The following is a 213,756-nucleotide window of genomic DNA, read 5'->3' as shown; positions in this document are numbered from 1 at the left end:
CGCTTCTGGTCACTGACCGGGGACTTGCCTCGATGGCGATCACCAAGACGGCTCTGGACATTCTCGAGGATGCGGGTCTCGGCCGTGCGCTCTTCGCCGATGTCGATCCGAACCCGAACGAGAAGAATCTCGAAGCCGGCGTCAAGGCATTCAAGGATGGCGGCCATGACGGCGTCGTCGCCTTCGGCGGCGGCTCCGGCCTCGATCTCGGCAAGTGCGTCGCCTTCATGGCAGGCCAGTCGCGCCCGGTCTGGGATTTCGAAGATATCGGCGACTGGTGGACCCGCGCCAGCGTCGAGGGCATTGCGCCGATCGTCGCCGTGCCGACAACGGCCGGCACCGGCTCCGAAGTCGGCCGCGCCAGCGTCATCACCAATTCCGCGACGCATGTTAAGAAGATCATCTTCCATCCGAAGTTCCTGCCCGGCGTCGTCATCGCCGATCCCGAGCTGACGGTCGGCATGCCGAAGGTCATCACGGCAGGCACCGGCATGGATGCCTTCGCTCATTGCCTGGAAGCCTATTCGTCGCCGTTCTATCACCCGATGTCGGCCGGTATCGCGCTGGAGGGCATGCGGCTCGTCAAGGAATTCCTGCCGCGCGCCTATCGCGAGGGAACGGATCTCGAAGCGCGCGCCAACATGATGAGCGCTGCCGCCATGGGCGCCGTCGCTTTCCAGAAGGGTCTCGGCGCCATCCACGCGCTCTCGCACCCGATCGGCGCCGTCTACAACACGCATCACGGCATGACCAATGCCGTCGTCATGCCGGCAGTCCTGCGCTTCAACCGCAAGGCCATTGAGGACAAGATCGCGCGTGCGGCAGCCTATCTCGGCATCGCCGGCGGCTTTGACGGCTTCTATGACTATGTGCTGAAGCTGCGCGCCGAACTCGGCGTTCCGGAAAGCCTGTCTGCCATGGGCATCGCGCCCGACCGTATCGACGAGCTCTCCGCCATGGCGATCGAAGACCCGAGCGCCGGCGGCAATCCGGTGCCGATGACGCTGGAAAACACCAAGGCTCTCTTCCGGGATTGCTTCTGACGAGTTGCTTGATTTGGGGCGCGCTCGACCAAAGTCGCAGCGCGTCCACTGAATATGGAGAATAAAAAAGCCGCCGGGAGTTACCCGGCGGCTTTTTTGTTGGCACCATGTCCGTCAATCAATCGACAAATTCGACGACCACGCCGGGCTTGACCATTTTAGCCAGCTCGGTCGCATCCCAGTTGGTGAGACGAACGCAGCCGTGGCTCTGCGACTTGCCGATCCTCGAAGGATCCGGCGTGCCGTGAATACCGTAGGTCGGCTTCGACAATGCCATCCACACAGTACCGACCGGACCGTTCGGGCCGGGCGGAATGTCGAGGACCTTATCGTTGGCGCCCTGCTTGAAATTGATCTTCGGATTGTAGGTATAGCCGGGATTGAACGCCACGCGCTCGACCGTGACCGTGCCGGAGGGCGAGGGCGTGTCGGCCGAACCGATGCTGGCCGGATAGGCTGCAATCAGCGTGCCGTTGGCGTCATAGGCGAAAACCTGCTTGCGGCCCTTGTCGGCGAGGATCTTGGCGACCGTACCGGTCTTGCTGGCGCCGGTATTGACGACCTTGATCGTCGTGCCGGGCACGGTGAAATCCACGCCCGGATTGAGCTCCTTCAGGTAGCCTTCATCCATGTGAAAGCGCTCTGCCAGCATTTCCGTTGTCGACGTATAGCCGAGCGAAGGCATCTGGGACTTCGCTGCATAATCTTCGGGGATGGATGCGACATAGGGGCCAGCCGCGTCGGCGGCCGTGATCGTGTAGTTGACGATCGGCATGCCGCCGGACATGCGAAGTTGCTCGAGGATCGTATCGGTATTGTTCGGATCGAGCGTCTGGCCGGTCATCTGCTGGTAAGCGTAGATCGCCTTGGTGACGTTTGCGCCCATGCGCCCGTCGATGGCACCCGGCGAAATGCCTTGCCGCGCGAGGAAGACTTCCAGCGCTGTGATTTCCATCTTCGACTTGCCCTTGAGCGTAATCACGGGCTCGGCCGGCGGCTTGCGGACGATATCCGGCGTTCCCTGCTGCGGATCTATCGACGCGTAGTCGCTGCCGTCCTGGTTCGCCTGACCTTGGCTTTCGTCCGGCAACGGCTGATTGTCGAGAGGCTGACGCTGGATATCACCGTCTCGCGGAATGCCGCCCGTCACCACGCCACGGTCCTGTTGATCGTAGCTGTCGGTGCGATATTGGCGGTAATCGCGGTAGTCACCGTTGCTGGAAAACTGCGTGTCTCCATAGCGGCCACCATCGCCATTGTCGCCATAGGCATCGCGAGCCGGTGCGCGCGGATAATAGGTGCTTGCCTTCATTTCCGTCGCGACGACGTTGCCATAGGCGTCGATCAGAACGCGCCGCCCGCGCCCATCCCGCGCCATGGAATATCCGCCCCCATAGGGGTACTGATCGAGGATTCGCCCGTCTGGAGTGACGAGTACCGTGTTGCCGTTTCCATTGCGGTAGTATTGTGCCTGCGCTTCAGTGAGCGCGAGCATGGACACGGTGGCAGTCATTGCCAGTACAAAACTCAATTTCACGAACCGGTTCACGTCTGTCGAATCCTCGGATGGTAGTTCGGCTGACACACACATGGCAATTTTGACGCCAGTATGGAAATTTAGATTATCATGCTGAATAAAATATAAAAATTTATGTGATCAAGCCTTCAAGTTAACTTTCGGTAAGCCAAATCACCGTTTATTTGCGCGACGCTTCATTATGGGACAACGCCTGCGCGTGGAGTCGATCAGGGAGGATTACGGAGAATGATAGATTTTGCCGCAGCCAAGGGGCCGAAACTGACGCTGGACGAGGGTTCCGTCCTGGATATCGGCGCCTGCGTCGTCGAAGGCAACAATCTTGCGCCCGGAAGCGCCGTTCCAGACGATGGCGATCCGCGTATCAGTCATTCCGTGGAAGGCTTCCTCTTCACCTGCGGGCCGGATCATATCCGCCATCCCGAGCCGATGTCCGGCGCGCATGAAGGCAAGCGCTATCCGCTGCATGGTTCCTTCGCATCTCATCCGGCCAAAATTCTCTGGACCAAATTCGAGAACGGCAATGCGGAATGCCGCGCCGATATCGATGTCGTCACGGCCGAGGGACGAACGGCGAGGCTGGAACGTCATTGGCGGATCGATGGCGAGACCGGCGAGGTTTCGCTGGCCGATCGCGTCGTCAATACGAGTGGCGAGGCTATGCCGGTCTTCCTGATGTACCACATGAATATCGGCGGCAAATGGTTCGACGGCGACACGCGCCTCACCGGACACATGCTGGAGAATGGCGGCTTTCCCTGGACCTTCGGCGAGGAGGGCGGCGATATTTTCTGCGTGCCGGCACAGGGCGAGGCAGAGGATTGGGCGCAGATCAGTCTCGGCCCCATCGCGGCCATCGGCGGCAAGTCCCTGAGGGTGCGTTTTGGCAGCGAAACGCTGCCGTTCCTGCAGGTCTGGCGCAATCAGCGCGCACCGGCGCATGTGCTCGGCATCGAGCCGGTTTCGCATCGGTGGGTGTCTCGCGCCGAGCTTGAGGAGGCGGGTGAGTTCAATATTCTCCAGCCCGGCGAAGCCCGCAATTTCATGCTCAACTTTGCCTTCGTTTGAGAGCGTGCCGTGGTTGACGCTTGCTCTATCGCGGCGTAGATCAAGGCCACGGTTTTAAAGAGGACATGAACCATGGATATCCGCCCGATCGATGACGAATACTCTGTATCCGGTCAGATCACCGTAGAAGATCTCGACCAGATCAAGGCCATGGGTTTCAAGTCGATCGTCTGCCATCGCCCGGATCATGAAAGCCCGGACCAGACGCCGTTCTCAGTGATAGAGGCTCGCGCCAAGGAACTCGGTCTCGAGATCACCCATGTGCCCGTCGGCCCGATGGGCGTCACCGAAGAGGCCGTCCAGGGTATGGTCGACGCGCTGGACGAATTTCCGCGGCCGATGCTCGGCTATTGCCGTTCCGGCGCGCGCTCGACGGCGATCTATCAGAAGACGCACCACATTCGCGGCTGATCAGCCATATTTCCAATCTTGAGATTGAAGGGCAAGCCAGGGGCGGGCCTTTCCGTCACTTGTCGAAGAACAACATCAGGAGAAAGCAATGAGCATCAAGCGTATCGACGTCGGCGCCCGCATGAGCGGCGCAGTCATCCACGGCAACACCGTCTATCTCGCCGGCCAGGTTGGCGAAGGCGAAAGCGTTACCGATCAGTGCAAGTCGGCTCTCGCTGAAGTTGACCGCCTGCTTGCAGCCGCCGGCTCCAACAAGTCGAAAATCCTGCAGACGCTCATCTATCTCTCCGACATTTCCTATTTCGCCGAAATGAACGCTGCCTGGGAAGCCTGGGTCGATCCGGCCAACACGCCGGCCCGTGCGACCAGCGAAGCCAAGCTTGCCGCGCCGAAGTACAAGGTCGAATTCATCGTGACGGCCGCGCTCTAAGTCGCGCCAGCGTGTTTTGGAAGGCCGGGGAGCTTGCGCTCACCGGCCTTTCGTTTGGGCGATTTCCGTCAGGGTACGCGAGGGCGTGATCGCTTCCGGGTCGAGCGCGATTTCGATGATGGCAGGCTTGCCGCTCGCGCGGGCCCGCTCGAACGCCGGACCGAACTCCTCCGTCGCCGTCACGGTTTCGCCGTGGCCGCCATAGGCGCGGGCAAGTGCCGCGAAATCCGGATTGTCGAGCGCCGTGGCGCTGACGCGGCCGGGATATTCCCGCTCCTGATGCATGCGGATGGTGCCGTACATGCCGTTGTTGATGACCAGCGTTATCAGCGGCAGGCCGTACTGGACGGCGGTTGCGAATTCCTGGCCGTGCATCATGAAGCAGCCGTCACCGGCAAAGCAGATCACCTCGCGCTCTGGAAAGAGCTGTTTTGCGGCAACCGCCGCCGGCAAGCCATAGCCCATCGAGCCCGATGCCGGCGCCGCCTGGGTGTTGAAGCGGCGGAAGCGATGAAAGCGGTGCAGCCAGGTCGCATAGTTGCCGGCGCCGTTGGTGAAGATGGTATCGAGAGGCGTGTTGGCTTCGATCCAGTCCATGATACGGCCCATGTGAACCGTACCCGGGCTTTTCTCCGGCGTTGTCGACCAGGCGAGATAGGCTGCGTGCATGCGCTCTGTTCGTTCCGCCCAGCGTGTCTCGACGGGCGCTTCGAGGTCGGCCAGCGCCGCAACGAAATCCGCGGGGCTGGCACAGATTGCCAGATCCGGGCGATAGACGTGGCCAAGTTCGGACGGATCGGGATAGATGTGGACGAACTGCTGGCGCGGGTAGGGGATATCGACCAGCGTGTAGCTGGAGGACGGCATCTCGGAGAGGCGGCCACCGAGAAGGATCAGCAGATCGGCGTCCTTGATCTCTTTCGCCAGCGCCGGGTTGATGCCGATACCGACATCGCCGGCGTAGTTCGGGTGCAGGTGGTCGAACAGCATCTGCCGGCGGAAGGAGCAGCCGACCGGCAGTTTGAAACGCTCCGCGAACTGGCGGATGCCGGCAACCGCGTCCTCGTTCCAGCGCGTACCGCCGAGGATGACCATTGGCCGTTCCGCAGCGGCCAGGCGCTGGCTGAGATCGGCGAGCTGGCCGCGGCCCGGATGGGCGGCGACCGGAACATAGGGGCGTGCTTGCGGAGCCTCGACCTCATCGCGCAGCATGTCTTCGGGCAGGGTCAGCACGACAGGACCGGGACGTCCCGATGTCGCCACCGCAAAGGCGCGGGTGACGAATTCCGGGATGCGGGCGGCATCGTCGATCTCGCCGACCCATTTGGCGAACTCGGTGAAGGCTCTGCGGAATTCCACTTCCTGAAAGGCTTCGCGTTCGCGGGCATCGCGCTGGACCTGGCCGATGAACAGGATCATCGGAATGGAATCCTGGCGGGCAATATGAAGGCCGGCGGATGCGTTGGTGGCGCCGGGGCCGCGGGTGACCATGCAGATGCCCGGCTCGCCGGTCAATCGGCCCCAGGTATCCGCCATCATGGCCGCGCCGCCTTCCTGGCGGCAGACGAGCACGTTGATGTCGCTGTCATGCAGCGCATCGAGCACGGCTAGAAAGCTCTCGCCCGGCACGCAAGAGATGCGCCGCACGCCATTTGCCTTCAAAGCCTCGACGATAAGTTGCCCGCCCGTTCGTTTCATGTCCTCGCCTTTCCCTCCAGTTCGGCCAATTCGGCCAGAACTTCCTCCTGATGTTCGCCGAGACGCGGGCTCGGCCGCGTATAGGTCAACGGTGTTTCCGACAGCACGATCGGCGTCCGCACGCTTGGGATCACGGTGCCTGCCGCGTCCTCGAGATCGATGCGCAAGCCGCGCGCCTTGATCTGCGGATCGGCGAACATGTCTTCGATCGTGTTGATGGCGCCGGCCGGAACGGCATTGGCTTCGCAGGCTTTCAGCAGTTCCGCCTTGTTCCATTCGAGCGTCTTTGCCGATACGAAGGCACGCACCTCGTTGCGGTTGGCGACGCGGGCCTTGTTGGTCGCATAGCGCTCGTCGTCGGCATTGGCGTCTACGCCGAGAATGGCGCACAGGCGGCGGAACTGCCCGTCATTGCCGACGGCAAGAATGAGATAGCCGTCTGCGGTGGGGACGACTTCATAGGGCGAAATATTGGGATGGGCGTTGCCGAGCCGCACAGGCGGTTTGCCCGATATCAGATAGTTCATGTTCTGATTGGCAAGCACGGCCGATTGCACATCGAGCAGCGCCATGTCGATGAGCTGTCCTTCGCCGTTCTTCAATGCGTGGATCAGGGCGGCCTCGATCGCCGAAACCGCGTAGATGCCGGTGAAGATGTCGGCAATCGCGACGCCCGCCTTCATCGGCTGCCCGTCCGGCTCGCCGGTGATCGACATGAAGCCGGACATGCCCTGGACGATGTAGTCGTAGCCCGCAAGGCCGGCATAGGGGCCGGTCTGCCCGAAGCCGGTGATCGAGCAATAGACGATGCGGGGATTGATCTTTTTCAGGCTTTCATAATCCAGCCCATATTTGACCAGGCCGCCGAGCTTGAAGTTCTCGATCACCACGTCGGCGGTCTTCACCAGCCGGCGGACCAGCTCCTGTCCTTCCTGGCTTCTGAGGTCGGCGGTGATGGAGCGTTTGCCGCGATTGGCGGAATGGTAGTAGGCGGCGGAGAGGTTTTCGCCGTCCTTGCCTTCGACGAAAGGAGGACCCCATTGGCGGGTGTCGTCGCCACCGTCGGGGTTTTCGACCTTGATGACGTCGGCGCCCAGGTCGGCCAGCATCTGCCCGGCCCAGGGGCCGGCAAGCACGCGGGCAAGCTCGATGACGCGAATACCGGAAAGCGGAGGTTTCTTGGTCTTTTTGTCTGTCATGTCCGTCCGCTCGCTCAGGGCGTGAATGCCGTTTCAGATGTATCGGATACCGGCTTGGAAGCAAAGCGCCGCTCACGCCAGAGAATGTAGAGGCCGGAGCCGATGATGATGAGGATGCCGAGCCATTTGATCGCATCCGGGAAATTGTCGAAGACGAGCCATCCGAAGATCGTTGCCGAGACGATCTCGAAATATTGCAGCGGTGCCAGCGTCGAAGCCGGCACCGCCCGATAGGCGTGTACCGTGAGAATGCCGGCCGCCGCTGCGGTGGCCCCGACGCCGAGCAGGTAGAGCATGGCCGCGAGGTCCGGCACGACAGGGTCGAGGATCGCAGATCCCGTCGCGCGGCCCAGGGCAAGCAGAATCAGGCTGAAGCCGGTGCCCCACAGCCCGGTCTGGAACTGCATCGACCATGCATCTTCACTGTGCGAGACGACACGCGTGATCATCACGTAGACGGCGATGCAAAGGGCGGTGACGACGGGCAGCAAAGCGATGAAGCCGACTTCCTGAAAGCTCGGCTGGATAATCAGCATCGCGCCAAAAAAGCCGACGGCGCAGGCGGTATAGCGTCGCCAGCCGATGGTTTCCTTCAGGAAGATGCTGCTGAGAATGGTGAGCATCATCGGCTCGACGAAAAAGATAGCGATGGCATCGGCAACCTCCATGACCTGCAGCGTGGTCACGAACGACACCATGGACAGCGTGAGCACGGCGGCGCGGATGGCATGCACGCCGCTGCGCCGCCACGTCCACACTCCCCATCTTTTGCGCATGGCCATCATCGGCAGCGCAAAGAGCGACTGGAAGATGAAGCGGGCGGCGGTGACTTCGGCCGGCGGAATCGTGGTTGCCGCAAGCTTGGAGAAGATGTCGATGATCGGCGAGAGGACGACGGAGAGAAACATCATCAACAAGCCGAAGGTCAGCTCCGATTGCGGCAATCGGGTAGAGGCGCCGCTGGAGGTGTTCATTGCAGAATTCCTTGAGAATCAATTCGTTGCCGTCACCTTCTTGCACCAGTCGGCAAAGCGGGAAATGGCTTGGTCGGCACCGATTTCGTTGAGCGTCTCGTGCCGCATGTCGGGGTGGATTTCGGTCGTGATATGAGAGAAGCCGGCTTTTTTCAAATGGTTCGCCAGCCAGGAAATCGCTTTCGCGTTGTCAGTTGCCGGATCCCTGCCGCCTCCGACGAGGTGGATCGGCATGTCGCGGCGGAGCCGGTCGAGATAGGTTTTTTGAGGCGCGCGGAAGGTAAGCTCGAATATGTCGAGCCACAGCGACACGGAGGCGTCGAAGCCGCAAAGCGGGTCGGCGATGTAGCCGTCTACTATTTCGGGGCGGCGCGAGAGCCAGTCGAACTCGGTGCGGCGGTTCGCGATCGATCGACCCCAGGTGCCGAAGGTCAGCTTCGGCAGTGGCCCGCTCGGAACGTCCGATCCCTTGAACATGCGCTCCGTCTTGAGGATGAGCTGGGCGGCGCGACCGGCGAGGCCCGGGTTGAAATTGGAATTCCAGACGGTAACGGCATCGAACTTGTCCGGATGCGTGACGACGGTGTTCAAGCTGATCAGTCCGCCCATGGAGTGGCCGAACAGGATGATCGGCAGGCCGGGATAAGCGCCTGCGGCAAGCTCGCGCATGGCCAGCACATCGGCGATGACCTGCTCGACGCCATTTCGTCTGGCGAAGCGCCCGAGCGGCGCATCGTGGGCAACCGTCTCGCCGTGGCCGCGATGATCATGGGCGTAAACGTGAAAGCCCTGGGCGGCCATTGCATCCGCAAAGGCTTCATAGCGGCGGGAGTGTTCGGCCAGGCCATGGGATATCAGAAGGATGCCGCGTGCATCGCTTGTTGCCGGCGAATGGTGATAGGCAATGGTCGCACCCGTTGGGCTCTCCAGGCGCTGCGTCTCGGCGAACATGCATTCGTTCCTCCCCATCTGGACGAAAGGTTATCATCCGTCGGATTGCAATGGATAGGTGCCGAAGCTCACAGAAATAAATCTTTCCGAGCGCTGCGATTCAGGATTGCACACGCCTGATCAAACTGCTTATTTGTTCCCATAATGTTCTAGTTGGAGGCAGGGAATGAAGCATTTGCTTCGAGTATTTGCGGTTGTGCTCCTTTCGGTCGGGACGGCGGCGGGCGCCATGGCGCAGGACCATAGCCGAGGGCGGACACGCTTTATCCTGGCGGCAAGCTGGGAGCCGGCATTTTGCGCGACGAACCAGAGGAAGGCCGAATGCCGGAACCAATCGTCGAGCAATTACGATGCGACGAATTTCTCGCTGCATGGCCTATGGCCGATGCGGCAGGAATATTGCGATGTTTCCGAGGACTTGAAGCAGGCGGATCGAAGCAGCGACTGGAAGGACCTGCCGACGGTGCAGCTGTCCCAAGACGTCAAGGCGAAGCTGGACAAGGCGATGCCGGGCACGCAATCCGGCCTTGAGCGGCATGAATGGATCAAGCACGGCACCTGCACGAAGCTTGGCGCCGACCAATATTTCTCCATCGCCGCGGGCCTGATCGCCGAACTCAATACGTCGGCGGTGCGCGACCTCTTCGCACAGAATTTGGGCAAGGAGCTCGATGCGGAAAGCATCAAGGCGGCCTTCGACCAGAGCTTCGGCGAGGGCGCCAATGCGCGCATCAAGATGAGCTGCCGTCGGGTTGGCGGCGTCAGGATGATTTCGGAGCTGACCATCGGTCTCTCGGAAGATGCGATCGATCCGCAGCAGGGAAGCGGGCCAAGGCTTGCCAAACTGATCCAGGGTGCGGGCAGCACCTCCTTCGGCTGCGACCGCGGCGTGGTCGATGCTGCCGGTTTCTGAGAAAATACGGCCTTTCTGACGCTGATAATGCCCTCGGACAAGGTTTCGCCGTTGCCCGAGGGCGGGGTTTCGCCTACATAGCGGCACAATTCGCAATGTTATCCGTCCGTGGAGTAACCCAAGCTATGGCACGTCAGTTTATTTATCATATGGCCGGACTGAATAAGTCCTATGGCGCCAAGAAGATCCTCGAGAATATCCATCTCTCGTTCTACCCCGATGCCAAGATCGGTATTCTCGGCCCGAACGGCGCGGGTAAGTCGACGGTGCTGCGCATCATGGCCGGCCTCGACAAGGAATACACCGGCGAAGCCTGGCTGGCCGAAGGCGCCACCATCGGCTACCTGGCGCAGGAGCCTCAGCTCGATCCCAACAAGACGGTTTTCGAAAACGTCATGGAAGGCGTTGCCAAGAAAACCGAAATCCTCAATCGCTACAACGAATTGATGATGAATTATTCCGACGAGACGGCGGACGAGGGCGCCAGGCTCCAGGACATCATCGACAGCCAGAATCTCTGGGATCTGGAAAGCCAGGTCGAGATGGCGATGGAAGCATTGTGCTGCCCGCCGCGCGATGCCGAAGTCACCAGCCTTTCCGGTGGTGAGCGCCGCCGTATCGCGCTGTGCCGCCTGCTTCTTTCGCAGCCGGATCTGCTGCTGCTCGACGAACCGACCAACCATCTCGACGCCGAGACCATTGCCTGGCTGGAAAAGCACCTGCGCGACTATCCGGGTGCCGTGATGATGATCACCCACGACCGCTACTTCCTCGACAATGTTACCGGCTGGATTCTCGAGCTCGACCGCGGCCGTGGCATTCCCTACGAAGGCAACTATTCCGCCTATCTGCGGGCCAAGGCCAAGCGCATGCAGCAGGAAGCCCGCGAAGAAGCTGGCCGTCAGAAGGCAATCAGCCGCGAACAGGAATGGATCGCCTCCAGCCCCAAGGCCCGTCAAGCCAAGTCCAAGGCGCGTATCAACGCTTACGAACAGCTGGTCGATGCTGCCGAGAATCAGCGTCCCGGTGATGCGCAGATCATCATTCCGGTCAGCGAGCGTCTCGGTCAGGTGGTGATCGAGATGGAGGGCATCACCAAGGGCTTCGAAGGCCGCACGCTGGTCAACGATCTGTCGATCAAGCTGCCGCCAGGCGGCATCGTCGGCATCATCGGCCCGAACGGCGCCGGCAAGACGACCCTGTTCAAGATGATCACGGGGCAGGAAAAGCCGGATTCCGGCACGGTCCGCATCGGCGAGACGGTGCATCTCAGCTATGTCGACCAGAGCCGCGATGCGCTTGACGGCAATAAAACCGTATGGGAGGAAATCTCCGGCGGCGCCGAAATCATCAAGCTCGGCAAGTTCGACATGAACTCGCGCGCCTATTGCGGCGCCTTTAACTTCAAGGGCGGCGACCAGCAGCAGAAGGTCGGCAATCTCTCCGGCGGTCAGCGCAACCGTGTTCACCTGGCCAAGATGCTGAAGGCTGGCGGCAATGTGCTTCTGCTCGACGAACCGACCAACGACCTCGATACGGAAACGCTGGGGGCTCTGGAAAGCGCTCTCGAAAGCTTCGCTGGCTGCGCCATCATCATTAGCCATGATCGCATGTTCCTCGACCGTCTGGCCACGCATATCCTGGCCTTTGAAGGCGAAGGCCATGTCGAATGGTTCGAAGGCAATTTCGAAGACTACGAGGAGGACAAGATCCGCCGCCTCGGCCCCGATGCCCTCAATCCGGGCAGCCAAGCGCACAAGCGACTGACGCGCTAAGCTTCGGTTTCGCTCTTCGAAAACCCCGGCTTGTCCGGGGTTTTTGTTTGCCCATCGGCGTAACCGGATATTCCGTTTTCGTCAGAAACTAACAGATTTCCGACGTCGAATTAACGTCGCGAGCGATTGGCTCTTGCAGATTGCGTCCAAATCACATAAAGATATCTTTATATCTTGATTGGGTGGCGGATGACGGATCTGGTTAAACTCGGCTTGGATGACGTGGTGGACGTGCTCAAGGCGGTCGGCGAACCGACGCGGTTGCGCCTGCTTGCGCTTCTTGCGGCCGGCGACCTGACGGTCACCGATCTTACCGAAATTCTCGGCCAGTCGCAGCCCCGCATTTCCCGGCATTTGAAGCTGCTCGGAGAGGCTGGCCTGATCGATCGCTATCAGGAAGGCGCCTGGGCCTATTTCCGCCTGAAGCAGGAGGGCAAGGCCGTCACGCTGGCGCGCGCTCTTCTGCGCCACACCGCCGAAAAGGATACGGTGCTGCTGCGCGACGGCGAGCGCCTTGATTCCGTGAAGCGTATTCGGGCTGAGCGCGCGCAGGCCTATTTCAGCCGGAATGCCGCCGAGTGGGATGAGCTGCGGCGCCTTCATGTCGCCGACGAGGATGTCGACGAGGCACTGATCGAGCTGATCGGTCCTCAGCCGATCGACTCCTTCCTCGATCTTGGGACTGGTACGGGACGGATGCTGCAGCTTCTGGCCGGCCACTATCGCCGTGCCATCGGCATCGATGCCAGCCGCGACATGCTGGCGGTTGCTCGCGCCAATCTCGATCGCGCCAATATCACGGCCGCATCGGTGCGCCATGGCGATATCTTCAACCTGCCGCTCGAGCAGCAGGATTTCGACCTGATCGCCATCCATCAGGTGCTGCACTTCCTCGATCAGCCGGAGATCGCCGTTAGCGAGGCCGCGCGAATGCTGCGGCCCGGCGGCCGGCTCGTCATCATCGATCTCGCGCCGCACGGGCTTGAATATCTGCGTGACGAGCATGCGCATCTGCGTCTCGGCTTCTCGCATCAGATCATGTCGGACTGGCTGAAGCTGGCAGGGCTGGATGTCGAGCGCGTGCAGGACCTTCATTCGGGGCGGGAAGGCGGTCAGGCGCTGACGGTCACTATCTGGCTGGCGCGTGATCCACGGCTGTTGATTGCAGCCGATCAGGACCGCCAGTCATCCCCCATTCTTGCCGGGAGAGTTTGATATGTCTTCGAGATCCGAAACCTGTAATGACGGTATCCGCATCTCTTTCGAGTTCTTTCCGCCGAAATCGGAAGAAGCCGAGCAACAGCTGTGGAACACCGTTGCAGATCTTAGCGATTGGGAGCCTGAATTCGTTTCCGTGACATACGGCGCAGGCGGCTCGACCAAGGCGCCGACGCTGTCTGCGGTGCGCAAGATGATCCATGAGACACCGTTTACGACCGCGTCGCATCTCACCTGCGTAGGCGCGACGCGCGAGGATACGCATCGGGTGATCGACGAGTTCCTTGCCGCGGGCGTTCGCCGCTTCGTTGCCCTGCGTGGCGATCCGCCCGGCGGTGTCGGCTCGGCCTATCAGCCGCATCCCGGCGGTTATGCCAATGCCGCCGAGTTGGTGGCTGCTTTGCGCGAGCGCGGCGATTTCGATATCTCCGTTTCCGCCTATCCGGAAAAGCATCCGGAAAGCCGCGACACGGCCGCCGACATCGATATGCTGAAGCGCAAGGCAGAGAATGGCGCCGACCGGGCACTCACCCAGTTCTTCTTCGATAATGATGCTTTCGAACGCTATCACGATCGTGCTCGCGCCGCCGGCATCAAGATCCCAATCGTGCCTGGCATCATGCCGATCCAGAACCTGACCCAGCTCAAGCGCTTTGCGGGAGCCTGCGGCACCAGCATTCCATCCTGGCTCGACGAGCGTTTCGACGGTCTGGACGAGGCTGTCGAGGAACGTGCCAGGGTTGCCGCCGATGTGGCTGCCGAGCAGATCCAGGACCTGATGCGCCGCGGCATCGATGAGTTTCATCTCTACACGATGAACCGTTCGGCGCTCGTTTCCGCCGTCCTTGAGCGGCTGGGCCTTCAGCGCAAGGTGGATGCCCGCGCCGGCGCCGCTGCCTGATCCCTTTGCGGACATGATTCATGAAAAAGCGCACGTCCAGACCGGACATGCGCTTTTTTAATGGAACAGGGTTTTGTTAGCTTTTCGGAGTTTGATCGTCTGCGGTTATCGCCAGGGCCATCAGATGAAAAGCATCGTCACGACGAAAACGAAGGCCGCACCGACCACAAGGACGTTGATGGATCGTGTCAATCCCATGTCTTCCTCCTCAGTCAGCCGTTAAATTTTATGTCGAAAATGTGTCGTTTGGAAAGAACATTCGATGCTGCGATGCGGTAGCCTTGTGTGGTCCTGATTCATGATTCCGCTATAGAGGCTTGAATTGACTTTGGAATTTCCAATCGTTCGCGATTGGCTCGGCTGTGAACAAACTGCACGAGTTCAAGCTCTGTTCGGGCGCAAACCGCCCTTGAGCCAGGCGTAGAGCCTTCCATCCAGGACCAATAAGCCTGCGGCGATCAACAGCATACCGGCGATTTCGGCAGGCCCAATCCGCTCATCCAGGAAGAGAAAGCCGAGCAGGAGCGCGCTCGGTGGTATCAGCAGCGTGACAAGCGAAGCATTGGTAGCGCCGGCGAGCTCGATGATGCGAAAAAAGAGGATATAGGCGAAGGCGGTCGAAAGCAGCGCCAAGCCGAGAATGGCGGCAATTGCCGTCAGCGGCGGAGTGGCAATCGTCCAGGGCTGGTCGACGATCAGGGCGGCCGGCAACATGATGAGCGAGGAGCCCGTCAGCTGTCCCGCCGCCACGACCGGCGGTGCGATGCCTTTGAAGCGCTTGGCGTAGATTGCCGCAAAGCCGTAGGAGATCGCTGCGAGGATTGGCAGCGATAGCGCCCAAAGGGGAACCGAACCGCTGCTGGTCACGCTCGGGCCGAGCAGCACCAGGGTTCCAAGCAGCCCTGTGAGACAGCCGACCAGCTTGGCGGATGTGAGGCGCTCGTCGGTCGTCAGCTGGTTGCCGATCAGAACGGTCCAGATCGGTGTCGTCGCGTTCGGGATGGATGCGAGGCCGGCGCCCATTTGCGTCTGGCCGCAAAAGATCAGCACATGCGGTACGGCGTTGTTGATCAGCCCCAGCAACAGAAACTGCGGCCAATGGCGCCGTAGCGACTGATAGATCCCGAGGCGGCCGGCAAGATAGAGATGCAGCGCCACGGCCGCGAGCGACAGGCGCAAGAGGACGAGGGTAAAGGGCGGAACGTGGTGAACGGCGATGCGGGCGAAGAAAAATGAGCCGCCCCAGATCAGCCCCAGCAGCAAAAGCAGCCCCCATGTCGAGGCGCTCATTCGGTTCTCGTCATTCATCGCAATGCTCTCCTCTTTCAGCCTGTCTAAACTGGAAGAGGCTGCTCCTCCACCCGTTTCCTGCGGCGGTATGCGATTGTGGATTCGTGTGAAGACGAGTGGTGAGCAGAAACAAAAAAAGGCGGCTTGGCGCCGCCTTTTCCGGTCGAGAGAGGAAGGAAATCAGAGGGCGTTGAGCAACGCCGAAGTCGCCCAGCCGTCGGCCGGCAGGCCCAGGCGGAACTGTTCCTTCTGGATGGCAACGCGCGTGCCCGAGCCGAGGATGCCGTCGATCTTGCCGACATCGTAGCCGCGTGCCACGAGTTTCGTCTGAAGCGCCTTCATGTCGACATCGTTCAGGCCCTGCTCAGGCGTGCCCTTGTTGTAGGGAGGAGCGCCGGAGAAACGCGTGGCAAAATAGGCGGCTGACGTCGTGTAGATGAACGACTGGTTCCATCCGAGATAGGTGTTGTAGTTCGGATAGGTCAGGAAAGCCGGGCCTTTGCGGCCCTGCGGCAGGATGAGGGCGGCCGGCAGCGAGGCGAAATTCGTATTGCCATCGCGTGGCTTGACGCCAAGCTTGAACCAGTCGCCGGCTGTGAGCGTACCGCCGATGCCGGATTTTTCCCATGGCAGATTGTCCGGTACAGCTACCTCCTGCAGCCAGGGCTGGTCACGTATGAAGCCGAGATGCTGGAGGAATCTCGCCGTGGTCAAAATGACATCGGGCGCGCTTGTCTTCAAATTAACGTGGCCGTCACCATCGCCATCCGTGCCGTAAGCAATGATGTCGGGCGGGAGCATCTGCGTCTGGCCGATTTCGCCGGCCCATGCGCCTGTCGTAGTCGCGGGATCGACATCGCCACGCTGTACCAATTCGATCAGCGCGATCAGGCGCGGGCGGAAGAACTCCGGCCGGCGGCAATCGTGGGCGAGAGTGACCAGGGCGTTGCGCGTGTTGAAGTTACCCTGCACGGCACCGAAGTCGGTTTCCATGGCCCAGAAAGCGGTGATGACGCCAGGCGGGACGCCATAGTCCTTCTCGGCCTTGGCGAAGACGTCGGCATACTGCTTGATCTTCTGGCGGCCGATATCCAGGCGACCCTGGCTGACCGTGCGCTGCGAGAATTCGAGGAAGGTCTGACGAAAGACGCCCTGGCTGCGGTCCATGGCGAGAACCTTCGGATCGATCTGCGCGCCGGCAAAGGTCTTATCCGCCGCTGCGGCATTCGCACCATCGGCGATGGCGTCGGCTTTCACACCGGCCAGGAAGGATGCGAGGTCGCCGTCGCAGGCCACTTTCGGAGTGGCGGCGCTGCTTGCGGGCGGTACTGTGGCTGGAGTCGCGCTCTGAGCTATCGCTGTACCTGTTATGGTTGAAGCGAAGAGCAGCGCAAGAGCGCTGCGTCGAATGGTGTGACGATCCATGAGCGATCCTTCCTAGGTGATAGAATAGGGTCGCTTTCACAGAAGATTGTGACATAAGCAAGAGTGAAGTGGAGTCGGCCTTAAGAATTTCCTTGCTTCTCTACTGCAGCCACCCAGTTTTGCCAGTTCTGCTCGGAGCCGGCGAAAACATTGATATCCGTCGGTCCTTTGATGCCGGGGATGATTCCCGTGGACGTATATTGCCAGAAGGCCCAGCTGCGATCCGCGTAGATCTCCTTGGGATGCTTGGCGACCGAGCGCACCCAGAACTGATAGTCCTTGAAGTAACCGACAAGGTTTTCGCGGTGGAAGTCGACCGAAGTATAGATGATCGGGCGCTTGCCATAATAGGCCTGCAGGCGATCCATGAACCGCTTGATTTCCGTTCGCACCGTTTCGGGGTCCGGTCTGGTGCGGCAGGTTGGAGAGCCAGGGTTCCATTCGACGTCGACGACAGGCGGAAGTGCCATGGCATCCTTCGGCACGTTGCGGATGAACCAATCGGCCTGCTCGTCGGCGGTGGAGCAAAAATAGAAGAAATGATAGGGCGCATGCAGCAGGCCGGCGGCGCTCGCTTCATTCCAGTATTCGGTGAAGCGTGGATCGATCCGGTCTTTGCCTTCCGTCGCCTTGATGAAGACGAAGGCGACGCCCGCGCCCTTCACGGCCTGCCAGTCGATATCGCCCTGCCATTTGGAAATGTCGATGCCGTGGATGGGATGACGCTGCGGGTGATCGCGGCCGAAATCCTGCGGCTTCAAATCGCTGAATCTGGTCTTGGGAATGGCCGTCGTCGAGAGGGCGTCATAACCCGTCGTGCAGCCATTCAAGAAAAGGGCGAGCGGCAGTAGGCATGCCAGAAGCCGGCGCATGGATATCCTGTTATGGCGCGAGTGATCTTGCTGCCCCAAGACTTGGCTTCCGTAATGTGGTCCCCGAAAATCCAAAAGAGCGGCAGACCATACCGTTGCCAGCTGGTCTTGCCACTTTATTCACCATATCAACGTAAAAAATGCGTTATCTTCAAGCAAATTCTTATGCTTGTCGCGTTCTGAGGCCGGATTTCGCGCTGGAACCTGGCGTCGGTCAGCCGTTGTGCCTGGTCACCACGGCGCGCCAGGCATAGCCGCGTCCGATCCTTTCGGCCTTCAGGGACATGCCGCGTGCTTGAGCCTTGTCTTCGAGAACGGTCAGAAGATCGGCGCGCGGCGTGACGTGGAACTTCCTCAGCCAGCCCTTGAGCAAAGCCCCGAACCAGCCCGGCAGCCCTTCCTGCTGGCCGAAATCGACGATGTGCAGCTCCCCGCCCGGTGCGACCGCATCGAGCGCTGCGTCGATCGCGCTTTTCCAGTCGGGGATCATCGAAAGCGCGTAGGAAATCATGACGCGATCGAAGCCGCCGATCCCGAATTCGGCCGAAGAAAAGGCGGTGGCATCCGCAACGCGGAAATCCGGCATCTGCTTCAAGCCGCGAAAATTATTGCGCGCCGAGATCAACATCTCCTGGGAGATATCGAGGCCGTAGAGGCGGGCGGAAGGGAAGCGGCGATAGGCGAGCAACATGTTGCGGCCGGTGCCGCAGCCCACTTCCAGCAGCGAGCCGCCGACGGGCACATCAAGGTGCTCGATGGTGCGGTCGCGGCCGAAGAGATAGTATTTGCGGGTCAGATCGTAGATGTGGCGCTGATAGCGGTACATGCCGTCCATCAGCCTGGCATGGCTCGTCGCGTTGGCTTCCGTGCCCGTATCCGTCTGGCTCATGCTTTTTTCCCGTAGATGTGGAAGCCGCCGTATATGGCAGAGCGGTCGCGCGCGTTAAGCTCCTGCGAGCGCTCTTCGAAATAGACCCATTGATCGCGAATGGCCGGAGAAAGGCGACCTTCGATAATGCTCTTTTCCGCCGCCGTGCGGAAGATCACGCGGGCGCCTTCGCGCGCCGTGCGGGTGATCTCGGCCCAGAGGCCGTTGAGCTGCTCGTCGGTCATCCAATCCTGTGCGTCGAGGAGGATATAGCGATCGCGCGAGCCTGCCGGCTTCGAGGCGAGGAGTTCCGTAAAATTGGCGTGGTGCACATCGACGCGGTCGGCATTGGCGCGGATCGCGGCATAGTTTTCGGGCTTGAGATAGGTGGGCAGGGGGCCTTGATGCTGGGCGGCGTAGCGGCGTGCGAATGCCTGCCAGGCGAAATAGTTGTCACGCATCGGGAAGTGACAGGCGAGCTTTTCCAGGCGGTGCCGCAAGACGGCAGAAATGGAATCATCGCCGGCAAGGCTTGCAAGCTCGTCATATTGCTGCGGCGGAATGCCGAGGCCGAAGAGCGAACTCTTGCGGCCGAGCAGCCAGCGAACGGCCCGCTTGTCGAAGATCGGGGCGATTTCCTCATCGAAGAACTGACGTTGCTCGCGCATGGTGCGCGCTTCCGTCATCTTGTCGAGGCGAACGCCGTGCAGGCGCGCCAGGACGTGGGCGGCACCGATGAAACGGCCGAGGAGGCCGGTCTTGTAGATGTTGCGGTTAAAGACGGTGATCCGGCGACGGCCATAAAGGTCGCGACCGTCCCAATAGCCGGCGGTTGCCGTGTCGAGGCGCGGTGCGATGAATTGGTCATAGGCCTGACTGTTGGCGACAATGCCCGGCGTCCCGAAGAAGCGCACCAGATCGACGTGGCCCGGCAGCAAGCGAAACGCCGCGAGCTTCAGCTTGTTCAGCGCGATATGGTGGCGATTGAGATCGACGACGTCGATGGAGGCAGGATTGCGGGAGAGATAGGCGAGCATGTTGCAGCCGCCCGAGCCGATGGTGACGATGCGATGATGCGGCTGAAGCTCCATCGCCTCCATGTCGATATCCGGATCCTCCCAGATCTGCGGGTAGACAAGGCCGGAAAACAGCATGCCGAACAGGCGTTCGGACAGGCCTGCCTTGGACAGAGCCTTGTGTTGCAGCAGAGCGTCCTTGAGTTTCCGGTTCTTCTGGAGACCGGCATCCGGAGCGAATTCCGTCATCTGAGTCTTGTCACCGATTTGTGAAGTTCAGGGCGTGTAACCCGGCAATGCTACAGTCTGATGACGTGGCCTGTTGGCGGATCCGGCAGAAATGCATCGCCGCGCATATTTGAGCAGCTGCTGCTATGATAGGTCTTTCATCCTGCTGCGTTTCCTGATTGTCTCCGCGTACCTTTTGGAGGGTGTGTTACATGCGTTTGATATCGAGAGTGATCGGGGCTCTTTTTGTTTTGCTGCTGATCATTGTCGCCGGCGGAGCCGTCTGGCTTTCCATTTCCCCGCCGGAACTGCTCAAGGTCGGCGATGGCTATGCGGCAAAGATCGTTTGTTCGAACGCCTTCGTCGCCAAACGCGATCCGGATGAGGTGCTTGATGATGACGTACAGGCCCCCGGCAATCCGGCGCTGAAGCTCATTCGCGTTTCGGTCGATCGGGACGAGGGCGTGGTCACGGCCCGCTTCCTTGGGCTGTTCGCCCCGAATCATGCGCTTTATCGCGGTGCGCTCGGTTGCACGACCGTGCCCGACGGCGATCTGCAGGCGGCGCGCAGTGCCGTGTTTCTGAACAGGGTCAAGGCGCCGAAAAGCGATGCGCTGTGGCCGAACGGCGATGCCGTCAATATCGGGCAAGGCGAGGAGGGCGCGAAGCTCGCCGATGTCGTATCGAATCCGGATCTGGCCGGGCCTGCGATGCGCGCGATCGTCGTCGTCAAGGAAGGGCGCGTCGTCGCCGAGGCCTATGGCGATGGTTTCAACAAGGGAACGCCCCTCGTCGGATGGTCCATGACGAAAACCGTGAATGCCGCCATCATCGGTCGCCTGATGCTGGCGGGACGCATGTCTTTCGACGATCAGAATCTCCTGCCGCAATGGAGCACGGACGAACGCAAGAATATCAAGCTCAGCGATCTCCTTGCCATGGAAAGCGGCCTTGCCTTCAATGAGTCCTATGGCAACGTCTCGGACGTGACGCGCATGCTCTATCTCGACCCGGATACGACCAGCATCGCTGCCAATTCGCGTCAGGTGGCGGCGCCCGGTGATCGCTTCAGCTATTCCAGCGGCACCGCCACTCTGCTGTCGCGCCTCTGGATGAACCGGCTGCCCAACCTGAGTGCCGCCATCTCCTATCCGCGCGAGGCGCTCTTCGGGCCGCTCGGCATGTACAGCGCCGTTTTCGAGGCTGACGAGCGCGGAACCTTCGTCGGCAGCTCCTATCTTTACGCGACTGCTCGCGACTGGGCGCGTTTCGGTCAGTTTCTGCTTCAGGACGGGGTCTGGAACGGGCATCGGCTGCTGCCGGAAGGGTTCGTCGGCGCCATGCGCACTCCGACGAAGGCTTCCGAAGGCGTTTACTCACAGGTTCAGGCCTGGCTCGCAGGTCCCGGCGGCTCGAATGCGCAATTCGGCCTGCCTGCGGATACGTTCTGGATGACCGGTCACGACGGCCAAACGGTCGCCATCGTTCCATCTGCCAACCTCGTCGTCGTGCGGATGGGGCTGACGCCGGCCTGGGCCGACTATCGGCCGCAAATCCTGGTGAAGCGGATCATGGATGTGATAAAGCCGCCCTCGAATTAACCTGTTTCGCACAAAGATATGCTGCGGTTTTCGACGGTGGCACGCGAAATGAAAAAGCCTGAAGCGCAGCAAGCAAATCTCGTGAGATCGCGATGCGCTTCAGGCCGGCATTTCAGAATGGTCCGGTAAATCAGTAATTGCCGTTGGCGACGTCCGTCAGACCCTTGCGCTTGGCGTCGTAATAGTAGCCACGGGCATAGAGCTGAACAGCGTTGGCTTCCTTGTTCTCGGCTGCCTTGCTGTCCGCCGTCATCCATGCGCCACGCAGATATTTGGCGGCGTACTTGATGTTGGTCTCCGCATCGAGAAGGCCGGACGGAGGCCCTTCGTAACCCATGGACTTGGCCGTATTGTATTTGATCTGCATCAGGCCGAAATAGCCCGCGCGGTTGTAAGCCTTCGGATTGTAGCGGCTTTCGCGGTGAACGACCCGATGGATCAATGATTCCGGGATTTCATAGAGCTTGGCGTATTTCTGGATGAGCTTCGATACGTAGCCCTTTTCCGCCGGCGGAACGTCGGAATCATAGTTCGGTGTGGTCGTCATCACGGCCGGAACGACCGTCGGACCACTGCTGTCGAAATTGAAATCATAGTGCATGCGGTTGTCCGCATAGCGCTGAAGGCCGATCTGCGCGGGCGCGGCGAAGGCGACTTCCGCCTGCGCCATGGAATCGGGACGCGGCGTGGGTACGGCAACCTGAATGGCGGCGACATCCGACGTCATCGGAATGGTCGGTTCGCCTTGAGCCAAGGAGGCCGAAACCGGCGTCAAGGCGGCATCGCCGGGACGCGCCGGGTTGGGCATGGGGATCGCGACCACGGAAGGCACGAGCGGTACGTCGGATGCCGCATAGGCGGCAGCTGTCGACGTATTGGCGGCAGGTACGCCCGTTGCTGCGGCAATTGCGGCGGTTCCCTGATTGGGGACATTCGCCGCAACAGTGACCGGAGCGCCCAAGCGAGCCTGTGCGGCATCGACCTGTTGCTGATTTACGGTGCCGGCGACGGTGTTGACCGCGCCTGGGGCAACGCGGCCGGATTTTGCCATTGCCATCTGTTGTTGCGGCTGCTGCGGCCCGATGAATGCCGGCACGGCGGCAGCCGTTGCAACGCCACCCGTAGACGCGGCAACGCCAGTCGCGGTCAGGGTCGTATTCGGATGCGGCACGTTGGTGTGTGCCGACGGGAGTTCTGCCTGAGACGTCTGCTGCTGAGTGCTCGCACACCCGGCAAGAGCGCCGCACATCATTGCCGATAGGGCAACGCTGCGCTTCAGGCTGGGAAATCCGATCGCTACCATTCTGTCACTTTCGAAAAGCCAAACCTATTTTCGATGCAATTCGGCCACAGGACCGCCAAATTCGGTCACAGGATCGATAAAATTATGAATCCCCATTAACCTATCCGTGATCGCGCTGCAACCCTGCACCGTCTCAGGCGGCCATCCGGCGATATCCGGCGGTCACTGCACCGGCCGCGATCAGCAGGGTTCCGCCCGTTCTGTTGACGGCGCGTTGCACGCTTGCCTTGCGAATGAAGCCGCGTGCCATGTCGGCAACGAACACGTAAACCAGCGAGTTCAATGCCGCCAAAGTGAGGAAAGTTGCCTCCAAAATAAGCGTTTGCTCAAGAAATGGCTTCGACAGGTCGAGAAACTGCGGCACGAAGGCAACGAAAAAGACGATGCTCTTCGGGTTGAGGGCCGTTACAACATAGGCGTGTAACATAATTTTTAACGGTTTTTCCTCTGGGAGATTATCGTTGTCGCCCATCGGACCCGTCACGATGGGGGCTCTCCAGAGCTTGATTCCGAGGAAAACGAGGTAGGCTGCACCGATCAGCTTAAGAATCGTGAACAACGTCGCCGAGGTGGCGAGGAGGGCACCCAGGCCGGCGAGCGAGGCGGTCATTGCCGTAAAATCGCCCAAAGTGACGCCCGTCACGGTTGCCAGTGCCGTCTTGCGGCCGTGGCCCAGCGCATAGGATATGACAAGGAGGATGGTCGGACCCGGTATGGCCAGCATGATGCAGGATGCGGCGGCGAAAGCGAGCCAGGTTTCGATCGACATGGAATCCTCCCTATTCCTTTTCGCCGCCAGCAAAGACATCGGATTTGCGATCCGTCAATCCGCTTGATCGCAGATCAGGCCGCTTGATCGCAGATCAGTCCGACAGATCGCCAATCAATCAGGCTTGCGTGTATTTCTGCCCGATATGGTCCATGACCTCGGCGAACCACGGCGTGGAGAGATCGAATGCCTTGCCGCCCTTGATGCGGGGGAATTCGATGGCGCGCAGCTTGCCGGCCTGGCCTTCGTCATGTCCGGTGACGCCGGATACCTTGTTGAGCGCGCTTTCCACCGCGAGATCGACCATTCCCTGGATCAGGTGGAGATCCTGGCCGTTCGCCGGCGCGGAGCGTGCGAAATAGCCCGACTTCTGCACCATGGAGCGTTCGGCGCCGATGATCGAGGCGAACTGCTTCTGGAACCAGCCGCCGACATTGATGGTGTCGATCTTCACATGGCCGAAGGCATCGCGCTTCACGCTTTCGCCGGCGGCTTCGCGTTCGGCGACGATGGCGTCCAGGCCTGCCCCTTCCGATACGAAGAGCGTCACCTGGCCGGTCTTTTCCATGATCGCCCGCAGCCGGTCGCCCTCGGCCTCGATATCGAATGCCATTTCCGGCAGATAGAGGCCGTCGATGCCCTTCATCTCGGCGTTCATCATAAAGCCTTCGACATATTCGTTGGCGCTGCTCTTCTGAATATAGGCGCGGGCGGTCGCTGCGGTCAGCCAGCCACAGTGGCGGCCCATCACCTCATGGATGACGAGCGTGCGAGGCGCCGCGGTCTGCTCGTTGCTGACGTTATCGAAGAAATGCGCCCCGACCTCGGCAGCCGTCCAGGCGCCGAGCGACTGGCGGATCGGCACGACGTCGTTGTCGACGGTCTTCGGCAGGCCGACGACGGTCAGGTCGTAGCCGTTGGCGCCCAGATAGGCGGCAAGATCGGCCGCCGTCGTATTGGTGTCGTCGCCGCCGATCGTGTGAAGGATGGTGACGCCGTCAGAGGCCAACCGCTCGGCCGCGACGCGCAGCGGATTTTCACCTTCCTTGACCAGGCCGCGCTTGACGCAGTCGGCGATGTTGGTGAGCTTGACGCGGCTGTTGCCGATCGGCGAGCCGCCGTAGCGATGCAGCAGATGGGCCCGCTCGCGCATGGCCGGCGTCACGTTGATGCGATCCCCCAGCAGGACTCCCTGGTAGCCAGAACGATAGGCAATGATGTCGAGATCGGGCGCCACGTCGGTATAGCGCTGGATCAAGCCGCCGACAGCGGACGAAAGGCAGGGCGCCAATCCGCCGGCAGTGAGCATTGCGACTTTCTGTTTGGCCATGGGGATCCTCCTTGCAGTCAAGCTGCTTTACTTCAATGGTTGCGGTGGGAATGGATGCGACAGGCGGGCATGGGTGTAAAGTAAAGAATTTAAGAAATCCGCGGTTTGTTTTACCACTGGAGGGCGGTTGGCGCTCAATCGGATGAGGCCCGAAGTACGCAATCGTTACCAAATTGTGAAAAGTGTTTTCGGCCTTGCGACGAATGGACTGCTTGCAATGACAACCATAATTTGATCAAGGTGTTCTACTGTTTTGGAGCCACCGGGACCACGATGTCGTTTTGGGAAAAATTGCTGAATGCTATCGGTAGCACGGCCGGCAATGCCCTGTCGGCGGTGGTCGAGGCTATTCGCACTGTATTCGAAGGCGACCCGGAAACCCGCCGCAAAGTGGCATTTTCCGTCGCTATCATCGCGCTTTCGGCCAAGATGGCGAAGGCTGACGGCGTGGTGACGGAAAACGAGGTCAATGCGTTTCGCGAGATCTTCGAATTCCCGCCCGATCAGGCCAAGAACGTCGCACGCCTTTACAATCTGGCGCGCCAGGATGTGGCCGGCTACGAGGCCTATGCGGAGCGGCTTTCCTCGCTTTGCGAGACCTGCACGCAGAATTGCCCGGTGCTGGAGGACGTGCTTGACGGCCTGTTCCACATCGCCAAGGCCGACGGCTTGATCCATGAGAAGGAAATGGCCTTCCTTCAGCATGTTGCCGAGATTTTCCATACGAGCGAGGAGCGCTTCGAGCAGATCATGGCCCGCCATGTCAGCGGCGGCGGCGATCCATACAAGGTGCTCGGCGTGTCGCGTCAGGACGATTTTCCGACGATACGCCGCCGGTATCATGGCCTCGTTTACGAGAACCATCCGGATCGCCTCGTGTCGCGCGGCGTGCCGGAGGAGTTCCACGCCATCGCCAATGAACGCATGGCAGCTCTGAATGCGGCTTACGCCGAGATCGAGAAAGAACGCCGCGCAGCATGAGTGCATTCAAGGCCGATTTCGCTCGCGCCCATGTGCAGCCTTCGCCGAACCATGGCGAGCGGCGGGACGGCTGTCGGCCTGATATCATCCTTCTGCATTATACAGGCATGGGCACGGCCGAGGGAGCGCTGGATTGGCTCTGTCGCGCCGAGAGCCAGGTATCGAGCCACTATTTCGTCTTCGAGGACGGGCGCATCGTCCAGCTCGTTCCGGAAGAGCGTCGCGCCTGGCACGCCGGCAAGAGTTCTTGGCATGGCGACGACGACATCAATTCGCGGTCGATCGGCATCGAGATCGCCAATGCCGGCCATCCCGGCGGCTTGCCGGATTTCCCCGATGCACAGATCGAAGCGGTTGTGGAACTGTGTCGCGATTGCGGCCAACGCTGGGCAATCGCGCCTGAACGGGTGCTCGGACACTCCGATGTGGCGCCTGTGCGCAAGGTGGATCCGGGCGAGAAATTCCCGTGGGCAAAGCTGGCTAAGGCAGGTGTGGGGCATTGGGTCGAGCCGGCGCCGATCACCGGCGGACGGTTCTTCCAGAAGGGCGATGTGGGCCAGCCCATCGAGGCATTGCAGTCCATGCTCTCGCTTTATGGCTACGGCACTGAAATAACCGGGGAATTCTCGGAAAGGCTGAAGGGCGACATCGAAGCCTTCCAGCGTCATTTCCGCCAGGAGCGCGTGGATGGCATTGCTGATTTTTCCACGATCGACACGCTTCATCGCCTCCTCTCCGCGCTGCCTCACTATTCGTAATTCTCCCGACTTTACTGCCTGTGTTTATAGCCGGCTATGGATGGGAAAGTGCGTAACTCCCTGCCACGCCACATCTTTTCCCTATTATCTCCGCATTGCATTGGTCTAACGGCGCTCGCTGAACGGCGGTCGCGCCGTCTGTGTTTGTGTGTCGCGCGGCCGTAGAAGACTAAATGGGGACTGTGCGCTCCGGCGGCTCTTTTTGCCTCCAGCCGGACGTGACGGCTGACGCCGTTTGCGGTCCCGCGCCTGGAGACAAAAGACTACATGAAAAATTTGATTGTTGCGGCTGCAGCATGCGTGGGCGTGCTGCTGGTGGGATATGATTGCGCCTTTGCGGGCCAGCGGGATGCGACGCAGAAAACGGTTCCACTCAAGATCGTCAGCCGCACCACCGGCTTTCCCATGCCCAGTGTTCCCGCCCAATTGCCTGATGCCGATTCCGCCTCTGCGCAGCAAAGTCGCTATTCCGCATTGATTGCCAAATATGCCAAGCAGAACGGTGTTGCCGTTGAACTGGCGACCGCCGTCATCAAGATCGAAAGCAATTTCAACTCGAGAACACGGGGTAGCGCAGGCGAGATCGGCCTCATGCAGATCAAGCCGGCAACCGCGCGGCTCATGGGATATGCTGGCCGGGCCAAGGGGCTTTACGATCCTGAGACGAATATCAAGTTCGGCATGAAATATCTTGCCATGGCGCAGGATCTCGGCGGTGGCCCGACCTGCAACACCATCCTCAAATACAATGCCGGCCATGGCGCCACGCGCATGAACCCGATCTCCAAGCGCTATTGCGGCAAGGTGCTGGCGCTTCTGGACTGATGCCCGCCTCCGGATTTCGGATAGGGCGGAATCGCTTTCCATGCTATCGAAACCGCGATTGCGCGCGAGGGTTACAGCATGGCAGCGGATTTCAGGTTCATCGTCGTCGGACGGGGCATGATGGGGGCCGCTGCTGCCCGTCACCTGGCCGGGAAAACGGACGGCATCGCCGTCATCGGACCGGATGAACCCGAGGATCGCGCCAGCCATCAGGGCGTGTTCGGCAGTCATTACGACGAAGGGCGCATTACCCGCACGATCGATCCGGACACGGATTGGGCCCGCCTCGCAAACCGTTCGATCAGCCGCTATGCGGAAATCGAACGGGATAGCGGCATCCAGTTCTATGCGCCGGTCGGTTGCCTCGTCACCGGTCCGAAGCGAGGTGGCGAGGCCACCTACGTCGGCAATGTCGTCGAAGCGGCCAAGCGGCTCGGCGTTCAAACCGAAATCCTCGACGATGCCGGGCTCAAGGCAAGGTTTCCCTTCTTCTCCTTTGCATCGGGGAGCGAAGGGGTGTTTGAGCCGCAGGGGGCCGGCCACATCAGTCCGCGCCGGCTGGTGAAGGCACAGTCTCTGCTGGCGGAAAAAGCCGGTGCGCGCGTCATCAAACAGACTGCAATATCGATCCGCGACGATGCTGGCGTGGCGGTCGTGACCACGGCCGAAGGCGAGACCTTCAGGGCGGAAAAAATCCTCTTGGCCGCCGGCGGTTTCTCGATTGCGGAGAATCTCTTGCAGCGACCGGTTGAGATGAAGGTTTATGGCCGCACCGTCACCTTCTTCGAGGTCAGCGAGGCGGAAGCTGAGGCGCTTTCCGGCATGCCTTCACTGATATCGGTGACGCCGGATGGCGCCGACAGCATCTATATGCTTCCTCCGATCCGCTATCCGGACGGCAAGCACTATATCAAGATCGGTGGCGACCCGGATGATCTTCAATTCAGGAGCGAAGCGGAGCTGCGCGCCTGGTTCCGGACCGCGGGTCGCGACAAGGCCCGCGAACATCTGGTGCGGATCTTCCATGAGCGCGTGCCTGGCGTCCGCCGGCCGCCGGCTTTTACCAATTCCTGCGCCGTCTCCTTTTCACCGACCGGCTATCCGATGATCGGCTACACCTCTTCTCCACGCATCGCCGTTCTCACGGGCGGTTGCGGGACGGCTGCCAAGAGTTCCGATGAAATCGGCCGGCTGGGGGCGGAGCTGCTGCTCTCAGGTCGAATCAAGGACGAGGGCTACGATACGGATTTCTCTGCACATTTCCGCAACTGACATCCGCTGCGCAGAAAGCCGCATATTTCGGTGGCAATTGCGGGCGGTCTCGGTTAATGAGCCAGTGCCAGTTGGCCGGGCAGCCGCGCTTCATCAATGCCGAAAGGCGATGAGGTGAGGAAAGTCCGGGCTCCACGGAAACACGGTGCCGGATAACGTCCGGCGAGGGCAACCTCAGGGAAAGTGCCACAGAAAGCAAACCGCCCGATCTCAGGATCGGGTAAGGGTGAAAGGGTGGGGTAAGAGCCCACCGCGCCTCTGGAAACAGCGGCGGCACGGAAAACCCCACCGGGAGCAAAACCGAATAGGGATGACGCGGAGCGCGCAAGCGCTCCAGCCCGTTTCCGGGCCGGTCATCCGGGTGGGTTGCACGAGGCGTCGCGCAAGCGGCGTCCCAGATGAATGGCTGCCACGTTCCGGCCTCGGCCGGAGCCATACAGAACCCGGCTTACAGGCCAACTGGCAAATCATCGCGCTTCCACCAAGCGCGCGTTTCCCGCTTCCTGCGAATAATTTCGGGGGCCGCCGGACACCCTTGGTTTCCAGGGTTCGCAGCCTTGCCGGGGGAGGGTTTTCGCCTGTGAAAACAACCCGTTTCAGGACGCCGGCTGAAGCCAATCCTAACCTTTCGTTAAACTTAACGGCTTATGAATATTCGAGCTGTTGCCATGGCTGACGTGGCTTCATCCCATTGACGCCCATATGGTCCCATGGTATCCCAAAAGAACACTGCATACGGGCAAATCGGAGCCCATTCATCGCAAAGCCATGATCGCTTCCGTTCTGGAAGTGTCGAAGGGGTGTTGGCTCTTTCGGCTTGCGAAGCTGTGTCCGATTTTGGCTATGCCCGCGAGCGTGTCGTTGCTTGCGGATCATGGGGGACGGGTGTTTCGCGTCATGAACCGCTTCCTGTCAAATGCGACCAACCGGATCGATGCCAAGGGACGGGTTTCCGTACCTGCGGCGTTTCGTTCCGTGCTGGCCGAGCGCAATATCCAGGAGCTGTACTGCTTCCAGGATTTTGTGTTTCCGGCGATCAGCGTCGGCGGTCTCGACCTGCTCGATCGATTCGAGCGGCAGATTGCGGCGGACGATCAGTTTTCGCCGGCGGCGAATCAGATGTCGCTCCTCATTCACGGGGGCGGGGTCTTTATGAAGCTCGATGCGGAAGGGCGGCTGATGGTCACGGATTTCATCCGCGACTTCACCGGAATTGCAGGCGAAGTGACCTTCGTCGGTCGGGCGGATCATTTTCAATTATGGCGACCGGAGGCCTTCCTGGCCTTGCAGGCGCAGGCACGAGAGGAGCGCAGGCTGGCGGGCAGGCGCTCGGAATAGAGCGGGGAAACGGAATGGCGGCGAATTCGGGCGGAGGTTCTTCTGATGCCGGTGGCGGACCAGTTCGTCACATTCCGGTTCTTCTTGCCGAGGTGATCGAGGCGCTGGCTCCCGCGCCCGGCAAGATCATTCTCGATGGTACGTTCGGGGCTGGCGGCTACACGTCGGCCATCCTCGCCGGCGGCGCCGACGTGATCGCGCTCGATCGCGATCCGACGGCAATCGCGGCGGGGCGGGCGCTCGTTTCCGCCCATGCCGGACGCCTCAATCTCATTCAGTCGCAGTTTTCCCAGCTGGCCGATCATGCGCCGGCGGGTGGCCTCGATGGTGTCGTCCTCGATATCGGCGTTTCCTCGATGCAGATCGACGAGGCGGAGCGCGGTTTCTCGTTCAGCAAGAACGGCCCGCTCGATATGCGCATGTCCGCCAGCGGCGTGTCGGCTGCGGATGTCGTCAACCGTGCCAAGCTGGCCGACCTCATCCGCATCTTCGTCTTCCTGGGGGAAGAAAAGCAGGCGCCGCGCATCGCGCACGCCATCGAAAAGCGGCGCGCCGAGGCGCCTTTTGTCACCACGCGCGACCTTGCCGGCCTGATCGAGCTCGTCACGCCGCGCAAAGCCAAGGACAAGATTCATCCCGCGACGCGCGTCTTTCAGGCCCTGCGTATTTTCGTCAATGACGAGCTTGGCGAGCTGGCTCAGGCGCTGTTTGCTGCCGAGCGCGCGCTCAAGCCGGGCGGACGCCTTGTGGTCGTGACCTTTCATTCGCTGGAAGACAGGATCGTCAAGAAGTTCTTCGCGGACCGCTCCGGCCGCGCCGCCGGGTCGCGTCACATGCCTATCGTGAATGAGCGGCCGGCCACCTTCGAGCCGGTCGGCAAGTCGATGATTTCTGCGAGCGACGCCGAGGCGGAAGCCAATCCGCGCGCTCGTTCGGCCAAGCTGCGTGCGGGGGCGCGCACTTCGGCTCCGGCAGAGGCGGAAGATCTTTCGATCTTCGATCTGCCCAGTCTTGCAAGTCTCGGAAAGCTCGGGGGTTGAAATGCTGAGGACTTTTGACATCGTGCTGATTGGCGTCATGACGGCTACGGCCAGCGTGACCTATACGATCAAGCATCGTGCCGAGCTGAAGCTGGAAGAGGTTCATCGCCTCGAATCTGAAATCAAGCTTGAAAAGGATACGATCGAGCTTCTCAAGGCGGACTGGGCGCTGGTCTCTCAGCCGAACCGCCTCGAGCGTCTCGTCAACAACTACAGCAGCGAACTGCAGCTGCAGCCGACGCTGTCGACCTCGATCGTTCAGCCCAGCGAGCTGCCGATGCTGCGCTCGCAGCTTCCTCCGCCGACCGTGACCGCATCGAACGACCCGAAGAGCGGCAAGGCGACCGGCGCCAAGGTCAATGCAGCCGTGGCCTCGAAGAATGGCGACACCACGGACGCGGAGATCAGGAAGGCCATTGCTGATGTGGCCGCCGCTCCCGCGCCGCGACCGAAATCGCCCGCCCTTGCCAAGCGCAAGAAGCCGGATGTCGACAACATGGCAACGGGATCGGTGGCGGAATAATGTCTTTTCTTTCTCGTATCATGGTCCTGAAGAGCAAGGCGCACTTCGCGACCGACGGCAACAATCGCCCGAGCGACGGGTTCGCGCGCTCGATCTTCGAGGGCGCGCGCAAGCGCAAGTCCAATCAGGCAAAAAGTCGTGTCGTGCTGCTGGTCGCGAGTTTCGTCGCCGTCTACTGCGTGATCGGCGGCCGCCTTGCCCAGTTCGCCATGACGCTGCCGGAGATGACTTCAAGCATTCTGCCGCCGGATCGCCTGATGGCCTCGCGTCCGGACATCATCGACCGCAATGGCGCTCTTCTCGCCACCGATATCCGCACAGTCTCGCTGTTTGCCGAGCCGAACAAGATCATCGATGCGGACGAGGCTGTCGAGGAGCTGCGCAAGGTCCTGCCGGATCTCGATGCCAAATCCACCTACAAGAAGCTCTCGACGAAGTCCTCGCATTTCGCCTGGCTGCGTCGGCAGCTGACGCCGAAGCAGCAGAGCCAGATCCTGGCGCTCGGCATTCCCGGTATCGGCTTCCGTCCCGAGAAGCGCCGCTTCTATCCGGGCGGTTCCACCGCCGCCCATATTCTCGGCTACGTCAACATCGACAATCGCGGTGTTGCCGGCATGGAGAAATATATCGACGACCTGGGGCTCGCCGATCTTGCCGCCGCCGGCATGACCAACGACCAGCCGCTGCAGCCGGTGAAGCTGTCGGTCGATCTGCGGGTGCAGGACATCGTCCATGACGCCGTCGTCAACGCCGTCAAGAATTTCCAGGCCAAGGGCGCCGGTGCGGCCGTGCTGAACGTGCACACGGGCGAAGTGGTGGCCATGGCGTCCGCGCCCGATTTCGATCCGAACTATCCGAACGATGGCGCTGCCGAGGGATGGCTCAATCGCATGACGAACGGTACGTTCGAAATGGGATCGACCTTCAAGACCTTCACGATGGCGATGGCGCTCGATTCCGGCAAGGTCTCGCTGCGCGATGCCTTCGATGCCACCAATCCGATCCGTATCGGTGGCTTCACCATCCACGACTTCCACGGCCAGCGTCGCGTGCTGACCGTTCCGGAAATCTTCCAGTATTCGTCGAACATAGGCACGGCGAAGATCGCCGACCTCGTCGGTATCGATGGGCACAAGGAATTCCTTACCCGCATCGGACTGCTCAGCAAGATGCAGACCGAGTTGCCGGAAGTGAAGATGCCGTCGCAGCCGCGCGTGTGGAAGAAGATCAACTCGATCACGATCTCCTTCGGCCACGGCGTCTCGACGACGCCGTTGCAGACGGCCGTTGCCGGCGCGGCGTTGGTCAATGGCGGCAAGCTGATCGAGCCGACCTTCCTGCCGCGCACCCGCGACGAGGCGGACGACATCGCCAAGCTCGTCATCAAGAAGAGCACGAGCGACGATGTGCGCTTCCTGCTCGACTTCAACGGTTCGAAGGGTTCGGGCCGCGCCGCCCGCGTGCCGGGCTACGACGTCGGCAGCAAGACCGGCACGGCCGACAAGGTCGTCAACGGCCGCTATTCGCACACGCTGAACTTCAACACCTTCATGGCCGTGTTCCCGATCGACAATCCGCAATACATCATCATGACCTTCTGCGACGAGCCGAAGACCGGTGAGCATGGCGGCACGATCTCGGCCTATACGGCAGCACCGATTGCACGCGACATCATCGCCCGGGCGGCGCCTATCCTCGGCATTCAGCCAAGTTTTGGAAACGGCAACTCGGCCTTGCTGGTGTCTTATTAAGCGTGAAAGAATACACACGTCGATTCGCGAGGGGCGGACTGATCGAGAAGGCGAAAAGTACATTCGATGAACTTGCGGGATATTGCCGGAAATGTATTTCCGGAACTCAACACACAAATTGGCGGTGCGCTCGGCGATCTTGAGATAAGCGGGATCTCCGCCGACAGCCGCAAGGTTTCGCCCGGCATGGCGTTTGTTGCCGTGGCCGGCACGAAGGCTGACGGAGCGAGTTTTATCGCAGATGCCGTATCGCGCGGGGCCTCCGTCGTGGTTGCCGGTCATCAGGCCGACGCCGGCAGTGTGCCCGTGTTGCAGGTTTCAGAGCCACGCCGGTTTCTCTCCATCGCCGCTTCGCGGTTTTTCGGACGACAGCCGGAAACGATGGTGGCTGTGACGGGGACAGCCGGCAAGACTTCGGTCGCTTCCTTTACCCGGCAGATCTGGGCCCACGCCGGCCATCCGGCGGCCATGATCGGCACGACTGGCGTCGTTTCGCCGACCCGCAACGAGTATGGTGCGCTGACGACGCCCGATCCGGTGTCGCTGCACGAACTGCTTGCCGAACTCGCCGAGGAAGGCGTCACGCACGCGGCGATGGAAGCGTCCAGCCACGGTCTCGATCAATTCCGGCTCGACGGCGTCAGGCTTGCCGCCGCCGCCTTTACCAATCTCGGCCGCGACCACATGGACTATCATCCGACGGTCGAGGATTACATGGCCGCCAAGATGCGGCTGTTCCGGGATCTACTGCCGAAGGGCTCTCCGGCCGTCATTTTCGCCGATGATGCCTGGTCGGCTCAGGCAATTGCCGCCGCCCGCGATGCCGGGCAGGATGTCCGCACCGTCGGGCGCAAGGGCAGCTTCCTGACGCTGAAGCGCGTCGAACATTTTCGCCACAAGCAGATCGCCGAGGTCCATATCGGCGGCGACATCTCCGAGGTTCATATTCCGCTGGCCGGCGATTTCCAGATCGCCAATGCGCTCGTGGCGGCCGGTCTGGCCATTTCGACGGGCGTTGCGGCACCGGTTGCCATGGCGGCCCTTGAGAAACTCGTCGGCGCATCGGGCCGGCTCGAGCTCGTCGGCCACACGCATGACGGCGCGCTTGCTTATGTCGACTATGCCCATAAGCCGGATGCGCTTGAAAATGTTCTGAATTCCGTCCGTCCGTTCACGACGGGCCGCGTGGTTGTCGTCTTTGGCTGCGGTGGGGATCGCGATCGCGGCAAACGTCCGATCATGGGTGAAATAGCCTGCCGGTTGGCCGATGTCGTCATCGTCACCGACGACAATCCGCGCTCGGAAGATCCGGCGGCGATCCGTTCGGAGATCATGGCGGCTGCTGCCTGCGCGACGGAGATCGGCGATCGGGCCGAAGCGATCCGTAACGCAGTCGGGCTGCTGAAATCCGGCGACACGCTGATCGTCGCGGGGAAGGGCCACGAGGAAGGTCAGACGATCGGCGGCGTCACGCTGCCGTTCTCCGATCATGTCGAATTGCGCAAAGCACTGGAGGGTTTGACGTCTTGAACTGGCTATGGACTTCTGAGGATCTGATCGCCGCTATCTCGGGCCGCTTCGTCGGATCGCTGCCCGCGGGCATTACGGGCATTTCCATAGACAGTCGCTCCATCAAGCCGGGCGAGGCTTTCTTTGCCATCAAGGGCGATCGCGTCGATGGGCACGACTACGCCAATCTGGCCATGGCGAACGGCGCCGCGTTCATCGTGATCAGCGAGGCGCGTCTGCCGGCGATGGGCAGCCTCACCGTGCCGAAGGTCGTCGTGGACGACGTATTGGCGGCGCTTGCGCGGCTTGGCGTTGCCGCGCGCAAGCGTAGCCAGGCGAAGATCGTCGCCGTGACGGGTTCGGTCGGCAAGACGACCACGAAGGAGATGTTGCGCCGGGCGCTCACCCCGTCGGGCAAGGTGCATGCATCCGTTGCTTCCTTCAACAATCATTGGGGCGTTCCGCTTACTCTGGCGCGGATGCCGGAAGATACCGATTTCGGGATTTTCGAAATCGGCATGAACCATCCCGGGGAAATTCGCCCGCTCGTCAAAATGGTACAGCCGCATGTGGCGATCATCACCACGATCGCGCCGGCCCATCTCGGCAATTTCAACAGCATCGGTGAAATCGCCGCCGCGAAAGCGGAAATTTTCGAGGGTGTGGTGCCGGGTGGTCATGCCATTCTCAATCATGACAACGACCAGTTCGAGATGCTGGAGCAGGCTGCGGTCGCGGCCGGTATCGAGCATGTGCATAGCTTCGGCCAGCATGCGAAGGCGGACGTGCGTCTCGCGGAATTCAACGCTTCGGAAGAGAATTCGACACTTTGGCTGACGATCGGCGGCGAGACCATGGAAGTGGCGCTCGGTGCGCCGGGCCGCCATATCGCCGAAAACGCGCTTGCCGTGCTTGGCGCGGTCATGCTCCTGGAGGCCGATCTGGACAGCGCCATCAACGCCCTGGCGGATCTTCAGCCGGAAAAGGGCAGGGGACAACGCCACAAGCGCGCGGTCGGTAGCGGCTATTTCACGCTGATCGACGAGAGTTACAACGCCAATCCCGCATCCATGCGCGCGGCTATCGCGCTGCTGGCGACGACGTCGCCGCATGAGGGACCGGGCGGACGGACGGGCCGGCGGATCGCCGTGCTCGGCGACATGTTGGAAATGGGGGATTATGCCCAGCGCGTGCATGCAAATCTTGCCGGGCCGCTGCTTGCGGCCGGCATAGAGCATGTCTGGCTGGCGGGTCCGGAGATGGCGGCTTTGAGGGATGAGCTGCCGGAAAGTGTTCATGTCGAATATCGGGAGACGACGGAGGAACTCTCGGAATTCGCGCTCAATTCTGTCGCCCCCGGCGACGTGTTGATGGTGAAATCGTCGCTGGGAATGGGGTTTGGAAAGATCGTTGCGGGCTTGCTTGACAAGTTTCCCGCATTTTCCGACACGGGCCCTCACACCCATCAGGGGCTTTAGAAAGGGCTCTTATGCTGATCTGGCTTGCCGAACTGTCGGACCACGTTCATTTTTTCACTACTCATTTCAGATTTCTCAATCTGTTCAGATACATCACGTTCCGTACCGGCGGCGCTCTGTTCACGTCAGCGTTGATCGTCTTTCTTTTCGGGCCGCGAATCATCTCCTCCCTGCGCGTGCGCCAGGGCAAGGGGCAGCCGATCCGTGCCGACGGCCCGCAGACGCACTTCAAGAAGGCCGGCACCCCGACCATGGGCGGCCTGATGATCCTTGCCGGCATCGTCGTTTCGTCCCTGCTTTGGGCGGATCTTGCCAATGTCTACGTCGTCGCCACGCTGCTGGTGACGCTCGGATTCGGCGCTATCGGCTTCTATGACGACTATCTCAAGGTGACGAAGCAGAGCGACAAGGGCTTTTCCGGCCGCGCTCGTCTCGGCATCGAATTCGTCATCGCCGCTATCGCCGTCTACTTCATGATGACCACGGCGCTCGCCTCCGGTCCGGCGGGCTCCACCTTCGGCTCGTCGGTCGCCTTCCCGTTCTTCAAGAGCCTGCTGCTCAATCTCGGCATGTTCTTCGTGCTGTTCGGTGCCTTCGTCATCGTCGCCGCCGGCAATGCCGTCAACTTGACGGACGGTCTCGACGGGCTTGCCATCGTGCCAGTGATGATCGCCGCGGCCTCCTTCGGCGTCATCTCCTATCTGGCCGGCAACTTCGTTTTCGCCGACTATCTGGCGATCAATTTCGTGCCCGGCACGGGTGAACTCGCCGTCGTCCTCGGTGCGGTCATCGGTGCCGGTCTCGGCTTCCTCTGGTTCAATGCGCCACCGGCAGCTATCTTCATGGGCGATACGGGCTCGCTTGCGCTTGGGGGCATGATCGGCTCGGTCGCGGTTGCCACCAAGCACGAGATCGTCATGGCGATCATCGGCGGTCTCTTTGTGCTCGAGGCGCTCTCGGTCATCATCCAGGTCGGCTTCTTCAAGATGACCAAGCGCCGTGTCTTCCTGATGGCGCCCATCCACCATCACTTCGAAAAGAAGGGCTGGACGGAAAGCCAGGTCGTCGTGCGTTTCTGGATCGTCGCCGTCATCCTGGCGATGGTCGGTCTGTCCACCCTGAAGCTGCGGTGAGGCAGAAATGATCCCCGTCACCACGCTGAACGGAAAAAAGGTCGCTCTCTTCGGCCTTGGCGGCTCGGGCTTTGCCACGGCGCGCGCACTGGTTGCCGGTGGCGCCGAGGTCACGGCCTGGGACGACAATCCGGACAGCGTGGCCAAGGCGGCTGCGGAGGGAATGGCGGTCGCCGATCTCAGGACGATCGACTGGAACAGCCTGTCGGTCTTCGTCCTGTCGCCCGGTGTGCCGCTGACCCACCCGAAACCGCATTGGACCGTCGATCTCGCTCGCGCCGCCGGCGTCGAGGTTATTGGCGATGTCGAGCTTTTCGTGCGGGAGCGGCGGGCACATGCGCCGGATTGCCCCTTCATCGCCATTACCGGAACGAACGGCAAATCGACGACGACGGCTTTGATCGCCCATATCCTGCAATCGAGCGGGCGCGATACGCAGCTCGGCGGCAATATCGGTAGGGCCGTGCTGACGCTCGATCCGCCGAAGGCAGGGCGCTTCTATGTCGTCGAATGCTCCTCCTATCAGATCGACCTGGCGCCGACGCTCAATCCTTCGGCCGGTATCTTGCTGAACCTGACGCCCGACCATCTCGATCGGCATGGCACGATGCAGCACTATGCCGATATCAAGGAGCGGCTCGTCGCGGGCAGCGACGTTGCCGTGGTGGGTGTCGACGACAGCTATTCTTCGTTGATCGCCGACCGCATCGAGCGGGCGGGCGGCAAGGTCACAAGAATATCGCGCCGGCATGCGCTGGCGGACGGCCTTTACGCAGAGGGCAGCCGCATCATGCAGGCATCGAGCGGGGCCGCAAGCGAGATTGCCGATCTCGACGGTATCCAGACCTTGCGCGGTGGCCACAACGCACAGAACGCCGCGGCGGCAATTGCCGCCTGCCTGGCGGTCGGTGTCTCCGCCGACGAGATTCGGGCCGGGTTGACATCCTTCCCCGGCCTCAAGCATCGCATGCAGCCTGTCGGAAGACGCGGCCGGGTCGTCTTCGTCAACGATTCCAAGGCGACCAATGCGGATGCGGCGGCGCCCGCGCTTTCGAGCTACGAGAATATCTACTGGATCGCCGGCGGCCTGCCGAAAGAGGGCGGTATCACCAGCCTGGCGCCGCTCTTTTCGCGCATAACCAAGGCCTATCTGATCGGCGAGGCCGCTCCGGCCTTTGCCGCGACGCTCGGCGACCGGGTGCCGTACGAAATTTCCGGCACGCTGGAGCGCGCCGTCGCGCATGCTGCCGCCGATGCGGACGGCGACGAACATGAGGCCGCGGCCGTGATGTTGTCACCGGCTTGCGCAAGCTTCGATCAGTATAAGAATTTCGAGGTCAGGGGCGACGCCTTCGTCAGCCATGTAGCTGCGATCGATGGCGTCACCATGCTGATCGGTTCAGCAGCTGGAGGCAAATGATATGGTAAGCCGCGTTGAACGTGGGGCCTTGGCCGAGTGGTTCTGGACCATCGACCGCGTGTTTCTCGCCCTTTTCATCCTGTTGATCGGCATCGGTTTCATGCTTTCCTTTGCGGCGTCGCCTGCTGTTGCGGAACGCATCGGGCTTGAGCCGTTCCACTTCGTCAAGCGCCATGCGCTGTTCCTCGTCCCGGCGATCGCGACGATGATCGGCATTTCCTTCATGACGCCCAGACAGGTGCGGCGGACGGCGGTCATCCTGCTGATCGTGGCGCTGGCGATGATGCTGTTCGCGCTCTTCTTCGGCGTCGAAGTCAAGGGCTCCCGGCGCTGGGTCAACATCGCGTCCTTGTCCATTCAGCCTTCGGAATTCATGAAGCCGGCCTTCGTCGTCGTCTGCGCCTGGCTGTTTTCCGAACATGCGCGCCAGCCGGAAATCCCGGGCAATCTCTTCGCCATCATCCTCTTCGGTATCGTCGTGGCACTGCTCGTCGCGCAGCCCGACCTTGGCCAGACGATCCTGACCACCGCCGTCTGGGGCGGCATGTTCTTCATGGCCGGCATGCCCTGGCTTTGGATCATCGTGCTTGGCGGCCTTGGCGCCGGCGGTTTCGTCACCGCCTATTACGTCTTCGATCACGTCGCGCAACGCGTGAACAAGTTCCTGACGGGCGAGGGCGATACGTTCCAGGTCGATACCGCCAAGGAAGCGATCGTTCACGGCACCTGGTTCGGCGTCGGTCCCGGCGAAGGTACCGTCAAGCGTATCATTCCGGACGCCCATACCGACTTCATCTTCTCTGTCGCGGCCGAGGAATTCGGCGCCATCTTCTGCATGGTGCTCGTGCTCATCTTTGCTTTCCTCGTGCTGCGCGGACTTTCGCACGCCTACAAGGAAAAGAACGATTTCAACCGTTTTGCCGTCGCCGGCCTCGTGCTGCAGATCGGCATTCAGTCGATCATCAACATCGGCGTGAACCTGCAGCTGCTGCCGGCAAAGGGCATGACGCTGCCGCTCATTTCCTATGGCGGCTCGTCGATGACCGCGATCTGCGTAACTGCCGGCTTCATCCTGGCGTTGACGCGTCACAGGCCGGAAAAGCGTGCGCAGGATCGCACCATGTTCCGCGTGACGCACGGATTGCCGGCGGAGTGATCGTCTTGGGACCATCGACCATTTGCTCCCGCTATCTCCTGCCTGCCCTTCATTCTGCGGTCGCTTTTCAGAAAGCGGCGAGCTATGAGGGAGGCTTGGCCTGCGTCGATGACGCGGCCGTGGCGACTTCCTATATTAGGGAGATGCCCCGAGTAATGGGGTGTTCGCGGGAGCGAAATTATGAGTAAAGGCATTGTCCTTCTTGCCGCCGGCGGAACCGGCGGTCACGTATTTCCGGCCGAGGCACTGGCCTATAAGCTGAAGGAGCGCGGCTATTCCGTGCACCTCGTCACCGACAGCCGCGCCGAACGCTATGCCGGCAAGTTTCCGGCCGACGAGATCCATGTCGTCCCCTCGGCAACGATCGGTTCGAAGAACCCGTTGAAGGTTGCGCGAGCCCTTTGGACGCTGTGGACCGGCATGCGCGCGGCGCGCAAGCTGATCCAGCGGATCAAGCCCGTCTGCGTCGTCGGCTTCGGCGGTTATCCCACCGTTCCGCCGCTTCTGGCTGCGACGCGCATGGGCGTGCCCTCCATGCTGCATGAGCAGAATGCGGTCATGGGCCGGGCCAACAAGATGCTGGCAACGCGCGTTCGCGCGATTGCGGGCGGCTTCCTCACGGAAAACGGCGCGTTTGCCGAAAAGACGGTGACGACAGGCAACCCCGTGCGTCCGGCTGTCATCGAGGCTGCCAAGCGTCCCTATGTGCCGTCCGGTCCGGACGATCCGTTCAATCTCGTCGTCTTCGGCGGCAGCCAGGGTGCGCAATATTTCTCGAAGGCGGTCCCCACGGCGATCAGCCTGCTCGAGGAGCCGCTGCGCAAGCGCCTGCGGGTTACGCAGCAGGTGCGCCCCGAGGATATGGAAACGGTCAACAGCTGCACGAGAAAGCTTGAGATGGGCGCCGATGTCGCGCCGTTCTTCAACGATATGGCCGAGCGTATCGGCGCCGCGCATCTGGTTCTCTGCCGCTCCGGCGCCTCGACCGTCTCCGAGCTTGCCGTCATCGGCCGCCCGGCGATCCTCGTGCCTTATCCGCATGCGCTCGATCACGATCAGGCGGCCAATGCCGCGGCCCTGGCGGCAACGGGCGGCGTCAAGGTCATCGTGCAGTCGGAGCTGACGTCGGAGAAACTTTCCACCATTCTGCGCGGCGCCATGACCATGCCGGAAAAGCTCGCGAAGATGGCTGCGGCAGCCAAGCAGGCGGGCAAGCCGGATGCGGCAAACTTGCTTGCCGACATGGTTGAGGCTATTGCCGCGGGACGTTCAATTCAGCAATTCAAGGGGGCAGGCGTATGAAGCTGCCGAAGGCAATCGGCCTTGTGCATTTTATCGGTATCGGCGGTATCGGAATGAGCGGCATAGCCGAGGTGTTGCATAACCTCGGCCATCGCGTTCAGGGTTCCGATCAATCGGAAAGCGCCAACGTGCAGCGGCTGCGCGACAAGGGCATTCCGGTCCATATCGGCCACAAGGCGGAAAACCTCGGCGATGCCGAAGTCGTCGTCGTCTCCACCGCCATTAAGAAGAACAATCCGGAGCTTGTCGCCGCGCGCGAAAAGCTGCTGCCGGTCGTGCGCCGTGCCGAGATGCTCGCCGAGCTGATGCGCTTCCGCAACGCGATCGCCATCGGCGGCACGCACGGCAAGACCACGACGACGTCGCTCGTTGCGACACTTCTGGAAGCCGGCGGTCTCGATCCGACCGTTATCAACGGCGGCATCATCAATGCCTATGGTACGAATGCGCGCATGGGAGCTGGCGAGTGGATGGTGGTCGAGGCCGACGAGTCGGACGGCACCTTCCTGAAGCTGCCGGCCGATGTCGCTGTCGTCACGAATATCGATCCGGAGCACCTCGACCACTACGGCAATTTCGATGCCGTTCGCGCCGCTTTCCGGCAGTTCGTCGAGAACGTGCCTTTTTACGGCTTCGGCGTCATGTGCATCGACCATCCGGAAGTACAGGCGCTTGTCGGGCGCATCGAGGACCGCAAGGTCATCACTTACGGCGAGAATCCACAGGCAGACGTGCGTTTCTCGAATGTGCGAATCGATGGAACGCGTTCGCTGTTCGATGTCGAAATCCGCAGGCGCCGCACGGGCAAGGTGATCCAGATCAAGGATCTCGTCATGCCGATGCCGGGCCGGCATAATATTTCCAATGCGACCGCCGCCATTGCCGTTGCCAACCGGCTCGGGATTTCCAGCGAGGCGATCGCCAAGGGGCTGGCATCCTTCGGTGGCGTCAAGCGCCGCTTCACGCTGACCGGAGAATGGAACGGGATCAAGGTTTTCGACGACTACGGCCATCACCCTGTCGAAATCAAGGCGGTGCTGAAGGCAGCGCGAGAAGCCTGCAAGGGCCGGATCATCGCCGTTCATCAGCCGCACCGCTATTCACGTCTGTCGAGCCTGTTCGAGGAATTCGCCGCCTGCTTCAACGATGCCGACAGCATCTTCCTGGCGCCGGTCTATGCCGCCGGCGAGGATCCCATCGAGGGCGTGGATTCGCAGACGCTGGTTTCACGCATCAAGGCCGGCGGTCATCGCGATGCGCGCTACCTGCCATCGCAGGAAGATCTTGCCGCGATGGTTGCGGAGATTGCGCAGCCGGGTGATTTTGTGGTTCTGTTGGGGGCTGGCAGCATCACATATTGGGCAGCATCATTGCCAAAGGAATTGGAAGGCCTCTCGGGTAAGTCCGCATGAAACAGGTAAATGGGGAAAAGCTTCTGGCGTCGCTCGGCGACAGTGTAAAGGACATCAGGGGTCGGCTGACGCCGGACGCACCGATGGATCGTGTTACGTGGTTCCGCGCCGGCGGATTGGCGGAACTGATGTTCCAGCCGCATGACACGGACGATCTCATCGCATTCCTGAAGATCCTGCCGGAAGAAGTACCGCTGACCGTGGTCGGCGTGGGTTCGAACATATTGGTGCGCGACGGCGGCATTCCGGGTGTCGTCCTCAGGCTTTCTGCCAAGGGCTTCGGCTCGGTGGAGCTTGCCGGCGAGAATCGCATCCTGGCCGGCGCCATTTGCCCGGACAAGCACGTCGCGGCCATGGCGATGGACAACAGCATCGGCGGTTTCCATTTCTACTACGGCATTCCGGGCAGCATCGGCGGCGCGGCGCGGATGAATGCGGGCGCCAATGGCGCGGAGACCCGCGAGCGCGTGGTCGAGGTTCACGCGGTCGACCGGAAGGGCGACAAGCATGTGCTGACCAATGCCGAAATGGGCTACAGCTACCGTCATTCGGACGCATCCGAAGGGCTGATCTTCACGCATGTCCTTTTCGAGGGGTATGCCGAGGATCGGGCCAAGATTCGTGCGGAGATGGACGCCGTGCGCGCGCATCGCGAAACGGTGCAGCCGATTCGGGAAAAGACCGGCGGCTCGACCTTCAAGAACCCTGAAGGCCTTTCCGCATGGAAACTGATCGATGAAGCGGGTTGCCGCGGTCTCGTCATCGGCGGTGCGCAGATGTCATCGCTGCACTGCAACTTCATGATCAACATGGAGCAGGCGACAGGCTACGATCTGGAATATCTCGGCGAGCAGGTACGTCGCGAGGTTTTCGAGAATTCCGGCGTCAAGCTGGAGTGGGAAATCAAGCGTCTCGGCCGCTTCATGCCGGGCCGGGAGGTTCGTCCGTTCCAGGGCGTCACCACGGAGTAGGCTCGCGCTGCAAGCCGCTCAAACCTCATGAAATGATTCAAGAAAAAGGCCGGCTTAAAACCCGGCCTTTTCAATTGGTTATCTCGACGTCCTCAGACTTCCTCATTGCCCGACAACAGAATGCCGATCAGCGAGAGCAAGGCGGCGGCCGCCAGATAGTAGCCGACATAGACAAGGCCGTAATTCGTTGCGAGCCATGTGGCGATGTAGGGAGCCAGTGACGCGCCGACGATGCCGCCGAGGTTGAAGGTCATCGATGCGCCGGTATAGCGCACGGTGGTCGGGAAGGGCGCGGCAAGTGCTGCGCCGATCGGACCGTAGGTAAAGCCCATCAACGCCAGGCCGATGATCGAGCAGGCGAAGGCGCCGGCAAGCCCGGCCGTCAGCAGCGACGAGTAGAACAGGCCGAAGATAAGGATACCGACGGTCGTCAGGCTCAGAACCAGCCGGCGCGAATAGCGGTCGGACAGCAGGCCGGAGATCGGAATCGTCAGGCCGAAGAAGACGACGCCGACGAGCTGGACGACAAGGAACTGGCCCTGCGAGAAGCCGAGGCCGGCCGGCAATGGTCCATTGCCCGGAGGCCGGGTGCCCCAGCTCAGGGTGAAAGCCGTCATCAGGTAAAACAGCACGAAGGTCGCGACGGCGATGATCGTGCCGAGAATGAGGCTGCGGAGATGCGAGCGGAAGATGACCGCGATCGGAACCGAAACGCGTTCTTCCTTCTCGATCGCGCGCTGGAATTCCGGGGTTTCCGTGATCTTCAGGCGGACGTAGAGGCCGACGACGACCAGCACGAGGCTGATGAGGAAGGGGATACGCCAACCGTAGCTGAGGAAGTCCGCATCGGCCATGCTTTCGCGCAGAATCAGGAAAAGGCCGGCGGAGAGGATGAAGCCGATCGGCGCGCCGAGTTGCGGGAACATGGCGTACCAGCTGCGCTTGCCTTCCGGAGCGTTTTCCGTTGCAAGCAATACCGCGCCGCCCCATTCGCCGCCGAGGCCCAAACCCTGGCCGAGGCGGCAAAGCGCCAGCAGAATCGGTGCGAGAACGCCGATCGATTCGTACGTCGGCAGTATGCCGATGATGACGGTCGAAAGACCCATGGTCATAAGAGCCGCGACAAGCGTCGCCTTGCGGCCGATCCGGTCTCCGAAATGGCCGAAGATCATCGCGCCGATCGGGCGTGCGAAGAAGGCGATGGAGAAGGTTGCGAAGGATTGCAAGGTTGCCGAAGTCGGATCGCTCGCAGGGAAGAACAGTTTCGGGAAGACGATAACCGCCGCCGTCGCATAAACGTAGAAATCGAAGAATTCGATGGTTGTGCCGATGAGGCTCGCGATCAGAACGCGTGCCGGAGAATTTGCCGCAGCGTTGCTCGATGACGAGGGGGGCGGCGATAGGGGAGATATCGCGTCAGTCATGATCCCACCATTTAGAGGGTTCTAAGGTTTGCTTATTAGGTAAGCCGTGTCCTTAGCGTAATTTTTGTTCGACGCAAACGCCAAACGCGCAAGAAATCAGCGGTTGCGTGCTATTATTTAGCCGCAATTGTTGATTCGTGAGCAATTGGGCGGACGTTTATCGTCGAGTGGGCGTATCTCCGGAGAGTCCTTCCCGGATCTTTTTCATCGATGGTCGATCTTCGCTTCGGTTGAGGGCAAAGGAGAAGGGTTTAATGCAGAAAAAACTCATCGCTGAGTTTCTTGGGACATTCTGGCTCGTATTTGGCGGCTGCGGCAGCGCAATCTTTGCCGCGGCGTTTCCGGGCCTCGGTATCGGTTTTCTGGGTGTGGCCTTTGCGTTCGGCCTGACCGTGCTGACCATGGCTTTCGCCGTCGGCGGCATTTCGGGAGGGCATTTCAACCCAGCCGTTTCGGTTGGTCTGACGGTAGCCGGCCGCTTTCCCGGCGGGCAGCTCATTCCCTATATCGTCGCGCAGGTCGTCGGTGCCATCGTCGCTGCCGCCGTGCTCTACCTGATCGCGAGCGGCAAGGCCGATTTCCAACTCGGTGGCTTTGCTGCGAACGGCTATGGGGAACATTCGCCCGGCGGTTATTCGCTGGTCTCGGCATTGGTGGCCGAAATCGTGCTGACCTTGTTCTTCCTCGTCGTGATTCTCGGTGCGACGAGCAGCAAGGTGCCTGCGGGCTTCGCGCCGATCGCCATCGGCCTGACCCTGACGCTGATCCACCTGATCTCGATCCCGATCACCAATACGTCGGTCAATCCCGCCCGTTCGACGGGGCAGGCTTTGTTCGTCGGAGGCTGGGCGCTGCAGCAGCTTTGGCTGTTCTGGGTTGCTCCCATCATCGGCGGAGCATTGGGCGGTCTGGTCTGGAAACTGGTCGACGACAGCGAGTGATATCGGCTTCATTTTAACGCTCTCAGGCCCGCATCGACCCCTCGATGCGGGCCTCTTTGTTTAAAAAAACCCAAATGTAGCACTTTCAAAAGTAGCAACTCTCTGATTCCAATGGCAGAATTCTTTAAGTCGATTTGATTCGTATCATCCGGCCATCCGTGGAGCGGCGGAAAGTTAACGAAAGTAAACGCTTCATTAACCTTAATGTCGTTCTAATCGACCTATTGAAAGCGGGGCGAGAATCGCTGTTAGCGATGCCCGGCAAGCGCAGAGCAGAGACCGTGAAGTCGGGGGTATTAATGGGTGGCAAGCATGTGGCTGTCCTTTTGGGCGGATTTTCCTCGGAGAGGCCCGTCAGCCTTTCTTCGGGGAAGGCATGCGCCGATGCCCTCGAAGCGGAAGGCTTTGAGGTTACCCGCGTCGATGTGGATCACGACGTTGCCAGCCGCCTGGCCGAGCTGAAGCCCGACGTCGTCTTCAATGCGCTGCACGGCCCCTTCGGTGAAGACGGGACCATTCAAGGCATCCTTGAGTATCTTCAGATTCCCTACACGCATTCCGGCGTGCTTGCGTCCGCGCTTGCGATGGACAAGTCCCGCGCGAAAACGGTTGCGGCTGCTGCCGGCATTCCGGTCGCGAGCTCGATCGTCATGGATCGCTTCGATATCGTCGGAGAGCATCCGATGAAACCGCCTTACGTCGTCAAGCCGGTGCGCGAGGGGTCGAGCTTCGGCGTGGTGATCGTCAAGGAAGATCAGGCGCATCCGCCGCAGATCGTTACGTCGGCCGAATGGCGTTACGGCGACGAGGTGCTTGTGGAGCGCTATATCCATGGGCGGGAGCTGACCTGCGGGGTTATGGGCGACAGGGTTCTCGGCGTCACCGAGATCGTGCCGCTGGGTCATAGCTTCTACGACTATGATGCCAAGTATGCCAAAGGTGGGTCAAAACATGTCTTGCCGGCGGAAATTTCACCGAATCTTTACCAAAAGATACAAACATTATCGTTAAGGGCGCATGAAGCTATCGGCTGCCGCGGCGTCAGTCGATCTGACTTCCGCTTCGATGATCGCTTTTCCGAAGAAGGTGAACTTGTCTGGCTTGAGGTCAATACCCAGCCCGGCATGACCCCTACCTCGCTGGTGCCTGAAATGGCCGCTCATGCCGGCTACTCGTTTGGTGAATTTCTCCGGTGGATGGTGGAGGACGCGTCTTGTTTGCGCTGACGCTCAAAAATATGAGGCGGTCTCGTCATCGCGTTCCGCTCGCCATCGACGATGTCGAGGATGCGTTCGTTCTGCCGCGTCCGCTGCGCCGCGCCGTTCGTTTCCTGGTCAGCCTTGGCTCGGGTCGCGTCAATATTCCCGCTCATACGGGCACGGTTTCCGCCTTCGCGCTCCTCGCTGCGACGGGGCTTTACGGTATGTCGGTCGGCGGCCATACGCAGGACGTTGCGGAAGCCACCACGTCTGCTGCGGGTTTTGCCATCGAGGACGTCAAGGTTTCCGGCAACGACGAGACTTCCGAAATCGAGATCCTACAGCTTCTTGGCCTGGACGGCACGACGTCGCTCGTTGCGCTCAATGCCGATGCGGCCCGGCAGAAGATTGCGAATCTGCCCTGGGTGCAGAATGTCGAAGTCCGGAAGGTCTATCCGAAGGCCGTCGAGGTGAAGCTCAAGGAGCGCAAGGCCTATGCCATCTGGCAGCACGGCTCCGAGCTTTCGCTGATCCAGAAGGATGGCAGCGTGATTGCGCCGTTGCGCGACAACAAGTTTGCGAAGCTGCCGCTTTTCGTTGGCCGCGATGCTGAAATCGCGGCGGCATCCGTGGAAGACGAGTTCGGCAAATGGCCGGATATCCGCAGCCATGTGAAGGCTTTCGTCCGTGTCGCCGGCCGCCGTTGGGATCTCTATCTCGACAATGGCGTCATCATTAAATTGCCGGAGGACAATATCGATGGCGCGCTCGCCCGGCTGACCACGCTCGACAAGGATGAGAATCTTCTGCAGCGCGATATCGCTGCGGTCGATCTCCGTCTCGACGATCGCACCGCGATTGAACTCACCCCGGATGCCACAACTCGCCGTCAGGCCGCCGTCGATGCAAGAAACAAGGCTTTGAAGAAAGCAGGGCAGGATACATGAGCTTATTCGGTTCGTCCCATTTCGGCCTGCCTCGGTTGAAGCCGCTTTCGTCGAAGCGGTCGCATATCGTTTCCGTTCTCGACATCGGCTCGACGAAAGTCGTCTGCATGATCGGCCGGTTGACGCCGCGCGAAGAAAGCCAGGTTCTGCCGAACCGCACCCATAACATCGAGATTATCGGTATCGGCCATCAGCGTTCCCGCGGTATCAAGACCGGTGTGATCGCCGACCTCGATGCTCTGGAAGGTGTCATCCGGCTCGCCGTCGATGCCGCCGAACGCATGGCAGGCCTTACGGTCGACAGCCTGATCGTCAACGTGTCGGCCGGCCGACTCGGCAGCGACATCTATACCGCCACCATCGATCTCGGCGGCCAGGAGGTCGAGGCCAACGACCTGAAGAAGGTTCTTGCCGCGGCCTGCCAGCAGTCGATCCGCCAGGAACGCGCCGTGCTGCATTCGCTGGCGACCGGATACTCCCTCGATGGCGAGCGCGGTATCCGCGATCCGCTGGCGATGTTCGGCGACGCGCTCGGTGTCGACATGCATGTGGTGACGGCGGAGCGGGCGGCGCTTCGCAATCTGGAGCTCTGCATCAACCGTGCCCACCTTTCGGTCGAAGGCATGGTGGCGACACCTTACGCCAGCGGTCTTGCGGCTCTCGTCGACGACGAAGTCGAGCTTGGCTGCGCCGCCATCGACATGGGCGGCGGCACGACGACGATCTCGGTCTTCGCCGAGGGCAAGCTGGTGCATACCGATGCCGTCAGCCTTGGCGGCCATCACGTCACGACGGACCTTGCCCGCGGCCTTTCCACCCGCATCGAGGATGCGGAGCGCCTGAAGGTCGTCCATGCCTCGGCGCTGGCGAACTCTTCGGAAGAACGTGAACTGATTTCCATCCCGCCGATCGGTGAAGATGAGCGTGACCAGCCGACGCAGGTGCCGAAGGCGCTCGTGTCGCGCATCGTCAAGGCTCGTATCGAGGAAACCCTCGAGCTCATTCGCGATCGCATCCAGCGTTCGGGCTTCAGCCCGATCGTCGGCAAGCGCGTCGTCCTGACGGGCGGTGCCAGCCAGCTGACCGGCCTGCCCGATGTGGCGCGCCGCGTTCTTGCCCGCAATGTCCGTATCGGCCGTCCGATGGGCGTGTCCGGCTTGCCGACTGCAGCCAAGGGGCCGGCTTTTTCGACGGCGGTCGGTCTGATGATCTATCCGCAGGTCGCAGACATGGAAACACATGCGCCGAGCAGCGGTCTGCTCTCGTCGCTTGGCGGTAACAACAGCCGGATCGGCCGTGTCGGCCAATGGTTGAAAGAGAGTTTTTGAGTGCCTGACCCGGAGATGTTTCTTCGGGGTAAGCGTCAGACAAGTGAAATCGAGTGAATTGGCCGGCGTGGCGATGCGGCCATAAAGAGAAGGAACGGGTACAATGACTATCAAGCTGCATAAGCCAGATATCACCGAGCTTAAGCCGCGAATCACCGTGTTCGGTGTTGGTGGCGGTGGCGGCAATGCCGTCAACAACATGATCACGGCAGGCTTGCAGGGCGTCGATTTCGTCGTCGCCAACACCGATGCGCAGGCGCTGACCATGACGAAGGCGGAGCGAATCATTCAGCTCGGCGTCAACGTCACGGAAGGCCTCGGCGCCGGTTCGCAGCCGGAAGTCGGCCGTGCAGCTGCTGAAGAATGCATCGATGAAATCATCGATCACCTGAACGGCACGCATATGTGCTTTGTCACCGCCGGCATGGGCGGCGGCACGGGCACCGGTGCGGCGCCTGTTGTCGCACAGGCCGCCCGCAACAAGGGCATCCTGACCGTCGGCGTCGTTACCAAGCCGTTCCACTTCGAAGGCGGCCGCCGCATGCGCCTCGCCGAAATGGGCATCCAGGAGCTGCAGAAGTCGGTCGACACGCTGATCGTCATACCGAACCAGAACCTGTTCCGTATCGCCAACGACAAGACGACTTTCGCCGACGCGTTCTCGATGGCCGACCAGGTTCTCTATTCGGGCGTTGCCTGCATCACCGATCTGATGGTGAAGGAAGGTCTCATCAACCTCGACTTCGCCGACGTTCGTTCGGTCATGCGCGAAATGGGCCGCGCCATGATGGGTACCGGCGAGGCTTCTGGCCAGGGCCGTGCGATGCAGGCCGCCGAGGCCGCCATTGCCAACCCGCTGCTCGACGAAACCTCGATGAAGGGCGCGCAGGGCCTGTTGATCTCGATCACCGGCGGTCGTGACCTCACCCTGTTCGAAGTCGACGAAGCCGCGACCCGCATCCGCGAAGAAGTCGATCCCGACGCCAACATCATCCTCGGCGCCACCTTCGACGAATCGCTTGAAGGCATCATCCGCGTTTCCGTCGTCGCAACCGGCATCGACCGCGCGATGAACGAAGCCGCCGACCGGGGCATGGAATTCCGCCCGGCCGCGAAGCCGGCTATGCGTCCTTCCGCGGCCGCCGCTCCGGTAGCGGCCGCAGCTCAGCCTGCCCACGTCGCGCAGGCCCATACCGCACAGGCTGCCGCGCCGGCTCCTCGCACAGTGGACCCGGTCGCCCAGACCATTCGTGCGGCAGAGGCCGATCTCGAGCGGGAGCTGGAAATCCAGATGGCTCGCCAGGCTCATGCTCAGCAGCAGCCCGCGATGCAGCAGGCTGCCGCGACGGAAGATAACTTCCGTCCGCAGAGCCGCATCTTCGCGGCAGCGCCGGAAGCTCAGCCGGTCCGTCAGGCTCCGGTTCAGCCGCAGCTTCAGCCTCAGCAGCAGGCATCGGTCATGCATCAGCAGCCGATCATCCGTCAGGCTCCTGAGCAGGTCCGCATGCCGAAGGTGGAAGATTTCCCGCCGGTCGTTAAGGCAGAGCTGGAACATCGCGCACAGCCGGCAGCTGCTCAGGCTACCGAAGAGCGTGGCCCGATGGGCCTGCTGAAGCGAATCACGAATTCGCTCGGCCGCCGCGAAGAAGATCCGGCTTTCGACGACATGATGGCCCCGACGAACAATGCGGCGCCGCAGCGTCGCGCACCGTCGCCGGAAGCCAGCCTCTATGCTCCGCGTCGCGGCAACCTCGACGATCACGGCCGCCAGGCTCCGCAGGCACGCATGACGAGCCATGAGGACGATCAGCTCGAGATTCCGGCGTTCCTGCGCCGCCAGTCGAACTGACCCGAGATAGGGCGACCTTTTAATAGGTTGCTAACCATCCTGATGAAATCCGGGGCCGAAAGACCCCGGATTTCCTTATTTTAGACCTGATGTCGTATCTGAAATTATCCAACGAATTCAACCTGCTGCTTTCGTAACAAAACGAAAGAAACAGTGATTTGGAATGCGATGCCTCGGCGCGTATGTAGTTACCAAGCAAGCCTGCGGAATCACATTCAACAATGAATGTATGTGACGTGCGCAGCATAGTTAACAGACTGAACCGGCGATAAGGGTAAGCGTCCGAAGAGACCGCCCGGCCTGGATCAGATAGACGAAGGCAGAATTACATGGCAATCGGATTGCTTGGTTTTCAGACCACCATTGCAAACCCTGTGACACTTTCGGGTATCGGCGTTCATTCCGGCGCCAATGTGTCGATCACCTTTTATCCCGCCGAAGCCGGCACCGGCGTTGTTTTCCAGCGTCTGCACGATAATGGTGATGTAAGCGAGTTTCGCGCCGTTTCCTCCCAGGTCGGCAATACGGATCTCTGCACGGTTCTCGGCTTCTCGCCGGCGCGCTCCGTCGCGACGGTCGAGCACGTCATGGCAGCGATCTACGCGATCGGCCTCGACAATGTCGTCGTCGAAGTGAGCGGCGCGGAAATGCCGATCATGGACGGCAGTTCCTATCCTTTCATCGAAGCGATCGAGCAGGTCGGCGTCGTGCCGCTTGGCGCCAAGCGCCGCTATATCCGCGTTACCAAGCCGGTGCGTATCGAAGCTGGTGGTTCCTGGTGCGAGTTCCGTCCTTATGATGGCACGCGCTTCGAAGTCGAGATCGATTTCGAATGCCCGCTGATCGGCCGCCAGAAGTGGGAAGGCGACCTGACCGCCGAGACGTTCAAGAGCGAACTTTCGCGCGCCCGCACCTTCGGCTTCATGCGCGATGTTGAGCGCCTCTGGGCTTCGGGCCATGCGCTGGGCTCGTCGCTGGAAAACTCCGTCGTCATCTCCGACGACAACACGGTCATCAACGTCGAAGGCCTGCGCTATGCCAAGGACGAGTTCGTCCGCCACAAGACGCTTGATGCCGTCGGCGACCTGGCGCTTGCCGGCGCGCAGTTCATCGGCTGCTACCGTTCCTATCGCGGTGGCCATCGCATGAACGCCAACGCTCTGAAGGCCTTGCTCAGCGATCCTACGGCCTACGACGTCGTCGAAACTTCGGCGCCGCGTCAGCGCGCCCACAGCCGCGAATTCGTTGCGATCAACGCTCCGGAATTTGCTCCCTGGTCGGCGTGATCGTTCAGGACTGGAATGAAAGAAAGCTGCCGCTCCGATGAGGAGCGGCTCTTTTTTTGACGGGCGACTCGCATGGTTTGCCTTCGATCCTTGCTCGATGGCGAGACAGCGCGGACCTCAATGGGAATTCCCTGTCAAAACAGTGATTAAAGGCTGCCTATATGCGGCCTTTGCCACAAAAATGCGTTAATGCATCATCAATGCGTTGCCCTGATGGTGTTTTTGCGGCTAGAAACGCCAGCGAGAGAACGCCGCCTCCGCAACGACGGTTAGTGGGACAGTCATTCGATGGGTTATGCAAGGTCTGAACGCATGAATATCACAGCACGGGCTTTGCTCGTATCGCTCCTTCTGGCAGGCACCGGTGCGGTGGTGACAGGTTGCAATACGAAGAAGGATATCGACATCACCAAGCTCGGTGTCGATACAGATCCGCCGGAAATGCTCTACAACCAAGGCCTTGCCAATATCAAGGCAGGCAACATGACGGAAGCCGGCAAGAAGTTCGACGCCATCAACCAGCAGCAGCCCTTCTCCGAATGGGCGCGCAAGGCGATGGTGATGAGCACGTTCGTCAAGTATCGCACGGGCCGATATGACGATGCCGTGCAGACGGGCAACAGCTATCTCAAGCAGTATCCCGGTTCGGAAGATGCCGACTACGTCCAGTATCTGGTCGGCTCGTCCTATGCCAAGCAGATCGTCGACGTGACGCAGGACCAGCGTGCGGCGCAGCAGACGATCGAGGCGATGACCAAGCTCGTCAACACCTATCCGAAGTCGCAATATGTCAGCGACGCGCAGGAAAAGATCCGCTTTGCGCGCGACCAGCTCGCCGGCAAGGAAATGCAGATCGGCCGCTACTATCTGGAACGCAAGGATTACCTCGCGGCAATTTCGCGTTTCCGTATCGTCGTGGAGCAATATCCGACCACGAACCAGATCGAGGAAGCGCTGGCGCGCCTGGTCGAAGCCTATTATGCGATGGGCATCGTGCAGGAAGCGCAGACGGCAGCCGCCGTTCTCGGCCACAATTATCCGGACAGCCGCTGGTATAAGGATTCCTATCAGCTGCTGCAGAAGGGTGGCGTGGAGCCGAGCGAAAATTCGGGCTCGTGGATTTCCAGAGCGGGCAAGAAACTTCTTCTCGGGACGTGAGATTGAGCGCAGATGCTGATCCAGCTTTCGATCCGCGATATCGTTCTGATCGAGCGGCTGGATCTTGCCTTCGAGTCCGGGCTCTCGGTGCTGACCGGCGAGACCGGTGCAGGCAAATCCATCCTGCTTGACAGTCTGTCGCTGGCCCTTGGCGGGCGCGGCGATGGCGGTTTGGTGCGTCATGGCGAAGACCGGGGCCAGGTGACCGCGGTTTTCGATGTCGGCACGCAACATCCGGCCCGCAAACTCCTGCGTGAAAACGGCATCGACGATGACGGCGACCTGATCTTTCGCCGCGTCCAGTCCGCTGACGGCCGTACCAAGGCTTTCGTCAACGACCAGGCGCTCAGCGTCCAGCTCATGCGCCAGATCGGGCAGCTTCTCGTCGAAATTCACGGCCAGCATGACGACCGCGCGCTCGTCGATACCGATGCACATCGTACATTGCTCGATGCCTTCGCCGGCCTTGCCGACGAGGCGCAGGAGGTCGGCAGGCTTCACAAGATCTGGCGCGATACCGACCGTACCTTGAAGAAGCACCGGGAACAGGTGGAGAAGGCCGCACGCGAAGCGGACTATCTGCGCGCTTCCGTCGAGGAGCTGGAGAAGCTCTCGCCGCAGGATGGCGAAGAGGACGAGCTGGCCGAAAAACGCTCGCGGATGATGAAGGCCGAGCGCATTGCCGGCGACATCGCCGAGGCTTCGGAGTTCCTCAATGGCAATGCATCACCCGTACCGCACATAGCATCGCTGGTGCGCCGGCTAGAGCGCAAGAGCCATGAAGCGCCCGGGCTGCTTGAGGATACCGTGGCGCTGCTCGATGCCGCTCTCGACCAGCTTTCCAACGCACAGATGGAAGTCGAGGCGGCGTTGCGCAAGACGGAGTATGATCCGCGCGAGCTGGAAAAGGTCGAGGAGCGCCTGTTTGCGCTGCGGGCTGCCTCGCGGAAATATTCGGTGCCGGTCATCGAACTGCCGGCGTTGGCCGAGCGCATGGTTTCGGATCTTGCCGATGTCGATGCGGGCGAAGAGAGGCTGGCACGGCTCGACGCCGAGCTCGCTGCCGCCAAGGCGGACTATGATGTTGCAGCGCGCGGCCTTTCGGAAAAACGCCACCGTGCCGGTGAGGCGCTTGCCGGGGCCGTCATGGCGGAATTGCCGGCGCTGAAGCTTGAGCGGGCGCGTTTCATGGTGGAGATCACCAGCGATCCCGAAGCGGGGACCGCGGACGGCATCGACGTGGTCGAATTCCATGTGCAGACCAACCCTGGCACCCGTCCGGGCCCGATCACCAAGGTCGCGTCCGGGGGCGAACTATCGCGTTTCCTGCTGGCGCTGAAGGTGGCGCTTGCCGACCGCGGCTCGGCACCGACCCTGGTCTTCGACGAAATCGATACCGGGGTCGGCGGTGCGGTCGCGGATGCGATCGGCCAGCGGCTGAAGCGCCTCTCCGACCGCGTGCAGGTGCTTTCCGTCACGCATGCGCCGCAGGTCGCCGCACGCGCCGCCACGCATCTGCTGATTTCCAAAGGACCCGTTGCGGACGGCTCGGAGAAGATCTCCACGCGCGTTGCAACCATGGAGCCGAAGGACCGCACCGAGGAAATCGCCCGTATGCTCGCAGGCGCTTCGGTGACGGAAGAGGCAAGGGCTGCCGCCAAGCGCTTGCTGGCCGGCAACGGCTGATCGTTGAATGATGCTGATCTTATGTAGAAAGGCAATGCAGTGCTTTGTCTTAACGGCGTTATAAGTGACAAAATGCCGTGCCGACTTTACAGAGTCGCGCTGTAAAACTCTTCTATTAGGGGTTAGCTTTGTTGCCCGAAAAAATTTCAACCCTTACCGTTCTGAGCATCTTATTTCCCGCCGCGATTTATGGGCTTTATGCCTGCTTTATCTACGGAGACCTTTGTACTGCAGGCGATTCCTCCTGTGTAATGGCCTACGGGATCCTTTGGATGATAGTATTATTCGTGCTCGCGTGCTTCGCAGCTATTAGTTGGGTGCTTCTATTTGCGCAGCTTTTCTTTCGTCTCGTCCGATGATTGATCATCACGGAATGGGAATCTCCAGATAAAGATCGATTTTCCCGTTTCCGCTTCGTCGTAATCGTTCACATACGCCCCGCGACTCCGAGTTTTTCCCTTTGTATTTACGACCTCTTGGCTGAAAACCGCTTCCCACTTTTCCGGGAAGTGCTCTAAAACATCTCCAAAATCGGGGAGTGTAGATTCATGAGCACCGAACAGAGACCCGTCGAAGATTTGACCGAAGAGGAAGCGGCTGCGGCACTTGCCTATCTGGCCGCGGAGATCGCGCGCAACGATGCGCTTTACCATGGCAAGGATGCGCCGGAGATTTCTGATGCGGATTATGATGCGCTGAAGCGGCGCAATGACGCCATCGAAGCTCGTTTTCCAGCACTGATTCGCGCCGACAGCCCATCGCGCCGGGTTGGCGCCGCGCCGTCGGAGACGTTTGCGCCCGTCGTGCACGCAAGGCCGATGCTGTCGCTCGACAACACGTTCTCACAGGAGGACGTCGAGGATTTCGTCGCCAGCGTCTATCGCTTCCTCGGCCGTCTTCCCGACAACTCGATTGCCTTTACCGCCGAGCCGAAGATCGACGGCCTTTCCATGTCGATCCGTTACGAGAATGGACGCATGGTGAATGCCGCGACGCGCGGCGACGGCACGACGGGCGAAAACGTCACCGCCAATATCAGGACCATCAAGGAGATTCCCCAGATCCTGCCGGCCGGGGCGCCTGCGGTCGTCGAGGTGCGCGGCGAGGTCTATATGGCTAAGAGCGACTTCCTGGCGCTGAACGCGCAGATGGAAGCTGAGGGCAAGCAGACTTATGTCAATCCGCGCAATACGGCGGCAGGCTCGTTGCGTCAGCTCGACGCGAAGGTCACGGCAAGCCGCAAGCTGAGATTCTTTGCTTATGCCTGGGGCGAGATGTCGGACATGCCGGCCGATACGCAATACGGCATGGTGCAGGTCTTCAAATCCTGGGGCTTTCCGGTCAACCCGCTCATGGAGCGGCTGCATTCGGTTGCCGATATTCTCGGCCACTACGAGGAGATAGGGCTGCAACGACCCGATCTCGACTATGATATCGACGGCGTCGTCTACAAGGTCGATAGCCTGGAGCTGCAGGCACGCCTCGGTTTTCGTTCTCGCTCGCCGCGCTGGGCGACCGCGCATAAATTCCCGGCGGAACAGGCGTTCACGCGCCTGGTCGATATCGATATCCAGGTCGGCCGCACGGGGGCGCTGACGCCGGTCGCGCGACTGGAGCCGATCACGGTCGGCGGTGTCGTGGTCACCAATGCGACGCTGCACAATGCCGACTACATCAAGGGTATCGGCAACAAGGGTGAACCGATCCGGGATGGCCGCGATATCCGCATCGGTGACATGGTGATCGTGCAGCGGGCAGGCGACGTCATCCCGCAGATCGTCGATGTCGTGCTGGAGAAGCGCGAGACGTCGAGCACGCCTTACGAGTTCCCCAAGGTCTGCCCGGTTTGCGGCAGCCATGCGGTGCGCGACATCAACGAAAAGACCGGCAAGGTCGATGCCGTCACCCGCTGCACCGGCGGCTTCATCTGCCGTGCGCAGGCGACCGAGCATCTCAAGCATTTCGTCTCGCGCAACGCCTACGATATCGAGGGGCTGGGTTCCAAGCAGATCGACTTCTTCTTCGAAAGCGAGGATCCGGCGCTGCAGGTGCGGACTGCGCCTGACATATTCACGCTGGAAAGGCGGCAGCAGGCTTCGCTCGCCAAGCTGGAAAATATCGATGGCTTCGGCAAGGTCAGCGTCGCCAAGCTCTATGCCGCGATCAACGAGCGGCGGCAGATCGCCTTGCATCGCTTCATCTTCGCGCTTGGCATCCGCCATGTGGGCGAGACGACGGCCAAGCTGCTGGCGCGCTCTTACGGCACGTACAACGCCTTCGAGGCTGCGATGAAGGAAGCCGCACCGCTCGCGGGCGATGCCTGGAACGACCTCAACAATATCGAGGGCATCGGCGAAGTCGTGGCGCGCGCCATCGTCGAATTCTACAAGGAACCGCGCAATACGCAGGTGATCGCGAAGCTGCTGGAGGAGGTTCAGCCTCAAGAGGCCGAGCAACCGCTGACCTCGGGCAGTCCCGTTGCCGGCAAGACAGTCGTGTTTACCGGCTCGCTGGAGAAGTTTACCCGCGACGAGGCCAAGGCGAAGGCCGAGAGCCTCGGCGCCAAGGTTTCCGGGTCGGTTTCGAAGAAGACCGACATCGTCGTCGCGGGGCCGGGCGCAGGCTCGAAGCTCGACAAGGCTCGGGAGTTCAACGTCCAGGTCATGACCGAGGACGAGTGGCTGGATCTGATCGGCTGATGATGGATGGCGACGGGCTCACAACCCGCCGCCAGTATCGTTGTCAGACTATCAGGCGCGCCATGGTGAACGCATCGACATATTCGCCGTTACGGAATGCAAAGGCGCGCAGCCGGCCTTCGGTTTCGAATCCGAATTTCTCGTAGAGCCGGACCGCGGGCGCATTGTCGACATAGACGGTCAGTTCCAGGCGCTTGATCGCCAGCCAGTTGTCGGCGCTGTCGACGAGCGCCGCAAGAAGCGCGGAGCCGATGCCGCAACCCGTGAAATCGTCGTGTACGCCCATGCCGATCTGGCCGATGTGGATCCGTCGGCCGGCGAGCCGGTTCAGGCCGGCATTGCCGACGACCTGTCCGTCTACCTCGGCGACAAGGCCGATCGAGTTGGGCGCCGGCTTCTCCAGCCATTGCCGCGTTTCCTCGACGCTTTGGAAGGGCAGGCGCAAGGTGCCGGCGCGGAAGCCGGGGAGGTTGGCGATCGCGGCGATTGCCTCGGCATCGGACGGGCGCGTTGCGCGAATCTCGATTGGACCGATCGTGCCTGATCGTCGTTTAACGGGGTCTTGCTCTTCGAAGGACATGGGCTCTCCTTGATAGTGATGAGGAGAGCAAGGAGCCTTCAACCCTGCTCGCCTCGGCAGGGTTGAGATGGATCGCGGTCAGCTCAATGCAACACGCCGTCCACTCGCCCCGCAAAGGGAGAGATGGTGTGAAGGTGCATTGTGACGATACGCTTTGCCATCATGGCGCGCATGATCCGATGCAGCGTCGGCATTGTCAATCGCCTTCGTCGGTTTCCGTTGACGATGCCACCGTGCTTTCGGAGCGGAGCGAGATTGCCGTTCTCTCTCAATATGGCTTGACAGGCAACCATTTGGTTGCTTATAAGGAGGATAATAGGCAACCAAATGGTTTCGTATCTGTGAATGATGATGCAGTCTTCAAGGCGTTGGCGGATGCCAGCCGACGACAGTTGCTCGACAGGCTCTACGAGCGCAACGGGCAGACCTTGAGTGCGCTCTGCGAAGATCTGGAAATGACCCGGCAGGCGGTGGCCAAGCATCTCGCCATTCTGGAAGAGGCCAATCTGGTGTCGGCCGAGAAGCAGGGGCGCGAGAAGCTGCATTTCATCAATGCGGTCCCGATCAACGGCATTGCCGAACGTTGGATCAACAAGTTCGAGCGCCGGCATCTGAGCGCGCTTTCGGCCTTGAAGAAGGCGCTGGAAGACGAGGGCGGTCAGTAGCCGGCAAGCTTGAATATGCAAACAAGGAGCAATGACATGGCTGGAAGCAAATTCGTCTACGTCACCTTCATCCGTACCACGCCGGAGAAACTCTGGTCGGCGCTGACGGCGCCTGAATTCATCAAGCAGTATTGGTTCGACATGACCCACGATACCGAGTGGAAAGTCGGATCATCATGGAGGATGATCTTTCCGGACGGCCGTGTTGCCGATACGGGAGAGATCGCGGAGTTCGACCCGCCGCGACGGCTCGCCATCAAATGGCGCAACGAGTTTCGTCCGGAGCTGAAGGCCGAAGGCTGGTCGCGATGCGTGATGGAACTGGAGCCGGCGGACAATGCCGTGAAGCTGACCGTCACTCACACGATCGAGGTCGAGAATTCCAAGTTCATCGAGGCTGTTTCCGGTGGCTGGCCGAAGATCCTGTCGAATCTCAAATCGCTGCTGGAAACCGGAACGGTCGCAATCAGCCAGAAATAGCACAGGCTGCTAGCGATTTTTCCGGAGACGCCGACGCGCCGATGGGCAACGCCGTGCCGTTTTCCGCCGGCGAGGGTTCGTTTGTCGGCGGCGGCACGCGGCGGGATGGCAATCCTATCTTGCATCGCCCGTCCGTCATCTTACCTTAGCGATGCCGCTCTCGCTCCCGGCGGCCGTAGTTGGAGGATGATTGATGCGTTCACCCAAGTTGTTTACCGCCATTGCCGCGTCTTTTCTGGCCCTGGCGCCCGTTACCGCTTCCGCCGAGGTTGTCGGCAAGGTCGGCGTGGACTGGACGGGCAATGATATTCTGGTCGATGCGGTGGCGGATCCGGAGGTCGCGGGCGTGACCTGCCATGTGACCTATTTCGACCGCAGCGTTATCGACCGGCTGCGCAAGGGCAACTGGTTCGAGGATCCCTCCAACAATTCCATTGATTGCCGCCAGACCGGCCCGATCGAGATCGGCGACATCAATCTCTCCCAGAGCGGGGAGGAGGTGTTTCGCGCCGGATTGTCGCTGATCTGGAAGAAGCTGGTGGTAACCCGGATCTACGACAAGAAGAACGACACTTTGGTCTATCTCATCCATTCGCGTCAGCTGGTGAACGGTTCGGCCAAGATGGCTATTTCGACGATACCTCTGTTCGGTCAGCAGGTTACGTGGAAGAAGGGTAAGCCCAATTAGCGTTACCAGGATACCGCAAAAGCAACCCGTAAAGGAATAATACCAAAAAAAGTCTTACTCTTGGGTTGTCGAATTCCTTCTGGTTGCTTTCGGTTTGCACCTTTTTGATGCAATTTTGCAAACGAACAGGGAGGCGACTCTTGCCCCTGTTCACGGCCTGCAATACCGGCGTCATTGGCTACACCCCTGCCAAGGCCGGCTACACGAAAAACGATCGCCCTGAAGCTTGGCTCCAGGGCGATCTTCTTTTTATGGCTAACTTGTTGAAATCAGGCGGCTTGTGCCAGCTGATCCGCAATGACCGTATCGAGGTTGAGGAAGCAGACCATGGTCTTTTCCAGCGCCACGATGCCGCGGCAGAAAGCGCGCTGGGCTTCCGGGATGATTTCCGGTGCTGGTTGCAAATCCTCGCTTTTGATCGACATCATGTCCGATACCTGCTCGACCAGGAGACCGACGAGCTTGCCGGCAATATCCGTGACGATGATGGCTGAGCGCTCCGAAGGCTCCGTCATCTTCATGCCAAGGCGGCAGGCCATGTCGATGACCGGGATCACCGCGCCGCGCAGGTTGATGAGGCCGAGCACGTAAGGTGGCGTATGCGGCATCGGCGTCACCGGCGCCCAGCCGCGGATTTCGCGGATAGCCATGATGTCGATGCAGAATTCCTGATCGCCAAGGTGGAAGGAGACGATTTCCAGATAGGCGCCGGATTGCTTGATGGCGTTCGTCATATTCGAAGACTTCCCGGTTGGCATCGCCGGCAAGCGACGCTCTCGATTGAAAAAGAGTGATCGGCTGGAGCAGCTTGGGCAGCGACAGCGTCCGGTGCTTCGGCGCGAGGCGCCTGGCTTGTCCGGCGGGCGTCATGCCCTTCTGAGATAAAGAAGCTTGCCGGACTTTCCGTCGGCGAGCGAAGTGGAGTTCGATCCTTATCCGGAATGTTGGCGCGGACAGGTTAGGATTGGTTTAACATCGATGTAGATTTCGTCCCGCCAGGCCGCGAAGAGCGGAAAAACGGAATGATCGTGCCCTGAAGGACCTCGAAGCTCATGCTGCGACGATTTCGGCCTCTTCTGAACATCTTCTTGAATTGCGTCCTCCACTTCGAGCCGTTACATCGGCTAGGAGGCCGACCGTGCTGCTTTTGAGGCGCGGTCGCCGGGTCTGGCGAGGAATGCAGTCATGAGAAGCGTGCGGATTTTGGTTTGGGTGGCCGTGTTGGTCGTGGCCGGAATATTGGGTTGGCTGAGCTTTGGCGGCGGCAGATCGCCCGAGGTGGCGGCATCCGGGCCCTATGGCGTGCCTTTCACGCTCGTCTCGCAGAGGGGCCAGCCGATCAGCGAGCAGGCGTTTCGCGGCAAGCCATCGGCCATATTCTTCGGCTATACGCATTGCCCGGACGTCTGCCCGACGACACTGTTCGAGCTGAACGGCTGGCTGGAGAAGATCGATCCGGATGGCAGCAAGCTCAATGCCTATTTCGTGACCGTCGATCCCGATCGTGACACGCCGGCCATCATGGACCAGTATGTCTCCAACGTTTCCAAGCGCATCACCGGCATTTCCGGGGATCCTGCGAAGGTGATGGACATGGTGAAGGGCTTTCGTGTCTACGCCAAGAAGGTGCCGGTGGACGACAAGCAGCCGAACGGCGACTATACGATGGATCATACCGCTTCCGTCTTCCTGCTGGATTCGGCAGGCCGCTTTGCCGGAACCATCGCCTACGAGGAGGATCCGGATGTGGCGGTGAAGAAGCTGGAGAACCTGATCAAGAAGGGATAGGCGCCGCATGGCCGTAGGGATCGGCGAAGAGGGGAAGTCCAGATCCATATTGATTGCAGGGGCGGGGCCGGTCGGCCTTGCTGCCGCACTGGAACTTGCCCGGCGCGGCTTCTCGCCACGCATTGTCGATGATGGAGCAGGCCCGACGCCGCTGGAAGAAAGCCGCGCACTCGGTGTCAACGCGCGTACGCTGACGCTCCTGTCTCCCTCCGGTGTTACGGACCATATCATCGCTGCCGCGCAGCCGATCGAGCATTTTCGCGTTCACTCCGGCGAAAAGATGCTCATCCAGCTGGATACGAGACAGGTGCCCGGCCGCTTCAGCGCCATTCGTGCCTTGTCGCAGGGCAATACCGAGCGGCTGTTACTGGAGGCACTCTCCACCCATGGCATCGTGCCCGAATGGCAGACGGCGGTTGCCGCCGGGGACATAGCCGATTTTCGGAAGCCAGAGGTCGTATTGCACAAGGCCGACGGGTCGTCGGAGACGGTTCGGCCGGATATCCTGATCGGCGCCGATGGGGCGCATTCGGTCATCCGCAAGGCGCTGGGTGCCGGTTTTCCGGGCGAGGCGCTCGAGGCCTCCTTCTATCTCGTCGATTTTCGTTATGCAGGCCCGGTCGACACGCATTACGGCGAGGTATCGATATTCGATCCTGGCATGGTCGCGCGCTTGCCGGTGGCGGCCGACATCATCCGCTATCTTTCGACGCTGGAGGATTTCGAAAGCCGCATCGTTCATCCGGCTCCGGTTGCGGAGAAGACGTGGACATCGCAATTTCGTATCAACTTCCGGCATGTCGAGCCGATGGCCAAGGGGAATGTGTTTCTTGCCGGCGACGCCGCGCACATCCATTCGCCTGCCGGCGCACGGGGCATGAATCTCGGCATCGAGGATGCTTGCTGGCTTGCTTGGCTCATTGCGGAAGGCCGCGAACAGGAGTATTCGGGCCTCAGAATTCCCGCCGTGAAGCAGGTTTTGAAGCAGACCTACGGCCTGACGCGGCTGGTAACCATGAGAAATCCGCTTGCGATCGCAGCGCGCAATCTCCTTGCGCCGCTGCTTTTGCGTTTCGGTCCGGCGCGCAGGGCTCTCCTTCAGAGCATAGCCGGCTATGACACGAAAAGACCGCCCTGGATCGACTGGGCCGAATAGAAACGAGAAAGAGCGACGAGTTGAGCGAGATTCGCCTTTATGTGACGACGACCGAGAAAAGGGCCGAGCAGATCCTGGATTTGATGACGCCGGTTTTCGAGGACGAAGAGTTTCCGATTGCAACGACGGAAATCGACGAGAAGAACGATGTCTGGGAAGCTTCGATCTATCTGTATGCCGCGGATGAAGACGAGGTATACGGCCGGTTCGAAGCTCTTCTGAAGCCTCAATTTGCTGGACTTGCCATTCAAAGGGAGGTGCTTCCCGATATCGACTGGATCGCCAAGTCGCTGGAAGGGCTGAAGCCCGTGCGTGCCGGCCGCTTCCTCGTTCATGGTTCGCATGATCGCGACAAGGTCGGTGCCAGCGATATCGCAATCGAGATCGAGGCCGGCCAGGCCTTCGGCACCGGCCATCATGGGACGACGGCAGGTTGCCTTGAGACGATCGAGACGGTTCTTGCCAGCCGCCGCGTGCGCAATGCGCTCGATCTCGGCACCGGCAGCGGCGTTCTGGCGATTGCCGTGCGCAAACTGCGAAACATTCCGGTTCTGGCGACCGATATCGATCCGGTTGCCGTGCGGGTCGCCCGCGAGAATGTTCGCGGCAATGGAATCGTTTCGGGTATCGCGCTGGAGACCGCGCCGGGCTTTCATTCCACGGCCTTTTCCCGTCACGGACCCTTCGACCTGATTATCGCCAACATTCTTGCGCGTCCGCTCATCAAGATGGCGCCACAGCTTGTCGCTCATCTGGCGCCGGGCGGCTCGGTCATTCTATCAGGCATCCTCGCGGAGCAGCGCTGGAAGGTTCTTGCCGCCTATAATGGCGCGAAGCTGCGTCATGTGCGCACGATCTGGCGCAATGGCTGGGTTACCATCCATCTCGACCGGCCTTGAGCCGGTCACTTTCCTGATACGAGCGCAGACAAAAAAAGGCGGTGCCGAAGCACCGCCTTGAAGATCGACTTTCGCCGATCTTGCCCGCGAGCGTGTGGAGGAGGAGTGCTCAAGCGGGCTCTAGCGTTCTGATCGCGGTCCGGGAGGGAGGAGGAGAACCGGATTGCGATCGGCTTAGAACGCGTAGCTCATAAATCTCTTAGCGGTGACCGCCACGGCTTGCGCCGATTGCCTTGGCGGTTTCGACTTCGAGCTGACGAAGCGAGCCGACAGAGTGGCGTACGGTGCGACGCTCGCCAGCCAGCGCCGGGCTAACATATGCGGAGCGGGTGATAGGCATTGTTTTCAGTCCTTAGTTTGAGCTGGTTCTTCGTGAACCCCGTTTGATGACGCGGATATAGCGACTCGTCCGTCGGCGTGGCAGGGGGGCGGCCTCATGGGAGCTATGCGCGTTATGCATATTGCCTGCCGTGAAGATGTCATATTTGGCCAACCATGCCCATGAAATGGGCGGATTCGTTAACGGCGAGAGACCTGTCAGAGCGCTGGAGGAGGGGGAGACGTGGCCCTTGTCGCGCATATTGCCATCGTGACCGAAAATCACGTCGCACTTCGCGCAATCATGCTCTAACATACTGGCAGCATTCAGTTTCGCGGATTCTTCACCAGTCTTGGATCAGGCCATGTTTCAGTCTTTCGACGTCACTTCCACCCCGCAATTCGGTCGCGAGAGGGTCGCCGGTCTGCGCGCCGCTTTCGGCGATCTCGGCATTGACGGCTTCCTCGTGCCGCGTGCCGACGAGTATCAGGGCGAGTATGTGCCCAGATGTTCGGAGCGCCTTGCGTGGCTCACCGGCTTCACGGGATCGGCAGGTGTTGCCCTTGTGACACAGTCCGAGGCAGTCGTCTTCGTCGATGGCCGCTATGTGACGCAGCTTGCCGAGCAGGTGGACCGAACCGTCTTCACCGGCGGCGATCTGGTGAACGAGCCGCCGCATCTCTGGCTGCCACGCCATGCGAAGAAAGGCTTCCGGCTCGGCATCGATCCGTGGCTGCATACCGGCGCAGAGGTGCGCCGGCTGGAGAAGGCACTGGCTGAAATCGACGGCAAGCTTGTCTTTCTCCCGCACAATCCGCTCGACAAGCTTTGGACGGACCGGCCGGCCGAGCCGCTCGGCGGCGTCATCATTCAGGATATCGCGCAGGCCGGCGTCCTGGCGAAGGACAAGCTTGCGACCATCGCCGCCAATCTCAAGGAAAAGAATTTGAAGGCGGTGCTGATTACCGATCCGTCTTCGGTCGCCTGGATTTTCAACATCCGTGGCAGCGACGTGCCGCACACGCCGCACCCCTTGGCGCGCGCCATCATCTATGCGGAAGGCGAGGCCGAACTCTTCCTCGACAAGCGCAAGACCAAGGTTGAGGCGGAAGCCTATCTGACTCAGATCTGCAAGCAGCTGCCGCCATCCGAACTCGTCAAGCGGCTGGCCGTTGCCGCCGCCAATGGCGGACGCATCCTGATCGATCCGGATCTTGCTTCCCACGCGCTTACGGACATCATCCGCCACGAGGGCGGCGATGTCGTGGAGGGCAATGATCCGGCCAAGCTGCCACGCGCCTGCAAGAATGCCGCCGAAATCAACGGATCGGCAGCCGCTCACCTGCAGGATGGCGCCGCCATGGTCGAATTCCTCTATTGGCTGGAGACGAGCAAGCCGGGAACGGTGACGGAGATTGCCGCCGCCGAACGGCTGGAAGCCTGCCGTGCCCGAGTCGGCGAAAGCATGCAGAACCCGCTGAAGGACATTTCCTTCGATACGATTTCCGGCGCCGGCGAACATGCCGCCATCATGCACTACCGCGTGACGACGGCGAGCGACCGGCCGATACAGGCCGGCGAACTGTTCCTGATCGACTCGGGTGCGCAATACATCAACGGCACCACGGACATCACTCGCACTGTCGGCATCGGCCTCGTCTCCGAAGAGCAGAAGCGCCTGTTCACGCTGGTGCTGAAGGGGATGATCGCCATCAGCACGGCGCGTTTTCCGAAGGGCACGCGCGGCTGCGACCTCGATCCGCTCGCGCGCATCGCGCTCTGGAAGGCTGGCGTCGATTTCGCCCACGGCACCGGTCACGGTGTCGGTTCCTATCTTTCGGTGCATGAGGGACCGCAGCGCATAGCGCGGCTCGCGGTGCAGGAGCTGCTGCCGGGCATGATCCTCTCCAACGAACCCGGCTACTATCGCCCCGGCCATTTCGGCATCCGCATCGAGAACCTGATCTATATTCGCGATCCCGAGGAGATCGAGGGCGGCGATATGCCGATGCTGGGTTTCGAAACGCTGACCTTCTGCCCGATCGACCGCAGTCTCGTGCTTGTCGAGCTGCTGACGCATGAGGAGCTGCACTGGCTGAACGAGTACCACGCCCGGACGCGCGAGGCGCTCATGCCGTTGATCCACGATCATGACATCCGGGCCTGGCTTGAAAATGCCACGCTCGAGCTCAGCCACTGAGAAACGCTGACCCCATCCGGCCTTGAAAGCCGGATGGGGTCCTGAAACGTCTCAAGCGCCGATGGAATGGCGCCATGCCATCACGACGATCCAGCCCGCGACCAGCATATAGGTCGACGGATAGCGCAGGCCGACGAGAAGGGCTGCCAGCATCGCTACCTTGGTGTCCCAGCCGCCGATGAAGAAGGCGGGCGCGACGAGGGTCGTGAGCACGGCGGCGGGCACGGCATTCAATGCCGCTTCGACGCGCGGCGGAATGCGGGTCATCTTGACGATGAGGATGTAGCCGCCGATGCGGGTCAGGAAGGTCACCACGGCCGCGGCGGCAATCAGCAGGACCATGTGCGGGTTGAAATCGAGCATGGTCAGACCTCGTGGTTTTCGTGAGCGAGGTCTGGCTTGCGGTTGGCTTTGACCGGCGGCAGTACCGCGGCAAGCGCAACGCCGGCGAGCGCGCCGATGCTGACATGCCAGGGCGAGCCGACATAACGATACGCGATGGCCGATGCCACGGCGCTCGCGGCCACGACCGGCAGGAAGTTGTCGCGCTTGCGGAAGCCCAGGACGATGCCGAGGAAATAGATCGGCAACAGGATATCGAGGCCGATGGCCCTCGGATCGCCGATCAGGCTGCCGAGGAGGCCGCCGATCAGGCTTATGAGCACCCAGGGAATGTAGACCATCGTCGCAAAGCCCATGTACCAGACGAAGGTGATGGGCTTGCCGCTTTCCTGGCGTTTGATCGTTTCTGCAAATTGCGGATCGACCAGCAGGAAGAAGGTGAAGAATTTTTCCACCGGGCTAAAGTGCCTGATATAGCGCGCGATTGCAGCCGAATAGAGCACATGGCGGAAGTTCACCGCAAGGATCGACAGCACGATAAGCCAAGCCTGGACATTGTGGCCGAAGAGGTCCAGCCCGACCATCTGGCTGGCGCCGGCATAGACCGTGCCGCTCATCAAAGTCAGCTCGCCAAGCGACATGCCCTGATCGCGCGCCAGCGCGCCGAACAGAGCGCCGAAGGGCGCTGCGGCAAGGCCGACGGGAATGCCACCCTTCAACCCTTCAAGAAATTCCGCGCGACTCATGGTCCGCTCTGCCCTTCATGGAAAACCCGGCATATGCCGGATGCTATATTTGCATTCCGTGGCGCGAATCGCGTGCGGCAGGGGCGCAGCCCCGCGCACCGGCTCCTCCCGCCGCTCAATGGCCGGAGCAGTAAGCCGTGCGTACAAACCCGGCAATTGAATTTCCTTGATGGATCAATTGATTTCCTTGAAGCAGTTCCCTGAACGCATCAGAAAGTGGAGCGAGGATGAAGAAGATCACGTTTTCGAAGGAAGAGAAGGCTGCCATCGTCGCCCGTCTTCAGCGTTATTTTGCCGATGAGCTCGACCAGTCGATCGGCGCGCTGCCTGCCGAATTCCTGCTGGATTTCTTCACGGCGGAAATCGGCCCGTATTACTACAATCAGGGCCTGCGCGATGCCCATGCCGCCCTGGTGAGCAAGATGGAAGATTTCGGCGAAGCCATCTATCTCTTGGAGAAGGAGCCGGCCAAAGGCTGACGGAGCCTCATTTCTTTGGCTGGAACGTATGCTCCAAAGCAGGGAAGGTGCGAGCCCTCACGTCCTCGGCATAGGCTTCGGCCGCCTCCGAGACCAAGGGTGCCAGCTGCGCGAAATGCCTGACGAAGCGCGGCTTGAAATCGTTGAACAGGCCGAGCATGTCGTCGGAAACGAGGATCTGTCCATCGCAAGCCGCAGAGGCGCCGATGCCGATGGTGGGGATGGCGACTGCGGCGGTGATCTCGCGGGCGAGCGGCTCAATCGTGCCTTCGATCACCATTGCGAAGGCGCCGGCCTCGGCGATCGCCCTGGCATCGCGCCGGATCTTGTCTGCTTCCTTGTCCGTGCGTCCAAGGGAGCGGTAGCCGCCAGTCGTATTCACCTGTTGCGGCATCAGCCCGACATGGCCGAAGACCGGAATACCGCGGCCGGTCAGGAAGGTGACGGTTTCGGCCATTTCCTCGCCACCCTCCAGCTTGACGCCATCGCAGCCGGTTTCCTTCAGAATGCGCGCAGCGCTGCGAAAGGCCTGCTCCTTCGATTCCTGATAGGAGCCGAAGGGCAGGTCGACGATAACGCAGGCGTGCTTCGCGCCGCGCATGACGGCCTGGCCGTGGCCAATCATCATCTCCAGCGTGACGCCGACGGTTGTTTCCATGCCGTAGAGCACCATGCCGAGCGAGTCGCCGACCAGCAGCAGGTCGCAATGCGGGTCAAGCAGGCGGGCGATCGGCGTCGTGTAGGCCGTCAGGCTGACGATCGGGCGCGTGCCCTTCATCGCTTCGATCGCTGCAGGCGTTACACGCTTGGTCTGTCCGACGGTGCTCATCTCAGACGGTCCTTTCATTGGCGGCCGGCCGGCGGCCGATGACGCGATTGTCGAGCAGGCGGGTGCTGCCGATGCGGACGAAGAGCGCGATGAGCACGGGATGGCCCTGCAATGTCGTCAATGGTTCCAGCGTATCGGGATGGCGAACGGCGGCGACTTCCGCTGCCGCGAGTGGTTCTTTGTCGATGAAGGCGCGCAGCGCCTCTTCCAGCGCCGCAGGGTCGTTCGCGCCGAGATCGTAGAGCCTTTCCGCCTCCGCCAATGCCCTGGGGACGATGACGGCGGCGGCACGTTCTTGCTTCGAGAGATAGACGTTACGCGAAGAGAGCGCCAGGCCATCCGCATCGCGAACGGTGGGCACCGGCACCACACGAACCGGCTGCGCCAGATCCTCGACCATCCGGCGGATGATCGCGACCTGCTGATAATCCTTTTCGCCGAAATAGGCGCTGTCCGGCTGGACGATGTTGAAGAGCTTGGTGACGACGGTGGCAACACCGGCGAAATGACCGGGGCGAACCGCGCCCTCCAGCTCACCGCCGAGCTTCGGCACGTCGACGACCGTTTCCATCGGGCGCGGGTACATGTCGCTGACGCCGGGCGCAAAGAGAAAATCGACGCCGGCTTCGCGCAGCATGGCGCTGTCGCGCTCGAGATCGCGCGGATATTTCGCCAAGTCCTCATTGGCGCCGAACTGCAGCGGATTGACGAAGATGGATGTGACGACGATATCGTTCTCGGCCTTGGCGCGGGAGACCAGTTCCATATGGCCGGCATGCAGGAAGCCCATGGTCGGCACGAGACCGACGCGTTTCCCGGTCTTGCGGTGCCCGCCAAGCTTTTCGCGCAAGGCCGCTATCGTGTTGACGATCTCCAAATTCGCTCCTCCGCCGACAGCGCCTTCCCACGCCGCCTGCTTCCATCCCATGAATTTTGCGGGGTCTTCTAACGTGTGCAGTGCAAAAAAGCAATTCGAGGCGCGGGCGAGCACCCGATGGGGCTGACGATATGAGGGAGCGAAACGCCGCTCACAGCCCGCGCGCAGCCACTATATTTCAGAAGGAAACGCTTGGCCGCATGTCAGACTTCATATCCTGCAGACCGATCTCACGCCGGCGTTTGCTTGCTGGTTTCCATTCGAGATCGAGCGCCTTTGCGACCAGCGCCGTTGCATCTTTCGCCGCGCCGAGCGCGGGCATCGAAAAAATGCGCAAGGGACCGAAAAAGCAGGTCGGCTTGTGCCGCCCTTCGCCATAGAAGCAGCCGCCAATCGGCATGGGAATCCATGTCCACGGCGTTGCCTCCGCATACGAAAGTCTTGCCGCATTTCCCGTCTCGTCGGCGATGGTGATGATTTGCGTCTTATACGGCAGGAGAAAACTCTGATGCTCTATCGGTTCGGTAACTGTGAGGGTCACGATCCGGCCTGCTGGCTTTTCGACCAGCCGATACATGCACATACCGGCAACGAGTTTGCCGTTCTCGAGCAATCCGAACGGAACGATGCGAAGATTGTTTCCGCTCCTGTCCGCCCAAAGTTTGCTGCACAAGGGGTCCGTGCCGATTTTCCAGGCACTGATCGGCGCATCGTCAGACTCGGATTTTTCGTACACTTTCGAAACAACGAAATTCTCTACGAGCGATACCGGCAGCCCGAGAACGGGCGCTGCTTCGGTGTTGACGACGAGCGCATCGCTTCCTGAAAATGCAAATGCTTGATTGGCATTTTTTGCTTGGATTTCGCGAGACAGCTGCAGAAATTTATACTCGCTAATGCCTGCGAGAACGAAGTTTCCGCCGAAATAGAGAAGCGGCAGAATGAGCCAGACGCGATAATCCCTGTCAGTCAGAGCCTCCATCGCAAGCGAGGCAAATGCAAGGTTGATCGTAAGGATTGGCCAGACCGAAGCGCCCAGGATCATCAATATCGGGCCTATGATCGGCACGTACTGCAGGACGAGAACGATCCAAGTAAAAGCAAAGAGCCAAAGGGATTTCGTCATATGCGACCTCACTTTGTTTCGCTTTTCTCTCACGTCTGTTGATTAAGTCTTAATGTGATGGGCTCCGCTTTACCTGTTTATCTGCAAGTTTGCCGGGCTCGTTGCGATCAAAAGAGCGTTCTTCAAGTAAAATTTGAAAAATATCCTTCATGGAGCTTAAGGGTCTGCGTGCTGTATTGCCGTGGGGCAACGGTTCGTGGGGGATCGCGTGATTGACATTCTTTTCGGATTCCGAGGGCAACTGGGGAGACGGCAGTATTTTTTATGGTGTATTTGCGGGGGTTTTCTTGCGGGGTTCCTGCTCTCCCTCGTTTTCATCGCCATGGCGTTCGCCGATAAGGGGAGGCAAACGCTTATCCATCCCGCGATCATGCTACCTTTCCTGGTATTCTTTCTTCCGTTTATCTGGATGGGTTTCAGTATCCAGTCCGCAAGACTACGAGACATCGGGTTGCGGGCCCTTGGTGTCATGCTGACGGTTGCGTTGATTTTCGTCGTTGCCGCAGTTGCTAGGATCGTCATGCCTGACGGCGCGGTGCCGAGGGCGCTTACTTTGCTAAACCGCGGCGTGGGAATTGTTTATTCTGTTTTGCTTCTCTTCGCGCCCAGTGGTTTCGTCTCGCAGCGGACGTCGCCTGATCCCGAGGATACGGATAAAAACGGACGGCGGGCTCCAGTTGCGGCCTATGTTGCTCCGACCAAGGTCGCAGCCGGCAGCAACAAGAACAGCTTCGGTCGGCGGGGATTGAACGGAACCTGATCCCACCCGAACCGGCACTCCGCCGCGAAGCAGCTCGCAGGGGGGCGTCGCCGGGTTTGACGTAATATGATGGCAAGTCAGCGTCGCAACTGGCGTTTTCTGCCGAGATATACCGCTTGCGATTAGCGCTTTCCTCAATCTTTTGCTGTTAGCTGCCGCCATGGCGAAGATCGTGGCATTGGCTGCATATTTCTATCAGGCGGCGGTGGCTTTCGGGCTGCTGATCGCGGTCGCGCATCTGCTGACACCGGCGGATTATGCGGCCTATTCGCTGTTCATCTCGATCAGCCAGTTCGCAGCGATCTTCTGTTTCGAATGGGTTCGTTTTGCCTGCAGCCGTTTCTATCCCGGGCAGGGGGCCGGCAGCGAAGCGCTTGAGCGCAAGGCGCTGAGCGTGGAATTTGCGGCCTGCTCGGCGATCTGTCTGATTGCCGCTTCCGCTTCGATCCTCTTTTCGGTGCCGACAGAGATTGCCGTGCTTGGCGGCCTTGTCGCGATTTTCCAGGGCGGCAGCGACCTGCATCTCACCATGCTCCGCTTCCGTCAGGAGTTTCGCATTTTTTCGCGGCTGCAAGGCTCGCGCGCCACCATTCTCGCGGTCGGCACGCTCGCGGGTGCTGCCGTCGCTCCGACATTTACATGCACCGTCATCGGCCTGATGGCCGGCTATCTCGCTTATGGGCTACTGGCCTTGTTCCTGACCCGCAACAGCCTGCGCGAGGCCGCGCGTTTCGAGCCGCCGCTGGTTCGCAAGCATTTCGTCTATGGCAGTGTCGCCGCCTCGGCATCGGTCATCGGCCTTCTGACACCATTGGGGCTGAAGACGATCCTGACCGCGGTGCTTGGAGCAGGGGCCGCCGCCGGCGCATTGCTGGCCCTCGACCTGCTGCAGCGGCCGTTCGTTCTGATCGTCTCCGCCTTGCAGGCGATCCAATATCCCGACGTCGTTTCGACCTATGATCGCGAAGGCGCGACGCCGACCTTCAGACGGCAGCTCGGAGAGTATTATTCGCTGCTCACAGGCTTAACGCTGATGACGGCTGCCGGCATTTTTGCGCTGCTGCAGCCCATTGGACAATTCGTCATCGCGGCCGGCCTGCGTGACGGATTTCTGGCGGCGGCGCCTTTCGTCATCGGCCTCGCCACATGCCGGGCGCTGACGTTCAACATGCTGCCGACGCCGGCGCATCTGCAGCACCGGCTGTTGGCGATCTTCCTGCTCGCGGTCCTGGATTGTGTGCTGCTGAACATCGGCGTGCTGGCCGGCGGTCATCTCGGCTCCTACAACGACGCTGCGCTCATGGCCGGCGGCATGATCGGCGCGCTTTGCGCGATAGCGATCGGCCTGAAGGTCATGATGTCTCTTTCCTTCGACTTCGTCTGGCCGCCGGTCGTCTTCTCCGCCATCGGGCTGGCCGTGCCGGTGCTGGCGACGGCCGGTTTCGGCTATTCGCTCTGGATATCGGTGGCGGTCGGCGTTGTCGGCGGCGCGCTCTTCTGCCTGCTCGGTCTCTACAGCTACTTCATCACCATGTTCCGGCCGCAGGCGCGGTCGTGAAATCTCTCAGAGATCTTCCAGAATGGTCAGCACGCGGTCGGCGCTGCCGTCCCAGGAAAAACGGGTGACGTTCTCGTAGCCGCGCCGGCGCAAATCCTTGCGCAGCGCGTCGTCCGTCGCGATCCTGCGCATGGCCGCAATGAGTTCATCCTGCCGGAAGGGATCGAAGTAGAGTGCGGCATCGCCCGAGGCTTCGCGCACGGCAGGAATATCGGCCGCAAGCACCGGGCATCCCTGTGTCATCGCCTCCAGCGGCGGGATGCCGAACCCTTCATAGAGGCTCGGGAAGACGAAAGCGGTGGCGTGCCGCTCCAAGGCCGCGATCTCGGCATCGCTGAGCCGGCCGGGAAAGAGCAAGCTATCGTTGGATTTCTGCCCGTCCGATTTGAACACGGTCGGCGCGGAGCCGCCGACGACCACCAGCTTCTGGTTTTCGTCATTGAGCGCCTCGAAGGCGCGGATGGCAAAGTCGAGGTTCTTGTTGGGCTTCATCGTCCCGACGAGCAGGAAAAAGCCGTTCGTCTTCAGGCCAAGCCGCTGTATCACCGCATCCTCGGGCTCGATGGCGGCGAAATGATCGACGGCATTGTAGACGACGTCGATGCCGGCTGAAGAAACCCGGAAAACGGAAGCGAGTTCCTGCCTCGAGAATTCGGAGACCGTGCCGATCTTGGCAGTGCGCGTCAGCACCGTACCCAGTGCGCCGTGCAGCAGGCGGTAGCTGCGCTTGAAGGATTGCGGGTGGCGGAAGATCGTCACGTCATGGATGACGACGGCCTGGCGGCGGTGCAGGAGCGGGCCACTGCCGCCGAAGCCGATGAGGCGGCTGCCGCGCGAGCGCGAAAGCAGCGACGTCTGCTCCCAGACGTGGCCGGGACCGGACCCGAAACTGTCGATCTCTATGGCGGAGAGCCTGATGTCGATGGGCGTATTGCGCGGTACGGCCAAGCGCCAGCGCGCGCCTTTCAAGGAGGCGGGAAGAGCGCCCGCGGAGATCTTGCGGTCGAGCGCCAGCGTCAGTTCGCGCGCGAAGCGCTGCACGCCGGAGAGCGGCTGGCCGAGGAAACGCCCGTTGATGACAATCGACTGCACGCGAGAGGTCCCGATATTTCTTTGATCGGGAACAGCTTGCACCATTTTGTTTAGAGAAGGTTTAGCTTGGCTCGCGCGATTTTACGCAAGCGCATCCTTACTGTCGATCACGGTGACGCCGCGGGTTCGCATTTCGTCGATTGCCGTCTTGACGCCGACAGGGTCGATGCCGCGGCTCGCATCCTCGATGAAGCGAACGTTGACGCCGGGCAGCATGTCCACGGCGTCGAGGGCCGAGAATTTCACGCAGTAATCCGTTGCCAGCCCGCAAAGATCGAGCTCGGTGACGCCTTTGTCGCGCAGATAGGCCGCCAGGCCGGTAAGGGCCGCCTGATCGTTGTCGCGGAAGGCGGAATAGCTGTCGACCGAGGGGTTCTGGCCCTTTTGCTGGATGAAATCGATGTCGCCGACATGAAGGTCGGGGTGCAGTTCGGCATCTGCGGTGCCCTGGACGCAATGATCCGGCCACATCATCTGCGGCTTGCCCGAGAGCGTGCCCATCTCGAACGGCTTCTTGCCGGGATGGGCGGAGGCGAAGCTGCCGTGACCGGCCGGATGCCAGTCCTGCGATGCGACGATCAGATCGTACTGGCCGCTGTCGATGAGGGTATTGGCGACGGGCACCACCTGATTTCCATCCGGCACGGGAAGATTGCCGCCGGGGCAGAATCCGTTCTGGATGTCGATGAGCAGCAGTGCTTTCATGAGGCCTGTCCTTCCGTCTTGGTGCGCCGCACGATGCCAAGCGGCGCGCCTGGGATCAAGCCCTTTGCGCCCCGCCGGGAAACCAGGCGGGGCGCGATGGTTGGCGAAGGCTTACGCGGGCTTGTGGCCCTTGAGGCCATAGAAGGCGATATAGACGTAGCAGATGATCGGCATCAGGAAGGCGAGATGGATGCCGATCGTATCGGCAAGGCCGCCCTGGATCACTGGAAGGATAGCGCCGCCGACGATGGCAAGGCACAGAATACCCGAGCCTTGGCTGGTGTACTTGCCGAGGCCGTGCAGAGCCAGGCTGAAGATCGTCGGGAACATGATCGAGTTGAACAGGCCGATCGCCAGCACGGACCACATGGCGACATGGCCGGTGGTGAGTACGGTGACGACGAGCAGGACGATGGCCACGGCGGCGTTGAAGGCAAGCGCCTTGCCGTCATCGATATGCCGCATGATCAGCGAGCCGACGAAGCGGCCGATCATGGCGCCGCCCCAGAAGTAGGAGACGTAATGGGCGGCATCGGCTTCGGAGAGATGGGCGATGTCGGGCTGACTGAGGAAGTTGACAAGGAAGCTGCCGACGCTGACTTCGGCGCCGACATAGACGAAGATGCCGACAGCGCCGAGCACGAGATGGCGATATTGCCAGGCGGAGCCGCCGCCGCGCATCGGCTCGACCGTTTCCTCATCCTCGACCTCGGGAAGCTTGAGAGCCGCGAAGACGGCGGCGAGGACCAGGAAGGCCACGGCAAGAAGCAGATAGGGGAATTTTACCGCGCCGGCTTCGGCAAGCCGCATGGCGTCGAGTTGCTCCGGCGTCGCGTTGGCGGCGGCGACCGTCGCCGCGGACAGGATCAGCATCGCGCCGAAGTAGGGGGCAATCGTCGTGCCGAGCGAATTGAAGGCCTGCGTCAGGTTCAGGCGGCTGGCGGCGGTATCGGGCGGTCCCAACACGGTGACATAGGGATTGGCGGCGACCTGCAGGATGGTGATGCCGGTGGCGAGCACGAAGAGCGCGCCCAGAAAAAGAGCATAGACGCGATAGCTGGCGGCCGGAATGAAGAGGGCGCAGCCAACTGCCGCGATTGTGAGGCCGACGACGATGCCCCACTTGTAGGTGATACGCTTGACCAGCGCTCCGGCCGGCAGCGATACGATGAAATATGCGCCGAAAAAGCAGAGCTGGATGAGCATCGCTTGAGTGTAGTTGAGTTGAAAGACGCTCTTCAGGTGCGGGACCAGAATGTCGTTCAGGCAGGTGATGAAGCCCCACATGAAAAAGAGTGAGGTGAGTGCGATAAGCGCGAATTGGTAATTGCCCTGGCCATGGTGTGCGGATGCACGGGCGCTGGTGGGCGCAGAGCTTGTTGCTGAGCCAGCCACTTTTTTATCCTCGGTTCTTGTTGTTGCCAGGCTTCGAGATTCGATCCGGGCGAAAGCCCGAATGGGCCAGAAGAACAGCTGGCAGCGGCTTGCCGAGATGCCCGCAGGAAATGCAGAATCCCGAAGCCGTTTAAATCGATATAATCGATTGGATCGCTATTGGTAGCTTGCTAGGGATGCGGATTTTGCAATGCTGCAATGCAATCATTTGCAACAGGGGAATACCAGGCGAAGCTCGCCAGCTTTGTGGCGATGCGTTCGATTTGCCGCCAGCCGCCTGTATCAGCCGTCGTTGTTCAAATAGCCGAGCACAGCTCGCTTTACGCGTAGCGCCAATTGGTTTCTGTCCTGCTCGCCATGTTCTCCTGCTGCGTCGACCATCCCCTTGATGATCGCCACCACGTCGCGGCTTGCGACATCGATATCGGCCTGCGGCGGCAGATCAGATCGCAGAAGCGTTGCCCGCGTGAGCTCGAAAAATCGCATCTTGACCTCTTGGGTGGCAGCGTCGAGCGGCAGGCGCGCTTCTTCGAAGTCGAGCAAGCGGGCAAGGGCGGGGCGGCGAAGCTGCTGCTCGACGCAGGGAAGAATGAGGGCCGACAGCGCCTCGCTGCCGGTGAGCCTGGTGGTTGCGCTTTCCGCCTCTTCGACGAGGCGGGACGTCTCGCGAAAGATCAGGGCTCCGATCAATGCGTCCTTGCGCGGAAAGTATTGGTAGAGCGAGCCGACGCTGACGCCGGCCCTTTCCGCGACGGCGTTGGTGGAGAAAGCTTCATGGCCGCGCTCTTCCAAAATGCGAGCCGCTGCCTCCACGATCGCCTCGACGGTCGCGAGCGAGCGGGCTTGCTTTGGTGCTTTTCTCGGCGCGGGGCGGCTCTTCAGAGGGCTTTCGGACATGTTCCTGGAATGCGAGTGGCGAAAAGCGAATTATCGCTCATATTACAGGTCAAGGCCCGACGAAACAAGCGTTTCAGCGACGTCAGGGGATTGAGTTCTCCGGCGAGCGCGTGCGCGCGATGCTGCTCGGTCGGGTCGGATGACAAGGAGATCCATGCATGACCAGTGAAATCAGAACCGCAATCGTGACCGGCGCATCGAAGGGCATCGGGGCCGCCATTGCGAGACAGCTTGCCGCCGATGGCTTTCAGACCATCGTGAATTACGCATCGAGTTCCGATGAGGCGGCGGAAATCGTTTCCGGCATCGAGGAGGCCGGTGGCCGGGCGCTTGCGGTCCGCGCGGATGTTGCCGATGCCCGAGCGCTAACCGCATTGTTCGATCGCGCCGAAGCGGAGTTCGGACGGGTCGATGTGCTCGTCAACAATGCCGGGATCAGCAAATTCTCGCCATTGGCCGAGGTTTCGGATGAGGACTTTCAGCAGCAGGTCGCCGTCAACCTGACGGGCACCTTCAATGGAATGCGTGAAGGAGCGAGGCGGCTGCGCGATGGCGGCCGTATCATCAACCTGTCGACGAGCATCATCGGCCATTATTCCCCCGGTAATGGCGTCTATGCGGCGACGAAGGCGGCGGTGGAGGCGATGACGCATACCCTCGCGAAGGAACTCGGCACACGCGGCATCACCGTCAATGCGGTGGCGCCGGGGCCGATCGCCACGGAGCTGTTGTTCAAGGGGCGGTCCGAGGAGCTGATTCAGCGCCTGATAAACGATATTCCGCTCGGCCGCCTCGGGTTGCCGGAAGATATCGCCCGGATCGTGTCGTTTCTCGCCAGCGCCGAGAGCGGTTGGATCAACGGCCAGATCATCCGGGCAAACGGCGGGCGCAATTGAAATCGGGTCGTGGCGGCACTCGAGCCTTTGTGGTGCTACGCGTGGCGCTGCCGCGAGACCGACAGCGTCTCGCGGCGGTTCGCCCATTGCTCACCGCTGCTGGGGTCAGTCGAAAGGCAACCCTTCTTCCGCGATGGATTTCCGCACGGCATCGCGTTGCCTGATGCGGGCGTACCAGTCCTTGAGATTGTCGAGTTCATCGAAGTGGATGTCAGCCTTGTAGTAGGATTTGAGCCATGGAGCCTGCCCCCATCCCGTCAGCGCAAACAGATAGGCGTCGGCAACCGTAAAGCTCTCGCCCATCAGGAAGGGGCGGTCGGCAAGATGGGCATCGATCCATCGATATCGCGCTTCGAGCTTCGGCCTCGCTGTCTCGACATAGTTTCTCGCCAGCCGTGCATAGAGAAGCGGAATGAAACCCTTGTGGATTTCCGTCGACAGGAAGTTCAGCATCTCCTGCAGCTTGTAGCGCTCCATCGTGCCGGAGGCGGGCGCCAGCCCGGATTCGGGCTTCAGATCCGCCAGATATTGGACGATGGCCGGCCCCTCATGCAGATGATTGCCGTCGCCGAGTTCGAGAACGGGGACATAGCCGTGTGGGTTGATGCCGTAGAAGTCCAGCCCCGTCTCGGTCCTGTGGCTGGTGTGATCGACCTTGACCAGGTCTACGTCCAAACCGAGTTCGTTGATGACGATATGGGGCGAGAGCGAGCAGCTTGCGGGCATATAATACAGTTTCACGAGAGGTCTCCATGGCGTTTCCGGTGCCAGCTTTCGCTTGGAAAGACTGTCGCTGAACCATGTAGTCTGCTCGGTATGGAATAGTAAGAACGGAAAAGTTTGACATCTAGGTACAAAAATTATACCGCCTCGGCATGAGGTATGCGCGATGAAGAAGACCGTGACTGGATGCTCCGTCGAGGAGGCCATGCATTTGCTGGGAGGCCGCTGGCGGCTGCTGATCGTGTCCTATCTCGTCGATGGTCCCCAACGCTTCAACGAGCTTCGACGGCTGATGCCGGGCATTTCGCAGAGAATGCTGACGCTTGACCTGCGCGCGCTGGAAGAGGCGGGCCTTATCAGGCGGACCGTTTATCCGACCGTTCCTGTCAAGGTAGAGTATTCGCTGACGGAGGATGGGCGTCGCCTGGAAAAGGTGGTGGCCGTGGTCAAGGAATTTGGTCTGTGGCTGAAAGATCGGGATGTACGGGTGCTCGGAGAGCATGAGCCTTCACCAGAGCTCGTAGCGTAAATCCCGCCAATCCGGATTTGCTTTCTCAATAAGCTCGATCTTTCACTGGCGATACCAGCGTTTCAGCGATTTTCGTGCTGTATGGCCGAAGCGATGGCGGCATGGTCTTCATACCAGACCAGCCGTGTACATCCATATTTCCATGCGAATCCGGGCGTCAGACCCTCGCGATGTTCGTAGATGTGGCACTCAAGATCGGCAGTGACGCCGATGTACAGAGTGCCTCGCTTGTTGTTGGTGATGATATAATTGATATCTACCTAGGCATGTGATGTGCGGATAGGAATGAAGGCCGTTGAGAGGCGAGATTGCGAGCGACGGTGTAGGTGGCTCTGTACCTTCCACTTGGAGAAAATTAGCTCCTCAGCTGAGGCGAGCTGATTGAATTAAACTCAATCAAAAATATGTGCTCGCATCGATTGCATCCGGTGACGAATATAATATTGTTTGCTCGGGGATCGAATTCGGGGGGTAGTTATGTCGTTCAAGGAACAAGTTGCAGAATTATCGAAGCGTGCAATTGCTGCGCAAAATATCGCTCTCACTGAAGAGGCGACAAAAAACGCCCTTGTAATGCCGTTTCTGCGCACACTTGGTTTTGATGTTTTTGATCCAACGCAGATTGTGCCGGAGTTTATAGCTGATGTCGGCTTGAAAAAGGGAGAGAAGGTCGATTACGCCGTAAAGATAAATGATCGTATTGAATTTATTCTGGAAGCAAAGGCTGTTAGCGCGAATCTCTCGCAAGCCCAATATAGCCAACTCTACCGGTATTTTTCGACCACAGATTGCTCGATTGCGATTCTCACAAATGGCATACAGATCTGGTTTTTTACCGATCTTGATGCACCAAACAAGCTTGATAGTAATCCGTTCTTTAAGTTTGATCTTTTCGATTACGACGACAACGATCTGAAAGAGCTGGAAAAATTTCATAAAGAGAAATTTTCGATTGAAGACATCAAGAGTTCGGCCAGTACCCTGAAACGGATGAAAGCGACTATTAGCTGCATAGAAGCGCAGTTTAATGATCCTGATGACGAATTCGTTCGGCTCATTTCGAAGGAAATACACGATGGCAAACTTACTGCAGCTGTTGTTGCTGAGTTCAAACCGATAATCAAACGGGCCTTTGAAGATCTTGTTCGTCAAAAAATCCAAAGGAAATTAAGTGCTGCATTTAATGAGAACGTCAATATTCCAACGATCAAGGATGTAGATTCAGTCACTCAAATCAATGACGATGGGGACGGTATCGAAACTACGCAAGAAGAGATTGACGGGTTTAATATTGTTCGAGCGATCGGAGCCGAGCTCGCTGATGTCTCTCGCATTGTCATGCGCGATCAAAAATCTTACTGCGGCATCAATTTCGACGACAACAATCGCAAACCAATTGTCAGATTACATTTTAATTCCAAAACCAAATTTCTAACGATCTTCGATGCGGAAAAGGCTGGATCTCGGTTCGACATTACACAGACCACAGATATCTTTAAGGCCAAAGCGCAAATTCAAGCTGTGATCCAGTCATACGTCAGTTCTTGATCAAACCCTCTCCACAAACCCGTCCAGCACACGCTTCTGGCCGGCGCGATCGAATTCGATAGTCAGCTTGTTGCCCTCGATCCCCGAGACGTTGCCGTTGCCGAACTTGATGTGGAAGACGCGGTCGCCGATGGCGAATTTGGAGGGTTCGGAGGAGGTGGATTTGGCCACCAGCTCGCCATCGATGGTGCGCACCTTCGGGCCGCTTTCGCCGTAGCCGATGCGCTCGACGGCATGGCCGGAGCGGCTGCCCCAGTTGTCGCGCGTTGCGTCGTTGCGGTTCGCCTGCGCGCGTTTCCAGCCGGGCGTGGAATAGGAGTTGGCGAAGGGTTCGGCCTTGTCGAAGCGCGACTGGCCGTAGCCGCCGCGGCCGTAACCGCCATAGGACTGCTCGACCTCGGCGACTTCGACGTGGGTGACCGGCAGTTCGTCGAGGAAGCGGGACGGAATGGTCGACTGCCATAGGCCGTGGATGCGGCGGTTGGAGACGAACCAGATGTGGCAGCGGCGCTTGGCGCGGGTGATGCCGACATAGGCGAGGCGGCGCTCTTCCTCCAGGCCGGCGCGGCCGCTCTCGTCGAGCGAGCGCTGGTGGGGAAACAGGCCTTCCTCCCAGCCGGGCAGGAAAACGGTTTCGAATTCCAGGCCCTTGGCCGAGTGCAGCGTCATGATCGAGACGGCATCGAGATTTTCATTTTGCTCGGCATCCATGACGAGCGACACATGCTCGAGGAAGCCGCGCATGGATTCGAAGCTGTCCATCGAGCGGATGAGTTCTTTAAGGTTTTCCAGCCGTCCGGGCGCTTCCGCCGATTTGTCGTTCTTCCACATGTCCGTATAGCCGGACTCTTCGAGGATCTGCTCGGCAAGCTCGGTATGCGGCGTGTTTTCAAGCAGGCCCTGCCAGCGGCGGAAGGATTGCACGACGTCGAACAACGCCTTGCGCGCCTTCGGCTTCATCTCGTCCGTTTCGATGATATCGGCCGCTGCCGCCAGCATCGGAATGTCCCGAACGCGGGCATAGTCGTGCAGGGCGCGGACCGTGGTGTCGCCGAGGCCGCGCTTCGGCGTGTTGATGATGCGCTCGAAGGCGAGATCGTCGGCCGACTGGCAGACGAGGCGGAAATAGGCCATGGCATCGCGGATTTCGAGGCGCTCGTAGAAGCGCGGGCCGCCGACGACGCGGTAGTTCAAGCCGAGCGTCACGAAGCGGTCTTCGAACTCGCGCATCTGGAAGGAGGCGCGCACGAGGATCGCAATATCGTTGAGATTGTGCTTGCCGCGCTGCAACTGCTCGATCTCTTCGCCGATAGCGCGGGCTTCCTCCTCGGAATCCCAGGAGGCATGCACCTGCACCTTGACGTCGTCGGGATCGGAGCGGTCGGTGAACAGGGTCTTGCCGAGACGGCCCTCGTTATGAGCGATCAGATGCGCGGCGGCACCGAGAATATGCTCGGTAGAGCGGTAGTTGCGCTCCAGCTTGATGACCTTGGCGCCGGGAAAATCCTTTTCGAAGCGCAGGATATTATCTACTTCGGCGCCGCGCCAGCCATAGATCGACTGGTCGTCGTCGCCAACGCAGCAGACATTCTGCAGCTCGCCCTTCGGCCGCTGCGCCAGCAGGCGAAGCCACATGTACTGCGCCGTGTTGGTGTCCTGATACTCGTCGACGAGGATGTAGCGGAAACGCTGGTGATAGTCCTTCAGGATATCGGGGTTCCGCCGGAACATATTGATCGGATGCAGCAAAAGATCGCCGAAGTCGCAGGCGTTCAGCGTCTTCAGGCGGCTCTGATAGGCGGCATAGAGTTCGCGGCCCTTGCCATTGGCAAAGGCGCGGGCGTCACCCTCGGGAATATCGGCAGGGCTGAGGCCCTTGTTCTTCCAGGTGTCGATCATGCCGGCGAATTGCTTGGCCGGCCAGCGCTTGTCGTCCAGCCCCTCTGCCTGGATCAATTGCTTGATCAGGCGGATGACATCGTCGGTATCGAGAATGGTGAAGCTGGAGGTAAGGCCGACCAGCTCCGCATGGCGGCGCAACAGCTTGACGCCGATCGAGTGAAAGGTGCCGAGCCAGGGCATGCCTTCGACCGCGCCGCCGACGAGCAGGGCGATACGTTCCTTCATTTCGCGCGCCGCCTTGTTGGTAAAGGTGACGGCGAGGATCTGGCTGGGGAAGGCGCGGTTGGTGGAGAGTATATGGGCGATGCGGGTGGTCAGCACGCGTGTCTTGCCGGTGCCGGCACCGGCAAGCACCAGAACCGGCCCGTCGAGCGTCTCGACCGCTTCAGCCTGCTCCGGATTGAGGCCGGAGAGATAGTCCGGCCGGCGACCGCTGTCGCGTGCCGCCATGGCGCGGGCCGCAATGCCGCCGCCGATGCCGCCGGCAGCCGGCGCGGAACGGCGCGGCGCCATGTGCTCCGGCTCCTCGTCAAAGAAGGGAATGTCGTCATGTCCAATGGTCATGCGGCCCAATGTAATGATTCTACCCCGAAAGGCAAAAGAAACGGGCCGAAATTAGAACAAAAAGTGCACATTCACAGGCGCGCCGCACCTGCGGAAAGTTCGATTCGGGGCACGAACGGGCTTGCGGATGCGCAAATGAAACGCCTCGTTGTCCACTCCAAGATTACAACTTTGTCATAATCCGCCCCAAAGCTTGCCGCATATGCTCAAAAACACGATATTGCAGCAAATCGGGCACAATCTTGCGTTATAGAACCGCCCGACATGAAATTTGGTCCCTTTAAGTGCGCTGGGTGTGACAGGGACCGTACCAAAATCAACGACGCGATTTCATCGCCTCTGACACAACGAGCCGGAGACGTGCATGACCGCCTGGAAGCAGCTTTCCTTGTCTTTTCTTTTGCTGGTGGCAGGCATTGCCGCTGTCGTGGCTTTCGTGCCCGGCGCGACGGGCCTGCTGCAGAAAGCCGGGGTCCCCGAGACGCTCGTGGCAGCCATCACGCGCAACGGGGATGCCAGCGCCGGGAAGAGTGGCGATGCGGCCGGTGGCGGCGCGCGGCGCGGTCAGAACATACCGCTCGTGGTGACGGAACCTGTCGTGAGCGGCATTGTCAACGATCGCCTCAGCGCGATCGGCACCGGCGATGCCATCCGCTCGGTTGCCGTCATGCCGCAGGCGGCAGGGACGATCCGGGAAATTCTCATCAAGTCCGGCGACAGGGTCAGGCAGGGGCAGGTGCTGGCGCGTCTTGACGATGACGAGCAGATCATCGCCCGTGGCCAGGCGGAAGTGGCGCTGAAGAGCGCTGCCGAGAAGGCGCAGCTCTACCACACCATCAAATCCAGCGTGTCCCGCATGGATGTCTTCGATGCCGAGATCGCCGAGCAGGGGGCAAAGCTGGCCCTGCAGTCGGCGGAGCTGGCGCTCTCGCGCCGCAACATCGTCGCGCCGATCGATGGGATTGTCGGTATCGTGCCTGTCGTCATCGGCGACAACGTCACGACGACGAGCAATATCGTGACGCTGGACGACCGTTCCGAAATCCTGGTGGACTACTGGGTGCCGGAACGCTTTGCCAACACCGTCAAGGTCGGCCAGCCGGTCGAGGCGACCTCGGTCGCACTGCCGGGGCGCGTCTTTTCCGGCGTCGTGGAAGCTGTCGACAATCGCGTCGATGGCGCCAGCCGGACGCTCCGCGTGCGCGGCCGCATCGACAACCCTTCCGACGAATTGCGGGCGGGCATGTCCTTCAATGTCGGCATGCGCTTTTCCGGTGAATCTTATCCCTCGGTCGATCCGCTTGCGGTCCAATGGGATGGCGCGGGCGCGCATGTCTGGCGTGTCGTCGACGGCAAGTCGTCGAAGGTGCGTGTCAGCATCGTGCAACGCAATCCGGATGCGGTCCTGGTTCGCGGCGATCTCCGCAACGGCGATCTTATCGTTATCGAGGGGTTGCAGCGCGTGACTGAAGGCGGTGAGGTTCGCTTTGCCCGCGATGTCGCCGAAGCCAAGGAGATCGTCATCCAATGATGTCCCATGGCGGTGATGAGACGACGGATGCTGGCGCGACTGCGGGCAAGCAATCCTTCACGGCGCTTTTCGTACGCCGGCCGATCCTGGCGCTGGTCTTCAATACGCTGCTGGTCGTCGCCGGTCTCGCGGCCTATTTCGGCGTCGAGGTTCGCGAGCTGCCGGATGTCGATCGCCCCGTCGTGACCGTGCGAACCGTGTTCGACGGTGCATCGCCCCAGACGGTGGATCAGGAGCTGACCAAGATCATCGAAGGGGCGGTGGCCCGCGTCAGCGGCCTGAAATCCGTCTCTTCCAGCTCGTCCTTCGGCCAGAGCAGGGTGACGCTCGAATTCTCCGATGCCACGGATCTCTCGGTCGCCGCCAACGATGTCCGCGACGCCATCGGCCGCATCACCGAGCAATTGCCGGATCAGGCGGATGCGCCGCAGATCGTCAAAGCGGATTCGGATTCGCAGCCGATCATGCGCCTTGCCGTCACATCGAGCACCATGACGATGGACGACCTGACGCAGCTCGTCGACAAGGAAATCACCGACCGGCTGGCATCGGTCGAAGGCGTTGCCGATGTCGAGCTTTACGGCGATCAGGAAAAGGTCTTCCGTATTGACGTCGACCAGGCGGCCCTTGCCGGCCGCGGCCTGACGATCGGCGATCTGACGACGGCGCTTGCGACCGCGGCGCTCGATGTGCCGGCGGGATCCTTGAAGAGCGCGCGTCAGGATATCGTCGTGCGCGCCACGGCGGCATTGCAGACCCCAGAGGATTTCTCCCGGCTGATCATTAAGGATCGCGTGCGGCTCTCCGATGTCGCGACCGTCACGCTTGGGCCAAGGGACGGCACGACCGCGCTGCGCTCGAACGGCGTGCAGGGCGTCGGCCTCGGCATCATCCGCCAGGCGCAGTCGAACACGCTGAATATCTCCGAGGGCGTGAAGGCCGTTGTGGCGCAACTGTCGAAATCGCTGCCGGAGGGAACGCGAATCGTCATCACCAGCGATGACGCGCTGTTCATCCAGGGCGCGATCCATGAGGTGGTGCTGGCGCTCGTGCTGTCGGCGCTGATCGTCACGGTCGTTATCTATCTCTTCCTGCGTGACTGGCGGGCGACGCTGATACCGGTCGTCACCATGCCGGTGGCGCTCATCGGCACGCTGGCCGCGCTCTATATGGTCGGGTTCTCGGTCAACATCCTGACGCTGCTGGCCATCGTGCTGGCGACCGGCCTCGTGGTCGACGACGCCATCGTCGTGCTCGAGAACATCGTGCGCCGCAGGGCTGAGAAGATCGGTCCGCGCGCCGCCGCCGTGCTCGGCACCCGGGAGGTCTTCTTTGCGGTCATCGCCACGACGGCGACGCTCGCCGCCGTATTCATTCCGCTGTCCTTCCTGCCGGGGCAGGTGGGCGGGTTGTTCCGGGAGTTCGGCTTCGTGCTGGCCTTCTCCGTCGGACTGTCGTCGATCGTCGCGCTGACACTCTGCCCGATGCTCGCCTCGCGGATGCTGACCAAGGAGATGCGCGAGGAACACGGGGCGCTCGGCCGTTTCGGCGAGCTCTTTGCCGCCGTCTATCGCCGGACGCTCAGAGCCTGCCTGAACGCGCCGTTGGTCGTCATCATCTTCTGCGCCCTGTTTTCGGCTGCCGCCGTCCTGGCCTTTGTCAATGTCAAAAGCGAGCTGACGCCGAGCGAGGATCGGGCAATGGTCATGCTGCGCCTGACCACGCCGCAGGGTGCCGGCCTTGACTATACGAAGGATCAGCTGCAGCGCGTCGAGGAGCGGTTGCAGCCGCTGCGCGACAGCGGCGATATCCGCAACATCTATGCGATTTCGGGTATGAGCAGCCAGAAGAACAGCGGCTTCATGGTGTTGACTCTGGCACCCTGGAGCGAGCGCCATCGCACGCAGCAGGACATCGTCGCCGATATCAACCAGGCCATGGCTGACGTTCCGGCCCTTCGCGGCAACGTCGTTCAGGCCAACAGCCTGCGCATCCGCGGCGCCGGCAGCGGCGTGCAGATGGCGCTTGTCGGCAACGATCACGAAGCGCTGACCGAGGCGGCCCTGAAACTGGTGCAGGCGCTTGACGCGACCGGACGGTTCGATACGCCGAGGCTCAACAACGAGCCGACGCAGGCCCAGGTCTCCGTCACCATCGACCGCGAGCGTGCGTCCGACCTCGGGGTCGATATAACAGGCCTTTCGGTCGCGCTGCAGTCCTTGCTGGAAGGGCGTTCCGTTGTCGATGTTTTCGTCGCCGGCGAATCCTATCCGGTGCTGCTGACCTCGACCATGCGCCCGATCGATGATCCGACGGACCTTGAAAACGTCTATCTGAAGACCGGCGACGGCAAGATCGTGCCGATGTCGGTGATCGCAGCGCTGAAGGAGAATGCGGTGGCGCCGCAGCTGACCCGCGAGCAGCAGCTGGCGTCGGTCGCGATCACGGCGGGCCTCAAGAACGGCATGTCGCTCGGGCAGGCGGTCGAGGACGTCACGCGGATCGCGACACCGCTCTTGCCGCCGGGATCGCGGTTGATGCCTCTTGCCGAAGCGGCGACGCTTGAGGAGAATTCCAGCGGCATGGCGCTGACCTTCGGTTTCGCCATCGTCATCATCTTCCTGGTGCTCGCAGCCCAGTTCGAAAGCGTGCTGTCGTCGCTCATCATCATGTCCACGGTGCCGCTGGGCCTTGCCTGCGCCATTTTTGCTCTCGTCATCACCGGCTCGAGCCTCAACATCTACAGCCAGATCGGCCTGGTGCTGCTGGTCGGGGTCATGGCCAAGAACGGTATCCTGATCGTCGAGTTCGCCAACCAGCTGCGCGACAAGGGCGAAGGCGTGCGCGAGGCGATCGAGAAGGCGTGCGCCCTGCGCCTGCGCCCGGTCATGATGACGATGATCGCGACCATCCTCGGCGGCGTGCCGCTGGTCTTTGCGGAAGGCGCGGGCGCGGAGGCGCGTATCGCGCTCGGCTGGGTGATCGTCGGCGGCCTTGGTTTCGCGACCCTGGTCACGCTCTACATCACGCCGGTCGCCTATCTCCTGATTGCCCGATTCGCCAAGCCGCAGACGCATGAAGAGCAACGGTTGCATGAGGAAATGTCGGATGCGGCGTTGCGCTCGAAGCTGAGCAATCTGCGCGCCGCGGAGTAGGGCGAGCACGGGCGGGTTGCGCCCGCCGCATTTAATGCGCTTATTTATGGTAAATCATGCGTATCGCTTAGCGCTTTTTTAAGCATGTTTGCTAATCATAGCGGCATGTAACCGATGGAGCGCAGGCGTTGTTTTTGCCTGTCTCCCTGTTTGCCGACACGGTCGGCCCGCGCGCATGAGCGCCCGCGGCAAGGTTTCAATGTCTTCTTGTATTTGTTGCGTATTGTTGCGTCCGGAGTTCGTGTGCCGTGAGTATTTTTTCGACCTTCATCAGGGTCAGTCCCTCTGTGAATACAGCACTGGAAGTGCTGAAGGACACCCAGACCAAACTGACCAACGCGGAACGGCAGATGTCGTCGGGTCTGCGGGTGCAGACGGTCAAGGACAATGCCACTTACTGGAAAATCTCGACTTTGACGCATACCGACATCGGCGCGATTTCGTCGGTGCAGGATGCGCTCGGTCTTGCCGCCTCGACGGTCAGTACGGCCTCCACGGGCGTCAGCAGCGCGATCGACGTCGTGACGGAAATCAGGACGAAGCTTGTCAGCGCTTATGAGACAAGTATCGACAAGTCCAAGCTCAACGACGAGATTACCCAGCTCAAGCAGCAGCTGCGCAGTATCGGGGAGTCGGCGACCTTCAACGGCGTCAACTGGACCGTGTTGCAGGACGGCGCGGACCCGACCGCTCCGCACGAGGTTCCGGGCTCCCTCATCCGCGGTTCCAATGGCACCGTCAGCATCGGCATGCTGAACTACGCAGGCGTGAGCTCGACGACCGGCCCCATCACGTCAAGCGACGCGCGTTATCTGATCGACGATCAGTCTAGCGGCACGGGTGGATATGGGGTGCTGACCTCAACCGCCTTTGCGACCGAGGCCGGTTCCGCGAAGAACTACGTGTTGATCGGCACCAAGAACGGGGACACGAGCGGACAGGTGGAAATCTCGCTCGATGCGAATACGACCCAAGGCGCCATCGTCGACATGGTCAATACCGTGACGGGGATGCTGAACCAGCTCAAGACGATCGGATCGGCCTTCGGCTCTCTCGAATCGCGCATCAACCTTCAGACCGAGTTCGCCAAGAATCTCAGCGATTCGCTGACCAGCGGCGTCGGCAAGCTGGTGGATGCCGATATGGAGCAGCAATCGAGCAAGGTTCTGGCGCTGCAGGCCCAGCAGCAGCTCGGACTGCAATCGCTCTCGATCGCCAATGCGAGCTACAACACGGTTCTGCAGCTCTTCAAGTGATCGCGGATGGGGTATCGCGGAGCCGCGTTGATGGGCGGCTCCATGCATCCGGCTGACACGTTCGCGGGCTGAAAGCTTCTCCGCGGCTCTATGCACAGGGGACAAAGGCCTGGATAAGATTTCTCTTCATGATATTGCCGCAATGCTTCATATCTGCTGCGGCCATCGAACCGGAGAGCGACGATTCTATGATCAAGAAAATTGCCATGCTTGCCCTAGCGGCAGCCTTTTTGAACGCATGCACGACCACCGATCCCTATACGGGGGAGCAGAAAGTCTCCAACACGGCCGGCGGTGCAGCGATCGGCGCCGGTGTGGGTGCGGTTGCCGGCCTTCTCATCGGTCACTCGCCGGCCTCGCGCCGCAATGCCGCGCTGATCGGCGCCGGCGTTGGCGCACTCGCGGGTGCCGGTATCGGCAACTACATGGACCAGCAGGAGTCCGAACTGCGCGCGCAGCTGCAGGGCACCGGCGTTTCTGTGACCCGCGTCGGCGACCGTATCATCCTGAACATGCCGTCGGCGATTACCTTCGATATCGACCAGGATGCGATCAAGCCGGAATTCTTCGCGACCCTCAATTCCGTCGCCATCGTTCTGCGCAAGTTCAACCGCACGCTGATCGACGTCAACGGCCATACGGATTCGACGGGCAGCCTGCAGCATAACCAGGATCTGTCGGAACGCCGCGCCGGCTCGGTCGCGTCCTATCTCGGCAGCCAGGGTATCGATCAGCGCCGCATGTCGGCTATCGGCTTCGGCCCGTCGCAGCCGGTCGCATCGAATGCGACCGAAGCCGGCCGCGCCCAGAACCGCCGCGTCGAGATCCAGATCGCGCCGATCACGCAGAACGGCTAAGCTTTTTCAACGGCGGTGGCCGGGTCCAACGATCCGGCCGCTTTCCAGTCCGATCATCGATGCATGCTCGCGCCCTTGGTGATCTTGTCGACGATTTTCTTGTCCGCGCGCAACGCGATGCCGACGACCTTGGCGTCTTCGGGCGCAAATTCTGAAAAGACGGCGCGATTGGCTGTGTCATGGCCGGTTGAAAACATTTCCTCGATGAAGACGGAAGAGATGACGCCGCGCTCCAGCGAGCGGCGGTGAATGGCGGCGATATCGTCCGGATCGGCCGCAAGGACGATTACCGGCTGGATCGACAAAGCGTTGTAGACGTTGCCGGCCCGATCGCGATAGGGTTCGCCGATGATTTCCGGATGTTGTCCGGCAATGCCTGTCGACAGGAACGCGGTTACATTCAGCTTCTGCCAGGATTGAAGGTCGCTTCGCAGAACGATTGCGATTTTGGTATCGAACATCGGTGGTCACTTTCATGCGGTCTGGGAATGGGACGTTGCGCGAGGATGTAGCCGGACAGATCGCCACGGGTCTTGAACGTTTGTGCGTGACGCCCGAAGCCAACCGCATCCTGTCCGCGCCGGCCTATCCGGGCATCGAGCGCATCCAGGCGCAGTTTCGGGGCGATGCGTTCGATCTGCATCGGCACGATACCTATGCGCTCGGCGTTACCCTGCGTGGCGTGCAGACATTTCGCTACCGCGGCGAGCAGCGCTATAGCCTGCCGGGGCGGGTGATTATCCTTCATCCGGATGAGCTGCATGATGGCGGGGCCGCGACCGAGGACGGGCTTGTCTATCGCATGCTGTATCTGGAACCTTCGATGCTGTTCCAGTGCCTGGAGGCGGCACGCATCGGCCTGCCATTCGTCGATGACCCGGTCGTGGAGGATGATCGCCTCGCAGGCTTGTTGCTGGCGGCGCTGGGGGAGCTCGATCGCGAGCTGGATGAACTCTTCGTCGACGATTTCGTTTCGCGTCTGGCCGATGGCCTCGTGCAGCACGCCCGCCTGCCGCAGAGACCCCTGGGCAGCATAGCCTGGGGTCAGGTGAAAACCGCCCGCGACTATCTCGAGGCGCATGTCATGCGCGGCGTGCGGTCTCAGGAGCTGGAACGGATCACCGGCCTTGACCGCTTTGCACTTGCCCGGCATTTCCGCGCTGCCTTTGCCACCAGTCCGCATCGTTTCCTGCTGATGCGCAGGTTGCAGCAGGCAAAGACGCTGATCGGCGAGGGCGAGTCGATCGCCGAAGTCGCGGCCACAACCGGATTTGCCGATCAGAGTCATTTGACGCGGCATTTCAAGAAGGCTTTCGGTATTCCGCCGGGCGCATGGGGCAGCATGGTGCGCGGCGCGCAAGCGCACGGCTGACCGCTCGACGACGGGTAGCAGGCCTGCTTGAACCTATCGCATGCGTCGTGGTTGAGACAGCGCCAGGTGCGGCCTTTTCTTGACTGGACAGCGCCGCGCCGATGTCCCATAGAACCGATTAAAAGGTTAACGCCTTCCGGTGATCGCGATGGGAGATTCGGACTATGGTTCTGGCTGATGCGAAGGCGGGAACACGCAACGAGGCGGGGATATCTGCCGTTCTCGGCGTTCTGAAACAGGCTTTCGGAGAACGTTTCCAGACTGGCGAGAGTTTTCGCGCCCAGCACGCGCATACGACGACCTATATTCCCTCGCAGCTACCGGACGGTGTGGTTTTTGCCGAAACGCGCGAAGACGTGCAGGCCGTCGTCAAGGCGTGCGCCGAACACAGGGTTCCCGTCATTCCCTTCGGCACGGGTTCGTCGCTGGAGGGGCAGGTGAATGCACCGCAAGGCGGCATTTCCATCGATTTCAGCCGCATGAACCGTATTCTCGAAGTCAATGCCGAGGATCTGGATTGCACGGTCGAGCCCGGCGTCACGCGCGAACAACTCAACACCTATCTCCGCGATACCGGATTGTTCTTTCCGATCGATCCGGGCGCCAATGCCTCGATCGGTGGCATGGCATCGACGCGCGCTTCGGGAACGAATGCGGTGCGTTACGGCACGATGAAGGACAACGTGCTCTCCGTGACCGCCGTGACCGCCAATGGCGAGGAAATCCGCACCGCCCGCCGCGCCAGGAAATCCTCGGCCGGCTACGATCTGACGCGGCTTTTCGTCGGCGCCGAAGGCACGCTTGGCGTTTTGACCTCGATCACGCTGCGCCTGCAGGGCATTCCCCAGAAGATAGCCGGCGGCGCCTGCGCCTTTCCGGATGTCAAGTCGGCGTGCGATGCCGTCATCATGACGATCCAGATGGGGGTGCCCGTCGCGCGCATCGAGTTGCTGGATGCCATGCAGATGCGGGCCTGCAACCGCTACTCCGGCCTCACATACGACGAGAAGCCCACGCTTTTCCTCGAATTTCACGGCACGGACGAAACCGTTGCGCTGCAATCGGCACAGTTTGCGGAGATCGCCGCGGAATGCGGTGGCGGCGAGTTTCTGTGGACGAGCAACGCGGAAGAGCGCAACAAGCTCTGGAAGGCCCGCCACGACGCCTATTGGGCCTGCCGCGCGCTGGCGCCTGAGCTGAACGCCCTGTCGACGGATGTCTGCGTGCCGATCTCGCGCTTGGCCGAATGCGTCGCGGAAACCCAGGCCGATATCGAGGCGCACGGCCTGCTGGCGCCGATCGTCGGCCATGCCGGCGACGGCAATTTTCATGTGCTGGTGCTGTTCGACGACAAGACCCCCGAAGGGATCGCCGTCGTCGAGAATTTCGTTGCGCGCCTCAATGCGCGCGCGCTGGCGATGGACGGCACCTGCACGGGCGAACACGGGATAGGGCAGGGCAAGATGGCGTTTCTCGAGCAGGAGCTCGGCGATGCCGTCGATTTGATGCGCCAGATCAAGGATGCGCTTGATCCGGATGCTATCTTCAATCCCGGAAAGATATTCCGTGGGCACTGAAAGATGGAATATTTTCATGATCTTGGCTTGCTACGCACGCGAATGACGCTAGGCTGCAGCCGCTCTTTTCCGGTTTTTGTCATGAAAAGCCGCATGTGTGCCTTAGATGGGTGGCAAGCCTCTGAAAAAGAGCTGCTGTCGCGGGCAGGGATCGGGTAGAACTGTGCATATTCCGGGCTATGTCGTGTATGTGCCTGGATAAACGGCAGCTTGGCATGTGTTGGGAATGAAGATTGGAGACGGTGCGCGTTGTTAGGTAAGGTCCTGGTTTTTCTGGGTGGATTGCTCGTGGTGGTGCTCTTCGTGGCGCTGCTCGCTCCGCTCTTCATAGACTGGACCGATTTTCGCAAGAATTTCGAGGATCAGGCGAGCCGCATCATCGGCAAGAAGGTGACCGTCCACGGCACGGTCGATGCCCGTCTTCTGCCGTTCCCGTCGGTGACGCTGCACGATGTCCGTGTCGGCCAGGAGGCGGATGGCACGCCGCTGGTGCAGATTGCCGAATTCTCCATGGATGCCGAACTTGCGCCTTTCCTTTCCGGCGAAGCGCTGATCTTCGACATGCGCGTGTCCAAGCCCCAGGTGCGCCTGCGTCTGCTGAAGGACGGTACGCTGGACTGGATGCGCGGCAGCCAACCTGAGATTCCCGCCAAGTCGGTGGTGCTCGAAAGCGTTCACGTCGAAGACGGCGATGTCCTCTTTATCGACGAGCAAACGGGCCGGACCCGGCATGTCACCGGCCTGAACGCACAGATGTCGGCAAGGTCGCTTGCCGGCCCCTGGCGCATCGAGGGCGATGCGGCGCTCGACAGCGAGCACGGCAACTTCACGATTTCCAGCAGTCAGCCCGACGACAACGGCGTCTTGCGCGTCCGCACCCGGCTGATGCCGGACCGCCATCCTCTCAATGTCGATCTCGACGGCGAATTGAAGCTCGTCAACAGCAAGCCCGATTACATGGGCTCCTTCACGGCCGGCGTCAGCGACAAGCAAGTCCACGATGTTGCCGATCAAAAGGCGCAGCCACGTATCAAGGGCCGCTTCGAGTTGACGAATGATCGCATTCGCGTGCCGGAATACCGGCTCGAAGTCGGTGCCGATGACGATCCCTATGTGGTAACCGGCGAGGCGACGCTGGATACGGGCTCAAAACCGGAGTTTCTGTTGACTGCCGATGGCCAGCAGATCGATGTCAATCGGCTCGGCAACAACAAGGGCGCCAACGGCAAGACGAACCGTAACCCGACAATCTCCGCCCGCCAGCGCCTGAACAGCCTGATCGCGATCGCCGCCGAAATCCCGGTGCCGCAGGTCCCCGGCAAGGCGACGTTCCGGCTGCCGGCGATCGTCGCCGGTGACACGACCATCCGTGACGTGCAGCTCGATCTCGAGCCGGCGGGGACGGGATGGAAGATCGACCATGCCGTCGGCACGCTGCCGGGGCGCACGCAGGTCGAGGCGCGCGGCAACCTGATGCTGCAGGGCGAGCCGAACTTCATCGGCAATCTGGTCGTCGCATCCAACCAACCCTCCGGATTGGCTTCCTGGCTTGTCGGGTCCGTGGATCCGGCGATCCGCCAGCTGCGGCAGGCCGGTTTTTCCGCCGATGTCAGCCTGCGGCATGAGGAGCAACGCTTCGAGAATCTGGAAATCGCAATCGGCTCGGCCACGCTCAAGGGGCGGCTCGATCGTCAGGGCGCCGCGGACAAGAACCCGCCGAAGCTTGCCGTCGATCTGACCGGAGACGCCCTCGATCTTGACGCGCTGCGGGCACTGACGGGGCTCTTTACGGGCCAGGACAATGGCGAGGCCCTGTTCGATCACCGGATTACTGCGCATCTGCAGGCCGGCAAGTTCATGGCCTTCGGAGTGCCGGCCGACAATGTCGATACATCGTTTTCGGTAGCTGGCGGCGCGCTGACCCTCGACAAGCTTTCGGTAGGCAACGTCGCCGGTGCGGAAATCACCGCCACGGGTCGTGCTGACGGTTCGCCTTCCGACTACAAGGGGTCGGGAGAGATTACCTTCAAGGCCGCCGATCCCGGACCGTTCTTCGAGATGCTGCGCCAGCATCTGCCGCATCATCCCGTCATGGACCGCCTGGTGCGCAACGCCGCCTGGTACGGAAATACGGCCCTTCGCGGCGCGGTGACGCTCGGCGGCGATCAGGACAATGCGTTGACGGTGACGCTGGCGGGCGTCTCCAACGGCAGCCGCGTCAATTTCGACTACCGCATGTCCGATCTCTCGGCTTTCGCGGGCAAGGGCACCACGACCCTCGAAGGCACGCTGGAAAATTCGGTCACGTCGATCCTGTTCGGCCAGGCTGGCCTCGATCCCTTGCCGGTCGAGGCGGACGCCAATGGCCGTTTGACGTTGAAGGTATCCGCCAGCGGCACCGATCCGGCGGATGCGGCGCTGACCTTTGCGACGGATAAGACATCGTTCACCGCGAACGGCAAGGTCGACGTGCGACCCGATACTTTCCTCAACGGCAACATGGCGCTATCGCTCGAAAGCGCCGATATCGATCCCTATTTCGTCATGAACGGTATCGGCGTCCCGCAGATGGGGGCAGGCCTGCCGGTGAAATTCCAGGCCAATGCCGCGCTGAATCCGGACAAGATCGTGTTTTCCGACATGAAGGGAGTGTTTGCCGACAATAACATGTCCGGTACGCTGACCTTCGATCGAAAGGCGCCGAACCTCAAGGCAACGGGCGAGCTGACGCTCGACAAGGCGGATCTCGATTGGCTGGCGGAAGCGATCTACGGGCCGATGACAGACCCGAAAACAGGCGCCCTTAACCAGGAAAAGCTCGGATTGCCTGCTTTCACCGGCATGGATATCGGCGTAAAGCTTTCTGCAAAGCAGGTATGGCCCGGCATATTCGGCCCCATTTCGAACTTCACCGCCAATGCGGCCTACAAGGGCGAGGAATTGCGGCTGAACGATCTGACCGGGGGCTGGAACGGCGGTACGCTGAACGGCAGCGTGATGCTCGCCAATTCGGATGGCACGGGCCTGCTGCAGACGAAGCTCAATCTTGCCAATGGCGATCTTGCCGCCGTTGCCTGGCAGCGTGACGGAGCGCCGCTTGCGAGCGGCCGCTTCGGTATCGCGATGAATGCCGAAGCGAGCGGCAAGAGCATCGCCGAGCTTGCCGCCAATGCGAGCGGCTCGGGCGAGCTTCAGCTTGGCGAGACGCATGTGCGCGGACTTAATCTCTCCATCCTGCCGCCGTTGTTGTCGGCGACGGACCAGATCCAGGGCGACATTACCGCCGCCAACGTGCTGCCGATCGTGCAGACTTTGCTCAACAACGGCGAAGCGGTCCTTCCGGCGACGGCCATCCCCTTCAACATTTCGGCGGGCGTCGCCCGGGCGACGAATATCGCAGCCGGCAACGGCGTGGCGAAGCTCTCGGGCAATGCCGAAATCAGCCTGCCGGATGAGCGCCTGCGCGGATCCCTCGGTATCGATTTCAATGCCGGCGCCGAAGCGCAGAGCGGTGCAGAGCCGGCCTTGCGCCTCGATTTCGGCGGGCCGCTGGCGACACCGGGCCGTACGATGGACGTGACCGACGTAACCAGCTTCCTGTCGGTTCGCGCATTCGAGCGGGAACGCCGCCGTGTCGAGCGCTTGCAGGCCAATGTGCTTGAAAAGCAGCGGCTCAGGCGGGAGGTGGCACTCTACAAGTATGTAGCAGGCGTTCGCGAGGCCCAGCGCCAGCGGGATGCCGCCATCGAGCAGCAGCGTCGCGCCGAAGAGCAGCGCCTGCGCGATCTGGCACGGCAGGCAGCTGCGCAGAAGCAGGCGGAAGAAGAGGCGCGAGTCAAACAGGCAGCGGAAGAGGCGGCAAAGGCCAAGGCGGCTGCGGAGGCCCGAGCCAAGGCCGAAGCCCAGCGCGCGCCTTCGCCCAACAGTCCTGTTCCACAAACGGCAGCGCCGTTGAACTTCAATGAATTGCCGGGAGTTGCCCAGTAATAGACCGGGCACTTGCGAGCCGATCCTTGCCGGGTCGGTCGGACGCGCCTGCAAGACCGCGGTGCGCCTTCCTGCAATCGCTTAATTGCGATCCTTCAGCCATCTGAGGACATAGAGGCGCAGCGCGGAGGAGAGATTGCTGCCGGCCTCGCGGCCGTCGTCGATCTCGGAGATCAGCGCCGCAAGCGATGTGCCGCGCGCATTGGCGATAGCCTTCAGTTCTGTCCAGAAGGCATCCTCAAGGGAAAAGCTCGTGCGATGGCCATGCAGCGTCGCGGAATGTTTGCGGATCATCGGCGGATCGATCAAAAATCGTAAATGGAGGGATATTTGTAAAACTGATTCAAAATGCAGGAGTAAGCAACTGATTTCGGAAGATTTTTATGTCGGGCAAGTAACTAGTCGTCGGTCTCCGGGGTTTCGATCCGGCCTGCTTCATGGGTTTTTGCAGTCTTCTCGTTGAGTGCTTTCGTCAGGTTCTTTTCCGTCTTGGTCCGCCCGAAGCTGATGCGATTCTGCTCGGCCTGTTTTTCCTTGTCCGAGCGGGCCTGCTTCTTGCGAAACTGACGCAGATTGACGATTTCGGCGCTCATCGATCTCCCCGTGGCTGATATGCGAAGGGGAAGCGAATGCTCCCCCCATCATGCCTACTGCTTCTTGCGGAATGCGTCGAGAGAGACGACCGATCCCGGCTTCTTTTCCTCGCCTTCCTTGGCGGCTGCCGCCGGCGCTTCTTCGCCCTCGACCGGCACCGGATAGGCGGTGATTTCGCTGGAGGAGACTTCGTCCTCGTCGGCCAGCGGCACGTCGAATTCCAGCTCGAAGTTGACGGAAGGGTCGTAGAAACCGCGGATGGCGTTGAAGGGGATTACCAGCTTTTCCGGCACGTCGGAGAAAGACAGGCCGATCTCGAACTGGCTCTCGGTAATTTTCAGATCCCAGAACTGATGCTGGATGACGATGGTCATCTGCTCCGGATATTTCGCCTTGAGGTGCTGCGAAATGCGTACGCCGGGAGCGCCTGTCAGAAAGGTGATGAAGAAATGATGGTCGCCGGGCAGTCGGCCTGCGGCGCCGACCTCGGTCAACACCTTGCGGATCACTCCACGCAGGGCGTCCTGTGCCAAAATGTCGTAGCGGATATGATCCTGCCCCATGCTTTCCTGTCTTTCGTTGGCCATGTTTTTTTAAGGCTTATGCCACGCTGAACGCCGCCGGAAAAGCCCTATGCGCGAGTCATCGCTTGGTCACCTATAATATAGCACTGGAGAAGAAGGTGAAGGCTTCTGTTGCCAGGTGCCTTCGAACCCCGCCTAAGAGTGCGACCCCTTAGGACTTTATTTGAAGTGTCACACCGCGATTAAGCAGCGAGACGAGCTTCCGCATAGTTGTCGTTTGCAACTACAATTTTAGCCCGATAACGGTGGTACAATGCCGAGCAAAAAGTCGATCTTTACACCCTTGTCGATCCTGTTTCGCCCCCATCAAAAGCCGGTCTGTCGCAAGTTTGCCGGCCGGTTTTTGGTGGAGGCGCCGGGTACCGCCCCCGGGTCCAATAGGTTTATTACACCGCTCATTTATCGCCATAGCCGGCCCGAAGACCGGCATGGCTGATATAGTGTTTTCTGCAGGCGAAGGGAAGGGGAATTGTCATAAATGCTTCGCGGAAACATCGGTTTGAGCGCGAGGCTGCGAGATTTTCCTGTATTATGTAGCGGCGCGGTTGGTTTTGTGCCGGCTTGTCACTAAAATCGCCAAACAAGGAATCGGCCGGGCACGCGGCGGCGGGCAGCCGCTGACGGCAACCGCGCCATCCGGAAACTTCAAGCGATTTCGGAGCGGAAGATGGCTCGTCACCCGGAGTATCAATATCTCGACCTGATGGCGCACCTGCTCGAGCACGGTGACCGCCGGATCGACCGGACCGGCGTCGGCACGCTGAGCGGCCTCGGCGCGATGATGCGCTTCGACCTTTCCAAGGGGCAGATCCCGATCTTCACGACGAAGCGCGTCTACTGGAAGCTCGCCGTCAAGGAAATGCTCTGGTTTCTGACCGGTGATACCAACATCCGCAATCTCCTGAGGGAGAACGTGCGGATCTGGACGGACTGGCCGCTGGCGAAATATCGCAAGGCCACCGGAGAGGATATCGATCAGGTGGCCTTCGAGAAGCGGGTTCTGGAGGATGAGGCTTTCGCGCTCCAATGGGGTGATCTCGGCCCGGTCTACGGGAAGCAGTGGCGGCAATGGCGTGATGCCGAGGGGCGGGTGCATGACCAGGTCGCCTCGGTGATCAGCGATCTCAAGACCAATCCCAGCAGCCGCCGCATGATCTTTCATGCCTGGAATGTCGGCGAACTTGGCGATATGGCGCTGCATCCGTGCCATATGGTCTACCAGTTTCATGTGTCGAACATATCGGCCGCCGAGGAAGGGAAGCGCCCGCGACTGAGCCTGATGGTCTTCCAGCGCTCCTGCGACCTGTTCCTGGGCAATCCGTTCAATATCTGCCAGCAGGCGGCCTTGCTGGCCATGGTTGCGCAGCAGGTCGATATGGATGTCGGCGAGGTGGTTTGGTCCGGCGGCGACGTGCACCTCTATCTCAACCACCTGGATGCGATCCGCGAACAGCTCAGCCGCGAGCCGCGGCCATTCCCGACCTTACGCCTGCTGCGCCGGCCCGACAGCATCGACGGCTATCGCATCGAGGATTTCGAGGTTCTGGGATACGAGCCGCATGCCGCGATCGCGGCCGAAGTCGCGGTCTAGGCGGTCGGCCCGGAATCGGGCTCCGTGCGCCGATCGAGGAGCAGCTGCAAGAATGCCAGGTCGAGCCAGCGGCCGAATTTGGTGCCGACCTCCGGAAGAAGGCCCACCTGCTGGAAGCCGAGCTTTTCGTGAAGCCTGATCGAGGCGGCATTGCCAGCCTCGATGCCGGCGACCATGGCATGTTTTCCGATCGCGCGGGCGCGCTCGATCAGCTCGATCATGAGCGCCTTGCCGATGCCGCCTCGGTATTGGTCGTTGCGGACATAGACGGAATGTTCGACCGTATGGCGATAACCGTCGAAGGCGCGCCAGTCGCCGAACGAGGCGTAGCCGACCACATCGCCGTGATCGCCGACAGCCACCAGCACCGGATAGCCCAGTTTGTGCCGATCCTGCAGCCATCGCCTGCGGTTGTCGATATCGACCTGCGTCTCGTTCCAGATCGCGGCGGTATTGGCGACGGCATCGTTGTAGATCGCGGTTATTCCGGCGAGATCTTCCTCTCTCGCATCGCGAATTTGCATCGGCGGCTCCGTTGACCATCCACTAGACTGGATGGATCTGTCGTTTCTGGTGTCGCCTGTCATACACCGATTTGTATGTCTGTCCACTATATTGTTACATGGACTTTGGCGAGCCAAAAGTCGTTCTGATAGTTGAGGTCATTCCCATATTTGCGAAATATCGCTTGATTTCAGCAGAGTATGATTTTTCGATTGGATGGCAGGTTTGCCTTTGCGTCGTCGAGTTTGTCCACGCGAGTTGCTCAACGAGGTAGTCGGGTCGATTGCCATTCGCATGGGCGTCTACTATAGTAACACGCATGTCTCAACTTGATGATATCGACAGGCGCATTGGCGCCCGCATCCGCATAGAACGCGAGAGCCGAGGCTGGTCGTTGACGGAGCTGGCCGGGCGCTCAGCCGTTTCCCGCGCCATGATCCACAAGATCGAGCGTGGCGAGAGCAGCCCGACGGCGATGCTGCTCGGCAAGCTTTCCGGCGCCTTCAGCTTGAGCATGTCCGCTTTGATGGCGCGCGCGGAGATGCAGCAGGGCCGGTTTCTCAGGAAGGAAGAGCAACCCGTCTGGATCGATCCGCAGACAGGCTATGAACGCCGGCACGTCTCCCCGAAATCCGATCTGCCGCTGGACCTCGTCCGCATCGAATTGCCCGCGGGAGCGGAAGTGCCGATGCCCGCATCGGCTTACGCATTCATGCGGCAGCTTATCTGGGTGCTGGAGGGACGGCTGACCTTTCTCGAAGGCGAAGTCAGTCATTTCATGACGGCGGGCGACTGCCTGGAGCTCGGTCCGCCGACGGATTGCGTCTTCAGGAATGAAAGCCAAGAACCGTGCACCTACGCCGTCCTCGTTCTTCGCAGCGGATAAGGGCGGACGCTAAACTTAGCGTTACTGCACGGCATTCTGCTCGTCCGGTCGAGGGATAGACGATATGCTGCCGACTTCCCCATGCGAAGAAGGAGATTGGCCGTGGAGATCGCAGTCATCGGAGCCGGCGCGATGGGCAGCGCCATCGCCGGACGCCTGGTCGAAAATGGGGCGAGGGTGGTCACCTATCTCGAGGGGCGATCGGCTTCGACCATACAGCGGGCGAAAGCGGCTGGCATGGAGCCGGTCGGCCTGGATGCCGTGGCCGCATCACGCCTCATTCTGTCCATCGTGCCGCCCGCCGAGGCCGTTGCCGTGGCCGAGCAGATCGCCGTCGAGCTACGCCGGACAGGTAGACGGACGACGTTCATGGACTGTAACGCGATTTCCCCGAGGACCATGGCCGAGGTTGCGGCGATCTTCGGTAGCGACTGCGGCGTAGTTCTCGACGGCTCCATTGTCGGCGGACCGCCGAAACCCGGGCAGAAGGGGCCGAAACTCTACGTCAGCGGCGATGAGGCCAACGATAGCGGCGTGCTGGTGGAGCACGGACTGCAGGTCCGCCGCATCGAGGGGTCGATCGGCGCGGCCTCCGCATTGAAGATGTGCTACGCCGGTATCAACAAAGGCGTAACCGGTCTCGGCACGGCCATGCTGCTGGCCGCGATCCACTCGGGCGCCGATGAGGCTCTGAAACGCGAGCTTCAGGAAAGCGTGCCCGATCTCTATGCGAAGCTGGTCCATGGCATTCCGGACATGTATCCCAAAGCCTATCGCTGGGTTGCTGAGATGGAGGAGATTTCGGATTTCCTCGGCAAGGACGATCCCGCCGCGCTGATATTCAGGGGCATGGCCGGGCTCTATAGGAAGATGGCGAAGGATCGGGAAGATGGAGGGCTTTTGGCCGACCAGCTCGATGAGCTCAATAGTGGCGCCTAATGCGGCGGTGCTTGGGACGGGACGCCTTTCACCTCCCGTCGTGACCATCATGATGTAAAGTCTTCGCGCCGACTCGCTTCGGCGCCGGTGAGATAGCCTGAGGGAGACGCATGACCCAACCGATCAAAACCATCGTCGTTGCCGTATCGCGCAACGGCATCATCGGGCGCGATGGCGATATGCCCTGGCGGTTGTCATCCGATCTCAAGCGCTTCAAGGCGATGACCCTGGGCAAGCCGGTCATCATGGGGCGCAAGACCTTTCAGTCGATCGGCAAGCCGCTGCCGGGCCGGCCAAATGTCGTCATCAGCCGCGATACCGGTTTCTCTGCCGAGGGGATAGCGGTGGTGCATTCGCTGGCCGAGGCGATCGAGGCTGCGTCCCGCCTTGCCCGGGAGAGCGATGTCGACGAAATCTGCATCATTGGCGGCGGTGAAATCTATCGGCAGGCGATCGGTCTGGCCGACCGGTTGCTGGTGACCCATGTCGAGGCGGATGTGGAGGGCGACACGGCCTTTCCAAAGATCGATCCCGGCATCTGGCAGGCCGATAGCGAGTTGGCCGTGCCGGCTGGAGAGAAGGACACTTATCCGACGCGGTTCGTTAGCTATTCCAAGCGAAAAACATAAAAGCTGCCCCCGAAAAGCAAATATTTTCCAATGAATCCGACGAACTTCCTGAAGTCGCGTTGAAAGCAGGTGCTTCGATACCTATAACGGGAAACAATCGCTGCCGCCTGCGGATTTCGAGCCATGAGGTCCGTGGATTCGGCGCGATGCTGGGAGTCAACAAACAAAGAGGTTTTGATGCCTTGGAGCAATCAGAATGGCGGCGGCGGTGGCCCATGGGGCGGCGGTGGCGGCGGAAATAATCAGGGACCTTGGGGGCAAGGACCGAACCGGCCGCGGGGAAGCGGCAACGGAGGGCCTCCGGATCTCGAGGATATTATTCGTCGCGGTCAGGACCGATTGAAAGGCTTTGTGCCTGGTGGCTTCAATGCGGGCGTCGTCCTCATCATCATCGCTGTAATCGCCGTTTTCTGGCTGATCCAGTGCATCTATACTGTGCAGCCGGACGAGCGCGGCGTGGAACTGCGCTTCGGCAAGCCGCGCGAAGAAGTCTCGATGCCCGGCCTGCATTTCCATTTCTGGCCGATAGACCGCGTCGAATTCGTGAAGATCACGGAACAGCAGCGAAACATCGGCGGACGCTCCAGCGCCGGTTCGACTGCCGGCCTGATGCTGACGGGCGATCAGAACATCGTCAACGTGCAGTTCTCGGTCCTCTATGCCGTGACCAATCCGCAATCCTATCTCTTCAACGTCGAAAGCCCTGACGAAACACTGCAGCAGGTGGCCGAAAGCGCCATGCGCGAGATCGTCGGCCGGCGTCCTGCACAGGACATCTATCGTGACAACCGTCAGGAAATCGCGGTGCAGGTGAGAAACATCATCCAGGATACGATGGACCGCTACGGTGCCGGCATTTCCATCAATGCCGTGCCGATCGAAGACGTGTCGCCGCCGCGCGAGGTCGCAGACGCGTTCGACGAAGTGCAGCGTGCCGAGCAGAACGAAGACCAGCAGGTGGAAGAGGCCAATCAATACGCCAACCAGAAGCTCGGTCAGGCCCGCGGTCGCGCGGCGCAGATTCGCGAAGAAGCTGCGGCCTACAAGGATCGTATCGTGAAGGAAGCCCAGGGTGAGGCGCAGCGCTTCATCTCCATCTACGACGAATACGTCAAGGCTCCGGAAGTGACCCGCAAGCGGCTGTTCCTTGAAACCATGGAGTCCGTCATCGGCAATTCCAACAGCATCATCATCGACGACAAGCAGGGCGTCGTGCCTTACCTGCCGCTGAATGAAATCGGCAAGCAGCCCGCGACGCAGGCAGGCACGCCCGCCTCTGCAACTCAGCCGGAGGCCAAATAATGACGTCCAGCCGTTTGCCAGCCATTCTCATCGCGCTCGCGGTGATATTGCTACTCGTCTATTCGTCGGTGTTCGTGGTCAATGCCCGCGAACAGGCCATCGTCCTGCGCTTCGGCCAGATCCGCGAGGTCAAGACGGAGCCGGGCTTGTATTTCAAGCTGCCTTTCGCCTTCATGGATGCCGATCGCGTTCAATACATCCAGCAGCAGGAACTGCGCTTCGATCTGGACAACATCCGCGTTCAGGTCTCGGGCGGCAAGTTCTACGAAGTCGATGCTTTCGTCGTCTACAAGATCGCCGATGCCCGGAAGTTCCGGGAAACGGTGTCGGGTGACCGCGATGCGGCGGAATCTCGTCTCAGAACCCGCCTCGATGCCTCGCTGCGCCGTGTCTACGGTCTGCGCAGCTTCGATGCGGCTCTCTCCAGCGAGCGTGCGTCCATGATGACGGAAGTGCGTGACGACCTGCATCGCGATGCGGAAACGCTCGGCCTCAATATCGAGGACGTCCGCATCCGCCGCACCGACCTGACGCAGGAAGTGTCGCAGCAGACCTACGACCGCATGAAGGCCGAACGTCTGGCGGAAGCCGAACTGATCCGTGCCCGCGGTAACGAAGAAGGCCAGCGCCGCCGCGCGATCGCGGATCGTCAGGTCGTCGAGATCGTCGCGGATGCGCAGAAGGATTCGGAAATCCTTCGCGGTCAGGGTGAAGCCGAGCGCAACGGCATCTTTGCCGATGCATCGCAGCGCGATCCGAACTTCTACGAGTTCTATCGCTCGATGGCCGCCTACAACAAGGCGCTTGGCTCGGGCGGCAAGACGCTGGTTCTGCCTCCCAGCAAGTCGGACTTCTTCAAGTTCTTCGACAGCCCTGCGGGCTCCGCGCCCAATTCCGCGGCGCCGGCGCTTGCCAATCCGACGGCGCCTGCGAACTAAGCCGTCAGTTCAGGAAATGAAAGGGCTGCCTTCGGGCGGCCCTTTTCTTTATGACGGCTTGCATCACCTTTACCATGCCGGCAACAGCGGCGCCGAGGTCCGGGGATTTCGCAAAAAGGTGATTTCACGCTTCATCATTCCGCCTTATGTTGATGCTTATACAAGTTTTCCCTTTCTCGATGAGGATGCCTGATGGCTTCGACCAATCGCCTGCCTTTCGGCCGTTCGTTTGCCTTGCTCGCGAGCATTGCGCTGATTGCTGGCCCCGTTGTGGGCGTCACCGAACAGGCTTACGCACAGGCGCAGAATAGCGGGGCGGCCGCAGGTGCACAGGCGCCGGCCACCACCGGCAACCAGACGCCGCCAGCAGCATCCCCCACGGTCACGATGAACCCGGCGATGAGCGCCGGGCCGGCTTCTGTTGCCGATCTCGCTTCCGGATTGCTCGACGCGGTCGTCAATATTTCCACATCGCAGAAGGTGAAGGACGAGGGCGACGGGCCGGCGACGCCGAAGGTGCCGGACAATTCGCCCTACCAGGACTACTTCAACGACTTCTTCAACAACAAGAAAGACGACAACAGCAACCGCAAGGTGAGCTCGCTCGGCTCCGGCTTCGTCATCGATCCGGCCGGCTACATCGTCACCAACAATCACGTCATCGAAGGCGCCGACGATATCGAGGTCATCTTCCCCAACGGCACCAAGCTGAAGGCGAAGCTCATCGGCACCGATACGAAGACCGATCTTTCGGTCCTCAAGGTCGAGTCGAAGCATCCGCTGACGGCAGTGAAGTTCGGCGATTCCTCGAAGATGCGGATCGGCGATTGGGTGATGGCGATCGGCAATCCCTTCGGTCTTGGCGGCTCCGTGACCATCGGCATCGTCTCGGCGCGGGGCCGCAACATCAACGCCGGCCCCTATGACAATTTCATCCAGACGGACGCCGCGATCAACAAGGGCAATTCCGGCGGTCCGCTCTTCAACATGAAGGGCGAGGTGATCGGCATCAACACCGCCATCATCTCCCCGAGCGGCGGTTCGATCGGTATCGGCTTTGCCGTTCCGTCCGAGCTGGCGCAGGGTGTGGTCGATCAGCTCAGAGACTTCGGCGAGACGCGCCGGGGCTGGCTCGGCGTGCGTATCCAGCCGGTGACGGACGATGTCGCCAACAGCCTCGGCCTTGCCGACGCCAAGGGCGCGCTGGTGGCCGGGGTCATCAAGGGCGGCCCCGTCGACAACGGCTCGATCAAGGCGGGCGACGTCATCCTGAAATTCGACGGCAAGGATGTGGACGAGATGCGCGATCTGCCGCGCGTTGTTGCCGAAAGCCCTGTCGGCAAGGAAGTCGATGTCGTTATCTACCGCGACGGCAAGGAGCAGACCGTCAAGGTCACGCTGGGCCGGCTGGAGGACAGCGATCAGGCGGCCGCGGCCAGCACCGAAAAGAACAAGAAGCCGCAACTCGCGCCCGACGACAACGGCAACAACGGTGGCGTCATCAATCCCGACGACGGCGACGAGGGCAGCGATGACGGCATGGATGGACAGGATCAGGGCGAGGATCCGCAGCAATCTCCTCAGGCTCAGCCACCGGCCCAGGCGACCTCGAACATACTGGGCATGAAACTCGCGACACTGTCGGCCGAGAACCGCAAGAGCTTCGGTATTGCCGATAGCGTCGACGGCGTCGTCGTCACCGAAGTGGCGCCGGGTTCCGCTGCGGCCGAAAAAGGACTGAAGCCCGGCGATGTCATCGTCGAGGTCGCGCAGGAATTCGTGCAGACCCCGAGTGCCGCTTCCGAGAAAGTGGCTTCGCTGAAGCGCGAAGGCCGCCGTAACGCACAGATGATGATCGCGTCTCCGAATGGTGACTTGCGCTTCATCGCCGTTGCGCTGGAGTAAATTCAGGCCTTGCCTTATTGCCCGTGCTGCGCGCGCCATTCGGCGGCGCTCAGGCGATAGACGCGGTGCGGCTTCAGGTGCGGATGCGTATCCGGAATTTGCGGATGGTCGAAATCGCAGGCAGGATCGGGCTGCATACCGATCCTGCGCATCACCGCCAGAGCGCGCTTGTTATCGTGCACCGCGATCGACAGAATTTCTTCGAGCGTCAGGACATCGAAGGCGTTGCGCACAAGCGCCATGCCGGCCTCGGTCGCATAGCCTTTGCCCCAATGGCATGCTGAGATCCGCCAGCCGATTTCGACGGCATCTTTCGGTAAAAGAGGCTCGATCCGTAATCTGGACAGCCCGCAGAACCCGATTGCCTCGCGGCTATCCCTCAGCACCATGACGAGAAGATCGAAACCGGGTTCGGGTGTGGCGTTCCTGATCAGGTCGAAGACGGCATCGGCATCTTCGCGGCTGCGGCGGAAGGGAAAGAACTCAAGGACGGCCGGATCGGCGCTGAGTTCATGGAACAGCTCGCGATCTTCTTCCAGGCATGGCCGTAGCATCAATCGCGGCGTTTCGATGAAGGTCATCGCCCGGAGCGCCATTCGGCGGCCGTGAGGCGATAAAGCACATGGCGCTTCAGATGAGGGTGAGTATCCGGGACGTTCGGGTGATAGAAATCGCCGCCCTCGACGCGATGCATGCCGATCCGCTCCATCACCGCCGTCGACCTTACATTGTTCCGGACGGCGAAGGAAACGATCTCGCCGGCGCCGAGCCGCTCGAACGCATGGGCGAGGAGCGCGCGTGCCGCCTCGGTCACGAAGCCCTTGCCCCAGAAACGCGCGGCCAGCCGCCAGCCGATTTCCAGTGTGCCTTTGGCGACGTGGGGTTCGAGATGATCGACACGCGCCAGCCCGCAAAAACCGATCGTTGTGCCGGTCGCCTTTTCCTCCAAAGCAAAGAAGCCAAGCCCGGTTTCGGCGATCATCGCGTGAATGCGATCGAAGAAGATGTTCGCTTCTTCACGATTGCGGCGAAACGGAAAGAATTCCATGACCGCTTCGTCGGAGTTGATTTCGTAGGCCAGATCGCGATCCGTCTCGCGCCAGTTGCGGATGATGAGGCGGTCGGTTTCGGTGATGATCATCTTTGTACCCCGATGTCAGCGACCTGCGCCGGTCTATGGTTTGATGAAGTCCGTCTTGCGATAGCCCTGGATGTAGAGCAGGGCGGTCAGGTCGCCGTGGTCGATACGCATTCCGGCCTGCGCCGAGACCGTCGGCTTGGCGTGAAGTGCGACGCCGGAGCCGGCAAGCTGAAGCATGCCGAGGTCGTTGGCGCCGTCGCCGACGGCCAAAGCGTCATCCGCGGAAATACCGAGCTTCGCGGCGATGTCGTTCAGCGCGTCCACCTTGGCCTGCTTGCCGAGGATCGGTTCCTCGACGAAGCCGGTAAGTATGCCGTTTTCTTCCAGCAGGATATTGGCCCGGTTTTCGTCGAAGCCGAGCGTGGCGCCGATCCGGGTGGTGAAGACGGTGAAGCCGCCGGAAACGAGCGCCGTGTAATGGCCCTTCGCCTTCATGGTGGCGATCAGTTCGGGGCCGCCCGGCGTCAAGGTGATGCGTCTGGCAATGACATCGTCGACCACGGACAGCGGCAATCCCTTCAATAAGGCCACGCGCTCGCGCAGGGCCGGCTCGAAGGCAATCTCGCCATTCATGGCGCGGGCGGTGATATTGGCAACCCTGTCCTTCAGGCCGACCTCGGCTGCCAGTTCGTCGATGCACTCCTGGCCGATCATGGTGGAGTCCATGTCGGCAATCAGCAGCTTCTTGCGGCGGCTTTCCGTTTCCTGGATCACCAGGTCTATCGGTTCATCGCCGATCGCGGCCAGAATGTTGGCCTCGGCTGCCTGCAGATCTGTATCGTCGCGTAGCGCGATATCGCAGGCAATGCCGTCGGCCAGCCAGTAGAGCCCGGACGCCTTGACGGCTTCGGCCGCCTGTTCGGCGATGGCCGGAACAAGAACGGGGTTTGACGGATTGGCAATAAGCGTGGCAACGAAGGCCATGAGCAGAAACCTTATGAGCAATATCGACGCGATCCTGATAACCGGGCCGACCGCGAGCGGCAAGTCCGCGCTGGCGGTTGAATTGGCTCGTTCGCATGATGGCGTCGTCATCAATGCCGACAGCATGCAGGTTTACGACACCTTGCGCGTGCTGACCGCGCGGCCCTCCGAAGCCGATATGGAGGGCATTCCGCACCATCTCTATGGCCAGGTTCTGGCGGGGCAGGCCTATTCCACCGGCGCCTGGCTGCGCGAGGCGGGCGCACTGGTCGAGCGCCTTCGCGGCGAGGGGCGCATGCCTGTATTCGTCGGCGGTACGGGACTCTATTTCAAGGCGCTGACGGGCGGACTTTCCGACATGCCCGAGATTCCGCCCGAGGTTCGCAATCGTCTTCGCGGCCGGTTGCTGGCGGAAGGGGCGGAAACGCTGCACCGCGAGCTTTCGCAACGCGACGGTGCCGTTGCCGAAGCGTTGAAGCCGCAGGACGGGCAGCGCATCGTTCGCGCGCTCGAAGTGGTCGAGGCGACGGGCCGGTCGATTGCGGCCTTTCAGGGCAAGACCGGGCCGATGGTCATCGATCCGGATCGCGCGCGAAAGATCGTGGTGCTGCCGGAGCGGGCCTTGTTGCATGAGCGCATCAACAACCGCTTCGAAAAGATGCTGGCGATGGGTGCCGACGACGAGGTGCGGGCCTTACTGGCTCTCGATCTGCCGCCGGAGGTGCCTGTCATGAAGGCAATCGGCGTATCGCAGATCGCTGCGATGCTGAAGGGCGAGATGACGCGCGCCGACGTTCTTGAAACCGGAGCGGCCGCGACGCGGCAATATGCCAAGCGGCAAATGACGTGGTTCCGCAATCAGATGGACGAGAGCTGGGAGCGATTGAGCCCGTGAGCCCGATGCGTCATTCCTTGTCGTAGAGGCTGCTCAGCGGCTTCTTCAAGATGCTGTCGCGCAGCGAAAGGCCGGGTTCCCGCCGCAGCGACGGCAAGGGCTCCCTTGTCGGCATCGGGCGCGGGCTTGCCGCGTCGTCGCTGCGGAATTCGCGACGCAGTTCGGCAAGCCTGCTGTCGATCGACGTCGGTATCGAAGCAGTGGCCTGTGGCGGGGTGCGGGGCAGCATGTCGGGACGATAGGGTTCGCTCGATGGCAAGTCGGGTTCCGCCTGATATCGTGCTGCCTGTTCGGCGGGCAGATCATCGAACTCGTTCCTGATCTCGGCTATGGCCTCCGCGGCGGCACTGTAGCTTTGTTGCAGGCCGCCGATATCGGGCGTTGAAATCGAGCGCATGCGACCAATGATGGTGCGCAGATCGACGGTATCCGGCGAATCCTCGCTGATCTTTGCCGCGCTGCCGCTGGCCTTTGGCACGAGATACTCATCGACGCGAGCGAAGCGCATGCGCATCGGCACGGCAATGGCTTCGCCGAAGGCGATCGCTTCGCCATTGCCTATCGATGACAGGAAGCTCGTTGTCGAGATCGAGGAGTTCGGGATGGCCGAGCGGATGATTTCCTGGTCGTGGTCGTTGGCGAGACGCATGGCGAAAAGCGTCGAGCACTGCGACAGGATCGTCTGGTCGAGTTCGCCAGGGCGCTGGGTGATGATGCCGAGCGATACGCCGTATTTGCGGCCTTCCTTGGCGATGCGGGCGATGGCCTGCCGCGTCGGAAGGAAGCCGAGGTTCGGATCGGCGGGAATGTAGCGATGCGCTTCCTCGCAGACGACGAGCATATGGATCGCGCCTTCGCTCCAGAGCGCCAGTTCGAATGCCATGCGGCACAGTACCGAGGCGACGGAATTGATGACTTCCGAAGGAATGCCGGCAAGCTGGAACGTGCAGATCGGCTTACCGTCGCCCGGAATGCGGAAAATCTTGGCGATCGTCTCCATGATCGTATCGGTGATCGTGTTGTTGGAGAACATGAAGTGATAGCGCGGATCGTTGATCGCCGAGATGATGCGCATCTTCAGTGAACGCAGGTGCGGCTTTTCCTGCCGGCCCTCAAGCCGGCCGATGCGCTCGTCGATGAGGGCGAGAAGGTCGGCCATGCGGTAGGGGATCGGCGTATCGGCCGTCACGGAGGACTTTTCCGTCTGGCGGCGCATCAAGGCTGAATCGCTGCCTCGGAACGCCCGCCGCGCTTCCGGAATGAGATCGCGCAACGCGTCGAGCTCTTCGGGCACCGCCGGGCGGCCGCGGAAGACGACTTCGCTGAATTCCTCCAGCCGCATCAGCCAGAAGGGCAGGTCGAGCGTATCGGTGTCGATGACGATAGCATGCCGGGGAAAGGCGGCGGCGAACTCGTTGTGCGGGTCGAGGATCAGCACGCGCAGCTTCGGATCGGTGCTGATCGCCTTGTGCAGCAGCAGCGAGACCGCGGTGGATTTGCCGACGCCGGTCGAGCCGACGACGGCGAAATGCTTCGACAGCATCGAGGGAATGTGGATGGCGGCGTCGATGCTCTCGTCCTGCGTCAGCTTGCCGATAACGCAGCTGCTGCTCTTGCCGGCATCGAAGATACGCATGAGGTCGGCGGCGCGGATGCGATGCGCGATGGCGCCGAGATAAGGGTATGCGGAAATGCCGCTCGAGAACTCTTCCCGGCCGTCGGGTCCGATGCGGACTTCGCCCAACAGCTCGACTTCGATGCGGAAGAGGTTGTCCTGTCCTTCGCCCCAGCCTGTATTGTCGGTATTCATGGAATAGACGAGGGCGGCAACGCGGTTCTTCCCGACGCTGATGGAAATCAGCCTGCCGACCGACCAGAGCTCCGTGAGATCGGTGCCCCCTGCCTCGGCGACGGCGGCAATCGTCGCCCGCGATCCGCTGCACGCGACAACGCGGCCAAGGAAGCGATTTCCCGGCTTCAACTTGTCACGGCGGTCTAAATCTCCAGCCTTGCCGGACGTCTGCAGATCGTTGTTCAGCAAACAGCTACCCCAAGCGTTTAGGGGCCGGAGCATAGAGGCGGTGGCTTAACAAAACCCTGTCGGTTACCCGTGCTTTTTATGGGGTTCCGCAACGGCGGCGATTTTTTATTGCTTGACGCGTTGACGCTTCGAAATTTTCTGTCTATCACTTCGCCCCATGAAAAACTCGATTATTCTTATCGTGGTGGGAAAGCGCATGGGCAGGATGGTGTAACCATCCGGCGATAGCCACCCATGCGCTAGATGACAGGCTCCCCAAGGGGCCTTTTTTTATGCCCGAAATCGAGATTTCATCTTTTCCAAACCTCCAGCAGACAGCGGAACAAACGTATGACCGGCACAGATAATCAGGCGAGCGGCAATCGAATGACAGGCGCGGAGATCGTGTTGCAGGCGCTCAGGGACAATGGCGTCGAACATATCTTCGGTTATCCGGGCGGCGCTGTGCTTCCGATCTACGACGAGATCTTCCAGCAGGAGGACATCAAGCACATTCTCGTCCGCCACGAGCAGGGCGCCGGCCATGCGGCCGAAGGCTATGCCCGCTCCACCGGCAAGGTCGGCGTCATGCTGGTCACCTCGGGTCCGGGTGCGACGAATGCCGTCACGCCGCTGCAGGACGCCTTGATGGATTCGATCCCTCTCGTCTGCCTGAGCGGCCAGGTTCCGACCACGCTGATCGGCTCCGACGCTTTCCAGGAATGCGATACGGTCGGCATCACGCGGCCCTGCACCAAGCACAACTGGCTGGTCAAGGATGTCAACGAACTGGCCGCCGTCATTCATGAGGCGTTCCGCATCGCGCAGACGGGCCGTCCCGGTCCGGTCGTCGTCGATATCCCGAAGGATATCCAGTTCGCGACCGGCACCTACACGCCGCCGGAAGCGCACAATGTCCAGAAGAGCTATCAGCCGAAGGTCCAGGGCGATCTCAACAAGATCACCCAGGCGATCGAGCTGATGAAGAACGCCCGTCGTCCCGTCATCTATTCCGGCGGCGGCGTCGTCAATTCCGGGCCGGAAGCCTGCAAGCTGCTGCGCGAGCTGGTCGAACTGACCGATTTCCCGATCACGTCGACGCTGATGGGTCTCGGCGCCTATCCGGCCTCCGGCAAGAGCTGGCTCGGCATGCTCGGCATGCATGGTTCCTACGAAGCCAACATGGCGATGCATGATTGCGACGTCATGGTCTGTATCGGCGCGCGCTTCGACGACCGCATTACCGGCCGCCTGAATGCCTTCTCGCCGAATTCGAAGAAGATCCATATCGATATCGACCCGTCCTCCATCAACAAGAACGTCCGCGTCGATGTCGGCATTCTCGGCGATGTCGGCAATGTTCTGGAAGACATGGTCCGCCTGTGGCGGGCGCTGCCGCAAAAGCCCGCTGCGGAGCGGCTCGGCGACTGGTGGAGCGATATCGCCCGCTGGCGCGCGCGCAACTCCTTCGCCTACAAGCCGAGCGACGACGTCATCATGCCGCAGTATGCGATCCAGCGTCTCTACGAGCTGACGAAGCATCGCGATACCTACATCACGACCGAAGTCGGACAGCATCAGATGTGGGCGGCGCAGTTTTACGGTTTCGAGCAGCCGAACCGCTGGATGACCTCGGGCGGCCTCGGAACCATGGGTTACGGCCTGCCGGCCGCGCTCGGCGTGCAGATCGCCCATCCGGAAAGCCTCGTCATCGATATTGCCGGCGATGCCTCGATCCAGATGTGCATTCAGGAAATGTCGGCGGCGATCCAGCACAACGCGCCGATCAAGATCTTCATCCTGAACAATCAGTATATGGGCATGGTTCGCCAGTGGCAGCAGCTGCTGCACGGCAATCGCCTATCCAATTCCTATACGGAAGCGATGCCTGATTTCGTCAAGCTCGCCGAGGCCTATGGCGCTGTCGGCCTGCGCTGCGAGAAGCCGGGCGATCTCGATGCCGCTATCCAGGAGATGATCGACGTCAACAAGCCGGTCATCTTCGATTGCCGCGTCGCCAATCTTGCCAACTGCTTCCCGATGATCCCCTCGGGCAAGGCGCACAACGAAATGCTGTTGCCGGACGAAGCGACCGACGAGGCCGTCGCCAACGCGATCGACGCCAAGGGTCGCCAGCTGGTCTGATCGGATGGCCGGGGCACGGCGGAAGCAGCGCCCCGGCCGCCCATCGCGCTGGCATACCGAACAAGAACCGAGGAAACGGAACAAGGATCATGAACGCACACCTTCAACCCACCGGCTCCGCCTATTTCATTTCGCCGGAAACCGCGATGGCGGAAAGCCACACGCTTTCCGTGCTTGTCGACAACGAGCCCGGCGTTCTCGCACGCGTCATCGGCCTCTTCTCCGGCCGGGGCTACAACATCGAAAGCCTCACCGTCTCGGAGACCGAGCATCAGGCCCATCTTTCGCGCATCACCGTCGTCACGCGCGGCACGCCGCAGGTGCTGGAGCAGATCAAGGCGCAGCTTGAGCGCATCGTTCCTGTCCACCGCGTCGTGGACCTGACGGTACGCGCCCGCGAACTCGGCCAGGAACGGCCGATCGAGCGCGAAGTGGCGCTGCTGAAGGTGACCGGAAGCGGCGAGACCCGCGCGGAAACGCTGCGGCTGGCCGATGCCTTCCACGCCAAGGTGGTGGACGCGACGATCGAGCATTTCATTCTGGAAATCACCGGCAAATCCTCGAAGATCGATCAGTTCATTGCCATCATCAAGCCGCTCGGCCTCATCGAAGTCTGCCGCACCGGCATCGCTGCGATGAACCGCGGTCCGCAGGGCATGTAAGAAACCTCCGTCGTTGACCGGCCTGCGGGCGTCGCTTAGCTTTCGCGACGCCCGGTCCGGATTGCCGGCCTCATTTGCAGCGGGGGAAGAAGGTGGCAGTCGTTGCCGGCGAGATTTTGCCCGATACCGGCGCCAAGCCGTGGCATCCACCGGCCGGGATGAGTCTTGGCGCGGCGTTCTTCGTGCGCGGCGATTTCCCCTGGCTCGGGCACTATTTCGGCTCGCAGAAGCTGGCATCGATCCTTTCTCCTGATATAGGCGGCATCGTCTCGTGGGGCGGCCGCTCGCCAGCGAAGATGGCGGCGCGGATCGCACGGTTCCGCCGATTGCGGCATTGGCATCTGGAGGACGGCTTCCTGCGATCCATGGGACTTGGCAAGACCGGCGCCATCCCGCTTTCCATCGTCATTGACGATCTTGGCCTGCCCGTCGATGTCAGCCGGCCGTCGCGGCTTGAGCGCCTGATTGAGGGAGGCGCGGAAACGGCGGAGCTCGGCCGCGCCATTCGAGAGCAGATCGTTCTCAACAGGCTGTCGAAATACAATCATCTTCCTCATCAGCCGCCTCGCATCGAACGGACGGCGAAGCGTCGTATCCTGCTGGTCGATCAGGTCGTCGGCGATGTTTCCGTCGGCAGGGCTCTCGGCTCAAAGGCCTCGTTCGAGAAGATGCTTGCCGATGGGCTGGCCAGCGATGCCCAGTGCATCATCCGCACCCATCCGGATGTGATGGCGGGACTTCGTAAGGGTTATCTTACGAATGGCGTGTCGACGGGCGATGTGCTGTTGCTTGACGACGCTGTGTCGGTGGCGTCGATCCTCGATGTTGTCGACGAGGTCTGGACGGTATCGAGCCAGTTCGGTTTCGATGCATTGCTGCGCGGTATTCCGGTTCGCTGCTATGCCGCGCCTTTCTATGCGGGCTGGGGCGTGACCGAAGATCATTTCGGTGTTTACACGAAGGCCGCGCTTGCCGGGCGCCGGACGAGACGGCGGACCGTCGACCAGATCGCCGCCGCCGCCTTTTCGCTCTACCCGACCTATCGCGATCCCGCGGACTGGCGGGAGATCGACGTCTTTCGGGCGATCGAGCTTATCGTCGCGCAGCAGAAGGCGGCTGCGTGATATCTAAAGGCTACAGCATCTCCAGCGACTTCTTGCGCGATGGCGGCGGGAAGGCGGCGTCGATGACGGCCCAATCCTCGTCGGTCATGTCGATGTCGATGGAGTCGCGGTTTTCCTCGACGCGCTGCGGGTTCGAGGATTTCGGGATCGATATCACGCCGTCACGCTCCAGCAGGAAGGCAAGCGCGATCTGGGCCGGCGTTGCCTGATAGGTCTTGGCGATGCGGATCAGCTCGGGGTGATGGAGCAGGCGTCCCTGTTCGATCGGGGAATAGGCCATGATGGGAATGCTGCGCTCCTGGCACCATGGCAGCAGGTCATATTCGATGCCGCGCCGAGCGAGGTTGTAGAGCACCTGATTGGCCGCGACGTTGCCGCCGTTCGGCACGGAAAGCAGCTCGTCCATATCGGCCACGTCGAAATTCGAGACGCCCCATGCCTCGATCTTGCCGGCGGCCTTCAGGCCTTCGAAGGCTTCCACCGTCTCCTCCAACGGATGGTTGCCGCGCCAATGCAGCAGATAGAGATCGATGCGATCGGTGTTCAGGCGCCTCAGGCTGCGTTCGCACGCCTCGACCGCGCCTTTGCGGCTGGCATTGGCGGGATAGACCTTGCTGACGAGGAAGACCTCGTCGCGCCGCCCTTCGATCGCCTTGCCGACGATCTCCTCGGAGCCGCCATCGGCATACATTTCGGCCGTGTCGATCAGCGTCATGCCGAGGTCGAGACCGGTTTTTAGGCTGGCGATCTCGTCTCGGGCAGTCGCGGCATTCTCGCCCATGTTCCATGTCCCCTGGCCGAGCGCCGGAACCATGATGCCGGAGGGGAGGGTGACGGTGGGAATGGGCTCGCGCATGGTCTGTCCTCGCTGCAGAAAGCCGAAGGATAGGTCCATCCTCGCGGAATTCAATCGATGTCCTTCATGTCACTGTGACAAACGTCCTATGGCTTTCCGAATACCGGCGAATTATTGTCGCCCCCGGATGTGCGTCGCCGGATCTGGCGCGCATGAGACATATTTTGGATGCCGCCCTTTGTCACATACGGTGTCCAGGGAGGCACTATGGCGCTGGATACATTTCTGGCTCTTTTACTATTCGCATTCACGACCTCGATCACGCCAGGGCCGAACAACATGATGTTGTTTGCTTCGGGCGTGAATTTCGGTTTCCGGCGCACGATTCCGCACATGCTCGGCATCGGCGTTGGCTTTCTCTCGCTGCTGCTCGGCGTTGGCCTGGGTCTGGGCGCTCTGCTGCATACCGTGCCGCTGCTCTACACCGTGCTGAAATTCGCCGGCGGCGCCTATCTGGTCTGGATCGCCTGGAAGATCGGCACATCCCGCAGCCTTGCGGAAAGCGAAGGCTCGGCGCAGCCGATGAGCTTCATGAGCGCTGCCGCGTTCCAATGGGTCAATCCCAAGGCCTGGGTGATGGCGGTCACCGCCATGGCGACCTACACCAACGAGCAGCTCTATCTGCTCACAGTCCTTCTCGTCGGGCTGGCATTCGCCGCGGTGAACCTGCCGAGCGTTTCGACCTGGGCCGGTTTCGGCTCGGTGCTGCGCGACTGGCTGGCCGATCCCGTTCGGCTGAAATGGTTCAACATAACCATGGCCGTCCTTCTGGTGCTCAGCCTCTGGCCGATGTTAAAGTAGTCCGGAAGAGACAGGAGGCAGCCATGTCCCACGGACACTCCCACGATGACGACGAACACCATCATCACGACCATCACCATCATGACAACCACTATTCGGACATGCAGGCGCGCGTGAAGGCGCTCGAGACGCTGTTGACGGAAAAGGGGTTGATCGATCCGGCCGCGATCGACCGGATCGTCGAGACCTATGAGACGAAGGTCGGGCCGCGCAACGGGGCTCAGGTGGTGGCGAAGGCCTGGAGCGATCCCACCTTTGCCGACTGGCTGCGGCGCGACGCGACGGCGGCGATCGCGAGCCTCGGCTTCACCGGCCGTCAGGGCGAGCATATGCGCGCGGTGTTCAACACGCCGGAAACGCACAACCTGATCGTCTGCACGCTTTGCTCCTGCTATCCGTGGGCCGTGCTGGGGCTGCCGCCGGTCTGGTACAAGGCGCCCGCCTACCGGTCCCGTGCGGTTATCGACCCGCGCGGCGTGCTGGCCGAGTTCGGACTGACGCTGCCGCAGGAAACGAAGATCCGCGTCTGGGATTCGACGGCGGAACTTCGTTATCTGGTGATTCCGCAGCGGCCCGCCGGTTCCGAGGGCATGGATGAGGCGGCGCTGGCGGATCTCGTCAGCCGCGACGCCATGATCGGAACCGCGGTCGCCAAAGCACCGGAGGCTGCGCTATGAACGGCCCGCACGACCTCGGCGGCCAGATGGGATTCGGCCCTGTCGCGCCGGAACCGAACGAGCCCTATTTCCATGCCGAATGGGAAAAGCGTGCGCTCGGCATCACGCTCTCCTGCGGCGCCTTCGGTGCCTGGAGTATCGACGAAAGCCGGCATGCGCGCGAAAACATTCCGCCGGCGAGCTATCTTGCCGCCAGCTATTACGAAATCTGGACCCGTGCCGTCGACACGCTGTTGGAGCGGCACGGCTTTGCGACCGCCGAGGAACTGCGCACCGGCCACGCGCTCGAAGAGGGCAGGGCGCCGAAGCGGATTCTGAAGGCGGACATGGTCGATGGCGTGCTGGCCAAGGGCGGCCCCTGCGACCGGCCGGTCGCTTCAGCGCCGCTCTTTGCCGTCGGCGATCATGTGCGCACGAAGAATTTCAACCCGACCGGCCACACGAGATTGCCGCGCTATGCCCGCGCCAGGACAGGGGTCGTCGAGGCCGTGCAGGGCTCCTTCGTCTTCCCCGACGACAACGCTCACGGCCGGGGCGAGAACCCGCAATGGGTCTACACGGTCGTCTTTGACGGCGCCGAGATATGGGGCGAGGGGGCCGATCCATCGCTGACGGTGTCGATCGATGCCTGGGAGACCTATCTTGAGCGCGTGTGAGGTCGTCTCGCCTCTGGCGCAATCGCCTGAACTGCCGAAATCCGCCGATGGCGAGCCGGTATTTCCCGAGCCCTGGGCGGCAGACGCCTTTGCGATGACCGTTCACCTGCATGAGAAGGGTCTGTTTGCCTGGAGCGAATGGGCGGAGCGGCTGTCGGCCGAATTGCACAAGCCCGGCCGCGCGCCCGACGGCAGCGACTATTTCGATTGCTGGGTGGCGGCGCTTTCCGGTCTGCTGGTCGCAAAGGGCATTGCCGATGCCGAGGCGATCCTGGCGCTGCAGCAAAGCTGGCAGCGAGCGGCGGAGGCTACGCCGCACGGCAAGCCGATCACGCTGGAAAACGATCCCCGGCGTTGAAGGACTGGCTCCCTTAGGGCCCTCCTCGTCCTTCGAGGCTTCGGTCTGCGACCTCCGCGCCTCAGGATGAGGCGAGCGCCGTATTCGATGAGCGTCATCTTATCGACATGCGCAAAAGACCAGTCCTCATGGCGAGGAGGCCCGTGGGGCCGTCGCGAACCACGAGGGCGGGTGGCTGGTCTCCCAATCTTCATGTGGTATGCAAGTGTTTCCAAAGGAAGGCTAGGACGAGAACTGCTTGTAGCACTCGTCCGCCACCTGTCGCAGCATGTCGCGGGAGATCTCGCCGGTGACGGCATAGCCGAGATCGCCGTCGATCCAGTAGAAGGTCTCGACGTCGCCGCTGCTGGCGAAACGGAAGCTGGTCGTGCTGTTGCCGCTATTGCGCCCCACCAGCACGGTCAGGCGCTGGCCGCTGGCATTTTCATACATGAACAGCGCTCCCGGCGTGCCGTTGATCGGCAGCAACCGGCCGCCGACCAGCTGGAAGCCCAGCGTCTGCAGGCTCGGCACCTTGAGGCCGGCGATATTCATGCGCTTGCCGAGCCAGGTGGCGAGATGCGCTTCCTGATCCGCGCCAACTTCGACGGGGTGGCGGACATCGCTGGCATAAACGACGAAAGCCGAATGCGCCTGCTGCGGCAGTGCCTCGATCGCGGTCAGCTGCAATTCAGGCTTGGCGAAAAGATCGGGGCCGAAGCGACCGGCGGCTGCGCCGGCGAAGAACAATGCGAGCGAGGCGGCAAGCATCATCAGCCTGCGGCTTCGTTGCGGCGTGGCCGTTCGCTCAGCGGAGATCTTTCTGCCTTTCAGGACAAGGTCCGCGTCGCCATCCTTCGCTGTCGCGTAGGGTGCGAACATGGCGCGGATGTCATCGTTCTGGGCCTGCCATGCCGCAACCGCGGCGGCGTCTTCCGGGTTCCCGGCCAGCCATGCTTCCAGCTCCGTCCGCTCTTCCGGCGGCAGAAGGCCGTCGGCAAAGGCGTGAAGATCCGCTTCGGTCACGGTCGGTTTGCGGTCGTTCATCTTGGTCTCCGAAGCGTGACGACATTGTCGGAACTCAACAGGCTCGTCATTTTCTGGCGGGCGCGCGACAGGCGCGACATCACCGTGCCGATGGGGATATCGAGCATGTCGGCGACATCCTGATAGCTGTAGCCCTCGACGACGACGAGCATCAGCACCACCCGATAGTCTTCACCGAGGCTGTTCAGCGCCAATTCCAGGCGTGAGCGTTGCAGCGGGTCGTTGTCCGTCTCGGCTGCGGGCAGGTGGTCGTTTTCATCGATATCGACGAAACTGCGGTTGGCCTGCTGACGCCGCCCGTTGCGATAGAGATTGGTCATGATGGTGAGGACCCAGCCGCGCAGGTTCAGGCCGCGCCATTGGCCGCGCCGGGTCAGGACCTTTTCGACGCAATCCTGAAGCAGGTCCTCGCCATCGGCGTCCGAGCGGGTGAGGCTGCGCGAATAGCGTCGCAACGAGGGGAGGAGCGCGAGCACCTCCGCCTCGAAACTATCGGGCGCGGGGGCGGCTCCCGCCGCGCCATTTCCGGTCCGGTCAGGGCCGTGCGGCATCCCAAACGCCCTTGAAGCCGTCGCCGGCGACATCACCGGACTTTGCGTCCTTGACGAAGAAGTAGAGCGGCATGCCGTCCTTTGCCCACTGTTTCATCCCGTCCTTGCGGGTAATGATCGAATATGCACCCTCCGCCTTGGCTTTGTCATCGGCCATGAGCGGCGGCCAGGCCTTCTCGCAATCGCCGTTGCAATTGGATTCGCCAGCCTTGTCGTTCTTGAAGGTGTAGAGCGTCTTGCCGTTTTCGCCGGCGAGGACCTTGCCCTTGGTGCTGTCGACCGTCTTGACGGGGGCTGCGGCGAAGGCGGCCGTGGCAAAGGCCGATGCCGCGGCGAACGCGGCCAGGAATCTCATAGTCTTCATGATGTCTCTCCTCGGGTGGTGAGCGGTGGTAGCCCAGGCGTCGCATTTTGCGTTGCCGGACATGAGACACGGGTACGCCGGATTTTATTCCCCGCGTGCCGGGTATTTTTTACTGCTTGCTTCCTGCGGCCGAATCCTGCCAATTCGGCCCATGCAATTCGCGCCGCAACAAGATGAAGCGCTCAAGGCCGTCGCCAAATGGCTGAAGGAAGGGCGCACACCGCTGTTTCGCCTCTTCGGCTATGCCGGCACGGGCAAGACGACGCTTGCGCGGCATTTTGCCGAGAATGTCGATGGCGAGGTGCTGTTTGCGGCCTTTACCGGCAAGGCGGCGCAGGTGCTGCGCTCGCGCGGCGCTTCGAATGCCAAGACCATCCATTCGCTGATCTACCGGCCGCGCGGCGAGGAAGCCGTCGAGGACGAAGAGACGGGCAAGACATCGATCGCCCCGATGTTCACCATCAACCGCCAGAGCCCGGTTGCCAAGGCCGCGCTGATTATCGTCGACGAATGCTCGATGGTGGACGAAGCGCTCGGCAAGGATCTGATGAGCTTCGGAACGCCCATTCTGGTGCTCGGCGATCCCGGGCAGCTCCCGCCTGTTTCCGGCGGCGGTTTCTTCACGAACGAGGAGCCGGATTATCTGCTGACGGATATTCATCGTCAGGCCCGCGACAATCCGATCATCCAGCTTGCCATGCAGGTGCGCGAGGGCAAGGAGATCATGCACGGCGACTATGGCACCGCGCAGGTCATCTCGAAGAACGAGGTCACGCAGCCGCTGGTGCTGGAGGCGGATCAGGTCCTGGTCGGCACCAACAGGACGCGTCGGCGCTACAATCAGCGTTTGCGCGAGCTTAAAGGTTTTACGGCCGACTATCCGCAATCCGGCGACAAGCTGGTCTGCCTGCGCAACGATCCCGCCAAGGGGCTGCTCAACGGCTCGCTCTGGCAGGTCATGACCTCTTCCAGGGAAACCACGAAGCCGGGCATCAACCTGCTGGTGCGGCCGGAAGACGACGACATGGATCGCGGCGCGGCCAAGATCAAGCTGCTGAAGCAGGCCTTCGAGGATGTCGAGGGGGAGATTCCATGGTCGACCCGCAAGCGCTATGACGAATTCGACTATGGCTACGCGCTGACGGTGCACAAGGCACAGGGTTCGCAGTGGAACAATGTCGTCCTGTTCGACGAGAGCTGGGCATTTCGCGACACGCGCGAGCGCTGGCTTTACACCGCGATTACCCGCGCCGCCGAAACGCTGACGATCGTTCGATAGGGCGGCGCCTTCGGCAAAAATATCCGAAAAAGGTCAGCTCGTCGCCAGGTCACCGCATGGTGATGCCGATCAAGGGTGCCCATCAAACTTTTGCATGGGTTGATGTCGGAATCTCGTTGGTTTCGCTGGCCATAATGGCATAAAACGGCGCTATCATCCGCATTGAAAATCAGGGATTTCGATCATGCCCGCCAAGCTTTCCGTGAACCTCAACGCCATCGCGATGCTGCGCAATCGGCGTGATCTTCCCTGGCCGAGCGTCACGGGCTTCGGGCGCATCGCACTGGCTGCCGGCGCAAGCGGCCTGACTGTTCATCCGCGTCCCGATCAGCGCCACGTCCGCTTTTCCGACCTGCCCGAGATCCGGGCCTTGATCGATGACGAATTTCCGGAGGCCGAGTTCAATATCGAGGGCTATCCGACCGATGAGTTTTTCGATCTCTGCGCTTCCGTCGAGCCCGAGCAGGTGACGCTCGTGCCGGACGATCCGACGCAGGCGACGTCGGACCATGGCTGGGACTTCCGCGGGAATCGCGAGCTGCTGGTCGATGTCGTCGCCAGGTACAAGAAGATCGGCTGCCGCGTTTCGCTGTTTGCCGATGGCGACGGCGATGCCGACGCCGTGAAGATCGCCAGGGAGGTCGGGGCCGACCGCATCGAACTCTACACCGGCCCCTATGGCGGCTGTTACGACGCCCCTGAGAAGGCTGCCGTCATTCTCGAAGCGCTCGGCAAGACCGCCGATGCCGCGTTTGCCAACGGCCTCGACGTCAACGCCGGCCACGATCTGACGGTCGCCAATCTGCCTGCGCTTCTGAAGCGTATTCCGAAGCTCGCCGAGGCTTCGATCGGTCACGGACTGACCGCCGATGCGCTGGAATATGGCATGGCCGAGACGGTACGCCGTTTCCGGCGGGCCTGTGGGCAGGCGGTTTGATACAGGCGTCTGCAGCTGGTTAGGCGAGGCTATCTTGCAGCAAGAGTCGCTTCCACCGCTATGAAATTGCCGGAAAGGTATCGGCCGGGTGGAGAACATGTGCCTTTTAGAGAATATTTTTGCTTTTAGCTAAGGTGACGCCGCTATAGTTACTGCCAAAATTGGTGACTAATAGAACTGTGCCATTTGGCACTCGCATGCGGAGCTACGCAGTACGATGTGTACTAAAAACGTCGCTCGGCGATACGTGGCCGAAAAAATCTATTTATTGTTAGCCATATTTGGCGGTGGCATGCTGTTGTTTCCCACGCTGGGAGCGTTTCTGGAAGTTTTTACTTTCGGGGCGGCGATACTGCTGCCGATTTTATGGTTGTATGCTACCGTAGCGCTTCCGGCATATGCAGTCTGGCGAATGACCCGACGAACGCGTCTCGCCGGAGTTATTGGCATTGCAAGCATGATTGCCCTTGCAACGCTGCCGGGACAACTGGCTGACGGGGAACTTCAGCGAACTTTGGACGGTTACCTCGCCGACGATATGCGCCTTGACCTACAGCAGAAACCCACATCGATCCAATTTATCGTTGATAGCGGATACGACGGCTATGGATTGGCGCCCTGGGAGCGCGCGCCTTGCAAGGTCGTATGTCAAAGGTTGTTGTTAACGGGTTCGGTGCAGTCAATTACCGTCCGTAGAGATCAACGCCTAGGATCGCCCACAGTTGTAACTTATCGTGTACAACAACTTTCATCGTGCCCAGAAATCTTTACAAGCCGGACGCCGGTGTTGCCCTCGACACGAAAGGCTATCGCTGAGAACAAATGCATCACACCCACCAATGGGGAGGCAATGCATGACGGCGTGAGCGTCGAAGAAAAGGAAATTGAGAGATGGTCGGTCCCTCGGTTTAGTCTGATCGGCATTGATTACGTCCAGCGCTTACGAATATCGAAAGTTGAGGCCGGTCACGAGACGTTACTTGTTCAAAAGACCATGGTAAGGGCCGGCAAAGCGATGACCCCATTTTGGGTCTATGTCTACTGGGGGTTTATGACTTCGGTAAAAGGCGTCGCGGTAGCCCAGGTAGACGAGGTTTATAACCAGTATCGACTTCTGGATGAGCTGGCCAAGATAAAGGGCATTGACGTCGATACGAGATATTGTGGAGACCCGCGCCCCTATGATCCATCGCCTACAGAGATTCTCTTCAGCCAAGAGACATCGGATTCGCATTGCATAACAATGCTGCCTCAGGCGGGTATCTTGAAGCAGAAGGAATTGCCGGTTAGCTGAGCAGGACAACCATTAGACGAATTAAGCGTCAACTTACGGCGGTGTCGTGTATTGGAGGCGTGTCCATTTCATTCAGCATAGATCGGGGCCTACACCACTCAGTTGTGGTTCACCTCTAGGCAGGAAGCTCCCCCGCCCCGCATGTAGGGAGAGGGTTGGGGTGAGGGGGCAGGCATAGAAATGCTGCAACAGCAGACCAGCCTGCCCCTCCCGCAAACTCAGCCGAGCAACGCGGCCTTGTGTTCCTCGATGAAGCTGCGCAGCGTCTGCGGCTCCTTGCCGGTCAGCTTGTTGAAGTCGTTGGTGAGGAGGTCGAAGTTGCCGGCGCGGGTGTTGGCGTCGGCGGAGACGAGCATGTCGACGACGAATTTCGGCAGGCCGGCGCCGGTGAGGCCCGCGGCGAACTGTTCGTCGTTGACCTGCACGACCTCAAGCGGGCGGCCGGTGATCTTGCTGACGACGCTTGCCACGTCCTCGATGGTGAGAGCGGTAGAACCCGTCAGCGTATAGGTCGCGTTATCGGTCGTATCGGATGCGAGCGCCGCAGCGATGGCAAGCGCGCAATCGTTGCGGCTGATGTTGCTGACGCGACCGGTGCCCGCTGCGGTGTACCACTTGCCGACTTCGAGGCTGTGCGGCAAGCCCATCAGATAATTGTCGAAGTACCAGGCGTCACGCAGGATCGTGTAGCCGATGCCGCTTGCCTTGATGGCGTTTTCCGTGCCGAGGTGGTCGGGCGCGAAGGTGACGAGCGACGTTTCCGGAGCGGGCATGGAGGTATAGAGAATGTGCTTTACGCCAGCCTTCTTGGCGGCCTCGATGGCGGCCGTGTGCTGCTTCAGCCGCAAGCCGGGAACGGCGAGCGCATCGGTGCTGATGATCAGCAGGCGATCGACGTCGGCAAAAGCGGCCGACAGGGTGGCGGCGTCATCGAAATCGGCCTTGCGGGTGACGACACCCTTCGCGGCGAGATCGGCAAGCTTCTCCGGGCTGCGCGTTGCGGCGATGATGCGGCCGGGCGCGACCTTGTATGTCTCCAGCAGATGATGGATGACGCGCTGGCCGAGCTGACCGGCGGCGCCGGTGACGAGAAGAGTGCTGCTCATGTCTTTATCCTTGTTTGACCGCCACGTATTTGCGGGGGCCTGGTTGCTCTCAAAAAGAGACTAGCACTAGAATAGGAATTGACTTCACGGTGTAAAGGAGGCAGTTTTTCGGCTCCAAGTTACCAAAAGGGAACCGGCATGAGCGCCAGCACCGTCGTCAACCTGCGCAGCATAGACCCGCCATTGCGCGACGTCGACCTCAGCAATCTCGATTTCGGCAACTGTCCGGTGCGTGACCTGATCTCGCAGATCGGCGGAAAGTGGTCGGTGCTGCTGCTGGAAACATTGGCAAAACGGCCGTATCGCTTCGGCGAATTGCGCCGGCTGGTGCCCGATATTTCCCAACGCATGCTGACGCAGACTTTGCGCGACCTGCAGCGCGACGGCTATGTCGATCGCGAGGTGTTTCCCACCAAGCCGCCGAGCGTCGAATATCGGATGACGGAGCTCGGACGTTCGCTCTATGTGCCGCTGGCGCAACTTCTGAACTGGGCGGAAGCCAATCACGAGGCCGTCAGGGCCGCAAGAACGCGTTTCGATCAATCGCCGGACTGAGCATCGCAGAGTGAAGCCTTTCAAGATTGCCATCGTCGGCGCCGGGCCTGCCGGTCTTGCCGCTTCCCTTCTTCTCTCCCGCGCCGGCCATGCGACCGACATCATCGAGCGCTTTGACAGCCCGGCTCCTGTCGGCTCCGCTTTGATGCTTCAGCCGACCGGATTGACCGTCCTTGAATCGCTTGGGCTCGGCCCGGCGATTCACGCCGCCGGCAACCGCATCGATCGCTTGTTCGGCACGGAAACCACCCATGGCCGCATCGTGCTCGATGTGCGCTACAGCGCCTTGCCCGGTGGCCGCTACGGGCTTGGCGTGCATCGCGCCGCCCTGTTCGACACGCTTCACGACGAGGTCTCCGCCCGGCGACATCCAATTCACACCGGGTTGCGTGTCATCGGCGTGACGGAGGAGGCGAGCGGCAGCTATCTTTCCGTCGAAGGGGGCGACCGTCTCGGACCCTATGATCTCGTCATCGATGCCAGCGGCGCGCGCTCGGAGCTGGTGGCGTCGTCGCCCGTGGCGCCGCGTGCACGCAATCTCGTCTACGGCGCCTTCTGGGCGACGCTCGAGTGCCCGGACGGTTTGGTGGATCAGGCGGCGCTGACGCAGCGCTATGACAAGGCGAGCGTGATGATCGGTGTTTTGCCGGTCGGCAGCAGACGGCCGCAAATGCCGAAACAGGCGGCCCTGTTCTGGAGCCTGAAGGTCGCGGATGCGGACGACGTGCGCAAGCGCGGGCTCGATCGCTGGAAGCAGACGATCCGCGGCTATTGGCCGGAATGTGAGCCCTTGCTGGAGCAGATCACCGATTGGGATCAGTTGACGCTGGCCCGTTATGCTCACCGTACCGTGAGAACGCCCTTCAGCGGGCGAACGGTTTTTGTTGGCGATGCGGCTCATTCCACCAGCCCGCAGCTGGGGCAGGGCGCCAATATGGCGCTGCTCGATGTGGCGGCGCTGGCGCACGCCCTTGCCGGACATGAAAGCATCGAGGCCGCGCTTTTGGCCTATGCCAGAGCGCGGCGGATGCATGTGCGGCTATTCCAGCTGCTCTCGGCAGCATTCACACCGTTCTATCAATCGGATGCGGCGGCTCTGGCATGGATCCGGGACCGGCTGGTCGCCACCATCGCCAAGGTGCCGCCGGCCCCGCAAATTCTCGCGGGCATCGTTTCCGGCACGCTGATCGATCCGTTTAACGGAGCGGGTTTGCGGGAATGCGACTGGCTGCGGCGAGCCGCGCCGCAGCCGTCCTGATCAGTTCTTGCGCTCGGTCAGGAAGGCAAGTAGCGCAATGACCGGGAAGGCGACGCCGATCCAGGAGGCCATGGTCCAGCCGCCGGTCGCATAGGCCCAGCCGCCGAGCGCGGAGCCGAGGGCGCCGCCGCCAAAGAAGGTCGCCATGTAGAGGCCGTTGAGGCGGCTGCGGTGTTCGGCGCTGAGCGCGAAGATGGCGCGTTGGCCGAGCACGAGGTTGGTCTGCACCCCGAAGTCGAGCATGATGCCGGAGAGCGTCAGCGTGATCAGCGCCAGCAACGAGCCGCTACCGGAAAAATGGCCGATCAGGAAGGCGACGATGGCAAGCACCAGGGCGAAGGTGGTGGCAAGCTTCGTCCAGCCACGGTCGGCAACGCGCCCGGCGATCGGCGAGGCGACCGCGCCGGCCGCGCCGGCAAGGGCGAAGAGAGCAATGCCGTTCTGCGTCAGCCCAAAGGCCGGGCTCGCCAGCAATAGCGGTGTCGTTGTCCAGAAAAGGCTGAAGGAGGCGAACATGCAGGCCTGATAGAGCGCGCGACGCTGCAGGACCGGCGTGTGAAGCGCGAGATGCCCCATGGAGGACAGCAACTGTCCATAGTGCAGCTTGGTGTGCGGTATACGGGTCGGAAGGACTGCGCGCAGGATGACGATCAGCCCGACCATGATGCCGGCCGAGATGATGTAAACCGCGTGCCAGGACAGAAGCTCGGACAGGAAGCTGGCCGCTGGGCGGGCCAGCATGATGCCGCCGAGCAGGCCGCTCATGACATTGCCGACCACCGCGCCGCGGCTCGCGTCTGGCGCCATATGGGCCGCGAAGGGGACGAGGACCTGCACCGCGACGGAGGCCAGGCCGATACAGAGGGAGGCCAGCAGAAACAGGGACGGCGACCACGCGAAGGCCGCGCCGACCAGCGCGACGGCGGCAAGCGCCACCAGCGTCAGCACCAGCCTGCGGTTTTCCAAAAGGTCTCCCAGCGGCACTATCAGCAACAGGCCGAGGCCGTAGCCGATCTGCGTCAGCGTCACGATGAGGCCCGTGGCGGCCGGCGTGAAGCCGAGCGATTGGCTGATCGGGCCGGCAAGAGGCTGCCCGTAATAGAGATTGGCGGCGACCAGCCCGCAGGCGGCGGCGAACATGAATGTCAGCAGTGGCGAAATGGTCTTTTCAGGGAGCGGCGTGCTCTCCCGTCTGGCGGCGGCAGTTGCGGGCATGACTCGTCCTCGATGTGGGCAGGGGGATGCGTTCCCCGAAAATTTGGATGAAAATCAGTTCAGCAGTTTCATGGCCGCCTCGGCGACGGCGAGCATATGTTCGGTCTTGCGGCCGGTTTTTCCGATCACGCGCATGCCCTTGGTGAGGGCAAGCAAGGCGCAGGCGGTGCTTTCCGGGTCGACATGCTCGGCAATGGAGCCATCAGCCTGACCCATGCGGATGAGATCCAGAATGCGGCGTTCGTCGAAATCGAACGCCACGCCGACGCGGCTGGCGACTTCCTCATCGAAAAGCGCAAGCTCGGTCGCGCTGCCGACCACGAGGCAGCCTCGGCGGCCGATCTCGCCACAGGAGGCTTCGGCGAAGAATGTCACCAAGGCGCGCAGCTTCTCATAACCGTTCGGAGCCTCGGCGAGAGTGTCGTCGATCATCTGCTGACGGACGTGGCGATACCGTCCGAAAGCCGCGAGGAAGACGCCGCGCTTGTCGCCGAACGCCTTGTAGACGCTGCCGGCGGTCAGGCCCATGGCCTCGGTCAACTCGCTGATCGAGGCGGCGTAATAGCCGCGCTCCGAAAAGACGCGCAGCGCTTCGTCGAGCGCGGAATCCATGTCGAATTCGCGCGGGCGTCCACGAAGCTTCGGTGCGATGTCGAGCGTGCCTGTTGTCATGCGACTCTTTTAGGAAATGATCGTTTCCAAATCAAGCGAATTTTTGCGATGCAAAAAAATCCGATCGAAATTGTGGGTATTGGTCCTGTTATTCCTGGAACAGCGCCATATGGATCGCGTCCTTGTAACGACCATCTATGCGAACGGATTTGCGGGCCAGACCCTCTCGGACGAAGCCGATTTTCTCATAGAGCGCTATGGCCCTGTCATTGTCGGCATGTACGCTGAGTTCGACGCGTTCCATTCCCGCATCATGGGCAGCCTGCAGAGTGGCTTCTATCAATCGACGGCCCAACCCCTTTCAGCGATAAGCCGGGATGATGCCCATGCCGAGACGACCGGCATGGGCGTGTGAGGGAAATGTGTGGCGGCTGATGTCGCACCAGCCGACCACCGTCCCATCTGCCAAGGCAACGAATTGCGGATTGCCGTTCTCGATCATGCCGAGCACGAAGGCGCGGGTTTTCTCCAATGGAGAGGCCTCGAGCAAGGTCAGATATTGCCGCTCGCGCGCGACCGTATCGAGCGCCTTGTGAAAGCCTTCGATATATTCGGCGGCAATCGGCAGTATCCGGATTTCGGCATTCGTCATCATCAGCTGATATCTCGACACAAATGAGGGTGTATCGAGAATATGGCTCAACCCTGGGCGTGTCTATGCGCCCGACAGGTTCACAGATCGAGCACCCATGTCTGACCGTTCAGCTCGGGGCCGAACATGCGATGCCTTTCCTCCACGACGAGCTTGAATCCCGCCCTGATATAGATGGCTCGCGCGGCGTCGAGGATGTCGTTGGTCCAGAGCGAGAGCTTCTTATAGCCGGCATCGCGCGAGAAGCGGATGCATTCGTCGACCAGCAGCTTGCCGAGGCCGAGGCCGCGTGCGGCCTTGTCGACATAGAGCAGCCGGAGCTTCGCCACGCCATCGCCGCCATCGACGATCATGGCGGAGCCGACATTCAGGCCGCCTCTTTCGGCGATCCAGCACCGGTCTTTCTGCGGATTGAAATTGGAGAGGAACTTTCCGGCGACTTCGGCCACCAGTCCTTCGAAGCGATGATCCCAGCCATATTCCTCGCTGTAGAATCGTGCCTGGCTTTGCACGATCCAGCCGATATCGCCGATGCGGTGATGGCGGATGATGGCGGGAGCGGCGGCGGTTTCGTCGGTGCCGAGCGTGTCTTGAATCGTCCGCATCGCCGCAACGACGCGTTCGGGTTCGCCGATCGCGAGCTTTTCGAAGTATCCGGCGATCTGCGCGCGCGAGCGGCGGACGAATTCCTCGAATTTCGCCTGTCCCTTATCGGTGACTTTTATGATCTGGCTGCGCGCATCGATCGGGTCCGGCGTCGTTTCGATCAGCCCGTCCTCGCGAAAGCGCTTGACGATGCGGCTGAGATAGGCGGGATCGAGGTGGAGGTCGCGGGTCAGAGCCGAGGCCGCGACGCCGCCGCGAAAGCCGACTTCGAACAGCACGCGCACGTCCGTCAGCGTGTAGGGGCTGTCGAGATAGGCTTTGTTCAGAACGCCGAGAAAGTTGGTGTAGAAGCGGTTGAAGTCGCGGACAGCATCGATGGTCGCAAATTCGGCGGCAGGAATCATGACATCGTCTCCTCAAATATAGGAGACGATGTCCATTATTTATTTGACTCAGTCAAGTAAATTGATCGAGATCAAGCGGCGCAGCTGCTGCTGGCCGTTTCATTCGCCAGCGCAAAGTCGACGGCGGCTTCGGCGTGGATCGTCGTGGTGTCGAAGCCGGGCAGGATCAGTGCTTTCGGATCGAGGATGAGGCAGATCTCGGTGCAGCCGAGAATGACGCTATCGGCGCCTTCGGCCTTGGCGCGCTCGATGATGGCGTTCAGCTTCCGGCGCGACTCGTCCTTGATGACGCCGGCGCAGAGCTCGTTGAAGATGATGTCATGCGTCACTGTGCGATCTTCCGCGCCCGGGACCATGATCGAGACGCCGTTCCTGGCCATGCGCTCGGCATAGAAGCCATGCTCCATGGTGTAGCGCGTGGCGAGCAGGAGGGGCTTTGCCCGACCGGCGGCCTTCAGTGCCGCAGCGGTTTCATCGATAATGTGTATGAGCGGCGCGGATACCCGTTCGGCAACCTGGGGCGCGATCAGGTGCATGGTGTTGGTGCAGATGAGCACGCATTCGGCGCCGGCCGTCTGCAGGCGCTGCGCGGCATCGGCAAGCCGATCGGCGGCGTCGTTCCAGCGTCCAGCCTTCTGCAGGGCGACGATTTCCTCGAAATTGACGGAGTACATGACCATTTCGGCCGAGGAGAGACCGCCCAGCCGCTCGCGGACCATTTCATTGATCAGGCGATAGTAGACGACCGAACTCTCGAAACTCATGCCGCCGATCAGGCCAATGGTGCGCATAATGCTGTTCTCCGCTCCTGGATTGTGGTTGGAGCAATAGTGCTGCGATTCAGCCGCCGCATGTTTGCATTTTTCGAAACTTATCAGAGCTTGGCTGCAATAGTTTGCGCATTTTTCGAATTATATGCAAAATGGAGGCGCACGGAACAGGATTACCGCACATGCTTGACGACCGCGACCGAAAGATTCTCGAGTTCTTGCAGGCGGATGCCGGCATATCCGTCACCGAACTGGCCGACCGCGTCGCCCTGTCGGTTTCTGCCTGCTCGCGCCGCATCCAGCGGCTGGAGGAAAGCGGGCATATCGCCCGGCGCATCGTCGTGCTCGATCGCGAGAAGATGGGCGTGCCGACGACGGTCTATGCCCTCATCAAGACGGCGCATCATGCCGACGAGTGGATCGAATCCTTCCGCAAGGCGATCGGCGACATTCCCGAGATCGTCGAGGCGCACCGTCTCACCGGTAATTATGATTACATCCTGAAAATCGTGCTGCCACGGGTGGAGCATTACGATGTCATCTACAAGATGCTCGTGCGCAAGATCGAGCTTTTCGATGTTTCGGCCTCGATCTCCATGGAAGAGCTGAAAAGCGGAGCGTCCATTCCAGTGAGTTATGCGCAGTAGATGTTTCGCAGTATCGTGGCCGCGCACGGGTGCCATGCATAAAAGAGTGTTGCTGCTTACTCTTCTCAACCCTACGTTTTCCGCGAAACGTAGCCATGAGGTGTTGCCATGCAGGATCATCACGTTGTCGTTGTCGGGGGCGGTTTCGGCGGGGTGCAGCTCGTCAACGATCTGAAAGGCGCACCCGTTCGTGTCACGATGGTCGACCGGCGCAATCATCATCTGTTTCAGCCGCTTCTCTATCAGGTCGCGACGACCTTGCTGGCCACCTCCGAGATCGCCTGGCCGATCCGCAATTTCTTCAGGGACAGGCCGGAGGTGACGACGCTGCTTGCCGAAGTCGTCGGTGTCGACAGCGAGGCGCGTCAAGTTCTTCTGAAGAACGGGCAAAGGATTGCTTACGATACGCTGGTGCTGGCGACCGGGGCCACCCATGCCTATTTCGGCCATGACGAATGGGAGCCGGTGGCGCCGGGATTGAAGACGCTGGAGGACGCCACGACCATCCGCCGCCGTGTGCTGCTGGCCTTCGAACAGGCCGAGCTGGAAACGGACCCGGCCATCCGCAACGCGCTCCTGACCTTCGTCATCGTCGGCGCCGGTCCGACCGGCGTGGAGCTTGCCGGGATCATCTCGGAGCTGGCAAGGACGACATTGCCGAAGGAATTCCGCAATATCGATACGAGCAAGGCGAGAATCATCCTCGTGGAAGCCGGCCCGCGGGTGCTGGCGGCTTTCGCCGAAGACCTGTCCGACTATGCGCGCAGGGAGCTGGAATCGCATGGGGTCGACCTCCGCTTCGGCAAGCCCGTCACCTCCTGCACCGCGGAAGGGGTGACGATCGGCGATGTCTTCGTACCGTGCCGCACCATCGTCTGGGCAGCGGGCGTCCAGGCATCGCCGGCTGCAAAGTGGCTGGATATCCCCGCCGACCGTGCCGGCCGCGCGGTGGTCGACAAGGAGTTGAGAGCGCCGGGCAAGGGAGATGTCTTCGTTATCGGCGATACGGCAGCCGTGATGCGCGACGACGGCAGCCCCGTGCCGGGAATCGCACCGGCCGCCAAGCAGCAGGGCGCCTATGTCGCCAAGGTAATCAAGGCAAAGCTTGCCGGCAAACCGGCGCCCGGTCCGTTTCGCTATCGCCATCAAGGCAGCCTGGCAACGATCGGCAAGAGCGCCGCGATCATCGATTTCGGCTGGCTGAAACTCAGGGGATGGCTTGCCTGGTGGGTTTGGGGTCTCGCCCACATCTACTTCCTGATCGGCGTGCGCTGGCGCATCGCCGTCGCCTGGAGCTGGCTGTGGATCTACATCAGCCGGCAGCACAGCGCCCGGCTGATCACGCAGAGAGAAAGCATGCGCGAGGAATGAAGGAGGGCGGCGTCCGACAAGACGCCGCCCTTTGTCCGGTTAGGCCAGCGAGGCGATATCGATGACGAAGCGGTAGCGGACGTCGCTCTTCAGCACGCGCTCATAGGCCTCGTTGATCTCCTGGATGCTGATCTTCTCGATCTCGGCGACGATGTTGTGCTCGCCGCAGAAATCGAGCATCTCCTGGGTTTCCTTGATCGAACCGATCATGGAGCCGGAGAGGCTGCGGCGGCCGGGGATGAGCGAGAAGGCATGAACCGGAACCGCATGTTCGGGAACGCCGACCAGCACCATGCTGCCATCATATTTCAGCAGGTTGAGGTAGGCGTTCCAGTCGATGGCGGTGCCGACCGTGTTGATGATGAGGTCGAAGCTGCCGGCGAGCTTGGTGAAGGTCTCGGCGTCGCTGGTGGCGTAATAATCCTTGGCGCCGAGCTTGAAGCCGTCTTCCTTCTTCGACAGCGTCTGGCTGAGAACGGTCACATCGGCCCCCATGGCGTGAGCCAGCTTGACGCCCATGTGGCCGAGGCCGCCCATGCCGACGATCGCGACCTTCTTGCCCGGACCGGCCTTCCAGTGGCGCAGCGGCGAATAGAGCGTGATGCCGGCGCAAAGCAGCGGCGCGCCCGAGTCGAGCGGGATGTTGTCGGGGAAGGAGAGGACATAGCCTTCCTTGACGACGATCGAGTCGGAATAGCCGCCGAAAGTCGGCGTCTTGCCGTCGGCTTCTACGTCGTTATAGGTCTGGACCAGACCCGGCATGTAGTGCTCGTAATCCAGGTCGCGCGTGGCGCAAGTCGTGCAGGAATCGACGAAGCAGCCGACGCCGACGCGGTCGCCGACCTTGAACTTCGACACCTTCGAGCCGACAGCCGTCACGACGCCTGCGATTTCGTGGCCGGGCACCATCGGATATTTCGAGCCGCCCCATTCGTTGCGGGCCTGATGGATGTCGGAATGGCAGACGCCGCAATACTGGACCGAAATGACGACGTCGTCGTCGTTCGGCTCGCGGCGCTCGAAGGTGAAGGGGACGAGCGGTTTGGACGCGTCGGTTGCTGCATAACCCTTTGCGATAGGCATGGGAAACTTCCTTATCTTTTCGGATGGTTTGGGAGTGGAATTGGGATGGCCGACTATGCATCGGGATCGGACCACTGCGTTAGAGCGATCCTGCAAGCTTTATGTACGATCCTGCGAATCTAAATAGGCGGCTGCTCTTTTGCCGGCGGCAGAGGCCACCTAGATAAGTGTCGACAGGCTCTCAAAAACAATCGGTTGCGCATGACACTGCCCTTCAATCCCAATCAGGAACTCGCTTCCATCGTTGCACGTTTCGCCGTGGAGGACGGGGAGTTCGCCACGCCGATCCCCAGCGTCACTCTGCATCGGCAATCGGCGGATACGCCGCTGCAGCACAGGGCCTACCGGCCGGCTTTTGCCGTGGTCGTTCAGGGCCGCAAGTCCCTGACGCTCGGCGCCGACACCTTTCACTACGGCGCCGGGCAGTATGTGCTGACCGCGCTCGACCTGCCGGTATCGACGCAGATCACCGGCGTTGCCAATGCCACGCCCTATCTCTGTTTCGCCATGTCGCTGGAAAGCGAGCGCTTGAACGAGTTGCTGTCACGGGTCAGCATTCCGCGTCAGGCGTTGACGGGGGATGCGATGCGCGGCCTTGCCGTCAGCCATGCCCCGCCGGAGCTTCTCGACGCGACGCTGCGGCTGATCAGGCTGCTGGACACGCCGGACGACATACCGGCCATGGCGCCCTTGATCGAACAGGAAATCCTCTATCGTCTCCTGACCGGTCCGGACGGGCCACGGCTGCTGCAGATCGCCACGGCGGAAGGGCAGAGCAACAGGGTGGCGCGTGCCGTCAGCTGGCTGCGCAGCAACTTCGCCCAGCCGTTGCGCATCGAGGAGCTGGCCGAGCGCGTCGGCATGAGCGTTTCGTCGCTGCATCATCATTTCAAGGCGGTAACCGCGATGTCGCCGATGCAATATCAGAAGCAGCTTCGGCTTCATGAGGCGCGGCGGCTGATGGTCGTCGAGCAACTGGACGTCGGATCGGCCGGCCACCGCGTCGGATATCAGAGCCCTTCGCAGTTCAGCCGCGAATACAGCCGTCTCTACGGCCTGCCGCCCTTGAAGGACGTCGAGGCCATGCGCAGCGCGGCGGCAGCGGAATAGGCTTCGACCCTATCTCCGGCCTTCGATCAACTGATGGGAGTACCGCATTCGCCGCCATCCCAGGTGTAGCTGGGAGCGGCACCCTGCGATCCCCACAGGCCCTCGAAGCGTTGATAGTCCGATGTGAAGCGGATTATCAGGGACCCCGTTCCGTATTTGTCAAACCAGCGTAGCGTTCGCGTCGTGTCGCTGGCCGTCCCGACTTCGGACAGCGTTCCGATTGTCGTCGTTCCATCGTCGTCGAAGCGATAAGTCCCTGAGATGTGACCTTGCCCGTCGACTTGCATGGATGTCTCGGCCTGGAGCAGTTCTCCGCTCGATAGAAGCTTGCCGCAATAGCGTCCGGCGGGTCCGGCGCCCAGCTCTACCGTTGAGTGGCCTGAGGCGGGCAGGGGAAGCAGGCCGGCTGCAAGGCAAATTCCTGTGATGCGGACGAATATACGCCGCTTGTCTCCAACAGGCCGCGCGAGGCTACCGGATGTTTCGGAGGGAAGCGATTGCTCTATTTTCATCGGGGTTTTCCAGCGAACAAGCAGATGCGTCGCAAGCTCTAGCTGCCGCATGCATCCGCTGACAAGCACTCTCATTTTTTGGCGCAGTGCAGCAACGAATTCCGCTTGACGACCGCTTTGCCGTATAGCATAAAGCGCCGCGAACCGTACGGTACGGTACGCATTTGGGAGTGGCCATCGTGCTGAGCGAAGTAGGACAGTCGAGCGAGTTTTCGCCGCGCCAGAACGCCGTTCTGGAACAGGCGCTGCGTCTGCTCGTCGATGGCGGCGAAAAGGCGCTGACGACTTCGGGCGTCGCACGCGCCGCCAATTGCTCCAAGGAAAGTCTTTACAAGTGGTTTGGCGACCGCGACGGTCTGCTGTCGGCAATGATTGCCTATCAGGCGAGCAAGGTCCGTACCTTCGAGCGCAATGGCGAGCGGCTGAATGCAGCGAGCCTGCACGACCATCTCGTCATTTTCGCCCGCGATCTGCTGGAAGTGCTGGCCGGCGACGTTTCGCTCGCATTGAACCGCCTGGCGATCGGCCAGTCCAATCGTGACGGCTCCAAGCTCGGCAAGCTTCTGCTGGAGCGCGGCCGCCGGCAGATCGACCGCCGCGCCAGCGGTCTGATCGACGCCGGCAAGCGGGCAGGGCTGCTGCGCTTTACAGATGCCGACGAGGCATATCATACGCTTTACGGGCTCATCGTTTCCGACCTGCATGTCCGCATGCTGCTCGGCGAGCCCGGTTTGAAGGATACCAGCCGTCAGGCGGAAAAGGCGGTCAGCGCCTTCCTCCGGCTTTACGGCACGGAAAAGGTACTGGCGGACGCGGCAGCGACCGTCTGACAATTCGAAATCTGTACCCAGACAAGCAAAGGGAAGGACAAACAATGCGCGTCTATTACGATCGTGATGCCGATCTCAACCTCATCAAGTCGAAGAAGGTCGCCGTCATCGGCTACGGTTCGCAGGGCCGCGCCCACGCGCTGAACCTGAAGGACAGCGGCGCACAGAACGTTGCGATTGCGCTCAAGGCCGGCTCGGCTACCGCCAAGAAGGCTGAAGCCGACGGCTTCAAGGTCATGACTGTTGCGGAAGCCGCCGCCTGGGCCGACCTGATGATGATGGCGACCCCGGACGAACTGCAGGCCGACATCTACAAGTCCGAAATCGCTCCGAACATTCGTGACGGCGCTGCGATCGCCTTCGCACACGGCCTCAACGTTCACTTCGGCCTCATCGAGCCGAAGGCTTCGGTCGACGTCGTCATGATCGCGCCGAAGGGCCCGGGCCATACGGTTCGCGGCGAATACCAGAAGGGCGGCGGCGTTCCCTGCCTCGTTGCCGTTCATCAGAACGCTTCCGGCAACGCTCTTGAACTCGCTCTCTCCTACGCCTGCGGCGTTGGCGGCGGTCGTTCCGGCATCATCGAAACCAACTTCCGCGAAGAGTGCGAAACCGACCTCTTCGGCGAACAGGTCGTCCTTTGCGGCGGTCTCGTCGAGCTCATCCGCGCTGGTTTCGAAACCCTGGTCGAAGCCGGCTACGCACCGGAAATGGCCTATTTCGAATGCCTGCACGAAGTAAAGCTCATCGTCGACCTGATCTATGAAGGCGGCATCGCCAACATGAACTACTCGATCTCGAACACGGCCGAATGGGGCGAATACGTCTCCGGCCCGCGCATCATCACGGCTGAAACCAAGGCTGAAATGAAGCGCGTCCTCAAGGACATCCAGACCGGCAAGTTCACCTCGGACTGGATGCAGGAATACCGTTCGGGCGCTGCCCGCTTCAAGGGTATCCGCCGCCTGAACGACAGCCACCAGATCGAAGAAGTCGGCGCCAAGTTGCGCGGCATGATGCCCTGGATCGGCAAGAACAAGCTGGTCGACAAGGCCGTCAACTAAGATTTCGGCATTGCTGGAAGGGAGGGCCGGGGCGGAAGCTCCGGCCTTTTCTATTTCCGGGCCGAGACATAGAGCCATTTCGTCGGCTTGCCGTCGAAGCCGCCGCCATCTGCTTCGGTCATCGCTATGTCTCGCCAGCCGCCTTTGCTGAGGAGAGCGGTCAGCCATTCGGCCGAGGGATAATTATAGTAGCGGCCGAGTGTGTCGTGCCCTTCTGCATCGCCGGCCTTGAAACTGCTGTGGAAGATGCCGCCGTCCTTCAGAGCACGCAGAATCCGGCTGAAGATGTTCGGGAGGTCGGATCGCGGTACATGAAGGAGACTGGCTTCTGCCCATATGCCGTCGAACGTGGCACTGGCGTCCAGCGTCTCGAACCGCATGATCCGGACGGGTTTGCCGATCCGCTTTTCAGCTTCACCCGCGAGTTCCGCCGAACCGTCCGTCGGGGTAATGTCGAAGCCGCGCGACAGTATGTAGGCAGCATCCTGACCGGCTCCGCATCCGAGCTCCAGGATGGATGCTCCGGCGGGAAGGGTGCCAAGAAAGGCGTCGAGCCGGCTTGTCGGAAGGTTGCGTTCGCGTGCGGCATAGATGCTGGCATTGTCGGCGTAGAACGATGATGTCGGGTCTGTACTCATGCTCTCTTTTTTCTCGGCTACTGGCTTCTGAAGCTCATTCCTATCAGGAAAAGTTGCGATTCTCAGAGACAATGAAAACAAAATAGGTCAGCATTGTTGACTTATCTTTTGTTGCGTGATTTTGTGTCAGAAAGACCAAAAATTACGAGGAAGCCCCATGTTGAATTGGGAAAATATCTTTGCGACGCGTTCGAGCCGTATGCGCGCCTCCGAAATCCGTGAGCTGCTGAAGCTGCTGGAGCGGCCGGATATCATCTCGTTTGCCGGTGGCATTCCCGACCCTGCATTGTTTCCGGATGCGGAATTCAAGCAGGCCTATGCCGATATTTTTTCCGGCCCGACCGTCAACGCGGCGCTGCAATATTCGGTCAGCGAAGGCTACAAGCCGCTGCGGGAATGGTTGGTCGGACAGATGGCCGCGCTCGGTGTGTCCTGTGAGCTCGAAAACGTCTTCATCGTTTCCGGTTCGCAGCAGGGTCTCGACTATCTCGGCAAGCTTTTCCTGTCGCCGAAGGATACGGCACTGGTCACGGCGCCGACCTATCTCGGCGCGCTGCAGGCCTTCAACGCCTATGAGCCGACCTATGACCAATTGACGCCGAACGGCAACCGCACGCCGGATTCCTACAGCGCAGCCGCGACGAAAGCGGGGGGCAGGGTGAAGTTCGCCTATCTCTCGGCAGATTTCGCCAACCCGACCGGCGAGACAGTCGATCTGGCCGGCCGCGAGAAGCTGCTCGATCTTGCCGAAGAGCTGGATATCGCCGTCATCGAGGATGCCGCCTACCAGTCGCTGCGTTATGACGGCGAGGCGATCGCGCCGATCCTGGCGCTGGAGATCGCCCGCAAGGGCCATATCAACGACACCCGGACGATCTATTGCGGTAGCTTTTCCAAGACCTTGGCGCCGGGTCTTCGCGTCGGCTTCGTCGTTGCCAATGCGCCTGTCATCCGCAAGCTGGTGCTGATGAAGCAGGCGGCCGATCTTCATTCATCGACCATCAACCAGATCGCCATCCATCAGGTTGCCGAGCGCGGTTTCGACGCGCAGGTCGCCAAGGTCCGCAAGACCTACAGCCACCGTCGCGACTGTATGCTGGCGGCGCTCGCCAAATACATGCCGGACGGGGTCAGCTGGACGAAGCCGCAGGGCGGCATGTTCGTGTGGGTCACCCTGCCGAAGGGCATGGATGGTGCGAAGCTGCTCGCAAGATCGCTGGAGACGGCGAAGGTCGCCTTCGTTCCCGGCCAGGCCTTCTTTGCCGATGGCACGGGCGCCAATACGTTCCGCGTCAGCTTCTCCTGCGCCAATGACGAGATGATCGAAGAGGGCATTTCGCGGCTTGGCAAGTTGATTGCCGGCGAGATCGGGGCGATGGCGGCCTGATCTCAACCTTCTCCCGGAGGGGAGAAGGGCAATCGTATGTGAAATGAAATCGTTGCCGCGCAACTCCTTCTCCCCGAGGGAAGAAGGAGTCTCTTCATTTCGTCAGATGCGGGCCGATCAGCGAGAGATCTGCCTCGCTCAACCTGTCGCTGGCGGTGTTGCGCTGATGCCAGTATGGGTACATCAGCGGCGGCAGGCTGATGTCATCGAGCCGCTTGCGCTCCTCGTCCGTCAGCTTGAGCTCGGCGCTGGCGAGATTGTCCTTGAACTGGGCTTTCGTGCGGCCGCCGATGATGACCGAGGTCACGCCCTTGCGGCCGATGAGCCAGGCAAGCGCCACCTGGGCAGCCGACACGCCGCGACCTTCGGCGATTTCCACCAGCGTATCGACGATGTTCCACAGGCGGTTTTCATCGCGGATCGGCGGTTCCGTCCAGCCGGCGAACTGGCGCGTGCCTTCCGGCGTTGCCTGATTGCGGCGATGCTTGCCCGAGAGGAGGCCGCCGGCAATCGGGCTCCAGACGAGGATGCCAAGACCCTGGTCGATGCTGATCGGCACCAGCTCGTTTTCCGCGTCGCGCGCTTCCAGCGTGTAGTGGATCTGCTGGCTGACGAAGCGTTCGCGCCTGTCGCGCTCGCTGACGCCGAGCGCCTTCATGATGTGCCAGCCGGAAAAGTTGGAGCAGCCGATGTAGCGGACCTTGCCTTGGCGAACCAGCGTGTCGAGCGCTTCCATCGTCTCTTCCAGCGGGGTCTGGCCATCCCATTCATGCAGCTGATAGAGGTCGATGACATCGGTCTTCATGCGCTTCAGGCTCGCTTCGCAGGCCTGAATGAGATGCTGGCGGGAGGAGCCGGTATCGTTGACGCCGGGGCCCATCGGGAAGCGGGCCTTGGTGGCGATGAGCACGCCGTCCTTGCGCGGGCCGCCGATAATCTCGCCGAGGATTTCCTCCGAGGCGCCTTGCGAGTAGACGTCGGCCGTGTCGAGCAGGTTGACGCCGGCATCGATGCACATATCCACAAGCTTCTTGGCTTCCTTGACGCCGAGATCGCCGACGGTTTTTGCCCAGCCGACTCCGCCGAAGGTCATGGTGCCCATGGTGATGGTGGAAACTTTGAGGCCGGAGCGGCCAAGCAGGCGATATTCCATCGATCTATTCTCCTCGATCCCATTCTGAAATACGTGCCTCAGAAAATAGCGCCGGATGACGATGGTCAAGTTTCAATCATCATACGAACAGCAATCTGTTCAAATTCAACTGTCACAATCATGTTAAGCCGCGCGTCTACAGAACCTTCCTACAACTCAGCCGAGGACGTTTTATGAAGACCTTTGTTTCCGCCTTTGCCGGCCTGTTGGCCATCGCCTTTTTCTCCGGCGGTGCCAATGCCGCCGATCTCGTTCTTTATACCAGCCAGCCGAACGCCGACGCGCAGGCCACCGTCGACGGTTTCATGGCCGCCAACCCCGGCATCAAGGTCGATTGGGTTCGCGACGGCACGCCGCAGATCATCGCCAAGCTTCAGGCTGAAATGCAGGCCGGCGCTCCCGTTGCCGATGTTCTGCTGATCGCCGATACGGTGACGCTGGAGCGCCTGAAGGAAGCCGGCAAGCTCCTGGCCTACAAGTCGCCGGAAGCCGCGAACTACGACGCCTCGCTCTACGACGCTGACGGCTATTACTATTCCACCAAGCTGATCACGACCGGCATCGTCTACAACACGGCTGCCGCAATGAAGCCGGCAAGCTGGCAGGACCTGGTGAAGCCGGAAGCCAAGGGCCTCGTTTCCATGCCGAGCCCGCTTGCTTCGGGTGCCGCTCTCATCCACGCGCAGACGCTCGCCGGCGTCAGCAGCCTCGGCTGGGACTACTACAAGAACCTTGCCGACAATGGCGCGGTCGCTTCGGGCGGCAACGGCGCGGTTCTCAAGGCCGTCGCTTCCGGCGAGAAGGCCTATGGCATGATCGTCGATTACATGCCGATCCGCGAAAAGGCCAAGGGCGCCCCGCTGGAATTCGTGTTCCCGAAGGAAGGCGTTTCGGCCGTCACCGAGCCGGTCGGCATTCTCGCCGGTACGCAGCACGCCGATGCGGCCAAGAAGTTCGTCGATTATGTCCTGTCCGAAAAGGGCCAGGAAGGCTTCCTTAAGCTCGGCTATATTCCGGCCCGCAACGGCACGCCGCTGCCGGAAGGTTTTCCGGCGCGTGACAGCATCAAGGTTTTGCCGTTGAATGCAGCCGATGCTCTCAAGAATACGGATCAGGACCTGAAGACCTTCTCCACCTACTTCACGTCGAAGTAATCCGCCCGGATTTGGAATGTACGGATATGTGCGTAAGGGAAACAGCCAGCCGGCCTGGCTGTTTCCTTTTGTTGTTGCTGTCGTGCTGCTGCTCAGCGTCCTGCCGCTGGCGCGGCTGGCGCTTGCCGGTATCGAGGCGCTGTTGCGCGGCGGCACCTATGAACTCATCACCGATCCCGCGCTCTGGCGCTCGGCCTGGTATACGATCGAAACGGCCGTGCTCGGCACCATCGTTTCCGTGGCTCTCGGCTGCCTCTTTGCTTTTCTGCTGACATTGACCGATCTTTCCGGCAGGGGGCTTCTCGGCTTTCTTTTCGTGCTGCCGATGATGATCCCGCCGCAGGTGACGGCGCTTGCCTGGGTGCAGATGTCCGGCCCATCGAGCCCCCTGCTGAAAGCGCTGCACATCGCGCCGCCGCTCGGCTCGCCGCAGCCGCTCTATTCGGTCGGCGGTATTGCGCTCCTTTACGGCGTTCAGCACGCGCCGCTGGTCTATCTGGCGCTGCGGGCGGGGCTGATGGCGCTGCCGCGCGACGGCGTCGAGGCTGCGAGGCTCTCGGGCGCGTCCGGCCTGCGCGTCTTCCGCGATATCATCCTGCCCTTGTCGCTGCCCGGTGTCATCGCCGGAGCCGCGATTGCCTTCGTCTCTTCCATCGGCAATTTCGGCATACCCGCGATCCTCGGCATACCCGCCTCGATCTATACGCTGTCGACGCTGATCTTCACCAAATTCTCCAATTTCGGCCCGCGCACGTTCGGCGACATCGCCGTGCTGTCGACGATGATCGCCGTCATCGCCGTGGCGGGGCTTGCCGTGCAGGGCAGGGCCCTGAAGGGGCGGGACTATCGCGTCATCGGCATTTCCGGCGCGACGGCTGCCTTTTCGCTTGGCCGATGGCGCTATCTTGCCATGCCGGTGCTTTGCGGTATCCTGTTCGTGATGCTCGTCGCTCCCTTTCTGGCGCTGGTCGCCGGTGCGCTGGTGCCGACCTATGGCGTGCCGCTCACCTTCAAGACAGCTTCGCTGAACGCGTTTACGGAAATCCTGTTTCGGCAGAGCATAACGCGCACCGCCTTTTCCAATTCACTGTTCCTGGCGGGCATGACGGCGCTTGGTCTCCTACTGGTGACAGTTCTCGCCGCCTATGCGCTGACCCGGCGCAAGGATATGCTGAGCCGCATCGTCGGCGGCATGATCGAGATCCCGTATTCGCTTCCGGGCATCATCATCGCCGTCTGCTTCATTCTGGTGTTTGCGGCCCCGCTGCCGATCCTCAACGTTACGCTTTACGGCACGATCTGGATCATCCTACTCGCCTATTTTTCCGCCTACTTCGCCGTCAGCCTGAAGCCGGTCATGAGCGCCTTCCTGCAGCTCGATCCGGCGCTCGAGGAAGCCGCGCGTCTCTCGGGCGCAGGGTTCTTCCGTCGCCTTGCCGATATCATCGTGCCGCTGATCGCGCCGGCCGCGGGCGCATCGGTGATCCTGGTCTTCCTGATTGCCTGCAACGAGCTGACCGTTTCGGCGCTGCTCTGGTCGGCGGGCACGCAGACGCTCGGCGTCGTGATCTACAATCTCGACGATGGCGGCAGCGCCGATCTTGCCTCCGCCATGTCTGTCATCGTCATCGCCATGGTCGTCGTCATGATGGTGCTTCTGGAAATCATGGCCAAGCGCCTGCCGAAGGGAGTGGTGCCTTGGCGAAGCTGATCCTCAATCACATCAGCAAGGATTTCGGTACGGGCGGCCGTGCTGCCGTCAATGCCTTGTCGCTCGACGTCCGTGAAGGCGGCTTCCTGGCGCTGCTCGGTCCTTCCGGCTGCGGCAAGACGACCGTTCTCAGAATGATAGCCGGCTTCGAGCAGCCGACGGAGGGCTCCATTCATCTCGGCGAGCGGCTGCTGGCCGATGCCGCGAACATGCTGCCGCCGGAACGACGCAACATGGCGATGGTGTTCCAGTCCTACGCGCTTTGGCCGCACATGAACGTCGCCGACAATGTCGGCTATCCGCTGAAGGTGCGCGGCATCTCTGGCGAGCGCTACCGCGAAAAGGTGCGCGAGGCGCTCGCGACCGTGCGGCTTGGCGACTATGCGGAACGCAGACCCGCCGATCTCTCCGGCGGCCAGCGCCAGCGCGTGGCGCTCGCTCGCTGCCTGGTGACATCGCCCGATGTCGTGCTGCTCGACGAGCCGCTCGCCAACCTCGACCGCCATCTCAAGAAGGAGATGGAGGAGACGTTCCGCGAGTTTCACCAGCGCTCGGGCGCCACCATGGTCTACGTCACGCATGACCAGAGCGAGGCCATGGCGCTCGCCACCGACGTCGCCGTCATGTCCGAGGGGCGGCTGTTGCAGGTGGCGCCCCCGGCCGAGATCTATGCGCGGCCCGAGGGGCGGATGGTCGGCGGTCTTGTCGGGCAGGGCGCCATCCTGTCGCTCGCCGTTCCCGACGGCGGGCCGCGCCGCATCGACTGGCCAGCCTTCAGAGGCATGTGGGATCAACAGTCGGAAGCCTGTGGGCAGACGGATATCCTCGTGCGGCCGGAGGATGTGGTTGCCGATGCGGAGGGTATCGCCTGCCGGGTCGTTTCCGTTCTCTATGAGGGCGAGCGCTATGCCATACGGCTGTCGATGCCGGATGGGCAGATGCTGCGGGCCTATAGCCGTGAGGCAGTCGCCGCGGGCGATGTCTATCCGGTCGCCATCCGCTCGGCCTGGCGGCTTTGAGCTGGCAGGGGACAAGATGGTTGTTCCCTGTCGTCTCCTATGCTTGATTTGCTCGACGTCACGAAGGGGAGTCGCGCATGTCCGATCATAACTTTCCGATTTTCGATCTCGGCGCCTTCGAGGCGGCCGGCCACGACGAGAAAAAGCGCCTCGGCGCGGAGGTGGATCGGATATGCCGCTCGACGGGCTTCCTGGCGATTGCCAATCACGGCGTTGCGGATGCGGTTATCTCCGAAGTTTGGAAGAAGACCCAGGCGTTCTTCGATCTGCCGGCCGAGGTGAAGCAGCGCGCCAAGACGCTCTATCCCGGCTATCCCTATGGCTATCTCGGGCCGGGGACGGAAGCTCTGGCGAAATCCCGCAATGTCGATACTCCGCCGGACCTGAAGGAAAGCTTCAATGGCGGTCCGCTTTCCGTTCCCGCAGGCATGAGCGATCCGGAAGCGCTCGGCTTCTGCTATGCCGCCACCATCTGGCCGGAAGGGCCTGAAGGGTTCGTGCAGGCGTGGAAGGCCTATTACGGGGCGATGGAGGATCTGGCGGCCCGCATCATGCGGGTGTTTGCAACCGCGCTCGGCCTCGACGAGCATTTCTTCGACGCCTATGTGGACGCGCCGATCAGTGCGCTAAGGGCGCTGAACTATCCCGAGCAGCATGTGCCGCCCGAACCGGGCCAGCTTCGCGCCGGGGCGCACACCGATTACGGCAGCCTGACGATCCTTTTGCCGCAGCCAGGCTCGAAAGGGCTTGAGATTATTGCGCCCGATGGTCGCTGGACGCCGGTGCCGCCTGTTGAGGGTGCCTTCGTCATCAACATCGGCGACCTGATGGCGCTCTGGACCAACGACCGCTGGGTTTCCACCGTGCATCGCGTCGTCAATCCGCCGCCGGAGGAGGGCGGCATGCAGCGGCGGCAATCCCTGGCCTTCTTCCATCAACCGAACTGGTTTGCCGAGATCGCCTGCCTGCCGTCTTGTTTGAAAGCAGGCGAGGAGCCGAAATATGCGCCCGTTCTTTCCGGGCCGTACCTGATGGGCAAGTTCAAATCGACCGTTACGCCCAAAGCCGGGTGATGCCGACCGAATGAGCCGGCTCACATTCTTCTTCATAAATCGGAATGCTTCATGTCCCTGCGTCTTGCGACCTTCAATGTCGAAAACCTTCTGACCCGTTTCGATTATACCGGTTTTCGCAATCAGCTGCGCCAGGATCGCGTGCTGCAACTCTTCGACGTCCGCAACGAGGAGGTCTATCAGCAGCTGGAGGCGGCGCGCGTGGTGGCCGCGACCGACGATACCAGGCAGATGACGGCGCTAGCGATCGCGGACGCCGATGCCGATATCATCTGCCTGCAGGAAGTCGACAACATGGCGGCGCTGCAGGCGTTCGAATACGGCTACCTCTATCGCATGGTGGGCAACGGCTATCGGCAGAAATACCTTATCGAGGGCAATGACAGCCGCGGCATCGATGTGGCCGTGATGATGCGTGAGGAGACGCGCGACGGCCAGCCGATCGTGCTCAACGACATCAAGAGTCACGCCATGGTGACGTACGGCAATTTCGGCCTTTTCAACGATGATCTGGCGGAGCTCGGCCATCATTCGGAAGACAAGATCTTCAAGCGCGATTGCCTGGAACTGCATCTTCACATCGGCGGCGTGCCGTTTTCGCTCTATGTCGTGCATCTCAAATCGATGGGGCCGGCGCGCGAAGGGATGGATGGGCGCCGCGCGACCATGCCCATACGCCGCGCCGAGACGATGGCGGTGCGTCGCATCATCGAGAGCCGCTTCGGTGCCGGTCACACGGCGACGAAGAATTTCGCCATCTGCGGCGACATGAACGATTACCAGGAATGGGTCGATGTCATCGGCACGCGCCGCACGGGCTATCGTTTCGAACCGCGCAACGAGGAAAACGGGAGCGCGCTCGATATCTTCAGCCAGGATGGTTTCGTCGAAAATGCGATGCGGCGACGGGACGCGCTCGACCGTTGGACGCTCTACCATGCGCGCGGGCCGCAGGAGCAGCGGCTTTGCCAACTCGACTATATCTGGCTGTCGCCGGCTCTGGCACGCGCCAATGCAACGCGTGTTCCCGATATCGTCCGGTCGGGCCAGCCTTTCCGCACCATATTTCCACCGGGACAGGAGGTGGGGCGCTATCCGCGCGTCGGCTGGGACAGGCCGAAAGCCTCGGACCATTGCCCCGTCGTCATGACATTGGATTTGATATGACCGTTTCAAAACAGAACGACAGGGCCGGCTGGCCGCCGGAAAGCACCGTATTTCCCGTTTCCAGCATCGAGCTTGCCGTGCTTTCGGGCGAGCATCCCTTTCATATACGCGAGCAGGAGGCGGCGCAGGAGAACTGGGCAAGGGAAATCGCCGCCAATCCATCGCTTTTCGACGGCCGCATGATCTTCCAGCACCGACTGTCGATCGCCGATGGTGCCGTGAAAGGGGAGGCCTATGTGACACCCTTTTCGACGTTTCTCTGGTGGCGAAAGCAGAGGCCGCCGGGAGGCTTTCACCTCTTTGCCTTTGCTGTCGCGGTTTCCTCGGACGGAGCGCTCATCGCGATCCGCATGGCGCCGCACACGGCCAATCCCGGCCAGGTCTATTGCGCCGCAGGATCGATGGATGAGAACGACATTGTCGACGGGCATTGCGATGTCGAGGGTAACATGCGCCGCGAGGTGCTGGAGGAGACCGGCCTCGACCTGAACGACGCGGTTCCCGAGTCCGGATATTACGGCACGCACGTAAACCGCTCGGTTACGCTTTTCCGCATTTTCCGCTTTCCCTGGACCGCCGAGGATATGCTGCGGCGGATCGAAGCGCATATGCTCGTTTCCGAAGAGGACGAGGTCGACGGGGTGGTCGCGATCCGATCGGCCGACCCGGCGGCGCATCGCTACAATATTGCGATGCTGCCCATTCTCGCCTGGTTCTTCGGCGAGAGGAAATAGCTTGGGCTTGCGCCGGGGGCGCTTGCCGGTATGGTTAGACTGACAGCATGATGGAGGCAGGATTGGCGCGCAGCTACAGTGTCTATGATGTGTTCACCGACAGCAGGCTGGCGGGTAATCCACTGGCGATCATCTTCGATGCCGAGGGCTTGAGCGACGAGGCGATGCAATCGATCGCCCGGGAGTTGAACCTTTCAGAGACGGTGTTCGTGCTGCCGCCGCAAAATCCGGCCCATACTGCAAATCTGCGGATATTCACGCCCGGCCGCGAGCTGCCCTTTGCCGGGCATCCGACGGTCGGTACGGCGATTGCCCTGGCGGAGAGAGCCCATGCCAGCCATGGCGGCGAGCTTGATCTCGTTTCCGTGCTGGACGAGCGCGTCGGGCCGGTGCGCTGTGCCATCAAGCTACGGCAGAACAAGGCGAGCTTTGCGGAGTTCGACCTGCCGAAGAAATCGCAGCAGATCCTTTTGCCGCTCGACAAGGCCGACATCGCCAATGCGCTCAGCCTGAAGATCACCGAGATCGGTTTCGAGAATCACGTTCCGTCCATATGGAGCGCCGGCGTACCGTTCCTTCTGGTGCCGGTGCACGATATCGGTGCGGCCGAACGGCTGGAGTTCGATGCGCAGCTTTGGGAGAAGACGGTTCCCTTTGTCGACGGCGCGCTTGCCTCGGCTTTCATCTATTGCCGTGGCGGCGTCAATCATGCAGCCAAGTTTCATGCACGCGTTTTTCCGATCGGCATGGGGATCGTCGAGGATCCGGCAACGGGTTCCGCGGTCGCCGCGATGTCCGGAGCCATCAACCAGTTCGATGCCCTGCCGGACGGGCATCATCCCTTCATCATCGAGCAGGGCATAGAGATGGGCCGGCCGTCGCTGATTCACCTTCATGTCGATGTCGAGGGCGGGCAGATCGCAAATGCGCGGATTGGCGGCCAAGCGGTGCGTATTGCGTCCGGAATTCTTGAGCTTTGATTTTATTGGATTTTTTGCGGCTCCTGAAATTTTTTTGACAAAAAGACAAAGAAAATTCGTCTGGCCGCTGGACAATCAAACCGATCCTATTTATATGCCCGATCACGCCGCCAGCAAGCGGTGCGGGTGATTAGCTCAGTTGGTAGAGCAGCTGACTCTTAATCAGCGGGTCGTAGGTTCGAGCCCTACATCACCCACCAAATTTCAAGCACTTAGCTTAAATTTGCGCTGATTGACCACGGTTTCCTGGAAGCCGTTTCCAATTCACTTTTCGTTTTATTCTTGAACGCGGGTGGCCTTTTCGCTGCAGCGTTCTTCCATCCGTTTCGCCGCGTCCTTCACCAAACTGCTCAATGCAATGTGAGGCTCGTCATTCAACGGCGTGGCCTTCCGTATGGCCAACCACACTGGCAAACAGCGTGACGTTATCGCTTGCCTGAATACGAGCGATCTGCCGCGTCGGCTTAATGCAGATGCAGCAGGAACATGGTTGGCGCTGTTAGGGACATCGTGAAGAGGAATAGCGAAATCCCGTATTTCAGCCGTCTCATCCGGCGCGTTTTGATACCATCCCAGTCGTAACCCATAAGTATACCCTTTCTTCTTGATGTTTCTTGTCGATGGGTAAGAGTATCTTATGGATTGTTTGCGCGAGGCTTGCGAAAATATTGCCATTGGCTGGAGTGATTTTTCGGTTTTACTCAGCGGTGCTGCGTATTGATATATCCGCTGTTGTATTGATGGGCGCGCACATATGCCCTCATTCTCGAAATGAGGGGGGGTTTCTCACATCATATTGAATAGTCTGTGATATCTTGGGAATTTTCTCGAGGAGCCAAGCTTGAAAGCTTGCTCAATCGCCGATATGAGCGGGTTGGTCGCTATGGTCCAACAAGCGGTAGGAGACTCGATACAGGACGGAACATCAAACATTCCAGCAGAGGCCGTCGCAGCTCAAGTATCTGCACGCAATGCCTTCGCTGGCGGGGCAAACCGTCCACTTACACGGATCGATAACGCGCCTCGGCGGCTATGCAGCTATCCGCACATTCGAAAACCTGCCGGCGTGTCCGCCCGGCGGCATTGTCATCGCCTCGATGGGGCGTAGTCAGTGCTTTTTATGCACGCCTTCCATCACGCTGAACACAAAGATGACAGCCAGAAGCAGCATCAGCGCATAGTCGAAGGGAGTCAGGATGTGAAGCAGTTCCATGATGTTTCTCCTCTCAAAGAGAATACGAACCAGAACAACCGCTAGTATGTTCCTCGCGGAGGCGTATGCCAAGTTTTTTACATCCTGCGGTGCAAAAACAATGTTGTGCGCGGCACAAATAACCATTTGTTTGTAAATGCATATCAGCACTCCATTGACTGCTTTTGGTCGATGGGTCGTCCGCGCTCGCTGCGATCGTGTTGTCAACAAATTTTATAGAGTATATCTTTCTCCCCAACGATGATTGCGATTGCTCGTGGCGCGAAGAGTTCGCGCGGCGACCGATCTGGAGGGAGTTGGCTATTGACCATTGGCAATGATCAACAGGCGCGTGATCTGCCGGTCATCGCCATTGTCGGCGGCGGCGTTTCCGGAACCGGAGTTGCCTTCCATCTGCTGCAGCGGCGATCATTGCAGGCCGGTCAACTCTTCATATTCGAGCCGCGGGAACGGTTGGGGAAGGGGCTCGCCTACGATACGCAGGACCCCGCCCATCGCATCAACGTGCCGGCGGCGAAGATGAGCCTGCTTCCGGATGACATCGAGCACTTTCAGCGCTGGTTGCAGGAGCGGAATGTGCTCGCCGATGACGAGGCTGCCGTTGCCGCCAATGGCGGCCTTTTTCCGCGACGCTCCGCATTCGGCAACTATATCAACAGCATGATTACGCCCTACGTCGAGGATGGACGCCTCGTTCACGTCAGGCAAGGCGTGGAGCGCATCGAGAGGGCGGGTCGTCGCTGGACGCTCGTCAGCGCGGCAGGGCAGCGTGTGGATGCTGATATTCTCGTCATTGCCACCAGCCATCCGTCGCCTCTGCCGCCGGAGGTGCTGCAGGATGCGCTTGCCGATCACCCGCGTTTCGTTCCGGATCCGACGCGACCGGATGCGCTTTCCGCCATCCGCGCAGGGGATCGTGTCCTGGTTGTCGGTAACGGCTTGACCTCGGCCGATGTGATAGCGTCGCTCGAGCTCAGAGGTCACAAGGGCCCCATCACCGCCATATCAAGACGTGGTTTGCGTTCGCGTGGCCATGCGGCGGTGAAGCAGGAGCTGTTCGGCGATTTCGCCAGCGAGCCTTCAAAGACGGCGACCGCTCTCCTGCGCCGCGTGCGGGCCACCATCCGCCAGGCAGAGGGCGAAGGGCGCAGCTGGCATGTGGTCATCGATCAGGTGAGGGCGCAGGGCCGGCATGTGTGGCATGCGCTGCCGGTCGAGGAGCGGCGGCGTCTCGTCAGGCATCTGAGACCGTTCTGGGATGTGCATCGCTTTCGCGTGGCGCCGCAGGTGGAGGCGGTCAGCGAAAGGGTGATCGAAGCCGGCAGGCTCGAGGTGCTGGCGGCATCGGTCGCGGCCGTGGGGGCTGTGGACGGTGTCATCGACTGCGCATTGCAGCTCAGCCGTTCCGGGCGGCGTATCGAGAAGCAATTCGATGCGGTCGTCGTCACCACGGGTCCGGGCCATCGCGGCATTCTGCAGTCGCAGGGCTGGATCGACGCGTTGTCGAAGGCCGGATATCTCGCCATGGATCCCGCGCGGCTGGGATTTGCCTGCGATACGCGATCGCGCGCGCTTGCGGCCGATGGAACGGTGGTGCCGTCGTTGTTTATCTCCGGGCCGCTCGCGCGCGGCACTTTCGGCGAACTCATGGGGCTGCCCGAGGTGGTCGAGCACGCCGTTCTTGTCGCCGAACAGGTCGCCGAAGCGATCACCAACCATGAAGCCGAGCAGGGGAAGGCATATTTGGACAGCAGCGCTGCCTGAATCCAAGAAAAGCCGCAAATTCGTTGCTTAGACGATACAATTGCCTAAATTTACTCATATAAACTATACAATTTGTGAGTTACTGTCTTGTTCGTCGGGATGCGCGGGTCTACTTCCGCAATCCATGATGACAGGACGGGCCGGTTGAGTCTCTCTTGGGCGGCCAAGCCGGGTTTTCAACAATCGACTTTGCAGTAAAGCGGACGGCGATGCTTACGAAAAAAGGAAAATACGGACTGAAGGCGTTGGTGGATCTCGCACGCCTCGGCCCGGGGGAAACCGCGTTCATCAACGATATCGCGTTGCGCAACAATATTCCGAAGAAGTTTCTCGATACCATCCTTCTCGAATTGCGCAACGCCGGCGTGTTGCGCTCGAAAAAAGGGCCGGGCGGTGGTTATTCGCTCTCGCGCCCCGCGTCGGAAATCCGCATCGGCCATGTCATCCGCACGCTGGATGGCCCGCTGGCGCCGATTCGCTGCGCCAGCCGCACGGCCTATGAGGCTTGCGACGACTGTTCCGATCCGGAGCGCTGTCAGGTGCGGCGCTCCATGACGGAAGTCCGTGACGCCATTGCCGAAATTCTCGACAACATGTCGCTGGAACAGTTCGTTGCCGGCGGTTCGGATATCGACATTCCCGAACGGGAAGACCGCCGCGCCTCGCAGATCGGCTGATCTTTTCCGCGCTTCCCTGCGGGTCAGAGCAAGGACTTCTTCGATGGCTTCATGCCGTTGAGATGATAATTGCCGACGATGCTGTATTTCCTGCGCGCAGGGTCATGAAGCGTGTGAATGCGGGCATTGCGCCAGTGGCGATCGAGATTGAGCCCGATGCGCGCCGACGTCGCGCCGGCTAGATCGAACAGCGTATTGGTCGCATCCATCGCGATATCAGCCGTAATCGCCTGGGCTGCCGCAACGGAGAGAGCGGCATCGACGACATGATCCTCCGTGAGGTTGATCTGAGCGGCGTCGATCTTGCCGCCGGCCCGCTCCACTATCGCAGTCGCCGCTTCGATGCGAACGGCAATCTCGCCGATCCTCGTTACGATCAGCGGATCATCCGCCGCCTTTTGGGTGCCGCTATCCGTCGATGGCGAGGGATATGCCTTCACGAAACTCATCGTCGCGGCAAGTGCGGATCGGGCGATGCCAAGATTGATGCCGGCATGGGTGAGCTGGCTCACGCTGTCGATCACCGTAGGCTCGGCCAGCTTTTCCCGATTCTGCAGTACGGCATCGGCATCGAGATAGACATTGTGAAGAATGGTCGTACCGTTTCCTGAGGTTCGCTGACCGAAGCCGTCCCAGTCGTCGATGATCTGGATGCCTTCGGTGTTCCTCGGCACGACGGCTGCCAAGAGCCTCTTGCGCTCGTCCGGGACGAACAAGGCAATCCAGTCTGAAAAGAGAATGCTGGCGGAAGGGGAAATGCGGCCGCTGAGGCGGAAGCCAGGCCCATCCGCTATCGGATGCGGCGCATCCTGATCCGCCCCGCCGATGCCGGATTCGGAAAACACACCACCGAAGCGATCGCCTATGATGGCCCGATCGAAGAGAGCGGCTCGCTGATCGTCGCCGCCGCCGATCCGTATCGCTTCCAGCACATGAAAATGCGTCTGCACTATCTGGGCGATAGAGGGATCCGCTTCCGCCAGGATGGCAACGACTTCGGCGAGAACGCAATTTGAAATGTCGATGCCGCCGTGCTCCGAGGGAACGGAAATTCCGAGCAGGCCCGATTGGGACAGGACCTCGACTTCGTCATAGGGCAGGATGCGGTTGATGTCGCGGTCGCTTGCCTGCTGCGCAAAACTGGCTGCAAGCGAACGTGCGATATCGAGTGCTTCCTCTTCGCTCTGAATGCGATGCGCGGGCGGCCTGACGCGTTCGTGCAACTGCGAAACAGTCCCCATTTACCACTCCTCCGCCGTCGCCAGATCAGTTTCTCAGGCGCGGCAAATGACCAGGATTCTAATTTCGATAGCGGTACTATACAATGAATTTTCTGAGTTCGTGCGTGCCGCGCCCTTCGGCATGACAGGCGGCAAATGGAAAATCGCATGGGCGGCGGTCGAGATGCTGCCGTCGGGCGATGAGCTTTCCGCTCTCTCATTTTCCGGCCATAACGGCATCGAAAGCGGCTTCGCGCACCGGCTTCAGGGCTATGAATTGCTTTCCATTTTCGCCGATCGGGTTAGGTGCCGACGAAAAGCCGGGATCTGGTCGCGCAGCATTCTCTGTGCCACGGCATCATTGCTCCGATCTTGCCCTCACAAGAAAGCACTTGCTAGCGGCGCATTTTCGCGCTTTCATATACGACTAAATAAGTAGACAAAGGCAATAGACTGCCGCCCGATGGTGTTTGAGACGTCATTCAGTGGCGGCCGATTGCGGGCATCCGATGTTGGATCGGAGTTGGACCCGCCTGTCGCATCTTTCTTCCATGGAAGGGACTCCGGGATCGAAAGAATGCGTCGAGTTGAGAACCGAAGCGATTTCCGCGCGTTTTGTCGGCCGCAATTGTTCCGCTGACGAGCAACTGAGATCGGAATTCGTGTTTCTGGGCCTGTAAAGTGAGTAAGCCCCAAGAAAGGCATGATCGACCACCTCTCGCCCCAGGAGTTGATATGACGGTTCAGGGATTTTTTTCCGCCAGGACGAATGCGGCGGCGCAGTCCTATGCGATGCCGCGCATCGCCGTGATCGGGCGCGGTTTTTCCGGCATGATGATGGCGATAGCCCTGTTGAAGACAGTGCGCTTTCCTTTCCACCTGCAGCTTTTCGATCCTAATTCCAGCGTCAGCGGCGGACAGGCATTGGCCTCCGGACACAGCAGCGAGATTCTCAACAGCCGCGTTCGCGATCTCTCCGTTTCCGCCGGCGATCCCGATGATTTCAATCAATGGCTGAGCGGCAATGCGCCTTTCCGGAGCGCCGTTCCGGCGGCCATACCGGGCTTTTTGCAGATTTTCGTGCCGAAGAGCATTTTCAGCGACTATGTCTACCAGCGTTTTTCCGAGGCCTTCTCGTCGCGGCGCGATGTTGCGGTGCAGGTCAGCAGCGAGACGGTCTTCGGTCTTCGCCGCGTTCGAGGCGGCCGCTTCGTGGTGGAAAGCGATGGCGCCGTCAACGCGCCGTTCGACATGGTGGTGCTGGCAACCGGCTATGGCATTACCGATCAGGAAACGCAGGCCAGCGATCTCGTGACCGTTCCAACGACCGTGCGCGCACGCCGTCTTGTCTCGCGCCCGCACACGATCCTGCTCGGCAGCGGGCTGCGTGTCGTCGACCGGCTGCTGCAGATGCGTGAAAACGGCTATACGGGGCAGATCACCATCGTTTCGCGACGTGGTTTTCTGCCGCAAAGCCATACGCGCAACAATGCCGATCCGGTTTTCCCCGCCGATGAAATGCCCGGCAACCTCAGCGAGATTATTCGCTTCATCCGCAAGGCTTGCGGTGAGGCGGAGGCGAACGGCCAAAGCTGGCAATCCGTCATGAACGGCTTGCGCAAGCATGCGCGGTCGCTTTGGCGGTCCTTGCCGGCCGGCCAGAAGCAGCAGTTCAACCGGCACCTCAGGGCGCTCTACGACAGCCATCGCAACCGGCTGCCCGAGGCGCTGCATGTTCGCCTGAAGCAGGAGCTGGCCGAGGGAAATACCTTGCTGCGGCGTGGCCATTTCATGCGGCGAACACCGACCGGGCTGGTCTTGCGACCGGCAGGGCGGCAGGAGACCGAGCAGCTCTATGCCGACGATGTGATCGACTGTCGATGCCAGGCGCCCGATCTGAATGCCCCGCTGCTGCGGAGCCTGATCGACACCGGTCTTGCGGTGCCGGACGAGCTCGGTCTCGGCCTTGCCGTCGAGGCAGCAGGGGCGCTCGAGGTGAACGGCCGCACGACGGAAGGGCTCTTTGCCATCGGTCCCCTGGGTCTTGGCAGTCTTCCCGACATCGATCTGGTGCCGGAAATCGTGACACAGGCCTATGCGGCAGCGGAAAGTGTCGCCGAGCGTTTCCATCCGCAGTGCAAGGCGGTGTAGCAACTCCCCGGTTTCCTTTCATTGTAAGCAAGCTGGCTGTTGTTCTGTCGCTTCCCCACAGGTGCGACGTCGGAGGGTGAAAATAGCGGGTTGTCATTTGTTATGTAATAACGTAACAAAAGCTGCGGCCTATGCCGAACCCAAGGACAAACGAAAGCGCACATGACATCGCCGTTGCCCACCTCCGTTTTCTATGAGATGAATAGCCTCGATGGTGCTGCCCTCGGATTGATCCTGAAGGTGGCTGAAAAGGGAACACGGTGCGGACTACCCATCAGGGGCCAAAACCGTGGCTGCCCCCGCAACTGTAAGCGGAGAGCGCGTTCGCAGCATGCCACTGGCTTTTTGCCGGGAAGGCGCGAACGGGTTGTGACCCGCGAGCCAGGAGACCTGCCATCGATGATATCAACCGTAACGGACGGGGTGTTCCGATGGAAAATCAGTGGTTGGGCGGGGACGCCGTTGCGTCCGTTGGCCCTATCTTGACTTTGCCTCCGGCGAATTCTCCGGGAGGCATTTCATGGACAAAGCAAAAGCGGCAGCGCACCGGATTACCGTGTGCACCAATTGCCGCCACGTCGGCAGGCCATGCCGGCCCGGTCTCGATCTTTTGAAACATCTGCAAGTGGCCATTTCCCAAGCGGGCAGAGTGCTTTCCGATGATTTCAGCCTTGAAGGCAGCGTCTGCATGGCGGGCTGCGAACGACCCTGCACGGTCGCGTTCCAGGCAACGGCAAAAGCGACCTATCTTTTCGGTGACATCGAGGATGCTGCCGATATTGGAGCGCTCGTTTCCTTTGCGCGGCTGTATCAGGATCGCCCGGATGGGCTGACGCGCGAGAGCGAGAGGCCAAGAGCGCTCGGCGGCAAGACGCTGGCGCGCATTCCGGCTGCCATAGTCTCGGCCGAATACCAGCTGTCGCCGTTGCAATAGGAGCCCACGATGTCCGAACGAAGCGCGCGATTGGACGCCGATGGCGTCACCTGGGGGCCTCAGAAAAGCATGCCGATCATCAGCGGCATCACGCTGTCTATCGAAGCCGGCGCCCGGCTGGCCATCATCGGCCCGAACGGAGCCGGCAAGTCGACCCTGTTGCGCTGCCTCTATCGCGGCCTCAAGCCGCAGCGGGGCACGGTGCGGCTCGATGGCGTCGATCTCTGGTCCATCGCTCCCCGGGAGGCGGCGCAACGGATCGCCGTCGTGCCGCAGGAGACACCGGGCGATTTTCCCTTCAGCGTGCGCGACGTGGTGCTGATGGGCAGAATTCCGCATCGCAAGGGCATGGCGCGCTGGAGCGACCGGGATCACGACGTCACGACCAAGGCTCTTGCACGCCTGGAGCTGGAGCCTTTGGCGTTGCGGCAGTTCGCGTCGCTGTCCGGCGGCGAAAAGCAGCGGGCACTGATTGCGCGTGCGCTGGCGCAGGAGCCTGAGCTCATCATTCTCGACGAGCCGACCAACCACCTCGACATCCGCCACCAGCTTGAGATTCTCGAGCTGTTGAAGGGGTTGGGGCCAACGATCATTACGACGCTGCACGACATCAACCTTGCAGCGGACTTTGCGACACATGTCGCCGTTCTCGATTGCGGGCGTCTCACGGGGCATGGCGAACCGGCGGATGTGCTCACCGTCGAACATGTGTCCAACGCGTTTCGCGTTGGCGCGCGCCTTCATCAGGCCGATAGCGGTCCGCAACGTTTTTCCTTCTCTCTTCGATAATAGGATCATTGGAGTCATTCATGTTTTCTCGCATATCCTTATCTGCCGCAGCCTTGCTCCTGGGAGGTTTGCTCGCGGGCGCGGCGCTGGCCGAGCCTGTCACGGTACGCAGCTGCAATCGTGACGTGACGTTCGAGAAGGCGCCCGAGCGTGCCGTCTCCAACGACGTCAATCTGACCGAAATGATGCTGGCGCTGAAACTTCAGGATCGCATGGTCGGCTACACCGGCGTTTCCGGCTGGAAGACGCTGGACGAAAAGCTGCGCGAGGGCATCAAGGAACTGCCGGAGCTGTCTCCGAAATATCCGAGCAAGGAAGTGCTGCTTGGCGCCAACGCCGATTTCTACTTTGCCGGCTGGAACTACGGCATGAAGGTCGGGGGCGAGGTGACGCCGGAAACCCTGGCACCCTTCGGCATCAAGGTCTACGAGCTGACGGAATCATGCATTTTCGTCATGCAGAAGAACAAGCCGACCATGGACGACATGTTTGTCGACCTTCTCAATCTCGGCAAGATCTTTCGCGTCGAGGACAGGGCCGAGGCGCTGGTTGCCGGCTATCGCAAGCAGCTCGCCGAGATCCAGGCGAAGGTTAGCCATGCCGACAAGCCGACGCGCGTTTTCGTTTATGATTCCGGTGAGGAAAAACCGTTCACATCAGGCCGGTACGGCATTCCGACGGCCATGATCGAGGTGGCCGGCGGCACAAACGTCATGGACGATGTCGAGAAGAGCTGGACCGAAGTATCCTGGGAGCCGGTCATCGAGAAGAATCCCGAAGTCATCATCATCGTCGATTACGGGCAGGTGACCGCCGCGCAGAAGATCGCCTTCCTCAAGGGCAATCCGGCCTTCAAGAACATCGATGCGGTGAAGAACGATCGTTTCGTCGTCTTGCCTTACGTCGAGGCGACGCCGGGGCCGCGCAACATCGAGGCCATCGCCGCCCTGGCCAAGGCCTTTCATCCGAACGCGATGTGATTGTCGCCAATGCCGATCCGTCCAGTCGATCATTGGGCGGATCTCCTTCTCCAGATTCGAGCATGCGCCTCAACCTTTCCATTCTCATCCCCTTGCTTGCCATAGGCTTCATCCTGTCGATTACCGCAGGCGTGTCGCTTGGCTCGGCATCCATCCCGTTCTCCACCGTCTGGTCGATCGTCGGCAACAAGCTGCACGCGGGCACATTTCCCGTCACATGGTCCGGCGGGCAGGAGAGCATTGTCTGGGACGTTCGCTTCCCGCGCGTCGTGCTGGCGGCGCTCGTGGGGGCGGGGCTTGCCGTGACCGGCGCCGTGCTCCAGGCGCTGACGCGCAATCCCCTGGCGGACCCGCATCTTCTCGGCGTTTCCTCCGGAGCGGCATTCGGCGCCATTCTGGCGCTGTTGCACACCGGCCTCATCCTCGGCCTGCTGACGGTGCCGCTGTTTGCTTTCGCGGGCGCCCTGGCTGCAACTGCGGCGGTGGGGCTGACGACGCGCCTGACACGCTCCCATTCGGCCGATCGACTGGTCTTGTCGGGAGTGGCCGTGGCTTTCGTATTTACGGCGCTCGGCAACCTTCTCATCTTTCTCGGAGATCCGAGAGCCACCAATACCGTCGTCTTCTGGATGCTGGGCGGGCTGGGGCTGGCGCAATGGCAGCACCTCGTCTATCCGGCCGGAATACTGCTGTTTTGCCTTGCCTTGCTGCTCCCCAAGGCGCGGGAACTGAACGCACTTGCCATGGGCGACGAAACCGCCGTCACGCTCGGCATAGTCGTCACGCGGTTTCGCCTGCTGCTCTTCGTCGTGACAGCGCTGCTGACCGGCGTGATGGTCGCGTTCTCCGGCGCCATCGGCTTTGTCGGGCTGATGGTGCCGCATTTCGTGCGATTGATGGTCGGCGGCGACAATGTTCGCGTCGTGCCGTTGAGCGCCGTTTTCGGCGCGCTGACCTTGATCTGGGCCGATATCGTCGCGCGGCTGATCATGGCGCCGGAGGATATGCCGATCGGCATCGTCACCGGGCTCGCCGGTGGCGTGGCTTTCATCCTGATCCTGCGAAAGGGTCGTGGCGTGGACTGACCCATTGCCAAGGCCTTTCTCTGGCCTATTTCCGGGCGGGCAATGATCAGTCTGGCACGTCGTCTTCAAGATGAGGTGGGCTATATCCGGCTCCGGCTAGGGTTCGGGACCGGATAAAGGCGTGAAATGCCTTTGTGTCGCCTTTCTTTGTCTTACAAGCCGTATGCGTAAAGACTATGAAATTCGCAATCACAATACTGGACGACTCGGCTCTCCATTCTCTGCGGCGATTTCGGTCATCCACTGCCTGCGACCCATGTGTGACGAGGAGCTCTGCTTGCGCCCGCTGAAATTCCGTCTGTTTCTGCTGCCCCTTTTGCTGCTGGGACTGGGCTTCATTGCGGCTGCCGTCCCGCCGGCCGGAGGGTATGCCTTTGCGCAGGATCAGCAACCGGCTCAACCGTCGCAGCAAACGGATCAACAACAGCCTGCGCAGCTGGCCAACGGACTGCTCGAGGCCGCCGTCGCCGATCTCGCCAAGGCGAAGAGGGCCTTCGCGGCGATCCAGGACGGCGCCAAGCAGTCGGAAATGGATGATGAAACGCTGGTGGCGCTATCCGGCCAGGTTGATGATCTCAACCGCTCCGTCACGGCAATTTCGGCACGCCTGAAGCCCCGCACCGCCGAGATCGACACCCGCCTGACCCAGCTCGGCGCCGCCCCCAAGGAGGGGCAGCCGCCGGAAGCTCCGATCGTTACCCAGGAACGCGACAGGCTGAACGCCGAGCGCTCGCAGATCAGCGCCGTCATCCTCGACGCCGACAACCTGACGGCGGAGACCAACCGGCTTTCGATGCAATTGATGGAGATGCGCCGGAAGCTGTTTGCGGAGACGCTGTTCAAGCGGACGGATATTTCCGCGACGACATTTGGCGATGCTGGAGCAGCCCTCGTCGACGAGGGCATAAAGTTCAGCGATGCGGTGACGAGCTGGATCGGCTTCGTGCTGAAGGCAAAGCTTGCCTCGTTCCTTGCCGCGGTCTGCCTGTCGATCGGCGCGGCGTTGCTGTTCCTGTCCGGGGGATATCGGCTGTTCCGCCGTTACTACGTGCAGGACGAAACGATCGAGAACCCACCCTATATCAGCCGGCTCTCAGTCGCCTTCTGGTCGACCCTGATCCGCACGCTGTCGCTGGCGGCCTTCCTGGTCACATCCTTCTTCTTCCTCTCGAATTTCAACGTGCTGCGGCCGGATATCGCGCCGATCCTGGCGGCGATATTCGGCTTCATCGGCCTCGTCTATTTCGTCGGTCGCTTGAGCAATGCCGTCTTTGCGCCGTTCCGGCCGCATTGGCGCCTCGTCAAGCTGTCGAACAAGGGCGCGCATTCGCTGACCTGGTGCCTGCAGGCCATGGCCGTGGTCAACGGCCTGGATTATGTCTTCGATCGCATCAGCGAGTCCATGGGCTCGCCTGTCGTCGTCACCGTGGCGAAGAGCTTTCTCGCGGCGCTGCTGATCGGCCTTATTCTCATTGCGGCGTCCTTCGGTTCGCCGATGCTTGCCAAGAATGGCGATCCGGATGCGCCCGGCCGCCGCTGGCCGCACGGCATGGCGATCATCCTGCGCGTTCTCGGCATATTGGTGATCTTCACTTCGTTCATCGGCTATGTCGGCCTGGCCCGGTTCATGGCGACGCAGCTGATCGTGACGAGCGCCGTCATCGCGACCATGTATCTCGGCTTCCAGCTCGGCAAGGCCGTGTCCAAGCAGGGGGTCTTTGCCGAAACGATCATAGGCCGCTTTCTGGAGAACCGCCTGACGCTCGGCGAAGTGGCGCTCGACCAGGCGGGCCTTGCTGCCGGGCTTGCGACCTATGCCGTCGCGTTGCTGACGGGCATTCCCTTGATCCTGCTGTCCTGGGGTTTCCACATCCAGGATCTGGAACTCTTCGCCTACAAGCTGTTTACCGAAATCCGCATCGGCAACATATCGATCTCGCTGCTCGGTATCTGCGTCGGCATCCTGCTCTTCGCCGGCGGCTATCTTGTCACGCGCTGGTTCCAGCGCTGGCTCGACAGCAATGTCATGGCGCGCGGGCAGGTGGATCTCGGCGTCCGAAACTCGGTGAAGACGGGTATCGGCTATCTCGGCATCGCGGTCGCGGCGATCATCTCCATCTCGGCCGCCGGCATCGACTTGTCGAGTCTGGCGCTCGTCGCCAGCGCCCTGTCGGTCGGTATCGGTTTCGGCCTGCAGAACATCGTGTCGAACTTCGTATCCGGCCTGATCCTGTTGGTGGAGCGGCCGTTCAAGGTCGGCGACTGGATCGTGTCGGGCACATCGGAGGGGATCGTCAAGCGCATTTCCGTGCGCGCCACCGAGATCGAGACCTTCCGCAAGCAGTCGATCATCGTGCCGAATTCCGAACTCATCAACGCTTCGGTCGGCAACTGGACGCATCGCAACAGGCTCGCCCGCTCGGAAATTCCGGTATCCGTCAGCTATGACGCCGATCCGCGCAGGGTCATGGATATTCTGCTGGAACTGGTGCGCGGGATCCCGAAGGTTCTCAGAAATCCCGAGCCGCATGTGGAATTCCTGCGTTTCGGTCCGTCGTCGCTCGACTTCGAAATGCGCTTCTACCTGTCGGATCTTTCCGACGGCATGGAGATCCGCAACAATCTGCGCATCGAAATCCTGAAGCGGTTCAAGGAGGAGGGGATTTCCATTCCCTATCCGCATCAGGAACTGCATATCATTCGCGACGGCAGGAAGAATGGTCAGGCGGAGGTTGCCGCCAATGAGCTGACGGATTCTGCCGACGGCCCGGAGGCGGACAATCACATCGCGGAACGCCTGGCCCTGCCGGCGGAAGAGAATGCACCTGAGGCGAAAGGCGCCGGCCGCCGCCGTGGCAGGACGGTAGCGCAATGATCGGGTGGCCGACAGAAGCGCCTGTGTGACCATTTCGAACGGAGATGGCCGGGGCTCGTGCCTCTCGTCCGGCCTGTCGGGTTCGGATTCCCACTGTCAATTTTGACCACCGATACCGGTTCACGAGCGCGGAAGTGCGGTGCACGCCTGCCAAGCTGCGGCAAAGACCGCTGTTTCTTCATTTCCGGGAAACCAGTCGGCTTAACACATCCGCAAAGGCTTTGTCCTAGAACGGTACAGAGGGGACGATATTTCAAAAGCAGGTTTTCATTATGCCATTTCTGGGTGTTTCTGGAATGCAATATTCCGGTGCGTCGCTTGCCGGACCGCGCATTCTGCTCGTCGAGGATTCCAATCTTTTTACGTCGATGATCCGAGCCCGGATGAAGGAGCTCCTGGATATCGACGTCGAGATTTGCCGCACCTTCGAGGAGCTGCAGCTCGCCTACGACAAGTCGTCGGAGCCGATCAAGCTGGCAATCTCGAATATGAACCTGCCCGGTGCGGAAAAGGGCGAGGCCCTGACCTACCTGCTCGATCTCAGCATTCCCACGATCGCCTTCACCGGCACCTTCCTGGAAGGCACCCGCGATGAACTGATCGCCAAGGATGTCGTGGACTACATTCTCAAGGACAATGTGTTCGCGGTCGACATGCTGGCGGAGTCGATCTGCCGCTTCCTTACCAACCACCGTCATCATGTCCTCATCGTCGACGATAGCGCGACGGCGCGCGCCCTGTTGTCCAGCCGGCTGAAGCGCTACAACTTCCGTGTCAGCGTCGCGGAGAGCGGTGCCAAGGCGCTGGAGGTCCTGAAGGCCAATCCGGATATCGGTCTCATGGTGACGGACTACAACATGCCCGACATGGACGGTTTCGATCTGACGCGACGCATCCGTTCCACCACCGGCTCGCACGAGCTGCGCATCATCGGTGTTTCCTCATCCAACAACCGGCTGCTTTCGGCCCGTTTCCTCAAGGCGGGCGGCAATGACTTCATCTTGCGGCCGTTTATCGATGAGGAATTCTACTGCCGCGTGAATCAAAATCTGGACACCCTGCTGCAGATACAGGTCGCTCGTAAGGTCGAAGAAACCGCCTAGGCATTGAAATACCTGGCAAGAGCGGCTCTGAAAAAGTGAGGAGAAATCATTTTTATGTAAATCTCCGCAATCTGTGGTTCCAATTTTTCACGAATCCTGTTCAGGATAACGGAGAAGGCGGCTTAGCCAGAGTAGCGATTGACTGAATATTCATGCATCCGGGGATGCGGGAGGAATTGAAGGGAAATGGTACGGCAGGTGGGATACCTCAGCGGCGGCATCGGCCACCGCAATGGCAACCAGAAGATACTTCTGGTCGAGGATTCCCGCATGTTTTCAGCTGTGCTGTCGCATCGGTTTGAAACTGAGCTCGGGCTCGCCGTGGTCCATTGCTCATCGTTGAAGATGTTGAACGAAGCGCTGGCCGATACGGGCCGCGACTTCACCATGGCGGTCATCGACCTCAATCTTCCCGATGCCGCTCATGGCGAGGCCCTGGACGTGGCCGTTGCCCATAATATTCCCACCATCGTTTTCACCGCATCTTTCGATATGACGACGCGCAACCGCATCATGGAGCGCAGCGTGGTCGACTATGTGCTCAAGGATGGCGAGTTCGCGCTCGACAATCTGGTCTCGTCCCTCAGGCGCGCCATCGCCAACCGTTCGACGCGCGTTCTGGTTGTGGATGATGTGCCGTCCGCCCGGGCGATGCTGACGGATCTGCTTCACGCTCAGCAGTTCAAGGTCGCCGAAGCCGGCACGGGCGTCGAAGCTTTGGCGATGCTCGAAACCTTCGACGATATCGAAGTCGTCGTCACCGACTACAACATGCCCGACATGAACGGCCATGAGCTGACCCGTCGCATTCGCCATCGCTACGGGTCGGACCGGATGCGGATCATCGGCATTTCGTCTTCCAACGATCGTTTGCTATCTGCGACATTTCTGAAGGCGGGCGCGAGCGACTTCATCTATCGCCCCTTCGTTCCGGAGGAGCTGCAGTGCCGCATCGCATTGAATGTGGAGACGTTGTCGCAGCTGAAGCAGTTGCGCGCGGCGGCGGCGAGCGACTATCTGACCGGCCTCTACAACAGGCGCTATTTCTACGATCACGGCCCGCGCCTGGTGAACGAGTGCCTGCGCCGTCAGCGTCCGAGCTCGGTCGCGATTCTCGATATCGACCGCTTCAAGCATCTGAACGACACCTATGGTCACGAGATCGGGGACCAGGTGCTGAAGGCCGTTGCCGGCAGGCTTCACGAATTGCTTGACGGCACCGACAATCTGCTCTCCCGCCTCGGCGGCGAGGAGTTTGCCATTCTGTTTACGGAAATGAATTCCCGCGCTGCAACCGCGCTATGCGACGAGGTTCGCCTCAGTATTGCGGATCTGAAGGTTCACGCAGATGACGAAGAGCTGTCTGTGACCGTTTCCATCGGCGTGGCCGAGATCGTCGGATACGAATCCTTCGACAACTATCTCAATGCTGCGGATCAGTTTCTCTACATGGCCAAGCACAATGGCCGCAATCAGGTCTATTCCGACTTCAAAATGACGGAAGAGGCGGCCGAGTAGGCCGCCTTCATCGATCCCATTGCCTTGATTTTCGACACTCTCAGACGACGATACCGGTGCGGTTCGTCGACATGGTCAGCTTGCGCTCTGCGCGCTCCTGCTGTGGCGAGCGATTGTAGAGTTCGCGATAACACTTGGAAAAGTGCGAGGCGGATACGAAGCCGCAGGCGACCGCCACTTCGACCACGGGCATGGAGGACTGCACGAGCAGGTGCCGGGCGCGATCCAGCCGGATTTCGAGATAGTAGCGGGCCGGAGAGCGGCCCATTTCCTGCCGGAAGAGACGCTCGATCTGGCGGCGCGACAGGCCGGCATCGTCGGCGATTTCCAGAAGCGACAGCGGCTCGGCGAGGTTGCTCTCCATCAGCTCGATGATCGACAGTACCTTGGCGTTCTGCACGCCGAGGCGCGCGCGCAGCGGCAGGCGCTGGCGATCGTGCGGGCTGCGGACGCGATCGGTCAGCTGCTGCTCGCAGACGCGGTTGACGAGGTTTTCGCCAAAATCCTGGCCGATAAGATTCAGCATCATGTCGAGCGAAGCCGTGCCGCCGGCGCAGGTGTAGATATTGCTGTCGACTTCGTAGAGGTCGGCATAGACTTCCGCCTGAGGGAAGGTCTCCGAGAAGCCCGGAAGGTTCTCCCAATGGATCGCACAGCGCTTGCCGTTCAGCAGGCCTGCCTGGGCAAGCACATGGGCGCCCGTACAGAGGCTGCCGACGGCAACGCCGCGATTGTATGTCTCGCGCAGCCAGGCATTGACCGATTTGTTGTGGAACTCCTCGACATAGATGCCGGAACAGACCAGCACCATGTTCGGGCGGTTCTCGCCGCCGAGATAGCGGCGCTCGTCCGTGAGGGAGGAGTTGACCTCCAATCCGATGCCGCTGGAAGAATAGACCTTCTGACCGTCGCTGGAGGCAAGCCGCCATGTATAGGCGGGGTAGCCCAGCATGCGATTGGCAATCCGCAGCGTTTCAATCGCGGCGGAAAACGGCAGCATGGTAAAATGCGGAACGAGAAAGAAAACCAGGGAACGCGTCTTGATCGGGGTCTTGCTCATATTGTGAAAATCCCATGCTCCAGGCCGTTACGTATTCCTTGCGTCAAATACGTCGGCTCGATGGTCTATTAGCGACATTGGCATGGATAATCGCGGCCGCAAAGAGATATTTGCGCTTGCTATGAAAAATGCGACGCTGGAGGAGGGAGGCAGAGGGGAGGCAAGCAATATGCCCGGACAACTAAATATATATGGGGGTAATTCTCAAGATTAAGTCTGAATGCGCGTCTGGATGCTAAATGTTCAAAAGGCGACACTCTCTTGGGTTGAGCGCCGCCTTCAGTGTTTATGGCTTCCTGCAGTCATCGCATCGCCTGCGAATTCTTGCCATCGCTTGCGGCCGGCCAGCCCAGGTCCTTGCGCATGTCGTCGGACAGAGACTCAAGTTCGCGGAGCGAACGCCATTGCTGCCAGCGACGGGCAATGCGGGAGAAGAGAGGCATATAGCCACCACTGGAGGGAAGCGAGGTCCCCATGGTGCTTGGATGTCTGTAACTGATCGTGGTCATTTCCGGGTTCCTTTCCATGTCGATCGCTCGAAATCCGACGTCCATCGACGCCTCAATATGGATCGAGCGAATTCATCAATCAAACGAATAGATCTTATGATTGCCATTAGTATTTTTGAACGAAAGTATCTGGCCGGACTTTCGTTCGAGAGGGGTCAGTGTTCTGTCCGGCGGCAGGCCGCGCGCATTGACGTCATCGATCAGATGGGCGGGAAAGCGTGTCGCGATCTCGTCAAGCGTGTGTTGTGCCGTCCGTTGAATCTTCCGAACCTGAAGAAGGGTATAAAGGCGGGATGCCTCGCCCAATGCCGTGCCAGCCATGATTTTGCTCCTTTGCGGCTGTCCGCGTGAATTTCCATGACAACTAATATGGGGCTTCGTTGACATTCAGACAAATGAAATGATATGGTGCTTATCATCAGAAAAATTGAAAGGTGATCGATATGACCGTTCCGTTCCGCCGGCCCATACCGTTGCTTGACAATGAAGTTCTGCGCACTTTCGTCGCCATTGCCGAGACGGGAAATTTCTCCACCGCCGCCGACGCCGTGTTCCGCACGCCATCCGCCGTTTCGATGCAGATCAAGAAGCTGGAAGAGCAGCTGGGCGTGATGCTGTTTCTGCGTGATGCCCGCTCCGTGAGCCTTACGCAGCACGGAGAGATGCTGCTTTCTTATGCCCGCAACATTCTGGCGTTGTCCAACGAGGCCGTATCGCGCTTCATCATGCCCGAACTCAGCGGCGTCGTCCGTTTGGGTGCGCCCGACGATATAGGCGAGCGGCTGTTGCCGAGCATTCTCAAGAGCTTTTCCGAAAGCTATCCGGGCATCATGGTCGATGTGACGGTCGATATGAGCATACAGCTGAAGAAGCGCATCGAGGAACAGCGACTGGACCTGGCGCTGATCAACTGCGCGACGCGGCCGTTCCCGACGAACGGCGAAGTGATCTACACGGAGCGTCTCGTCTGGGCCGGCGCCAAGTGCGGCACCGCCTATCGGCGCGATCCCTTGCCGATCTCCATTTGGGAGGAAGGCTGTATCTGGCGGTCGGAGGCCATGGCGCAGCTGGAGCGGCAGAAACGTCCGTATCGCGTCTCCTATCTCAGCGCCCACACAATGGCGCAACGTGCCGCGGTCGTTTCCGATCTGGCCATCGCACCGTTTCCGCGGTCCTACGTCACCGAGGATATGGAGATCCTCGGACCGAGCGAAGGGCTGCCGGAACTGACGTCCTTCGACATTCGCCTTTTGACGGCGTCGCAAATGACCGGGCCGATGAAGGCGGTGGCCGACAGCATTCGTCAGGCCTTTGTCGAGATCGGGCGCAAAATGGCCGCGTGAACCGCGGCCATTTGCATCTTATTCGCGGCTGCGGCGACGCCTGCGGCCGCCGCCTTCTCCTGTCTCGTCGGGGATCTGTTTGCGCTCCGGCAGGGTCACGACCTTGGAGAGTTCCGGGAAGCTGTCCACCTTGTTCGGCAGAGCCATGGCGTAGACGAAATGCTCCTGAAACTTTGATTCAAGCGCCGTCTCTATCTTCTCGATTTTGCTGACGGTTTCCTCGATCTCGCGGCGATGGCCGCGGTTGAGAAGCGCCATGCGCGCACCGGTGCCGGCGGCGTTGCCGACGGCCTTCACCTTGTCGAGCGTGCAATCGGGAATGAGGCCGAGCACCATGGCGTATTTCGGGTCGATGAAGGTGCCGAATGCGCCGGCAAGGCCGATGCGGTCGACATGATCGATACCCTGCTTGTCCATCAGCAGCTTGACGCCCGCATAGAGCGCGGCCTTGGCAAGCTGGATGGCGCGGATATCGTTCTGGGTCACCGTGATGCGCGGTTCGCCGTCGCGCAGAAGATAGGAATAGGTGCGGCCGTTCTGCAGGATGCGCGGCGAACGCGCCGCCATCGAGCCGTCGACCACGCCGTCTTCCGAGATGATGCCGGTCAGGAACATTTCGGCCACGACCTCGATGATGGCCGAGCCGCAGATGCCCGTCACGCCAACCTTGGCGGCGTCTTCCTCGAAGCCCGGCTCATCCGACCACGCTTCGATGCCGATCACGCGGTAGCGCGGCTCCAGCGTGACAGGATCGATGCGAACGCGCTCGATCGCGCCGGGTGCCGCGCGCTGGCCGCTGGAGATTTCAGCGCCTTCGAAGGCGGGACCGGTCGGCGAGGAGGCTGCGACGACGCGCTGGCGATTGCCGAGCACGATCTCGGCATTGGTGCCGATGTCGACCAGCAGCATCATCTCATCCTGTCGATGCGGCCCCTCGGCAAGCGTGGCGGCAGCGGCATCGGCGCCGACGTGGCCGGCGATGCAGGGCAGCATGTAGACGCGCGTGCCGGCATTCATCGGCAGGCCGATTTCCGCCGATTTCAGATGCACCGCACCCGAGACGGCGAGCGCGAAGGGGGCGCCGCCAAGCTCGGTCGGGTCGATGCCGAGGAAGAGGTGGTGCATGATCGGGTTGCCGACGAAGACGGCGTTCAGAATATCCTCGCGCGAGACGCCGCCATCGGCGCAGACCTTGTCGATCAAGCCGTTGAGCGCTTCGCGGACCGCGTTGGTCATCGCTTCGCGGCCGTCGGGATTCATCATCACGTAGGAGACGCGGCTCATCAGATCCTCGCCGAATCGGATCTGCGGGTTCGAGGCGCCGGCCGATGCGACGGTTCTGCCCGACAGCAGCGATGAAAGATGCATGGCGATCGTCGTCGAGCCGATATCGCAGGCGATGCCGTAAGCCTCGTTCTTCAGGCCCGGATAGAGCGCGATCAGGCGAGGACGCTCGTTGTCCTGGTCGCGATGAATGGCTGCCGTCACCTTCCATTCGCCCTTGCGCAGGATCGACTGCACCTGTGGAATGAGGTGAAAATCCACCTCGAGATTGTCGTATTTCCAATCCGCCGCGATTGCCGCCTTCAGGCGGTCCAGATCGCCGAGCGGCTTGTGCATATCGGGCTCTTCGACCTCCACATAGCACATGTGCACGGCCGGATCGCGGGCGATGACGCGCTCGTCGGCCGCCTTTCGCACCACCTGGGCATTGATGACGGTATCCTGCGGCACGTCGATGACGAGATCGCCCTGGATCAGGGCCGAGCACGAGAGGCGGCGCCCCTCGGGCAGGTCACGCACCTCGGCGTAGCGGCGCTCCTTCGGGCCGATCGGCGAGAGATGGTCGTTGGACGAAACGATCTTGTGCTTGGCGAAATTGCCTTCCTGCACCGAGACCTGGCAACGTCCGCAAGTCGCGCGGCCGCCGCAGACGCTTTCGACATAGACGCCGAGCTGCCGAGCGGCCTCGAGCACGGGCATTCCCACCGGGAAACGGCCGCGCTTGCCGGAGGGCATGAAAAGGACGAGTGGATTCGCGCTGTCGCCGGCTTGAGCCACGGATCAGTCTTTCTGTTTGCTAAGGCGGCGCACGTTCGAGCGAACGCGCTTGCTATAAGGTTTGACGGCTGCCTGGGCGATGGAATCCGCCGCCCGATGCGAGGAGGGGTTTCGTCCGGTCGCCATGGCTGTCATTGCCGCGATATTCTGCTCGGCCATCGCCATGTTCGCGGCGATGAAGCTTTCCCCGGCGGCGGCCACTTTTTCGGTGATCATTCGGTTGAATTCGGTCGTGTTCACGCGGCCGCCCGTCAGAGCCGTCATCCACATTTGCGACAGGCGCATACCCATGACCATGGGTGCCTGGATCCATAAAGTGGCAAGGTCGTCGGAAAGCTTCCGGCTTGGGTAGGTCATCGCTATTCCCTCGTCGCGCCGGCGCCGGCGCGCGCCGCACGGCCGCCACGACGTCCGCCGCCCGCCGAAGGAGCAGCGGTCGCCTGCGTTGCCGGCCCGCCTTCCGCCGGCTTGTAGTCGCGATAGGTCATGATCCAGTTGGTGCAATTGGCATCCGTGCCGTTCAGCACGTTGGCGGCGCGCACCGCCTCCATTTCCTGCGGACGGCAGGGGTTCATGATGGCCGACGTCATGCCGGCGCCGATGACCATCGGAATGAAGCCGGCATTGATGCCATGGCGATGCGGCAGGCCGAAGGAGATGTTGGACAGGCCGCAGGTGGTGTTGACCTTGAGTTCGTTGCGCAGGCGATGCAGCAGCGCGAAAACCTGGCGGCCGGCGTCGCCCAGCGCGCCGATCGGCATGACGAGCGGATCGACGACGATATCCTCGGGCTTGATGCCGTGGTCCATGGCGCGCTCGACGATCTTCTTGGCGACGGCGAAGCGCACGTCCGGGTCCATGGAAATCCCGGTTTCGTCATTGGAGATCGCGACGACGGGCACGTCGTATTTCTTGACCAGCGGTAGGATGGCTTCGAGCTTTTCCTCTTCGCCTGTCACCGAATTGACCAGCGGCCGGCCCTTGGCGACCTTCAGCGCGGCCTCGATGGCCGCGGTGACCGAACTGTCGATCGAGAGCGGTACGTCGACCAGCCCTTGCACGATCTCCAGCGTCCTTACCAGAAGCCCCGGTTCCGTTTCGTTCGGGTTGACCGAGGTGACGCCGGCGTTGACGTCGAGCATGGTCGCGCCGGCGGCCACCTGTTCCAGCGCATCCTTGATGACGGTGTCGAAATTGCCTTCGATCATCTCGGCGGCAAGCTTCTTGCGCCCCGTCGGGTTGATGCGCTCGCCGATCACGCAGAAGGGCTGGTCGAAACCGATGACGATCTCGCGAGTGGCGGAGGCAACGATGGTACGCGTCATGTCAGATCCTCTGGTCGGTTGGCCCGATAGCTGGTCTATCGTGCCCTGATTTGGGTTACAAGCCGCTCGGCTGCTGCGCCGGCCTGTTGTGGTCTGTTGAAATCAATGTGCCTGCTGGGGCGTATGATGGGCCGCAATTTCCGCCATTGCCTGCTGGTTTTCTTCCCTGCCTTCGCTGATCTGGTGCAGTCGCTCGGCAACCAGGGCGTCGGTGCGGCTCGCCTCGCGCTTCCACGGCTGGCGGCCCTTCAGCACGCCGGAATCATGCACCATTTCGGCGACATATTCTTCCTGGCGGTAGGCCATGACGTGAACGCCGGAAACACCCTCGATCTCCTTCACCTCGTTGATGATGTCGATGCAGAGCTGCTTGCCTTCCTTCTTCTGATCCTGCGCGCCCTCGATGCGTTTGATGACGGCATCGGGAATGTGGACGCCGGGCACGTTGGAGCGCATCCAGCGGGCGGTCTTTGCCGATGCGAGCGGTCCGACACCGACGAGAATGAAGCATTTCTCGGTCAGGCCGAGGTCGCGCACTTTCTTCATATAGTCGCGGAACATCGGCACGTCGTAGCAATACTGGCTCTGGACGAACTGTGCCCCGGCCTCGATCTTCTTCGCCAGCCGATAGGGGCGGAAGTCGTAAGGCGGCGCGAAGGGGTTGATGGCGGCACCGAGAAAGACTTTCGGTGGGGAGGTCAGCTTGCGGCCGGACAGGAATTTCGCGTTGTCGCGCATGACGCGCACGGTCTCCAGCAGCGACATGCAATCGAGATCGAAGACCGGCTTGGCGCCCGGCTGGTCGCCGGCCTGCACGCCGTCACCGGTCAGGCACATGATGTTGCACACACCCATGGCGGCGGCGCCCAGCACATCGCCCTGAATGGCGATGCGGTTCTTGTCGCGGCAGGCAATCTGCATGATGGGCGCGTAGCCCATGCGCGTCAGCAAGGCGCAGATTCCGACCGAGGACATATGGCAGTTGGCGCCGGAGGCATCGACGGCGTTGATCCCGTCCACCCAGCCTTCGAAGATGGCGGCACGCTCGTAGACGTCTTCGGCATTGGCGCTGTCGGGCGGGTTCAGCTCGGCGGTCACGGCGAATTCGCCGCGGCGAAGCACACGCTCCAGCCGTCCGAGTGAATAATGGCCGGGCAGGGGATCGAGCGGCAGATGCACGCCAAGCGGATTTTCATCGATGTGCGCCATCGCTCAGGCTTCCTTTTTCGCCGCTTCGCGGGCCGCTGCCGCTTCCGCCGTGACACGAAGCCAGGAGGAGGTTTCGCGCAACGACTGGTTCACGGGCTTCTGCACCTTCAGGATCGCGTCGCCCTGGGTCATGTTTCTCGAGCCGTTCCAGGCCTGCACCCAGACGCAGGGCATGTCGGGCTCCACCTCGCAGTTGCCGTTGGCGCGGACGCCGCCGCATGGCCCATTGCGCAACTGCTTGGGACAGTTCATCGGGCAGGACATGCCCGTCGAAGACAGCGCACACTGGCCGCACATGCGGCAATCGAACAGAAAGCCCTTCACGTTGCGTTCGATGAAGGTGATCGGGCGCTCCACACGCTCGTAGCCGAATGCCTTCCACAATGGATGAAGCACGAGGAAGGCGTCGGCAAAGCGGCGATAGAACCACTCGAGGAAGCGTGAGTGACGCACGGCCCAGAGACGGACCGTGTATTTGCGCCGGGCGCGGCGATTGGGAGAGACGCCGGCCGGCGTATAGGCGCCGCTCGCAGCCTTCGCTCCCGCCGCGGCGTTGCCTGGCTTCGGAAGGGCGTCAGCCATTGTCGCGGCCTCCGGCCTTCACCAGCGCCACCAGCCGTTCGCGATCATAGGCGGCCTCGAGTTCGCCCGCGGCCTTGTCTGCTTCGGCTTCGAGATCGTCGGAGACCGGCACGGGGTCCGCCTTGCGCCATTCGGCGAGATAGTCATCCGTTTCCGCCGCACCCGTGCGCATGGCGCACATGTCGATTGCCTCGGTAAAGCGCAGCGAAAGCTCGCGTTTTGCCGTCTGCCTGCCCTTTTTGATAATCACCTGGGCCGGGATGTCCCGCCAGTAGACGACAATGCGATCCGCCATGCACATAATCTCCTCTTCACGCAAGAATGCACGCCGGCCGACCATCGGACTGCGCTCGCCACGACGCGGCACATGCCGAAAAGCGACGCGACATGAAAACCTCGCCTTCAAGCATCCTCAGCGCACATTATCCTTTGAAACGGCCGAGTTCGAACTGTGGTTGAATGTCCGTGACTCGTCCAGCATGTCGGTCCCGGTAAAGAATAGGAAGGCGAAAAAGCGACATGTGCGTCGCAATCAGACGGTCGGCAATTCGCGGGCGAGATCGCCGTAACCGGTGTAGCGATATTCGTAGTCCAGGCCGAGATAGGCGGCCGCTTCCTTGGCCTTTGCCTGCAGGACGGGATCTTCCTCCTGCGAGAGGTAGACCACCTTGCGGTAGTTGCCGAAATACATGTCGCGCAGTTCCGGATGACGATCCAGACCGAGCGGAACGATGACGAAGGCTTCGAACTGACGGGCCAGAAAGTCTGTCAGGAAAAACGAGGTGATGTCGTCGTCGCGCGCCGCGAAAGCCTCATTGCCCGTAAAGAAGGAATAACAGTGCGGGCCGGAAAGCCGTTCGATCTTCTCGCGCTCGCAGATCCTGTCGATATCCCCTCCCGTGCCGCAATCCGCATAGCCGATGAAAATCTTCTCGAAGCCGCGCGTGCGGGCATCCGCAATGGCCTGTTCCAGAGCCGGAGCGATCTTCTGCGGATAGGAATGGTAGATCGCGGGAAGACAGTGCAGATCGATGTGATCGAGCCTGTTTATTCTGGTGAGCGCCAGTATTTCGCGCGCGATTGCGCCGCACGCGATCACATGAACTTTTTTCTCTGTCGTGCGTTTACCACGCGGAGGAGTTGCCTCCGGCTTTTGTCTATCGATATCCATTCAGAGAGGGTTCCCAATCATGACTGCACCGACACTCAGCAAAATTGCCACCGCCTGCGCAGTCCTCATGGTCCTTGCTTCATGCGCGAATACCATTCGCGGCGTCGGCAAAGACACTGCAAATGCAGTGAACGCAACCGAGGATGCCGGTCACACCGTCAAGAAAGCTGCTCAATAACTGATTTGGGATGCCGATGGGCCGGCGACAACCCCTTCGGTTGCCGCCGGTACAAGGTTGCCGTAATCAGGCGCCTGCAGCCAGGCTGTTATGCTTGCGCTTCATAAATTCCTTCGCGGTCTCGACCGCGACAGCAGCGTCGCGGCAATAGGCATCCGCGCCCACCGCCTTGCCGAATTCTTCGTTCAACGGTGCGCCGCCGACGAGAACGACATAGTCGTCGCGCAGGCCTTTTTCCTTCAACGTGTCGATGACGACCTTCATATAGGGCATCGTCGTCGTCAACAGGGCGGACATGCCGAGAATATCGGGCTGTTCGCGTTCAATGGCGTCGAGATAGTTTTCGACCGGATTGTTGATGCCTAGGTCGATGACGTCGAAACCGGCGCCCTCCATCATCATGCCGACGAGATTCTTGCCGATGTCGTGGATATCGCCCTTGACGGTGCCGATCACCATCTTGCCGAGTTTCGGCGCACCGGTCTGCGCCAGCAGCGGCCGCAGGATGAACATCCCGGCCTTCATCGCATTGGCGGAAAGCAGGACTTCCGGAACGAACAGAATGCCGTCGCGGAAATCGATGCCAACGATGCGCATGCCTTCGACAAGCGCCTGCGTCAGAACATCGTAGGGTGTCCAGCCGCGATCGAGAAGGATCTGCGTTGCTTCCTCGATCTCCTCCTTCAACCCGTCGTAGAGGTCGTCATGCATCTGCTGCACAAGTTCCTCATCAGAAAGTTCCGCGAGAATGATTTCGTCGTCAGACATGCGCTCCATCCCGTTTTCGTGCAATGCATCAGAGGCTTGTATAAAACACTGTCGCTATTATCGATAGACCCGAAGTCTGCCAAAACTCTTTTCGAAAGCGACGTCGCGCGGATCAATCGCGACGAATGGAGAACAGTCGTTATTGGCGCGCCGATGTCTGTCCTATGCTAGTTGCTGGCGCATTAAGGAACGTCCGTCTGGCGGAATCGGGTAGCATAGGGTCATGATAGACGCTTCCATGCGCAAGAGTGAGGAAACACCATGGACGATATGATTGAGCAACCGGCTGCAGGCAATGAAGGCGGTGGACGGCGTTCGCGCAGCGAGGGCAGGGGTGCCGCCGCACGGCGCGCGTCGCGCACCGGCGGCGGAGCTGGCCCTTCGCTTCCCTATATCGTCCGCAAGATCGGCGTCTACGAAGTGCTGGATGAAGAGGGTCTGGCACTTATCGAACGCAACGCCGATACGGTGCTGGAGGAGATCGGCATAGAGTTTCGCGACGATGCGGAGGCTCTGGCCTTGTGGAAGGAAGCCGGAGCCGATGTGCGCGGCCAGCGCGTTCACTTCCCGAAGGGGCTTTGCCGCGAACTCCTGAAGACGGCGCCGAAGGAATTTACCTGGCATGCGCGCAACAGCGCCCGCAATGCCCATGTCGGCGGGAAGGCGACGATCTTCGCTCCCGTCTACGGCCCGCCCTTCGTGCGTGATCTCGACGGCAACCGCCGTTATGCGACGATCGAGGATTTCCGCAATTTCGTGAAGCTCGCCTATATGGCGCCGTCGATGCATTCGTCCGGCGGCACGGTTTGCGAGCCGGTCGACATTCCGGTGAACAAGCGCCACCTCGACATGATCTACAGCCATATCAAATATTCCGACAAGCCGTTCATGGGTTCGGTCACGGCGCCGGAACGCGCCGAAGACACGATTGCGATGGCGAAAATCGTGTTCGGCGACGATTTCGTCGAGAACAATTGCGTGACGCTGAACCTCATCAACGCCAATTCGCCGATGGTGTTCGACGAGACCATGCTCGGCGCCCTGAAGGTCTATGCGAAGCACAATCAGGCATCGGTCGTTTCGCCCTTCATCCTTTCCGGCGCGATGAGCCCCGTGACGGTTGCCGGTACGCTGACGCAGATCCTGGCCGAGGTGCTGGCGGGCGCTTCCTTCACGCAGCTGATCCGCAAGGGCTCGCCTGTGCTGTTCGGCACCTTTGCCGCATCCATCTCGATGCAGTCGGGTGCGCCGACCTTCGGCACGCCGGAACCGTCGCTGGTCTCCTATGGCGCGGCGCAGCTCGCCCGCCGTCTCGGCCTGCCGTTCCGTACCGGCGGTTCGCTGTGCGCCTCGAAGGTGCCGGATGCGCAGGCTGCGCATGAATCGGCCAATACGTTGAACATGACGCTGCTGGCCGGCACGAATTTCGTGCTTCATGCGGCAGGGTGGCTGGAAGGCGGTCTCGTCTCCTCCTACGAAAAGTTCATGATCGATCAGGATCAGCTGGGCATGATGCAGAAGATGGCCGAAGGCATCGATCTGTCCGACAACGGCCAGGCGCTGGATGCCATCCGCGAGGTCGGACCCGGAAGCCATTACCTCGGCTGCGGCCACACGCAGGCCAACTTCCAATCCGCCTTCTATCGCTCGGCGCTTGCCGACAACAATTCCTTCGAGCAGTGGGAGATCGAGGGCCAGAAGCGCATCGAGGATCGCGCCAATGCGCTTTGCCGCTCCTGGCTCGACCACTACGAAGCGCCGCCGCTCGATCCGGCTGTCGACGAGGCGTTGCTTGCCTATATCCAGAAGCGCAAGGACTCGATGCCGGACGCCTTCACCTGAAGAGAGCCCGAGGCCGCCAGGGAGCAAGGCGGAGCGACACGCGTTGCCGATCTGATCCAGAAGGAGGTCTGGCGGCCGCACTATCAATATAAGGGGCCGCGGTGAGCCGCGGCCCTGAACTATTCGAACAGCTCCGTGCGGCGCTCGGCGTCCACGGAGTTTTCGTTCGTGGCAACCTGTCTTTCGGCCAAGGCGAGGGACCGTTGCTGACGGATGGCACAAGCGCCCGCAGCGTCGTCCTGCTCGGCAATATCGGTGGTTCGATCTGGCCGGCATTTTCGGCCTGGCGGGATATGCCGGACAACAGGCTGCGCCAAGACCCCCTCGACGACTGGTCGAAGGTGATCATCCGGCCGGTCGCGGAGAACCTGGGGGCGACGGCCTATTTCCCTTCGGATCCTCCCTGGCAGCCGTTCCAGCGATGGGCCATGCAGGCCGAGGGGTTGAAGGCATCGCCGCTCGGCATATTGATCCATCCGGAATATGGCCTGTGGCACGGCTATCGCGGTGCTTTGGGATTTGCCGAAGCGTTGGAGAACGCCGAGATACGGGACCTTTCCGCGAGCCCATGCGATCGGTGTGCGCGGAAACCCTGTCTTGCGGCCTGTCCGGCCGATGCCGTCACGGCGGCGGCATTCGACGTTCAAAGCTGCCGCTCGCATTTGCGGACGCAGGACGGGCGGGCAGGGTGCGTGACAGCCGGTTGTCTTGCGCGCAACGCCTGTCCGATCGGGGCCGACTATCGCTATCCCGCCGCGCAGCTTGCATTCCACATGGCGGCACTTCACCTTTAGTTTCAAAGCGCTCCTTGTTTCGCCGCATTGCGATGTGTTCTGGAGCCTGTGGTGTTCATGCGGAGCTATGCGTTTGATTCGATTGATGGTCATCCTTGCCGTTCTTGGCTATGCGGCCGCCGCATCGGCCGGCGAAGCCTGCCGCAAGGTCCAGCATCTGGGCGACGGCTATACGGTGTGCACCTTCGATCCGGCTGCAGAGGATATCCAGATTTTCCAGAACGACCGCAGCGGCAAGCCCTATGGTTCGTTTCGGGCCCTGGAGAACGACCTGCACCAGGATCGCATCTACGTGCGCTTTGCCATGAACGGCGGCATGTATCTCGACGACCAATCTCCTGTCGGCCTCTTCGTCGAAAACGGGCGTGAACTGAAGGCGATCAATACCAACAGGGGATGGGGCAATTTCCACCTGTTGCCGAACGGGGTGTTCTATCTCGGATCGGGCAAGGCCGGGATCATGGAAAGCAAGGCCTTCGCCGCTTCCGGCATCAAGCCGTTCTACGCAACCCAATCCGGCCCCATGCTTGTCGTCAACGGCAAGCTTCATCCGTCATTTCTGGCCGACAGCACCAGCCTGAAGGTCAGAAACGGCGTCGGGGTTGCCGCTGACGGCAAAGTCGTTTTCGCCATTTCCGATGGGGCGGTGCGCTTCCATGATTTTGCGACCCTTTTCCGCGACGACCTCCAATGCGGGAACGCGCTGTTTCTGGACGGCAGCATCTCCAGCCTCGACATTCCCGAATGGCGAAGGCGCGACGGTCTGTTTCCGCTCGGCCCCATCATTGCCGTGACGGAAATGCTGCCGGGTTGAACGAGCCCGTAACGTCAAAGGCTCCGCTGCGCTTTTGCGCGGCGGAGCCCTGTAGCAGCGGTTCAGCTATCCGCAGAATCTCAGACGAACTGGTCGATGTAGCTGAGAATGTTGAACAGGCCGTCCTTCGGGCCAGGATTGGCCGGAAAATCCTCGGTGAAGCGGAGGTATGCCCTCGGTTTGCTGCCGTAACCGCCGGTCTGAGGCGCTTCTCTCGTAAGATGCTGCCGGATCGACGGAGAGAGAAGATTGATTGTGCCGTCGTCGATAATCGGCTCGAGAATGACCGGCTCGCCGTTGAAAGCGATCGCCTCCGTTGCCGCGGTCGCGATACCCGCCAGCTTGCGGATCTGATCGTAGGATTCCTGAGGCAGCGGTGTCGGCAGGTAGGCCGCCATGCGGTGATACATGATATAGGCTTCGACCCAGTTCTGCGCATTGACATGCAAGCGCATGGCCACGGCCTGACGCTGCAGCATGAACTCGGTGATGCGCGGCATCAGCGATCCGCGATAGTCCGGCGGATACCTGTTGTCGCGGAGCGCCTGCGAGGCCAGATATTCGAGGCCGCCCCTGTAGGTATCCCACTGGAACATGCATTCCTTGTTGCCCTGCTGCAGGCGCGGATCGTCGGAAACGGCGGTCACGCGAGCGAATGGCTCCGGCATGAACAGCACGTCGGCCTTGTCCAAGGCGCGGGTCGTGTAAAGGAATGCCCAGAAGATAAAGGGCGTGGGGCTGGAAATCGACTTCGTCAGAACGTCGCGCCGGATAATCATGAATTCGGGGAAGATATGGCGATCGAGAATGAATTCGAGCATCGAGCGGAAATCGCCCTTTGAAAGACGCGTCGGATAGGAGAGGTGATAGAAAGGCTGCATATCGCCGCCGCCCGGCCGGCCATCGACCAGGAGCCACGGCGCCTGGATCATGCCGATGTTCTTGTCGTCCACCATGATACGGAGATACTCGACCACCTTTTCCGGAATCAGGAGATCGTCGTCGCCGAGAAAGACCGCGTAGTGGCCGCGGGCTCTCTGCATGGCGAAAGCGTAATTGCTGATGAAACCGGAATTGCTTGCGCGGCGATAGGCGCTGATTTCCGGATTATGCGAGATCGACTGGATATAGGCGGCGGTGCTGTCTGTCGAGCAGTCGTCGACGATGACGATTTCGAAGGGGAGACCCAGCCGGCGAAATTCCTCCAAGTGGAAATTGATGTTCCGCTCGAGCATGAACTGACGGTTATAGGTCGGAACGCAGATCGAAAGAACAGGGGCTTGGGCAGAAGACATCTATTTCTCCACAGTGCATCGGCGCGATTCCGTGCGCCGACTTTGATCCCTGCATAAGCCGGATTGCTTTCGCGGGGCTGGAGAGCCCAACCTGCTTGTCTTGCCGTGGGATCCCCGTGCTCCAGTTCAGTGCAAGTTCCACCCCCTATGTTTCCGGAGGCGCCATCCTGCGTATCCAGGCGAGGGCGTACCGGCTCCGGGGCCGCTTCCCCTGGAAAAGGCCGGACGGCAAGAAGCACATGGTATGACCGGCACCCAGAGATTCGGTATCCATGGCATTATCAGGAGACCTTGTGAGCAAAGTCAGTGTCATCATCCCCGCCTACAACGCGCAGGAGTCCATCGGCGAAACGATTGCGGCGGTTCTTGAGAACCGGGACGTCCTGGAGGTGATCGTCGTCGACGACATGTCCCGCGATGCGACCTCGATGATCGTCGAGCGACATGCTCAGCGCGACGACCGCGTGCGGTTGCTGCGCAATCCGCAAAATGGCGGGGCCGGATACAGCCGGAATGCCGGCATGGCGGCCGCCCGTGGCGACTACTACTATTTTCTCGACGCCGACGACATGCTCGCGCATCGTTCGATCGATGAAGTCGTGTATCATATGGAAGCCAGCGGTTGTGACGTGATGGTGTTTCGCTATCGCTATGTCACCGACAAGAGCGGCCGTCTCGACCCGATGTTGCCGATCGACAACGATGCCTGGCAGGAGCTCGTCGGCGATACCGACATCCGTGTCTTCACGCTCGACCAGTGCGGGCGACTGCTCTTCACCGTGAACTTTCCTTGGAACAAGATCGTCAGCGCCAGGCTTTGCCGCGATACCGGCCTGCGCTTCTCCGAGACGCGCGTTCACAACGATATCTACGCGCATTGGCATATCTATATGCATGCGCGGAAAATCGGCATGATGAACCGTTATCTCATCGGCCACCGCGTCTACCAGGACGGGGCGCAGCTCACCAATGTCTTCACGGAAAAGCGGTTCGAGGTTTTCAAGGCGTTTGCCGAGGTGGAGGCGCTGTTTGCCCGCCTGCCGCAGATGAAGACAGCCTATTACCAGTGGTTCCTTCGCAGCAAGTTCGATTTGCTCGATTGGATCTGCCCGCAATTGCCGTTCGAACTCAGAGACCGTTTCTTCGCGCTGGTGAAGCAATGCTACGAAGGATACGGCCAGCTGGACTATGAGAATGTCCGGACACAATCCTTCGAGACCGCAGACATAGCGCTCAGGCTGAAGCAGGTGCCGCATCTGGTGCTCGGCACAACGCCGAGATAGTCCGGGCCGAGTTAGCCGGCTAATATCGACCGCGCTTGAAGGAGCGCTCGTCAATAAAAGAAGGGCGCAGCGGTCTTGCCGGCTGCGCCCTTCTTCTTTTCCGGATCTATTCTATCGGACGTTCTTGAGCTCGTTCAGATCCGACGCATCTTCGAATTCGTCGCGCGTGTAGATCGCGAAATCCGCCTCGGTCGATTCCTTGAACTTGTGAGGGTTCTCGAACAGCTTCAGCAATGTCCATTGCGGGAATCTGCTGGCGATATCGGCCGTGAACTTGCGATGCCGGACATCCGCCGCGCCGCGGATGTCCGGGCCTTCGAAGTCGGCGGCGTAGATAACGACATAGCGCTGGGAGAGCGAAAAGAGCTGGTCGAGGTAGCTGATGTAGCCGTTGTCGTCCGTGAGGCGATGGAGCAGGTCGAGCGAGAAGGCGCAATCATAGGCGTCCTCATGCATCTCCCAATCCAGGGATTGGTTGCCCAGCCAGATGAACTCGTAGTTCGCCTTATCCCTATGCGTCGCCTGCGTGCGTTCGATCGTGGCCTTTGAGGCGTCGAAGCTCGTATAGCGATCGAAAGAGAAGTATTTCAGCTGATTGCCGTCACCGCAGCCCAGTTCCGCCATGGAGGACAGCTGCTTCTTACGGGCGAAGGAATTCAGGAACTGGCCCTTGTATCTGGCGAGGAGATCGTGGGAGCCGTCTGCCGAATGGCTGCCGTCGCGATGGCGCTCTTCCTGATGGTTGATGGGGCTGAATGCGGGAACAGCTTCGATTGCCTTTTGCGCTGGTTGCAGGGCGGCTACCGGGGCGACCCGTTCCACAGCCGGCATGGCGGCGGGCTTCGGCTGTATCAGATATGGCTGCTGCATCGGCTGCATCGCCATCTCGACGGCCGGCATGGCGTCGCGAATCTGCTGGACCGATATGACCTGCGGAATGGCCGCGGGCTGCTGCACCTGCTGCGCGGGCGCCGGCTGCTGTAGCCAAAGCGGGACCGGCCGCTTGAGGTGCCCCGCGGCCTGCTGCTCCAGCGACGCCAGATTCAGCGGTTTCGCCACTTCCGGTATCCGGTCGCCCATGACGATATCGAGCTCGCGCAGTTGCTTGGCGAGCGGGAATTTTTCGTGGACATATTGCGTCCATTGATGGGTCTGGCCGCTGATGATCTTTTCGACGGCTTCATCCACCGACGAGAAGCGGATCTCGTCCGGCCAGAATTCTTCCGCGCCGGGATAGTCGTGAACGACGGGCAGCGCGCCGACGGCCATGGCCTCTGCGATGTTGTAGCCGAAGCTCTCGTGCACCGACGTCGACAGAAGCACTCCCTTGTCGGCCAGGAATGCCGGCATGTTCCGCTGCCAGCCGTGGAAGAAGACATTGCGGGTAAGGCCGAGCTTTTCCGTCGTGCGCTTCAGGTAAGGCATCATGACGAATTCTTCCTGCTCGCCGGCGACATGCAGCGTGTAGGAAGGATCCCGTTTCACCAGCGAATGCATGATCTGCAGGAACAGAGGCTGGTTCTTGCGCATGAAAGGCTTGGCGGCCCACGCGATCTTCTTCTTGTCGAGCGAGGGGATCGGCTTGAACCTGTCGAGGTTGAGGCCGTTCCAGATGACGTGGGTGCGCGTCTTCTGGGTGATCTGCGGCGCGCGCAGCTTCAGGACGCGCAACATGTCATGGGATACCAGAATCAGGTCGTCGATCGCGCCGAAGTCGATGCGAGCCGGGAAATTCGATTCCACGATCTCGAAGCGATGCCAGCGGGCAATGACACGCTTGCCGCGCCGCCGGAGGTTCTGGTTGATCGCATGCACGAAGAGCTCGTTGCAGAATTCGAACCAGACGATGTCGGCCCATTCCGCAGCCGTCTCGATTTCCTTGTAGGTCTTCGGCTGGATCGCCAGGACTTCGTAGGTCTTCGACAGATGTTGAATTATGTCGCCGATGAAACTGTCGACTTCGATGATTATGGCCAGCTTTTTCTTCTGATGCATCTTCTGCTACCGTAAAAGAGACGAATGGTTCTTTGTCTCGACCTGACGGACGACACGACCGACCTTCGTGTCCGCCGAGCACCGACGTTCTTGGCAATATTCTGAACGCGCGATTGCCCCCGCGTAGAAATCCCAGCCCTAAGATTATGCCAATCAACTTTCGCGAGGCTGGATTGCGCACGATGCCTCCTGGACATCGGGCAGCCTCGGATTTCCCGCACAAGCTTCGCAAAAGGAACGTTCGCCAAGGTGCCGATCAAACGAGCTCGATTGCGAGCGAATCTCCGGGAGCCGGTCATGCGGCTGCTTTCCTCGGATCGGGCCGTTATTTGGGGTTCGGAATTAGGGGACAGTCCACATGTCATTGGCAGCGAGCAGCCTGCACACGCCCACTTATGAAGCGCATCCGGCAAACCAGATACAATGGTCCGATGCGCCGCCATTGACCGAGGGCATGTTGAGCGGGACATTCTGGAGCCTTGGCGATGTTAATCGCGGCATGTTCGTGCGTTTCATGGTTCTGGCGCCCGACGGCATGATCGGCAACTACTTCGACCCCGCCGTTGATTTCTGGCATGTCATGGGCGGCCGGCTCTGCCTGATCGACAGGGATGGATTGCCATCGGTCATTTTCGACTCCGCCCATATCGAGGACGGCAATCTCATGGCGCTTGCGGGACGCGGCGTCATCGGGGGCATCGATATGACCTATCTGCTGGTGCCTGCGGATCATCCCCCGCACCCGTTGTTTTCGACACCCGCAGGCGTCGAGCGCAAGGCAAGCTTTCTCGTGCAGCCTCAGGAGGGATTAAGACGTCCCAATCTCGTCGTCGTGCCGGCCAATTCGAAGTCTCTGCATCCGCGCTGGTTCGAGAAGATCGACGAGGCGACGCGCAACTGGGATCTCTGCATCGGCTATTATGGCGCCGAGACGCCGGAAGTCTCCAGCAGCCCCTACGAATATCTGGCGCATCAGCCGAAGACCAAGAAATTCAAGATCATCTACGATCTCTTTCACGACGGCAGCCCGCTTTGGAACTACGAGCGGATCTGGTTGCCGGATGACGATTTGCTGTGCGACGGCGAAGACATCAACAGGATGTTCCATCTGTCGCACAAGCACGGCCTCGACCTGGCCCAGCCGTCGCTCAAGAAGGGCCCCGGTTCCTACCCCAACCATCCATTGACGGTTCAGAGGTCCAACAGCGTCGTGCGCTTCGAGGGCTTCGTCGAAATCATGTGCCCGGTCTTCTCGCGGCGTGCGCTGCAGATCTGCATCGAATCCATGAGGGACGTCGAATCGGGATACGGCCTCGACCATCTCTGGCCGTCCTTCCTCGGCCGCCCGGCCGCGAGAATGGCGATCATCGACGCGATTTCGGTCGCTCATACCCGGCCGCTGGGCGCGACCTACAATGTCAACGCAGCGGTGGAAGAGCAGGCAGCGCTGTTCAGGTCGTATCAATATACGCCCCTGAAATATGCCGGCGTCTGGTGAAACGCGCCTGAAACCACCTTGTCCCGCCGCCGCTGTGCTTGGCGTCGGGGCAAGCGTTCCCCGCGCCGATATGGCTCACCGCATTCCCATTCCGATTTGATATCCGGTTGCAACCACCGCCGAGATTTTCCGGCGCTGAAAGTTTGAAGGCATGATCGATTTTTCGAAGGTAGACTTGTTGATCGTCGGCGCAGGGTTCTACGGCGCGACGATTGCGGAGCGGGTGGCGAACGAACTGCAGAAGAATGTGCTTCTGATCGACCGGCGCAGCCATATCGGCGGCAATGCCTATAGCGAGTTCGACGGCGAGACCGGCATCGAGGTTCACCGCTATGGCGCCCATCTCTTTCATACGCCGAACGAGGTGGTCTGGACCTATCTGAACAGGTTCACGGCATTTACCGACTACAAGCACCGCGTCTATTCGACCTATCGCGACCAGGTCTATTCGATGCCGATCAATCTCGGCACGATCTCGCAATTCTTCAACCAGCGCCTTTCTCCCGCCGATGCGAAGGCATTGATCGCCGAGCAGGCTGCCGAGATGGCAGGCCGCCATCCGGCAAACCTGGAAGAGAAGGCGATTTCCCTGATCGGTCGGCCTTTGTACGAGGCCTTCATTCGCGGCTATACGGCCAAGCAGTGGCAGACGGACCCGCGCGACCTGCCGGAACATATCATCACGCGCCTGCCGGTCCGCTACACTTTCGACAACCGCTACTTCAACGACAGGTACGAAGGCTTGCCGGTCGATGGCTATACGGCAATCTTCGAGAGGATGCTGAAGCATCCCAAAATTCAGATCGCCCTGGGCGTCGATTTCTTTTCGCTGAAATCCTCGCTGCCGGCCGGTCTTCCGATCGTCTATACCGGGCCTATCGATCGCTACTTCGACTACTCCGAAGGCGAGTTGGGATGGCGTACCATCGATTTCGAGAAAGAGACCCTGAGTACCGGTGACTTCCAGGGTACGGCAGTCATGAATTATGCCGACGAGACGATCCCGTACACCCGTATTCTGGAGTTTCGCCACTTCAATCCCGAGCGTAGCTACCAGAACGAGAAGACGGTCGTTGTGCGGGAATATTCACGCTCGGCAAAGCGCGCGGACGAGCCCTATTACCCGATCGATACGCGGCAGGACAAGGACGTCTTCCTGCGATATCGCGAGCGGGCGGAGGCGGAAGCGAATGTCCATTTCGGCGGGCGGCTCGGCACGTATCGTTATCTCGACATGCATCAGGCAATCGGCGCGGCTCTGAAGGCGTTCGATAGCCGCATCGCTCCGCATTTCACCGAAGGCCGCGCTATCGGCGGCGAAAAATAGACGGGGTTTCGGCGGCGCCAAAGTTCGGCATTCGCTTGAAGACGATGCCGGGCGAATGTCGAAATGAAAAGCATTGAAACTGCGGAGGAAAGCCCGGCAACCGGGCTTTCCTCCGTTTTCTTAGGAGCGCCTGCGGCGTTCGCGCGCGGGGGCGGCGGCGCCTTCGTTGGCTGTCTTGTTGCGCAGCGGACCGATGCGTTCGACGATGGTCTCAAGAGTAGGGCGAGGGCCGGGCTCGTAGCTGTCCAGCGCCTCCCGCATGGCGGCGAGATGGCCGCAGGAGGTGCCGCAGCAGCCGCCTATGATCTTGGCGCCGGCATCGCGTGCCAGTCGGGCGTAATCGGCCATCAGCGGCGGCGTGCCCGAATAGTAGATCTCGGCGCCGCGATATTCCGGAATGCCGCAGTTGCCCTTGACGATGACGATCGCGGCTGAATCCGCTTCCGTCATGTCGAGCAGGCTCGACAGGATATCCGACGCGCCGACGCCGCAATTGGCGCCGACGGCGAGCGGGCCTTCGCCGATATCCGTGGCGACAGCGTGAATGTCCTTCGGATGCAGGCCCATCATGGTCTTGCCGGCGGTGTCGAATGAGCCCGTATAGGTGTAGGGCATGCCGACCTTGACGGCGGCTTCGGCGGCGGCGCGGATTTCTTCCGGCGACGACATGGTCTCGATCCAGGCGACGTCGGCGCCGCCGGCCTGCAGGCCTTCGATCTGCTCGACGAAAGCGGCGACGGCGTCTTCATAGGTCAAGGCGCCGAGCGGCATCAGCAACTCGCCCGTCGGGCCTACCGAACCGGCGACGATGACCTTGCGGCCAGCCTTGTCGGCAACGGCACGGGCGATCTCGGCGGCGGTCTTGTTGAGGCTGTGCACCCGATCCTGCGCGTGGTGAAGCTTCAGGCGATGGCGGGTGCCGCCGAAGGTGTTGGTCAGGATGATGTCGGCGCCGGCATCGACGAAATCCTGATGCAGCTTGGTGATCCGCTCCGGGTGCTGTTCGTTCCAGAGCTCGGGGGCTTCGCCCGCCTCCAGGCCCATGGCGAAGAGGTTGGTGCCTGTCGCGCCGTCGGCAAGCAGCACGCCCTTTTCAGCAAGGAGTTTGGTCAAGGGATTGATGGCGACGGTCATGGCGTGTCCTCGGATGCGTCGAATACCTGGATATCAAATGCAGATATAAACATTTCTTTATGTGAGCACAATAACTAGATGGGCTCGTCTGCGCGTGGTGGGCAGGCAAGAAAAAAGCGCCCCGTTCGGAGCGCTTTTGATTGCTGGTGATGGGCGTTACGCGGCCGCCATCTCGGCCGTCTCGTGCGTCGTCGGGGTGACCATGGCGGAGATGATGCTTTGCAGGTCTATGAAGCCGACAGGTTTCCCGCTTGCATCGGTAACGGTCGCTCCGGTCTGGCCTGCGTCGGTCATCTGCTTGGCCGCGATTTCCAGCGTCATGTCGCCGGGCACGCGTATGCCGCCGGGCTCGCCCGCGAGCGGCTTCATGATGGTCTGGGTCTGGATGACACGGCCGCGGTTCACCTCCTTGACGAAGGCGGTGATATAGTCGTCGGCCGGCTGCAGCACGATCTGCTGGCCGGTGCCCTGCTGCACCACCTTGCCATCGCGCAGGATGGCGATCTTGTCGCCGAGACGAAGCGCCTCGTCGAGATCGTGGGTAATGAACACGACGGTCTTTTTCAGCTCCTTCTGCAGGTCGAGCAGGACGGTCTGCATGTCCACGCGGATCAGCGGGTCGAGCGCCGAATAGGCCTCGTCCATCAGCAGGATGTCGGCGTCGTTCGTCAGCGCGCGGGCAAGCCCCACACGCTGCTGCATGCCGCCGGAGAGCTGGTTCGGATAGTGTCTTTCGAAGCCTCTAAGCCCGACGCGCTCGATCCAGTATTGGCCCTTCTTCTCGCTTTCCGCGCGGGGCACGCCCTGGATATCCAGTCCATAGATCGTGTTTTCGATCACGGTGCGATGCGGCAGCAAGGCGAACTTCTGAAACACCATCGCCGTCTTGTGGCGACGGAATTCGCGCAGGTCGTTTTCGTTCATCTTGCAGACGTCGACGCCGTCATAGAGCACTTCGCCGACCGTCGGCTCGATCAGCCTGTTGATATGGCGGATGAGCGTCGACTTGCCGGAACCGGAGAGGCCCATGACGACGGTGATGGCGCCGGCCGGCATGTCGATGCTGATATCCTGCAAGCCGAGCACATGACCGTGCGTCTCGTTGAGTTCGGCCTTGCCCATGCCGCTTTTGACCTGGTCCACATAGTCGCGTCCGCGAGGACCAAAAATCTTGTACAGGTTTTTTATCTGGATCGCGTGACTAGCCATGAATGACCTCCGAGTGCTTCTGGAGCCGTCTGCCATAGGCTTGGCTCGTGCGGTCGAAAATGATGGCAATTGCGACCAGCGCAAAACCGTTGAGGAAGCCGACGGTGAAGAACTGGTTGTTGATCGCCTGCAGCGTGTTCTTGCCCAGTCCGCCGACGCCGACCATGGAGGCGACGACGACCATGGCGAGCGACATCATGATCGTCTGGTTGATGCCGGCCATGATGGTGGGCAGCGCGAGCGGGATCTGCACGTTGAACAGCTTCTGCCGATGCGAGGAGCCGAAGGCATCGGCGGCTTCCAGAACCTCCCTGTCCACGAGGCGGATACCGAGATTGGTCAGGCGGATCATCGGCGGGACGGCGTAGATGACGACGGCGATGAGGCCCGGAACCTTGCCGATGCCGAAGATGACCACGACGGGAATGAGATAGACGAAACTCGGCATCGTCTGCATGACGTCGAGGATGGGATTGACGATCGACTGCATCCGGTCGGAACGGGCCATGAATATGCCGATCGGCAGACCGATGATAATGGCGATGAGCGTACAGACCGTCACCATGGCGAGCGTTGTCATCGTGTCTGTCCAGAGGCCGAAGACACCGATGAGAATCATCGAGATCGCGGTGCCGGCGACAATCTTCAGATTGCGGCTGGCGGCATAGACGACCAGCATCATGGCGATCAGGATGATGAACCAGGGCGTATTGGTAAAAATCCATTCCAGATAGTTCAGAAACCACTGCAGAGGCTGCACGATGGCATCGATGAGGTTGCCATAGGCGCGCACGGATGCTCTGAAGCCGTCATCGATGTTCTTGCGCGCCAGGCGTATGAGCGATTCATCTATTGCCGGAAAGTTGCAAAGCACATTCGGCAGGATCGTACACTGAATAGCCATGTATTTCCCCTTCTTAGTCCGGTTCTGTACCGGTCCGGTGCGTGTGGCCTTCACGCCCGGATCGTATGCAGTGCTGCGACCGGTTCTTCAGCCTGCCTTTCAATTTCTACTACATTCGCGTTCGCCAATCTGCACTCGTTGCGACCTTACGCCATGTCGCTCTGTCGGTATGAGCGTCATGCCGGTTGCGGCGTGCGAATATGAAATCGGCGACAGGCACGGGGCCGGCCGCCGATTCCGCGGTATGGATTAGAGCGAAGCCTTGACCTTGGTCGCGACGTCCGGGGAAACCCACTTGGTCCACATATCGGGGTAGGTCTTGAGGAAGTACTTGGCGCCGTCCTCGTTCGTGCCCTGATTGTCCGTCATCCAGGCCAGAACCTTGCCAACGGTCGCGTTGTCCCATTTGCGGGTCTTCATGTAGTCCAGGGCAATGCCGGCCTTGTCGGCAAAGGCCTTGGTCACGACCGTATAGACGTCGGAAACCGGATAGGAGTTGACCTTCGGATTGGCGCAATCCTGGATCGCGGTGCAGGCGTCCCATTCCTTCTTGTCGTGCGGCACGTTGAAGCTCAGGCGAACCATGTCGTACTTGCCGAGAATGGCGGTCGGCGCCCAGTAGTAGCCGAGCCAGCCGATCTTCTTTTCGAAGGCATTGGCGATCGAGCCGTCCAGACCTGCGGCAGAGCCGGTATCGACCAGCGTGAAGCCGAGCTTGTCGGCACCGAGGGCCTTATAGAGGTTGGTCGTGGAGATCTGGCAGTTCCAGCCGGCCGGGCAGTCGTAAACCGCGCCCTTGGAAGAATCTTCAGGGGCGGGGAAGAGTTCCGGATGCTTCAATGCGTCCTGAACGGTCTTGATGTCGGGATGGGCATCGGCGAGATACTTCGGAATCCACCAGCCTTCGACACCGCCGTCGCTCAGGAGCGGCGCTGCCTCGATCAGCCGGCCTTCCGACACGGCCTTGTCCAGCGCGGTGCGCACGGCATTGACCCAGAGTTCCGGTGCGACGTCCGGCTCGCCTTTTTCGTCCATGGAGGTGAATGTCGGCTGCGTGTCGCCCGTCACCAGAGTAACGTTGCAGCCGTAACCGTTCTGCAGAATGATCTTGTCGACCTGGGCGGCAACGCCTGCGGACGCCCAGTTCATTTCAGCGATCGATACGCTGCCGCAATCCGCAGCATGCGCCGAGCCAGCCAAAGCATAGGCGCCGAATGCGAATATGGCTGAAGCGAGAAGCTTCTTCATTTGATATCGTCTCCCAATTTTTCGTTACGTTGTGGAAATCGACTCCCAATGTTCTCGATGTTCGTCGATCCCAGTCAGCGCGGTCCAACCACAACCGTTCAACGCCGCTGACGACGCCAGTACGGTCCCCTTTGCTGCCGTCGTGCATTTGGCCTTTTTGCGACCGCGGAACCCTGTCGCGGTCGGATGTTCTTTGCATCGACGACGGGCAGCCTAAGGATTTGAATGAAGAAATCAACAGCCCGCCGGCCAAGTGTAGTTATCGTGCCTCTTGGAGAAGCCGATATAAGCGTCTGAATTAGCCTATTTTCTGCTATTCACGGCTGCAAAATGGGCAAGGCGCGGCTTCGATCAAGCTTTTCGATACCGGCGAAGTTAAGTGTGGCCGAAATATCGCGTCCCTGAAAGACGTTTTCTATTTCATTTGCGTCGTTTGCGAATTCTCAACGCGAAGGGGAAAATTTTCAAAAAATTTTCGGATTCACTCTAATTTAAGCACTTAATAACCCTCCGGTAACGATGTCGGTTTATCAATCGACGCGTGGCGGGGGACATACCGCCGCTTCTCCGGCTCAGGTATTGCGTTGCCGGGGAAAGCGAACCTTGCGGTGTATGTGCAGGGAAGCCGGCGTTTTTGGCAAACCGCGCGGATCTACGGATCGCGCGGTTTTCGCGTTTCAGAGGGTCCCGTTTTGAAACGGTTTCAGGCGGACACGGGATACCTGCCCATATATCCAATCTTCGACAGGGATCAAAAATAAAGCCGCCGATGCTATTGCATGGCGGCTCTTCATGGGGCTGGCTGGCGGCTTGACGCGATATCAGCCGACATTATACGTCCGGATGAAGCCGACCGTGCCGAAGCGCGTATCCAGCTGCTGCAGGCGGTTCTCCGGGCGATAGGCCGGGATCTTGCCATTCCAGGCGATCTGGATGGAATTCTGTCTGTTGAAGATGAAGAGCATTGGGGTATCCTCCGAGCCGGATCGGCCCGCTTTGTTGTGTGTTTTCGCGATGGAGATAATCCTCTTCATCGTAACTAACAATGGATGAAATCGTCATCCGATGTCGCAAACGGAGCATACCGGAAGGTGATGCATTTTTGTATCGCCACGGCCGTTTCCAGCGGTTAAGGATCACGGCGGAAACAAGGCGAAACTCCGTATTTTCAGCGGCTGCGGCGCATCGAGGTGGTGGGGAATGACAAAAGCGATCATGCTGCAGGGAACCGGCTCCGATGTCGGAAAAACGGTATTGGTCGCCGGGCTGTGCCGGCTGTTCGCCAACAGGGGCGTGAGGGTGCGTCCGTTCAAGCCGCAGAACATGTCCAACAATGCGGCGGTGGCCGAGGACGGAGGCGAGATCGGCCGGGCCCAGTGGCTGCAGTCGCTGGCGGCGCGCGTCCCGTCCTCCGTGCATATGAATCCGGTGCTTCTGAAGCCGCAGTCGGAGACGGGTAGCCAGATCATCGTACAGGGCAAGGTCTGGGGCCATGCCAAGGGCCGGGACTATCAGGCGCTCAAACCGCAATTGCTCGGCGCGGTGCTCGAAAGCTTCGCCGCGATGCGCGCGGGAACCGATCTCGTCATCGTCGAAGGGGCCGGTTCTCCCGCCGAAATCAACCTGCGGCGCGGCGACATTGCCAATATGGGCTTTGCGACACGCGCCAACGTCCCCGTGGTGCTGGTCGGCGACATAGACCGCGGCGGCGTGATCGCGTCGCTGGTCGGCACTTATCACATCCTGCCGGAAGAGGACCGGCGCATGATCCGGGGCTATATCATCAACAAGTTTCGCGGCGACGTCTCGCTGTTCGGGGAAGGCATAGAGGCCATCGGCGGTTTCACGGGCTGGCAATGCCATGGCGTCGTGCCCTGGCTCAAGGCGGCGGCCCGCCTGCCGGCCGAGGATTCCGTGGTGCTGGAGCGGCTTGCCCGCGGCTCTTCCGGTGCGCTGAAGGTTGCCGTGCCCGTACTGTCGCGCATCGCCAATTTCGACGATCTGGATCCGCTGCGGGCTGAACCGGATGTCGATCTTGTCTTCGTGCGGCCCGGCGAGCATCTGCCTGCGGATGCCGGGCTTGTCGTGTTGCCGGGATCGAAGTCCACGATCGGCGACCTGCTCGATCTGCGCGCGCAGGGCTGGGATCGCGACATTGCCGCGCATGTGCGCCGCGGCGGCCGCGTCATCGGCATTTGCGGCGGCTACCAGATGCTTGGCCGCATGGTCCACGATCCGCTCGGTATCGAAGGATCGGTCACCGAGATGCCCGGATTGGGCCTTCTGGACATAGAGACGGAAATGGCGCCGGAAAAGACGGTGCGCAACAGCCTTGCCGTCTCGAAGGAATATGACGTGCCGCTATCGGGCTATGAGATCCATCTCGGCGTGACCACTGGCGCGGATTGCGAACGGCCCTCGACTGTCATTGACGGTAGGCCCGATGGGGCGGTGTCGCCCGATGGCCGCGTCATGGGCACGTATCTGCACGGGCTTTTCGGCAGCGATGCCTATCGGGCAAGGCTGCTCGCAAGTTTCGGCCTTTCAGGCGAGCGGATGGACTATCGCGCTGGTGTCGACGCGGCGCTGGACGAAATCGCGGCGGAACTGGAAGGCGTGCTCGATCCGGCCTGGCTCGACAGCCTCGCCCGGTAAAGCATGTCGCGCAAGCGTGTTCGGCGCTCTTGCGCTGTCGCTGCCCTTCAGAGTTCGCCCGATACTTCGCGGCGGCGGCGGTCGAGTTCTTCGCTATAGCGGCGCAACGTGTAGCTTTCCGTCAGCAGGCCGATCACCTTGCGTTCGATCAGGTCGTTGACCACGACGAGCGCTTCGCTCTTGGTCTGGTCGAACATGGCGGCGGCCTGCTTGGCGTTCATCTGCGGCTGCAGGAATTCGTTGCGAAGCCGGATGAAATCCGAAAGTCCATGTTCCTCGTCGTCCTTCTCGACCGGGCTCGCATAGATATCGGGCACGAGAACCATTCCGGAATATTTCTCGTTCTTGTCGATCAGGATGACGCGCTGGGCCGAGCCAATCGGAAAGTTCTTGCGAAACTCCTCGATGCTCATGTCGATGCTTGCCGTATGTACGTCGGGGCGCATCATGCGGGCGACGGTGAGGCTGCGGATCCAGCCGACGTCGTGGGCGCTGCGGATGCTTTCGCCGCGCAGATGGAAACGCCATGTGGCGAAGGAGTAGCCGAAGGTCGTGCGCACCACGAGCGACGAGGTGATGACGGCGGCCAGCACCAGGGCGGTGATCGGAAAGTCGCCGGTGATTTCCAGCGCCAGGAACGTCATGGTGAGTGGGCCGCCGATGATCGCCACGGCAAGCGAGCTCATGCCGACCACGGCATAGACCACAGGCGTCAGCGTCGCGTGGTCGAAATAGGGCGCGCAATAGGCGAAGATCTTGCCGAGCAGAGCGCCCATGAACAGCGATGCGAAAAACAGGCCGCCTCTGAAGCCGGAGCCGATCGAAACCGCGGAGGCCAGCGATTTAAGAAGGAATAGCCCGACCAAGGCCCCAAGGGTCACATCCGACGACAGATTGAGATGCAGCGCGCCATGTCCCGCCGACAGAACCTGCGGCGAGATCAGCGCCAGCATTCCGACAACGAGGCCGCCGAGCGCGGGGCGGAAGGGGGGAGCGATCGAGCTCTTGCGCGCCAGTTCCTCCACCCAGGCGACGCCCTGCATGATCAGGATGCCGATGCCGGCGCAGAAGGCGCCCAGCAGAACCGCCGGTAGATAGTCGGCGGGCGCAATGGCACCGAAATGGCCGATATCGATGGCGAAATCGTCGCCGGCGAGCAGCCTTGCGATCATCGTCGATATCAACGCCGAGACGACGACGGGCGTCAGCGTGAGAATGGAATAGCTGCCGATGATCAGCTCGAACGCGTAGAAGGCGCCGGTGAGCGGCGCGTTGAAGGCGGCGGCAATGGCGCCGGCAGCGCCGCAGCCGACGAGCATGCGCAGGTCCGCGCGGCGCATCTGCATCTTGTAGCCGAATTTCGAGGCGATGCCGGCGGCAAGCTGCGTATAGCCTGCCTCCAGCCCGACCGAGGCGCCGAACCCGTTCGAGATCAGGTTCTGTACCGCGACGAGGATACTGTCCGTGAGCGACATGCGCCCGCCGTGCAACGCATTCGCTTCGATCGGGTCGACCATCGGCTTCTTGCGCGTGCGCGACAATATGTAGAGCAGGATGCCGAGGATGATGCCGCCGGCGACCGGCGCGATAAACACCACCGATTTATCGGGAATCGCGACCGCCGCCGAACTCAGGCGCTCGTAGTCGGTTATGCCGTAGATGACGCTGTGAAGCTTGCGCGAGACGAAGCTCATCGCGGTCACGGCGCAGCCGGAGGCTACCCCTACCAGCGCGCCGGCGAACACAAGCCCCAATTCGCCACGGCGCAGCAATGCCCTGAATCGACCGAGGTCGAAAAAGGCCGAGAAGACGCCGAGGCGGCGCGGTTGGAATTTCTGCAACATTGGGAGCGGACGATACGTTTTTACTAGAATGTGAGGGCTTACCCTCTATAAACTCCTAACATCAAAGAAATACGGCAAAAAAGCCGCCGGTCTTTTGGGAATTTTCAGCCGATTTCGCAATCAGGACGGTGCGCGTCGCATCCATGCCCTTGATTGACTTGAACTAAGTGAAAGCCTAATCATTGCCGGCATAACGAATGGTTCCCGAGCGGCGATCTGTCGCATGGGATGAAAAGGGAATGTGAAGGGGCGGACCCAATCCGGGCGTTCTCATCACAGCCGACCCCGCGACTGTAGAGCGGTCAGGGACTTTCGTCCGGTTTGACAGCCATCCCGCCGATCGTTCGCATGGGGCGAACAGGCGGAGCAGCTTCAAGCCGGAAAAGCCACTGGTGTGGCATCATGATCTACCGGGGTTGGACGCCTCTCAAGTCTACGAATCGTCCGCCTTTTCATGATGCGCTGCCGGGAAGGCGAGAAAGACCCGCTGGGCTACGATCGGGAGCGACCGGTTTCGGTCCGCCCCGATCGTGGCGCCTTATCCGCGAGCCAGGAGACCTGCCATGCGTGCCGGGCGCAGAGCCTGTTCCAGGAACGCGAGTTCCGCTGCCAGCACGGAGGTTGTCATGGCGCAAGACGAGTTTTCGGCGTGTAGACGCCAATTTTCCGGTATCAGCCCGATGCTGCCGACCCTCGCTGTCGCGTGGGAGCGGAAATAACGCATGTCCTCTTCGAATTCCCGGTCTGTTTTCGTCCTCGGCGGCGCACGTTCCGGCAAATCCAGATTTGCCGAATCCCTGGTTTCGGACACGGGGCTCGAACGTCACTATGTGGCGACAGGGCAGGCGTGGGACGATGAAATGCGCGAGCGCATCGCGCAGCACCGTGCCGACCGCGGCGATCTATGGCAGACGCATGAAGAGCCGATCGATCTCGTGGCGCGGCTTGCCGCGATCGATGCCGACGAGCGCTCCGTGCTGGTGGACTGCCTGACGCTCTGGGTGACCAATCTGATGATGGCGGAGCGCGACATTGCCGCGGAGTTTGCGGCCCTTACCGCGTTTCTGCCGACGGCGCGAGCGCGGCTCGTTCTCGTCTCCAACGAGGTGGGTCTCGGTATCGTGCCTGACAATCGCATGGCGCGCGAATTTCGCGACCATGCCGGCCGGTTGCACCAGATGGTCGCGGCGGCGAGTGCCGAAGTTTATTTTATCGCAGCGGGCTTGCCGCTGAAAATGAAGGGTTGATCCATATGAACCAGGAAAAGATTCCCGCCACCGTCATCACCGGCTTTCTGGGAGCCGGCAAGACGACGATGATCCGCAACCTCCTGCAGAATGCCGGTGGCAAGAAGATCGCGCTGATCATCAACGAATTCGGCGATCTCGGCGTCGACGGCGACGTGCTCAAGGGCTGCGGCGCGGAGAACTGCACCGAAGACGATATCATCGAGCTGACCAATGGCTGCATCTGCTGCACCGTCGCCGACGACTTCATTCCCACCATGACGAAGCTTCTCGAGCGCGATGCGCGCCCGGATCACATCGTCATCGAGACCTCCGGCCTTGCGCTGCCGCAGCCGCTGGTCGCCGCTTTCAACTGGCCTGACATCCGCACGCAGGTCACCGTCGACGGCGTCATCACCGTGGTCGATAGCGCCGCCGTTGCCGCCGGCCGTTTCGCCGACGATCACGATGCCGTCGAGGCTCGCCGCGTCGAGGACGATTCGCTCGACCATGAAAGCCCGATCGAGGAGCTTTTCGAGGACCAGCTGACTTGCGCCGATCTGATCGTTCTCAACAAGACCGACCTGATCGATGTTGCCGGCCTCGGTCGTGTCCGTGCGGAAGTCGCCTCGCGCACTGCCCGCAAGCCGACGATCATCGAAGCCAAGAACGGCGATGTGCCGGCTGCCGTCCTGCTCGGCCTCGGCATCGGCACCGAGGGCGATATCGTCAACCGCAAATCGCATCACGAGCTCGAGCATGAAGACGGCACGCCGCACGATCACGACGAATTCGACAGCTTCGTGGTCGAGCTCGGCCCGGTTGCCGACCCGGCTGCCTTCGTCGATGCGCTGAAGAGCGTGATCGCGGAACACGATGTCCTGCGCCTCAAGGGTTTTGTCGACGTGCCCGGTAAGCCCATGCGCCTGCAGCTTCAGGCCGTCGGCAGCCGCATCGACACCTATTTCGATCGCGCCTGGACGCCGGGCGAAGCACGGGCGACCCGGTTGGTCGTCATCGGCCTGCACGAGATGGACGAGGCGATCGTGCGCAAGTCGATCGAGGCACTGGTCTGATCGATGCTGCGTCTCTGCCGTGCGATACCCCCCTCTGTCGCTTTGGCGACATCTCCCCCACAAGGGGGGAGATTGGAAGCTCGTGACTACGTTGTCGCGAAATGGCTGACTGCTGAAGTTTCAGGAATTTCGGATGGCCGACTGGGCGAGGCATGGCACCGAATGATCTCCCCCCTCGTGGGGGAGATGTCACAACGAGACAGAAGGGGGTATGCCGACGCATACTCTAAAGCCTAATGCATCTCCTCCTGGCGCAAAAGGGAACGATCAGCGACGGCGAGGAGGCGATAGACCTTGGCCAATCGGCGGGCGATATCCTCTTTCTGTCGGCCGCCGACACCGAGCTTGCGGCGATTGCCGCAGCCCACGGCGAGGGCGGCCGTTCCCTTCGGCTTGCGAGCCTGATGAGCCTCAAGCATCCGATGTCCGTCGATAGCTATGTCGACAGGACAGCCAGGCATGCGAAGCTCATCATCGTGCGGGCGCTCGGAGGCGCGAGTTACTTCCACTATGCGCTGGAAGCGCTGCATGCCTGTGCGGCGCGGCAAGGCACCTTGATTGCGGTGCTGCCGGGGGATTCGAAGCCCGATCCCGGACTGACGCCATTCTCCAATGTCGCTCTCGACGATCTCAATGCGCTCTGGTCGTATCTGATCGAAGGCGGCGAGGCCAACTCCAGTGCATTCCTTGCCTATGCCGAGGCGATGCTGTCGGGTGCGGAGAAGCCGATGCCCGCCATGCCCCTGATGAAGGCCGGCATCTGGTGGCCGGGCAGGGGCGTGATCGGTGTCGAGGAATGGAAGAGTGTTTCTGCGGCGAACATGGCGGTCCCTGCAGGATTCGAACCCCCAACGGTCGCGATTTCCTTCTATCGCGCGCTGGTGCAGAGCGGTGAGACGAAGCCTGTCGAAGCCATGATAGAGGCGCTTATCGCCGAAGGCATGCGGCCGCTGCCGGTCTTTGCCTATAGTTTGAAAGATGCCGTGTCGGTCGGTATCCTCGAAAGCGTCTTTACCGGGTTGAAGCCGGGCGTGGTCATCAATACCACCGGTTTTGCCGTTTCTGCCCCGGGCGCGGATCGCCAGCCGTCGGTTCTCGAAACGGGTGACGCCATTGTTCTCCAGGCCATTTTTTCAGCCTCGTCCAGGGGAGCCTGGGAGGCATCCTCGCAGGGGCTTTCGGCGCGCGATCTCGGCATGAACGTCGCATTGCCCGAGGTCGATGGTCGCGTTCTCGCCCGCGCGGTGTCCTTCAAGGCGGCCGCCCGCTACGACGAGCGGGTCGAGGCCAATATCGTCGCCAGCGAACCCCACGAGGATCGCATGCGCTACACGGCGCGGCTCGCCGCCAACTGGGCGCGGCTGCGTAACACGCTGCCCGGCGATCGCCGCATTGCGCTTGTCGTGGCGAATTATCCCAATCGCGATGGGCGCCTCGGCAACGGCGTCGGGCTCGACACGCCTGCCGGTACCATCGAGGTGCTGAAAGCGATGCGGGCGGGCGGCTATCGTGTTGCCGACCTGCCTGCCGATGGCGATGCGCTGATGCGGCACTTGGCGGAGGGGCCGACAAATTCGGGCCGTGACGGCCGCGTGGTTCGCGAGACGCTTTCCTTCAGCGACTACAAGGATTTCTTCTCGTCGCTTCCGAAACAGATTCAGGATGAGATTACGGGTCGCTGGGGCGATCCGGAGGCGGATCCGTACGCGCTGAACGGTGCCTTCGCCCTGCCGTTCGCCCGTTTCGGCGCGGTGCTTGTCGGTATCCAGCCGGCACGCGGGTACAACATCGATCCGAAGGAGAGCTACCACTCTGCCGATCTCGTCCCGCCGCACGGCTATCTCGCCTTCTATGCCTTCCTGCGCCGCTCCTTCGGTGCGCATGCGGTCATCCACATGGGCAAGCACGGCAATCTCGAGTGGCTGCCGGGCAAGGCGCTGGCGCTCTCCGAGAACTGCTATCCCGAGGCAATCCTCGGGCCGCTGCCGAACCTCTATCCCTTCATCGTCAACGATCCCGGCGAGGGCACGCAGGCCAAGCGCCGCACAAGCGCCGTCATCATCGATCATTTGACGCCGCCGCTGACACGCGCCGAAAGCTATGGTCCCCTGAAGGATCTGGAGGCGCTGGTCGATGAATATTACGAGGCGTCCGGCGGCGATCCGCGACGTATCCGTCTGCTGCGCAAACAGATCCTCGACCTCGTCGCCGATATCGGTCTCGATCAGGACGCCGGCATCGCCAAGGGCGAGGGGGAAGACGAGGCACTGCGCAAGCTCGACGCCTATCTCTGCGACCTCAAGGAAATGCAGATCCGCGATGGCCTGCACATCTTCGGCGTTTCGCCTTCCGGAAGGCTGTTGACGGATTTGACGGTGGCGCTGGCGCGGGTGCCGCGCGGGCTGGGCGAGGGCGGCGATCAGAGCCTGCAGCGCGCGATTGCGCGGGATGCTTTTGAGGGTGTGGAGGGTGCGATACCCCCCTCTGTCGCTGCCGCGACATCTCCCCCACAAGGGGGGAGATCGTTAACCCATGGCGCTCGCTCGTATCAAACTGATGTCGAGGCCGTTGATACTATTGGTGATGGATCGGGAAAGCGAAGCGGCATGCTCCCCCCAATCTCCCCCCTTGTGGGGGAGATGTCAGCAACGCTGACAGAGGGGGGTATCTCTCCAAGCAAACCATTCGACCCGCTGGACTGTGACATGGCCGCCGAATGGAATGGCCCGCGACCCTTTATCCTCCAGGATGTTGCCGAGGCGCCCTGGCGCACGCAAGGCGATACGGTCGAACGCATCGAATTGCTGGCTGCACAATTGGTCTCGGGCGAAACGGCGTGCCCGGAAAATTGGCCGAACACCCGCATGGTTCTGGGCGAGATAGCCTCAAAGCTGCAGCCGTCCATTCTTGCTTGCGGCGATGCCGAGATCGCGGCCTTGCTCAAAGGCCTTGACGGGCGTTTCGTGCCCCCCGGTCCCTCCGGCGCGCCGACGCGGGGCCGGCCGGATGTCTTGCCGACGGGACGGAATTTCTATTCGGTCGACAGCCGCGCCGTCCCGACGCCGGCGGCCTATGAGCTTGGCCGGAAATCGGCCGAATTGCTGATCCGCCGCTACGTTCAGGACCATGGCGAATGGCCCGTTTCCTTCGGCCTCACGGCTTGGGGCACGTCGAACATGCGCACGGGCGGCGATGACGTGGCGCAGGCGCTGGCGCTGATCGGCGTCAAGCCTATCTGGGACATGACCTCGCGCCGCGTCACCGGATACGAAATCATCCCGCCGGCCATTCTGCGGCGGCCGCGAGTCGATGTCACGCTGCGCATCTCCGGTTTCTTCCGTGACGCCTTTCCCGAGCAGATAGCCTTGTTCGACAAAGCGATCCGGGCCGTCGGCATGCTCGACGAGGATGAGACAGACAATCCGATTGCGGCGCGCATGCGTGGCGAGATCGCGCGGCTGGAGGCAGCCGGCCTCGACAAGGCCTCCGCCAGCCGCAGAGCCGGATATCGCATCTTCGGGTCCAAGCCCGGCGCTTACGGTGCCGGGCTGCAGGCGCTGATCGACGAGAAGGGCTGGGAGCGACGCGCGGATCTGGCCGAGGCCTATCTCGTCTGGGGCAGCTATGCCTATGGCGCCGGCGAGGAGGGCACGGCCGAGCGCGGCGTCTTCGAGGAACGGTTGCGCTCGATCCAGGCGGTGGTGCAGAATCAGGACAACCGCGAGCACGACCTGCTCGACAGCGACGACTACTATCAGTTCGAGGGCGGCATGGCGGCCGCGGCCGAGCAGCTTGGCGGCGCGCGCCCGTCGATCTATCACAACGACCATTCCAGACCGGAAAAGCCTGTCATCCGCTCTCTTGAAGAGGAGATCGGCCGGGTCGTGCGCGGGCGCGTCGTCAATCCCAAGTGGATCGAGGGCATCATGCGCCATGGCTACAAGGGCGCTTTCGAGATCGCTGCGACGGTGGATTATCTCTTCGCCTTTGCGGCGACGACCGGCGCGGTCCGCAACCATCATTTCGAGGCCGTGTACCAGGCTTTCGTCGTAGACCAGCGCGTGCGAGACTTCATGGCGGAAAAGAACCCGGCCGCGCTGCAGGATTTGCGCGAGCGTCTGCTGGAGGCGGTCGATCGCCATTTATGGACGCCGAGAAGCAATTCGGCGCGGTTCGATCTGGAAAGCCTGGACACGGGCAAGGAGACGGCGGCATGAGTGCGGTCGACGAGCTTCTGGCAGCCTTTCGGGATTATCTGCTGTCGCGGAGCGATCCGGGGCTGCAGCATTTCATTCGGGGCTTTCGCTGGCCGACGGAAGAGCGCCCGCTCGCGCCGCACGATCTGCCTGTCGCAGGCTATCTTCGGCAGCTTCACCGGCCAGGTAATGGGGCGGAAGGCGCTTTGCTCGACAGGCTTTCAGATGCCGCGAATGCGCTGCATTGGGCCCAGACCTACAGCATCACCGATTTCGGCGCCGATTTCCTGCGGAGATATGGCTGGGTCGAGCTGTTCGGCACGCGAGGGCATTTCGCCAGCGAAGACATGGCCGGCGGCTTCTTGTTGCTCGGTCCCGGGGTGCACTATCCGGACCATCATCACGAGGCCGAGGAGATCTATATCCCTCTGAGCGACGGCTCGTTGTGGAGCAAGGATGCCCAGCCTTTCCTGCCGCGCTGGTCGGGCGAGGTGATCCGCCACCCTTCGAATATCCGCCATGCCATGCGAACGGAAGATGAGCCGCTTGTCGCGCTCTACCTCTGGCGCGGCGGGCCGCTGGCACAGAAATCGATCATATCAGGGAGAATGCAATGAGCGACGAATTGGCCGAAACCGGCGCGGAACCTCCGAAGAGCGACGATGCTCGCCACGCCGACAAGATGGCCAAGAAGAAGGCCGCGCGCGACAAGATCATGGCGACCAAGAACGACGAGAAGGGCCTGATCATCGTCCACACCGGCAAGGGCAAGGGAAAATCCTCCTCCGCTTTCGGCATGATCTTCCGCCACATCGCGCACGGGAAGCCGAGCGCCGTGGTCCAGTTCATCAAGGGCGCCATGTGGACCGGCGAGCGCGACCTGATCGAGAAGCATTTCTCCGATATCTGCCAGTTCCATACCATGGGCGAAGGCTTCACCTGGGAAACGCAGGATCGCGCCCGCGACGTCGCGGCGGCCTCGGCTGCCTGGGAAAAGGCCAAGGAGCTGATCCGCGACGAACGGAACTCGATGGTGCTGTTGGACGAGATCAATATCGCGCTTCGCTACGATTACCTCGACATCAACGAGGTGCTGGAATTCCTGAAGACCGAAAAGCCCTATATGACCCATGTGGTCTTGACCGGCCGCAACGCCAAGGAAGAGCTGATCGAGATTGCCGATCTCGTCACCGAGATGGAATTGATCAAGCATCCCTTCCGCTCGGGCATCAAAGGGCAGCCCGGCGTCGAGTTCTGATCGACGCGGCTTTCAGCTGGCGGGCAGCATCGCCTTCAGCGCTTCCGCCGTCTGCGGGTTCGCGGGAAAAAAGGATTCGATCGCGAGCTCCGACAGCGTGACATCGACCGGCGTTCCGAAGACGGTCGTGGTCGACAGGAAGGAGAGGTGTCCCGCTTCGGTGATAAGCTCGAGCGGCACCGCGATTCCGGCGAAATCCCGCTCCGCCGCAACTGTCTTCTGCATTGCGGGCGCGGGATAGGCCGATAATTCCTCCAGCAGTTTTATCAGCACGGGGTCGCCCGTTGCCGATATCTGCTGGCGCAGGCGTTCCAGCAGATGCGCGCGCCATTCGGCCAGGTTGGCGATCCGGGGCGCCAGCCCCTGCGGATGCAGGCTGAGCCGCAGGACGTTGACCGGCGCAGTGGTCAGCGAGACATCGGTTACCCCGGCAAGAAGCGGTGCGACGGCGGCATTGGCGGCGACCAGCGTCCAGTGCCGGTCGACGGCCAGGGCCGGGAAGGGCTCGTGCCCCTTCAGCAGCATATCGATGGCGCGCTGCGCCGGCGCCAGCGCCGGATCGTCCAGCTTGCGTTCCGGAAAGACCGGAGCGAAACCCGCCGCCAGAAGCATGGGGTTGCGCTCGCGCAGGGGTATGCCGAGCCTTTCTGCGAGATGCATCAGCATCTCGCGGCTTGGCAGCGCCCGCCCGCTCTCGAGGAAGCTTAGATGTCGTTGCGAGATATCGGCTTCGAGGGCGAATTCGAGCTGGCTCAGGCGGCGGCGTTGCCGCCATTCGCGCAGGTGATCGCCGAGAGAGCGGGCCGGGTTCGTCATGCGGCGGCCGGCAGCTGGTCGATGAAGCCATGGACGGACTTCAGCCGGTCGCCTTCGAGGATGGCGAAATCCGTGCCCTTGATCATCGGCTCGGCATCGACCGGACCGAAACCCCAGGAGAAGCGGAGATTGTCGCCATGGCGGTCGCCGTCCGTGATCAGGCTGAAGCGGAAGCCGGGGAAGCGTTCGTGCGCCGCCGTGACCAGAGCGTGGATCTGCTCGCGATCGTCGGCACGCATCATTGGGTCGATATAGCTGCAGGCCTCCGTCCATGCCTCGGCAATGAGCGCACGCCGGCGTTCGGTATCGGCTTCGTTCCAGATGGCGATATAGCGTTCTGCAATGGTGGTCGCATCAGTCATCGGTCAACTCCTTTGGATCGCCTGAACCGTTCAGGCAGGGCGATCATCGGCGTGCACCGAAGGACTATCAATTACGTCCGAGGTAATCAAAGGCTCGTTTTTACAGCCCCAGCCATATCCTTACGGGATGATGGGGATCCGCCAGCAGCTTGGCGGCCAGCGCGATACAGACCACGACCAGCAGCGGCTTGATCAGCCTGGCGCCGATACGCATGGCAAGCCGCGAGCCGACCTGGGCGCCGAGGAACTGGCCGAGTCCCATCACCAGCCCGACCTTCCAAAGGATGGCGCCGGAGAAGATGAAGACGATGAGGCTGCCGAGATTCGAGCCGAAATTAAGGAGCTTCGTATGCGCCGTCGCCTTCAGCAGGCCAAAGCCGGCAAGCGTTACGAAGGCGAGCATCAGGAACGAACCGGTGCCGGGCCCGAATGCGCCGTCATAGAATCCGATCAACGGAACGAGGGTCACGCCGAAGAGCCCGGCACTGATGCGCTGATGCCGTTCGACGTCGCCGAGATTGGGCTTGATGGCGAAGTAGAGCGCGATGGCGATCAGCAGGAAGGGGAGGATGATATTCAGGATCGCACTTGGCATGACGGTCGCGAGCAAGGCGCCGAACACGCCGCCAATGACGGCCATGAGCGCCATCGGAAGCTGTTTGTGAAGCTGCACATGCCCCTGCCTTGCATAGGCGATGGTCGCCGAGGCCGCGCCGCAGATCGACTGCACCTTGTTGGTGCCAAGCGCCTGAAGGCCCGGAATGCCGGCCAGCAGCATGACTGGCAGCGTCACCAATCCGCCGCCGCCCGCGATGGAATCGACAAAACCGGCAAAGAACGCGGCGGCAAAGAGCAGAAGCAGGATCTGAAATGTGATGTCTTGCAAGGTGGGAACTCGACGGCGGGAAATCAGCGGCCTTCTGGCACTTCGATCATCCCAAGGCAATTGCCGAGGGGACACACTGCGCGAAATTGACGGTTCGGGAATGGCTGGCTACATCTGCGATATCGGTTGTCGCCACTGGGAGCGAGAATGACGACTCATGCCCATCCCACCCGCCGCTATGTTCTCGGTCTCGGCTGCGAGCGCGGCACGGACTGGAACGACGTGCGCATGCTCGCGGAAAGAGCCTTTCAGGAAGTGGGGATCGGGAGCGAGCAGGTTCTGGCCGTGGTGTCGATCGATACGCGCATGGAAGAGCCGGCCATCCTTGAGACGGCGGCGCATTTTCGGCTACCGGCACGTTTCTTCGAGGCGGCCGTATTGGAGCGGGAGACGCCCCGGCTGAAGAATCCGTCCGAGATCGTCTTCGCTCGTGTCGGCTGTCATGGGGTTGCCGAAGCCGCAGCACTTGCGGCAGCCGGTCTGGAGGCCGAGCTCGTGCTTGCCAAGATCAAGTCCGGTTCTGCAACGGCGGCGATCGCCAGGATCGCTTGAGCTTCGGAATCGCCATCCAAATCTCACAAATGCCCCATAGGACGTCATGGCGGCATTTCGCCGTCGGCTGTTCTCGTGTATGCCGATAGGTCAAGCATGATCCGCGACGGGAGGAGTTTTCCGGAAGATCAAGCTTATTCAGTATGTTGGTAAGGAAAAATCATGCATAAGGTCATTTATGATACGGATCCGGGCGTCGATGACGCCATGGCGCTTCTCTTCCTGCATCGTCACCCGAATATCGACCTTCTCGGCGTGACGACGGTTTTCGGCAATGCCTCGGTAGACACGACGACACGCAACGCGCTGTTCCTCAAGCGCGAGTGGAATATTCCGTGCCCGGTCGCGCGTGGCGCCAGCGTCACCTTCGATCCTTCGCGTCACGAACGCCCGTGGCCGACGATGGTTCATGGCCATAACGGCCTCGGCGACATCGACGTGCCTGACACGATCGACCTGCCGGCCGATCCGCGGCCGGCCTATCAGTTCATCATCGATACCGTCCGCGCCAATCCGGGCGAGGTGACCCTGGTCGCAGTCGGTCGCATGACCAATCTGGCCCTGGCATTGAAGCACGATCCCGAAATCGCCTCGCTCGTGAAGGACGTCGTGATCATGGGCGGCAATTTCTACGTGCCGGGCAATGTCACCCCGGTGGCCGAGGCCAATATTCACGGAGATCCGGAAGCCGCCGATTTCGTCATGACGGCAGCCTGGAAGGTTGTCGTTGTCGGTCTCGACGTGACGTCGATCACGACCATGAGCCGCAGCTATCTGGCCGACATGGCAAAGGCCGGCGGACCTTCGGTGCAGCTGCTGGCGGATTTGTCGCAGTCCTATATCGATTTCTACAAGCATGCGGTCGAAGACGGCATGATGGTCCACGACAGCTGCGCCTGCGTCTATGTCGTCGCGCCTGAGCTGTTCGACACGATCGAAGGGGCGGTTCGCGTCGTCTGCGGCGGCATCGCCGATGGCCAGACGATCGTCAAGCCGGACGGCCGTCGCTTCCCGCCGGGCGATTGGGACAATCTGCCGAGCCAGATCGTCTGCACCGGTATTCGCTCGCAGCCGGTCGTCGATCTGATCCGCGACGTGATCCTGGGCAAGGTGAAGCACTGAGATCCAGGAGAAGGGAGCGGTCACGCTCCCTTCTCGATCCCGCGCAGGCACGCCTATATTTTACCGTTTTTTCATATAGATACTCAAATGTCCGGACATATTGAATCCGGAAGTCCCTGCGATTGACCGTCGTTTTTTCACGGTCTGTCGCCGCTGGCAAAGCCCATAGCGCGTCATCGCCGCATTTCAGACCGTCTGTGGCATACTATCCGTGGCGGAACGACATTGGGCTGCGACCGTCTTATCCCGTTCTCAACGTTGCAATTTCTGCCATCCGGGCATAGGACACAGAGGATGAACGATACCATTTTCTCCAATCTGCCGGCCTTGGAGCCGGGGTCTGTCTGGCTCGTCGGCGCCGGGCCTGGCGATCCGGGGCTGTTGACCCTGCTGGCTGCCAAGGGGTTGGCGGAGGCGGATATCGTCGTGCACGATGCGCTCGTGAACGAGGATTGCCTGAAGCTTGCCCGCCCGGGCGCAGTACTGGAATATGCCGGCAAGCGCGGCGGCAAGCCTTCGGCCAGGCAGCGGGATATTTCGCTGCGGCTGGTGGAGCTGGCGCGGGCCGGCAAGCGGGTTCTGCGCCTCAAGGGCGGCGATCCCTTCGTTTTCGGGCGCGGCGGGGAAGAGGCCCTGACGCTGGTCGAGCATGGCATTCCCTTCCGCATCGTGCCGGGCATCACCGCCGGCATCGGGGGATTGGCCTATGCCGGCATCCCTGTCACCCATCGCGACGTCAACCATGCCGTTACCTTCCTGACCGGTCATGATTCGTCCGGCGTCGTGCCGGACGCGATCAATTGGGAGGCGATCGGCAAGGGCTCGCCCGTGATCGTCATGTACATGGCGATGAAGCACATCGCCCAGATCAGCGCCAATCTCATTGCCGCGGGCCGTTCGGCGGATGAGCCCGTGGCCTTCGTCTGCAATGCGGCGACATCCTCCCAGCAGGTTTTGGAAACGACGCTCGGACGCGCCCCTGACGATGTCGAGGCATCCGGCCTCGAGCCGCCTGCCATCGTCGTGGTCGGCGAGGTGGTGAAATTGCGGCCGTCGCTCGATTGGCTGGGCGCGCTTTCCGGCCGGAAGCTGCTGCCCCTGGCCGAAAGGCCGGGCGAGAGCGGACACAAGGTGTCGGCATGAGCGGCCTTCTGATCGCAGCACCCTCCTCAGGCTCCGGCAAGACCACATTCACGCTTGGTCTGCTGCGGGCACTGCGAAACAGGGGCGTTGCGGTCGCATCCGGCAAGGCCGGGCCGGACTATATCGATCCAGCCTTTCATGCGGCGGCGGTAGGGTCGCCCTGTCTCAATTTCGACCCATGGGCGATGCGCGCCGAACTCATTTCCGCCAACTCGGCACTTCATCGCGCCGGCGGCCGGATGCTCGTTATCGAGGGAATGATGGGCCTGTTCGATGGCGCCGCCGATGGCACCGGGACGCCCGCCGATCTCGCCGCCCTGCTTGGCCTGTCCGTCGTGCTTGTCGTCGATGCCTCGCGCATGTCGCAATCGGTCGCGGCCGTGGTCAGCGGCTTCGCCAATTTTCGAGCTGACATCCGCATTGCCGGCGTCGTCCTCAACCGCGTTGCCAGCGACAGGCATGAGAGAATGCTGCGTCAGGCGCTTGAGACGGTGCGTATGCCGGTTGTCGCGGTCATCCGCAATGACGGTAGCCTTGCTTTGCCGGAGCGGCATCTGGGGCTGGTGCAGGCGGGAGAGCATGGGGCGCTCGAGCATTTCATAGAGGCGGCTGCCGAGATCGTGTCGAAGGCATGCGATTTCGGCGTGCTCTTGCGCGCGGCGCAGCAGCATGTAGTCCGTCCGTCCGTGGCGAATATCGCGCGCCTCATGCCTTTCGGGCAGCGCATTGCCGTGGCGAGGGATATCGCTTTCGCCTTCTCCTACGAACATATGCTGCTCGGCTGGAAACGCCGTGGTGCGGAAATATCCTTCTTTTCTCCCCTCGCAGACGAGGCACCCTCGACGGATGCCGATGCCGTCTACCTGCCGGGCGGCTATCCCGAACTGCATGCCGAAAAGCTTGCCGCCGCGCGGCGCTTTCAGGATGGGGTGGTGGCTGCAGCCGCGCGGGGAGCGCGCATCTATGGCGAGTGCGGCGGATACATGGTGCTAGGCGAGGGGCTCGTGGATGCGGCGGGAACCCGTCATCAGATGCTCGGCCTGTTGCCCGTCGTCACCAGCTACGAGAAGCGGCAGCGCCATCTCGGCTATCGCCGCGTGACGCCGCTTGCCGGCTCCTTTTTCGACGAGTCGATGACGGCGCACGAGTTTCACTATTCGACCATCGTATCGGAAGGCGAGGCAGACCGTCTGTTTGCGGTCAGGGACGCACTCGACGTCGATCTGGGTGCGGCCGGTCTGCAGCGCGGCAATGTCGCCGGCTCCTATATGCATCTGATCGACCTCGCCGGCGAGGCAGCATGACGGGCAGGATCATCCACGGCGGCGGCATTACCGCGGCAGCGCGCCAATATGGCGGGCGTCCGGAGGAATGGCTGGATCTGTCGACGGGTATCAACCCCAATCCGGTGCCTTTGCCCGAGATCCCCGTTACGGCATGGCATAGGCTGCCGGATCAGCATTTGCAGGAGCAGGCGCGGGAGGCGGCGCGGGGCTATTACCGCAGCGGCGATATCTTGCCCTTGCCGGTTCCTGGCACGCAGTCGGTCATTCAGCTGCTTCCCAGGCTCGTGCGGAGCGTCGGCGTCGCGATCCTTTCCCCGACCTATGGCGAATATGCGCGCGCCTTCACGCTGGCCGGCTTGCGTGTCCGTCAGGTTTCGACGATTGCCGAACTCACCGCCGATGACGGACTGGTGGTTGCTGTCAATCCCAACAATCCGGACGGGCGGATGCTGTCCGTCGAGCAATTGCGGGACCTGCATGAGAGGCAACGCAGGCAAGGCGGCATTCTCCTGGTCGACGAGGCTTTCGGGGATGTCGAGCCCGCGGCCAGCATCGTGCCTTTCGCGGCGTCGATGCCGAACCTGATTGTCTTCCGCTCCTTCGGGAAATTTTTCGGCCTGGCCGGCCTGCGGCTGGGTTTCGTCATTGCCGAAGCCTCGATCATGAGCCGTTTCGAGGATTGGCTTGGGCCCTGGGCTGTTTCAGGACCTGCGCTTTCGCTCGCGGCGTCCCTGATGGAAAGCGACACGGGCGCCATCCGAAACCGCATTCTTCAACGGCATTCGGCGCTGGAAACGGTCCTTCGCCGCTCGCAGCTGAATGTCGCTGGAGGCACGGCCCTGTTTGCACTGGTTGCAGACGACCGTGCCGAGGGCATATATACGCATCTCTGCCGTCACCACATTCTGGTCCGCAAGTTCGATTATGCGCGCAACTGGCTGCGCTTCGGGCTGGCTCCGGATGAGGAGGCAGACCAAAGACTCGCCGGGGCACTGGAGTCGGATGATTTTAGGTCTGTTCGACCTAAAATCTGAATCCGCTCCAGAAACAAATAAGTAGAGCATGATGGCGTCCGAAAACCGCTCACACTTTTCGGCATCATGCTCTTGAGGATTATTCGACATGACCGCCGACGAACATCTGCTCATTCTGGTCCTTGCATTGTTGCTCGACCGCATCGTCGGCGATCCCGACTGGCTCTGGCAGCGCTTTCCGCATCCTGTCGTGCTGTTTGGCAAGGCGATTTCGTCTTTCGACCGCCGGTTCAACGCAAAGCACCTTTCGGGCGTGCTTCGCCGCCGCAACGGGATCATGTCGATCGTCGCGTTGCTGATGGGCGCGCTTATCGCCGGCTGGGCGGTTCACGGGTTTCTCGCCTTCTTCGGCTGGCTCGGCATATTGGTCGAGGCGGTGCTCGTCGCGGTTTTTCTGGCGCAGAAGAGCCTTGCCGATCACGTCGGAGACGTGTCGCGGGCGCTGCGCGCGGACGGTCTGGAAGGTGGGCGTCTTGCCGTGTCGCGCATCGTCGGCCGCGATCCGGAGACGCTGGACGAGCCGGGCATCTGCCGCGCGGCCATTGAAAGCCTTGCCGAGAATTTCTCCGACGGCGTGGTCGCGCCCGCCCTCTGGTACGGCGTTTTCGGCCTGCCAGGACTGTTTGTCTACAAGATGCTCAATACCGCCGATTCGATGATTGGCCACAAATCCGAGACCTATATCGATTTCGGCCGTGCCGCCGCCCGGCTGGACGATATCGCCAATTGGCCGGCCGCGCGGCTTTCCATCCTGCTGATTGCCGCCGGCGCGCTGGTCAAGCGCGGTATCTCGGCGCTTGGAAATGCGATCCGCATCGCGGTCAGGGATGGCGGATTGCACCGTTCGCCGAACTCCGGCCGGCCGGAAGCAGCCATGGCCGGGGCGCTCGACATCCAGCTTGCCGGCCCGCGGATCTATGGCGGAGAACTCGTGCGCGAGCCGATGATCAATGGCGCCGGCCGCGATACGGCGACGGTCAACGACATCGAAGCCGGGATTTCCATCTTCTATTCGGCATGCACGATGCTGACGCTGCTCGCTTTCCTCGGATTCCTGCTGCTGCTGTGAATGTCATCCATATTAATGGATCGCTCACTATATGTATTAATTGGGTATAATTGGCATGGCGATACACTCCCTCATCGTCTGAATTGCTTCAGAAGGAAGCAAACAGTCGGAGGGGACAAGATGAAACGCGTCGCGTTAGTAGCAACGGCATGTCTATTCATGCAATTTCATACCGTTTCGGCCCATGCCGGATCTGTTCTTGCGGTGGTCGATCTTCGATCGCAAACAATGACGGTGTCGGAAGATGGAGCTTTCAGGTATCGCTGGAGAGTATCGACGGCCCGCAGGGGCTATGTGACGCCCACTGGCTCCTATACCGCCAAATGGCTGTCCAAGGATCATCGCTCGAAGAAATACGACGATGCGCCGATGCCCTATGCCGTGTTCTTCAACGGCGGCTATGCGGTTCATGGTACCTACGAGGTGCGGCAGCTCGGCCGGCCGGCATCGCATGGCTGCGTGCGGCTCGATACGCGCAACGCCGCCACATTCTTCGCCATGACGTCGGATGCGGGGCTTCACAATACGCGTATCGTGATTAGCGATTGATCTTTCGCCGAGGGAGAGGCGCGCAGCATTGCAATCAGGCCGCAATGCTGCCGCATCTTGCGCGCATGTCGCCATGATTCCGCAATTGTGACGCAAGTGTCATTTTGCTGTTTGCGCAACAGTGCTTCACCAAATTACCGGGGTTTCTGGCGGAAACCATTGGCTTTTGGGATGGATTTCCCTATGAGGGGGATGAATTATTATTTCAAGAGGTATGGGCAGTGACTGCTACATTTGACAAAGTTGCCGACATCATCGCTGAAACCAGCGAAATCGACCGTGACACGATCACTCCGGATAGCCACACGATCGACGACCTCGGCATCGACAGCCTGGACTTCCTGGATATCGTCTTCGCTATCGACAAGGAGTTCGGCATCAAGATTCCGCTCGAGCAGTGGACGCAGGAAGTCAACGAAGGCAAGGTTTCGACCGAAGAGTACTTCGTGCTGAAGAATCTCTGTGCCAAGATCGATGAATTGCGCGCCGCCAAGGGCTGAGCATCATCCTTTGCATTTTTTTGACGCCCAGCCGCCCTTGATTATGGCGGCCGGGCTGTTTCATTCTTAAATAGCGTATCCCGCCCGGAGCATCCTGCGTTGCCGGGTTGGATCGGAGGCGTTGATGCTGCTGGAATATTTCCAGATGATCGACAAGGTCGAATCTGTCGATCTGTCAAAGGGCCTGTTGAAGGCGCATTCCGTCGTTCCGGCGAAAAGTCCGGTCTTCGAAGGCCATTTCCCCGGC

At 61.0% G+C, this 213,756-nt stretch carries 195 protein-coding genes, 1 tRNA gene, 2 other RNA genes, 2 pseudogenes and 2 riboswitches (1 of these 202 running past the window's edge); of the genes and pseudogenes, 124 read left to right on the top strand and 76 right to left on the bottom strand.

What is annotated here, in order from left to right:
• A partial coding sequence (locus GR212_RS16995; protein ID WP_163987741.1) for an iron-containing alcohol dehydrogenase occupies positions 1–1,043 on the top strand: 1,043 nt, incomplete at its 5' end.
• A gap of 118 nt (positions 1,044–1,161) precedes the next feature.
• Here GR212_RS16995 and GR212_RS16990 read toward each other — a convergent pair.
• A complete protein-coding gene (locus tag GR212_RS16990) occupies positions 1,162–2,592 on the bottom strand; it encodes a L,D-transpeptidase (protein ID WP_163987740.1) in 1,431 nt (476 codons plus the stop codon).
• Between the two features lie 216 nt (positions 2,593–2,808).
• On the opposite strand from GR212_RS16990, the gene GR212_RS16985 reads away from it, so the two are divergent.
• From GR212_RS16985 to GR212_RS16975, 3 genes are all read left to right on the top strand, one after another.
• Positions 2,809–3,648 carry a DUF4432 family protein gene (locus GR212_RS16985; protein WP_163987739.1) on the top strand — a complete coding sequence of 280 codons (840 nt, stop codon included), beginning with the start codon at positions 2,809–2,811 and terminating at the stop codon, positions 3,646–3,648.
• A 72-nt stretch (positions 3,649–3,720) separates the two neighbouring features.
• Positions 3,721–4,059 carry a TIGR01244 family sulfur transferase gene (locus GR212_RS16980; RefSeq protein ID WP_163987738.1) on the top strand — a complete coding sequence of 113 codons (339 nt, stop codon included), beginning with the start codon at positions 3,721–3,723 and terminating at the stop codon, positions 4,057–4,059.
• Positions 4,060–4,147: 88 nt separating this feature from the next.
• Positions 4,148–4,489 (top strand): RidA family protein, encoded by a 342-nt coding sequence (locus GR212_RS16975; protein ID WP_015340385.1) that lies wholly within the window; start codon positions 4,148–4,150, stop codon positions 4,487–4,489.
• Positions 4,490–4,528: 39 nt separating this feature from the next.
• On the opposite strand, the gene GR212_RS16970 is transcribed toward GR212_RS16975, so the two are convergent.
• From GR212_RS16970 to GR212_RS16955, 4 genes are read right to left on the bottom strand one after another with little or no spacing between them, the layout of a single operon-like run.
• Positions 4,529–6,187: a thiamine pyrophosphate-binding protein gene (locus GR212_RS16970; RefSeq protein ID WP_163987737.1), complete on the bottom strand. Its 1,659-nt coding sequence runs from the start codon at positions 6,185–6,187 to the stop codon at positions 4,529–4,531.
• On the bottom strand, positions 6,184–7,386 hold the full coding sequence (locus tag GR212_RS16965; RefSeq protein ID WP_163987736.1) for a CaiB/BaiF CoA transferase family protein: 1,203 nt from the start codon (positions 7,384–7,386) through the stop codon (positions 6,184–6,186). Before GR212_RS16965 ends, GR212_RS16970 begins: the two co-directional genes overlap by 4 nt.
• A 14-nt stretch (positions 7,387–7,400) precedes the next feature.
• Positions 7,401–8,360: a DMT family transporter gene (locus tag GR212_RS16960; RefSeq protein WP_163987735.1), complete on the bottom strand. Its 960-nt coding sequence runs from the start codon at positions 8,358–8,360 to the stop codon at positions 7,401–7,403.
• Between the two features lie 18 nt (positions 8,361–8,378).
• Complete coding sequence (locus tag GR212_RS16955; protein WP_163987734.1) at positions 8,379–9,311, bottom strand: alpha/beta fold hydrolase; 933 nt, start codon at positions 9,309–9,311, stop codon at positions 8,379–8,381.
• Positions 9,312–9,477: 166 nt separating this feature from the next.
• Between GR212_RS16955 and GR212_RS16950 the strand changes: the two genes are divergently transcribed.
• The 4 genes from GR212_RS16950 (at position 9,478) to metF (ending at position 14,118) form a co-directional block, all read left to right on the top strand.
• A complete protein-coding gene (locus GR212_RS16950) occupies positions 9,478–10,224 on the top strand; it encodes a ribonuclease T2 family protein (protein ID WP_163987733.1) in 747 nt (248 codons plus the stop codon).
• 125 nt (positions 10,225–10,349) lie between these two features.
• Positions 10,350–11,999 (top strand): energy-dependent translational throttle protein EttA, encoded by a 1,650-nt coding sequence (gene ettA / locus GR212_RS16945; protein ID WP_163987732.1) that lies wholly within the window; start codon positions 10,350–10,352, stop codon positions 11,997–11,999.
• A 189-nt stretch (positions 12,000–12,188) separates the two neighbouring features.
• Positions 12,189–13,214, top strand: a complete 1,026-nt coding sequence (locus GR212_RS16940; protein WP_163987731.1) for an ArsR/SmtB family transcription factor — start codon at positions 12,189–12,191, stop codon at positions 13,212–13,214.
• A 1-nt stretch (position 13,215) separates the two neighbouring features.
• The gene (gene metF / locus GR212_RS16935) at positions 13,216–14,118 is read left to right on the top strand and encodes a methylenetetrahydrofolate reductase [NAD(P)H] (protein ID WP_163987730.1); all 903 of its coding nucleotides are present in this window, start codon (positions 13,216–13,218) and stop codon (positions 14,116–14,118) included.
• 381 nt (positions 14,119–14,499) lie between these two features.
• Here metF and GR212_RS16930 read toward each other — a convergent pair whose 3' ends face one another.
• The 5 genes from GR212_RS16930 to GR212_RS16910 all read right to left on the bottom strand — a co-directional run bounded on the left by GR212_RS16930 (position 14,500) and on the right by GR212_RS16910 (position 19,838).
• A complete protein-coding gene (locus GR212_RS16930) occupies positions 14,500–15,426 on the bottom strand; it encodes a DMT family transporter (RefSeq protein WP_163987729.1) in 927 nt (308 codons plus the stop codon).
• 162 nt (positions 15,427–15,588) lie between these two features.
• Positions 15,589–16,833, bottom strand: coding sequence for a lytic murein transglycosylase (locus GR212_RS16925; protein WP_163987728.1), 1,245 nt, complete (start codon positions 16,831–16,833; stop codon positions 15,589–15,591).
• Between the two features lie 80 nt (positions 16,834–16,913).
• Entirely contained in the window at positions 16,914–17,705 is a 792-nt protein-coding gene (locus GR212_RS16920; RefSeq protein ID WP_163987727.1) for a glycoside hydrolase family 25 protein, read from the bottom strand.
• A gap of 214 nt (positions 17,706–17,919) precedes the next feature.
• A complete protein-coding gene (locus GR212_RS16915) occupies positions 17,920–18,594 on the bottom strand; it encodes a class I SAM-dependent methyltransferase (RefSeq protein WP_163987726.1) in 675 nt (224 codons plus the stop codon).
• The gene (locus GR212_RS16910; RefSeq protein ID WP_163987725.1) at positions 18,591–19,838 is read right to left on the bottom strand and encodes a DUF3419 family protein; all 1,248 of its coding nucleotides are present in this window, start codon (positions 19,836–19,838) and stop codon (positions 18,591–18,593) included. Before GR212_RS16910 ends, GR212_RS16915 begins: the two co-directional genes overlap by 4 nt.
• Before the next feature lie 191 nt (positions 19,839–20,029).
• On the opposite strand from GR212_RS16910, the gene GR212_RS16905 reads away from it, so the two are divergent.
• A complete protein-coding gene (locus GR212_RS16905; RefSeq protein WP_163987724.1) occupies positions 20,030–21,418 on the top strand; it encodes a serine hydrolase domain-containing protein in 1,389 nt (462 codons plus the stop codon).
• A gap of 130 nt (positions 21,419–21,548) precedes the next feature.
• Here GR212_RS16905 and GR212_RS16900 read toward each other — a convergent pair whose 3' ends face one another.
• The 3 genes from GR212_RS16900 to GR212_RS16890 all read right to left on the bottom strand — a co-directional run bounded on the left by GR212_RS16900 (position 21,549) and on the right by GR212_RS16890 (position 24,820).
• On the bottom strand, positions 21,549–22,721 hold the full coding sequence (locus GR212_RS16900) for a lytic transglycosylase domain-containing protein (RefSeq protein ID WP_163987723.1): 1,173 nt from the start codon (positions 22,719–22,721) through the stop codon (positions 21,549–21,551).
• Positions 22,722–22,854: 133 nt separating this feature from the next.
• Entirely contained in the window at positions 22,855–23,490 is a 636-nt protein-coding gene (locus GR212_RS16895) for a LysE family translocator (protein ID WP_163987722.1), read from the bottom strand.
• 118 nt (positions 23,491–23,608) lie between these two features.
• Positions 23,609–24,820 carry a pyrophosphate--fructose-6-phosphate 1-phosphotransferase gene (locus tag GR212_RS16890; protein ID WP_163987721.1) on the bottom strand — a complete coding sequence of 404 codons (1,212 nt, stop codon included), beginning with the start codon at positions 24,818–24,820 and terminating at the stop codon, positions 23,609–23,611.
• A 273-nt stretch (positions 24,821–25,093) separates the two neighbouring features.
• On the opposite strand from GR212_RS16890, the gene GR212_RS16885 reads away from it, so the two are divergent.
• The 17 genes from GR212_RS16885 to murB all read left to right on the top strand — a co-directional run bounded on the left by GR212_RS16885 (position 25,094) and on the right by murB (position 43,689).
• Positions 25,094–25,801, top strand: a complete 708-nt coding sequence (locus tag GR212_RS16885; RefSeq protein WP_163987720.1) for a J domain-containing protein — start codon at positions 25,094–25,096, stop codon at positions 25,799–25,801.
• Complete coding sequence (locus GR212_RS16880; RefSeq protein ID WP_163987719.1) at positions 25,798–26,559, top strand: N-acetylmuramoyl-L-alanine amidase; 762 nt, start codon at positions 25,798–25,800, stop codon at positions 26,557–26,559. Before GR212_RS16885 ends, GR212_RS16880 begins: the two co-directional genes overlap by 4 nt.
• A gap of 267 nt (positions 26,560–26,826) precedes the next feature.
• Complete coding sequence (locus GR212_RS16875) at positions 26,827–27,384, top strand: lytic transglycosylase domain-containing protein (protein WP_163987718.1); 558 nt, start codon at positions 26,827–26,829, stop codon at positions 27,382–27,384.
• 78 nt (positions 27,385–27,462) lie between these two features.
• Positions 27,463–28,656: an NAD(P)/FAD-dependent oxidoreductase gene (locus GR212_RS16870; protein WP_163987717.1), complete on the top strand. Its 1,194-nt coding sequence runs from the start codon at positions 27,463–27,465 to the stop codon at positions 28,654–28,656.
• A gap of 67 nt (positions 28,657–28,723) precedes the next feature.
• Positions 28,724–29,123, top strand: an RNA gene (gene rnpB, locus GR212_RS16865) — RNase P RNA component class A.
• A gap of 430 nt (positions 29,124–29,553) precedes the next feature.
• Positions 29,554–29,994, top strand: coding sequence for a division/cell wall cluster transcriptional repressor MraZ (gene mraZ, locus GR212_RS16860; protein WP_163987760.1), 441 nt, complete (start codon positions 29,554–29,556; stop codon positions 29,992–29,994).
• Positions 29,995–30,008: 14 nt separating this feature from the next.
• Positions 30,009–31,034 (top strand): 16S rRNA (cytosine(1402)-N(4))-methyltransferase RsmH, encoded by a 1,026-nt coding sequence (gene rsmH / locus GR212_RS16855; RefSeq protein WP_163987716.1) that lies wholly within the window; start codon positions 30,009–30,011, stop codon positions 31,032–31,034.
• A 1-nt stretch (position 31,035) separates the two neighbouring features.
• Positions 31,036–31,557 carry a cell division protein FtsL gene (ftsL, locus tag GR212_RS16850; protein WP_163987715.1) on the top strand — a complete coding sequence of 174 codons (522 nt, stop codon included), beginning with the start codon at positions 31,036–31,038 and terminating at the stop codon, positions 31,555–31,557.
• The gene (locus tag GR212_RS16845) at positions 31,557–33,308 is read left to right on the top strand and encodes a peptidoglycan D,D-transpeptidase FtsI family protein (protein ID WP_163987714.1); all 1,752 of its coding nucleotides are present in this window, start codon (positions 31,557–31,559) and stop codon (positions 33,306–33,308) included. The genes ftsL and GR212_RS16845 overlap by 1 nt, the downstream gene beginning before the upstream one ends.
• 66 nt (positions 33,309–33,374) lie before the next feature.
• Positions 33,375–34,838: a UDP-N-acetylmuramoyl-L-alanyl-D-glutamate--2,6-diaminopimelate ligase gene (locus tag GR212_RS16840; RefSeq protein ID WP_163987713.1), complete on the top strand. Its 1,464-nt coding sequence runs from the start codon at positions 33,375–33,377 to the stop codon at positions 34,836–34,838.
• The gene (locus GR212_RS16835) at positions 34,835–36,295 is read left to right on the top strand and encodes a UDP-N-acetylmuramoylalanyl-D-glutamyl-2,6-diaminopimelate--D-alanyl-D-alanine ligase (RefSeq protein ID WP_163987712.1); all 1,461 of its coding nucleotides are present in this window, start codon (positions 34,835–34,837) and stop codon (positions 36,293–36,295) included. Before GR212_RS16840 ends, GR212_RS16835 begins: the two co-directional genes overlap by 4 nt.
• A gap of 11 nt (positions 36,296–36,306) precedes the next feature.
• Positions 36,307–37,428 (top strand): phospho-N-acetylmuramoyl-pentapeptide-transferase, encoded by a 1,122-nt coding sequence (mraY, locus tag GR212_RS16830; protein ID WP_163987711.1) that lies wholly within the window; start codon positions 36,307–36,309, stop codon positions 37,426–37,428.
• Positions 37,429–37,435: 7 nt separating this feature from the next.
• Complete coding sequence (gene murD / locus GR212_RS16825) at positions 37,436–38,848, top strand: UDP-N-acetylmuramoyl-L-alanine--D-glutamate ligase (RefSeq protein WP_163987710.1); 1,413 nt, start codon at positions 37,436–37,438, stop codon at positions 38,846–38,848.
• A gap of 1 nt (position 38,849) precedes the next feature.
• A complete protein-coding gene (gene ftsW / locus GR212_RS16820) occupies positions 38,850–40,004 on the top strand; it encodes a putative lipid II flippase FtsW (protein WP_112797987.1) in 1,155 nt (384 codons plus the stop codon).
• A gap of 180 nt (positions 40,005–40,184) precedes the next feature.
• Positions 40,185–41,306, top strand: a complete 1,122-nt coding sequence (gene murG, locus GR212_RS16815; RefSeq protein ID WP_163987709.1) for an undecaprenyldiphospho-muramoylpentapeptide beta-N-acetylglucosaminyltransferase — start codon at positions 40,185–40,187, stop codon at positions 41,304–41,306.
• A complete protein-coding gene (gene murC / locus GR212_RS16810; RefSeq protein ID WP_163987708.1) occupies positions 41,303–42,718 on the top strand; it encodes a UDP-N-acetylmuramate--L-alanine ligase in 1,416 nt (471 codons plus the stop codon). The genes murG and murC overlap by 4 nt, the downstream gene beginning before the upstream one ends.
• Positions 42,715–43,689 carry a UDP-N-acetylmuramate dehydrogenase gene (murB, locus tag GR212_RS16805; RefSeq protein WP_163987707.1) on the top strand — a complete coding sequence of 325 codons (975 nt, stop codon included), beginning with the start codon at positions 42,715–42,717 and terminating at the stop codon, positions 43,687–43,689. The genes murC and murB overlap by 4 nt, the downstream gene beginning before the upstream one ends.
• Before the next feature lie 92 nt (positions 43,690–43,781).
• On the opposite strand, the gene GR212_RS16800 is transcribed toward murB, so the two are convergent.
• Positions 43,782–45,113, bottom strand: a complete 1,332-nt coding sequence (locus tag GR212_RS16800; protein ID WP_163987706.1) for an MFS transporter — start codon at positions 45,111–45,113, stop codon at positions 43,782–43,784.
• Between the two features lie 254 nt (positions 45,114–45,367).
• Between GR212_RS16800 and aqpZ the strand changes: the two genes are divergently transcribed.
• The 9 genes from aqpZ (at position 45,368) to ligA (ending at position 58,206) form a co-directional block, all read left to right on the top strand.
• Entirely contained in the window at positions 45,368–46,054 is a 687-nt protein-coding gene (gene aqpZ / locus GR212_RS16795) for an aquaporin Z (protein WP_163987705.1), read from the top strand.
• 299 nt (positions 46,055–46,353) lie between these two features.
• A complete protein-coding gene (locus tag GR212_RS16790) occupies positions 46,354–47,280 on the top strand; it encodes a D-alanine--D-alanine ligase (protein ID WP_163987759.1) in 927 nt (308 codons plus the stop codon).
• Positions 47,268–48,200, top strand: coding sequence for a cell division protein FtsQ/DivIB (locus GR212_RS16785; RefSeq protein WP_163987704.1), 933 nt, complete (start codon positions 47,268–47,270; stop codon positions 48,198–48,200). Before GR212_RS16790 ends, GR212_RS16785 begins: the two co-directional genes overlap by 13 nt.
• Entirely contained in the window at positions 48,197–49,528 is a 1,332-nt protein-coding gene (gene ftsA, locus GR212_RS16780) for a cell division protein FtsA (RefSeq protein ID WP_163987703.1), read from the top strand. The genes GR212_RS16785 and ftsA overlap by 4 nt, the downstream gene beginning before the upstream one ends.
• A gap of 103 nt (positions 49,529–49,631) precedes the next feature.
• A complete protein-coding gene (gene ftsZ, locus GR212_RS16775) occupies positions 49,632–51,377 on the top strand; it encodes a cell division protein FtsZ (RefSeq protein WP_163987702.1) in 1,746 nt (581 codons plus the stop codon).
• A gap of 329 nt (positions 51,378–51,706) precedes the next feature.
• Positions 51,707–52,663, top strand: coding sequence for a UDP-3-O-acyl-N-acetylglucosamine deacetylase (gene lpxC, locus GR212_RS16770; protein ID WP_163987701.1), 957 nt, complete (start codon positions 51,707–51,709; stop codon positions 52,661–52,663).
• Between the two features lie 288 nt (positions 52,664–52,951).
• Positions 52,952–53,821: an outer membrane protein assembly factor BamD gene (locus GR212_RS16765; protein WP_204326612.1), complete on the top strand. Its 870-nt coding sequence runs from the start codon at positions 52,952–52,954 to the stop codon at positions 53,819–53,821.
• A 12-nt stretch (positions 53,822–53,833) separates the two neighbouring features.
• Entirely contained in the window at positions 53,834–55,507 is a 1,674-nt protein-coding gene (gene recN / locus GR212_RS16760) for a DNA repair protein RecN (RefSeq protein ID WP_163987699.1), read from the top strand.
• Between the two features lie 548 nt (positions 55,508–56,055).
• Positions 56,056–58,206 carry an NAD-dependent DNA ligase LigA gene (ligA, locus tag GR212_RS16755; protein ID WP_163987698.1) on the top strand — a complete coding sequence of 717 codons (2,151 nt, stop codon included), beginning with the start codon at positions 56,056–56,058 and terminating at the stop codon, positions 58,204–58,206.
• 43 nt (positions 58,207–58,249) lie between these two features.
• On the opposite strand, the gene GR212_RS16750 is transcribed toward ligA, so the two are convergent.
• Positions 58,250–58,786 (bottom strand): GNAT family N-acetyltransferase, encoded by a 537-nt coding sequence (locus GR212_RS16750; protein WP_163987697.1) that lies wholly within the window; start codon positions 58,784–58,786, stop codon positions 58,250–58,252.
• A gap of 341 nt (positions 58,787–59,127) precedes the next feature.
• On the opposite strand from GR212_RS16750, the gene GR212_RS37100 reads away from it, so the two are divergent.
• From GR212_RS37100 to GR212_RS16735, 3 genes are all read left to right on the top strand, one after another.
• On the top strand, positions 59,128–59,451 hold the full coding sequence (locus tag GR212_RS37100) for a metalloregulator ArsR/SmtB family transcription factor (protein WP_163987696.1): 324 nt from the start codon (positions 59,128–59,130) through the stop codon (positions 59,449–59,451).
• A gap of 36 nt (positions 59,452–59,487) precedes the next feature.
• Complete coding sequence (locus GR212_RS16740; RefSeq protein WP_163987695.1) at positions 59,488–59,931, top strand: SRPBCC family protein; 444 nt, start codon at positions 59,488–59,490, stop codon at positions 59,929–59,931.
• 193 nt (positions 59,932–60,124) lie between these two features.
• Positions 60,125–60,619 (top strand): CreA family protein, encoded by a 495-nt coding sequence (locus GR212_RS16735; protein ID WP_163987694.1) that lies wholly within the window; start codon positions 60,125–60,127, stop codon positions 60,617–60,619.
• A gap of 269 nt (positions 60,620–60,888) precedes the next feature.
• Here GR212_RS16735 and GR212_RS16730 read toward each other — a convergent pair whose 3' ends face one another.
• A complete protein-coding gene (locus GR212_RS16730; protein WP_047633896.1) occupies positions 60,889–61,353 on the bottom strand; it encodes a chemotaxis protein CheW in 465 nt (154 codons plus the stop codon).
• Positions 61,354–61,804: 451 nt separating this feature from the next.
• Between GR212_RS16730 and GR212_RS16725 the strand changes: the two genes are divergently transcribed.
• From GR212_RS16725 to GR212_RS16715, 3 genes are read left to right on the top strand one after another with little or no spacing between them, the layout of a single operon-like run.
• Positions 61,805–62,407 carry an SCO family protein gene (locus GR212_RS16725; RefSeq protein WP_163987693.1) on the top strand — a complete coding sequence of 201 codons (603 nt, stop codon included), beginning with the start codon at positions 61,805–61,807 and terminating at the stop codon, positions 62,405–62,407.
• A 7-nt stretch (positions 62,408–62,414) separates the two neighbouring features.
• On the top strand, positions 62,415–63,563 hold the full coding sequence (locus GR212_RS16720) for an FAD-dependent oxidoreductase (protein ID WP_163987692.1): 1,149 nt from the start codon (positions 62,415–62,417) through the stop codon (positions 63,561–63,563).
• Between the two features lie 20 nt (positions 63,564–63,583).
• Positions 63,584–64,462 (top strand): 50S ribosomal protein L11 methyltransferase, encoded by an 879-nt coding sequence (locus tag GR212_RS16715; protein ID WP_163987691.1) that lies wholly within the window; start codon positions 63,584–63,586, stop codon positions 64,460–64,462.
• Positions 64,463–64,661: 199 nt separating this feature from the next.
• On the opposite strand, the gene GR212_RS36850 is transcribed toward GR212_RS16715, so the two are convergent.
• Positions 64,662–64,802: a hypothetical protein gene (locus tag GR212_RS36850; RefSeq protein ID WP_204326611.1), complete on the bottom strand. Its 141-nt coding sequence runs from the start codon at positions 64,800–64,802 to the stop codon at positions 64,662–64,664.
• Between the two features lie 343 nt (positions 64,803–65,145).
• Here GR212_RS36850 and GR212_RS16710 point away from each other — a divergent pair, with 343 nt between their 5' ends.
• Complete coding sequence (locus GR212_RS16710) at positions 65,146–66,981, top strand: aminopeptidase P family protein (RefSeq protein ID WP_163987690.1); 1,836 nt, start codon at positions 65,146–65,148, stop codon at positions 66,979–66,981.
• Positions 66,982–67,032: 51 nt separating this feature from the next.
• On the opposite strand, the gene GR212_RS16705 is transcribed toward GR212_RS16710, so the two are convergent.
• A complete protein-coding gene (locus GR212_RS16705; RefSeq protein ID WP_163987689.1) occupies positions 67,033–67,344 on the bottom strand; it encodes an AzlD family protein in 312 nt (103 codons plus the stop codon).
• 2 nt (positions 67,345–67,346) lie between these two features.
• Positions 67,347–68,069, bottom strand: coding sequence for an AzlC family ABC transporter permease (locus GR212_RS16700; protein ID WP_163987688.1), 723 nt, complete (start codon positions 68,067–68,069; stop codon positions 67,347–67,349).
• A 227-nt stretch (positions 68,070–68,296) separates the two neighbouring features.
• On the opposite strand from GR212_RS16700, the gene GR212_RS16695 reads away from it, so the two are divergent.
• On the top strand, positions 68,297–68,548 hold the full coding sequence (locus GR212_RS16695) for a DUF2164 domain-containing protein (RefSeq protein ID WP_163987687.1): 252 nt from the start codon (positions 68,297–68,299) through the stop codon (positions 68,546–68,548).
• 7 nt (positions 68,549–68,555) lie between these two features.
• On the opposite strand, the gene panB is transcribed toward GR212_RS16695, so the two are convergent.
• The 3 genes from panB to GR212_RS16680 form a co-directional block, all read right to left on the bottom strand.
• On the bottom strand, positions 68,556–69,377 hold the full coding sequence (panB, locus tag GR212_RS16690) for a 3-methyl-2-oxobutanoate hydroxymethyltransferase (RefSeq protein WP_163987686.1): 822 nt from the start codon (positions 69,375–69,377) through the stop codon (positions 68,556–68,558).
• 1 nt (position 69,378) lies between these two features.
• On the bottom strand, positions 69,379–70,254 hold the full coding sequence (gene panC / locus GR212_RS16685; RefSeq protein ID WP_163987685.1) for a pantoate--beta-alanine ligase: 876 nt from the start codon (positions 70,252–70,254) through the stop codon (positions 69,379–69,381).
• A gap of 178 nt (positions 70,255–70,432) precedes the next feature.
• Positions 70,433–71,380 carry a hypothetical protein gene (locus GR212_RS16680; protein ID WP_163987684.1) on the bottom strand — a complete coding sequence of 316 codons (948 nt, stop codon included), beginning with the start codon at positions 71,378–71,380 and terminating at the stop codon, positions 70,433–70,435.
• Between the two features lie 208 nt (positions 71,381–71,588).
• Between GR212_RS16680 and GR212_RS16675 the strand changes: the two genes are divergently transcribed.
• Positions 71,589–72,140, top strand: coding sequence for a DUF805 domain-containing protein (locus GR212_RS16675; protein WP_163987683.1), 552 nt, complete (start codon positions 71,589–71,591; stop codon positions 72,138–72,140).
• A 172-nt stretch (positions 72,141–72,312) separates the two neighbouring features.
• Positions 72,313–73,698 carry a hypothetical protein gene (locus tag GR212_RS16670; RefSeq protein WP_348643477.1) on the top strand — a complete coding sequence of 462 codons (1,386 nt, stop codon included), beginning with the start codon at positions 72,313–72,315 and terminating at the stop codon, positions 73,696–73,698.
• A gap of 6 nt (positions 73,699–73,704) precedes the next feature.
• On the opposite strand, the gene GR212_RS16665 is transcribed toward GR212_RS16670, so the two are convergent.
• The 4 genes from GR212_RS16665 to GR212_RS16650 form a co-directional block, all read right to left on the bottom strand.
• A complete protein-coding gene (locus tag GR212_RS16665) occupies positions 73,705–74,790 on the bottom strand; it encodes a glycosyltransferase (RefSeq protein WP_163987681.1) in 1,086 nt (361 codons plus the stop codon).
• Positions 74,791–74,871: 81 nt separating this feature from the next.
• Positions 74,872–75,495 carry a bifunctional nicotinamidase/pyrazinamidase gene (pncA, locus tag GR212_RS16660; RefSeq protein WP_163987680.1) on the bottom strand — a complete coding sequence of 208 codons (624 nt, stop codon included), beginning with the start codon at positions 75,493–75,495 and terminating at the stop codon, positions 74,872–74,874.
• Positions 75,496–75,606: 111 nt separating this feature from the next.
• A complete protein-coding gene (locus GR212_RS16655) occupies positions 75,607–76,890 on the bottom strand; it encodes a glucose/galactose MFS transporter (RefSeq protein WP_163987679.1) in 1,284 nt (427 codons plus the stop codon).
• Between the two features lie 282 nt (positions 76,891–77,172).
• Positions 77,173–77,787, bottom strand: a complete 615-nt coding sequence (locus GR212_RS16650) for a TetR/AcrR family transcriptional regulator (protein ID WP_163987678.1) — start codon at positions 77,785–77,787, stop codon at positions 77,173–77,175.
• A 158-nt stretch (positions 77,788–77,945) separates the two neighbouring features.
• Between GR212_RS16650 and GR212_RS16645 the strand changes: the two genes are divergently transcribed.
• The gene (locus GR212_RS16645; protein WP_163987677.1) at positions 77,946–78,683 is read left to right on the top strand and encodes an SDR family oxidoreductase; all 738 of its coding nucleotides are present in this window, start codon (positions 77,946–77,948) and stop codon (positions 78,681–78,683) included.
• 105 nt (positions 78,684–78,788) lie between these two features.
• Here GR212_RS16645 and gstA read toward each other — a convergent pair whose 3' ends face one another.
• Positions 78,789–79,424 carry a glutathione transferase GstA gene (gene gstA, locus GR212_RS16640; protein WP_163987676.1) on the bottom strand — a complete coding sequence of 212 codons (636 nt, stop codon included), beginning with the start codon at positions 79,422–79,424 and terminating at the stop codon, positions 78,789–78,791.
• A 148-nt stretch (positions 79,425–79,572) separates the two neighbouring features.
• On the opposite strand from gstA, the gene GR212_RS16635 reads away from it, so the two are divergent.
• On the top strand, positions 79,573–79,935 hold the full coding sequence (locus GR212_RS16635; RefSeq protein WP_163987675.1) for a winged helix-turn-helix transcriptional regulator: 363 nt from the start codon (positions 79,573–79,575) through the stop codon (positions 79,933–79,935).
• On the opposite strand, the pseudogene GR212_RS36845 reads toward GR212_RS16635, so the two are convergent.
• Positions 79,915–80,189: pseudogene (locus tag GR212_RS36845) on the bottom strand (GIY-YIG nuclease family protein). The gene GR212_RS16635 and the pseudogene GR212_RS36845 sit on opposite strands and share 21 nt — an antisense overlap.
• A 223-nt stretch (positions 80,190–80,412) precedes the next feature.
• On the opposite strand from GR212_RS36845, the gene GR212_RS16625 reads away from it, so the two are divergent.
• Positions 80,413–81,483 (top strand): type I restriction endonuclease, encoded by a 1,071-nt coding sequence (locus tag GR212_RS16625; RefSeq protein ID WP_163987674.1) that lies wholly within the window; start codon positions 80,413–80,415, stop codon positions 81,481–81,483.
• On the opposite strand, the gene GR212_RS16620 is transcribed toward GR212_RS16625, so the two are convergent.
• Positions 81,484–83,949, bottom strand: a complete 2,466-nt coding sequence (locus GR212_RS16620; RefSeq protein WP_163987673.1) for an ATP-dependent helicase — start codon at positions 83,947–83,949, stop codon at positions 81,484–81,486. It lies immediately after the preceding gene.
• Positions 83,950–84,313: 364 nt separating this feature from the next.
• Between GR212_RS16620 and GR212_RS16615 the strand changes: the two genes are divergently transcribed.
• From GR212_RS16615 to GR212_RS16600, 4 genes are all read left to right on the top strand, one after another.
• A complete protein-coding gene (locus GR212_RS16615) occupies positions 84,314–85,480 on the top strand; it encodes an efflux RND transporter periplasmic adaptor subunit (protein ID WP_163987672.1) in 1,167 nt (388 codons plus the stop codon).
• Complete coding sequence (locus GR212_RS16610) at positions 85,477–88,635, top strand: efflux RND transporter permease subunit (protein ID WP_432444371.1); 3,159 nt, start codon at positions 85,477–85,479, stop codon at positions 88,633–88,635. The genes GR212_RS16615 and GR212_RS16610 overlap by 4 nt, the downstream gene beginning before the upstream one ends.
• Before the next feature lie 248 nt (positions 88,636–88,883).
• Positions 88,884–89,891, top strand: coding sequence for a flagellin (locus tag GR212_RS16605; RefSeq protein WP_163987671.1), 1,008 nt, complete (start codon positions 88,884–88,886; stop codon positions 89,889–89,891).
• A gap of 188 nt (positions 89,892–90,079) precedes the next feature.
• Positions 90,080–90,748 (top strand): OmpA family protein, encoded by a 669-nt coding sequence (locus tag GR212_RS16600; protein ID WP_163987670.1) that lies wholly within the window; start codon positions 90,080–90,082, stop codon positions 90,746–90,748.
• Between the two features lie 53 nt (positions 90,749–90,801).
• On the opposite strand, the gene GR212_RS16595 is transcribed toward GR212_RS16600, so the two are convergent.
• A complete protein-coding gene (locus GR212_RS16595) occupies positions 90,802–91,209 on the bottom strand; it encodes a DUF2000 family protein (protein ID WP_163987669.1) in 408 nt (135 codons plus the stop codon).
• Positions 91,210–91,223: 14 nt separating this feature from the next.
• Here GR212_RS16595 and GR212_RS16590 point away from each other — a divergent pair, with 14 nt between their 5' ends.
• The 3 genes from GR212_RS16590 to GR212_RS16580 all read left to right on the top strand — a co-directional run bounded on the left by GR212_RS16590 (position 91,224) and on the right by GR212_RS16580 (position 97,684).
• Positions 91,224–92,120, top strand: coding sequence for an AraC family transcriptional regulator (locus GR212_RS16590; RefSeq protein ID WP_432444370.1), 897 nt, complete (start codon positions 91,224–91,226; stop codon positions 92,118–92,120).
• Positions 92,121–92,284: 164 nt separating this feature from the next.
• The gene (locus GR212_RS16585) at positions 92,285–93,697 is read left to right on the top strand and encodes an FAD-binding oxidoreductase (RefSeq protein ID WP_163987667.1); all 1,413 of its coding nucleotides are present in this window, start codon (positions 92,285–92,287) and stop codon (positions 93,695–93,697) included.
• Between the two features lie 249 nt (positions 93,698–93,946).
• Positions 93,947–97,684: an AsmA family protein gene (locus GR212_RS16580; protein WP_163987666.1), complete on the top strand. Its 3,738-nt coding sequence runs from the start codon at positions 93,947–93,949 to the stop codon at positions 97,682–97,684.
• Positions 97,685–97,765: 81 nt separating this feature from the next.
• Here the strand turns inward: GR212_RS16580 and GR212_RS16575 are convergent, their stop codons facing one another.
• From GR212_RS16575 to ssrA, 4 genes are all read right to left on the bottom strand, one after another.
• Complete coding sequence (locus tag GR212_RS16575; RefSeq protein WP_163987665.1) at positions 97,766–97,978, bottom strand: ribbon-helix-helix domain-containing protein; 213 nt, start codon at positions 97,976–97,978, stop codon at positions 97,766–97,768.
• 104 nt (positions 97,979–98,082) lie between these two features.
• The gene (locus GR212_RS16570; RefSeq protein WP_163987664.1) at positions 98,083–98,277 is read right to left on the bottom strand and encodes a DUF4169 family protein; all 195 of its coding nucleotides are present in this window, start codon (positions 98,275–98,277) and stop codon (positions 98,083–98,085) included.
• A 54-nt stretch (positions 98,278–98,331) separates the two neighbouring features.
• Positions 98,332–98,841 (bottom strand): SspB family protein, encoded by a 510-nt coding sequence (locus GR212_RS16565; protein WP_163987757.1) that lies wholly within the window; start codon positions 98,839–98,841, stop codon positions 98,332–98,334.
• A 118-nt stretch (positions 98,842–98,959) separates the two neighbouring features.
• Positions 98,960–99,329, bottom strand: a transfer-messenger RNA (tmRNA) gene (ssrA, locus tag GR212_RS16560).
• Between the two features lie 200 nt (positions 99,330–99,529).
• Between ssrA and GR212_RS16555 the strand changes: the two genes are divergently transcribed.
• Entirely contained in the window at positions 99,530–100,453 is a 924-nt protein-coding gene (locus GR212_RS16555) for a thymidylate synthase (RefSeq protein ID WP_163987663.1), read from the top strand.
• On the opposite strand, the gene GR212_RS16550 is transcribed toward GR212_RS16555, so the two are convergent.
• Positions 100,450–100,977 (bottom strand): GNAT family N-acetyltransferase, encoded by a 528-nt coding sequence (locus tag GR212_RS16550; RefSeq protein WP_163987662.1) that lies wholly within the window; start codon positions 100,975–100,977, stop codon positions 100,450–100,452. The genes GR212_RS16555 and GR212_RS16550 overlap by 4 nt on opposite strands.
• A gap of 299 nt (positions 100,978–101,276) precedes the next feature.
• Between GR212_RS16550 and GR212_RS16545 the strand changes: the two genes are divergently transcribed.
• The 7 genes from GR212_RS16545 to GR212_RS16515 all read left to right on the top strand — a co-directional run bounded on the left by GR212_RS16545 (position 101,277) and on the right by GR212_RS16515 (position 107,556).
• A complete protein-coding gene (locus GR212_RS16545; RefSeq protein ID WP_163987661.1) occupies positions 101,277–101,843 on the top strand; it encodes a helix-turn-helix domain-containing protein in 567 nt (188 codons plus the stop codon).
• Between the two features lie 102 nt (positions 101,844–101,945).
• Complete coding sequence (locus GR212_RS16540; protein WP_163987660.1) at positions 101,946–102,782, top strand: DUF1932 domain-containing protein; 837 nt, start codon at positions 101,946–101,948, stop codon at positions 102,780–102,782.
• Positions 102,783–102,892: 110 nt separating this feature from the next.
• Positions 102,893–103,411: a dihydrofolate reductase gene (locus GR212_RS16535; protein ID WP_163987659.1), complete on the top strand. Its 519-nt coding sequence runs from the start codon at positions 102,893–102,895 to the stop codon at positions 103,409–103,411.
• 177 nt (positions 103,412–103,588) lie between these two features.
• A complete protein-coding gene (gene hflK / locus GR212_RS16530) occupies positions 103,589–104,713 on the top strand; it encodes an FtsH protease activity modulator HflK (RefSeq protein WP_163987658.1) in 1,125 nt (374 codons plus the stop codon).
• Positions 104,713–105,651, top strand: a complete 939-nt coding sequence (hflC, locus tag GR212_RS16525; RefSeq protein ID WP_163987657.1) for a protease modulator HflC — start codon at positions 104,713–104,715, stop codon at positions 105,649–105,651. Before hflK ends, hflC begins: the two co-directional genes overlap by 1 nt.
• Positions 105,652–105,667: 16 nt before the next feature.
• The gene (locus tag GR212_RS16520) at positions 105,668–105,844 is read left to right on the top strand and encodes a hypothetical protein (protein WP_163987656.1); all 177 of its coding nucleotides are present in this window, start codon (positions 105,668–105,670) and stop codon (positions 105,842–105,844) included.
• Positions 105,844–107,556: a DegQ family serine endoprotease gene (locus tag GR212_RS16515; RefSeq protein ID WP_163987655.1), complete on the top strand. Its 1,713-nt coding sequence runs from the start codon at positions 105,844–105,846 to the stop codon at positions 107,554–107,556. Before GR212_RS16520 ends, GR212_RS16515 begins: the two co-directional genes overlap by 1 nt.
• A 14-nt stretch (positions 107,557–107,570) precedes the next feature.
• Here GR212_RS16515 and GR212_RS16510 read toward each other — a convergent pair whose 3' ends face one another.
• The 3 genes from GR212_RS16510 to serB are packed head-to-tail and all read right to left on the bottom strand — an operon-like array spanning position 107,571 to position 109,621.
• Positions 107,571–108,137 (bottom strand): GNAT family N-acetyltransferase, encoded by a 567-nt coding sequence (locus GR212_RS16510; RefSeq protein WP_163987654.1) that lies wholly within the window; start codon positions 108,135–108,137, stop codon positions 107,571–107,573.
• Positions 108,134–108,697: a GNAT family N-acetyltransferase gene (locus GR212_RS16505; RefSeq protein WP_163987653.1), complete on the bottom strand. Its 564-nt coding sequence runs from the start codon at positions 108,695–108,697 to the stop codon at positions 108,134–108,136. Before GR212_RS16505 ends, GR212_RS16510 begins: the two co-directional genes overlap by 4 nt.
• A 33-nt stretch (positions 108,698–108,730) precedes the next feature.
• Positions 108,731–109,621 (bottom strand): phosphoserine phosphatase SerB, encoded by an 891-nt coding sequence (serB, locus tag GR212_RS16500; protein ID WP_163987652.1) that lies wholly within the window; start codon positions 109,619–109,621, stop codon positions 108,731–108,733.
• Between the two features lie 13 nt (positions 109,622–109,634).
• On the opposite strand from serB, the gene miaA reads away from it, so the two are divergent.
• Positions 109,635–110,516, top strand: a complete 882-nt coding sequence (miaA, locus tag GR212_RS16495) for a tRNA (adenosine(37)-N6)-dimethylallyltransferase MiaA (RefSeq protein WP_163987651.1) — start codon at positions 109,635–109,637, stop codon at positions 110,514–110,516.
• A gap of 10 nt (positions 110,517–110,526) precedes the next feature.
• Here the strand turns inward: miaA and GR212_RS16490 are convergent, their stop codons facing one another.
• The gene (locus GR212_RS16490; RefSeq protein ID WP_163987650.1) at positions 110,527–112,557 is read right to left on the bottom strand and encodes an ATP-binding protein; all 2,031 of its coding nucleotides are present in this window, start codon (positions 112,555–112,557) and stop codon (positions 110,527–110,529) included.
• 330 nt (positions 112,558–112,887) lie between these two features.
• Between GR212_RS16490 and GR212_RS16485 the strand changes: the two genes are divergently transcribed.
• The 3 genes from GR212_RS16485 to GR212_RS16475 all read left to right on the top strand — a co-directional run bounded on the left by GR212_RS16485 (position 112,888) and on the right by GR212_RS16475 (position 116,467).
• Positions 112,888–114,681 (top strand): acetolactate synthase 3 large subunit, encoded by a 1,794-nt coding sequence (locus GR212_RS16485; protein WP_163987649.1) that lies wholly within the window; start codon positions 112,888–112,890, stop codon positions 114,679–114,681.
• A gap of 89 nt (positions 114,682–114,770) precedes the next feature.
• On the top strand, positions 114,771–115,343 hold the full coding sequence (gene ilvN, locus GR212_RS16480; protein ID WP_163987648.1) for an acetolactate synthase small subunit: 573 nt from the start codon (positions 114,771–114,773) through the stop codon (positions 115,341–115,343).
• A 92-nt stretch (positions 115,344–115,435) separates the two neighbouring features.
• Positions 115,436–116,467, top strand: coding sequence for a capsular biosynthesis protein (locus GR212_RS16475; RefSeq protein WP_163987647.1), 1,032 nt, complete (start codon positions 115,436–115,438; stop codon positions 116,465–116,467).
• A 10-nt stretch (positions 116,468–116,477) separates the two neighbouring features.
• Here GR212_RS16475 and GR212_RS16470 read toward each other — a convergent pair whose 3' ends face one another.
• Positions 116,478–117,323, bottom strand: coding sequence for an aldo/keto reductase (locus GR212_RS16470; RefSeq protein ID WP_163987646.1), 846 nt, complete (start codon positions 117,321–117,323; stop codon positions 116,478–116,480).
• 207 nt (positions 117,324–117,530) lie between these two features.
• Here GR212_RS16470 and GR212_RS16465 point away from each other — a divergent pair, with 207 nt between their 5' ends.
• The 4 genes from GR212_RS16465 to GR212_RS16450 are packed head-to-tail and all read left to right on the top strand — an operon-like array spanning position 117,531 to position 119,815.
• A complete protein-coding gene (locus GR212_RS16465) occupies positions 117,531–118,124 on the top strand; it encodes a LysE family translocator (protein WP_163987645.1) in 594 nt (197 codons plus the stop codon).
• 23 nt (positions 118,125–118,147) lie between these two features.
• A complete protein-coding gene (gene nthA / locus GR212_RS16460; protein WP_163987644.1) occupies positions 118,148–118,801 on the top strand; it encodes a nitrile hydratase subunit alpha in 654 nt (217 codons plus the stop codon).
• Positions 118,798–119,457 (top strand): nitrile hydratase subunit beta, encoded by a 660-nt coding sequence (nthB, locus tag GR212_RS16455; protein WP_163987643.1) that lies wholly within the window; start codon positions 118,798–118,800, stop codon positions 119,455–119,457. Before nthA ends, nthB begins: the two co-directional genes overlap by 4 nt.
• Positions 119,444–119,815: a nitrile hydratase accessory protein gene (locus GR212_RS16450; protein WP_163987642.1), complete on the top strand. Its 372-nt coding sequence runs from the start codon at positions 119,444–119,446 to the stop codon at positions 119,813–119,815. The genes nthB and GR212_RS16450 overlap by 14 nt, the downstream gene beginning before the upstream one ends.
• Positions 119,816–120,037: 222 nt before the next feature.
• Here GR212_RS16450 and GR212_RS16445 read toward each other — a convergent pair whose 3' ends face one another.
• Genes GR212_RS16445 through GR212_RS16435 form a run of 3 tightly spaced genes read right to left on the bottom strand, consistent with a single transcriptional unit; the run spans position 120,038 to position 121,756 of the window.
• On the bottom strand, positions 120,038–120,841 hold the full coding sequence (locus tag GR212_RS16445; protein WP_163987641.1) for an anti-sigma factor family protein: 804 nt from the start codon (positions 120,839–120,841) through the stop codon (positions 120,038–120,040).
• Positions 120,838–121,392: an RNA polymerase sigma factor gene (locus tag GR212_RS16440; protein WP_163987640.1), complete on the bottom strand. Its 555-nt coding sequence runs from the start codon at positions 121,390–121,392 to the stop codon at positions 120,838–120,840. Before GR212_RS16440 ends, GR212_RS16445 begins: the two co-directional genes overlap by 4 nt.
• On the bottom strand, positions 121,376–121,756 hold the full coding sequence (locus GR212_RS16435; RefSeq protein WP_163987639.1) for a COG4315 family predicted lipoprotein: 381 nt from the start codon (positions 121,754–121,756) through the stop codon (positions 121,376–121,378). The genes GR212_RS16440 and GR212_RS16435 overlap by 17 nt, the downstream gene beginning before the upstream one ends.
• A 151-nt stretch (positions 121,757–121,907) precedes the next feature.
• On the opposite strand from GR212_RS16435, the gene GR212_RS16430 reads away from it, so the two are divergent.
• From GR212_RS16430 to GR212_RS16420, 3 genes are all read left to right on the top strand, one after another.
• Positions 121,908–123,035 (top strand): ATP-dependent DNA helicase, encoded by a 1,128-nt coding sequence (locus GR212_RS16430; protein ID WP_163987638.1) that lies wholly within the window; start codon positions 121,908–121,910, stop codon positions 123,033–123,035.
• Positions 123,036–123,219: 184 nt separating this feature from the next.
• Positions 123,220–123,972 (top strand): pyridoxine 5'-phosphate synthase, encoded by a 753-nt coding sequence (locus GR212_RS16425; RefSeq protein WP_163987637.1) that lies wholly within the window; start codon positions 123,220–123,222, stop codon positions 123,970–123,972.
• 247 nt (positions 123,973–124,219) lie between these two features.
• Positions 124,220–125,266 carry a hypothetical protein gene (locus GR212_RS16420; protein WP_163987636.1) on the top strand — a complete coding sequence of 349 codons (1,047 nt, stop codon included), beginning with the start codon at positions 124,220–124,222 and terminating at the stop codon, positions 125,264–125,266.
• 218 nt (positions 125,267–125,484) lie between these two features.
• Here the strand turns inward: GR212_RS16420 and GR212_RS16415 are convergent, their stop codons facing one another.
• A complete protein-coding gene (locus tag GR212_RS16415) occupies positions 125,485–126,372 on the bottom strand; it encodes an SDR family oxidoreductase (protein ID WP_163987635.1) in 888 nt (295 codons plus the stop codon).
• A 138-nt stretch (positions 126,373–126,510) separates the two neighbouring features.
• On the opposite strand from GR212_RS16415, the gene GR212_RS16410 reads away from it, so the two are divergent.
• The gene (locus tag GR212_RS16410) at positions 126,511–126,927 is read left to right on the top strand and encodes a winged helix-turn-helix transcriptional regulator (protein ID WP_163987634.1); all 417 of its coding nucleotides are present in this window, start codon (positions 126,511–126,513) and stop codon (positions 126,925–126,927) included.
• Positions 126,928–126,937: 10 nt separating this feature from the next.
• Positions 126,938–128,185: an FAD-dependent monooxygenase gene (locus tag GR212_RS16405; RefSeq protein WP_163987633.1), complete on the top strand. Its 1,248-nt coding sequence runs from the start codon at positions 126,938–126,940 to the stop codon at positions 128,183–128,185.
• On the opposite strand, the gene GR212_RS16400 is transcribed toward GR212_RS16405, so the two are convergent.
• The 5 genes and pseudogenes from GR212_RS16400 to GR212_RS16380 form a co-directional block, all read right to left on the bottom strand.
• Complete coding sequence (locus GR212_RS16400) at positions 128,186–129,400, bottom strand: MFS transporter (RefSeq protein WP_163987632.1); 1,215 nt, start codon at positions 129,398–129,400, stop codon at positions 128,186–128,188.
• Positions 129,401–129,454: 54 nt separating this feature from the next.
• Positions 129,455–130,072: a TetR/AcrR family transcriptional regulator gene (locus tag GR212_RS16395; RefSeq protein ID WP_163987631.1), complete on the bottom strand. Its 618-nt coding sequence runs from the start codon at positions 130,070–130,072 to the stop codon at positions 129,455–129,457.
• A gap of 88 nt (positions 130,073–130,160) precedes the next feature.
• Positions 130,161–130,667: pseudogene (locus tag GR212_RS16390) on the bottom strand (GNAT family N-acetyltransferase).
• Positions 130,668–130,744: 77 nt separating this feature from the next.
• Complete coding sequence (locus tag GR212_RS16385) at positions 130,745–131,674, bottom strand: bifunctional helix-turn-helix transcriptional regulator/GNAT family N-acetyltransferase (RefSeq protein ID WP_163987630.1); 930 nt, start codon at positions 131,672–131,674, stop codon at positions 130,745–130,747.
• A 71-nt stretch (positions 131,675–131,745) separates the two neighbouring features.
• Positions 131,746–132,465 (bottom strand): aspartate/glutamate racemase family protein, encoded by a 720-nt coding sequence (locus GR212_RS16380; protein ID WP_163987629.1) that lies wholly within the window; start codon positions 132,463–132,465, stop codon positions 131,746–131,748.
• Between the two features lie 161 nt (positions 132,466–132,626).
• Between GR212_RS16380 and GR212_RS16375 the strand changes: the two genes are divergently transcribed.
• Together GR212_RS16375 and GR212_RS16370 are read left to right on the top strand one after the other, a co-directional pair.
• Positions 132,627–133,091, top strand: a complete 465-nt coding sequence (locus GR212_RS16375) for an Lrp/AsnC family transcriptional regulator (protein WP_163987628.1) — start codon at positions 132,627–132,629, stop codon at positions 133,089–133,091.
• Positions 133,092–133,199: 108 nt separating this feature from the next.
• Positions 133,200–134,462, top strand: coding sequence for an NAD(P)/FAD-dependent oxidoreductase (locus GR212_RS16370; protein WP_163987627.1), 1,263 nt, complete (start codon positions 133,200–133,202; stop codon positions 134,460–134,462).
• Positions 134,463–134,501: 39 nt separating this feature from the next.
• On the opposite strand, the gene GR212_RS16365 is transcribed toward GR212_RS16370, so the two are convergent.
• Positions 134,502–135,545 carry an NAD(P)-dependent alcohol dehydrogenase gene (locus tag GR212_RS16365; RefSeq protein WP_163987626.1) on the bottom strand — a complete coding sequence of 348 codons (1,044 nt, stop codon included), beginning with the start codon at positions 135,543–135,545 and terminating at the stop codon, positions 134,502–134,504.
• Between the two features lie 201 nt (positions 135,546–135,746).
• On the opposite strand from GR212_RS16365, the gene GR212_RS16360 reads away from it, so the two are divergent.
• Complete coding sequence (locus tag GR212_RS16360; protein WP_163987625.1) at positions 135,747–136,655, top strand: AraC family transcriptional regulator; 909 nt, start codon at positions 135,747–135,749, stop codon at positions 136,653–136,655.
• Between the two features lie 26 nt (positions 136,656–136,681).
• Here GR212_RS16360 and GR212_RS16355 read toward each other — a convergent pair whose 3' ends face one another.
• Positions 136,682–137,167: a hypothetical protein gene (locus tag GR212_RS16355; RefSeq protein ID WP_246725785.1), complete on the bottom strand. Its 486-nt coding sequence runs from the start codon at positions 137,165–137,167 to the stop codon at positions 136,682–136,684.
• 179 nt (positions 137,168–137,346) lie between these two features.
• Between GR212_RS16355 and GR212_RS16350 the strand changes: the two genes are divergently transcribed.
• Positions 137,347–137,997 carry a TetR/AcrR family transcriptional regulator C-terminal domain-containing protein gene (locus GR212_RS16350; RefSeq protein WP_163987624.1) on the top strand — a complete coding sequence of 217 codons (651 nt, stop codon included), beginning with the start codon at positions 137,347–137,349 and terminating at the stop codon, positions 137,995–137,997.
• Between the two features lie 44 nt (positions 137,998–138,041).
• Positions 138,042–139,061, top strand: a complete 1,020-nt coding sequence (ilvC, locus tag GR212_RS16345) for a ketol-acid reductoisomerase (protein ID WP_163987623.1) — start codon at positions 138,042–138,044, stop codon at positions 139,059–139,061.
• A gap of 50 nt (positions 139,062–139,111) precedes the next feature.
• Here the strand turns inward: ilvC and GR212_RS16340 are convergent, their stop codons facing one another.
• A complete protein-coding gene (locus tag GR212_RS16340; RefSeq protein WP_163987622.1) occupies positions 139,112–139,699 on the bottom strand; it encodes a class I SAM-dependent methyltransferase in 588 nt (195 codons plus the stop codon).
• A gap of 157 nt (positions 139,700–139,856) precedes the next feature.
• On the opposite strand from GR212_RS16340, the gene GR212_RS16335 reads away from it, so the two are divergent.
• Complete coding sequence (locus GR212_RS16335; RefSeq protein ID WP_163987621.1) at positions 139,857–141,086, top strand: PLP-dependent aminotransferase family protein; 1,230 nt, start codon at positions 139,857–139,859, stop codon at positions 141,084–141,086.
• A gap of 94 nt (positions 141,087–141,180) precedes the next feature.
• Here the strand turns inward: GR212_RS16335 and GR212_RS16330 are convergent, their stop codons facing one another.
• Positions 141,181–142,239 (bottom strand): aldo/keto reductase, encoded by a 1,059-nt coding sequence (locus GR212_RS16330; protein WP_163987620.1) that lies wholly within the window; start codon positions 142,237–142,239, stop codon positions 141,181–141,183.
• Between the two features lie 173 nt (positions 142,240–142,412).
• Between GR212_RS16330 and GR212_RS16325 the strand changes: the two genes are divergently transcribed.
• The 10 genes from GR212_RS16325 (at position 142,413) to GR212_RS16280 (ending at position 153,731) form a co-directional block, all read left to right on the top strand.
• Positions 142,413–143,393 carry an ABC transporter substrate-binding protein gene (locus GR212_RS16325; protein WP_163987619.1) on the top strand — a complete coding sequence of 327 codons (981 nt, stop codon included), beginning with the start codon at positions 142,413–142,415 and terminating at the stop codon, positions 143,391–143,393.
• Between the two features lie 16 nt (positions 143,394–143,409).
• Entirely contained in the window at positions 143,410–145,104 is a 1,695-nt protein-coding gene (locus GR212_RS16320; RefSeq protein ID WP_163987618.1) for an ABC transporter permease, read from the top strand.
• Complete coding sequence (locus tag GR212_RS16315; RefSeq protein ID WP_163987617.1) at positions 145,092–146,123, top strand: ABC transporter ATP-binding protein; 1,032 nt, start codon at positions 145,092–145,094, stop codon at positions 146,121–146,123. The genes GR212_RS16320 and GR212_RS16315 overlap by 13 nt, the downstream gene beginning before the upstream one ends.
• 77 nt (positions 146,124–146,200) lie before the next feature.
• Positions 146,201–147,196: an isopenicillin N synthase family dioxygenase gene (locus GR212_RS16310; RefSeq protein ID WP_163987616.1), complete on the top strand. Its 996-nt coding sequence runs from the start codon at positions 146,201–146,203 to the stop codon at positions 147,194–147,196.
• A 51-nt stretch (positions 147,197–147,247) separates the two neighbouring features.
• A complete protein-coding gene (locus GR212_RS16305; protein ID WP_163987615.1) occupies positions 147,248–148,363 on the top strand; it encodes an endonuclease/exonuclease/phosphatase family protein in 1,116 nt (371 codons plus the stop codon).
• On the top strand, positions 148,360–149,097 hold the full coding sequence (locus tag GR212_RS16300) for an NUDIX hydrolase (protein WP_163987614.1): 738 nt from the start codon (positions 148,360–148,362) through the stop codon (positions 149,095–149,097). Before GR212_RS16305 ends, GR212_RS16300 begins: the two co-directional genes overlap by 4 nt.
• Before the next feature lie 62 nt (positions 149,098–149,159).
• On the top strand, positions 149,160–150,077 hold the full coding sequence (locus GR212_RS16295; protein ID WP_204326607.1) for a PhzF family phenazine biosynthesis protein: 918 nt from the start codon (positions 149,160–149,162) through the stop codon (positions 150,075–150,077).
• Positions 150,078–150,201: 124 nt separating this feature from the next.
• A tRNA-Lys gene (locus GR212_RS16290) sits at positions 150,202–150,277 on the top strand.
• Positions 150,278–151,593: 1,316 nt separating this feature from the next.
• A complete protein-coding gene (locus GR212_RS16285) occupies positions 151,594–153,054 on the top strand; it encodes an FAD/NAD(P)-binding protein (RefSeq protein ID WP_246725784.1) in 1,461 nt (486 codons plus the stop codon).
• Between the two features lie 209 nt (positions 153,055–153,263).
• Positions 153,264–153,731: an RrF2 family transcriptional regulator gene (locus GR212_RS16280; protein ID WP_163987612.1), complete on the top strand. Its 468-nt coding sequence runs from the start codon at positions 153,264–153,266 to the stop codon at positions 153,729–153,731.
• A 23-nt stretch (positions 153,732–153,754) separates the two neighbouring features.
• Here GR212_RS16280 and GR212_RS16275 read toward each other — a convergent pair whose 3' ends face one another.
• Positions 153,755–154,972: an SfnB family sulfur acquisition oxidoreductase gene (locus tag GR212_RS16275; RefSeq protein ID WP_163987611.1), complete on the bottom strand. Its 1,218-nt coding sequence runs from the start codon at positions 154,970–154,972 to the stop codon at positions 153,755–153,757.
• Between the two features lie 46 nt (positions 154,973–155,018).
• On the opposite strand from GR212_RS16275, the gene GR212_RS16270 reads away from it, so the two are divergent.
• From GR212_RS16270 to GR212_RS16230, 9 genes are all read left to right on the top strand, one after another.
• Entirely contained in the window at positions 155,019–155,390 is a 372-nt protein-coding gene (locus GR212_RS16270) for a hypothetical protein (protein ID WP_163987610.1), read from the top strand.
• A gap of 296 nt (positions 155,391–155,686) precedes the next feature.
• Complete coding sequence (locus GR212_RS16265; RefSeq protein ID WP_163987609.1) at positions 155,687–157,102, top strand: FAD/NAD(P)-binding protein; 1,416 nt, start codon at positions 155,687–155,689, stop codon at positions 157,100–157,102.
• Between the two features lie 195 nt (positions 157,103–157,297).
• Positions 157,298–157,514: riboswitch (cobalamin riboswitch) on the top strand.
• Positions 157,515–157,622: 108 nt separating this feature from the next.
• Positions 157,623–158,036 (top strand): DUF1636 family protein, encoded by a 414-nt coding sequence (locus tag GR212_RS16260; RefSeq protein ID WP_163987608.1) that lies wholly within the window; start codon positions 157,623–157,625, stop codon positions 158,034–158,036.
• A 9-nt stretch (positions 158,037–158,045) separates the two neighbouring features.
• Positions 158,046–158,825 (top strand): ABC transporter ATP-binding protein, encoded by a 780-nt coding sequence (locus GR212_RS16255; RefSeq protein ID WP_163987607.1) that lies wholly within the window; start codon positions 158,046–158,048, stop codon positions 158,823–158,825.
• Positions 158,826–158,845: 20 nt separating this feature from the next.
• Positions 158,846–159,805: an ABC transporter substrate-binding protein gene (locus GR212_RS16250; protein ID WP_163987606.1), complete on the top strand. Its 960-nt coding sequence runs from the start codon at positions 158,846–158,848 to the stop codon at positions 159,803–159,805.
• Positions 159,806–159,867: 62 nt separating this feature from the next.
• The gene (locus GR212_RS16245) at positions 159,868–160,890 is read left to right on the top strand and encodes a FecCD family ABC transporter permease (RefSeq protein WP_163987605.1); all 1,023 of its coding nucleotides are present in this window, start codon (positions 159,868–159,870) and stop codon (positions 160,888–160,890) included.
• A gap of 277 nt (positions 160,891–161,167) precedes the next feature.
• Positions 161,168–163,765: a mechanosensitive ion channel family protein gene (locus tag GR212_RS16240; RefSeq protein WP_163987604.1), complete on the top strand. Its 2,598-nt coding sequence runs from the start codon at positions 161,168–161,170 to the stop codon at positions 163,763–163,765.
• A gap of 272 nt (positions 163,766–164,037) precedes the next feature.
• On the top strand, positions 164,038–164,868 hold the full coding sequence (locus tag GR212_RS16235; RefSeq protein WP_163987603.1) for a response regulator: 831 nt from the start codon (positions 164,038–164,040) through the stop codon (positions 164,866–164,868).
• Positions 164,869–165,054: 186 nt separating this feature from the next.
• On the top strand, positions 165,055–166,386 hold the full coding sequence (locus GR212_RS16230) for a diguanylate cyclase (protein ID WP_163987602.1): 1,332 nt from the start codon (positions 165,055–165,057) through the stop codon (positions 166,384–166,386).
• 40 nt (positions 166,387–166,426) lie between these two features.
• Here GR212_RS16230 and GR212_RS16225 read toward each other — a convergent pair whose 3' ends face one another.
• The 3 genes from GR212_RS16225 to GR212_RS16215 all read right to left on the bottom strand — a co-directional run bounded on the left by GR212_RS16225 (position 166,427) and on the right by GR212_RS16215 (position 168,276).
• Positions 166,427–167,446, bottom strand: a complete 1,020-nt coding sequence (locus tag GR212_RS16225) for a GlxA family transcriptional regulator (protein ID WP_163987601.1) — start codon at positions 167,444–167,446, stop codon at positions 166,427–166,429.
• A 302-nt stretch (positions 167,447–167,748) separates the two neighbouring features.
• On the bottom strand, positions 167,749–167,955 hold the full coding sequence (locus GR212_RS16220) for a DUF1127 domain-containing protein (protein ID WP_163987600.1): 207 nt from the start codon (positions 167,953–167,955) through the stop codon (positions 167,749–167,751).
• 75 nt (positions 167,956–168,030) lie between these two features.
• Positions 168,031–168,276 carry a hypothetical protein gene (locus GR212_RS16215; RefSeq protein ID WP_163987599.1) on the bottom strand — a complete coding sequence of 82 codons (246 nt, stop codon included), beginning with the start codon at positions 168,274–168,276 and terminating at the stop codon, positions 168,031–168,033.
• 122 nt (positions 168,277–168,398) lie between these two features.
• On the opposite strand from GR212_RS16215, the gene GR212_RS16210 reads away from it, so the two are divergent.
• Positions 168,399–169,298 (top strand): LysR family transcriptional regulator, encoded by a 900-nt coding sequence (locus GR212_RS16210; RefSeq protein ID WP_163987598.1) that lies wholly within the window; start codon positions 168,399–168,401, stop codon positions 169,296–169,298.
• 18 nt (positions 169,299–169,316) lie between these two features.
• Here the strand turns inward: GR212_RS16210 and GR212_RS16205 are convergent, their stop codons facing one another.
• The 7 genes from GR212_RS16205 to GR212_RS16175 form a co-directional block, all read right to left on the bottom strand.
• Entirely contained in the window at positions 169,317–171,317 is a 2,001-nt protein-coding gene (locus GR212_RS16205; protein WP_163987754.1) for an ASKHA domain-containing protein, read from the bottom strand.
• A 45-nt stretch (positions 171,318–171,362) separates the two neighbouring features.
• Complete coding sequence (locus GR212_RS16200) at positions 171,363–171,716, bottom strand: hypothetical protein (RefSeq protein ID WP_163987597.1); 354 nt, start codon at positions 171,714–171,716, stop codon at positions 171,363–171,365.
• 2 nt (positions 171,717–171,718) lie between these two features.
• On the bottom strand, positions 171,719–172,684 hold the full coding sequence (locus GR212_RS16195) for a methyltetrahydrofolate cobalamin methyltransferase (RefSeq protein WP_163987596.1): 966 nt from the start codon (positions 172,682–172,684) through the stop codon (positions 171,719–171,721).
• A gap of 102 nt (positions 172,685–172,786) precedes the next feature.
• The gene (locus tag GR212_RS16190) at positions 172,787–173,893 is read right to left on the bottom strand and encodes a methylenetetrahydrofolate reductase (RefSeq protein ID WP_163987595.1); all 1,107 of its coding nucleotides are present in this window, start codon (positions 173,891–173,893) and stop codon (positions 172,787–172,789) included.
• Positions 173,894–173,896: 3 nt separating this feature from the next.
• Positions 173,897–174,475, bottom strand: coding sequence for a methylenetetrahydrofolate reductase C-terminal domain-containing protein (locus GR212_RS16185; RefSeq protein WP_163987594.1), 579 nt, complete (start codon positions 174,473–174,475; stop codon positions 173,897–173,899).
• Positions 174,468–174,770: a virulence factor gene (locus tag GR212_RS16180; RefSeq protein ID WP_069613169.1), complete on the bottom strand. Its 303-nt coding sequence runs from the start codon at positions 174,768–174,770 to the stop codon at positions 174,468–174,470. The genes GR212_RS16185 and GR212_RS16180 overlap by 8 nt, the downstream gene beginning before the upstream one ends.
• A gap of 237 nt (positions 174,771–175,007) precedes the next feature.
• Positions 175,008–175,646, bottom strand: a complete 639-nt coding sequence (locus tag GR212_RS16175) for a DUF1638 domain-containing protein (RefSeq protein WP_163987593.1) — start codon at positions 175,644–175,646, stop codon at positions 175,008–175,010.
• 19 nt (positions 175,647–175,665) lie between these two features.
• On the opposite strand from GR212_RS16175, the gene GR212_RS16170 reads away from it, so the two are divergent.
• Entirely contained in the window at positions 175,666–175,824 is a 159-nt protein-coding gene (locus GR212_RS16170) for an entericidin (protein WP_163987592.1), read from the top strand.
• A gap of 66 nt (positions 175,825–175,890) precedes the next feature.
• Here GR212_RS16170 and GR212_RS16165 read toward each other — a convergent pair whose 3' ends face one another.
• Entirely contained in the window at positions 175,891–176,592 is a 702-nt protein-coding gene (locus GR212_RS16165; RefSeq protein WP_163987591.1) for a corrinoid protein, read from the bottom strand.
• Positions 176,593–176,853: 261 nt separating this feature from the next.
• On the opposite strand from GR212_RS16165, the gene GR212_RS16160 reads away from it, so the two are divergent.
• From GR212_RS16160 to GR212_RS16150, 3 genes are all read left to right on the top strand, one after another.
• The gene (locus GR212_RS16160; RefSeq protein ID WP_163987590.1) at positions 176,854–178,434 is read left to right on the top strand and encodes a trimethylamine methyltransferase family protein; all 1,581 of its coding nucleotides are present in this window, start codon (positions 176,854–176,856) and stop codon (positions 178,432–178,434) included.
• 101 nt (positions 178,435–178,535) lie between these two features.
• Entirely contained in the window at positions 178,536–179,228 is a 693-nt protein-coding gene (locus GR212_RS16155) for a 4Fe-4S dicluster domain-containing protein (protein ID WP_163987589.1), read from the top strand.
• A 67-nt stretch (positions 179,229–179,295) separates the two neighbouring features.
• Positions 179,296–180,042: a phosphodiester glycosidase family protein gene (locus GR212_RS16150; RefSeq protein ID WP_246725783.1), complete on the top strand. Its 747-nt coding sequence runs from the start codon at positions 179,296–179,298 to the stop codon at positions 180,040–180,042.
• An 80-nt stretch (positions 180,043–180,122) separates the two neighbouring features.
• Here GR212_RS16150 and GR212_RS16145 read toward each other — a convergent pair whose 3' ends face one another.
• Positions 180,123–181,337: a glycosyltransferase family 2 protein gene (locus GR212_RS16145; RefSeq protein WP_163987588.1), complete on the bottom strand. Its 1,215-nt coding sequence runs from the start codon at positions 181,335–181,337 to the stop codon at positions 180,123–180,125.
• Positions 181,338–181,630: 293 nt separating this feature from the next.
• On the opposite strand from GR212_RS16145, the gene GR212_RS16140 reads away from it, so the two are divergent.
• The gene (locus GR212_RS16140; RefSeq protein ID WP_163987587.1) at positions 181,631–182,620 is read left to right on the top strand and encodes a glycosyltransferase; all 990 of its coding nucleotides are present in this window, start codon (positions 181,631–181,633) and stop codon (positions 182,618–182,620) included.
• Positions 182,621–182,731: 111 nt separating this feature from the next.
• Here GR212_RS16140 and GR212_RS16135 read toward each other — a convergent pair whose 3' ends face one another.
• Positions 182,732–184,615 (bottom strand): glycosyltransferase, encoded by a 1,884-nt coding sequence (locus GR212_RS16135; RefSeq protein WP_163987586.1) that lies wholly within the window; start codon positions 184,613–184,615, stop codon positions 182,732–182,734.
• A 358-nt stretch (positions 184,616–184,973) separates the two neighbouring features.
• On the opposite strand from GR212_RS16135, the gene GR212_RS16130 reads away from it, so the two are divergent.
• Positions 184,974–186,113 carry a DUF707 domain-containing protein gene (locus GR212_RS16130; RefSeq protein WP_163987585.1) on the top strand — a complete coding sequence of 380 codons (1,140 nt, stop codon included), beginning with the start codon at positions 184,974–184,976 and terminating at the stop codon, positions 186,111–186,113.
• A gap of 151 nt (positions 186,114–186,264) precedes the next feature.
• The gene (gene glf, locus GR212_RS16125; protein ID WP_204326606.1) at positions 186,265–187,440 is read left to right on the top strand and encodes a UDP-galactopyranose mutase; all 1,176 of its coding nucleotides are present in this window, start codon (positions 186,265–186,267) and stop codon (positions 187,438–187,440) included.
• Positions 187,441–187,560: 120 nt separating this feature from the next.
• Here glf and bmt read toward each other — a convergent pair whose 3' ends face one another.
• The 5 genes from bmt to GR212_RS36840 form a co-directional block, all read right to left on the bottom strand.
• The gene (gene bmt / locus GR212_RS16120) at positions 187,561–188,574 is read right to left on the bottom strand and encodes a betaine--homocysteine S-methyltransferase (protein WP_163987584.1); all 1,014 of its coding nucleotides are present in this window, start codon (positions 188,572–188,574) and stop codon (positions 187,561–187,563) included.
• Positions 188,575–188,730: 156 nt separating this feature from the next.
• The gene (locus tag GR212_RS16115; protein WP_163987583.1) at positions 188,731–189,783 is read right to left on the bottom strand and encodes a quaternary amine ABC transporter ATP-binding protein; all 1,053 of its coding nucleotides are present in this window, start codon (positions 189,781–189,783) and stop codon (positions 188,731–188,733) included.
• On the bottom strand, positions 189,776–190,687 hold the full coding sequence (locus tag GR212_RS16110; RefSeq protein WP_163987582.1) for an ABC transporter permease: 912 nt from the start codon (positions 190,685–190,687) through the stop codon (positions 189,776–189,778). Before GR212_RS16110 ends, GR212_RS16115 begins: the two co-directional genes overlap by 8 nt.
• 249 nt (positions 190,688–190,936) lie before the next feature.
• Positions 190,937–191,935, bottom strand: a complete 999-nt coding sequence (locus GR212_RS16105) for an ABC transporter substrate-binding protein (protein ID WP_163987581.1) — start codon at positions 191,933–191,935, stop codon at positions 190,937–190,939.
• 821 nt (positions 191,936–192,756) lie between these two features.
• Positions 192,757–192,900 carry a hypothetical protein gene (locus tag GR212_RS36840; protein ID WP_204326605.1) on the bottom strand — a complete coding sequence of 48 codons (144 nt, stop codon included), beginning with the start codon at positions 192,898–192,900 and terminating at the stop codon, positions 192,757–192,759.
• A gap of 235 nt (positions 192,901–193,135) precedes the next feature.
• Here GR212_RS36840 and GR212_RS16100 point away from each other — a divergent pair, with 235 nt between their 5' ends.
• Complete coding sequence (locus GR212_RS16100; protein WP_163987580.1) at positions 193,136–194,590, top strand: cobyric acid synthase; 1,455 nt, start codon at positions 193,136–193,138, stop codon at positions 194,588–194,590.
• A 47-nt stretch (positions 194,591–194,637) separates the two neighbouring features.
• Here the strand turns inward: GR212_RS16100 and GR212_RS16095 are convergent, their stop codons facing one another.
• Positions 194,638–196,434, bottom strand: a complete 1,797-nt coding sequence (locus tag GR212_RS16095; RefSeq protein ID WP_163987579.1) for a chloride channel protein — start codon at positions 196,432–196,434, stop codon at positions 194,638–194,640.
• Positions 196,435–196,615: 181 nt separating this feature from the next.
• Positions 196,616–196,838: riboswitch (cobalamin riboswitch) on the top strand.
• A 318-nt stretch (positions 196,839–197,156) separates the two neighbouring features.
• On the opposite strand from GR212_RS16095, the gene cobU reads away from it, so the two are divergent.
• The 5 genes from cobU to cobO all read left to right on the top strand — a co-directional run bounded on the left by cobU (position 197,157) and on the right by cobO (position 204,190).
• Positions 197,157–197,681, top strand: coding sequence for a bifunctional adenosylcobinamide kinase/adenosylcobinamide-phosphate guanylyltransferase (gene cobU / locus GR212_RS16090; protein ID WP_163987578.1), 525 nt, complete (start codon positions 197,157–197,159; stop codon positions 197,679–197,681).
• A gap of 5 nt (positions 197,682–197,686) precedes the next feature.
• The gene (cobW, locus tag GR212_RS16085; protein WP_163987577.1) at positions 197,687–198,736 is read left to right on the top strand and encodes a cobalamin biosynthesis protein CobW; all 1,050 of its coding nucleotides are present in this window, start codon (positions 197,687–197,689) and stop codon (positions 198,734–198,736) included.
• Positions 198,737–198,972: 236 nt separating this feature from the next.
• On the top strand, positions 198,973–202,953 hold the full coding sequence (gene cobN / locus GR212_RS16080) for a cobaltochelatase subunit CobN (protein WP_163987576.1): 3,981 nt from the start codon (positions 198,973–198,975) through the stop codon (positions 202,951–202,953).
• Positions 202,950–203,549, top strand: coding sequence for a dimethylsulfonioproprionate lyase family protein (locus tag GR212_RS16075; RefSeq protein ID WP_163987575.1), 600 nt, complete (start codon positions 202,950–202,952; stop codon positions 203,547–203,549). The genes cobN and GR212_RS16075 overlap by 4 nt, the downstream gene beginning before the upstream one ends.
• The gene (gene cobO / locus GR212_RS16070; RefSeq protein WP_163987574.1) at positions 203,546–204,190 is read left to right on the top strand and encodes a cob(I)yrinic acid a,c-diamide adenosyltransferase; all 645 of its coding nucleotides are present in this window, start codon (positions 203,546–203,548) and stop codon (positions 204,188–204,190) included. Before GR212_RS16075 ends, cobO begins: the two co-directional genes overlap by 4 nt.
• Positions 204,191–204,202: 12 nt before the next feature.
• Here the strand turns inward: cobO and GR212_RS16065 are convergent, their stop codons facing one another.
• The 3 genes from GR212_RS16065 to GR212_RS16055 form a co-directional block, all read right to left on the bottom strand.
• Positions 204,203–205,006 carry a helix-turn-helix domain-containing protein gene (locus GR212_RS16065; protein WP_163987573.1) on the bottom strand — a complete coding sequence of 268 codons (804 nt, stop codon included), beginning with the start codon at positions 205,004–205,006 and terminating at the stop codon, positions 204,203–204,205.
• Positions 205,003–205,368, bottom strand: coding sequence for a nuclear transport factor 2 family protein (locus tag GR212_RS16060; RefSeq protein WP_163987572.1), 366 nt, complete (start codon positions 205,366–205,368; stop codon positions 205,003–205,005). The genes GR212_RS16065 and GR212_RS16060 overlap by 4 nt, the downstream gene beginning before the upstream one ends.
• Positions 205,369–205,468: 100 nt before the next feature.
• Entirely contained in the window at positions 205,469–206,254 is a 786-nt protein-coding gene (locus GR212_RS16055; protein WP_163987571.1) for a TSUP family transporter, read from the bottom strand.
• A gap of 147 nt (positions 206,255–206,401) precedes the next feature.
• Between GR212_RS16055 and GR212_RS16050 the strand changes: the two genes are divergently transcribed.
• The 9 genes from GR212_RS16050 to GR212_RS16010 form a co-directional block, all read left to right on the top strand.
• Positions 206,402–206,806, top strand: coding sequence for a cobalamin biosynthesis protein (locus GR212_RS16050; protein ID WP_163987570.1), 405 nt, complete (start codon positions 206,402–206,404; stop codon positions 206,804–206,806).
• Between the two features lie 162 nt (positions 206,807–206,968).
• Positions 206,969–207,928 (top strand): nucleoside hydrolase, encoded by a 960-nt coding sequence (locus GR212_RS16045; protein ID WP_163987569.1) that lies wholly within the window; start codon positions 206,969–206,971, stop codon positions 207,926–207,928.
• A gap of 294 nt (positions 207,929–208,222) precedes the next feature.
• The gene (cobA, locus tag GR212_RS16040) at positions 208,223–209,071 is read left to right on the top strand and encodes a uroporphyrinogen-III C-methyltransferase (RefSeq protein ID WP_163987568.1); all 849 of its coding nucleotides are present in this window, start codon (positions 208,223–208,225) and stop codon (positions 209,069–209,071) included.
• Positions 209,068–210,375, top strand: coding sequence for a cobyrinate a,c-diamide synthase (locus GR212_RS16035; RefSeq protein WP_163987567.1), 1,308 nt, complete (start codon positions 209,068–209,070; stop codon positions 210,373–210,375). The genes cobA and GR212_RS16035 overlap by 4 nt, the downstream gene beginning before the upstream one ends.
• Positions 210,372–211,391 (top strand): threonine-phosphate decarboxylase CobD, encoded by a 1,020-nt coding sequence (cobD, locus tag GR212_RS16030; RefSeq protein ID WP_163987566.1) that lies wholly within the window; start codon positions 210,372–210,374, stop codon positions 211,389–211,391. The genes GR212_RS16035 and cobD overlap by 4 nt, the downstream gene beginning before the upstream one ends.
• A gap of 88 nt (positions 211,392–211,479) precedes the next feature.
• Positions 211,480–212,460 carry an adenosylcobinamide-phosphate synthase CbiB gene (gene cbiB / locus GR212_RS16025; RefSeq protein ID WP_163987565.1) on the top strand — a complete coding sequence of 327 codons (981 nt, stop codon included), beginning with the start codon at positions 211,480–211,482 and terminating at the stop codon, positions 212,458–212,460.
• Positions 212,461–212,580: 120 nt separating this feature from the next.
• Positions 212,581–213,009 carry a L,D-transpeptidase gene (locus GR212_RS16020; RefSeq protein ID WP_163987564.1) on the top strand — a complete coding sequence of 143 codons (429 nt, stop codon included), beginning with the start codon at positions 212,581–212,583 and terminating at the stop codon, positions 213,007–213,009.
• A 221-nt stretch (positions 213,010–213,230) separates the two neighbouring features.
• Positions 213,231–213,509 (top strand): acyl carrier protein, encoded by a 279-nt coding sequence (locus GR212_RS16015; RefSeq protein ID WP_069613139.1) that lies wholly within the window; start codon positions 213,231–213,233, stop codon positions 213,507–213,509.
• 124 nt (positions 213,510–213,633) lie between these two features.
• Positions 213,634–213,756 carry the start of a 3-hydroxyacyl-ACP dehydratase FabZ family protein gene (locus GR212_RS16010; protein WP_163987563.1) on the top strand. 351 nt of this gene lie beyond the right edge of the window, so 123 of the gene's 474 nt are visible here — the first part of the coding sequence; it begins with the start codon at positions 213,634–213,636; the stop codon falls past the right edge of the window.

The sequence above is a fragment of the Martinezella lusitana genome, from assembly GCF_010668395.1.
GTDB lineage: Bacteria > Pseudomonadota > Alphaproteobacteria > Rhizobiales > Rhizobiaceae > Rhizobium > Rhizobium lusitanum_A.
Note: the sequence above shows the minus strand (reverse complement) of the source record. Positions and strands in the feature narration are given on the sequence as shown.

Coding starts and splice junctions, on each gene's coding strand:
- GR212_RS16735 (WP_163987694.1), top strand. CDS start 60,125: ATGCGTTCACCCAAGTTGTTTACCGCCATTGCCGCGTCTTTTCTGGCC.
- GR212_RS16250 (WP_163987606.1), top strand. CDS start 158,846: ATGTTTTCTCGCATATCCTTATCTGCCGCAGCCTTGCTCCTGGGAGGT.
- GR212_RS16190 (WP_163987595.1), bottom strand. CDS start 173,893: ATGGCGCACATCGATGAAAATCCGCTTGGCGTGCATCTGCCGCTCGAT.
- GR212_RS16985 (WP_163987739.1), top strand. CDS start 2,809: ATGATAGATTTTGCCGCAGCCAAGGGGCCGAAACTGACGCTGGACGAG.
- GR212_RS36840 (WP_204326605.1), bottom strand. CDS start 192,900: ATGCTCTTCATCTTCAACAGACAGAATTCCATCCAGATCGCCTGGAAT.
- cobA (WP_163987568.1), top strand. CDS start 208,223: ATGAACGATACCATTTTCTCCAATCTGCCGGCCTTGGAGCCGGGGTCT.
- GR212_RS16165 (WP_163987591.1), bottom strand. CDS start 176,592: ATGTCTGACGACGAAATCATTCTCGCGGAACTTTCTGATGAGGAACTT.
- GR212_RS16710 (WP_163987690.1), top strand. CDS start 65,146: ATGTTTCAGTCTTTCGACGTCACTTCCACCCCGCAATTCGGTCGCGAG.
- GR212_RS16215 (WP_163987599.1), bottom strand. CDS start 168,276: ATGGCTGGCACGGCATTGGGCGAGGCATCCCGCCTTTATACCCTTCTT.
- GR212_RS16065 (WP_163987573.1), bottom strand. CDS start 205,006: ATGACGAACCCGGCCCGCTCTCTCGGCGATCACCTGCGCGAATGGCGG.
- GR212_RS16360 (WP_163987625.1), top strand. CDS start 135,747: ATGACACTGCCCTTCAATCCCAATCAGGAACTCGCTTCCATCGTTGCA.
- GR212_RS16045 (WP_163987569.1), top strand. CDS start 206,969: ATGCATAAGGTCATTTATGATACGGATCCGGGCGTCGATGACGCCATG.
- GR212_RS16680 (WP_163987684.1), bottom strand. CDS start 71,380: ATGACGAAATCCCTTTGGCTCTTTGCTTTTACTTGGATCGTTCTCGTC.
- GR212_RS16275 (WP_163987611.1), bottom strand. CDS start 154,972: ATGGGGACTGTTTCGCAGTTGCACGAACGCGTCAGGCCGCCCGCGCAT.
- GR212_RS16035 (WP_163987567.1), top strand. CDS start 209,068: ATGAGCGGCCTTCTGATCGCAGCACCCTCCTCAGGCTCCGGCAAGACC.
- GR212_RS16700 (WP_163987688.1), bottom strand. CDS start 68,069: ATGAGTCGCGCGGAATTTCTTGAAGGGTTGAAGGGTGGCATTCCCGTC.
- GR212_RS16280 (WP_163987612.1), top strand. CDS start 153,264: ATGCTTACGAAAAAAGGAAAATACGGACTGAAGGCGTTGGTGGATCTC.
- GR212_RS16230 (WP_163987602.1), top strand. CDS start 165,055: ATGGTACGGCAGGTGGGATACCTCAGCGGCGGCATCGGCCACCGCAAT.
- GR212_RS16180 (WP_069613169.1), bottom strand. CDS start 174,770: ATGGCGGATCGCATTGTCGTCTACTGGCGGGACATCCCGGCCCAGGTG.
- GR212_RS16160 (WP_163987590.1), top strand. CDS start 176,854: ATGGACGATATGATTGAGCAACCGGCTGCAGGCAATGAAGGCGGTGGA.
- GR212_RS16225 (WP_163987601.1), bottom strand. CDS start 167,446: ATGAGCAAGACCCCGATCAAGACGCGTTCCCTGGTTTTCTTTCTCGTT.
- murG (WP_163987709.1), top strand. CDS start 40,185: ATGAGTAAAGGCATTGTCCTTCTTGCCGCCGGCGGAACCGGCGGTCAC.
- GR212_RS16305 (WP_163987615.1), top strand. CDS start 147,248: ATGTCCCTGCGTCTTGCGACCTTCAATGTCGAAAACCTTCTGACCCGT.
- GR212_RS16130 (WP_163987585.1), top strand. CDS start 184,974: ATGTCATTGGCAGCGAGCAGCCTGCACACGCCCACTTATGAAGCGCAT.
- nthA (WP_163987644.1), top strand. CDS start 118,148: ATGTCCCACGGACACTCCCACGATGACGACGAACACCATCATCACGAC.
- GR212_RS16100 (WP_163987580.1), top strand. CDS start 193,136: ATGACAAAAGCGATCATGCTGCAGGGAACCGGCTCCGATGTCGGAAAA.
- GR212_RS16555 (WP_163987663.1), top strand. CDS start 99,530: ATGGCTCGTCACCCGGAGTATCAATATCTCGACCTGATGGCGCACCTG.
- GR212_RS16695 (WP_163987687.1), top strand. CDS start 68,297: ATGAAGAAGATCACGTTTTCGAAGGAAGAGAAGGCTGCCATCGTCGCC.
- lpxC (WP_163987701.1), top strand. CDS start 51,707: ATGGCAATCGGATTGCTTGGTTTTCAGACCACCATTGCAAACCCTGTG.
- GR212_RS16750 (WP_163987697.1), bottom strand. CDS start 58,786: ATGTCCTTCGAAGAGCAAGACCCCGTTAAACGACGATCAGGCACGATC.
- ettA (WP_163987732.1), top strand. CDS start 10,350: ATGGCACGTCAGTTTATTTATCATATGGCCGGACTGAATAAGTCCTAT.
- ligA (WP_163987698.1), top strand. CDS start 56,056: ATGAGCACCGAACAGAGACCCGTCGAAGATTTGACCGAAGAGGAAGCG.
- panB (WP_163987686.1), bottom strand. CDS start 69,377: ATGAGCACCGTCGGACAGACCAAGCGTGTAACGCCTGCAGCGATCGAA.
- GR212_RS16465 (WP_163987645.1), top strand. CDS start 117,531: ATGGCGCTGGATACATTTCTGGCTCTTTTACTATTCGCATTCACGACC.
- hflK (WP_163987658.1), top strand. CDS start 103,589: ATGCCTTGGAGCAATCAGAATGGCGGCGGCGGTGGCCCATGGGGCGGC.
- GR212_RS16060 (WP_163987572.1), bottom strand. CDS start 205,368: ATGACTGATGCGACCACCATTGCAGAACGCTATATCGCCATCTGGAAC.
- miaA (WP_163987651.1), top strand. CDS start 109,635: ATGAGCAATATCGACGCGATCCTGATAACCGGGCCGACCGCGAGCGGC.
- GR212_RS16535 (WP_163987659.1), top strand. CDS start 102,893: ATGACCCAACCGATCAAAACCATCGTCGTTGCCGTATCGCGCAACGGC.
- GR212_RS16510 (WP_163987654.1), bottom strand. CDS start 108,137: ATGACCTTCATCGAAACGCCGCGATTGATGCTACGGCCATGCCTGGAA.
- rsmH (WP_163987716.1), top strand. CDS start 30,009: ATGGCGGCGAATTCGGGCGGAGGTTCTTCTGATGCCGGTGGCGGACCA.
- GR212_RS16900 (WP_163987723.1), bottom strand. CDS start 22,721: ATGGTAGCGATCGGATTTCCCAGCCTGAAGCGCAGCGTTGCCCTATCG.
- GR212_RS16445 (WP_163987641.1), bottom strand. CDS start 120,841: ATGAACGACCGCAAACCGACCGTGACCGAAGCGGATCTTCACGCCTTT.
- GR212_RS16965 (WP_163987736.1), bottom strand. CDS start 7,386: ATGACAGACAAAAAGACCAAGAAACCTCCGCTTTCCGGTATTCGCGTC.
- pncA (WP_163987680.1), bottom strand. CDS start 75,495: ATGAAAGCACTGCTGCTCATCGACATCCAGAACGGATTCTGCCCCGGC.
- GR212_RS16265 (WP_163987609.1), top strand. CDS start 155,687: ATGACGGTTCAGGGATTTTTTTCCGCCAGGACGAATGCGGCGGCGCAG.
- GR212_RS16195 (WP_163987596.1), bottom strand. CDS start 172,684: ATGACGCGTACCATCGTTGCCTCCGCCACTCGCGAGATCGTCATCGGT.
- GR212_RS16435 (WP_163987639.1), bottom strand. CDS start 121,756: ATGAAGACTATGAGATTCCTGGCCGCGTTCGCCGCGGCATCGGCCTTT.
- GR212_RS16270 (WP_163987610.1), top strand. CDS start 155,019: ATGACCAGGATTCTAATTTCGATAGCGGTACTATACAATGAATTTTCT.
- GR212_RS16365 (WP_163987626.1), bottom strand. CDS start 135,545: ATGCCTATCGCAAAGGGTTATGCAGCAACCGACGCGTCCAAACCGCTC.
- GR212_RS16355 (WP_246725785.1), bottom strand. CDS start 137,167: ATGAAAATAGAGCAATCGCTTCCCTCCGAAACATCCGGTAGCCTCGCG.
- GR212_RS16115 (WP_163987583.1), bottom strand. CDS start 189,783: ATGGCTAGTCACGCGATCCAGATAAAAAACCTGTACAAGATTTTTGGT.
- GR212_RS16625 (WP_163987674.1), top strand. CDS start 80,413: ATGTCGTTCAAGGAACAAGTTGCAGAATTATCGAAGCGTGCAATTGCT.
- recN (WP_163987699.1), top strand. CDS start 53,834: ATGCTGATCCAGCTTTCGATCCGCGATATCGTTCTGATCGAGCGGCTG.
- GR212_RS16470 (WP_163987646.1), bottom strand. CDS start 117,323: ATGCGCGAGCCCATTCCCACCGTCACCCTCCCCTCCGGCATCATGGTT.
- GR212_RS16980 (WP_163987738.1), top strand. CDS start 3,721: ATGGATATCCGCCCGATCGATGACGAATACTCTGTATCCGGTCAGATC.
- murB (WP_163987707.1), top strand. CDS start 42,715: ATGAAACAGGTAAATGGGGAAAAGCTTCTGGCGTCGCTCGGCGACAGT.
- GR212_RS16595 (WP_163987669.1), bottom strand. CDS start 91,209: ATGTTCGATACCAAAATCGCAATCGTTCTGCGAAGCGACCTTCAATCC.
- cobD (WP_163987566.1), top strand. CDS start 210,372: ATGACGGGCAGGATCATCCACGGCGGCGGCATTACCGCGGCAGCGCGC.
- GR212_RS16570 (WP_163987664.1), bottom strand. CDS start 98,277: ATGAGCGCCGAAATCGTCAATCTGCGTCAGTTTCGCAAGAAGCAGGCC.
- GR212_RS16550 (WP_163987662.1), bottom strand. CDS start 100,977: ATGCAAATTCGCGATGCGAGAGAGGAAGATCTCGCCGGAATAACCGCG.
- GR212_RS16370 (WP_163987627.1), top strand. CDS start 133,200: ATGCAGGATCATCACGTTGTCGTTGTCGGGGGCGGTTTCGGCGGGGTG.
- GR212_RS16185 (WP_163987594.1), bottom strand. CDS start 174,475: ATGGCTGACGCCCTTCCGAAGCCAGGCAACGCCGCGGCGGGAGCGAAG.
- hflC (WP_163987657.1), top strand. CDS start 104,713: ATGACGTCCAGCCGTTTGCCAGCCATTCTCATCGCGCTCGCGGTGATA.
- GR212_RS16335 (WP_163987621.1), top strand. CDS start 139,857: ATGTTGAATTGGGAAAATATCTTTGCGACGCGTTCGAGCCGTATGCGC.
- metF (WP_163987730.1), top strand. CDS start 13,216: ATGTCTTCGAGATCCGAAACCTGTAATGACGGTATCCGCATCTCTTTC.
- GR212_RS16430 (WP_163987638.1), top strand. CDS start 121,908: ATGCAATTCGCGCCGCAACAAGATGAAGCGCTCAAGGCCGTCGCCAAA.
- murC (WP_163987708.1), top strand. CDS start 41,303: ATGAAGCTGCCGAAGGCAATCGGCCTTGTGCATTTTATCGGTATCGGC.
- GR212_RS16565 (WP_163987757.1), bottom strand. CDS start 98,841: ATGGGGCAGGATCATATCCGCTACGACATTTTGGCACAGGACGCCCTG.
- GR212_RS16330 (WP_163987620.1), bottom strand. CDS start 142,239: ATGGAATATCGCCTGCTTGGCCGCTCCGGCCTCAAAGTTTCCACCATC.
- GR212_RS16790 (WP_163987759.1), top strand. CDS start 46,354: ATGGGTGGCAAGCATGTGGCTGTCCTTTTGGGCGGATTTTCCTCGGAG.
- GR212_RS16840 (WP_163987713.1), top strand. CDS start 33,375: ATGAACTTGCGGGATATTGCCGGAAATGTATTTCCGGAACTCAACACA.
- GR212_RS16890 (WP_163987721.1), bottom strand. CDS start 24,820: ATGGCCAAACAGAAAGTCGCAATGCTCACTGCCGGCGGATTGGCGCCC.
- GR212_RS16385 (WP_163987630.1), bottom strand. CDS start 131,674: ATGATTCCTGCCGCCGAATTTGCGACCATCGATGCTGTCCGCGACTTC.
- GR212_RS16245 (WP_163987605.1), top strand. CDS start 159,868: ATGCGCCTCAACCTTTCCATTCTCATCCCCTTGCTTGCCATAGGCTTC.
- GR212_RS16200 (WP_163987597.1), bottom strand. CDS start 171,716: ATGACCTACCCAAGCCGGAAGCTTTCCGACGACCTTGCCACTTTATGG.
- GR212_RS16020 (WP_163987564.1), top strand. CDS start 212,581: ATGAAACGCGTCGCGTTAGTAGCAACGGCATGTCTATTCATGCAATTT.
- GR212_RS16895 (WP_163987722.1), bottom strand. CDS start 23,490: ATGTCGATCGAAACCTGGCTCGCTTTCGCCGCCGCATCCTGCATCATG.
- GR212_RS16375 (WP_163987628.1), top strand. CDS start 132,627: ATGCTTGACGACCGCGACCGAAAGATTCTCGAGTTCTTGCAGGCGGAT.
- GR212_RS36850 (WP_204326611.1), bottom strand. CDS start 64,802: ATGCCTATCACCCGCTCCGCATATGTTAGCCCGGCGCTGGCTGGCGAG.
- GR212_RS16440 (WP_163987640.1), bottom strand. CDS start 121,392: ATGCCGCACGGCCCTGACCGGACCGGAAATGGCGCGGCGGGAGCCGCC.
- GR212_RS16950 (WP_163987733.1), top strand. CDS start 9,478: ATGAAGCATTTGCTTCGAGTATTTGCGGTTGTGCTCCTTTCGGTCGGG.
- GR212_RS16485 (WP_163987649.1), top strand. CDS start 112,888: ATGACCGGCACAGATAATCAGGCGAGCGGCAATCGAATGACAGGCGCG.
- bmt (WP_163987584.1), bottom strand. CDS start 188,574: ATGACCGTCGCCATCAATCCCTTGACCAAACTCCTTGCTGAAAAGGGC.
- GR212_RS16210 (WP_163987598.1), top strand. CDS start 168,399: ATGACCGTTCCGTTCCGCCGGCCCATACCGTTGCTTGACAATGAAGTT.
- ilvC (WP_163987623.1), top strand. CDS start 138,042: ATGCGCGTCTATTACGATCGTGATGCCGATCTCAACCTCATCAAGTCG.
- GR212_RS16960 (WP_163987735.1), bottom strand. CDS start 8,360: ATGAACACCTCCAGCGGCGCCTCTACCCGATTGCCGCAATCGGAGCTG.
- GR212_RS16590 (WP_432444370.1), top strand. CDS start 91,224: ATGCGGTCTGGGAATGGGACGTTGCGCGAGGATGTAGCCGGACAGATC.
- GR212_RS16415 (WP_163987635.1), bottom strand. CDS start 126,372: ATGAGCAGCACTCTTCTCGTCACCGGCGCCGCCGGTCAGCTCGGCCAG.
- GR212_RS16930 (WP_163987729.1), bottom strand. CDS start 15,426: ATGAATGACGAGAACCGAATGAGCGCCTCGACATGGGGGCTGCTTTTG.
- GR212_RS16105 (WP_163987581.1), bottom strand. CDS start 191,935: ATGAAGAAGCTTCTCGCTTCAGCCATATTCGCATTCGGCGCCTATGCT.
- glf (WP_204326606.1), top strand. CDS start 186,265: ATGATCGATTTTTCGAAGGTAGACTTGTTGATCGTCGGCGCAGGGTTC.
- ilvN (WP_163987648.1), top strand. CDS start 114,771: ATGAACGCACACCTTCAACCCACCGGCTCCGCCTATTTCATTTCGCCG.
- murD (WP_163987710.1), top strand. CDS start 37,436: ATGATCCCCGTCACCACGCTGAACGGAAAAAAGGTCGCTCTCTTCGGC.
- serB (WP_163987652.1), bottom strand. CDS start 109,621: ATGGCCTTCGTTGCCACGCTTATTGCCAATCCGTCAAACCCCGTTCTT.
- GR212_RS16075 (WP_163987575.1), top strand. CDS start 202,950: ATGAGTGCGGTCGACGAGCTTCTGGCAGCCTTTCGGGATTATCTGCTG.
- GR212_RS16515 (WP_163987655.1), top strand. CDS start 105,844: ATGGCTTCGACCAATCGCCTGCCTTTCGGCCGTTCGTTTGCCTTGCTC.
- GR212_RS16380 (WP_163987629.1), bottom strand. CDS start 132,465: ATGCGCACCATTGGCCTGATCGGCGGCATGAGTTTCGAGAGTTCGGTC.
- ftsZ (WP_163987702.1), top strand. CDS start 49,632: ATGACTATCAAGCTGCATAAGCCAGATATCACCGAGCTTAAGCCGCGA.
- GR212_RS16205 (WP_163987754.1), bottom strand. CDS start 171,317: ATGCCCTCCGGCAAGCGCGGCCGTTTCCCGGTGGGAATGCCCGTGCTC.
- GR212_RS16600 (WP_163987670.1), top strand. CDS start 90,080: ATGATCAAGAAAATTGCCATGCTTGCCCTAGCGGCAGCCTTTTTGAAC.
- GR212_RS16905 (WP_163987724.1), top strand. CDS start 20,030: ATGCGTTTGATATCGAGAGTGATCGGGGCTCTTTTTGTTTTGCTGCTG.
- GR212_RS16720 (WP_163987692.1), top strand. CDS start 62,415: ATGGCCGTAGGGATCGGCGAAGAGGGGAAGTCCAGATCCATATTGATT.
- GR212_RS16425 (WP_163987637.1), top strand. CDS start 123,220: ATGCCCGCCAAGCTTTCCGTGAACCTCAACGCCATCGCGATGCTGCGC.
- nthB (WP_163987643.1), top strand. CDS start 118,798: ATGAACGGCCCGCACGACCTCGGCGGCCAGATGGGATTCGGCCCTGTC.
- GR212_RS16260 (WP_163987608.1), top strand. CDS start 157,623: ATGGACAAAGCAAAAGCGGCAGCGCACCGGATTACCGTGTGCACCAAT.
- GR212_RS16705 (WP_163987689.1), bottom strand. CDS start 67,344: ATGCTCGATTTCAACCCGCACATGGTCCTGCTGATTGCCGCCGCGGCC.
- GR212_RS16620 (WP_163987673.1), bottom strand. CDS start 83,949: ATGACCATTGGACATGACGACATTCCCTTCTTTGACGAGGAGCCGGAG.
- GR212_RS16955 (WP_163987734.1), bottom strand. CDS start 9,311: ATGTTCGCCGAGACGCAGCGCCTGGAGAGCCCAACGGGTGCGACCATT.
- ftsL (WP_163987715.1), top strand. CDS start 31,036: ATGCTGAGGACTTTTGACATCGTGCTGATTGGCGTCATGACGGCTACG.
- GR212_RS16110 (WP_163987582.1), bottom strand. CDS start 190,687: ATGGCTATTCAGTGTACGATCCTGCCGAATGTGCTTTGCAACTTTCCG.
- GR212_RS16175 (WP_163987593.1), bottom strand. CDS start 175,646: ATGGATATCGATAGACAAAAGCCGGAGGCAACTCCTCCGCGTGGTAAA.
- GR212_RS16615 (WP_163987672.1), top strand. CDS start 84,314: ATGACCGCCTGGAAGCAGCTTTCCTTGTCTTTTCTTTTGCTGGTGGCA.
- mraZ (WP_163987760.1), top strand. CDS start 29,554: ATGAACCGCTTCCTGTCAAATGCGACCAACCGGATCGATGCCAAGGGA.
- GR212_RS16135 (WP_163987586.1), bottom strand. CDS start 184,615: ATGCATCAGAAGAAAAAGCTGGCCATAATCATCGAAGTCGACAGTTTC.
- GR212_RS16610 (WP_432444371.1), top strand. CDS start 85,477: ATGATGTCCCATGGCGGTGATGAGACGACGGATGCTGGCGCGACTGCG.
- GR212_RS16920 (WP_163987727.1), bottom strand. CDS start 17,705: ATGCGCCGGCTTCTGGCATGCCTACTGCCGCTCGCCCTTTTCTTGAAT.
- GR212_RS16300 (WP_163987614.1), top strand. CDS start 148,360: ATGACCGTTTCAAAACAGAACGACAGGGCCGGCTGGCCGCCGGAAAGC.
- GR212_RS16650 (WP_163987678.1), bottom strand. CDS start 77,787: ATGTCCGAAAGCCCTCTGAAGAGCCGCCCCGCGCCGAGAAAAGCACCA.
- GR212_RS16145 (WP_163987588.1), bottom strand. CDS start 181,337: ATGTCTTCTGCCCAAGCCCCTGTTCTTTCGATCTGCGTTCCGACCTAT.
- GR212_RS16635 (WP_163987675.1), top strand. CDS start 79,573: ATGAAGAAGACCGTGACTGGATGCTCCGTCGAGGAGGCCATGCATTTG.
- GR212_RS16725 (WP_163987693.1), top strand. CDS start 61,805: ATGAGAAGCGTGCGGATTTTGGTTTGGGTGGCCGTGTTGGTCGTGGCC.
- aqpZ (WP_163987705.1), top strand. CDS start 45,368: ATGCAGAAAAAACTCATCGCTGAGTTTCTTGGGACATTCTGGCTCGTA.
- GR212_RS16740 (WP_163987695.1), top strand. CDS start 59,488: ATGGCTGGAAGCAAATTCGTCTACGTCACCTTCATCCGTACCACGCCG.
- GR212_RS16885 (WP_163987720.1), top strand. CDS start 25,094: ATGTCGTTTTGGGAAAAATTGCTGAATGCTATCGGTAGCACGGCCGGC.
- GR212_RS16255 (WP_163987607.1), top strand. CDS start 158,046: ATGTCCGAACGAAGCGCGCGATTGGACGCCGATGGCGTCACCTGGGGG.
- GR212_RS16915 (WP_163987726.1), bottom strand. CDS start 18,594: ATGAGCCAGACGGATACGGGCACGGAAGCCAACGCGACGAGCCATGCC.
- GR212_RS16400 (WP_163987632.1), bottom strand. CDS start 129,400: ATGCCCGCAACTGCCGCCGCCAGACGGGAGAGCACGCCGCTCCCTGAA.
- GR212_RS16545 (WP_163987661.1), top strand. CDS start 101,277: ATGTCTCAACTTGATGATATCGACAGGCGCATTGGCGCCCGCATCCGC.
- GR212_RS16870 (WP_163987717.1), top strand. CDS start 27,463: ATGGCAGCGGATTTCAGGTTCATCGTCGTCGGACGGGGCATGATGGGG.
- cobU (WP_163987578.1), top strand. CDS start 197,157: ATGTCCTCTTCGAATTCCCGGTCTGTTTTCGTCCTCGGCGGCGCACGT.
- GR212_RS16800 (WP_163987706.1), bottom strand. CDS start 45,113: ATGACTGACGCGATATCTCCCCTATCGCCGCCCCCCTCGTCATCGAGC.
- cobN (WP_163987576.1), top strand. CDS start 198,973: ATGCATCTCCTCCTGGCGCAAAAGGGAACGATCAGCGACGGCGAGGAG.
- GR212_RS16910 (WP_163987725.1), bottom strand. CDS start 19,838: ATGACGGAATTCGCTCCGGATGCCGGTCTCCAGAAGAACCGGAAACTC.
- GR212_RS16765 (WP_204326612.1), top strand. CDS start 52,952: ATGGGTTATGCAAGGTCTGAACGCATGAATATCACAGCACGGGCTTTG.
- GR212_RS16940 (WP_163987731.1), top strand. CDS start 12,189: ATGACGGATCTGGTTAAACTCGGCTTGGATGACGTGGTGGACGTGCTC.
- GR212_RS16220 (WP_163987600.1), bottom strand. CDS start 167,955: ATGACCACGATCAGTTACAGACATCCAAGCACCATGGGGACCTCGCTT.
- GR212_RS16310 (WP_163987616.1), top strand. CDS start 146,201: ATGTCCGATCATAACTTTCCGATTTTCGATCTCGGCGCCTTCGAGGCG.
- GR212_RS16505 (WP_163987653.1), bottom strand. CDS start 108,697: ATGATCATCACCGAAACCGACCGCCTCATCATCCGCAACTGGCGCGAG.
- GR212_RS16970 (WP_163987737.1), bottom strand. CDS start 6,187: ATGAAACGAACGGGCGGGCAACTTATCGTCGAGGCTTTGAAGGCAAAT.
- mraY (WP_163987711.1), top strand. CDS start 36,307: ATGCTGATCTGGCTTGCCGAACTGTCGGACCACGTTCATTTTTTCACT.
- GR212_RS16880 (WP_163987719.1), top strand. CDS start 25,798: ATGAGTGCATTCAAGGCCGATTTCGCTCGCGCCCATGTGCAGCCTTCG.
- GR212_RS16845 (WP_163987714.1), top strand. CDS start 31,557: ATGTCTTTTCTTTCTCGTATCATGGTCCTGAAGAGCAAGGCGCACTTC.
- GR212_RS16645 (WP_163987677.1), top strand. CDS start 77,946: ATGACCAGTGAAATCAGAACCGCAATCGTGACCGGCGCATCGAAGGGC.
- ftsA (WP_163987703.1), top strand. CDS start 48,197: ATGAGCTTATTCGGTTCGTCCCATTTCGGCCTGCCTCGGTTGAAGCCG.
- GR212_RS16520 (WP_163987656.1), top strand. CDS start 105,668: ATGAAAGGGCTGCCTTCGGGCGGCCCTTTTCTTTATGACGGCTTGCAT.
- cobO (WP_163987574.1), top strand. CDS start 203,546: ATGAGCGACGAATTGGCCGAAACCGGCGCGGAACCTCCGAAGAGCGAC.
- GR212_RS16925 (WP_163987728.1), bottom strand. CDS start 16,833: ATGGATCGTCACACCATTCGACGCAGCGCTCTTGCGCTGCTCTTCGCT.
- GR212_RS16395 (WP_163987631.1), bottom strand. CDS start 130,072: ATGACAACAGGCACGCTCGACATCGCACCGAAGCTTCGTGGACGCCCG.
- GR212_RS16410 (WP_163987634.1), top strand. CDS start 126,511: ATGAGCGCCAGCACCGTCGTCAACCTGCGCAGCATAGACCCGCCATTG.
- GR212_RS16320 (WP_163987618.1), top strand. CDS start 143,410: ATGTACGGATATGTGCGTAAGGGAAACAGCCAGCCGGCCTGGCTGTTT.
- GR212_RS16875 (WP_163987718.1), top strand. CDS start 26,827: ATGAAAAATTTGATTGTTGCGGCTGCAGCATGCGTGGGCGTGCTGCTG.
- ftsW (WP_112797987.1), top strand. CDS start 38,850: ATGGTAAGCCGCGTTGAACGTGGGGCCTTGGCCGAGTGGTTCTGGACC.
- GR212_RS16575 (WP_163987665.1), bottom strand. CDS start 97,978: ATGATCCGCAAACATTCCGCGACGCTGCATGGCCATCGCACGAGCTTT.
- GR212_RS16235 (WP_163987603.1), top strand. CDS start 164,038: ATGCCATTTCTGGGTGTTTCTGGAATGCAATATTCCGGTGCGTCGCTT.
- GR212_RS16340 (WP_163987622.1), bottom strand. CDS start 139,699: ATGAGTACAGACCCGACATCATCGTTCTACGCCGACAATGCCAGCATC.
- GR212_RS16730 (WP_047633896.1), bottom strand. CDS start 61,353: ATGACGAACGCCATCAAGCAATCCGGCGCCTATCTGGAAATCGTCTCC.
- GR212_RS16325 (WP_163987619.1), top strand. CDS start 142,413: ATGAAGACCTTTGTTTCCGCCTTTGCCGGCCTGTTGGCCATCGCCTTT.
- GR212_RS16170 (WP_163987592.1), top strand. CDS start 175,666: ATGACTGCACCGACACTCAGCAAAATTGCCACCGCCTGCGCAGTCCTC.
- GR212_RS16150 (WP_246725783.1), top strand. CDS start 179,296: ATGCGTTTGATTCGATTGATGGTCATCCTTGCCGTTCTTGGCTATGCG.
- GR212_RS16050 (WP_163987570.1), top strand. CDS start 206,402: ATGACGACTCATGCCCATCCCACCCGCCGCTATGTTCTCGGTCTCGGC.
- GR212_RS16585 (WP_163987667.1), top strand. CDS start 92,285: ATGGTTCTGGCTGATGCGAAGGCGGGAACACGCAACGAGGCGGGGATA.
- cobW (WP_163987577.1), top strand. CDS start 197,687: ATGAACCAGGAAAAGATTCCCGCCACCGTCATCACCGGCTTTCTGGGA.
- GR212_RS16095 (WP_163987579.1), bottom strand. CDS start 196,434: ATGTTGCAGAAATTCCAACCGCGCCGCCTCGGCGTCTTCTCGGCCTTT.
- cbiB (WP_163987565.1), top strand. CDS start 211,480: ATGACCGCCGACGAACATCTGCTCATTCTGGTCCTTGCATTGTTGCTC.
- GR212_RS16975 (WP_015340385.1), top strand. CDS start 4,148: ATGAGCATCAAGCGTATCGACGTCGGCGCCCGCATGAGCGGCGCAGTC.